Source organism: Pseudomonas sp. 2822-15, assembly GCF_002742515.1.
Taxonomy (GTDB): domain Bacteria; phylum Pseudomonadota; class Gammaproteobacteria; order Pseudomonadales; family Pseudomonadaceae; genus Aquipseudomonas; species Aquipseudomonas salomonii.
This window is the reverse complement of sequence record NZ_LJRY01000187.1, coordinates 342,930-567,476: the sequence shown is the minus strand read 5'-3', so window position 1 is coordinate 567,476 and position 224,547 is coordinate 342,930. Positions and strand designations below refer to the sequence as shown.

The 224,547-nt window shown below is 60.9% G+C and carries 221 protein-coding genes, 1 other RNA gene and 1 pseudogene (1 of these 223 cut by a window edge); 95 read left to right on the top strand and 128 right to left on the bottom strand.

The window, feature by feature from the left end:
• Window positions 1-474, bottom strand: the 5' portion of a protein-coding gene (locus AOA59_RS17470; protein WP_099488470.1) for a hemolysin III family protein. It extends 144 nt beyond the left edge of the window; only the first 474 of its 618 coding nucleotides appear in the window; the start codon lies at window positions 472-474; its stop codon lies off the left edge, out of view.
• A gap of 410 nt (window positions 475-884) precedes the next feature.
• On the opposite strand from AOA59_RS17470, the gene AOA59_RS17465 reads away from it, so the two are divergent.
• Entirely contained in the window at window positions 885-1,799 is a 915-nt protein-coding gene (locus tag AOA59_RS17465) for a LysR substrate-binding domain-containing protein (protein WP_017139426.1), read from the top strand.
• A 137-nt stretch (window positions 1,800-1,936) separates the two neighbouring features.
• Here the strand turns inward: AOA59_RS17465 and madM are convergent, their stop codons facing one another.
• From madM to pilG, 18 genes and pseudogenes are all read right to left on the bottom strand, one after another.
• Window positions 1,937-2,701, bottom strand: a complete 765-nt coding sequence (gene madM / locus AOA59_RS17460; RefSeq protein ID WP_056857769.1) for a malonate transporter subunit MadM — start codon at window positions 2,699-2,701, stop codon at window positions 1,937-1,939.
• A gap of 5 nt (window positions 2,702-2,706) precedes the next feature.
• Window positions 2,707-3,099 (bottom strand): malonate transporter subunit MadL, encoded by a 393-nt coding sequence (madL, locus tag AOA59_RS17455; protein WP_099488469.1) that lies wholly within the window; start codon window positions 3,097-3,099, stop codon window positions 2,707-2,709.
• A gap of 67 nt (window positions 3,100-3,166) precedes the next feature.
• On the bottom strand, window positions 3,167-4,066 hold the full coding sequence (gene mdcH, locus AOA59_RS17450; RefSeq protein WP_069787063.1) for a malonate decarboxylase subunit epsilon: 900 nt from the start codon (window positions 4,064-4,066) through the stop codon (window positions 3,167-3,169).
• Window positions 4,063-4,659 (bottom strand): malonate decarboxylase holo-ACP synthase, encoded by a 597-nt coding sequence (locus AOA59_RS17445; protein WP_099488467.1) that lies wholly within the window; start codon window positions 4,657-4,659, stop codon window positions 4,063-4,065. Before AOA59_RS17445 ends, mdcH begins: the two co-directional genes overlap by 4 nt.
• Complete coding sequence (mdcE, locus tag AOA59_RS17440; protein ID WP_099488465.1) at window positions 4,653-5,423, bottom strand: biotin-independent malonate decarboxylase subunit gamma; 771 nt, start codon at window positions 5,421-5,423, stop codon at window positions 4,653-4,655. Before mdcE ends, AOA59_RS17445 begins: the two co-directional genes overlap by 7 nt.
• Window positions 5,420-6,262, bottom strand: coding sequence for a biotin-independent malonate decarboxylase subunit beta (locus tag AOA59_RS17435; RefSeq protein WP_099488463.1), 843 nt, complete (start codon window positions 6,260-6,262; stop codon window positions 5,420-5,422). Before AOA59_RS17435 ends, mdcE begins: the two co-directional genes overlap by 4 nt.
• On the bottom strand, window positions 6,255-6,554 hold the full coding sequence (locus AOA59_RS17430; RefSeq protein ID WP_056857713.1) for a malonate decarboxylase subunit delta: 300 nt from the start codon (window positions 6,552-6,554) through the stop codon (window positions 6,255-6,257). The genes AOA59_RS17435 and AOA59_RS17430 overlap by 8 nt, the downstream gene beginning before the upstream one ends.
• Entirely contained in the window at window positions 6,554-7,387 is an 834-nt protein-coding gene (locus tag AOA59_RS17425) for a triphosphoribosyl-dephospho-CoA synthase (protein WP_099488462.1), read from the bottom strand. Before AOA59_RS17425 ends, AOA59_RS17430 begins: the two co-directional genes overlap by 1 nt.
• Window positions 7,388-9,058 carry a malonate decarboxylase subunit alpha gene (mdcA, locus tag AOA59_RS17420; protein WP_065912182.1) on the bottom strand — a complete coding sequence of 557 codons (1,671 nt, stop codon included), beginning with the start codon at window positions 9,056-9,058 and terminating at the stop codon, window positions 7,388-7,390.
• Between the two features lie 325 nt (window positions 9,059-9,383).
• A complete protein-coding gene (locus AOA59_RS17415) occupies window positions 9,384-9,995 on the bottom strand; it encodes a nucleotidyltransferase domain-containing protein (protein ID WP_099488460.1) in 612 nt (203 codons plus the stop codon).
• Window positions 9,996-10,233: 238 nt separating this feature from the next.
• Window positions 10,234-10,464, bottom strand: coding sequence for a DUF6124 family protein (locus AOA59_RS17410; protein WP_099488458.1), 231 nt, complete (start codon window positions 10,462-10,464; stop codon window positions 10,234-10,236).
• A 513-nt stretch (window positions 10,465-10,977) separates the two neighbouring features.
• Window positions 10,978-11,091, bottom strand: a pseudogene (locus tag AOA59_RS17405) (chemotaxis protein CheW); the annotation flags it as partial.
• 143 nt (window positions 11,092-11,234) lie between these two features.
• Window positions 11,235-11,690, bottom strand: a complete 456-nt coding sequence (locus tag AOA59_RS17400; protein ID WP_065912199.1) for a chemotaxis protein CheW — start codon at window positions 11,688-11,690, stop codon at window positions 11,235-11,237.
• A complete protein-coding gene (locus AOA59_RS17395; protein WP_099488456.1) occupies window positions 11,683-17,496 on the bottom strand; it encodes an Hpt domain-containing protein in 5,814 nt (1,937 codons plus the stop codon). The genes AOA59_RS17400 and AOA59_RS17395 overlap by 8 nt, the downstream gene beginning before the upstream one ends.
• 177 nt (window positions 17,497-17,673) lie before the next feature.
• The gene (locus AOA59_RS17390) at window positions 17,674-19,725 is read right to left on the bottom strand and encodes a methyl-accepting chemotaxis protein (protein WP_065912201.1); all 2,052 of its coding nucleotides are present in this window, start codon (window positions 19,723-19,725) and stop codon (window positions 17,674-17,676) included.
• A complete protein-coding gene (locus AOA59_RS17385; protein ID WP_065912202.1) occupies window positions 19,722-20,246 on the bottom strand; it encodes a chemotaxis protein CheW in 525 nt (174 codons plus the stop codon). Before AOA59_RS17385 ends, AOA59_RS17390 begins: the two co-directional genes overlap by 4 nt.
• A gap of 12 nt (window positions 20,247-20,258) precedes the next feature.
• Complete coding sequence (gene pilH / locus AOA59_RS17380; protein WP_017139442.1) at window positions 20,259-20,624, bottom strand: twitching motility response regulator PilH; 366 nt, start codon at window positions 20,622-20,624, stop codon at window positions 20,259-20,261.
• A gap of 46 nt (window positions 20,625-20,670) precedes the next feature.
• A complete protein-coding gene (gene pilG / locus AOA59_RS17375) occupies window positions 20,671-21,078 on the bottom strand; it encodes a twitching motility response regulator PilG (RefSeq protein WP_010564379.1) in 408 nt (135 codons plus the stop codon).
• Window positions 21,079-21,318: 240 nt separating this feature from the next.
• Between pilG and gshB the strand changes: the two genes are divergently transcribed.
• From gshB to AOA59_RS17340, 7 genes are all read left to right on the top strand, one after another.
• Window positions 21,319-22,272, top strand: coding sequence for a glutathione synthase (gene gshB / locus AOA59_RS17370; protein WP_056857702.1), 954 nt, complete (start codon window positions 21,319-21,321; stop codon window positions 22,270-22,272).
• Window positions 22,273-22,349: 77 nt separating this feature from the next.
• On the top strand, window positions 22,350-23,255 hold the full coding sequence (locus AOA59_RS17365) for an energy transducer TonB (protein ID WP_058422192.1): 906 nt from the start codon (window positions 22,350-22,352) through the stop codon (window positions 23,253-23,255).
• Window positions 23,256-23,424: 169 nt separating this feature from the next.
• Complete coding sequence (locus AOA59_RS17360; RefSeq protein ID WP_017139445.1) at window positions 23,425-23,994, top strand: YqgE/AlgH family protein; 570 nt, start codon at window positions 23,425-23,427, stop codon at window positions 23,992-23,994.
• Window positions 23,994-24,431 carry a Holliday junction resolvase RuvX gene (ruvX, locus tag AOA59_RS17355; protein ID WP_003213744.1) on the top strand — a complete coding sequence of 146 codons (438 nt, stop codon included), beginning with the start codon at window positions 23,994-23,996 and terminating at the stop codon, window positions 24,429-24,431. Before AOA59_RS17360 ends, ruvX begins: the two co-directional genes overlap by 1 nt.
• 82 nt (window positions 24,432-24,513) lie before the next feature.
• Window positions 24,514-25,020, top strand: coding sequence for a bifunctional pyr operon transcriptional regulator/uracil phosphoribosyltransferase PyrR (gene pyrR, locus AOA59_RS17350; protein ID WP_017139446.1), 507 nt, complete (start codon window positions 24,514-24,516; stop codon window positions 25,018-25,020).
• Window positions 25,021-25,044: 24 nt separating this feature from the next.
• Window positions 25,045-26,049 carry an aspartate carbamoyltransferase catalytic subunit gene (locus AOA59_RS17345; protein ID WP_056857699.1) on the top strand — a complete coding sequence of 335 codons (1,005 nt, stop codon included), beginning with the start codon at window positions 25,045-25,047 and terminating at the stop codon, window positions 26,047-26,049.
• Window positions 26,046-27,317 carry a dihydroorotase gene (locus AOA59_RS17340; protein ID WP_099488454.1) on the top strand — a complete coding sequence of 424 codons (1,272 nt, stop codon included), beginning with the start codon at window positions 26,046-26,048 and terminating at the stop codon, window positions 27,315-27,317. Before AOA59_RS17345 ends, AOA59_RS17340 begins: the two co-directional genes overlap by 4 nt.
• Before the next feature lie 143 nt (window positions 27,318-27,460).
• On the opposite strand, the gene AOA59_RS17335 is transcribed toward AOA59_RS17340, so the two are convergent.
• Window positions 27,461-27,889 carry a TM2 domain-containing protein gene (locus AOA59_RS17335; RefSeq protein ID WP_065912210.1) on the bottom strand — a complete coding sequence of 143 codons (429 nt, stop codon included), beginning with the start codon at window positions 27,887-27,889 and terminating at the stop codon, window positions 27,461-27,463.
• Window positions 27,890-28,138: 249 nt separating this feature from the next.
• Here AOA59_RS17335 and AOA59_RS17330 point away from each other — a divergent pair, with 249 nt between their 5' ends.
• A complete protein-coding gene (locus AOA59_RS17330; RefSeq protein WP_017139450.1) occupies window positions 28,139-28,774 on the top strand; it encodes a C40 family peptidase in 636 nt (211 codons plus the stop codon).
• A 130-nt stretch (window positions 28,775-28,904) separates the two neighbouring features.
• Here AOA59_RS17330 and AOA59_RS17325 read toward each other — a convergent pair whose 3' ends face one another.
• Complete coding sequence (locus AOA59_RS17325) at window positions 28,905-29,939, bottom strand: type IV pilus twitching motility protein PilT (RefSeq protein WP_099488453.1); 1,035 nt, start codon at window positions 29,937-29,939, stop codon at window positions 28,905-28,907.
• A gap of 57 nt (window positions 29,940-29,996) precedes the next feature.
• Here AOA59_RS17325 and AOA59_RS17320 point away from each other — a divergent pair, with 57 nt between their 5' ends.
• The 9 genes from AOA59_RS17320 (at window position 29,997) to AOA59_RS17280 (ending at window position 36,621) form a co-directional block, all read left to right on the top strand.
• Window positions 29,997-30,683, top strand: a complete 687-nt coding sequence (locus AOA59_RS17320; protein ID WP_065912213.1) for a YggS family pyridoxal phosphate-dependent enzyme — start codon at window positions 29,997-29,999, stop codon at window positions 30,681-30,683.
• Window positions 30,684-30,716: 33 nt separating this feature from the next.
• Entirely contained in the window at window positions 30,717-31,535 is an 819-nt protein-coding gene (gene proC / locus AOA59_RS17315; protein WP_099488451.1) for a pyrroline-5-carboxylate reductase, read from the top strand.
• Window positions 31,536-31,559: 24 nt separating this feature from the next.
• Window positions 31,560-32,147 (top strand): YggT family protein, encoded by a 588-nt coding sequence (locus tag AOA59_RS17310; protein WP_065912217.1) that lies wholly within the window; start codon window positions 31,560-31,562, stop codon window positions 32,145-32,147.
• A 116-nt stretch (window positions 32,148-32,263) separates the two neighbouring features.
• Complete coding sequence (locus tag AOA59_RS17305; RefSeq protein ID WP_099488449.1) at window positions 32,264-33,403, top strand: homoserine O-acetyltransferase; 1,140 nt, start codon at window positions 32,264-32,266, stop codon at window positions 33,401-33,403.
• 7 nt (window positions 33,404-33,410) lie between these two features.
• Entirely contained in the window at window positions 33,411-34,031 is a 621-nt protein-coding gene (gene metW, locus AOA59_RS17300) for a methionine biosynthesis protein MetW (protein WP_016972957.1), read from the top strand.
• A 21-nt stretch (window positions 34,032-34,052) separates the two neighbouring features.
• Window positions 34,053-34,487: a DUF4426 domain-containing protein gene (locus AOA59_RS17295; protein ID WP_056857692.1), complete on the top strand. Its 435-nt coding sequence runs from the start codon at window positions 34,053-34,055 to the stop codon at window positions 34,485-34,487.
• A complete protein-coding gene (rdgB, locus tag AOA59_RS17290) occupies window positions 34,484-35,080 on the top strand; it encodes an RdgB/HAM1 family non-canonical purine NTP pyrophosphatase (protein ID WP_025859581.1) in 597 nt (198 codons plus the stop codon). Before AOA59_RS17295 ends, rdgB begins: the two co-directional genes overlap by 4 nt.
• Window positions 35,077-36,279: a radical SAM family heme chaperone HemW gene (gene hemW / locus AOA59_RS17285; RefSeq protein ID WP_065912219.1), complete on the top strand. Its 1,203-nt coding sequence runs from the start codon at window positions 35,077-35,079 to the stop codon at window positions 36,277-36,279. The genes rdgB and hemW overlap by 4 nt, the downstream gene beginning before the upstream one ends.
• An 18-nt stretch (window positions 36,280-36,297) precedes the next feature.
• Window positions 36,298-36,621, top strand: coding sequence for a DUF3392 domain-containing protein (locus tag AOA59_RS17280; RefSeq protein WP_056857690.1), 324 nt, complete (start codon window positions 36,298-36,300; stop codon window positions 36,619-36,621).
• Window positions 36,622-36,764: 143 nt separating this feature from the next.
• On the opposite strand, the gene trmB is transcribed toward AOA59_RS17280, so the two are convergent.
• From trmB to AOA59_RS17255, 4 genes are all read right to left on the bottom strand, one after another.
• Window positions 36,765-37,490 (bottom strand): tRNA (guanosine(46)-N7)-methyltransferase TrmB, encoded by a 726-nt coding sequence (trmB, locus tag AOA59_RS17270; RefSeq protein ID WP_056857689.1) that lies wholly within the window; start codon window positions 37,488-37,490, stop codon window positions 36,765-36,767.
• A 9-nt stretch (window positions 37,491-37,499) separates the two neighbouring features.
• Window positions 37,500-38,294, bottom strand: coding sequence for a thiazole synthase (locus AOA59_RS17265; protein WP_017139461.1), 795 nt, complete (start codon window positions 38,292-38,294; stop codon window positions 37,500-37,502).
• Window positions 38,295-38,359: 65 nt separating this feature from the next.
• Window positions 38,360-38,560 carry a sulfur carrier protein ThiS gene (thiS, locus tag AOA59_RS17260; RefSeq protein WP_065912283.1) on the bottom strand — a complete coding sequence of 67 codons (201 nt, stop codon included), beginning with the start codon at window positions 38,558-38,560 and terminating at the stop codon, window positions 38,360-38,362.
• Window positions 38,561-38,631: 71 nt separating this feature from the next.
• Window positions 38,632-39,009 carry a DUF423 domain-containing protein gene (locus AOA59_RS17255; protein WP_056857688.1) on the bottom strand — a complete coding sequence of 126 codons (378 nt, stop codon included), beginning with the start codon at window positions 39,007-39,009 and terminating at the stop codon, window positions 38,632-38,634.
• Between the two features lie 74 nt (window positions 39,010-39,083).
• Between AOA59_RS17255 and mtgA the strand changes: the two genes are divergently transcribed.
• Window positions 39,084-39,806 (top strand): monofunctional biosynthetic peptidoglycan transglycosylase, encoded by a 723-nt coding sequence (mtgA, locus tag AOA59_RS17250; RefSeq protein ID WP_099488445.1) that lies wholly within the window; start codon window positions 39,084-39,086, stop codon window positions 39,804-39,806.
• A gap of 194 nt (window positions 39,807-40,000) precedes the next feature.
• Here mtgA and rpoH read toward each other — a convergent pair whose 3' ends face one another.
• From rpoH to ftsY, 4 genes are all read right to left on the bottom strand, one after another.
• Window positions 40,001-40,855 (bottom strand): RNA polymerase sigma factor RpoH, encoded by an 855-nt coding sequence (rpoH, locus tag AOA59_RS17245; RefSeq protein WP_065912223.1) that lies wholly within the window; start codon window positions 40,853-40,855, stop codon window positions 40,001-40,003.
• Window positions 40,856-40,984: 129 nt separating this feature from the next.
• A complete protein-coding gene (gene ftsX / locus AOA59_RS17240; protein ID WP_099488443.1) occupies window positions 40,985-42,007 on the bottom strand; it encodes a permease-like cell division protein FtsX in 1,023 nt (340 codons plus the stop codon).
• A complete protein-coding gene (gene ftsE, locus AOA59_RS17235) occupies window positions 42,004-42,675 on the bottom strand; it encodes a cell division ATP-binding protein FtsE (protein ID WP_003213784.1) in 672 nt (223 codons plus the stop codon). Before ftsE ends, ftsX begins: the two co-directional genes overlap by 4 nt.
• Window positions 42,672-44,078, bottom strand: a complete 1,407-nt coding sequence (gene ftsY / locus AOA59_RS17230) for a signal recognition particle-docking protein FtsY (protein ID WP_099488441.1) — start codon at window positions 44,076-44,078, stop codon at window positions 42,672-42,674. The genes ftsE and ftsY overlap by 4 nt, the downstream gene beginning before the upstream one ends.
• A 338-nt stretch (window positions 44,079-44,416) precedes the next feature.
• Between ftsY and AOA59_RS17225 the strand changes: the two genes are divergently transcribed.
• From AOA59_RS17225 to AOA59_RS17210, 4 genes are all read left to right on the top strand, one after another.
• Window positions 44,417-45,772: a pitrilysin family protein gene (locus AOA59_RS17225; RefSeq protein ID WP_099488439.1), complete on the top strand. Its 1,356-nt coding sequence runs from the start codon at window positions 44,417-44,419 to the stop codon at window positions 45,770-45,772.
• Window positions 45,765-47,255, top strand: a complete 1,491-nt coding sequence (locus AOA59_RS17220; RefSeq protein ID WP_099488438.1) for a pitrilysin family protein — start codon at window positions 45,765-45,767, stop codon at window positions 47,253-47,255. Before AOA59_RS17225 ends, AOA59_RS17220 begins: the two co-directional genes overlap by 8 nt.
• Entirely contained in the window at window positions 47,255-47,872 is a 618-nt protein-coding gene (gene rsmD / locus AOA59_RS17215; protein WP_056857682.1) for a 16S rRNA (guanine(966)-N(2))-methyltransferase RsmD, read from the top strand. Before AOA59_RS17220 ends, rsmD begins: the two co-directional genes overlap by 1 nt.
• A 99-nt stretch (window positions 47,873-47,971) precedes the next feature.
• Window positions 47,972-48,967: a hydrolase gene (locus AOA59_RS17210; RefSeq protein ID WP_099488436.1), complete on the top strand. Its 996-nt coding sequence runs from the start codon at window positions 47,972-47,974 to the stop codon at window positions 48,965-48,967.
• Window positions 48,968-49,120: 153 nt separating this feature from the next.
• Here the strand turns inward: AOA59_RS17210 and AOA59_RS17205 are convergent, their stop codons facing one another.
• Entirely contained in the window at window positions 49,121-49,975 is an 855-nt protein-coding gene (locus tag AOA59_RS17205; protein ID WP_099488434.1) for a sulfurtransferase, read from the bottom strand.
• A 33-nt stretch (window positions 49,976-50,008) separates the two neighbouring features.
• Window positions 50,009-50,680, bottom strand: coding sequence for a TetR/AcrR family transcriptional regulator (locus AOA59_RS17200; RefSeq protein WP_025859550.1), 672 nt, complete (start codon window positions 50,678-50,680; stop codon window positions 50,009-50,011).
• A gap of 146 nt (window positions 50,681-50,826) precedes the next feature.
• Here AOA59_RS17200 and AOA59_RS17195 point away from each other — a divergent pair, with 146 nt between their 5' ends.
• The 5 genes from AOA59_RS17195 to AOA59_RS17175 all read left to right on the top strand — a co-directional run bounded on the left by AOA59_RS17195 (window position 50,827) and on the right by AOA59_RS17175 (window position 55,506).
• Window positions 50,827-52,254, top strand: coding sequence for a coniferyl aldehyde dehydrogenase (locus tag AOA59_RS17195; RefSeq protein ID WP_099488433.1), 1,428 nt, complete (start codon window positions 50,827-50,829; stop codon window positions 52,252-52,254).
• A gap of 28 nt (window positions 52,255-52,282) precedes the next feature.
• Window positions 52,283-52,828 carry a twin-arginine translocation pathway signal protein gene (locus tag AOA59_RS17190; protein ID WP_099488431.1) on the top strand — a complete coding sequence of 182 codons (546 nt, stop codon included), beginning with the start codon at window positions 52,283-52,285 and terminating at the stop codon, window positions 52,826-52,828.
• 145 nt (window positions 52,829-52,973) lie between these two features.
• Window positions 52,974-54,569 carry a GMC family oxidoreductase gene (locus AOA59_RS17185; protein WP_099488429.1) on the top strand — a complete coding sequence of 532 codons (1,596 nt, stop codon included), beginning with the start codon at window positions 52,974-52,976 and terminating at the stop codon, window positions 54,567-54,569.
• A gap of 103 nt (window positions 54,570-54,672) precedes the next feature.
• Window positions 54,673-55,152, top strand: coding sequence for a pantetheine-phosphate adenylyltransferase (gene coaD / locus AOA59_RS17180; RefSeq protein ID WP_003195136.1), 480 nt, complete (start codon window positions 54,673-54,675; stop codon window positions 55,150-55,152).
• 102 nt (window positions 55,153-55,254) lie between these two features.
• On the top strand, window positions 55,255-55,506 hold the full coding sequence (locus tag AOA59_RS17175) for a YfhL family 4Fe-4S dicluster ferredoxin (protein WP_029300613.1): 252 nt from the start codon (window positions 55,255-55,257) through the stop codon (window positions 55,504-55,506).
• Window positions 55,507-55,629: 123 nt separating this feature from the next.
• Here AOA59_RS17175 and mutM read toward each other — a convergent pair whose 3' ends face one another.
• On the bottom strand, window positions 55,630-56,442 hold the full coding sequence (gene mutM, locus AOA59_RS17170) for a bifunctional DNA-formamidopyrimidine glycosylase/DNA-(apurinic or apyrimidinic site) lyase (protein WP_099488427.1): 813 nt from the start codon (window positions 56,440-56,442) through the stop codon (window positions 55,630-55,632).
• Between the two features lie 21 nt (window positions 56,443-56,463).
• A complete protein-coding gene (locus tag AOA59_RS17165) occupies window positions 56,464-57,276 on the bottom strand; it encodes an HDOD domain-containing protein (RefSeq protein ID WP_176727923.1) in 813 nt (270 codons plus the stop codon).
• A gap of 277 nt (window positions 57,277-57,553) precedes the next feature.
• On the opposite strand from AOA59_RS17165, the gene AOA59_RS17160 reads away from it, so the two are divergent.
• From AOA59_RS17160 to ilvD, 3 genes are all read left to right on the top strand, one after another.
• Window positions 57,554-58,750: a class I SAM-dependent rRNA methyltransferase gene (locus tag AOA59_RS17160; RefSeq protein WP_099488425.1), complete on the top strand. Its 1,197-nt coding sequence runs from the start codon at window positions 57,554-57,556 to the stop codon at window positions 58,748-58,750.
• 142 nt (window positions 58,751-58,892) lie between these two features.
• Window positions 58,893-60,083, top strand: a complete 1,191-nt coding sequence (locus AOA59_RS17155; protein WP_065912239.1) for an MFS transporter — start codon at window positions 58,893-58,895, stop codon at window positions 60,081-60,083.
• A gap of 242 nt (window positions 60,084-60,325) precedes the next feature.
• Complete coding sequence (ilvD, locus tag AOA59_RS17150; RefSeq protein ID WP_099488424.1) at window positions 60,326-62,167, top strand: dihydroxy-acid dehydratase; 1,842 nt, start codon at window positions 60,326-60,328, stop codon at window positions 62,165-62,167.
• A 242-nt stretch (window positions 62,168-62,409) separates the two neighbouring features.
• Here the strand turns inward: ilvD and AOA59_RS17145 are convergent, their stop codons facing one another.
• Entirely contained in the window at window positions 62,410-63,468 is a 1,059-nt protein-coding gene (locus tag AOA59_RS17145) for a phosphorylcholine phosphatase (RefSeq protein WP_065912241.1), read from the bottom strand.
• Window positions 63,469-63,709: 241 nt separating this feature from the next.
• Here AOA59_RS17145 and AOA59_RS17140 point away from each other — a divergent pair, with 241 nt between their 5' ends.
• Window positions 63,710-65,101, top strand: a complete 1,392-nt coding sequence (locus tag AOA59_RS17140) for an L-cystine transporter (RefSeq protein ID WP_099488422.1) — start codon at window positions 63,710-63,712, stop codon at window positions 65,099-65,101.
• A gap of 95 nt (window positions 65,102-65,196) precedes the next feature.
• Here AOA59_RS17140 and AOA59_RS17135 read toward each other — a convergent pair whose 3' ends face one another.
• A complete protein-coding gene (locus tag AOA59_RS17135; protein ID WP_069787079.1) occupies window positions 65,197-65,709 on the bottom strand; it encodes a dihydrofolate reductase in 513 nt (170 codons plus the stop codon).
• 69 nt (window positions 65,710-65,778) lie between these two features.
• Between AOA59_RS17135 and AOA59_RS17130 the strand changes: the two genes are divergently transcribed.
• Together AOA59_RS17130 and AOA59_RS17125 are read left to right on the top strand one after the other, a co-directional pair.
• The gene (locus AOA59_RS17130) at window positions 65,779-67,158 is read left to right on the top strand and encodes a DUF2868 domain-containing protein (RefSeq protein WP_099488420.1); all 1,380 of its coding nucleotides are present in this window, start codon (window positions 65,779-65,781) and stop codon (window positions 67,156-67,158) included.
• Between the two features lie 4 nt (window positions 67,159-67,162).
• Window positions 67,163-68,545 carry a DUF3482 domain-containing protein gene (locus AOA59_RS17125; RefSeq protein ID WP_099488633.1) on the top strand — a complete coding sequence of 461 codons (1,383 nt, stop codon included), beginning with the start codon at window positions 67,163-67,165 and terminating at the stop codon, window positions 68,543-68,545.
• On the opposite strand, the gene AOA59_RS17120 is transcribed toward AOA59_RS17125, so the two are convergent.
• The 9 genes from AOA59_RS17120 to AOA59_RS17075 all read right to left on the bottom strand — a co-directional run bounded on the left by AOA59_RS17120 (window position 68,532) and on the right by AOA59_RS17075 (window position 78,870).
• On the bottom strand, window positions 68,532-69,083 hold the full coding sequence (locus tag AOA59_RS17120) for a hypothetical protein (protein WP_099488419.1): 552 nt from the start codon (window positions 69,081-69,083) through the stop codon (window positions 68,532-68,534). The genes AOA59_RS17125 and AOA59_RS17120 overlap by 14 nt on opposite strands.
• A gap of 107 nt (window positions 69,084-69,190) precedes the next feature.
• On the bottom strand, window positions 69,191-69,721 hold the full coding sequence (locus tag AOA59_RS17115; protein ID WP_099488417.1) for a hypothetical protein: 531 nt from the start codon (window positions 69,719-69,721) through the stop codon (window positions 69,191-69,193).
• Between the two features lie 97 nt (window positions 69,722-69,818).
• Window positions 69,819-70,379 (bottom strand): phosphonate degradation HD-domain oxygenase, encoded by a 561-nt coding sequence (locus tag AOA59_RS17110; RefSeq protein ID WP_068931417.1) that lies wholly within the window; start codon window positions 70,377-70,379, stop codon window positions 69,819-69,821.
• Window positions 70,379-71,506 (bottom strand): TIGR03364 family FAD-dependent oxidoreductase, encoded by a 1,128-nt coding sequence (locus AOA59_RS17105; RefSeq protein ID WP_099488415.1) that lies wholly within the window; start codon window positions 71,504-71,506, stop codon window positions 70,379-70,381. The genes AOA59_RS17110 and AOA59_RS17105 overlap by 1 nt, the downstream gene beginning before the upstream one ends.
• 129 nt (window positions 71,507-71,635) lie before the next feature.
• The gene (locus AOA59_RS17100) at window positions 71,636-72,652 is read right to left on the bottom strand and encodes a putative 2-aminoethylphosphonate ABC transporter substrate-binding protein (protein WP_056857668.1); all 1,017 of its coding nucleotides are present in this window, start codon (window positions 72,650-72,652) and stop codon (window positions 71,636-71,638) included.
• A gap of 22 nt (window positions 72,653-72,674) precedes the next feature.
• On the bottom strand, window positions 72,675-74,399 hold the full coding sequence (locus tag AOA59_RS17095; protein ID WP_065912257.1) for a putative 2-aminoethylphosphonate ABC transporter permease subunit: 1,725 nt from the start codon (window positions 74,397-74,399) through the stop codon (window positions 72,675-72,677).
• A 1-nt stretch (window position 74,400) separates the two neighbouring features.
• Entirely contained in the window at window positions 74,401-75,465 is a 1,065-nt protein-coding gene (locus tag AOA59_RS17090; protein ID WP_058422030.1) for a putative 2-aminoethylphosphonate ABC transporter ATP-binding protein, read from the bottom strand.
• Window positions 75,466-75,689: 224 nt separating this feature from the next.
• Window positions 75,690-76,553: a LysR family transcriptional regulator gene (locus AOA59_RS17080; RefSeq protein WP_058422029.1), complete on the bottom strand. Its 864-nt coding sequence runs from the start codon at window positions 76,551-76,553 to the stop codon at window positions 75,690-75,692.
• Between the two features lie 16 nt (window positions 76,554-76,569).
• On the bottom strand, window positions 76,570-78,870 hold the full coding sequence (locus AOA59_RS17075) for a heavy metal translocating P-type ATPase (RefSeq protein WP_099488413.1): 2,301 nt from the start codon (window positions 78,868-78,870) through the stop codon (window positions 76,570-76,572).
• 85 nt (window positions 78,871-78,955) lie between these two features.
• Here AOA59_RS17075 and cadR point away from each other — a divergent pair, with 85 nt between their 5' ends.
• A complete protein-coding gene (gene cadR / locus AOA59_RS17070) occupies window positions 78,956-79,405 on the top strand; it encodes a Cd(II)/Pb(II)-responsive transcriptional regulator (RefSeq protein ID WP_053258516.1) in 450 nt (149 codons plus the stop codon).
• A gap of 125 nt (window positions 79,406-79,530) precedes the next feature.
• Here the strand turns inward: cadR and AOA59_RS17065 are convergent, their stop codons facing one another.
• Both AOA59_RS17065 and lgt read right to left on the bottom strand, forming a co-directional pair.
• Window positions 79,531-80,364: a thymidylate synthase gene (locus tag AOA59_RS17065; protein WP_099488411.1), complete on the bottom strand. Its 834-nt coding sequence runs from the start codon at window positions 80,362-80,364 to the stop codon at window positions 79,531-79,533.
• A 53-nt stretch (window positions 80,365-80,417) separates the two neighbouring features.
• Entirely contained in the window at window positions 80,418-81,230 is an 813-nt protein-coding gene (gene lgt, locus AOA59_RS17060; RefSeq protein ID WP_065912267.1) for a prolipoprotein diacylglyceryl transferase, read from the bottom strand.
• 230 nt (window positions 81,231-81,460) lie between these two features.
• Between lgt and AOA59_RS17055 the strand changes: the two genes are divergently transcribed.
• The gene (locus tag AOA59_RS17055) at window positions 81,461-82,207 is read left to right on the top strand and encodes an NRDE family protein (RefSeq protein ID WP_099488409.1); all 747 of its coding nucleotides are present in this window, start codon (window positions 81,461-81,463) and stop codon (window positions 82,205-82,207) included.
• Window positions 82,208-82,333: 126 nt separating this feature from the next.
• Here AOA59_RS17055 and ptsP read toward each other — a convergent pair whose 3' ends face one another.
• Together ptsP and AOA59_RS17045 are read right to left on the bottom strand one after the other, a co-directional pair.
• Complete coding sequence (ptsP, locus tag AOA59_RS17050; RefSeq protein WP_017139499.1) at window positions 82,334-84,613, bottom strand: phosphoenolpyruvate--protein phosphotransferase; 2,280 nt, start codon at window positions 84,611-84,613, stop codon at window positions 82,334-82,336.
• A gap of 22 nt (window positions 84,614-84,635) precedes the next feature.
• A complete protein-coding gene (locus AOA59_RS17045; RefSeq protein WP_003176750.1) occupies window positions 84,636-85,115 on the bottom strand; it encodes an RNA pyrophosphohydrolase in 480 nt (159 codons plus the stop codon).
• Between the two features lie 143 nt (window positions 85,116-85,258).
• Here AOA59_RS17045 and AOA59_RS17040 point away from each other — a divergent pair, with 143 nt between their 5' ends.
• Window positions 85,259-85,915 (top strand): HAD family phosphatase, encoded by a 657-nt coding sequence (locus AOA59_RS17040; protein WP_099488407.1) that lies wholly within the window; start codon window positions 85,259-85,261, stop codon window positions 85,913-85,915.
• Between the two features lie 102 nt (window positions 85,916-86,017).
• Here the strand turns inward: AOA59_RS17040 and AOA59_RS17035 are convergent, their stop codons facing one another.
• Together AOA59_RS17035 and ilvA are read right to left on the bottom strand one after the other, a co-directional pair.
• Complete coding sequence (locus tag AOA59_RS17035) at window positions 86,018-86,431, bottom strand: DUF2269 family protein (protein ID WP_056857658.1); 414 nt, start codon at window positions 86,429-86,431, stop codon at window positions 86,018-86,020.
• A 40-nt stretch (window positions 86,432-86,471) separates the two neighbouring features.
• The gene (gene ilvA, locus AOA59_RS17030) at window positions 86,472-87,986 is read right to left on the bottom strand and encodes a threonine ammonia-lyase, biosynthetic (protein WP_056857657.1); all 1,515 of its coding nucleotides are present in this window, start codon (window positions 87,984-87,986) and stop codon (window positions 86,472-86,474) included.
• A 137-nt stretch (window positions 87,987-88,123) separates the two neighbouring features.
• On the opposite strand from ilvA, the gene rpiA reads away from it, so the two are divergent.
• Together rpiA and AOA59_RS17020 are read left to right on the top strand one after the other, a co-directional pair.
• Complete coding sequence (gene rpiA / locus AOA59_RS17025) at window positions 88,124-88,795, top strand: ribose-5-phosphate isomerase RpiA (RefSeq protein WP_005792336.1); 672 nt, start codon at window positions 88,124-88,126, stop codon at window positions 88,793-88,795.
• 367 nt (window positions 88,796-89,162) lie between these two features.
• Entirely contained in the window at window positions 89,163-91,109 is a 1,947-nt protein-coding gene (locus AOA59_RS17020) for an autotransporter domain-containing protein (protein WP_099488632.1), read from the top strand.
• Here AOA59_RS17020 and AOA59_RS17015 read toward each other — a convergent pair whose 3' ends face one another.
• From AOA59_RS17015 to AOA59_RS17000, 4 genes are all read right to left on the bottom strand, one after another.
• Window positions 91,110-92,018 (bottom strand): SdiA-regulated domain-containing protein, encoded by a 909-nt coding sequence (locus AOA59_RS17015; RefSeq protein WP_065912277.1) that lies wholly within the window; start codon window positions 92,016-92,018, stop codon window positions 91,110-91,112.
• Window positions 92,019-92,138: 120 nt separating this feature from the next.
• Window positions 92,139-93,062, bottom strand: coding sequence for an SdiA-regulated domain-containing protein (locus AOA59_RS17010; RefSeq protein ID WP_099488405.1), 924 nt, complete (start codon window positions 93,060-93,062; stop codon window positions 92,139-92,141).
• A gap of 235 nt (window positions 93,063-93,297) precedes the next feature.
• Window positions 93,298-93,963, bottom strand: coding sequence for a fumarylacetoacetate hydrolase family protein (locus AOA59_RS17005; RefSeq protein ID WP_017139509.1), 666 nt, complete (start codon window positions 93,961-93,963; stop codon window positions 93,298-93,300).
• A gap of 21 nt (window positions 93,964-93,984) precedes the next feature.
• Window positions 93,985-95,379, bottom strand: coding sequence for an FAD-binding oxidoreductase (locus AOA59_RS17000; RefSeq protein ID WP_065912281.1), 1,395 nt, complete (start codon window positions 95,377-95,379; stop codon window positions 93,985-93,987).
• Between the two features lie 226 nt (window positions 95,380-95,605).
• Here AOA59_RS17000 and serA point away from each other — a divergent pair, with 226 nt between their 5' ends.
• Window positions 95,606-96,835, top strand: coding sequence for a phosphoglycerate dehydrogenase (serA, locus tag AOA59_RS16990; protein ID WP_065902258.1), 1,230 nt, complete (start codon window positions 95,606-95,608; stop codon window positions 96,833-96,835).
• A gap of 65 nt (window positions 96,836-96,900) precedes the next feature.
• Here the strand turns inward: serA and AOA59_RS16985 are convergent, their stop codons facing one another.
• The gene (locus AOA59_RS16985; protein ID WP_017139512.1) at window positions 96,901-97,341 is read right to left on the bottom strand and encodes a DUF4399 domain-containing protein; all 441 of its coding nucleotides are present in this window, start codon (window positions 97,339-97,341) and stop codon (window positions 96,901-96,903) included.
• A 133-nt stretch (window positions 97,342-97,474) separates the two neighbouring features.
• Here AOA59_RS16985 and AOA59_RS16980 point away from each other — a divergent pair, with 133 nt between their 5' ends.
• Window positions 97,475-97,948 (top strand): transporter substrate-binding domain-containing protein, encoded by a 474-nt coding sequence (locus AOA59_RS16980; RefSeq protein WP_099488404.1) that lies wholly within the window; start codon window positions 97,475-97,477, stop codon window positions 97,946-97,948.
• Between the two features lie 119 nt (window positions 97,949-98,067).
• Here the strand turns inward: AOA59_RS16980 and AOA59_RS16970 are convergent, their stop codons facing one another.
• Both AOA59_RS16970 and AOA59_RS16965 read right to left on the bottom strand, forming a co-directional pair.
• The gene (locus AOA59_RS16970; protein WP_099488401.1) at window positions 98,068-98,550 is read right to left on the bottom strand and encodes a DUF523 domain-containing protein; all 483 of its coding nucleotides are present in this window, start codon (window positions 98,548-98,550) and stop codon (window positions 98,068-98,070) included.
• 2 nt (window positions 98,551-98,552) lie between these two features.
• Window positions 98,553-99,185, bottom strand: a complete 633-nt coding sequence (locus AOA59_RS16965; protein ID WP_026013871.1) for a 2OG-Fe(II) oxygenase — start codon at window positions 99,183-99,185, stop codon at window positions 98,553-98,555.
• A gap of 131 nt (window positions 99,186-99,316) precedes the next feature.
• Here AOA59_RS16965 and AOA59_RS16960 point away from each other — a divergent pair, with 131 nt between their 5' ends.
• Window positions 99,317-100,069 (top strand): DUF2059 domain-containing protein, encoded by a 753-nt coding sequence (locus tag AOA59_RS16960; RefSeq protein ID WP_099488399.1) that lies wholly within the window; start codon window positions 99,317-99,319, stop codon window positions 100,067-100,069.
• Between the two features lie 102 nt (window positions 100,070-100,171).
• Here the strand turns inward: AOA59_RS16960 and AOA59_RS16955 are convergent, their stop codons facing one another.
• Window positions 100,172-101,113: an alpha/beta hydrolase gene (locus AOA59_RS16955; protein WP_099488631.1), complete on the bottom strand. Its 942-nt coding sequence runs from the start codon at window positions 101,111-101,113 to the stop codon at window positions 100,172-100,174.
• Between the two features lie 99 nt (window positions 101,114-101,212).
• Between AOA59_RS16955 and AOA59_RS16950 the strand changes: the two genes are divergently transcribed.
• The 4 genes from AOA59_RS16950 to AOA59_RS16935 all read left to right on the top strand — a co-directional run bounded on the left by AOA59_RS16950 (window position 101,213) and on the right by AOA59_RS16935 (window position 103,869).
• Window positions 101,213-101,791 (top strand): DUF6436 domain-containing protein, encoded by a 579-nt coding sequence (locus AOA59_RS16950; RefSeq protein WP_099488397.1) that lies wholly within the window; start codon window positions 101,213-101,215, stop codon window positions 101,789-101,791.
• A 94-nt stretch (window positions 101,792-101,885) separates the two neighbouring features.
• Complete coding sequence (locus AOA59_RS16945) at window positions 101,886-102,242, top strand: EamA family transporter (RefSeq protein ID WP_026013873.1); 357 nt, start codon at window positions 101,886-101,888, stop codon at window positions 102,240-102,242.
• A complete protein-coding gene (locus AOA59_RS16940) occupies window positions 102,242-102,655 on the top strand; it encodes a multidrug efflux SMR transporter (RefSeq protein WP_065931811.1) in 414 nt (137 codons plus the stop codon). The genes AOA59_RS16945 and AOA59_RS16940 overlap by 1 nt, the downstream gene beginning before the upstream one ends.
• The gene (locus AOA59_RS16935; RefSeq protein WP_099488395.1) at window positions 102,652-103,869 is read left to right on the top strand and encodes a DegT/DnrJ/EryC1/StrS family aminotransferase; all 1,218 of its coding nucleotides are present in this window, start codon (window positions 102,652-102,654) and stop codon (window positions 103,867-103,869) included. Before AOA59_RS16940 ends, AOA59_RS16935 begins: the two co-directional genes overlap by 4 nt.
• Here AOA59_RS16935 and AOA59_RS16930 read toward each other — a convergent pair.
• Both AOA59_RS16930 and AOA59_RS16925 read right to left on the bottom strand, forming a co-directional pair.
• Window positions 103,847-104,725 carry a hypothetical protein gene (locus AOA59_RS16930; protein WP_099488393.1) on the bottom strand — a complete coding sequence of 293 codons (879 nt, stop codon included), beginning with the start codon at window positions 104,723-104,725 and terminating at the stop codon, window positions 103,847-103,849. The genes AOA59_RS16935 and AOA59_RS16930 overlap by 23 nt on opposite strands.
• Window positions 104,722-105,828 (bottom strand): GNAT family N-acetyltransferase, encoded by a 1,107-nt coding sequence (locus tag AOA59_RS16925; RefSeq protein WP_099488391.1) that lies wholly within the window; start codon window positions 105,826-105,828, stop codon window positions 104,722-104,724. The genes AOA59_RS16930 and AOA59_RS16925 overlap by 4 nt, the downstream gene beginning before the upstream one ends.
• 157 nt (window positions 105,829-105,985) lie before the next feature.
• Between AOA59_RS16925 and AOA59_RS16920 the strand changes: the two genes are divergently transcribed.
• On the top strand, window positions 105,986-108,340 hold the full coding sequence (locus AOA59_RS16920; RefSeq protein WP_099488389.1) for a penicillin acylase family protein: 2,355 nt from the start codon (window positions 105,986-105,988) through the stop codon (window positions 108,338-108,340).
• Window positions 108,341-108,446: 106 nt separating this feature from the next.
• Here the strand turns inward: AOA59_RS16920 and AOA59_RS16915 are convergent, their stop codons facing one another.
• The gene (locus AOA59_RS16915) at window positions 108,447-109,355 is read right to left on the bottom strand and encodes an AraC family transcriptional regulator (protein WP_099488387.1); all 909 of its coding nucleotides are present in this window, start codon (window positions 109,353-109,355) and stop codon (window positions 108,447-108,449) included.
• A 99-nt stretch (window positions 109,356-109,454) separates the two neighbouring features.
• On the opposite strand from AOA59_RS16915, the gene AOA59_RS16910 reads away from it, so the two are divergent.
• The gene (locus tag AOA59_RS16910; protein ID WP_058421201.1) at window positions 109,455-109,808 is read left to right on the top strand and encodes a carboxymuconolactone decarboxylase family protein; all 354 of its coding nucleotides are present in this window, start codon (window positions 109,455-109,457) and stop codon (window positions 109,806-109,808) included.
• On the opposite strand, the gene AOA59_RS16905 is transcribed toward AOA59_RS16910, so the two are convergent.
• Entirely contained in the window at window positions 109,786-110,751 is a 966-nt protein-coding gene (locus AOA59_RS16905; RefSeq protein ID WP_099488385.1) for a GlxA family transcriptional regulator, read from the bottom strand. The two genes, AOA59_RS16910 and AOA59_RS16905, sit on opposite strands and share 23 nt — an antisense overlap.
• A gap of 255 nt (window positions 110,752-111,006) precedes the next feature.
• On the opposite strand from AOA59_RS16905, the gene AOA59_RS16900 reads away from it, so the two are divergent.
• The gene (locus tag AOA59_RS16900; RefSeq protein WP_056860727.1) at window positions 111,007-111,648 is read left to right on the top strand and encodes an HD domain-containing protein; all 642 of its coding nucleotides are present in this window, start codon (window positions 111,007-111,009) and stop codon (window positions 111,646-111,648) included.
• Between the two features lie 125 nt (window positions 111,649-111,773).
• Here the strand turns inward: AOA59_RS16900 and AOA59_RS16895 are convergent, their stop codons facing one another.
• From AOA59_RS16895 to AOA59_RS16855, 8 genes are all read right to left on the bottom strand, one after another.
• Window positions 111,774-112,658 (bottom strand): ABC transporter permease subunit, encoded by an 885-nt coding sequence (locus AOA59_RS16895; protein ID WP_065931819.1) that lies wholly within the window; start codon window positions 112,656-112,658, stop codon window positions 111,774-111,776.
• Window positions 112,655-113,575, bottom strand: a complete 921-nt coding sequence (locus AOA59_RS16890; RefSeq protein WP_065931820.1) for an ABC transporter permease subunit — start codon at window positions 113,573-113,575, stop codon at window positions 112,655-112,657. Before AOA59_RS16890 ends, AOA59_RS16895 begins: the two co-directional genes overlap by 4 nt.
• Window positions 113,572-114,714, bottom strand: coding sequence for an ABC transporter ATP-binding protein (locus AOA59_RS16885; protein WP_003195240.1), 1,143 nt, complete (start codon window positions 114,712-114,714; stop codon window positions 113,572-113,574). The genes AOA59_RS16890 and AOA59_RS16885 overlap by 4 nt, the downstream gene beginning before the upstream one ends.
• Window positions 114,715-114,779: 65 nt before the next feature.
• On the bottom strand, window positions 114,780-115,874 hold the full coding sequence (locus tag AOA59_RS16880; protein ID WP_065931821.1) for a polyamine ABC transporter substrate-binding protein: 1,095 nt from the start codon (window positions 115,872-115,874) through the stop codon (window positions 114,780-114,782).
• Window positions 115,875-116,114: 240 nt separating this feature from the next.
• Window positions 116,115-117,209 carry a polyamine ABC transporter substrate-binding protein gene (locus AOA59_RS16870; protein ID WP_099488630.1) on the bottom strand — a complete coding sequence of 365 codons (1,095 nt, stop codon included), beginning with the start codon at window positions 117,207-117,209 and terminating at the stop codon, window positions 116,115-116,117.
• A 194-nt stretch (window positions 117,210-117,403) separates the two neighbouring features.
• A complete protein-coding gene (locus tag AOA59_RS16865; RefSeq protein WP_065931822.1) occupies window positions 117,404-118,768 on the bottom strand; it encodes an aspartate aminotransferase family protein in 1,365 nt (454 codons plus the stop codon).
• 59 nt (window positions 118,769-118,827) lie between these two features.
• Window positions 118,828-120,186, bottom strand: a complete 1,359-nt coding sequence (locus AOA59_RS16860) for a glutamine synthetase family protein (RefSeq protein WP_017139534.1) — start codon at window positions 120,184-120,186, stop codon at window positions 118,828-118,830.
• Window positions 120,187-120,265: 79 nt separating this feature from the next.
• Complete coding sequence (locus tag AOA59_RS16855; RefSeq protein ID WP_074854488.1) at window positions 120,266-120,505, bottom strand: hypothetical protein; 240 nt, start codon at window positions 120,503-120,505, stop codon at window positions 120,266-120,268.
• A 278-nt stretch (window positions 120,506-120,783) separates the two neighbouring features.
• Here AOA59_RS16855 and AOA59_RS16850 point away from each other — a divergent pair, with 278 nt between their 5' ends.
• Both AOA59_RS16850 and AOA59_RS16840 read left to right on the top strand, forming a co-directional pair.
• A complete protein-coding gene (locus tag AOA59_RS16850) occupies window positions 120,784-122,160 on the top strand; it encodes a glutamine synthetase family protein (RefSeq protein WP_003213894.1) in 1,377 nt (458 codons plus the stop codon).
• A gap of 212 nt (window positions 122,161-122,372) precedes the next feature.
• Window positions 122,373-123,002, top strand: coding sequence for a TetR/AcrR family transcriptional regulator (locus tag AOA59_RS16840; RefSeq protein WP_056860733.1), 630 nt, complete (start codon window positions 122,373-122,375; stop codon window positions 123,000-123,002).
• Between the two features lie 118 nt (window positions 123,003-123,120).
• On the opposite strand, the gene AOA59_RS16835 is transcribed toward AOA59_RS16840, so the two are convergent.
• From AOA59_RS16835 to AOA59_RS16800, 8 genes are all read right to left on the bottom strand, one after another.
• Entirely contained in the window at window positions 123,121-123,336 is a 216-nt protein-coding gene (locus AOA59_RS16835; RefSeq protein ID WP_003213899.1) for a molybdopterin-binding protein, read from the bottom strand.
• Window positions 123,337-123,355: 19 nt separating this feature from the next.
• Window positions 123,356-124,162, bottom strand: a complete 807-nt coding sequence (gene ssuB, locus AOA59_RS16830) for an aliphatic sulfonates ABC transporter ATP-binding protein (protein ID WP_056860734.1) — start codon at window positions 124,160-124,162, stop codon at window positions 123,356-123,358.
• On the bottom strand, window positions 124,159-124,947 hold the full coding sequence (gene ssuC / locus AOA59_RS16825; protein ID WP_017139538.1) for an aliphatic sulfonate ABC transporter permease SsuC: 789 nt from the start codon (window positions 124,945-124,947) through the stop codon (window positions 124,159-124,161). Before ssuC ends, ssuB begins: the two co-directional genes overlap by 4 nt.
• Before the next feature lie 9 nt (window positions 124,948-124,956).
• A complete protein-coding gene (ssuD, locus tag AOA59_RS16820) occupies window positions 124,957-126,105 on the bottom strand; it encodes an FMNH2-dependent alkanesulfonate monooxygenase (RefSeq protein ID WP_017139539.1) in 1,149 nt (382 codons plus the stop codon).
• A 25-nt stretch (window positions 126,106-126,130) separates the two neighbouring features.
• Window positions 126,131-127,099 (bottom strand): sulfonate ABC transporter substrate-binding protein, encoded by a 969-nt coding sequence (locus AOA59_RS16815; protein ID WP_065931826.1) that lies wholly within the window; start codon window positions 127,097-127,099, stop codon window positions 126,131-126,133.
• A 94-nt stretch (window positions 127,100-127,193) separates the two neighbouring features.
• A complete protein-coding gene (gene ssuE / locus AOA59_RS16810; RefSeq protein WP_056860738.1) occupies window positions 127,194-127,787 on the bottom strand; it encodes an NADPH-dependent FMN reductase in 594 nt (197 codons plus the stop codon).
• A 316-nt stretch (window positions 127,788-128,103) separates the two neighbouring features.
• Window positions 128,104-128,742, bottom strand: coding sequence for a peroxiredoxin (locus AOA59_RS16805; protein ID WP_015886425.1), 639 nt, complete (start codon window positions 128,740-128,742; stop codon window positions 128,104-128,106).
• 292 nt (window positions 128,743-129,034) lie between these two features.
• Window positions 129,035-130,390, bottom strand: coding sequence for an OprD family porin (locus AOA59_RS16800; protein ID WP_056860739.1), 1,356 nt, complete (start codon window positions 130,388-130,390; stop codon window positions 129,035-129,037).
• A 370-nt stretch (window positions 130,391-130,760) separates the two neighbouring features.
• Between AOA59_RS16800 and tauA the strand changes: the two genes are divergently transcribed.
• Complete coding sequence (tauA, locus tag AOA59_RS16795) at window positions 130,761-131,747, top strand: taurine ABC transporter substrate-binding protein (protein ID WP_099488381.1); 987 nt, start codon at window positions 130,761-130,763, stop codon at window positions 131,745-131,747.
• A 116-nt stretch (window positions 131,748-131,863) separates the two neighbouring features.
• On the opposite strand, the gene argA is transcribed toward tauA, so the two are convergent.
• Entirely contained in the window at window positions 131,864-133,162 is a 1,299-nt protein-coding gene (argA, locus tag AOA59_RS16790; protein WP_058421195.1) for an amino-acid N-acetyltransferase, read from the bottom strand.
• Between the two features lie 135 nt (window positions 133,163-133,297).
• Complete coding sequence (gene argE / locus AOA59_RS16785) at window positions 133,298-134,446, bottom strand: acetylornithine deacetylase (RefSeq protein WP_065931829.1); 1,149 nt, start codon at window positions 134,444-134,446, stop codon at window positions 133,298-133,300.
• A 158-nt stretch (window positions 134,447-134,604) separates the two neighbouring features.
• Here argE and AOA59_RS16780 point away from each other — a divergent pair, with 158 nt between their 5' ends.
• Window positions 134,605-135,972: an inorganic triphosphatase gene (locus AOA59_RS16780; protein ID WP_065931830.1), complete on the top strand. Its 1,368-nt coding sequence runs from the start codon at window positions 134,605-134,607 to the stop codon at window positions 135,970-135,972.
• A 78-nt stretch (window positions 135,973-136,050) separates the two neighbouring features.
• On the opposite strand, the gene AOA59_RS16775 is transcribed toward AOA59_RS16780, so the two are convergent.
• Entirely contained in the window at window positions 136,051-136,521 is a 471-nt protein-coding gene (locus AOA59_RS16775) for an Lrp/AsnC family transcriptional regulator (protein ID WP_065931831.1), read from the bottom strand.
• 127 nt (window positions 136,522-136,648) lie between these two features.
• Here AOA59_RS16775 and AOA59_RS16770 point away from each other — a divergent pair, with 127 nt between their 5' ends.
• From AOA59_RS16770 to AOA59_RS16745, 6 genes are all read left to right on the top strand, one after another.
• Window positions 136,649-136,987 (top strand): hypothetical protein, encoded by a 339-nt coding sequence (locus AOA59_RS16770; RefSeq protein WP_099488379.1) that lies wholly within the window; start codon window positions 136,649-136,651, stop codon window positions 136,985-136,987.
• Window positions 136,988-137,069: 82 nt separating this feature from the next.
• Window positions 137,070-138,764 (top strand): GspE/PulE family protein, encoded by a 1,695-nt coding sequence (locus tag AOA59_RS16765; RefSeq protein WP_099488377.1) that lies wholly within the window; start codon window positions 137,070-137,072, stop codon window positions 138,762-138,764.
• A gap of 77 nt (window positions 138,765-138,841) precedes the next feature.
• The gene (locus tag AOA59_RS16760; protein ID WP_065931834.1) at window positions 138,842-139,762 is read left to right on the top strand and encodes an SPFH domain-containing protein; all 921 of its coding nucleotides are present in this window, start codon (window positions 138,842-138,844) and stop codon (window positions 139,760-139,762) included.
• A 10-nt stretch (window positions 139,763-139,772) separates the two neighbouring features.
• Complete coding sequence (locus AOA59_RS16755; RefSeq protein WP_065931835.1) at window positions 139,773-140,219, top strand: NfeD family protein; 447 nt, start codon at window positions 139,773-139,775, stop codon at window positions 140,217-140,219.
• A 69-nt stretch (window positions 140,220-140,288) separates the two neighbouring features.
• Window positions 140,289-140,603, top strand: a complete 315-nt coding sequence (locus AOA59_RS16750; protein ID WP_043046966.1) for a DUF2388 domain-containing protein — start codon at window positions 140,289-140,291, stop codon at window positions 140,601-140,603.
• A 161-nt stretch (window positions 140,604-140,764) separates the two neighbouring features.
• Window positions 140,765-141,907 (top strand): DegT/DnrJ/EryC1/StrS aminotransferase family protein, encoded by a 1,143-nt coding sequence (locus tag AOA59_RS16745; protein ID WP_056860748.1) that lies wholly within the window; start codon window positions 140,765-140,767, stop codon window positions 141,905-141,907.
• Window positions 141,908-141,993: 86 nt separating this feature from the next.
• Here the strand turns inward: AOA59_RS16745 and gcvH are convergent, their stop codons facing one another.
• The 9 genes from gcvH to AOA59_RS16700 form a co-directional block, all read right to left on the bottom strand.
• Complete coding sequence (gene gcvH, locus AOA59_RS16740) at window positions 141,994-142,377, bottom strand: glycine cleavage system protein GcvH (RefSeq protein WP_065931836.1); 384 nt, start codon at window positions 142,375-142,377, stop codon at window positions 141,994-141,996.
• A 51-nt stretch (window positions 142,378-142,428) separates the two neighbouring features.
• A complete protein-coding gene (gene gcvT, locus AOA59_RS16735; protein WP_065931837.1) occupies window positions 142,429-143,511 on the bottom strand; it encodes a glycine cleavage system aminomethyltransferase GcvT in 1,083 nt (360 codons plus the stop codon).
• Between the two features lie 156 nt (window positions 143,512-143,667).
• Window positions 143,668-145,284 (bottom strand): iron ABC transporter permease, encoded by a 1,617-nt coding sequence (locus AOA59_RS16730; protein WP_099488375.1) that lies wholly within the window; start codon window positions 145,282-145,284, stop codon window positions 143,668-143,670.
• Window positions 145,285-145,464: 180 nt separating this feature from the next.
• Window positions 145,465-146,469, bottom strand: a complete 1,005-nt coding sequence (locus tag AOA59_RS16725) for an extracellular solute-binding protein (protein WP_099488373.1) — start codon at window positions 146,467-146,469, stop codon at window positions 145,465-145,467.
• Between the two features lie 205 nt (window positions 146,470-146,674).
• The gene (locus tag AOA59_RS16720) at window positions 146,675-147,892 is read right to left on the bottom strand and encodes a 2-octaprenyl-3-methyl-6-methoxy-1,4-benzoquinol hydroxylase (protein WP_178076268.1); all 1,218 of its coding nucleotides are present in this window, start codon (window positions 147,890-147,892) and stop codon (window positions 146,675-146,677) included.
• A gap of 9 nt (window positions 147,893-147,901) precedes the next feature.
• Complete coding sequence (locus AOA59_RS16715; RefSeq protein ID WP_058421186.1) at window positions 147,902-148,387, bottom strand: DUF4442 domain-containing protein; 486 nt, start codon at window positions 148,385-148,387, stop codon at window positions 147,902-147,904.
• The gene (gene ubiH, locus AOA59_RS16710; RefSeq protein ID WP_099488369.1) at window positions 148,380-149,567 is read right to left on the bottom strand and encodes a 2-octaprenyl-6-methoxyphenyl hydroxylase; all 1,188 of its coding nucleotides are present in this window, start codon (window positions 149,565-149,567) and stop codon (window positions 148,380-148,382) included. The genes AOA59_RS16715 and ubiH overlap by 8 nt, the downstream gene beginning before the upstream one ends.
• Window positions 149,564-150,886, bottom strand: coding sequence for a Xaa-Pro aminopeptidase (gene pepP / locus AOA59_RS16705; RefSeq protein ID WP_099488367.1), 1,323 nt, complete (start codon window positions 150,884-150,886; stop codon window positions 149,564-149,566). The genes ubiH and pepP overlap by 4 nt, the downstream gene beginning before the upstream one ends.
• A 20-nt stretch (window positions 150,887-150,906) precedes the next feature.
• On the bottom strand, window positions 150,907-151,464 hold the full coding sequence (locus tag AOA59_RS16700) for a YecA family protein (protein WP_017135268.1): 558 nt from the start codon (window positions 151,462-151,464) through the stop codon (window positions 150,907-150,909).
• 138 nt (window positions 151,465-151,602) lie between these two features.
• On the opposite strand from AOA59_RS16700, the gene AOA59_RS16695 reads away from it, so the two are divergent.
• From AOA59_RS16695 to AOA59_RS16680, 4 genes are all read left to right on the top strand, one after another.
• Window positions 151,603-151,812 carry a TIGR02449 family protein gene (locus AOA59_RS16695; protein WP_003177365.1) on the top strand — a complete coding sequence of 70 codons (210 nt, stop codon included), beginning with the start codon at window positions 151,603-151,605 and terminating at the stop codon, window positions 151,810-151,812.
• Window positions 151,809-152,126 carry a cell division protein ZapA gene (locus tag AOA59_RS16690; RefSeq protein WP_065931843.1) on the top strand — a complete coding sequence of 106 codons (318 nt, stop codon included), beginning with the start codon at window positions 151,809-151,811 and terminating at the stop codon, window positions 152,124-152,126. Before AOA59_RS16695 ends, AOA59_RS16690 begins: the two co-directional genes overlap by 4 nt.
• Window positions 152,127-152,156: 30 nt before the next feature.
• Window positions 152,157-152,335, top strand: a non-coding RNA gene (ssrS, locus tag AOA59_RS16685) — 6S RNA.
• Window positions 152,336-152,393: 58 nt separating this feature from the next.
• On the top strand, window positions 152,394-153,023 hold the full coding sequence (locus AOA59_RS16680) for a 5-formyltetrahydrofolate cyclo-ligase (RefSeq protein WP_065931844.1): 630 nt from the start codon (window positions 152,394-152,396) through the stop codon (window positions 153,021-153,023).
• Between the two features lie 9 nt (window positions 153,024-153,032).
• Here the strand turns inward: AOA59_RS16680 and AOA59_RS32670 are convergent, their stop codons facing one another.
• Entirely contained in the window at window positions 153,033-153,182 is a 150-nt protein-coding gene (locus AOA59_RS32670) for a hypothetical protein (protein WP_010207387.1), read from the bottom strand.
• 194 nt (window positions 153,183-153,376) lie between these two features.
• On the opposite strand from AOA59_RS32670, the gene AOA59_RS16670 reads away from it, so the two are divergent.
• The 4 genes from AOA59_RS16670 (at window position 153,377) to AOA59_RS16655 (ending at window position 158,764) form a co-directional block, all read left to right on the top strand.
• Complete coding sequence (locus tag AOA59_RS16670; RefSeq protein WP_056860757.1) at window positions 153,377-153,826, top strand: EVE domain-containing protein; 450 nt, start codon at window positions 153,377-153,379, stop codon at window positions 153,824-153,826.
• Between the two features lie 140 nt (window positions 153,827-153,966).
• Window positions 153,967-154,932, top strand: coding sequence for an HlyD family secretion protein (locus AOA59_RS16665; protein ID WP_099488629.1), 966 nt, complete (start codon window positions 153,967-153,969; stop codon window positions 154,930-154,932).
• The gene (gene rbbA / locus AOA59_RS16660) at window positions 154,929-157,646 is read left to right on the top strand and encodes a ribosome-associated ATPase/putative transporter RbbA (protein WP_099488366.1); all 2,718 of its coding nucleotides are present in this window, start codon (window positions 154,929-154,931) and stop codon (window positions 157,644-157,646) included. Before AOA59_RS16665 ends, rbbA begins: the two co-directional genes overlap by 4 nt.
• Window positions 157,646-158,764, top strand: coding sequence for an ABC transporter permease (locus AOA59_RS16655; protein WP_099488364.1), 1,119 nt, complete (start codon window positions 157,646-157,648; stop codon window positions 158,762-158,764). Before rbbA ends, AOA59_RS16655 begins: the two co-directional genes overlap by 1 nt.
• A gap of 97 nt (window positions 158,765-158,861) precedes the next feature.
• Here AOA59_RS16655 and AOA59_RS16650 read toward each other — a convergent pair whose 3' ends face one another.
• Window positions 158,862-159,269, bottom strand: coding sequence for a flagellar basal body-associated protein FliL (locus AOA59_RS16650; protein WP_056860760.1), 408 nt, complete (start codon window positions 159,267-159,269; stop codon window positions 158,862-158,864).
• 150 nt (window positions 159,270-159,419) lie between these two features.
• Between AOA59_RS16650 and AOA59_RS16645 the strand changes: the two genes are divergently transcribed.
• Both AOA59_RS16645 and glpT read left to right on the top strand, forming a co-directional pair.
• Window positions 159,420-160,397 carry an NADPH:quinone oxidoreductase family protein gene (locus AOA59_RS16645; RefSeq protein WP_099488362.1) on the top strand — a complete coding sequence of 326 codons (978 nt, stop codon included), beginning with the start codon at window positions 159,420-159,422 and terminating at the stop codon, window positions 160,395-160,397.
• Window positions 160,398-160,686: 289 nt separating this feature from the next.
• Window positions 160,687-162,024, top strand: a complete 1,338-nt coding sequence (gene glpT / locus AOA59_RS16640) for a glycerol-3-phosphate transporter (protein ID WP_053258586.1) — start codon at window positions 160,687-160,689, stop codon at window positions 162,022-162,024.
• Here glpT and AOA59_RS16635 read toward each other — a convergent pair.
• Window positions 162,021-162,674 (bottom strand): gamma-glutamylcyclotransferase, encoded by a 654-nt coding sequence (locus AOA59_RS16635; protein WP_065931847.1) that lies wholly within the window; start codon window positions 162,672-162,674, stop codon window positions 162,021-162,023. The two genes, glpT and AOA59_RS16635, sit on opposite strands and share 4 nt — an antisense overlap.
• Window positions 162,675-162,700: 26 nt before the next feature.
• Complete coding sequence (locus AOA59_RS16630; protein ID WP_099488360.1) at window positions 162,701-165,082, bottom strand: TonB-dependent siderophore receptor; 2,382 nt, start codon at window positions 165,080-165,082, stop codon at window positions 162,701-162,703.
• A gap of 301 nt (window positions 165,083-165,383) precedes the next feature.
• On the opposite strand from AOA59_RS16630, the gene AOA59_RS16625 reads away from it, so the two are divergent.
• Window positions 165,384-165,860 (top strand): sn-glycerol-3-phosphate transporter, encoded by a 477-nt coding sequence (locus tag AOA59_RS16625; protein WP_099488359.1) that lies wholly within the window; start codon window positions 165,384-165,386, stop codon window positions 165,858-165,860.
• A 123-nt stretch (window positions 165,861-165,983) separates the two neighbouring features.
• Here the strand turns inward: AOA59_RS16625 and AOA59_RS16620 are convergent, their stop codons facing one another.
• The 6 genes from AOA59_RS16620 to AOA59_RS16595 form a co-directional block, all read right to left on the bottom strand.
• On the bottom strand, window positions 165,984-166,952 hold the full coding sequence (locus AOA59_RS16620) for a CDP-6-deoxy-delta-3,4-glucoseen reductase (RefSeq protein WP_099488357.1): 969 nt from the start codon (window positions 166,950-166,952) through the stop codon (window positions 165,984-165,986).
• Window positions 166,952-168,418 (bottom strand): 4-hydroxy-3-polyprenylbenzoate decarboxylase, encoded by a 1,467-nt coding sequence (gene ubiD / locus AOA59_RS16615; RefSeq protein ID WP_068931322.1) that lies wholly within the window; start codon window positions 168,416-168,418, stop codon window positions 166,952-166,954. The genes AOA59_RS16620 and ubiD overlap by 1 nt, the downstream gene beginning before the upstream one ends.
• Before the next feature lie 59 nt (window positions 168,419-168,477).
• The gene (locus AOA59_RS16610) at window positions 168,478-170,481 is read right to left on the bottom strand and encodes an acyltransferase family protein (protein ID WP_099488355.1); all 2,004 of its coding nucleotides are present in this window, start codon (window positions 170,479-170,481) and stop codon (window positions 168,478-168,480) included.
• A gap of 155 nt (window positions 170,482-170,636) precedes the next feature.
• Complete coding sequence (gene rho / locus AOA59_RS16605) at window positions 170,637-171,896, bottom strand: transcription termination factor Rho (protein ID WP_003176825.1); 1,260 nt, start codon at window positions 171,894-171,896, stop codon at window positions 170,637-170,639.
• Window positions 171,897-172,131: 235 nt separating this feature from the next.
• The gene (gene trxA, locus AOA59_RS16600; RefSeq protein ID WP_003213989.1) at window positions 172,132-172,461 is read right to left on the bottom strand and encodes a thioredoxin TrxA; all 330 of its coding nucleotides are present in this window, start codon (window positions 172,459-172,461) and stop codon (window positions 172,132-172,134) included.
• Window positions 172,462-172,581: 120 nt separating this feature from the next.
• Window positions 172,582-173,277, bottom strand: coding sequence for a FadR/GntR family transcriptional regulator (locus AOA59_RS16595; protein WP_065931853.1), 696 nt, complete (start codon window positions 173,275-173,277; stop codon window positions 172,582-172,584).
• A 256-nt stretch (window positions 173,278-173,533) separates the two neighbouring features.
• Between AOA59_RS16595 and AOA59_RS16590 the strand changes: the two genes are divergently transcribed.
• The 4 genes from AOA59_RS16590 to AOA59_RS16575 are packed head-to-tail and all read left to right on the top strand — an operon-like array spanning window position 173,534 to window position 176,373.
• Entirely contained in the window at window positions 173,534-174,319 is a 786-nt protein-coding gene (locus AOA59_RS16590; protein WP_099488353.1) for a transporter substrate-binding domain-containing protein, read from the top strand.
• Between the two features lie 14 nt (window positions 174,320-174,333).
• Window positions 174,334-175,002, top strand: coding sequence for an amino acid ABC transporter permease (locus tag AOA59_RS16585; protein WP_056860770.1), 669 nt, complete (start codon window positions 174,334-174,336; stop codon window positions 175,000-175,002).
• On the top strand, window positions 174,999-175,649 hold the full coding sequence (locus tag AOA59_RS16580; RefSeq protein ID WP_056860771.1) for an amino acid ABC transporter permease: 651 nt from the start codon (window positions 174,999-175,001) through the stop codon (window positions 175,647-175,649). The genes AOA59_RS16585 and AOA59_RS16580 overlap by 4 nt, the downstream gene beginning before the upstream one ends.
• Window positions 175,636-176,373: an amino acid ABC transporter ATP-binding protein gene (locus tag AOA59_RS16575; protein WP_017135248.1), complete on the top strand. Its 738-nt coding sequence runs from the start codon at window positions 175,636-175,638 to the stop codon at window positions 176,371-176,373. Before AOA59_RS16580 ends, AOA59_RS16575 begins: the two co-directional genes overlap by 14 nt.
• 4 nt (window positions 176,374-176,377) lie before the next feature.
• Here the strand turns inward: AOA59_RS16575 and AOA59_RS16570 are convergent, their stop codons facing one another.
• The 4 genes from AOA59_RS16570 to AOA59_RS16555 form a co-directional block, all read right to left on the bottom strand.
• Window positions 176,378-176,887: a hypothetical protein gene (locus tag AOA59_RS16570; protein WP_371919072.1), complete on the bottom strand. Its 510-nt coding sequence runs from the start codon at window positions 176,885-176,887 to the stop codon at window positions 176,378-176,380.
• Window positions 176,888-176,939: 52 nt separating this feature from the next.
• A complete protein-coding gene (locus AOA59_RS16565; protein WP_099488628.1) occupies window positions 176,940-179,432 on the bottom strand; it encodes a fimbria/pilus outer membrane usher protein in 2,493 nt (830 codons plus the stop codon).
• Window positions 179,422-180,102: a fimbria/pilus chaperone family protein gene (locus tag AOA59_RS16560; protein ID WP_099488349.1), complete on the bottom strand. Its 681-nt coding sequence runs from the start codon at window positions 180,100-180,102 to the stop codon at window positions 179,422-179,424. The genes AOA59_RS16565 and AOA59_RS16560 overlap by 11 nt, the downstream gene beginning before the upstream one ends.
• 157 nt (window positions 180,103-180,259) lie before the next feature.
• Window positions 180,260-180,916 carry a DUF1120 domain-containing protein gene (locus AOA59_RS16555; protein ID WP_065931857.1) on the bottom strand — a complete coding sequence of 219 codons (657 nt, stop codon included), beginning with the start codon at window positions 180,914-180,916 and terminating at the stop codon, window positions 180,260-180,262.
• 478 nt (window positions 180,917-181,394) lie between these two features.
• Here AOA59_RS16555 and ppx point away from each other — a divergent pair, with 478 nt between their 5' ends.
• On the top strand, window positions 181,395-182,897 hold the full coding sequence (ppx, locus tag AOA59_RS16550) for an exopolyphosphatase (RefSeq protein ID WP_056860774.1): 1,503 nt from the start codon (window positions 181,395-181,397) through the stop codon (window positions 182,895-182,897).
• Window positions 182,898-183,099: 202 nt separating this feature from the next.
• Here ppx and ppk1 read toward each other — a convergent pair whose 3' ends face one another.
• Both ppk1 and hemB read right to left on the bottom strand, forming a co-directional pair.
• Window positions 183,100-185,322, bottom strand: coding sequence for a polyphosphate kinase 1 (gene ppk1 / locus AOA59_RS16545; protein WP_099488345.1), 2,223 nt, complete (start codon window positions 185,320-185,322; stop codon window positions 183,100-183,102).
• Between the two features lie 18 nt (window positions 185,323-185,340).
• Window positions 185,341-186,354 carry a porphobilinogen synthase gene (hemB, locus tag AOA59_RS16540; protein WP_065931859.1) on the bottom strand — a complete coding sequence of 338 codons (1,014 nt, stop codon included), beginning with the start codon at window positions 186,352-186,354 and terminating at the stop codon, window positions 185,341-185,343.
• A gap of 208 nt (window positions 186,355-186,562) precedes the next feature.
• Here hemB and AOA59_RS16535 point away from each other — a divergent pair, with 208 nt between their 5' ends.
• Window positions 186,563-187,198 carry a DedA family protein gene (locus AOA59_RS16535; RefSeq protein ID WP_099488627.1) on the top strand — a complete coding sequence of 212 codons (636 nt, stop codon included), beginning with the start codon at window positions 186,563-186,565 and terminating at the stop codon, window positions 187,196-187,198.
• Here AOA59_RS16535 and AOA59_RS16530 read toward each other — a convergent pair.
• Window positions 187,179-188,414: a sterol desaturase family protein gene (locus AOA59_RS16530; protein ID WP_099488343.1), complete on the bottom strand. Its 1,236-nt coding sequence runs from the start codon at window positions 188,412-188,414 to the stop codon at window positions 187,179-187,181. The genes AOA59_RS16535 and AOA59_RS16530 overlap by 20 nt on opposite strands.
• 115 nt (window positions 188,415-188,529) lie before the next feature.
• Between AOA59_RS16530 and elbB the strand changes: the two genes are divergently transcribed.
• Entirely contained in the window at window positions 188,530-189,195 is a 666-nt protein-coding gene (gene elbB, locus AOA59_RS16525) for an isoprenoid biosynthesis glyoxalase ElbB (RefSeq protein WP_065931861.1), read from the top strand.
• On the opposite strand, the gene AOA59_RS16520 is transcribed toward elbB, so the two are convergent.
• Window positions 189,192-189,647, bottom strand: a complete 456-nt coding sequence (locus AOA59_RS16520; RefSeq protein ID WP_099488341.1) for a YaiI/YqxD family protein — start codon at window positions 189,645-189,647, stop codon at window positions 189,192-189,194. The genes elbB and AOA59_RS16520 overlap by 4 nt on opposite strands.
• A gap of 2 nt (window positions 189,648-189,649) precedes the next feature.
• The gene (locus tag AOA59_RS16515; RefSeq protein ID WP_099488339.1) at window positions 189,650-191,545 is read right to left on the bottom strand and encodes an FTR1 family protein; all 1,896 of its coding nucleotides are present in this window, start codon (window positions 191,543-191,545) and stop codon (window positions 189,650-189,652) included.
• Between the two features lie 268 nt (window positions 191,546-191,813).
• On the opposite strand from AOA59_RS16515, the gene AOA59_RS16510 reads away from it, so the two are divergent.
• The 4 genes from AOA59_RS16510 to AOA59_RS16495 are packed head-to-tail and all read left to right on the top strand — an operon-like array spanning window position 191,814 to window position 194,957.
• Window positions 191,814-193,208, top strand: coding sequence for a COG3014 family protein (locus tag AOA59_RS16510; protein ID WP_099488337.1), 1,395 nt, complete (start codon window positions 191,814-191,816; stop codon window positions 193,206-193,208).
• A gap of 10 nt (window positions 193,209-193,218) precedes the next feature.
• Entirely contained in the window at window positions 193,219-193,590 is a 372-nt protein-coding gene (locus AOA59_RS16505) for a YcfL family protein (RefSeq protein ID WP_008439304.1), read from the top strand.
• Between the two features lie 35 nt (window positions 193,591-193,625).
• On the top strand, window positions 193,626-194,213 hold the full coding sequence (lpoB, locus tag AOA59_RS16500; protein ID WP_017135234.1) for a penicillin-binding protein activator LpoB: 588 nt from the start codon (window positions 193,626-193,628) through the stop codon (window positions 194,211-194,213).
• Window positions 194,214-194,216: 3 nt separating this feature from the next.
• Window positions 194,217-194,957, top strand: coding sequence for a penicillin-binding protein activator LpoB (locus AOA59_RS16495; protein ID WP_068931393.1), 741 nt, complete (start codon window positions 194,217-194,219; stop codon window positions 194,955-194,957).
• A gap of 153 nt (window positions 194,958-195,110) precedes the next feature.
• On the opposite strand, the gene AOA59_RS16490 is transcribed toward AOA59_RS16495, so the two are convergent.
• The 3 genes from AOA59_RS16490 to AOA59_RS16480 form a co-directional block, all read right to left on the bottom strand.
• Window positions 195,111-195,743, bottom strand: a complete 633-nt coding sequence (locus tag AOA59_RS16490) for a LysE family transporter (RefSeq protein ID WP_065931866.1) — start codon at window positions 195,741-195,743, stop codon at window positions 195,111-195,113.
• A gap of 88 nt (window positions 195,744-195,831) precedes the next feature.
• Window positions 195,832-196,404, bottom strand: a complete 573-nt coding sequence (locus AOA59_RS16485) for a mechanosensitive ion channel family protein (protein WP_065931867.1) — start codon at window positions 196,402-196,404, stop codon at window positions 195,832-195,834.
• Window positions 196,404-198,314 carry an ATP-binding cassette domain-containing protein gene (locus AOA59_RS16480; RefSeq protein ID WP_099488335.1) on the bottom strand — a complete coding sequence of 637 codons (1,911 nt, stop codon included), beginning with the start codon at window positions 198,312-198,314 and terminating at the stop codon, window positions 196,404-196,406. Before AOA59_RS16480 ends, AOA59_RS16485 begins: the two co-directional genes overlap by 1 nt.
• Window positions 198,315-198,364: 50 nt before the next feature.
• On the opposite strand from AOA59_RS16480, the gene AOA59_RS16475 reads away from it, so the two are divergent.
• Window positions 198,365-198,826 carry a TIGR02444 family protein gene (locus tag AOA59_RS16475; protein WP_065931869.1) on the top strand — a complete coding sequence of 154 codons (462 nt, stop codon included), beginning with the start codon at window positions 198,365-198,367 and terminating at the stop codon, window positions 198,824-198,826.
• Here the strand turns inward: AOA59_RS16475 and AOA59_RS16470 are convergent.
• Complete coding sequence (locus AOA59_RS16470; RefSeq protein WP_099488334.1) at window positions 198,823-200,148, bottom strand: AlgP family protein; 1,326 nt, start codon at window positions 200,146-200,148, stop codon at window positions 198,823-198,825. The genes AOA59_RS16475 and AOA59_RS16470 overlap by 4 nt on opposite strands.
• 192 nt (window positions 200,149-200,340) lie before the next feature.
• On the opposite strand from AOA59_RS16470, the gene AOA59_RS16465 reads away from it, so the two are divergent.
• Entirely contained in the window at window positions 200,341-201,018 is a 678-nt protein-coding gene (locus AOA59_RS16465; RefSeq protein WP_099488332.1) for an FKBP-type peptidyl-prolyl cis-trans isomerase, read from the top strand.
• 53 nt (window positions 201,019-201,071) lie between these two features.
• Here AOA59_RS16465 and AOA59_RS16460 read toward each other — a convergent pair whose 3' ends face one another.
• The 7 genes from AOA59_RS16460 to AOA59_RS16430 form a co-directional block, all read right to left on the bottom strand.
• Entirely contained in the window at window positions 201,072-201,530 is a 459-nt protein-coding gene (locus tag AOA59_RS16460) for an Rsd/AlgQ family anti-sigma factor (RefSeq protein WP_058421163.1), read from the bottom strand.
• A 209-nt stretch (window positions 201,531-201,739) separates the two neighbouring features.
• Complete coding sequence (locus AOA59_RS16455; RefSeq protein ID WP_065931871.1) at window positions 201,740-202,261, bottom strand: disulfide bond formation protein B; 522 nt, start codon at window positions 202,259-202,261, stop codon at window positions 201,740-201,742.
• A 231-nt stretch (window positions 202,262-202,492) separates the two neighbouring features.
• Complete coding sequence (locus tag AOA59_RS16450; protein WP_099488331.1) at window positions 202,493-203,734, bottom strand: heme biosynthesis protein HemY; 1,242 nt, start codon at window positions 203,732-203,734, stop codon at window positions 202,493-202,495.
• 5 nt (window positions 203,735-203,739) lie between these two features.
• A complete protein-coding gene (locus AOA59_RS16445) occupies window positions 203,740-204,855 on the bottom strand; it encodes a uroporphyrinogen-III C-methyltransferase (RefSeq protein ID WP_065931873.1) in 1,116 nt (371 codons plus the stop codon).
• Window positions 204,856-204,896: 41 nt separating this feature from the next.
• Complete coding sequence (locus AOA59_RS16440) at window positions 204,897-205,646, bottom strand: uroporphyrinogen-III synthase (protein WP_065931874.1); 750 nt, start codon at window positions 205,644-205,646, stop codon at window positions 204,897-204,899.
• Complete coding sequence (hemC, locus tag AOA59_RS16435; protein WP_099488329.1) at window positions 205,643-206,584, bottom strand: hydroxymethylbilane synthase; 942 nt, start codon at window positions 206,582-206,584, stop codon at window positions 205,643-205,645. The genes AOA59_RS16440 and hemC overlap by 4 nt, the downstream gene beginning before the upstream one ends.
• Window positions 206,585-206,723: 139 nt before the next feature.
• Window positions 206,724-207,470, bottom strand: coding sequence for a LytTR family DNA-binding domain-containing protein (locus AOA59_RS16430; RefSeq protein ID WP_099488327.1), 747 nt, complete (start codon window positions 207,468-207,470; stop codon window positions 206,724-206,726).
• Between the two features lie 503 nt (window positions 207,471-207,973).
• Here AOA59_RS16430 and argH point away from each other — a divergent pair.
• A complete protein-coding gene (argH, locus tag AOA59_RS16425) occupies window positions 207,974-209,368 on the top strand; it encodes an argininosuccinate lyase (RefSeq protein ID WP_065931876.1) in 1,395 nt (464 codons plus the stop codon).
• A gap of 107 nt (window positions 209,369-209,475) precedes the next feature.
• On the opposite strand, the gene AOA59_RS16420 is transcribed toward argH, so the two are convergent.
• Window positions 209,476-210,135 (bottom strand): glutathione S-transferase family protein, encoded by a 660-nt coding sequence (locus AOA59_RS16420; RefSeq protein ID WP_099488325.1) that lies wholly within the window; start codon window positions 210,133-210,135, stop codon window positions 209,476-209,478.
• Window positions 210,136-210,261: 126 nt separating this feature from the next.
• Here AOA59_RS16420 and AOA59_RS16415 point away from each other — a divergent pair, with 126 nt between their 5' ends.
• From AOA59_RS16415 to AOA59_RS16405, 3 genes are all read left to right on the top strand, one after another.
• Window positions 210,262-210,546, top strand: a complete 285-nt coding sequence (locus AOA59_RS16415; protein ID WP_056860799.1) for a hypothetical protein — start codon at window positions 210,262-210,264, stop codon at window positions 210,544-210,546.
• A 96-nt stretch (window positions 210,547-210,642) separates the two neighbouring features.
• Window positions 210,643-210,897, top strand: coding sequence for a TIGR02647 family protein (locus AOA59_RS16410; RefSeq protein ID WP_099488323.1), 255 nt, complete (start codon window positions 210,643-210,645; stop codon window positions 210,895-210,897).
• A gap of 171 nt (window positions 210,898-211,068) precedes the next feature.
• The gene (locus tag AOA59_RS16405) at window positions 211,069-213,909 is read left to right on the top strand and encodes a class I adenylate cyclase (RefSeq protein WP_099488321.1); all 2,841 of its coding nucleotides are present in this window, start codon (window positions 211,069-211,071) and stop codon (window positions 213,907-213,909) included.
• Here the strand turns inward: AOA59_RS16405 and rnk are convergent.
• The 3 genes from rnk to cyaY form a co-directional block, all read right to left on the bottom strand.
• On the bottom strand, window positions 213,906-214,316 hold the full coding sequence (rnk, locus tag AOA59_RS16400) for a nucleoside diphosphate kinase regulator (protein ID WP_065931880.1): 411 nt from the start codon (window positions 214,314-214,316) through the stop codon (window positions 213,906-213,908). The two genes, AOA59_RS16405 and rnk, sit on opposite strands and share 4 nt — an antisense overlap.
• A 131-nt stretch (window positions 214,317-214,447) precedes the next feature.
• On the bottom strand, window positions 214,448-214,666 hold the full coding sequence (locus AOA59_RS16395) for a DUF1289 domain-containing protein (protein WP_056860802.1): 219 nt from the start codon (window positions 214,664-214,666) through the stop codon (window positions 214,448-214,450).
• A 2-nt stretch (window positions 214,667-214,668) separates the two neighbouring features.
• Window positions 214,669-215,001: an iron donor protein CyaY gene (cyaY, locus tag AOA59_RS16390; protein WP_099488626.1), complete on the bottom strand. Its 333-nt coding sequence runs from the start codon at window positions 214,999-215,001 to the stop codon at window positions 214,669-214,671.
• Window positions 215,002-215,240: 239 nt separating this feature from the next.
• On the opposite strand from cyaY, the gene AOA59_RS16385 reads away from it, so the two are divergent.
• The 6 genes from AOA59_RS16385 to AOA59_RS16360 are packed head-to-tail and all read left to right on the top strand — an operon-like array spanning window position 215,241 to window position 219,829.
• A complete protein-coding gene (locus AOA59_RS16385) occupies window positions 215,241-215,408 on the top strand; it encodes a lipoprotein (RefSeq protein WP_017134995.1) in 168 nt (55 codons plus the stop codon).
• 9 nt (window positions 215,409-215,417) lie between these two features.
• Window positions 215,418-216,665 (top strand): diaminopimelate decarboxylase, encoded by a 1,248-nt coding sequence (lysA, locus tag AOA59_RS16380; RefSeq protein WP_065931881.1) that lies wholly within the window; start codon window positions 215,418-215,420, stop codon window positions 216,663-216,665.
• A 3-nt stretch (window positions 216,666-216,668) separates the two neighbouring features.
• Window positions 216,669-217,499 (top strand): diaminopimelate epimerase, encoded by an 831-nt coding sequence (gene dapF, locus AOA59_RS16375; RefSeq protein ID WP_056860804.1) that lies wholly within the window; start codon window positions 216,669-216,671, stop codon window positions 217,497-217,499.
• A gap of 13 nt (window positions 217,500-217,512) precedes the next feature.
• Entirely contained in the window at window positions 217,513-218,229 is a 717-nt protein-coding gene (locus AOA59_RS16370) for a DUF484 family protein (RefSeq protein WP_099488319.1), read from the top strand.
• Between the two features lie 2 nt (window positions 218,230-218,231).
• Window positions 218,232-219,131: a tyrosine recombinase XerC gene (gene xerC / locus AOA59_RS16365; protein WP_099488317.1), complete on the top strand. Its 900-nt coding sequence runs from the start codon at window positions 218,232-218,234 to the stop codon at window positions 219,129-219,131.
• A complete protein-coding gene (locus AOA59_RS16360) occupies window positions 219,128-219,829 on the top strand; it encodes an HAD family hydrolase (RefSeq protein WP_099488315.1) in 702 nt (233 codons plus the stop codon). The genes xerC and AOA59_RS16360 overlap by 4 nt, the downstream gene beginning before the upstream one ends.
• A 167-nt stretch (window positions 219,830-219,996) precedes the next feature.
• Here AOA59_RS16360 and sutA read toward each other — a convergent pair whose 3' ends face one another.
• The 4 genes from sutA to glnK form a co-directional block, all read right to left on the bottom strand.
• A complete protein-coding gene (gene sutA, locus AOA59_RS16355; protein WP_056860807.1) occupies window positions 219,997-220,323 on the bottom strand; it encodes a transcriptional regulator SutA in 327 nt (108 codons plus the stop codon).
• Window positions 220,324-220,425: 102 nt separating this feature from the next.
• Window positions 220,426-220,851 (bottom strand): secondary thiamine-phosphate synthase enzyme YjbQ, encoded by a 426-nt coding sequence (locus tag AOA59_RS16350; RefSeq protein ID WP_017135898.1) that lies wholly within the window; start codon window positions 220,849-220,851, stop codon window positions 220,426-220,428.
• A gap of 209 nt (window positions 220,852-221,060) precedes the next feature.
• Entirely contained in the window at window positions 221,061-222,401 is a 1,341-nt protein-coding gene (locus AOA59_RS16345) for an ammonium transporter (RefSeq protein ID WP_056860809.1), read from the bottom strand.
• Between the two features lie 35 nt (window positions 222,402-222,436).
• The gene (glnK, locus tag AOA59_RS16340; protein WP_002555808.1) at window positions 222,437-222,775 is read right to left on the bottom strand and encodes a P-II family nitrogen regulator; all 339 of its coding nucleotides are present in this window, start codon (window positions 222,773-222,775) and stop codon (window positions 222,437-222,439) included.
• A 422-nt stretch (window positions 222,776-223,197) separates the two neighbouring features.
• On the opposite strand from glnK, the gene AOA59_RS16335 reads away from it, so the two are divergent.
• Window positions 223,198-223,461, top strand: coding sequence for an accessory factor UbiK family protein (locus AOA59_RS16335; RefSeq protein ID WP_058421153.1), 264 nt, complete (start codon window positions 223,198-223,200; stop codon window positions 223,459-223,461).
• Between the two features lie 371 nt (window positions 223,462-223,832).
• Entirely contained in the window at window positions 223,833-224,351 is a 519-nt protein-coding gene (locus AOA59_RS16330; protein ID WP_099488313.1) for a Bro-N domain-containing protein, read from the top strand.
• Window positions 224,352-224,547: the final 196 nt, after the last annotated feature.

The window sequence follows — 224,547 nt, the reverse complement described above, 5'->3', positions numbered from 1 at the left end:
CAGCCAGGTAAACCCCGCTGTGCCCAGCGCGGCAATCAATGGCTTGACCGCCACCAGCACAATCCAGCCCATCACCGCATAGATCACAATCGACAGAATCCGCGCCTCAGACCTTGGTTTGATCTCCTGCAAAATGCCGATCACCGCCAGCCCCCACACGATTCCAAACAGCGTCCAACCCCACGGCCCGCGTAGCGTCACCAGGCAAAAGGGTGTGTAGCTGCCCGCAATCAGCAGGTAGATCGAAAAGTGATCAACCTTCTGCATGATCTCTTTTCGCCGCCCCTGCACGCTGTGATACACGGTGGACGCGCTGTACAGCACCAGCAGGGTAAAACCATAAATCGCCACACTGACGATCTTCCAGGGGCTGCCGTCCAGGCTCGCCACCACCAACATCCACACTGCGCCGACAAAAGCGGCAACCGCCCCGGCCAAGTGGCTCCAGGCGTTGAATCGTTCCCCGTGATACATGTGTCACTCACCTCGAATAACCGTTACCACATGGTTGTGCCAGAACCATTCTGACGCTACCGGCACTGTTGCAGGTAACACGCATGTCTTCATTTGCCCAAACACACACGCCGATAGCTCATTCACGTCATCCTGTGGGAGCTGGCTTGCCTGCGATAGCGGTGTGTCAGCCCATCATTCAATAACTGACAGACCTCATCGCAGGCAAGCCAGCTCCCACATACGGCAATCTCCATGGCCCGGCCCCAATATCGCCACCTGCGTGGCTTGCCGGGTGCGGTTGTGACCGTGCGCGGGCTGTACCTGTTCCCTTCGGTACACCCGCCTGGTGCTGGGCCTGTGCAGCGCATGGCTGGGAGTGAACGGGTTTTAGGGGCACAATCGACGGCATTCGAACCCGAGCCACGGCCATGCTGATCGACGAAGAATTCACCCTCAAGAAACTGGAAATCTTCCTGGCGTTCATGCGCACCGGCAACCTCGCCCGCGCCGCTGCCGAGCTGCAAACCAGCAACGTCAGCGTGCACCGTGCTATTCACTCGCTGGAAAATGCGCTGCGCTGCCCGTTGTTCAAACACGAAGGGCGCAACCTCACCCCGCTGGAAAGCGCCTACGTGCTGGAAGAACGCGCCCAAAAGCTGGTGGCCGACGTGGTCGACAGCGTGCGCCTGACCCGCGAAGCCGCCGGCTTCTCCGCCGAGCGTTTCAAGCTGGGCTCGCTGTATTCGCTGACGGTCAAAACCGTGCCGCAACTGATCATGGGCCTGAAAATCAGGCGCAGCGAACTCAATATCGACCTGATTCTGGGCTCCAACTTCGACCTGCTCTACAAGCTCAAGAACATGGAGGTGGACGCGATCCTGATCTCCCTCGACGACCACGCCAACGACCCCGACTGCGAACAGATTGCGCTGTTTTCCGACGACATCTTCCTCGCCACACCGGCCGATTCACCCTTCGACCGCGAGCAGCAGATCGACCTGGCGGATGTGCGCGACGCGACCTTCATCACCCTCACCCAAGGCTTCGCCACCCATCAGGACGGCAACCGGGTGTTCAAGCAGGCGGGGTTCGAGCCGAAGGTGGCGATGCAGGTGAACGACATTTTCACGCTGCTGAGCATGGTCAGCTCGGGTGTGGGTTATGCGTTGCTGCCGGGGCGAATCGCGGCGGTGTATGAGAACCGCGTGAAGCTCATACCGCTGCAGCCGCGGTATCGGTTGCAGCAGCATATTGGCGTGGTGTTCTTGAAGGCCAAGGAGCGTGATCCGAACTTGCTGGCGTTGCTGGCGGAGTGTCGGATGTATGCCAATCGCCAAACCTGACACCGATCGTTCCCACGCTCTGCGTGGGAATGCCTCATGTGACGCTCCGCGTCACGCCTTTAAGAGCAGACGCGGAGCGTCCAGGGCTGCATTCCCACGCGGAGCGTGGGAACGATCATTAATGAGGCCGGCTCAGGTCAGCCCACCAACCCGCGCATCAGCAAAAACAGCAACGACGGCCCCAGCAGACAGCCCAGCGCCGTATAAAACGCCGCCGTCAGGCAACCATATGGCACCAGCTTCGGATCAGTCGCCGCCAAGCCACCGGCCACACCGCTGGACGTGCCCATCAGCCCGCCGAAGATCACCGCACTGCGTGGGTTATTCAGCCCGATCAACGGCGCTACAAACGGCGTCATCACCATCACCAGAATGGCCTTGATCAACCCGGCGGCAATCGACAGCGCCATAACCTCGGAGCTGGCACCAATCGCCGCGCCCGTCACCGGGCCAACGATGTAGGTTACGGCGCCCGCACCAATGGTGGTGAGGCTCACGGCATCGGTATAACCAAACGCCATCGCCACTCCGACGCCAGCCACGAACGATGAACCCACGCCGACAAACAGCGCCAGCACGCCCACATAACCGGCGCGTTTAAGTTCATCCACACTCACGCCAAACGCCGTGGCAACAATGGCAAAGTCCCGCAGCATGGCGCCGCCCAGCAAGCCGATGCCCGACAGCAGCGGTATATCCACAACCCCCTTGGCGCCGCCGGTAAATGCGCCGCCCACATACGACAGCACCAGCCCGAGCAAAATGGCGATGGCCGAACCGTGCAGACGGCCTTTGGTGAAGGTGTCGGAGATCCAGTAGGACACCCACATGGTCAGGCCGATTACGGCAAAACCACTGATCAGGCCGTAGCCGGTGATCACTTTCATCATGGATTCGTACATGGCGATCACCCGGCTTCTTTAGTGGGAACAGCCGCAACTGGCTCACGGTTGCCGATGCGTACCAGCACCGGCACCAGGGCAAAGCCCAGCACCACCGCGAGCGTGCCGGCCAGTATTGCCATAGGCCCGCCCTTGATCGCGCCGTACACATTTTGTTGGGCCGCCATCGCTACCACAATCGGGATATATACCGCCGCCCAGAAGCTCACGCCCTGCTCCGACTTGCCGGTAAACAGCCCACGTTTGCTGAGGTAACTGCCCAGGCCGATCAACAGCAACATGGCGATACCCACCCCGCCGACGTTGGCCGGGATACCCATCCATTTGCCCAGCAATTCACCGATAAACAGGCCGATCAACGTACACAGCGCCAGAAACGCCACACCGTAAATAATCATGGTTGTTGTCCTCAAAGTGCTTCATCGAAATTGTTGTTTTTGTGCTTCGAAAGCCTTGGGTGCTGCTTTATCGGTGGCGGCGCTCCTCCTCTTGCAGCAGGGCCTGCAAGGTGTCCAGGCGTGCGCCTTCATAGGCGATTACGCTGCCTTGCTCGAAGACACGCCGGGACAGGCCGGTGAGTACCGCGCCAGGCGGCAGTTCGATTTGCAGGCGCACGCCGCGCTCGTAGGCGCTTTGCACGGTGCCGCGCCAGTCGACGATACGGCACATGTTGAAAGCCAGGTCGTCGCGCAGTTGCTCGGGGTTGTGGATAGGTCGCGCGCGGGTGCTGCTCAGGTAGGTGATGCGTGGCGCCTTGAGCGTTACAAACGCCTGCGCCAATGCCTCGGCGGGTTCGTTCAGCAGCACGCAATGGGATGGCACGCTCACGGCCAGGCGTTTGGCCACGCCGTTGCCTTTGATGCGTTGTGCGACACGCTGCATGGCTTCGTCACTGCCGGCGATGACGGTCTGGTTGTCGGCGTTGATATTGGCCAGGTACACCGGGGTTTGCGGGCTGTGGATTTCGGCCAGCAGCGTTTCGACTGTGGATAACTGCGGGCCGATGATCGCGGTCATGCCAAAGCCTTGTGGATAAGCGTTTTGCATCAGTTCGCCGCGCAGGCTCACCAGCTTTACCGCATCGGCAAACTCCAGCGCACCAGCGATAACGGCGGCCGGGTAGGCGCCGATGGACAGGCCCGCCACGTAATCGGGCGTGTGTTGCAATTGGCGGGCATGAGCCACGCCGGTGATCAACAGGCAGAGTTGCACCGCACGCGTACTGGCCAGGGCTTGGGCCGAATCGAGCAGGCTTGCGTCTTCGCCCAGTGCATCACTGGCCTCTTCCAGGACGTGGGCAGGCAATGCTTGCAGCATGCCCGCGCGCTGGGCGCCCTGCCCTGGAAATACCAGAAGGCTGCTCATGCCACGGCCTGCCAGGGGTCGAGTACAAGGTGCGCGCCGTGGGTGGTTTTAAGCAGCACCCGGCGTGATTCACCTGCCCACTCGCGCAAAGCGACAGCACCGAATGGGGTTTGCAATTGCAGGTCGACGGCGCATTCGGCCGCGTCCAACAACGCCAGCAGAGTGCGTGCAGCGATGCGCTCAAGTGGCTCGGGCGTGCACAGCATCAAATCCAGATCGCTTTGGGCATGCAGTGCTTCAATGCCGCTGGCCAGTTCAAAGCCCGCACTGCCGGTGACGCCCCAGTCTTGTTGCGCCAACACCGGGCGCAGTTGATCCAGTGCGCGCAGTGCCGGCAAATCCCGTGACGAGATCACACTGCGCAAGTCTTGCGGCTTCACACGTCGTTGCACCGCCAAAAGGGGCATCACCGCCGCAAACCGCTGTTCACGCAAGCGCCCGCGCACACCGACGGCCACGTAACCCGGCTCGGCCATGGCGCGACGCACCACCACCGGGTGACCGGCGCTGATCGCCTCGTGTACCCAGGCTGGCGCGTCAACAGGCAGATGCGCCGAGGTCATGCCCCAGAGCAAGTCGTGGGCGTTCACCATTGCTCCCGCAGCAGTTGGCGTACATGGCTGGAAGCTGCACGATTGCTCGCACCGAGGCGCCCTTTCAGATCCGGGCTGTGGATATCTTCAATGGCGTGCAACAGGCAATCGCTGACCCGCGTCACGTCGTCCGCCGTGGGCTGTTCAATCCGGCTGACCGACAGGGTTTCCCAAAGCAAACCGAGGCTGGCGTAGCTGTCGATGTCATAGGCCATGGGCGGCACGCTGGCGGCCAAGGCTTCGAGTTCTTCAACACTGCGCAAGGTCACCCGCGCCGCCGAGGCTTTGCCCATGGCATGCACCATCACGCCAGGGTCACGCAGGGCGATCATGCGGTTGGCCTGATAGCCGTGGGCGAGAAACGCACCGGACATGGCTTTGCCCACCAGCAGCGCAATCACCGGGTGCCCGGCCAAGCGAGCGCGGGCATAGCTGTCGGCGGCGGCGGCCAGGGCCTGATGGATACCGAGGGCTTCTTCGCGACGGCCATAGGCCTGGCTCGGCACATCGACGATGGCGATGATGGGGCGTTTGTCGCCCTTCTCGATGGCTTCGTCGACAGCCTTGGCAAGGCCCCAGCCCTCCAGTAAACCGACTTCGCCGTTGCGCGCACGCGGGAAACGATTTTGCGCGTCGGTGACCACGGCAATAAAACGCACGGCCTGCTCACCCACTACGCCGTCTGCAACCCTCAAAGAGTCCGGCAACCCTTCGACAGGCGCTGCGCCAGCGCTCAATGCGTTGAACCACTGCAAACCTCTCATGGGCGTTCTCCTTGGTACAGGTCGCGCACCGTCGCGGGGTCTATTTGCGGCGTTGCGTCCAGCTCGGTAAGGCGCGCCAGGTAGAAGTCGATCTGACGGCTGCGCTGTTGCTCGGGCAAACCCTGTTGCAGCAAAGCGCTGACGGTCTGTTGGATCTGCGCCACATCGTCCGCCACATAACGGTCGGCCAGGCCGCTGTTGAAGCGTTGTTCGCCGCCAGTAAGGCTCCAGATAAACGGCCGGTCGCGGGAGTCGTACTCTTCCAGGCCCGCTTCCTGCTCGATCACTTGCGGGCCATTCAAGCCCAGGCGTGCTTCACGGGTGACCACCAGATAACTGCACAACCCGGCGGCGATGGACATGCCACCAAAACAACCGACGCTGCCCGCCACCACGCCGATCACCGGCTGGTACTGGCGCAGGTCGACAATCGCCGCATGGATATCGGCAATCGCCGCCAGCCCAAGGTTGGCTTCCTGCAAGCGCACACCGCCGGTTTCCAGCAGCAGCACGGCACGGGTCGGAACACCGTTGCGGTTGTCTTCAGCCGCCAGTTCGAGGGCACCGGCGATTTTTGCGCCGCCCACTTCACCGAGGCTGCCGCCCTGGAAATTGCCTTCAATGGCAGCAATCACCACCGGCAACCCGGCGATGCTGCCCTTGGCGATCACCACGCCGTCATCCGCTTGCGGCACCACGCCTTGACGGCTGAGCCACGGCGACATCACGCGCTGGAACGGGTCGATCAGTTCGCGGTAAGTGCCGCTGTCCAGCAGCGCCTTGGCCCGCTGCCGGGCGCCGAGTTCGACGAAGCTGTGCTTGTTGAGTAAATCAGTCATGGCCGATCTCCTCGAAACCCTGTTCCAGGCGCAAACGCACCACGCCGGGGGTGGCGCCGAAGTCGTGGATATCAATCTTCAAGGCCGGCGGCGTGTGTTCCTGGAAGATCCGTTCGAACAGGTGCTGCCAGCGTTGCTCGGCGCCATTCACGGACGTCTGCACTTGAATGGTCAGTGTGCCGGGCGTGCCCGGCTCCAGCAGCACTTCCAGGTCGCCGGAGCCGACACAACCCACCAGCGCACGGCCTTTGGGCGGCTGCCCGGCGGGGAATTCAAAGGATAAGGTTTCCATCACAACGCTCCGTCGAGGCGGTCGATAAACAGGCAGGCGGCCAACAGGTCGGCGGCGCCGCCAGGCGAGGCATTCAGGGCCAGGAGTTGCTGGTCGAGGTCGTGCAATTGGCGGCGCCCGGCTAGGCTTGCGCTGCCGCCTGCATCCAGCACCGCCTGGGCGCCGCGCTGCATGGCGAGCAAGCCTTCGGTGCCGGCGCGGTAGAGCACGCAGGTGTCGGCAAGGTCGGTCATTATCGCGAGCAAGGCGTCCAGACGCGCATTCTGTTCACCGGCGTTTTGCCGGCGGCTTTTGTGCAGTTGCGGCAGGCCGCGTTGCACCACGGCAGGGAAGCCCAATTGCGCTTCTTCACGGGCGCCGCGTGCGCCGTAGCGCTGCGCGACTTGGGCGCCATGGCTCAGCGGTTGCGGGGCGAAACGGTCGTTGAGCAAGGCCAGTCTGGCAGCGGTGAGCGTGACGGCGCGTGGTGCCAGAGCCGCTGCGGCAGTGAGCAAACCGAGTGCCCAGATCGCGCCGCGATGGGTATTCACGCCGCTGGTGGTAGCGAGCATGGCTTGCTCACCTTCGCGACCGATGCGCCCGAGGGCTTCGCGCAAGGGCAATCCCACTTCACCAAACTCAAGCGCCGCTTCGGCCATTTCCTTGAACATCGGCCACAACGACAGCGCCGAGGCGTGCATCAGGCCCAGGTGCAAATCGCTATGGGCGCCATTGCCGCGACGGTCTACCAATGCGGGTTTGGGCGACAGGTCGGCCTCATCAATCAAGGCGTCCACGGCCATATCCGCCAGGCGATCGGCGAGGCTCAATTCATGCAGTTTGAGGGCGCGCATTTACCAGCTCCTGAACTTGGCAGGCGGGTTGTACAGGCCACCGGACCAGTCCACCAGGTCGGCCACGCTCTTGGCGGCGAGCAGCTCGCGGGTGGCGTCGGTGCGGCGGATGCCGAGGTCTTCGGGCAAGGCGATCAAACCTTCGCGGCGCATGCGCGCGGTGTCCTTGGGGTTGTGGCGCAGGCCGATGGCGGTGACGCCTGCAACCGCGGCGATCATCGCCTGGCGCTCTTCCAGCGAGCGCGCCTTATACAGATAGGCGATGCCTTCTTCGGTGAGCAGGTGAGTGACGTCGTCGCCGTAGATCATGATCGGCGCCAGCGGCATGCCGCTTTTGCGCGCCACTTCCACGGCGTCGAGGGTTTCGACGAAGGTGGGTTTGCCGCCTTCCTGGAAGGTCTCGACCATTTGCACCACGAGCTTTTTGCCGCGTTCCAGCAAGGCCTCCGGCGCGTCGTCGTGGCGCATATCGAGCCAGGCCGGCGTGCCGTGACGGCGGCCACGTGGGTCGTGGCCCATGTTCGGCGCGCCACCAAAACCGGCGAGACGGCCACGGGTCACGGTGCTGGAATGCCCGTCGCCGTCCACTTGCAGGGTGGCGCCGATAAACAGGTCCACCGCGTATTGGCCGGCGAGTTGGCAGAACATCCGGTTGGAACGCATCGAGCCGTCGCGGCCGGTGAAGAACACATCCGGGCGGGCGGCGATGTAGTTTTCCATGCCCAGTTCGGTGCCGAAGCAATGCACGCTTTCCACCCAGCCGCTTTCAATCGCGGGGATCAACGTTGGGTGCGGGTTGAGGGTCCAGTTGCGGCAGATTTTGCCCTTCAGGCCCAGGGATTCGCCGTAGGTCGGCAGGATCAACTCAATGGCCGCGGTGTTGAAACCAATGCCGTGGTTGAGCGACTGCACATTGTGTTTTTCGTAGATGCCACGGATCGCCATCATCGCCATCAGCACGTGCACCGGCTTGATATGACGCGGGTCGCGGGTGAACAGCGGTTCGATGTAGAACGGCTTGTCGGCCACCACCACAAAATCCACCCAGCTTGCCGGGATGTCGACGCGGGGCAAGTCCGTGACGTCATCCACCAACTGGTTGACCTGCACGATGACGATGCCGTCGCTGAAGGCGGCGGGCTCGATCAGTGCCGGCGTGTCTTCGGTGCTGGCGCCGGTGTAGATATTACCGGCGCGGTCGGCCATGAAACCGGCCGAAAGCACCACGTTGGGGATCAAGTCCACCACCAGCCGTGCATAGAGTTCGATGTAGGTGTGGATCGCGCCGATTTCCAGCAGGCCGTCTTCGAGCAACTGGCTGATGCGCAGGGATTGGGTGCCGGCAAACGAGAAATCCAGTTTGCGCGCGATGCCTTTTTCAAACAGGTCCAGGTGCTCGGAACGGCCGACACTGGGCATGATCATGTGCAAATCGTGGAGCTTGGCCGGGTCGGCCTTGGCCAGGGAGCGCGAGAGAAAATCGGCCTGCTTTTGGTTATTGCCTTCCAGCACCACACGGTCGCCGGGCAGGATCAGTGCTTCCAGCGCCTCGACGATTTTGTCACTGGGCAACACCGCCCCGTCTGCGTACTTTTTGACCAGCCCGAGCCGCCGCTGCTTCTCGTCGCGCCGCCGCGTCCAGCGCGAATCGGGGGTGATGGTTGTTGTCATGGTCGCTCCACGGGGTTTGCTGTCGTGGGCTGTACCTTAGGAGTGAATGTGGGGGGCATCAATCAAGCCCGGCGGCGGATCGTTACGGTTGGAGTAACGGACCATCAGCTGATGCTCGATTCGAGCCAAATTAAACTCAAAATGTGGGAGCGGGTTTGCTCGCGAATGCAGGGTGTCAGGCGGTACATCTCTAACTGACCCACCGCATTCGCGAGCAAGCCCGCTCCCACATTTGTTCGGTGGTGTTCAGGGGGATCGAATTACCGCCACCACTGATCAGCCAACACTTCTTCCACTTTGCCCAGCAGCATCGTCGCGCCTTCCATCATTTGCCTTGCTGTCCATCCATGGACTCCTGAGGGTTGCCCCCCATCAGATTGATCTTGTCCTGCTGCACGACCCGCTGCACAAAACTGTTCCCGGCACTCCATTTGCTGGTCCAGTCTTCAGGGGTGTAAAGCGTCGGGTTGATGGTGCGGCCCAGCTGCTCTTCCAGCGGCATGAGCTGCTCCATGACTTCACTGTAGTTGAGGCTCTGGCCGATCAGCATAAGATCTATGTCACTGGATGAGTGCGCCTCGCCCTTGGCGATGGAGCCGTAGATAAAGGCCCAGGTTATCTGCTTCGCGAACGGTGCCAATGCATTGCGCAAGGGTTCGTCCAGGCTCAGGGTTTTGCGCACGATGGCCAACAACTCCGAGTAAATTGGGCATTGGGGGTTGGCTTGATAGTGGGTCTGATTGCCTTGGCGCGTCATGCTCAAAATGCCCGCCAGCTGCAAACGCTCCAGCTCGCGGGTGAGGCTGCCTTTGCCCACTTGAGCCGAGCGTGCGATTTCATTGGTGTAGAAACTTTGATCGGGCTTGCCGAAGAGCAGGCCCAGCACTTTTTGCTGGGTGTTGGTGAAGAGTGCAGTGCTGAGCGACAAGGTTTGCATGGCAGAGGTCAAAGAGTCCCAAAAAGGGAACGATAGGTCCCTTTTTGGGAACGATCAAGTAATCCGTGACCTACGGCTACATTTAGACTGCCGCACAAAGTCCCTGTGGGAGCTGGCTTGCCTGCGATGGGGGTGGGTCAGCAATGAAGTTATGGGCTGACAGTCCGCTATCGCAGGCAAGCCAGCTCCCACATTTGCTCGAGGTGCTTGTTAGATAGCGGTCCCTTTTTGGGACTGCTTAGCCAAGGCTGACTTGTTCCAGTGCTCTATCGACCAACAGCTGACTCAGCTCCGCCATTTGCTGAATCGCCAACATGCTTGCGCGCTGGGCGGGGTCCAGGTCGAAGGCAAGGTGGCAGGTCAGTGCATTGAGGGAGCACAGGGTTTCGCTGGCGTTGGCCAGTAGAGCTTCGGTGTTTTGGTGGGGGTTTACGGTGAAGAGGGGCGGATTAGGGGTAGGTTTAACCATGATTTACAGCTCCGATATGTGATGGAGGCTGCCCTCTTCCGCTTGCACGCGAATTAAGGTGGCAGCTGTGCGCAGGTGTGCAAGACCGGGCATATCGGACCCCGGCAGACCCCAAGGGGTCTCCCGCGCACAGCCGCCATAACAAATACAGCGAGCATAAAAAACGCCCGTTGAATGGCTATGGGCGTTGGTGCGCCGATATGTAACCGGACTTGCACGTCCGTGTCACCGTTTTTCGATGACGGGACGAAGACTAGCCGCCATGACTACCCACAACAAGTTCATGCACAGCTCGAAATCTTGCAGGAAAATTCCGAAGGCTGGGCACAACGCTCACGGCAAAAACGCTTCCTGTGGCGAGCGGGCTTTCGATCGTTCCCACGCTCCGCGTGGGAATGCCGCCTGGGACGCTCCGCGTCCCGCCAGGCAGTGCAAGGCTCAAGACCAGCGCAGGGGTGACGCGGAGCGTCACGGGATGCATTCCCACGCGGAGCGTGGGAACGATCATCGCCGTCAGGCCAGGCCAGATTCGACCAACAACGCCTCCAACCCCATCAAGTCCGACACCTTCGCCACGTGCTCGCCCACCTGCACTGCCGCAAGTTCCAGCGGGCACAGTGGCACGTCGATCGTTCCCACGCTCCGCGTGGGAATGCCGCCTGGGACGCTCCGCGTCCCGCCAGGCAGTGCAAGGCTCAAGACCAGCGCAAGGGTGACGCGGAGCGTCACGGGATGCATTCCCACGCGAAGCGTGGGAACGATCATCGCCGTCAGGCCAGGCCGGACTCGACCAACAGCGCTTCAAGCCCCATCAAATCCGGCACCTTCGCCACGTGCTCGCCCACCTGCACCGCCGCCAACTCCAGCGGGCACAGCGGCACGTCTACGTAGCTCAATTCGCTGTCGAGCTTGTACGAGCGGGGAATGCCCTGGATCACCAGCGCAATAAACTTCAATGTCGGCCGCCCGCCCAGCGCGTTCAGCACCACGATGCGCGAGCGCTCGGCGGTCAGGATTGCTTCGCCGCACACCGCTTCAAAGCTGATCAGGGGTATTTGCCGGTCGCGCCAGGTCACTTGCCGCAGGTACCACGGCGGCGCATCGCTGGCCGGTTCGCCGCGCTGGAAGTCGATCAGCTCGGCCACGGCCACATTGGGTAGCACCAAGTGGCGGTCGGCCAAGGGCAACAACAGGCCGGTGAGTTGGCTGGTGCGGTGGTCAAGCATGGGACTTGCTCCAGTAGGCGATGCTCTCCAGCAGCACCGACTCCTGGTACGGCTTGCCGAGGTAGTCGTTGACGCCGATGGCCATGGCGCGGTCGCGGTGTTTTTGCCCGGTGCGCGAGGTGATCATGATGATCGGCAGGCGCATCAGGCGCGGGTCATTGCGCACCTGGATCGCCACTTCGAAGCCGTCCATGCGCGGCATTTCAATGTCGAGCAGCATCAGGTCCGGGGTGTGTTCTTCGAGCAAGGCGATAGCGTCGATGCCGTCTTTGGCGGTGAGCACGTTCATGCCGTTGCGTTCCAGCAGGCGGCTGGTGACTTTGCGCACGGTGACCGAATCGTCCACCACCAGCACCAGCAGCGGGCGTTTTTTCAGTGGGTCGTTGAGGACCAGCGGCGCATCGACCGCCTGGGCCGGCAACGCTGGTTGGCGGGCGCGGATGTGCGCGAGCAGATCAATGATCAGCACCACGCGGCCATCACCCAGGATGGTCGCACCGGACAAGCCCTGCACGCCCGCAAACTGCGGCCCCAGGCCCTTCACCACTATCTCCCGCGTACCGACCATGGCATCCACATGCACCGCCACGCGCCGTTCGTTGTATTGCACCAGCAGCATCGGCACCGGCTGGTATTGGCCGAGCAATTTGGCGCGGCTGACGGTATGCAGCAGGTCGCCAAGGTAGAACAATTCGTAACGCTGGCCGCCATATTCATAACGCGGCGGGTCTTGCTGATAGTGCCCGGCCAACTCGTGGGGCAGCACACGCACCAGGCCTTCGATGGTGTTGAGCGGGATCGCATATTGATCGTCCGCGCACTGCACCATCAGCGCCCGGTTGACCGACACGGTAAACGGCAGGCGAATACGAAAGTGCACGCCCGCACCGGGCGTGGAGTCAATCACCATCGAGCCGCCAAGCTGGCGCACTTCTTCGTGCACCACGTCCATGCCCACGCCGCGCCCGGAAATCTGGGTGATTTTCTCCGCCGTCGAGAAGCCCGGTTGCAGGATGAACTGCAACACGTCACGGTCGCTGATCTCTTGATGGGGGCCGAGCAGGCCGCGCTTGATCGCCTTGCGCCGCACCGCGTCCAGCGGCACGCCGGCGCCGTCGTCACGCATGTCGAACACGATATCGCCGCCTTCGTGGGTCAGGTCCAGGGTGATACGACCCTTTTCCGGTTTGCCCGCCAGCACACGTGCTTCGCGGGACTCAAGGCCATGGTCGACGGCGTTGCGCAGCATGTGTTCCAGCGGCGCGGCCATACGTTCCAGCACGTTGCGGTCCATCTCGCCTTCGGCATTGCCGACCACGAACTCCACGTCCTTGCCCAACTCCTGCGCCACCTGCCGCACGATGCGCTTGAGGCGCGGCAGCATACGTTCAAACGGCACCATGCGCGTGCGCATCAGACCTTCTTGCAACTCGGTGTTGATACGCGCCTGTTGCTGCAACAGGTTGTGCGCATCCTGGTTGCGGCGGTCGAGGGTTTCCTTGAGGTCCAGCAGGTCGGAAGCGGACTCGGACAACGCACGGGACAATTGCTGCAACTGCGAATGGCGGTCCATTTCCAGCGGGTCGAATTCTTCATAACCCAAGCGCTCGGCCTCGGCCTGCTGACGGCTGAGGATACGGCCCTGGGTTTCGCTGTCGAGGCGGCGCAGTTGGTCGCGCATGCGCTCAATGGTGGTTTCGACCTCGTTGAGGGCCGTGCGCGCATCATTGACCTGCTGCTCGATGCGCCCCCGGAAGATCGAGGTTTCGCCGGCCAGGTTGACCAGATCATCGAGCAAATCGGCGGAGATTTTCACCATGTCCGCAGCCGGGTCGACCGCCGCTTCGGCCTTGCCGGCGGGCAGTGCAACCGGCGCCAGCGGCTCATCACTCGGGTGCACCAGGCTTTTGATCCGCTCGATCAGCTTGTCCACCGAGCCCACCGGCAAACCGTCCGCCACGGCATCGATCATCTGCGCCAGGCGGTCGTGGCAACCTTGCAGCAGCGAAAACAGTTCCGGCGACGGCGCCAGCAAACCGGCCGACAACCCTTCGTAGAGAAATTCCAGCTCATGGGCCAGATCGCCAATCGGCCCGATTTCGACCATGCGCGCGCCGCCCTTGAGGGTGTGCAGGTCACGCAGCAGGGTTTCCACTTCCTGGCGATTGTTCGGCTCAGCCTGCCAACGCAGCAGCGCGCTGCCGGAGCTGTCGAGAATATCGGCGGCTTCTTCGAGGAAAATTTCCAGCAACTCGGGGTCGGCGGTCGCTACTTCGGATGCTGCGACGGGGGCCGCTGGCGTGCTGCTGTGGCGCAACTCGCGCAGTTGCGCGATCAAGTCGCTGGAGTCGCTCAGGGGTTGTTGGTCTTGCAGTTGATCGAGCTGCAAGGCCAGCCGCTCGTGACTGGCCATCAACACGTGGGACAACTCGGTGGAGTAGCTGTAACGGCGGTCCACCAAACCTTCGTAAAGGCCTTCCAGCTCATGGGCCAGGTCGCCAATCGGGCCGATTTCGGCCATGCGCGCGCCACCCTTGAGGGTGTGCAAGTCTCGCTGCAATGAAGACAACGGCGCGGCGCTGTCGGGCTCCAGCAGCCAACGCTTGAGTGACTGCCCGGCACTGTCGAGGATGTCCACGGCTTCTTCGAGGAAGATCTCGACGATCTCATCGTCCATCGCCGTGTCCTGGCTCAACTGCGCCGTGGCCGCGCCCAATTCAGCGATGCTGAAGGTACGGCTGCCGTCGCTTTTGATCAGGCCGGTGGCCGACGGGTCGAGGGCTTCATCGAGCAATTCGCGCAGGGCCTGCACCCGCGCCGGCGCCGGGCTGATTTCCTGCCCCGCCGCCAACTGGTCGAGCATGTTGATCAGTGCGTCATGGGCCTGTTCAGCCTCGTGGAAAAACCGCTCGCTGACCGCCAGGCTGCTCTCCTCCACCGCGCCGTAGAGGTCAAGCAAGGCTTCGCAGAGTTCGTCGATGCTGTGCAGGTCGGCGATATGCGCGCCCTCGCCCAAGGTGGTCAACTCGTCCAGCAGTGCGGTGAGTTCCTGACGTTCGCCGGGGTGCTGCTGCCAGCGGCGCAACAGGCTTTCGGCGTCGAGCAGGATATCCATGCCTTGGGCCAGGAAATTGGCGATCAACTGCGGGTCGCGTTTGATGCGCAGGCCCGTGCTCGGCGCGTCGAGCAAGGCTTGCAGTTGTTGGTCAAGCAGGCGTTGGGTGCGGCTGATCAGGTCCGGCGCACCTTTGATCGGCACCAGCGGGTCGCTGTCCAGTTGACGCAGGCCGCGCTGGAACAGGCCTTCGGCTTCCAGCAGCAGTTCCACTTCGTCCAGGTCCAGCGGCAGGCGGTGGGCCTTGTACTCACGGGTCAGGTGATCCAGCGGCCGCGCCAGTTCGGCAATCGGCAATACGCCGGCCATGTAGGCACTGCCTTTGAGGGTGTGCAGGGCGCGTTGCAGCTCATCGCTGACTTGCAGCGGCACATGCTCGGCGGCCTGTTGCAGGAAGTGGTTAATGCTCTCCAGGTGGCTCTGGGCTTCGTTGCGGAAGATCTCCAGCAGCATCGGGTCGTGGGGCTCGGCCTTTGCACTGCCACTGGCGAGGGCATGGGCACGGGCGGCCAGGGCGTCGACTTCATCGCGCTGGTGTTGGTCGTCGGTGGCGAAGTCGGCGATCAATTCGGGCAGCAGGGCCACCGCTTCATCCAGCACGTGTTGCACGTCGGGGTCGAGGGCCACGCTGCGTTCGAGCACGCGATTGAGCAGGTTTTCCACGGCCCAGGCCAGCTCGGCCAGCACCAGCGCGCGGACCATGCGACCACTGCCTTTGAGCGTATGAAAGGCCCGGCGCATTTCGCCCTGGGCGGTTTTGTCGGCGCTGTTGGGCAGGTGGCGGTGCAGTACGTCGAGGACCTCGTCGGTTTCTTCGAGGAAGACTTCACGCAGTTCATCGTCGATGGGTTCTTCATCGGCCGGCGGCGGCAGCAAACTGCCGGGGCGATGCAGCGCCGGCGGGTTCAAGCGCGTGATCGGGCTGGCCAGGGCATCGAACTGGGACTGGCTCGGCGTGCTGTCGGCCGACAATGCACCCTCTGGCGCAACCAGCGCCTGACGCCAGGGTTTCTCGGCGGGCAGGTAACCCAGCGCGGCCAAGCCTTGGGTGGCCAGTTCCAGCACGCGTTCGCCCGCAGCGTCAGCGTCCTGGAGCATGCGTTCCAGGTAGTACTCAAGGCTGCTGATCACCTCGGCAAAATGCGCCAACTGCGCCTGGGTCGGCGGCGTGTCGTTGACCATCAACTGTTCGTCGACGTAATCGGTGCAACCGCGCATCAGGCTCGCTGCGCGTGGCAGTGGAATCATAGCCAAGGCGCCGCGCACCTGGCTGAGCAACTCCGGCAGGGATTCCAGGCGTTGGCGGTCCCAGTCGGCTTCGATGCAGTCGATCACCAGTTCTTTGGCTTGGCGCAGGCATTGGCACGACTCGCGGATCACCAGTTGATGAATCTGCGTCAGGTCGGTGGTGGGCAGGCGGCTTTCTTCGCGGCTTTCCGGTTCGACGGTGCCGACCATGCCGGCCAGTGTGGCCTCGACATAGAGCAAGGCGCCGGCGACGTCCATCAGTACGGCGTCATTGGGTTCGCGGTGACCTTGCACCAGGCTCAGCACCACGGCGAGCTGGTCGATGATCACCTTGCGCGGCTGGCCGAAGCCCAGCACGGCCAAGGTATCGGCGATCTGCCGCAATGGCGCCAGCAGCGTATCCAGGTCGTCGGTGTGTTGGCGGTCGCTGCGCACGAATAAGTCGAGGCGCTCCTTGACCCGCACCAGCTCCTCACACAATGCGCCGAGTACCGAGCCCATGGCATTGCGGTCCGGCCCGGCCAGGCGCGCCCGCTCGGCGTCGACCACGGCACTGTCGGGCAACGCCTCATCCAGGCCATAACGCTCCTTGAGGCTTTGCATGCGCGGCGTCGGACGAGTGACCTTGGCCACATAAAACAGCAGGCTCTTGAGCAACTCGTCCGGCGCAGGCTGATTGATACCGCCAATGCCCTGGGCCAGCAGACGCTTGAGTTGCTTGTCGCTGGCCTTGAGCAGGCTGCGCAGCGCCGGGCTGTTGGCGATCACGCCAGTGAGCATGCCTTCGACCAGCGCCGAGGTGACTTGCCACAAGGGCAACAGCGGCGCGCCCTGGCACAGCGCTTCGAGGCGCGCGAACACCCGCGCCATGTCTTCCAGGTTGCTCGGGCCATGGTCTTCGCGCAGCAGGCCGGCCAAAGCTTGTTGCAAAAGGTGGTGCCACTGGCGCAGTTGTTCGTGCAGTTCCGGCACTGCGCGCCGGGCCAGGGCTTCGTCGGGCAACGGTGCAATCGACAGCAGTTGCGGGCTGAACAGGCTGGTTTCCGACAACAGGCTTTCGCCGCGCGCACTGCGCAGGTCATTGAGCAGCGGCAACACCACCAGCGGCAGGTCGCGGCGGGCGCTGTGCACGCGGTCCAGATACAACGGCAATTGGCTGAGGGCTTGTTGCAGCAGACGGATGCTTTCATCGCGCTGGCCGACGCGCTCGGCTTGCAGGGCCAGGGTGAGTTCTTCGATCTCTTCGGCGAGCAGGGCTGCGCCGTAAAACTCCACCATCTGCAGCGCGCCATGCACTTGGTGGATGGCGGCCAGGCACTCGGCGATGGCGTCGCTGTCGTGGGTTTCGACAAACGCATCCAGCGCCGAACGGGCCTGTTTCAGGGTTTCGGCAATGTCGCCCTTGACCCATTCGAGGGCCACGTAGTCGTGCCGATCAACCATAACTGCTCCGCTTAAAATTTATGAGTTGCTGGTGTTGCCAAGAACAATGGAGATCACCTGTGGGAGCTGGCTTGCCTGCGATGGCGGACTGTCAGTTGATACCTATGCAACTGACCCACCGCCATCGCAGGCAAGCCACCTCCCACATTTGGACTGTGGTGTTTTCCAGATAGCATTTCAATCATCGGCCTGTTTAGGCGGCGGCAGGGTGAAACCCGACACCGACCGGCGCAACTGGCTGGCCATTTTTGCCAAATTGCCGATGCTTTCCGCCGTGGCCGTAGAACCCGACGACGTTTGCGTGGTGATCTGCTGAATCACATTCATCGTCAGCGAAATCTGCCCCGCCGATGAGGTCTGTTGCTGCGCCGCATTCGAGATGCTCTGAATCAGCGCCGCCAGGGTTTTCGACACGCCTTCGATCTCTTCCAGCGCCACGCCCGCGTCCTGGGCCAGCCGCGCACCGCGTACCACTTCGGTGGTGGTCTGCTCCATGGAGATAACCGCTTCATTGGTGTCGGCCTGAATCGCCCGCACCAGGGTTTCGATTTGCCGGGTGGCGGCGGATGAGCGCTCGGCCAGCCTTTGCACCTCATCCGCCACCACCGCAAAACCGCGCCCGGCGTCACCGGCCATGCTCGCCTGGATGGCGGCGTTGAGGGCGAGGATGTTGGTCTGGTCGGCAATATCGTCGATCAGGCTGACGATGTCGCCAATCTCCTGGGAAGATTCGCCCAGGCGTTTGATACGTTTGGCAGTGTCCTGGATCTGTTCGCGGATGTTGTCCATGCCATGGATGGTGTTGTGCACCACCTCGTTGCCCTTGTTGGCGATTTCCACCGAGCGCTCCGCCACGGCCGAAGATTCGGCGGCGTTGGCTGACACTTGATCGATGGACTGCGCCATCTGGTTGATCGCCGTAGAGGCTTCGGCGATCTGCTGGGCTTGGTGCTCAGAAGCCTGGGCCAGGTGCATGGCGGTGGCCTGGGTGTCCTGCACCGCACCGGCCACTTGCCCGGCGGTGAGGTTGATGGTGGCAACCAGATCGCGCAGTTGGTCCACGGAGTAGTTGATGGAATCGGCGATGGTGCCGGTGAAGTCCTCGGTGACCGAGGCGGTCACGGTGAGGTCGCCGTCGGCCAGGTCTTCGATTTCATCGAGCAGGCGCATGATCGCGTTCTGATTGCGCTCGTTCTTCTCGGCGGTTTCATGCAGTTGGCGGTTGGTTTCGCGCACCATCACCAGGCCGATCAGAATGATCGAGGCCAATGCCAGCAAACCCAGCACATAGCCGCCAATAGTGTCGAAACTGCGCCCGCTGGCGAGGTTTTCAAAACCTGTGGCCAAGTGCGAGGCTTCATCGAGCAGGGTTTGCGACAGGTTGAAGATATTGCTCGCCGAGGCCCGTACCTGGAACAGTTGCGGCGAGGTTTCGAGGATTTCATCCACGGAGCCGGAGACAAACTCGAACAGCTCCGAAATTTCCGCCAGCCGCGCGCGGGCGTCATGGTCTTCGACCTGGGTGATGCGCAAGCCCGGGTTGCCATTGAGCATACCGTTGAGCACCACACCAAAGCGGCTGGCATCGCGACCAAAGGCATCAGCGGCCTGCACGGCGGTTTCGTCACCGGCCAACACGGTGTTGACCGCGCCTAAAATGCGCTCGGCCAACAGCGACTGGCGTTGCGCCAAGGCTACCTGGCCGGCCGGTGCGCCACGTTGCAGCAGGATATCAACGACCTTTTCCGACTCCATCTGCAATTGCGGCACGGTTTCGGCGAGGGTCGCGGCCACTTGATGCAGGGACAGCACGGTTTGCTCGCTGGCGAGAATCGCGTCGGTGTTTTTCAGCAGCGCTTCCCAGTCGGTCTGCACCGCGCGCATTTCCGCACGAACCGCACTGGGCGCGGCGGGCAGACCGGTTTCGGTATCACCTTTTTTCAGGTAGCCCCAGCGCTGGGCAAAGTCGTTGCGCGCATCGCCCAGCAATTTGAACGCGGCGGCCTTGCCGGCAGCGGCCTCGGTGGCGTTTTTGGCGATGCGCTGGGACAGCACACGCAGCTCACCGGCGTGGCCGATGTACTGCTTGTCATAGGTGGACTGGGTGTTGAGGTACGCGAAGTTGGCAAACAACAGCATGATGAACACGATCAGCGCGATAAACAGCACGATGATCTGTGAGCGGCTGCGCGACGCGGCCTGGGGTTTGGGCGTGGTGACGGTGGTCATGCGGCAACATCCATAAAGCCCGGGGCCTGGGCCAGAGCGAAGGGGCTGAAGACTTGCCACAACTGATCGCTGTCGAACTCACCCTGGATAAACGGCGCGGCTGGGGCAGTGCTCACCAACAATGCGTCTTGTGCGAAATGCTGCATGCCCACTACCTCGTCTACCAGCAGCCCGACAAACAGGTCGTTGTACTCGACCACCAGCACCCGCCGCTGCTTGCGTGCCTTGGACAGTTCCAGGCCAAGAAAACCGCCCAGGTCCATCACCGGCAGCAAACGCCCGCGCAGGTTGGCCACGCCCTTGACCCACGGCTTGACGCCGGGCATCAGCGTGCAACGCGGCTCATGCAGCACTTCGGCGACTTCGCCCATCGGCGCCACGTACCAGTGGGGCCCCAGGCGAAAGCCGATCCCGCTCCAGCGTTGCAGGCGGGCTTCCTGGGACGGCAGGTCGGCGGCCAGCAGGCGGCAGCGGCGGTCGATGTCCAGCAGCAGCTCGAAGGCGGTTTGCGACTCGGTCATGATCGCGAGCCTTTAGCCGGCCAGTACCTTGTTCAAGGTGGCGATCAGGGTGTCTTCGTCCACCGGCTTGGTCAGGTAATCCTTGGCACCCTGGCGTGCGCCCCAGATCTTGTCGGTTTCCTGATCCTTGGTGGTGATGATGATGATCGGAATGCCGTTGGTTTCCGGCTCCTTGGACAGCTGGCGGGTTGCCTGGAAGCCGTTGAGGCCCGGCATCACGATGTCCATCAGCACGGCGTCGGGTTTTTCCTGACGGGCCAGGGCCACGCCGTCCGCACCGTTTTCGGCCTTGAGCACCACGTGGCCGTGCTTTTCGAGCATGCCGGTGAGTTTGTACATTTCAGTCGGCGAATCGTCGACGATCAGAACGCGTGCCATGGTTTTCCCCACTACATTGGTCGGCGCCGGCCCTTGTGAGGCGGCGTCAGTGTGCTTGTTCTACTGCGGCGAACCCAGGCACGTAAGCCTTGATTGCACCCAGCAGTTCTTCCTTGCTGAAAGGCTTGGTCAAAAACTGATCGACACCCACGATGCGCCCCTTGGCCTTGTCGAACAGGCCGTCTTTGGACGACAGCATGATCACCGGGATCGACTTGAACGCCGGGTTGTTCTTCACCAGGGCGCAGGTCTGGTAGCCATCCAGGCGCGGCATCATGATGTCGACAAAGATAATGTGCGGGTGATGATCAACAATCCGGGCCAGGGCATCGAAACCGTCGATGGCCGTGATCACATCGCAGCCCACGTTCTTCAACAGCGTCTCGGCCGTGCGGCGGATCGTTTTTGAATCGTCGATCACCATCACTCTCAAGGCGTTGGAATGCTGTTCCATATCTGCTCTACCATCGCCACAGCGAATCGGTTTTCGGTGTGTACTGCCTGATGTTGCACAGGATGAGCGCCGCAAGCCTTGGAATTCAAGGGCTGCTGCGCCGTGGCAGTCTTTTTAGCACAGTCTCCGGGCGCAATCTATCGAGCAACCGGCCAGGTGGTTTTTCCTTGACCCACAACAGCCGCAGCGCCACTCTGACGCCACTTTTTATGCGCCCTAATTTGCTAGAGGAAATCCCCCATGAGCGTTCGCGTCGGCATTGTCATGGACCCTATCGCCAGCATTTCCTATAAAAAGGACAGCTCGCTGGCCATGCTCCTGGCCGCCCAGGCCCGCGGCTGGACCCTGTTCTATATGGAGCAGCGCGATCTTTACCAGGGCGACGGCGAAGCCCGCGCACGCATGCGCCCGCTGCAGGTGTTTGCCAACCCTGAGAAGTGGTTTGAGCTGTCGGACGAAATCGACAGCCCGTTGAGCGATCTGGATGTGATCCTGATGCGCAAAGACCCACCGTTCGACATGGAATTCGTCTACTCCACGTATCTGCTGGAACAGGCCGAGCGCGCGGGTGTGCTGATCGTCAACAAGCCGCAGAGCCTGCGCGACTGCAATGAAAAGCTGTTCGCCACGCTGTTCCCGCAGTGCACGCCGCCGACCGTGGTCAGCCGCCGTGCCGACGTGCTGCGTGAATTCGCCGCCAAACACGGTGATGTGATCCTCAAACCGCTGGACGGCATGGGCGGTACGTCGATCTTCCGTCACCGCGCCGGCGACCCGAACCTGTCGGTGATCCTGGAAACCCTGACCGCGCTGGGCACCCAGCAGATCATGGGCCAGGCTTATATCCCGGCGATCAAGGACGGCGACAAGCGCATCCTGATGATCGACGGCGAGCCGGTGGATTATTGCCTGGCGCGTATTCCGGCGGCAGGCGAGACCCGTGGCAACCTGGCGGCCGGTGGTCGTGGTGAGGCACGCCCCTTGTCGGACAAAGACCGTTGGATCGCCTCTCAGGTTGGCCCAACCCTGCGGGAAAAAGGCCTGCTGTTTGTAGGACTAGACGTAATTGGCGAGAACCTCACCGAAATCAACGTCACCAGCCCGACCTGTATTCGCGAGATCGACAACGCATTTGGCACGAACATCGGCGAAATGCTGATGGCGGCCATTGAGCGCAAGCTACAAGCCAAGTGACATAGAACAGCCGGACACACACCAACATTGCGTTATCATGCGCCACCTGTGAAACGCGCGATGTTGGTTTTTTTGTCATGACACTCCCGTCCGATCTGCCCCCCGAACTCTCCCCCAGCGGCGTGCGCCCGGCTGATCGGCTCGGATTTACCCTGTTCCTGGCCGCCTTGATCCACCTCGCCCTACTCCTGGGCCTGGGCTTCACCTACGTCGAGCCCAAGCAGATCAGCAAAACCCTGGAAATCACCCTCGCTACGTTCAAGAGCGAAAAGAAGCCCGAAAAGGCCGATTTTCTCGCCCAGGACAACCAGCAAGGCAGTGGCACCCTCGACAAGAAGGCCGTGCCCAAGACCACCGAAGTGGCGCCCTTCCAGGACAACAAGGTCAATAAAGTCACGCCGCCACCCGCCCCCAAACCCGAGGTCAAGCAGGCCGCGCCCAAGGCTGCTGTGACCACCGTCGCGCCCAAACCGCAAAAAGCTGCGACCCAGCGCGAGAAAGCCAAGACCGAGCCGACGCCGGAGCCCGTCAAACCGGCCCCTACGTTCGACAGCTCACAGCTTTCCGACCAGATTTCCAGCCTTGAAGCCGAACTGGCCAATGAACAGCAGCTATACGCCAAACGCCCGCGCATTTACCGGCTGAATGCTGCCTCGACCATGCGCGACAAAGGCGCCTGGTATAAGGACGAGTGGCGCAAGAAGGTCGAGCGCATCGGCAACCTCAACTACCCGGATGAAGCACGACGCCAGCAGATCTATGGCAATTTGCGTCTTTTGGTGTCGATCAACCGCGACGGTTCGCTTTATGAAGTGCAGGTGCTGGAGTCGTCCGGCCAGCCGCTGCTGGACCAGGCTGCCCAGCGCATCGTGCGCCTGGCTGCGCCTTTCGCGCCGTTTACCGGTGACTTGAACGACATCGACCGCCTGGAAATCATCCGCACCTGGAAGTTTGCCAGGGGCGATCGGCTGTCCAGCAATTGATGACAACGGATCGTTCCCACGCTCTGCGTGGGAACGCATCTCAGGACGCTCCGCGTCCGCTTTTAAGAGCGTGACGCGGAGCGTCACAGGCGACACTCCCACGCAAAGCGTGGGAGCGATCACTAACTCCAGCTTGTCAGTTCGCCCCTCCAACGCCACACTAGTGGACATGAAAAATGTCAGCCCGACCTACCTCAAGCACCAATTCCTGATCGCCATGCCCCATATGGCCGACCCGAACTTTGCGCAGACCTTGACCTACATCGTCGAGCACACGGCCAATGGTGCCATGGGGTTGGTGGTCAACCGCCCGCAAGAGCTGAATCTGGCCGATATCCTTGAGCAATTGCGCCCCGAGATCGACCCGCCGGCGCGTTGCCAGGGCGTGCCGATCTACATTGGCGGGCCGGTGCAGACCGATCGTGGTTTTGTGCTGCACCCCACCGGGCCGAAGTTTCAGGCCACGGTAGACCTTGAAGGCGTGTCGCTGTCCACCTCCCAGGACGTGTTGTTCGCCATCGCCGACGGCGTCGGCCCCGAGCAAAGCGTAATCACCCTGGGCTACGCCGGCTGGGAAGCCGGGCAACTGGAAGCCGAACTGGCCAGCAACGCCTGGCTGACCTGCCCGTTTGACGCCGACATCCTGTTCAACACCGCCAGCGAGCTGCGCCTGGAAGCGGCTGCCGCCAAGCTGCGGGTCAACCTCAGCCTGCTGACCAGCCAGGCGGGGCACGCCTGATGGCTTTGCGCTTGATCCTCGGTTTTGACTACGGCACCAAACAGATCGGCGTAGCGGTCGGCCAGGTGATTACCGGCCAGGCCCGCGAGCTGTGCACCTTGAAAGCCCAGAACGGCGTGCCGGACTGGAACCAGGTCGAAGCCCTGATTAAAGAGTGGAAGCCTGATGCGGTCGTGGTCGGCCTGCCGTTGAACATGGACGGCACTCCCAGCGAGATGTGCCTGCGCGCGGAAAAATTCGCCCGCCGCCTCAATGGCCGTTACAACCTGCCCTTTTATACCCACGACGAACGCCTGACCACCTTCGAAGCCAAGGGTGAGCGCCGCGACCGTGGCGGGCAAAAAGGCAGCTACCGCGACAACCCGGTGGACGCCATCGCCGCCGCCCTGTTGTTACAGGGTTGGCTGGACGAAAACACCGCTTTATTTGAATCCTGACTGACGCGGCTTGCCGCGTCTTTTTACGTTTGAGTCCGGACCTTGCCGCGCCCTCGCCGCGCAAGGCCTTGAAGGAGCCACCATGAGCCTGCCCAATCCCGCCGAACTGATCAGCCAGATGGCGATTCGCCTTAAGGCCCACCTGGAACACCGCGCCATCAGCGAGCCGCGTTTTATCGGGATCCGCACCGGCGGTGTGTGGGTGGCCCAGGCGCTGCTGGAAGAACTGGGCAGCGATTCGCCGCTGGGCACCCTGGACGTGTCCTTTTACCGTGACGACTTCAGCCAGAATGGCCTGCACCCGCAAGTACAGCCCTCGGCACTGCCATTCGAGGTCGAAGGCCAGCATCTGGTGCTGATCGACGACGTGCTGATGAGCGGCCGCACCATCCGCGCCGCCCTCAACGAGCTGTTCGACTACGGCCGCCCGGCCAGCGTGACCCTCGTATGCCTGCTGGACCTGGACGCCGGCGAATTGCCGATCAGCCCGGACGTGGTTGGCGCAACGCTGTCACTGCAAGCCCATCAACGGGTAAAATTGTCCGGTCCCACGCCGCTCGAACTCGAACTGCAAGACCTTGCCCTTTAAACCGCCTTGTACAGAGTCCCCGCGATGACGCCTCTAGATGCCAAGCGCCCGCTGCAGCTCAATGCTCAGGGCCAGTTGCAACACTTCTTGTCCCTCGACGGTTTGCCCCGCGAACTGCTCACCGAAATCCTCGACACCGCCGACTCGTTCCTCGAAGTCGGTGGCCGGGCGGTGAAGAAAGTCCCGCTGCTGCGCGGCAAAACCATCTGCAATGTGTTCTTCGAGAACTCCACGCGCACCCGCACCACCTTTGAACTGGCGGCCCAGCGGCTGTCGGCCGACGTGATCACACTGAACGTGTCGACCTCGTCGGCGAGCAAGGGCGAAACCCTGCTCGACACCCTGCGCAACCTGGAAGCCATGGCCGCCGACATGTTCGTGGTACGCCACGGCGACTCCGGCGCCGCACACTTTATCGCCGAGCATGTGTGCCCGCAGGTGGCAATCATCAACGGCGGCGACGGCCGCCACGCACACCCGACCCAGGGCATGCTCGACATGCTCACCATTCGTCGGCACAAGGGCAGCTTTGAAAACCTCTCGGTGGCCATCGTCGGCGACATCCTGCACTCGCGGGTGGCGCGTTCGAACATGCTGGCCCTGAAAACCCTGGGTTGCCCGGATATCCGCGTGATCGCGCCGAAAACCCTGCTGCCGATCGGCATCGAGCAATACGGCGTGAAGGTCTACACCGACATGACCGAAGGCCTCAAGGATGTGGACGTGGTGATCATGCTGCGCCTGCAGCGCGAGCGCATGTCCGGTGGCCTGTTGCCGAGCGAAGGCGAGTTCTACCGCCTGTTCGGCCTGACTACCGCACGTTTGGCCGGTGCCAAGCCGGACGCCATCGTGATGCACCCAGGCCCGATCAACCGTGGCGTGGAGATTGAATCGGCGGTGGCCGATGGCCCGCAGTCAGTGATCCTCAACCAGGTGACTTATGGCATCGCCATCCGCATGGCCGTGCTGTCCATGGCCATGAGCGGGCAAACCGCGCAACGTCAATTCGAGCAGGAGAACGCCCAGTGAAGCTCAGCATTCTTGGCGCTCGCGTTATCGATCCCGCCAGTGGCCTGGATCAAGTCACCGACCTTCACCTGGAAGCCGGCAAGCTCATCGCCATTGGCGCCGCGCCCGCAGGTTTCAGCGCCAGCCAGAGCATCGACGCCAAAGGTTTGGTGGCCGCGCCTGGCCTGGTGGACCTGAACGTCGCTTTGCGCGAGCCGGGTTACAGCCGCAAAGGCAGCATCGCCAGCGAAACCTGCGCGGCCGCAGCCGGTGGCGTCACCAGCCTGTGCTGCCCGCCACACACCAAGCCGATCCTGGACACTTCGGCGGTGACCGAGCTGATCCTCGACCGCGCCCGTGAAGCCGGTAATTGCAAAGTGTTCCCCATCGGCGCCCTGAGCAAAGGCCTGGAAGGCGAACAACTTGCCGAGCTGATCGCCCTGCGCGATGCCGGTTGCGTGGCCTTCGGCAACGGCCTGGAGAGTTTTCGCAGCACCCGCACGCTGTGCCGTGCCCTGGAATATGCGGCTACGTTCGATCTGACCGTGATCTTCCACTCCCAGGACCGCGACCTGGCCGAAGGCGGCCTGGCCCATGAAGGCGCCGTGGCCAGCTTCCTCGGCCTGCCGGGCATTCCGGAGACTGCCGAGACCGTGGCCCTGGCCCGTGACCTGCTGCTGGTGGAACAAAGCGGTGTACGCGCGCACTTCAGCCAACTCACGAGCGCACGTGGTGTGGCGTTGATCGCCCAGGCCCAGGCGCGCGGCCTGCCGGTAACGGCGGATGTCGCGTTGTATCAGCTGATTTTGACCGATGAGGCATTGATCGACTTCTCCAGCCTGTATCACGTGCAGCCACCGCTGCGCACCCTGGCCGACCGTGAGGGTTTGCGGGCGGCGGTGAAGTCGGGTGTGGTGTCGGCCATCTCCAGCCATCACCAGCCCCATGAACGGGATGCCAAGCTGGCACCGTTTGGCGCGACAGAGCCAGGCATCAGCAGCGTAGAGCTGTTGTTACCACTGGCGATGACCCTGGTGGAAGACGGCTTGCTGGACTTGCCGACACTGCTCGCTCGCCTGAGCGCTGGCCCTGCCGAGGCGTTACGCCTGCCGGCGGGCAAGTTGGCGGTGGGTTCGCCGGCGGATCTGGTGGTGTTTGACCCTGCCAGCTCCACGGTTGCCGGGGAACACTGGCTGTCCAAGGGCGAGAACTGCCCGTTCATCGGCCATAGCCTGCCGGCGACGGTGCGCTACACCTTGGTGGATGGGCGGATTACCTATCAGGCCTGACTCCAGTCTGGAGTGGCCGCAGTAAATGTGGGAGCGGGCTTGCTCGCGAATACGGTGTATCAGCTGGCAAATATGCTGACTGATCCACCGTATTCGCGAGCAAGCCCGCTCCCACATTGGGCTCTCTAATAGGCTTGAGAGACTTAGCGCCCGCTGTTGCGCTCGGCATTGCGGATCGAAATCTGCGTATTCAACGTCCAGAAGTCATACAGCACCCCGATCAGGAACAAACCGCCGGTCAGCAGGTAGATCAGGCCGGTGATCCATTTGCCCTGGTACATGCGGTGCAAACCGAATACACCCAGGAACGCCAACAGAATCCAGGCCACGTTGTATTCGATCGGCCCGGCGGTAAAACGCAGGTCCGCTTCACGGTCCATGGCCGGGATCAGGAACAGGTCGATCAGCCAACCAATACCGAACAGGCCGAAGGTGAAAAACCAGATCGTCCCGGTCACGGGCTTGCCGTAATAGAAGCGATGCGCCCCGGTAAAACCGAAAATCCAAAGCAGGTAACCGATCACCTTGCTGTGGGTGTCTTGCTGCGTAACAACCTGTCGATAGGTGTTCATGGAGTACCTCTTTCGCCTCGATAGATAAATTTTTTCATTTTCTTTGTGACTTTTTTACGGGCGCCCGACGCACGGCAAATGGTATCTTCCCTCCCGCAAAGCCTTATGCCACCTGACCTCTGTAGGACAATTGCGGCAATTCGTCGCGTTTTTCCAGAGTTTGACCCCAGAGTTCAGTCGACAAACGGCCTGAGAACGACACAAAAAGCTGTTATAAAGTTGCGCGCAAACCTAAAAGAGCCACGCCTAATGCGACCATTTTTCAAGACATGGCTAACCATCTGCCTATTAATGCCACTGGCCGCCCACGCCACCAATCGTGAGCAACGTCTTCCTAACGTTAACGGTTTCACCCCTAAAGTTCACAGCACACCCAGCACTGCCAAGTCGGTAAAGCTGACCGTCAACCGCCCGACTCAAGTGAGCAAGGCCCACGGTAAAGCGATCCACACCCAACTGGCCGTCAACACCAAGCAAAGCAGCAATGTCCTCAGCCGCGCCGTTAACGTGCTCGGTACTCCTTATCGTTGGGGCGGCAGCAGCCCAAGTAAAGGGTTCGACTGCAGCGGTTTGGTGAAATATGCGTTTAATGATGTAAAAGCGGTGGATTTGCCCCGCACCTCCAACGCCATGGCTGCCGGCCACGGCTTGAAGGTTGATCGCAAGGATTTAAAACCGGGCGACCTGTTGTTCTTCAAACTGAAGAGCCGCCAGGTCAACCACGTTGCCATCTACCTGGGCAACGACCGCTTTATCCACGCACCGCGCCGTGGCAAGTCGGTGAGCATCGACACGCTGAAAAAGCCGTTCTGGGACAAGAACTACGTGATTGCCAAGCGTGTTCTGCCTAAAGAGCAGAATAACCTGCGGGTTGTTCAGCGCTGATCCCAGGCTGAATGCACTACAAAATGTGGGAGCTGGCTTGCCTGCGATAGCGAACTGCCAGGCGACATCTCTGTCGACTGGCACACCGTCATCGCAGGCAAGCCAGCTCCCACACTGATTTCATCGGCGTTCAGATATCTGTCGGCACCCGCGCCAGCCCCCGCGCATCCTCCCGGCTGATCAGCCCCTCGCTGACCAACGCCTTCAAGCTCATATCCAGGGTTTTCATCTCCAACGCCCCGCCGGTTTGAATCGCCGAGACCATCTGCGCCACCTTGTCCTCGCGGATCAGGTTACGGATGGCTGGCGTGCCCAGCATGATCTCGTGCGCCGCCACCCGGCCGCCGCCGAGCTTTTTGACCAGCACCTGGGACACCACCGCCTGCAACGACTCCGACAACATGGCGCGCACCATGGCTTTTTCCCCCGCCGGGAACACGTCCACCAGTCGGTCCACGCTCTTTGCCGCTGAAGAGGTGTGCAGCGTGCCCAATACCAAATGCCCGGTCTCTGCGGCCGTCAGCGCCAGGCGGATGGTTTCGAGGTCACGCAGCTCGCCCACCAGAATCACATCCGGGTCTTCACGCAGGGCCGACCGCAGCGCCGCCGAAAAACTATGGGTGTCGCGGTGCACCTGGCGCTGATTGATCAGGGCCATTTTCGGCCTGTGGATAAATTCGATCGGATCTTCCAGCGTGAGGATGTGCTGGCGTCGGTGCTGGTTGAGGTGGTCGATCATCGCCGCCAGCGTCGTCGACTTGCCGGAGCCGGTCGCGCCGGTTACCAGCACCAGGCCGCGCGGCAGCTGCGCGATACGGCGCAAGACCTCGCCTAATCCGAGGTCTTCCAGGCTTTGCACTTCGGTGGGGATGGTGCGAAACACTGCGCCCATGCCGCGATCCTGGCGGAACACATTCGCGCGGAACCGCGCCAGGCCCGGCAGCGTGAAGGCAAAATCCGTTTCAAGAGATGTTTCGAAATCCTTTTGTTGGTGCTGATTGAGCAAAGGGCTTAATAGGTCCGCAACTTGCGTAGGCGAAAGTACCGGGCCCTCCAATGGCCAGATTTCGCCATCGACACGCAGCATCGGCGCCAGGCCAGCCGACAAATGCAGGTCGGAGGCGCCACGGCGCACGCTGGCCGTCAGCAGTTCAGTGATATCCATAGGGCTTTCCATTTCCAGTAGAATGCCGCGGACTCCATATCCACGGGTGCATCTTGAATGTCGACGATAGCAGACAACATCGGCCAGGTTAGCCAGCGCGTCCGCGCCGCGGCCCACGCCGTGCAACGTGACGAAAGCAGCATCCACCTGCTGGCCGTGAGCAAAACCAAACCTGCCCAGGCCGTACGCGAAGCCTATGCCGCCGGCCTGCGCGACTTTGGCGAGAACTACCTGCAGGAAGCCCTGGGCAAACAGGCCGAATTAACCGACCTGCCCTTGAGTTGGCACTTCATCGGCCCCATTCAATCGAACAAGACGCGTGCGATCGCCGAAAACTTCGCTTGGGTACATTCCGTGGACCGCTTGAAAATTGCTCAACGCCTGTCCGAACAACGCCCGGCCGACCTGCCGCCGCTGAACATCTGCATTCAGGTCAACGTGAGTGGCGAAGCCAGCAAGTCCGGCTGTACACCCGCCGACCTGCCGGCCCTGGCCGCTGCAATCAGCGCCCTGCCACGTTTGAAGCTGCGTGGCTTGATGGCGATCCCCGAGCCGACTGAAGATCGCGCTGCACAAGATGCAGCCTTTGCAGCGGTCAGCGATCTGCAAGCCAGCCTGAACCTACCGCTGGACACACTTTCCATGGGCATGAGCCACGACCTTGAATCGGCTATCGCCCAAGGCGCCACTTGGGTGCGGATCGGTACCGCCCTGTTTGGCGCCCGCGACTACGGCCAGCCGTGAAATGGCTGACATCCCTCTAAGTAAGGACCTGTCATGAGCAACACGCGTATTGCCTTTATCGGCGCCGGGAACATGGCGGCCAGCCTGATCGGCGGCCTGCGGGCCAAGGGCCTGGAAACCTCGCAGATCCGCGCCAGTGACCCCGGCGCCGAAACCCGCGCCCGCGTCAGCGCCGAGCACGGTATCGAGACCTTTGCCGATAACGCCGAGGCCATCCAGGGCGTCGACGTGATCGTGCTGGCGGTAAAACCGCAAGCCATGAAGGCCGTGTGCGAAAGCCTGCGCCCGAGCTTGCGACCGCACCAACTGGTGGTGTCGATCGCTGCCGGTATCACCTGCGCCAGCATGAACAACTGGCTTGGCGCCCAGCCGATCGTGCGTTGCATGCCCAATACGCCGGCACTGCTGCGCCAGGGCGTGAGCGGCTTGTACGCCACCGCCGAAGTGAGCGCCGAACAGCGCGACCAGGCTCAAACGCTGCTGTCCGCCGTGGGCATTGCCGTGTGGTTGGAACAGGAGCAGCAACTGGACGCGGTCACCGCCGTCTCCGGAAGCGGCCCGGCCTATTTCTTCCTGCTGATCGAAGCGATGACCGCCGCCGGCGTGAAACTGGGCCTGTCACACGACGTGGCTGAGCAACTGGCCGAGCAAACCGCCTTGGGCGCGGCGAAAATGGCCGTCGGCAGCGACGTGGACGCCGCCGAGTTGCGCCGCCGCGTGACCTCGCCAGGTGGCACCACTCAAGCTGCCATCGAATCGTTCCAGGCCGGGGGTTTTGAAGCCCTGGTGGAAAAAGCCCTCGGCGCCGCCGCGCATCGCTCGGCAGAAATGGCCGAACAACTGGGCAAATAGTCGTCTCTTACGAAGGAAACAATGATGCTCGGACTCAATGACGCTGTCATTTTCATCATCAAGACCCTGGGCAGCCTGTATCTGCTGATCGTACTGATGCGCTTTATCCTGCAAGTGGTGCGGGCGAACTTTTACAACCCGCTGTGCCAATTCGTGGTGAAAGCCACGCAACCGCTGCTCAAGCCACTGCGCCGCGTCGTGCCGAGCATGTTTGGCCTGGACATGTCTTCACTGGTGCTGGCGTTCCTGTTGCAGCTGGCCCTGTTCGCGGTGGTGCTGGTGCTCAAGGGCTTCCGGCCTGACACCGTGCTGATGGTGCCTTGGGCGCTGATCGGTATCTTGTCGCTATTTTTGAAGATCCTGTTCTGGTCCATGATCATCAGCGTGATTTTGTCCTGGGTCGCTCCGGACAGCCGCAGCCCGGGCGCGGAACTGGTCAAGCAGATCACCGAACCGGTACTTGCGCCGTTTCGTCGCTGGGTGCCTAACCTGGGCGGCCTCGACATCTCGCCGATTTTTGCGTTTATCGCGCTGCAATTGCTGCAAATCTGGGTGATCCCCTACCTCGCCGAGTTCACCGGCATGCCGCCGCTGCTGTACAGCTTGATCTGATTGGTGATTCGTTCCTGCGCACCCGCGCAGGAACGTTCGCTAAACCGCCGGCCTCTGCTTGCCGCTGGGTGCGGTGGTCTTTAGACTTACGCCTCATTTAAACGAGAGCAGGGTCGATGCCAGCTGCCTTCCCCCCCGATTCTGTTGGACTGGTCGTGCCCCAAGTGGCGCACTTCAGCGCACCGCTGGCCCTGGCCTGCGGCCGTTCGCTACCGGCCTATGACCTGATCTATGAAACCTACGGCCAGTTGAACGCCACGGCGAGCAACGCCGTGCTGATTTGCCACGCCTTATCCGGCCATCATCACGCCGCTGGCTTTCACAGTGCCGACGAGCGCAAGCCCGGCTGGTGGGACAGCTGCATCGGCCCCGGCAAGCCCATCGACACCAACAAATTCTTTGTGGTCAGCCTGAACAACCTCGGCGGCTGCAACGGTTCTACCGGCCCGAGCAGCCTCAACCCGGAAACCGGCAAGCCATTCGGCGCCGACTTCCCGGTGCTCACCGTGGAAGACTGGGTGCACAGCCAGGCGCGTCTTGCCGACCTGCTGGGCATCAGCCAATGGGCCGCCGTGATCGGCGGCAGCCTGGGCGGCATGCAGGCGCTGCAATGGACCATCTCCTACCCGGATCGCGTGCGCCATTGCCTGGCCATCGCCTCGGCACCAAAACTGTCGGCGCAGAACATTGCCTTCAACGAAGTGGCACGCCAGGCCATCCTCACCGACCCCGAGTTCCACGGCGGTTCGTTCCAGGAAGCCGGTGTGATCCCCAAACGCGGCTTGATGCTGGCGCGGATGGTCGGGCATATCACCTACCTGTCCGATGACTCCATGGGCGAAAAATTCGGCCGCGGGCTCAAGAGCGAAAAGCTCAACTACGACTTCCACAGTGTCGAGTTCCAGGTCGAAAGCTACCTGCGTTATCAGGGCGAGGAGTTCTCGGGGCGTTTCGACGCCAACACTTACCTGCTGATGACCAAGGCGCTGGACTACTTCGACCCGGCCGCCAACCACGACGACGACCTGGCGAAAACCTTCGAGCACGCTACGGCCAAGTTCTGCGTGATGTCGTTCACCACCGACTGGCGCTTCTCGCCAGCGCGCTCCCGTGAGCTGGTGGACGCCTTGATGGCCGCACGCAAAGACGTCTGCTACCTGGAGATCGATGCTCCGCAAGGCCATGACGCCTTCCTGATTCCGATCCCGCGCTACCTGCAGGCCTTCAGTAACTACATGAACCGAATAGCACTGTGAGAACGCCATGAGAGCCGACCTGGAAATCATCCAAGACTGGATCCCCGCCGGCAGCCGCGTGCTCGACCTGGGCTGCGGCGATGGCGAACTGCTGAGCTGGCTGCGTGACAACAAGCAAGTCACCGGTTATGGCCTGGAAAACGACCCGGACAATATCGCCCAGTGCGTGGCCAAGGGCATCAACGTGATCGAGCAGGACCTGGACAAGGGCCTGGGCAACTTTGCCAGCAACAGTTTCGATATCGTGGTGATGACCCAAGCGCTGCAGGCGGTGCACTACCCGGACCGCATCCTCGACGAGATGCTGCGCGTGGGCCGCCAGTGCATCATCACTTTCCCCAACTTTGGGCACTGGCGCTGCCGCTGGTACCTGGCCACCAAGGGCCGGATGCCAGTCTCGGACTTCCTGCCGTACACCTGGTACAACACGCCGAACATCCACTTCTGCACCTTTGAAGACTTTGAAGCCTTGTGTGGCGAGCGTGAAGCCAAGGTGATCAACCGCCTTGCCGTCGATCAACAGCACCGCCACGGCTGGGCGAGTAAACTATGGCCCAACCTGTTGGGCGAAATTGGTATTTACCGGGTCAGCAGCCCTGGCCTGACCGACCACAAGATTGCCGTCTAATCATTATCAAGAGGCACGATCATGAGTCGTTTGGCTGTTTTTTTATTGACTGCATTGCTGGGCGCCAACGCTATGGCCGCCGATGTTATCGACCCTAATCGCACCAAGGAATTTGGTGATATCACCGTTCGTTACAACACCTTTACCTCCAGCTTCCTGCAGCCCGAAACCGCTCAAGCGGTGGGCGTTGTACGCAGCAAGAACAAAGGGTTGATCAATGTGTCGGTGTTTAAAGGTGTGACGCCTGTGGTGGCGCAAGTGACCGGCACCATCAAGGACTTGAGCGGCAAGAGCGAAGTGCTGACGTTCAAGCAAATCACCGAGAAAGGCGTGACCAATTACCTGGCCCCTTACTCAGTGCCGCAACAGGAATTCAAGACCTTCACTATCAACGTTGAAACTGGCGGCAAGGCCCACGGTTTCAGTTTTGTCCAAGAACTTTTCCCGGCCGAATGATGAACCTCACCCAACTCGTACTGGCCAGCCATAACGCCGGCAAACTCAAAGAACTCCAGGCCATGCTCGGCGACTCCGTGCAACTGCGCTCGATCGGCGAGTTCAGCCAGGTCGAGCCGGAAGAAACCGGCCTGTCGTTTGTCGAAAACGCCATCCTCAAGGCCCGCAATGCCGCACGCATCTCCGGCCTGCCGGCGCTGGCGGATGACTCGGGCCTGGCCGTGGATTTCCTCGGCGGCGCGCCGGGCATCTATTCGGCGCGGTATGCCGACGGCAAGGGTGATGCGGCCAACAACGCCAAGTTGCTGGACGCCCTCAAGGACGTGCCGGACGCCGAGCGCGGTGCACAGTTCGTCTGCGTGCTGGCGCTGGTTCGCCACGCTGATGACCCGTTGCCGATTCTGTGCGAAGGCCTGTGGCACGGGCGCATTCTGCATGCGGCCAGTGGCGAGCATGGCTTTGGCTATGACCCGCTGTTCTGGGTGCCGGAGCGCAATGTCTCCAGCGCCGAACTGAGCCCGGCCGACAAGAACCAGATCAGCCACCGCGCCCGCGCAATGGATTTGCTGCGCCAACGCCTGAGCCTGAAATGACCCAGAACACCTCTGCGCAGCCGCTGATCCACGGCGGCGCGCAAACACCGCGGGCGGCCTTGCCGGTGCTGCCGCCCCTGGCGCTGTACATCCACATTCCGTGGTGTGTGCGCAAATGCCCGTATTGCGACTTCAACTCCCACACCGCGAGCAAAGTGCTGCCGGAAGAAGAGTATGTGGACGCACTGCTGGCCGACCTTGATCAAGACCTGCACGCGGTTTACGGCCGCGAACTGAGTTCGATCTTCTTCGGTGGCGGTACGCCGAGCCTGTTCAGCGCCGCCGCACTGGGCCGCCTGCTCAAGGGCGTGCAGGCCCGTATTGCGTTTGCAGGCGACATCGAAATCACCCTGGAAGCCAACCCCGGCACCTTCGAACAAGAGAAGTTCGTGGCGTACCGCAAGCTGGGGATCAATCGCCTGTCCATTGGCATCCAGAGCTTCCAGCAGCAAAAGCTTGAGGCGTTGGGCCGCATCCATAATGGCGATGAGGCTGTGCGCGCCGCTGGTATGGCCCGCCAGGCCGGGTTCGATAACTTCAACCTGGACTTGATGCACGGCTTGCCCGATCAGTCGCTGGACGATGCCCTGAGCGACTTGCGCCAAGCCATCGCGCTGAAGCCCACGCACTTGTCGTGGTATCAACTGACGCTGGAACCCAACACCGTGTTCTGGAACCAGCCGCCCGCGCTGCCGGAAGACGACACGCTGTGGGACATTCAGGAAGCCGGCCAAGCACTGCTGGCCGAACACGGTTACGCACAATATGAAGTGTCGGCCTATGCCCAGCCGGGCCGCCCGGCGCGACACAACCTGAACTACTGGAGCTTCGGCGACTTTATCGGCATCGGCGCCGGTGCCCACGGCAAGCTCAGCCACCCGGACGGGCGCATCATCCGCACCTGGAAGACCCGAGCACCCAAGGATTACCTCAACCCGGCCAAAAGCTTTCAGGCCGGGGCGAAAGAACTGACCAATGAAGAGCTGCCGTTCGAGTTCCTGATGAACGCTTTGCGCCTCACCGAGGGCGTCGAATCCAAGCTCTACGCCGAACGCACCGGCCTCGACCTGGCCAGCCTCGACGAAGGCCGCCGGGAGGCAGAACAAAGTGGCTTAATGCAGGTCGAACCGTCACGCCTGGCGGCCACCGACCGTGGGCAACTGTTTCTCAATGACCTGTTGCAGAAGTTTTTGAGCTGATCGCTCTAAGGAAATCACATGGATTTGGTACTCGACCTGCTCGCCACCGTGTCCCGCTGGAGCCGTAGCAACCTGTCGGAAATCTCCCTGGCCCTTGTCGGCTGTTTGCTGGTGTTGTTTGGCGCGGATATCAAAGGCTGGATCGAAGGCCGTTTGGGCAGCCTCGCCGGGGCCTTGCGCGTACCCTTGATGGCGCTGGTATGCATGATCGGCAGCGGCGCGGCCTTGCTGTATGCCACGCCGTGGATTGTTCGGGGGCTGAGCCAGTTCAATAACTACAGCCTGGCGCCGGTGCTGGTGGTGGTACTGGTGTTGATTGGCGTAGTAGCCGACCGCCGCTGATTTAAAGCTCAACACAAAAGCAAATGTGGGAGCTGGCTTGCCTGCGATGCAGGCACCTCGGTGTATCTGTGATACTGAGGTGATGCTATCGCAGGCAAGCCAGCTCCCACAGTTGATTGCATTCCAAGCCGGCTATTGGCTTGTCAGTCGACCTTCTCGAACTTCAAATCCCAAACCCCATGCCCCAGACGTTCGCCACGGCGTTCGAACTTGGTGATCGGGCGCTCGGCCGGGCGTGGCACGCATTTGCCGTCTTCGGCCAGGTTGCGGTAGCCAGGCGCTACGTCCATCACTTCCAGCATGTATTCCGCGTAAGGCTCCCAGTCGGTGGCCATGTGCAGGATGCCCCCCACCTTGAGCTTGCTGCGCACCAGCTCCGCGAAGGAAGCCTGGACGATACGGCGTTTGTGGTGACGCGATTTGTGCCAGGGGTCCGGGAAGAACAGCATCAGGCGGTCGAGGCTGTTGTCGGCGATGCAGCGGTTGAGCACTTCGATCGCATCGCAGTCGTAGACGCGCAGGTTGGTCAGGCCTTGGGTCAGCACGCCGTTAAGCAGCGCGCCGACACCTGGGCGGTGCACTTCCACACCGATGAAGTCCTGGTCCGGCGCGGCCGCGGCCATTTCCAGCAGGGAGTGACCCATGCCGAAACCGATTTCCAGGGAACGCGGCGCCGAGCGGCCGAACACCTGGTCGTAGTCCACCGGCGCGTCGGCCAATGGCAACACGAACAGCGGCGTACCTTGCTCCAGGCCCTTTTGCTGGCCTTCGGTCATGCGGCCGGCGCGCATCACAAAACTCTTGATGCGGCGGTGCTTGGACTCGTCGCCTTCTTCCACGGGGTTCGGCGTTTCGTTTGATTCAGTCATCAATGGCTCTTACTTGATCAGACCATCCAGCGGCGAGGAGGCGCTGGCGTACAGTTTTTTCGGCATGCGACCGGCGAGGTACGCCAGGCGGCCCGCGACGATTGCGTGTTGCATGGCTTGGGCCATCATGACCGGCTGCTGGGCATGGGCGATGGCCGAGTTCATCAGCACCGCGTCGCAACCCAGCTCCATGGCGATGGTGGCGTCGGAGGCAGTGCCCACGCCCGCATCCACCAGTACCGGAATCCTGGCTTCTTCGAGGATGATTTGCAGGTTGTACGGGTTGCAGATCCCCAGGCCGGAACCGATCAGGCCGGCCAGCGGCATCACGGCGATGCAGCCGATTTCGGCCAATTGGCGCGCGATGATCGGGTCATCACTGGTGTAGACCATCACGTCGAAGCCTTCCTTGACCAGGGTTTCGGCGGCCTTGAGGGTTTCGATCACGTTGGGAAACAGGGTTTTCTGGTCGGCCAGCACTTCCAGTTTTACCAGGTTGTGGCCGTCGAGCAGCTCACGGGCCAGGCGGCAGGTGCGCACGGCTTCGATGGCGTCGTAGCAACCGGCAGTGTTCGGCAGGAAGGTGTAGCGATCCGGCGACAATACTTCGAGCAGGTTCGGCTCGCCCTCGATCTGGCCGAGGTTGGTGCGGCGCACGGCAAACGTCACGATCTCGGCACCCGAGGCTTCGATGGCCAGGCGCGTTTCTTCCATGTCGCGGTACTTGCCGGTGCCGACCAGCAGGCGGGACTGGTAGGTACGACCGGCCAGGACGAAAGGCTTGTCGCTACGAACGATGCTCATGGGAAATCCTCGAGTTGGGGTGAGGTTCTGCAGAATGCGGGTTGGCGCCCTTGAGCGCCGGGCGGCTAGCCGCCGCCGATGGCGTGGACCACTTCGACCTGATCACCTTCGGTGAGCGCGGTTTCGGCATGCAGGCTACGCGGGACGATATCCAGATTGAGCTCTACTGCGACACGGCGTCCGGTGAGGTCCAGACGGGTCAGCAGGGCCGCAACGGTTTCACCGTCGGGCAGTTCAAAGGGTTCGCCGTTCAACTGAATGCGCATGCCACGGGCCGCCATCGTTTTTAGGGGCCAGCATTCTAGCCCGATCAGCGCGGCTGACCCAAGCCCCTTGGTCAGGCGACCTGTAGACGCCACGCAGTCAACCCGAGGAAGAACCAGCCGAGCAGGAAGGCCAGCCCCCCAAACGGCGTGATGATGCCCAGCTTGCTGATGCCCGTGAGAGTCAGCGCATACAGACTGCCCGAGAACAGCAGGATGCCGACGGTAAAGGAGATGCCCGCCCAACTGACCAGTCGGCCAGGAATATGCGCGGCCAGCAGCGCCACGCCGAACAGCGCCAGGGCGTGCACCAACTGGTAGGTGACGCCCGTATGGAAGATCGCCAGGTACTCGGCGCTCAAGCGGTTTTTCAGGCCGTGGGCGGCAAAGGCGCCCAGGGCGACGCCGGTAAAGCCGAAAAAGGCAGCCAGCATCAGAAAGCTACGCAGCATGAGGAACTCCAGTCAGACTCGAGGGGCAGGGTCTGTATAATGGCCCGCTCAACGGGTTCGGCCAAGCCATCTCTATGCTGCGTCTCCTCTTCAAGCGCTTTTTTAATGTCATTAAATGGTTTGCCATCGGCAGTGTGCTGCTGGTGCTGCTGTTTCGTGTGGTGCCGCCGCCGTTCACTGCGTTGATGGTGGAACGCAAGATCGAATCCTGGGTCGACGGCGAACCGATCGATGTGCAGCGCACCTGGGTGCCGTGGGATGAGATATCTGACGAGCTGAAAGTGGCGGTAATGGCCGGTGAAGACCAGCGTTTCCCGCAGCACTGGGGTTTTGACTTTGGCGCGATCCAGGCGGCGCTGGCGCATAACGAGCGCGGCGGTTCGATTCGCGGCGCCAGTACCTTGAGCCAGCAAGTGTCGAAGAACCTGTTTCTGTGGACCGGTCGCAGTTATCTGCGCAAAGGCCTGGAAGCCTGGTTTACCGCACTGACCGAGGTGCTGTGGCCCAAACAGCGGATTCTTGAGGTGTACCTCAATAGCGTGGAGTGGGATGAAGGCGTGTTTGGTGCAGAGGCAGCCGCGCGACATCACTTTGGCGTGAGTGCCAAGGCGTTGTCCCGTCAGCAGGCCAGCTATCTGGCGGCGGTTTTGCCTAATCCACGGGTGTGGAGTGCCAGCCATCCGACGGCGTATGTGGCAAGGCGGGCGGCGTGGATTCGGCAGCAGATGAGCCAGCTGGGCGGGGATGGTTACTTGGTGGAGTTGAACAACTCCCGCAAAGCCCCGTGGGCTGACTGACACACTGCACTACCCATGTGGGAGCTGGCTTGCCTGCGATTGCGGTGGGTCAATCAACACATGTGCTGGCTGATACTGCCTCATCGCAGGCAAGCCAGCTCCCACACTAGACCGAGTTAAGCCTTAGATTTTTGACTGCATACAAAAATGCCCCGGTCTTTCGACCAGGGCATTTTTTGTCTTATCGCAACGTTTTAAGCGGCAATCGACAATTTCAGCTTGTTCATCGCGCTTTTCTCAAGCTGACGAATCCGCTCGGCCGACACGTTGTACTTCTGCGCCAGGTCGTGCAGCGTGGCTTTGTCTTCTGCCAACCAGCGCTGGTAGAGAATGTCACGGCTACGGTCGTCCAGCACTTCCAGTGCTTCGTGCAGGTTCTGGTTGGAGTTGTCGCTCCAGTCGGCGTCTTCCAGTTGACGCGCCGGGTCGTACCGGTGGTCTTCCAGGTAGTTGGCCGGCGATTGGAAGGCGCTGTCGTCGTCCGCTTCAGCGGCCGGGTCGAAGGCCATGTCATGGCCGGTCAGGCGACTTTCCATCTCGCGCACTTCACGCGGTTCCACGCCGAGGCTTTCGGCCACACGGTGGACTTCCTCGTTGTTCAGCCACGCCAGGCGTTTTTTCTGGCTGCGCAGGTTAAAGAACAGCTTGCGCTGAGCCTTGGTGGTCGCGACTTTCACGATGCGCCAGTTGCGCAGGATGAACTCGTGGATTTCCGCCTTGATCCAGTGCACGGCAAACGACACCAGGCGCACGCCCATCTCAGGGTTGAAGCGCTTTACAGCCTTCATCAGGCCGACGTTGCCTTCCTGAATCAGGTCAGCCTGGGCCAGGCCGTACCCGCTATAGCTACGGGCGATATGTACGACAAAACGCAGGTGGGCGAGCACCATCTGCCGAGCCGCCCCCAAATCCTGCTCATAGTAGAGACTCTCGGCCAGTTCACGCTCCTGCTCGGGCGTCAGCAATGGAATGCTGTTGACCGTGTGCACATAGGCCTCCAGGTTCGCACCTGGGACCAGAGCATAAGCAGGTTGCAAAGAAGTGGTCATACGAAAAAACCTCCGACTCACATAACTCGTGCAGTTCAGCACTGCGAAAATTGACCGGGAACCGTAGGACAAGTTCCCTAAACCACCAATACGGTCAATACAAACGAAACCACATTAATCTGACATTAACTACTTCGGTGCCAGCTCACGTAAATGACGAGCGACCGCAATCCAGGCACCGATATACCCCAACAAGACGGCGCCAAGCAAGAGACTCAGACCGTCGGCGACCGGCACACCGGCCAGGGCAAAATCGCTGCCGTACAAGCCGGCCAGCCCGACTACCGCGTCGTTCAGCCAGTTCAAGCCAAAAGCCAGCACGCACCAGGACAAAATCCCCGCACCGAAGCCATAAAGCGCGCCCATGTACAGAAAAGGCCTACGCACATAGCTGTCTGTGCCGCCGACCAGTTTAATCACTTCTATCTCGGTGCGGCGGTTTTCAATATGAAGACGAATGGTATTACCTATCACCAAAAGTAATGCAGACACCAACAATACCGTCAGACCGAACACGAAGCGGTCGCCCAGCTTGAGAATCGCCGCCAGGCGCTCCACCCAGACTAGATCAAGTTGTGCCTGTTGCACCTTGGGCATCTCTGCGAGTTTTTGTCGCAGGGCCTCAAGCGCCGGCTTGTCGACTTCGTTCGGCGTCACCAGCACCACGCCCGGCAGCGGGTTCTGCGGCAACTCTTTAAGCGCCTCACCCAGGCCCGATTGCTGCTGGAACTCTTCAAGGGCCTGATCGCGGCTGATGTATTCGGCCTCCGCCACGCCCGGCAGGTTTTTGATGTCGTCGCGCAGGTTCTCGCCGTCTTTGGCACTGGTGTCGAGGTCCAGGTACAGGGAAATCTGCGCCGCGCGCTGCCAGGAACCGCCCAGGCGCTCCACATTATTAAGCAGCAGCGACAAACCCATCGGCAGGCTCAGTGCCACGGCCATTACCAGGCAGGTGAAAAAGCTGCCGATCGGCTGTTTGCCCAGGCGGCGCAGGCTGTCGACCAAGCTGGCGCGATGGCTTTCGATCCAGGCGCGCAGCAGCGTGGCGAAATCCGGACCATCATCGTCGTCGCGTTTTTTCTTCGGCGGTTGCGGGTCGGCGGCTTTTGGCGCCACACGCTCGGAAACCTTGGGGCTGCGAGTCGCACTCATACGCCAGCCTCCCCGTCGCCGATCAGGCGGCCGCGTTGCAAGGTCAGCATGCGGTGGCGCATGCGGGCGATCAGTGCCAGGTCATGACTGGCGATCAGCACGCTGGTGCCCAGGCGGTTGATGTCTTCGAACACGCCCATGATCTCAGCCGCCAGACGCGGGTCAAGGTTACCGGTAGGTTCATCCGCCAGCAGCAAGGCCGGGCGGTGGACGATGGCGCGGGCGATGCCGACGCGCTGTTGCTGGCCGGTGGACAGGTCGCCTGGATACAGATCGGTCTTGTCCGACAGCGCCACGCGCTCCAGAGCCGAATCCACGCGTTTGACGATTTCAGCCTTGGACAGGCCGAGAATCTGCAACGGCAAGGCAATGTTGTTGAACACCGTGCGATCGAACAGCAACTGGTGGTTCTGGAACACTACGCCGATCTGGCGGCGCAGGAACGGGATCTGCGCATTGCTGATGGTCGCCAGATCCTGGCCGGCCAGCAGCAGCTTGCCGGTGGTCGGGCGCTCCATCGCCAACAACAGGCGCAGCAGCGTACTTTTACCGGCGCCCGAGTGGCCGGTTACAAACAGAAACTCGCCACGCCGTACTCGAAAGCTCAGCTCATGCAAGCCCACATGCCCGTTGGCGTAGCGTTTACCGACCTGTTCGAATCGAATCATGAACGCTCCCGCTCGGCGAAAAGTGCCTGTACAAAGGGTTCGGCTTCAAAGGTGCGCAGGTCGTCGATACCTTCACCGACACCGATATAACGAATCGGCAACCCGAACTGTTTGGCCAGGGCGAAGATCACGCCGCCTTTGGCCGTGCCGTCGAGCTTAGTCAATGCCAGGCCGGTCAGTTGCACCGTCTGGTTGAATTGTTTGGCCTGGCTGATAGCGTTCTGACCGGTACCGGCGTCGAGCACCAGCAGCACTTCGTGCGGGGCGTCCGCGTCGAGCTTGCCGATCACGCGGCGCACTTTCTTCAGCTCTTCCATCAGGTTGTCTTTGGTGTGCAGGCGACCGGCGGTATCAGCGATCAACACATCGATGTTACGGGCCTTGGCAGCCTGCACGGCATCGAAAATCACCGAGGCGGAATCGGCGCCGGTGTGCTGGGCGATGACCGGGATTTTGTTGCGCTCACCCCAGACCTGCAGCTGCTCCACGGCAGCGGCACGGAAAGTGTCACCGGCGGCGAGCATGACTTTTTTGCCTTCGGACTGCAGCTTCTTGGCCAGCTTGCCGATGGTGGTGGTTTTGCCGGCGCCGTTGACGCCGACCACCAGAATCACGAACGGCTTGTTCGGCGTGATCACCAGCGGGGCTTCTACAGGTTTAAGCATCGCAGCCAGTTCGGCCTGCAGGGACTTGTAGAGCGCATCGGCGTCGGTCAGCTGCTTGCGCGCAACCTTCTGGGTCAGGCTCTGGATGATCACGGCAGTGGCTTCAACGCCAACGTCGGCGGTGAGCAGGCGGGTTTCGATGTCTTCCAGCAGCTCGTCATCGATGACCTTCTTGCCCAGGAACAGGCTGGCCATGCCTTCGCCGATGCTGGCGCTGGTTTTGCTCAGGCCTTGCTTGAGGCGGGCAAAGAACCCGGTTTTGCTGGTTTCAACGGCAGCCACAACAGGCTCCGGGGCAACCGGCGGCGCGATAATGGCGGGAACGGCAACCACAACAGGTGCAGGTGCAGGCGCAGGCTCAACAGTGACGGGCGCAGGCGCTTCAACGACTACTGCAACCGGCTCAACAACCGCTGGAATCGGCGGCGTGACGTGCTCGGTCTGTACATCTTCAACCAGTGCCACAGGCTCTTCAGCCACCGGCAGTTCCAGCCACGGCGTGTGCTCGGGCTCGGGCGCAGGCTCTGGCTCAACCACCGGTTGCAACACCGGCTCGGCCATCGGCAGCACCACCGGCGCGGGCGGCTCAGCGTCTATGACCGGTTCTGGAATCGGCTCAGGCTGAACCTGTGGCTGTTCGACGACGGTTTCCTGCGGCTTTTTGCGCAACCATCCGAACAGGCCTTTTTTCTCGCCAGCCGCAGCTGGGCTCTTCTTGTCGTCGTTGGAACCAAACATGGAGGACGGCTATCTCAAAGTAGCGATGCGCCAGGGCGCCTCGGTAAATAAATTCGATGCAGAACAGACTGCGTTAACGCTCGCTTGTTCATGCGCAACATTTTGTAAGGCGTAAATAAAGGCCTCAACAAATCGTTTCAATAAAGGACTGAAGCGACAAAATCGGCGAAAAGTAGAAGATCGTCGGGGAAACCCAGCGCCAACTCCTACATTCCTACGACTCGATCCGGAACGATATGACCGCCGCAGTGGCCGCCCCTGAATCGGATCAGTATCCTAGCACCTCCTCGCCCGCCGACGCTAAGACCAAGCGGGTAGCCCAACAGGTTAAAACACGAATGATTGCTCTAGCCCGCCGCGCCGCAGGCCTGCTGCTCAGCACAGTTTGTCTGCCTCTTTCAGCCTTGGCTGCCGACCCACAACCCACCCATGAATTCACCCTCGATAACGGCCTTAAAGTGGTCGTGCGCGAAGACCATCGCGCGCCTGTGGTGGTTTCCCAGGTCTGGTACAAGGTCGGCTCGAGCTACGAAACCCCGGGCCAGACCGGTTTGTCCCACGCCCTGGAACACATGATGTTCAAAGGCAGCGCCAAGGTCGGTCCCGGCGAAGCCTCGCTGATCCTGCGCGACCTGGGTGCCGAAGAAAACGCCTTCACCAGCGACGACTACACCGCGTACTACCAGGTACTGGCGCGTGACCGCCTGGGCGTGGCTTTCGAGCTGGAAGCCGACCGCATGGCCAGCCTGCGCCTGCCGGCTGATGAGTTCAGCCGCGAAATCGAGGTAATCAAGGAAGAACGCCGCCTGCGTACCGACGACAACCCGATGTCCAAGGCCTATGAACGCTTCAAGGCGATGGCCTACCCGGCCAGCGGCTACCACACGCCGACCATCGGCTGGATGGCTGACCTTGAGCGCATGAAAGTCGAAGAGCTGCGCCACTGGTACCAGTCCTGGTATGTGCCGAACAACGCCACGCTGGTGGTGGTCGGCGACGTAACGCCGGACGAGGTCAAGAAACTCGCCCAGCGCTACTTCGGCCCGATCCCCAAGCGTGACGTGCCACCGGCCAAGATCCCGCTGGAACTGGCCGAACCTGGCGAGCGCTTGCTGACCCTGCACGTGCAGACCCAACTGCCGAGCGTGATCCTCGGTTTCAACGTGCCGGGCCTGGCGACTGCCGAAGACAAGCGCTCGGTGCAAGCCCTGCGCCTGCTCTCGGCCCTGCTGGATGGCGGCTACAGCGCACGTATCTCGGAGCAACTGGAGCGCGGTGAAGAGCTGGTCTCCGGCGCCTCCACCAGCTACGACGCCTATACCCGTGGTGACAGCCTGTTCACATTGAGCGCCACGCCGAACCAACAGAAGAAAAAGACCATTGCCCAGGCCGAAGCCGGCCTGTGGCGTTTGCTCGACGAGCTGAAAGCCAAGCCGCCGACCACCGAAGAACTGGAGCGTATCCGCGCCCAAGTGATTGCCGGTGTGGTTTACCAACGTGATTCCATCACCAGCCAGGCCACGGCCATCGGCTCGCTGGAAACCGTCGGCCTGTCGTGGAAACTCATGGACACTGAGCTTGCCGACCTGCAAAGCGTGACCCCGGAAGATATCCAGAAAGCCGCACGGACTTATTTCACCCTCGAACGTTTGAGCGTCGCCCATGTTTTGCCCGAGGAGACCGCTCATGAGTAATCGCAAAAGCAGCCGCCTGATCTTCCCCGGCCTGGTCGTCGTCACCCTGATCGCCGCCAGCGCCGTGTACTTCCTGCGCCCGAGTGAATCGGTGGCCAGCCAGGCCCTGGACAAGGCGCAATCGGCCAACAAATTGCAATCTTTGGCGGAACTGGACGGCAAGGCGCCGACCAACCGCAAGCTCGACGTGCAAACCTGGACCACCGCCGAAGGCGCCAAGGTGCTGTTCGTCGAAGCTCACGAACTGCCGATGTTCGACATGCGCATCCTGTTCGCCGCCGGCAGCAGCCAGGACGGCAACACGCCCGGCGTGGCGCTGCTGACCAACGCCATGCTCAACGAAGGCATACCGGGCAAGGATGTCAGCCAGATCGCCAGCGGCTTTGAAGGGCTGGGCGCCGACTTCGGCAATGGCGCTTTTCGCGACATGGCGTTGGTGTCCCTGCGCAGCCTGAGCGACAGCGACAAGCGCGACGCGGCCCTGGCGCTGTTTGACCAAGTGATCGGCAAGCCGACTTTCCCGGCCGACTCCCTGGCGCGCATCAAGAACCAGATTCTTGCCGGTTTTGAGTACCAGAAACAGAACCCCGGCAAGCTGGCCAGTCTTGAGCTGTTCAAGCGTTTGTACGGCGACCACCCTTACGCGCACCCAAGCGAAGGCACGCCCGAGAGCGTTCCGGCGATTACCCTGGCGCAGTTGCAGGCGTTCCACGCCAAGGCTTATGCGGCGGGCAACGCAGTGATCGCCGTGGTGGGCGATCTGACTCGCGCCGAGGCGCAAGCCATGACGGCCAAGGTCTCCGCATCGCTGCCCAAAGGCCCGGCCCTGGCCAAGATCGCCCAGCCGACCGAGCCGAAAGCTGGCCTGAGCCATATCGAGTTCCCGTCCAAGCAAACCCATTTGCTGTTCGCGCAACTGGGCATCGACCGCGCCGACCCGGACTACGCCGCCTTGTCCCTGGGCAACCAGATCCTCGGCGGCGGCGGTTTCGGCACCCGCTTAATGAGCGAAGCGCGTGAGAAGCGCGGCCTGACCTACGGCGTTTACTCCGGTTTCTCGCCGATGCAGGTGCGTGGCCCGTTCATGATCAACCTGCAGACCCGTGCCGAAATGAGCGGCGGCACCCTGCGCCTGGTTGAAGACGTGCTGGCCGATTACCTCAAGACCGGCCCCACGCAAAAGGAACTGGACGACGCCAAGCGTGAGCTGGCCGGCAGCTTCCCGCTGTCCACCGCGAGCAACGCCGATATCGTCGGGCAACTGGGCGCCATGGGTTTCTATAACCTGCCGCTGAGCTATCTTGAGGATTTCATGAAACAATCCCAGGCCCTGACCGTAGAGCAGGTCAAGGCTGCAATGAATAAACACTTGAGCCCCGACAAGATGGTCATCGTGACCGCCGGCCCGACGATTGCGCAAAAGCCACTACCGCCCCCCACTGATAAACCCGCCGAGCAGCCGCTCGGGGTTCCGGAGCATTAATGGCCAGTTCATCTCGCCCGAAAAAACCTGTCCACAACGTGCATAACGGTGTGGGCCAACTGCGCATCATTGGCGGTGAATGGGGCAGCCGCAAGCTGAGTTTCCCCGACGTCGTGGGCCTGCGCCCAACGCCGGACCGCGTGCGTGAAACCCTGTTCAACTGGCTCGCGCCGTATATCGGCGGCGCCAAGGTACTGGACCCGTTCGCCGGCAGTGGCGCGCTGTTCCTGGAGGCGCTGTCCCGTGGCGCGGCCCAGGGCCAGGCGCTGGATGCCAGCAATGTGGCGGTATCCAGCCTCAAGGAACACTTGGGCACACTGCGCTGCACCACCGGCCAGGTGCAGACCGCCGATGCACTGCGCTACCTGGAAACCCAGGCGGCCAGCGAATACGACGTGGTGTTCCTCGACCCGCCGTTCAACCAGAACCTGTTGCCGACGGTGTGTGCGTTGCTGGAAGAACGCCAGTGGCTGGCACCCGACGCGTGGATCTACACTGAAAGCGAGACCGCGCCGTCGACCCTCGGCCTGCCGGGCAGCTGGCGCCTGCACCGGGAGCAGAAGTCCGGTCGGGTGTATTACGCGTTGTGGCACCGGTTGGTTGAAAGCGCTGCTTAACCTTAGGTAAATGTTGTAGTGAGCAGGATTGTTGTGGCGAGCAGGCTTGCCACAACAAGCTCGCATGCCACAGTGAGTTCGCTTGCTACCGAGAGTTTCATGATCCCGTCTTCTGAACTGTTCAAACCCGCCTTCGGCCTCGGCAACCCTCACTTGCAGACCTTGTGGGGTCCGCTGTGGCGCCCCACTACCCACATCGAACGCCAACGCGAACGCCTGTGGCTGGATGACGGCGATTTTCTCGACCTCGACTGGCACGGCCCACATGACGCGCAAGCGCCGTTGGTGCTGGTGCTGCACGGGCTGACCGGCTCGTCCAACTCGCCCTACGTGGCCGGGCTGCAAAAAGCCCTCGCCGCCCAAGGCTGGGCCAGCGCCGCCTTGAATTGGCGTGGGTGCTCGGGCGAGCCAAACCTGTTGGCCCGCAGCTATCACTCCGGTGCCAGTGAAGACCTGGCGGCGGCGATTGCCCATCTGCGGGCCAAGCGCCCCTTGGCGCCGCTGTACGCGGTGGGTTATTCGTTGGGCGGTAATGTGCTGCTCAAGCACCTGGGCGAAACCGGCGAGGCATCCGGGCTGCAAGGCGCAGCGGCAGTGTCGGTGCCGTTTCGACTGGACCAGTGCGCCGATCGCATCGGGCTGGGCTTTTCGCGGGTTTATCAGAAGCATTTCATGCGCGAGATGTTGGCGTATATCCGCGTCAAGCAAAGCCGCTTTGTACAGGATGGCAGGGCCGAAGGGCTGAAAACCCTGGAAGCCCTGGGCTCATTGAAAAAAATGCGCACATTCTGGGACTTCGACGGCCGGGTGACCGCGCCGTTGCACGGGTTCCTCAGCGCCGAGGACTATTACCGTCGCGCTTCGAGCCGTTACTACCTGGGCGAAATCCGCACGCCAACGCTGATTATCCAGGCCGCCGATGACCCGTTCGTGTTTGCTCATAGCCTGCCCGAGGCCAGTGAACTGTCGGATTGCACCGAGTTTGAGTTGTTGGCCAAGGGTGGGCATGTGGGGTTTGTGGATGGCACGCTCAAGCGCCCCAGTTACTACCTGGAGCGCCGTATTCCGCAATGGTTACTGACACAACATGGTTAAACAATGTGGGAGCTGGTTTGTGTGGGAGCTGGCTTGCCTGCGATAGCGGTGTGTCAGCCAATAATTAACCGACTGACACTCCCTCATCGCAGGCAAGCCAGCTCCCACACAAGCCAGTTCCCACAGTTTTATTGGGTTTACATGGCTATTCAATCAGTCGCCGGTTGCAATTTCCCGCGCTGGATCGGTAATCCACTCACTCCACGACCCCGCATACAACTTGCCCAACGGGTAACCGGCCAAACTCAAGGCAAACAAGTTGTGGCACGCCGTCACGCCCGAACCGCAATACGCCACCAGTTCATCCGGTGAGCGGCCCTGCAACTGCGCGGCGAAGCGCTGTTTAAGCTGATCGGCCGGCAGGAAGCGGCCGTCACTGCCCAGGTTTTCGTTGAACGCCGCACATTGCGCACCGGGAATGTGCCCGGCAATCGGGTCAATCTGCTCCACTTCGCCGCGAAAACGCGCCTGGGCGCGGGCGTCGATCAAGGTCAGGCCCGGCTCGCCCAAGCGTTTTTGCAAATGCTCGGCATCCAGCAGCAGGCGGTTGTCCGGCTTACCGGCAAACGTTCCCGGCTCAACCACAGGCGCATCGAGGCTCAACGGGAAACCGGCGGCGTGCCAGGCCTTGAGGCCACCGTCCAGGATAAACACCCCGTCGCGCTTACCCAGCCAGGCCAGCAACCACCAGGCGCGGGCGGCATAGGCGCCGGGGCCGTCGTCGTACAGGACGATGTCGGTGCTGGCATGGATGCCCCAGGCCCGCAGTTGCGCAACCAAAGTGTCCGCCGCCGGCAACGGGTGGCGGCCGGTCACGCCTTTGGTCACCGGCCCACTGAGGTGGCGCTCCAGGTCGGCATATTGCGCGCCTTCGATATGCCCTTCGGCATAGCTGCAAAGCCCGTAGTCCGGGTCTTCAAGGGCAAAACGACAATCCAGGATCACCAGCCCTGCGGCCTTCTGGCGTTCGGCCAATTGCTGGGGGCTGATCAGTTGGGCAAGCGGCATGACGGGCTCCTGTAAACAGATTCGGGATAGGTCCTACTTCACTTCTTCCAGTGCCTGGTTCAACGGCACGTAAAACTCTTTGAACAGCGCATCCACTGCCTCTTTCGCCTGAGGCGTGACAAACCCCGCCTCCAGCACCAGCACCTGATACACACCACGCTTGATCGCTTCGGCGCTCAAGTGCGCGGAGTTTTCATTGGTGGTGCACAGAAACCGCACCCACGAGGTGAGGATAATCCAGGCATTGAGGGTCAGGGCCTCGGTTTGCACCGGGTCCATATTGAGGATGCCGGCGTCGACAAACCCTTGGTAAATGGCCCCGCCCTGGATCAGGCAGCGCTGGGAAAACCGCCGGTAGCCGGTGGCCAGTTCCGGGTCGCTTTCCAGCAGGTGTTCGAGGTCCCGATGCAGGAAGCGATAACGCCACATGCCGGCCAGCACGGCCTGCAGGTAAAAACGCTTGTCTTCGACGGTGACGGCGCGGCCCTGGGGCGGGCGCAGAAAACTGTCCACCAACGCTTCGTACTCACGAAACAGCACGGCGATGATCGCCTGCTTGTTGGGGAAGTGGTAGTACAGGTTGCCCGGGGAAATTTCCATATGGGCGGCGATATGGTTGGTACTGACGCTGCGCTCACCCTGCTGGTTAAAAAGCTCCAGGCTGGTTTGCACAATGCGCTCGCTGGTCTTTACTCGTGGTGCCATAGGGGATCAGCTTCTGAACACGGGATGGGGCATCTTACGGCCTATCCTTGTCAGGATAAATCCGCATGTTGCTGCAATGACATTTGACAATTTAGAGCAATGACTCTAAAAATCCAGGCAGACCTATAACAATCGGGAACTGCGCCATGTCTGCCAACGTTGCCTACCTGCAAGATTCCCAGGCGCTGGATCAACTCCAGGACCTGTTCGACGCCCAACGTCACGCCTACGCGGCCAACCCGATGCCGCCCGCTGCACAGCGCCAGCAATGGCTGAAGGCTTTGCGCGATGTGCTCAGCGACGAACGCCAGGCACTGATCAATGCCATCAGCCAGGACTTCAGCCACCGCAGCGCAGACGAAACGCTGTTCGCCGAATTGATGCCCAGCCTGCATGGCATTCACTACGCCAGCAAACACCTCAAAGGCTGGATGAAACCTTCCCGGCGCGCGGTAGGCATTGCCTTCCAACCGGCCTCAGCCAAAGTCATCTACCAGCCGCTGGGTGTAGTCGGGGTGATTGTGCCCTGGAACTACCCGTTGTACCTGGCCATTGGCCCGTTGATCGGGGCGTTGGCGGCGGGAAACCGGGTGATGCTCAAACTCAGCGAATCCACGCCCGCCACGGGCGAACTGCTTAAGGCGTTGCTGGCGAAGATTTTCCCCGAAGACCTGGTGTGCGTGGTGCTGGGCGAAGCTGAAGTGGGCATGGCATTTTCCAAACTGCGCTTCGACCACCTGCTGTTCACTGGGGCCACCAGCATCGGCAAGCATGTGATGCGCGCGGCCGCCGAGCACCTGACACCGGTCACCCTGGAACTGGGCGGCAAATCGCCGGCTATTGTTTCCGCCGATGTGCCACTCAAGGACGCCGCCGAGCGCATCGCCTTCGGTAAATGCCTGAATGCCGGGCAAACCTGCGTGGCACCTGACTACGTGCTGGTGCCGGAAGACCGCGTTGACGGTTTCGTCGAGGCCTACAGCAACGCCGTTCGCGGGTTTTATCCGACACTGGCCGACAACCCGGACTACACCGCCATCATCAATGAGCGGCAACAGGCCCGGCTCAATGCCTACGTCAAAGACGCCACCGACAAGGGCGCCACCGTGATTGCGCTGTATGACCAAGGCCAGGCACGGCGTATGGCCCATAGCCTGTTGCTGAATGTCAGCGACGAGATGACGGTGATGCAGGACGAAATCTTCGGTCCTCTACTGCCGATCGTGCCTTATCGCGGACTCGACCAGGCGTTTGCCTACATCAACCAGCGCCCTCGCCCACTGGCTCTGTATTACTTCGGCTACAACAAGGGCGAACAGAACCGCGTGCTCCACGAGACCCATTCCGGCGGTGTATGCCTTAACGACACGCTGCTGCATGTGGCCCAGGACGACATGCCCTTTGGCGGTATCGGCCCGTCGGGCATGGGCCATTACCACGGCCATGAAGGCTTCCTCACGTTCAGCAAGGCCAAGGGTGTGCTGGTCAAACAGCGCCTGAACGCGGCAAAACTGATCTACCCGCCTTATGGCAAAGCCATCCAGAAGTTGATCCAGAAGCTGTTTATCCGCTGATTCCGCCACCCTCGGGATAACAATAAGAATGAACCCTAGCCTGACTGAAACACCTGCGCTGTCACGGCGCGGCGTCCTGAAAATCGGCCTGTGCGCCAGTGCGTTCCTGGCCACCGCCGGCTTGGGGGCCAGCCTCAGCGGCTGTTCCAGCAGTACTCCGGCCAGTGGCTTTGCGATGCTGCGCAGCAGTGATTTGCCGTTTTTGCGCGCAATCATCCCGGTGCTGCTCGAAGGCGCGGCCAGCGCCCAGGACGTGGTCGCCGGCATCGAAGACACCCTGAAAAAACTCGACTACAGCCTGCTAAACCTGTCACCGGAGATGTTCAAGCTCACCCAGCAGCTGTTCGACGTGCTGAGCATGGGCATCACCCGTGGCCCGTTGACCGGCATTTGGGGCAGTTGGGAAAACGCCAGCAGCGATCAGATCCGCAACTTCCTGCACCGCTGGGAAAACAGCTACCTGAACCTGCTGCGCATGGGCCAGGGCTCGCTGCTCAAGCTGGTGATCATGGCCTGGTACTTCCGGCCGGCGTCCTGGGCGCATTGCGGCTACCCCGGCCCGCCAAAGATCTAAACCTGACAACCTGACCCAATGTGGGAGCTGGCTTGCCTGCGATAGCGGTGTATCAGCCAGAAATGAAAGGCAGGCAGACCGCTATCGCAGGCAAGCCAGCTCCCACACTGAATGCAACTTCGTATAAAAATAAGAGTGCACTTCTATGCCCGTACCCGATCTGTTCCGCGATGGCCTGGCCCGTGGCTGGAAAACTCACAATGGCGCCGCCCTCAGCAATGACCTGACCCTGGAAGCCGACGTGGCCATCATCGGCAGTGGCGCGGGTGGCGGCACCACTGCCGAGATCCTCAGTGCTGCGGGCTACAAAGTACTGCTGATCGAAGAAGGCCCGCTCAAGACCAGCAGCGACTTCAAGCTGCTCGAAGACGAAGCCTACGCCAGCCTCTATCAGGAAGGCATCGGCCGCATGAGCAAGGACGGCGCGATTACTATCCTGCAGGGCCGTGCCGTCGGCGGTACCACGCTGATCAACTGGACCTCAAGCTTTCGTACACCCGACGCCACCCTCGCCCACTGGGCCAGTGAATACGCGGTCAAAGGCCACAGCAGCGCCGAGATGGCGCCCTGGTTCGAAAAGATGGAACAACGCCTGGGCATCGCCCCCTGGGCCATTCCACCAAATGCCAACAATGATGTGATCCGCAAAGGCTGCGAAAAGCTCGGCTATAGCTGGCACGTGATCCCGCGCAACGTGCGCGGCTGCTTCAACCTGGGTTATTGCGGCATGGGGTGCCCGGTCAACGCCAAGCAATCGATGCTGGTGACCACCATTCCCTCTACGCTGGAAAAGGGCGGCGAACTGCTCTACCTGGCCCGCGCCGAGCACCTGAAATACAGCGGCGACACCATCAGCAGCCTTGAATGCGTGGCCATGGATGAACGTTGCGTGGCGCCTACCGGGCGCAAGATCACGGTCAAGGCCAAGCATTACGTGCTGGCGGGCGGCGGCATCAACAGCCCGGCGCTGTTGATGCGCTCGAGCGCGCCCGACCCGCATTCGCGGTTGGGCAAGCGTACCTTCCTGCACTTGGTGAATTTCTCCGCCGGGCAGTTCGACGAGGTGATCAACCCGTTCTATGGTGCGCCGCAGTCGATCTATTCCGACCACTTCCAGTGGCAGGATGGCACCACCGGCAAAATGTCCTACAAGCTGGAGGCACCGCCGCTGCATCCTGGCCTGGTCAGCACGCTGTTCGGTGGCTACGGCACCGCAAACGCGCTGGACATGAGCCAGTTGCCCCACACCCACGCCATGCTCGCCCTGCTGCGCGACGGTTTTCACCCCGACAGCCCTGGTGGCGCGGTGGAACTACGTGGCGACGGCACGCCGGTGCTCGACTATCAGGTCTCGGATTACGCCTGGGACGGCCTGCGCCGTGCGTTTCATACCATGGCCGAGATTCAGTTCGCGGCAGGCGCCAAGTCGGTCAAGCCGTTGCATCACGATGCACGCTACGTAAATACCCTGGCCGAGGCACGCAGCCTGATCGACGGGCTGAGCCTGGAACTGCACCGCACCACGCTGGGCAGCGCCCATGTGATGGGCGGTTGCGCCATGGGCGAAGACCCGAAAAACGCGGTGGCCGACAGTCTCGGTCGCCATCATCAATTGCGTAACCTGTCGATCCACGACGGCTCGCTGTTCCCCACCAGCATTGGCGCCAACCCGCAATTATCGGTGTACGGGCTGACTGCGCAACTGGCGACGGCATTGGCCGAACGTCTGAAAACGGCATGAAAAAACCGGGTATTCACGGTATCTATCTACATAAGTCGACTTGGCCCACCGGGCATGCTGCGATACCATCCGGTTCCCCAACGGACTCCGCCAGGACGACGCGATGAACCGAGTGTTGTACCCAGGAACCTTCGACCCGATTACCAAAGGCCATGGCGATCTGGTCGAACGTGCGTCTCGCTTGTTCGACCATGTGATCATCGCGGTCGCGGCCAGCCCCAAGAAAAACCCGCTGTTTCCCCTGGAACAGCGCGTGGAGCTGGCGCAGGAGGTCACCAAGCACCTGCCCAACGTGGAAGTGGTGGGCTTTTCCACGTTGCTCGCGCACTTCGCCAAAGAGCAGAACGCCAATGTGTTCCTGCGTGGCCTGCGCGCGGTGTCGGATTTCGAATACGAATTCCAGCTGGCCAACATGAACCGCCAACTGGCGCCGGACGTGGAAAGCCTGTTCCTCACGCCATCTGAGCGCTACTCGTTCATTTCCTCGACGTTGGTGCGTGAAATTGCCGCTTTGGGCGGAGATATCACCAAGTTCGTGCACCCGGCCGTGGCCGATGCGCTGACCCTGCGCTTCAAGAAGTAAGACCGCTCAACCGGCGCCCGCTCGCACTGCGGGCGCCAATGCGGCACAATTGCGCGCATTAGTTTTCAGATGCCCTGGCTGACAGCCCTGGCAGGAGTTTCCATGTCCCTGATCATCACCGACGATTGCATCAACTGCGACGTCTGCGAACCCGAGTGCCCGAACGCTGCGATTTCCCAGGGCGAAGAGATCTACGTGATCGACCCCAACCTGTGCACCCAGTGCGTCGGCCACTACGACGAACCTCAGTGCCAGCAAGTGTGCCCGGTGGATTGCATTCCGCTGGATGAAGCACGGCCGGAGACTGAAGAGCAGTTGATGGAGAAGTACCGGTTGATTACCGGCAAGGCCTGAAGTTATTTATTGCCTGTAAAGGCCTCATCGCAGGCAAGCCAGCTCCCACATTTAGAGTTGTGAATACATTCAAATGTGGGAGCTGGCTTGCCTGCGATGGCGACATCAGCCATCACCCGGCATTCAGCTCTGGCACTTGGGGCAAAACACACTCGCCCGCTGCCCCAGCACCACATTGCGCAACTCGCTCCCGCAGACCTTGCACGCCTCGCCGCCCCGGCCGTAGACGTACAGTTCCTGCTGGAAATACCCCGGTTGCCCGTCGCCGCCGATAAAGTCCCGCAACGTGGTGCCGCCCCGCTCGATGGCCGCTGCCAGCACGCGCTTGATCTCGATCGCGAGCTTCAAGTAGCGCCCGCGTGAGATACCGCCCGCAGCCCGGCGCGGATCGATCCCCGCCGCAAACAACGCTTCCGTCGCGTAGATATTGCCCACGCCCACCACCACCGCATTGTCCATGATGAACGGCTTCACCGCCATCGACTTGCCACGCGAGAGCTGGAACAGACGCTCGCCATCAAACAGCTCGGTCAACGGCTCCGGCCCCAGGCGCAGCAGCAGTTCGTGGTTGTGCGGGTCCTGACTCCACAGCATCGCACCGAAACGCCGAGGGTCGGTGTAGCGCAGCGCCAGGCCAGACTCCAACTCGATATCCACGTGCTCATGCTTGAGCGCCGGCAAACCGATTTCCACCAAGCGCAAATTGCCCGACATCCCCAAATGGCTGATCAACGTGCCCACTTCAGCATTGATCAACAGGTACTTGGCCCGCCGCTCCACCAGCACGATGCGCTGCCCCGACAGGCGCACATCCAGGTCTTCCGGGATCGGCCAGCGCAAGCGCCGCTCACGCACCACCACCCGGCTGACACGTTGGCCTTCCAAATGCGGCGCAATCCCGCGGCGGGTCGTTTCGACTTCGGGTAACTCGGGCATGTGTACCTCTTGATTAAAGGGTCAGTGGGCGCCCAGTTCACGAATGGACAGCTTCAGGCTTTCAAAGTCGTAGTCCGACAAGCCCACGTAATCCAGCACCAGATGGCCGATGGCATCCCACTCATGGTCCGCCGACTGGTTACCCAGCACGCGGCAGGACGAGCAGATGTGCTCGGCCATCTTGAGGATCGCCAGCAGGTTTTTAAGTTGCGGGTTGCGCGATGACTCATCGCTGAAAATCGCCAGGGCATTGTGGTGGTTGGCGATCGCGTCGGTCACATGCTCCGGCAGGCGCCAGGATTTGGCGGTGTAGTAACCCACCACGGCATGGTTGGTGTTGAACGCGTGGTTCTCGGTGTCGACCACCCGACAATCCGGGCCGGCATTGGCATACGCCTGCTCCAGCACCGCCATGTAGTTGGGGAAGCGCTTGAGCATCAGCGGCACGCCGCAATCGTGGAACAGGCCCAAGGCATAGGCCTCGTCGACCGCTTGCGAGCCGGTGCGCTTGGCCAGGGTCAGGCAGGTCATGGCCACGTCCTGGGCGGTGTCCCAGAAGCGGTTGAGCGTAACGATGGTGTCGTCACTCATCTCGCCCTTGATCGACTGCGCGTTGATCAGGTTGATGACCGAGCGGCTGCCCAGCAGGTTCACTGCGCGCTGGATCGAGGCGATCTTGTTGCTCAGGCCGTAATACGGCGAGTTGACGATCTTCAGCAGCGCGCCGGACAGGCCCGGGTCCTGGGAGATCAACCGCGCGATCACTTCCAGGTCCGGGTCGGGCATGTACTGCTCCATCTGCAAATCCACCATGATTTGCGGTTGAGGCGGCACGCTGATGCCTTGCAGGGCCTGTTGGATCTGCTCGGCGGAAAGCTCTGGGGACATAAATACACACTCTGGACTAGGCGTGAATTCTAACCTTTATGAAGACCCAGCCGACACCCAAAAACCGAACTGGAACCGGATCAAATGTGGGAGCTGGCTTGCCTGCGAAAGCATCACCGCCGTACGTCAGATACACCGCGCCGTCCGCATCGCAGGCAAGCCAGCTCCCACAGAACAGCCGCACAACAGGGTATACTCCCGCTCTTTTTTCCGGAGCGACGTCATGTCCCTGCCAAGCCTGCGTCTCAAAGCCAACGCCGATCGTCGTTTGCGCAACGGCCACCTGTGGGTCTACAGCAACGAAATCGACGTGGCCGCCACCCCACTTCACGGCTTCCAGGCAGGCGACCAAGCTATCCTGGAAGCGGCCGGCGGCAAGACTTTGGGCATCGTGGCCATGAGCCCGAACAACCTGATCTGCGCCCGTCTGCTGTCGCGTGACATCAAGTTGCCGCTGGACAAGTCGTTGCTGGTGCACCGCATCAACGTCGCGCTGTCCCTGCGTGACCGCCTGTTCGACAAGCCGTTCTACCGCCTGGTCTACGGTGATTCCGACCTGTTGCCCGGCCTGGTGGTCGACCGTTTCGGCGACCTCCTGGTGGTGCAGATCGCCTCGGCAACCATGGAAGCCCATAAGGAAGACGTGATCGCCGCGTTGACCCAAGTGCTCAAGCCAAGCGGCATCCTGTTCAAGAACGACTCCGCCGCGCGCGACGCCGAAGGCCTCAACCGCTACGTCGAAACCGTGTTCGGCCTGGTGCCGGAGTGGGTCGCGCTGGAAGAAAACGGCGTGAAATTCGAAGCCCCGGTGATCCAGGGCCAAAAGACCGGCTGGTTCTACGACCACCGCATGAACCGCGCACGCCTGGCCCCGTACGCCAAAGGCAAACGCGTACTCGACCTGTACAGCTACATCGGCGGCTGGGGCGTGCAAGCTGCGGCCTTTGGTGCCAGTGAAGTGTTCTGCGTCGACGCCTCAGCCTTCGCCCTCGACGGCGTAGAGCGCAACGCTGCGCTGAACGGGGTTGCCGAGAAGATGACCTGCATCGAAGGCGACGTGTTCGAAGCCCTGAAGGAACTCAAAGCCAGCGAAGAACGCTTCGACGTGATCGTCGCCGACCCGCCGGCCTTCATCAAACGCAAAAAAGACATGAAGAACGGCGAAGGCGCCTACCGCCGCCTGAACGAGCAAGCCATGCGCCTGCTCAGCAAGGACGGCATCCTGGTCAGCGCCTCGTGCTCCATGCACCTGCCGGAAGACGACCTGCAAAACATCCTGCTGACCAGCGCCCGCCACCTGGACCGCAATATCCAGATGCTCGAACGCGGCGGCCAAGGCCCGGATCACCCGGTGCACCCAGCGATTGCCGAGACGCGTTATATCAAGAGCATTACGTGCCGGTTGTTGCCTAATAGCTGATAACAGGATGCTTCCCGTAGGAACAGTCAACGACTGATCCTACGGGCCTTTCAGCTATTTCCTACTGCCACTTCCATTGACTTCCCTTACCGCCAAACCGACTCTCTCCCCCCCAACAAGGAAGGATAGAGTGGTCCGGTCGATGCCTATTAGTACAGCCACATCAAACAAGTCATATTTCATCGTACTGTTGATGACCATGACGCTGCTCGCCGTCTTCCCCCTCGACGTAGTCCTGCCATCCTTTCCCGCCCTCTCCAATCACTTTGGCCACACGCCTTCAGAAATCGCCCAGTCCGTCAGTATTTTTGCCATTGGCCTGGCCGTCTCGTTGCTGCTGATAGGTCCGTTGTCTGACATGTTCGGACGCAAAAAACTGCTGCTGGCAGGCATTGCTTTATCGGCGTTGGGTGCAGCCGGTTGTTTGCTGGCTCCGGATTTCAGTTGGTTTATCGGCTTTCGCGTGGTTCAGGCCGTAGGGTGCGGGGCGTTTGCCCTGTCGCAGGCGCTGATCCAGGACTTGTTTACAGGACGGGAACTGCAGCGGATTCGAATCTGGATGACCACTGCCGGCGGAGTGTTCATCTCAAGCTCGCCACTGATGGGCACCTGGCTGCAAATTTATGGCGGCTGGCAGGCGAGTTTTTACGTGTTTATCGTGTTGGCCATAGTGGTGTGGCTCTGGTCCGCACACCTGCTGCACGACTCGCGCAGCAGCCATCGCCCTTCACCGCTACAGTTCTTCAGCGGCTATTGGCTGCTGTTTTCCGACCTCCGTTTCGTCAGCTATTGGCTGATTTCCGCCCTGGCCTTTGCCTGCCATTTCTCGTTTATCGTGATGTCGCCCCTGATCTTCATGGAGCGTTTGAACCTGTCGACCTATCAATTCGCCTGGGCATTGCTGCTGTACGGCGCAGCCTACGTCTGCGGCGGAGTGATTGCCAGTTTCCTGCATCGCAAAATGGACGCCGACCGGCAAATCAACACCGGCCTGTTGCTGATCACTGTTTCAGGCCTGGTCATGCTCTGGCTGGCCTGGCAGTTCGGCCTGTCGGCCGCCACGGTGCTGATCCCGATGTTGATCTGCACAGCCGGCACCACCATCTGTCGACCCATCGCCAACTCCAAGGCCATGAGCCTCTACCCGCAACTGGCTGGCACGGCGACCTCTGCCGGTAGCTTGCTGATTTTCATGTGCGGCGGCCTGATCAGCCTGGTGATCAACCTGGCCACCACCAACCTGACCACCGCGCTAGCCCTGTGCTTTCTAATCCTGAGTGCCGCCGGGCTCGCCCTGAATGCGCTGATCAAACGCCGCCCACACGTCCTGTAGCCGCTATCTTCACGGTTTCGATCATTCCCTCCAGCCACCAGCGGTGTAGAATCGGCCTATTCATCGCCAGTCATCCCCCGGCGGGTTTATGAGCTCGAGGCCCAAGCAAGCGGCGATCCCGCGACGCGAGTGGCAACTTTTGGACACCACGGCCATTTTTCGGGTGTTCCAGACGTCAATAGAAGCTCACTCCCCAGTAGTACCTGATTAGTAGTTACCTGATTAGCCGCCCGGAGTGCTCCATGCCAGATTACCGCTCGAAAACATCCACCCACGGCCGCAACATGGCCGGCGCCCGCGCACTGTGGCGTGCCACGGGGATGAAAGATGACGACTTCAAGAAGCCGATCATCGCGATTGCCAACTCGTTCACCCAGTTCGTACCGGGCCACGTCCACCTCAAGGACTTGGGCCAACTGGTCGCCCGCGAAATCGAACGCGCCGGTGGCGTAGCCAAGGAATTCAACACCATCGCCGTGGATGACGGCATCGCCATGGGCCATGACGGCATGCTGTATTCCCTGCCGAGCCGCGAGATCATCGCCGACTCCGTGGAATACATGGTCAACGCCCATTGCGCCGATGCCATCGTGTGCATTTCCAACTGCGACAAGATCACCCCTGGCATGTTGATGGCCGCCCTGCGCCTGAACATCCCGGTGATCTTCGTCTCCGGCGGCCCGATGGAAGCCGGCAAGACCAAGCTCGCCTCCCACGGCCTCGACCTGGTCGACGCCATGGTCATCGCCGCCGATTCCAGCGCTTCTGACGAGAAGGTCGCGGAATACGAACGCAGCGCCTGCCCGACCTGCGGTTCGTGCTCCGGCATGTTCACCGCCAACTCGATGAACTGCCTGGTCGAAGCCCTGGGCCTGGCCTTGCCGGGCAACGGCTCCACGCTGGCCACCCACAGCGACCGCGAACAGCTGTTCCTGCAGGCCGGCCGCACCATCGTCGAGCTGTGCAAGCGTTACTACACCGAAAACGATGAGTCGGTGCTGCCGCGCAATATCGCCAACTTCAAGGCGTTCGAAAACGCCATGACCCTGGACATCGCCATGGGCGGTTCCACCAACACCATCCTGCACTTGCTGGCCGCCGCGCAAGAAGCCGAGATCGACTTCGACCTGCGCGACATCGACCGCCTGTCCCGCAACGTGCCGCAACTGTGCAAAGTCGCGCCGAACATCCAGAAGTACCACATGGAAGACGTGCACCGCGCCGGCGGGATCTTCTCGATCCTCGGCTCGCTGGCCCGTGGCGGTCTGTTGCACACCGACCTGCCTACCGTGCACAGCAAATCCCTGGCCGAAGGCATAGCCAAGTGGGACATCACCCAGACTGACGACGAAGCGGTGCATCACTTCTTCAAGGCCGGCCCGGCAGGTATCCCGACCCAAACCGCGTTCAGCCAGTCGACCCGCTGGGAAACCCTGGACGACGACCGTGAAAACGGCTGCATCCGCAGTGTCGAGCACGCTTACTCGCAAGAAGGCGGCCTGGCCGTGCTGTACGGCAACATCGCCCTCGACGGCTGCGTGGTGAAAACCGCCGGTGTGGATGAATCCATCCACGTGTTCGAAGGCCGCGCCAAGATCTACGAAAGCCAGGACAGCTCGGTACGCGGCATCCTCGCCGACGAAGTGAAAGAGGGCGACATCGTGATCATCCGCTACGAAGGCCCGAAAGGCGGCCCGGGTATGCAGGAGATGCTCTACCCGACGTCCTACCTGAAGTCCAAGGGCCTGGGCAAAGCCTGCGCCTTGCTGACCGACGGGCGTTTCTCTGGCGGTACTTCGGGCCTGTCCATCGGCCACGCCTCGCCGGAAGCTGCTGCCGGCGGTGCGATTGGTCTGGTACAGGATGGCGACAAGGTGCTGATCGACATTCCGAACCGCTCGATCAACCTGCTGATCAGTGACGAAGAACTGGCTGCACGCCGCGTCGAGCAGGACAAAAAAGGCTGGAAGCCGGTGGAGAAGCGTCCGCGCAAAGTCACCACCGCGTTGAAAGCCTATGCCCTGCTGGCCACCAGTGCCGACAAAGGTGCTGTGCGTAACAAGGCGATGCTTGACGGCCTGTAAGCCCCGCCCATAAAAATGCCCCGCCACGTGCGGGGCATTTTTTTGCCTGAAGAAAATCCCCCAGACTACAGAGATCAACTGTGGGAGCTGGCTTGCCTGCGATGGCGGTGGGCCAGCCGACTCATGTATGGCCTGGCACACTGCTTTCGCGAGCAAGTCCGCTCCCACACTTGACCGAGTTCCAACATGAGCATGCGGTCGAATGTGGGAGCGGGCTTGCTCGCGAAGCAGGCGCCTCGGTATTACTGAATCTCGTCAGGTTTCACGATCACCCAGTTTTTATCCGCCGTCACCGGCAGCCCTTCCTTGGCCTGCGCCGCCGCGTGCTTGGCCATCATCCCGTTAAGCTGGGTCATGTATTTGTCCTTGCGGTTGATCCACAAGTGAACACCGCCCTTGGCCACGTCCACATCGTGGAACAGCATGTAGCCGTCGCTGGTCGGCGTATCACCGCCGACGATCACCGGCTTTTTCCACTCGTCGATGTAAGTCAGGATCGCTGCGTGCTTACCCGCCATCCACGTCGCCGGCGTCCACAGGTACGGGGTGAGTTCGAGGCCAAGGTTGGCCTTCTCGTCATATTTGCCTGCAGTGATCTGCTTACGCGCCGTGGTCAGCTCGCCAGTCTTGCGGTCTTTGAGCAAGGTGCTCACGCCAATCACGTTCTCGGGTTTGACGTTGTAGCCGTACTTAGGGTCGGCGGCGACCATGCGCACCAGCTCCTCGGAGGCGGCGGTCATCACATACACTTCGATGCCGTTTTCCATCAGCTTGTTGTACAGCTCGGCCTGGCCGGTGAAGACTTTCGGCGGCTGTACCTCGGATTTCTTCACCACGTCGCCTTCAAAATAGGTGACCGGCACCGGCTTGCCGGAAGCCATCAGCTCGTCCACCTGGACCTTGAGTTCCTTGAGGGTGAAGCCCGAGAAAATCTGCGCAACCCACGGGTAGCAAACCATGTCGTCGACTTCGCAGAGGCGATAGTAGTAGCTGAACAGGCTTTCCTTGTGGTCGGCGGTGTCCTTGAACGGCATCAGCTTCAGGGACGGGTCCATGCTCTCGCGGGTGATCAGACCCTTGTTTTCCATGTAGGGCAGCAAGGACTCTTCGAGGTCGTAGCGGTAACTGGTGTTGTCCATGTCGAACACCGCGAAGTTACCCTTGTTGGCATTCGCGGCGATCATCTTGTTCAGTTGCTCGGCGGCGGGCGCCGGCCAGTGTTTCAACTCGGTGGCGGCAAATGCCTGGCTGACGAGGCCGAGGCAGAAGGCAGCGGCAAGTAGTTTTGGCGCGAGCTTCATAAGCGTTTTATCCCTGAGTGAAAGACATCGACGCTAACAAATCTGTATGACAGTTATCGCCCGAGCACGACCGCTTGCGTCGTGATAACGCCAAGGGCATGTGCCTGAGCGCCAAATGCTTATTCCAAAAACGACAGTCGACATTCCATATTGGTATTAAATCAATATATTTCAAACTGTTAGGCTTCCCGGTTCGCAATCGCAGGCTCGCGCGATTGGCTGCCTTCTCAACGGAGCTTCAATGAATCTGCCCCTGATTCTCAACTTACTGGTGTTCGTGGCCCTGTTGCTGGGCCTGGCACAAACCCGTCGCACCAACTGGAGCCTCGCCAAGAAGGTGCTGTTTGCCCTCGTCTTGGGCGTGGTGTTCGGTACGGTGCTGCACACCCTTTATGGCGACGGCAACCCGGTGCTCAAGGCCTCGATCAGCTGGTTTGATCTGGTCGGCAATGGCTACGTGCAATTGCTGCAAATGATCGTGATCCCGCTGGTGTTCGCCTCAATCCTCAGTGCCGTGGCGCGCCTGCATAACGCCTCGTCCCTGGGCAAGATCAGCTTCCTGACCATCGGCACGCTGCTGTTCACCACCGCGATCGCGGCGCTGATCGGTATCGGCCTGACCAACCTGTTCGGCCTCACCGCCGAAGGCCTGGTGGCCGGCACCCAGGAAATGGCACGCCTGCAAGTGATCCAGAGCGATTACGCCGGCAAGGTGGCCGACCTGAATATCCCGCAGCTGCTGCTGTCGTTCGTGCCGGCCAACCCGTTTGCAGATCTTGCCCGCGCCAAGCCGACGTCGATCATCAGCGTGGTGATTTTCGCCGCATTCCTGGGGGTTGCCGCGCTGCAACTGCTCAAGGATGACGTGGAAAAGGGCCAGAAAGTGCTCAACGCCATCGACACCCTGCAAGCCTGGGTAATGCGTCTGGTGCGCTTGGTGATGAAGCTGACACCTTACGGTGTTTTGGCACTGATGACCAAAGTGGTCGCCGGCTCCAACCTGCAAGACATCATCAAGCTCGGCAGCTTTGTGGTGGTCTCGTACCTGGCACTGGGCCTGATGTTTGTGGTGCATGGCCTGTTCCTGTCGCTGGCCGGGATCAACCCGCTGCGGTTTTTCCGCAAGGTCTGGCCGGTGCTGACGTTTGCCTTCACCAGCCGCTCCAGCGCAGCCGCCATTCCGCTGAGCATTGAAGCGCAGACTCGTCGCCTGGGTATCCCGCAGTCCATCGCCGGGTTTGCCGCCTCGTTTGGCGCGACCATCGGCCAGAACGGTTGCGCCGGTCTCTATCCGGCCATGCTGGCGGTGATGGTTGCACCGACCGTGGGCATCAACCCGCTGGACCCACTGTGGATCGCGACGCTGGTGGCGATTGTGACCTTGAGTTCGGCCGGTGTGGCAGGCGTGGGCGGCGGTGCGACCTTCGCCGCGCTGATCGTGCTGCCGGCGATGGGCTTGCCGGTGTCACTGGTGGCGCTGCTGATTTCCGTGGAACCGTTGATCGACATGGGCCGCACGGCGTTGAACGTGAATGGTTCGATGACCGCCGGGGCGATTACCAGCCAGATCATGGGGCAGACGGATAAAGCGCTGCTGGATGCTGATGAGCATGCTGAATTAGCGCAGGTCTGATAGACCGATATCGCAGGCAAGCCAGCTCCCACACTTGAATCGGTTTCCTCAGGAGAAATCGGTCAACTGTGGGAGCTGGCTTGCCTGCGATGCTTTTAAGCTTTTTCCCAGACTTCGAAGTTGTAGGCAGGCTTATCGCCTTCAGCCAGGTTCTCGACGTTTGACACCAACTTCCATTGGTTCAAATCAAACTCCGGAAACCAGGCATCGCCTGCCGGGCTCAACGCCACCCGCGTCAAATACAGGCGATCCGCCTGCTCCAGCCCTTGCGCATACAACTGCGCACCGCCGATCAGCATCAGCTCATCCACGCCCTGTTCCAGCGCCCAGGCTTCTGCCCGCTCAACCGCCGCGTCCAGTGACGGAAAAACTTCCGCACCTTCCAGCGCCAAGCCGGTCTGACGGCTGACCACAATGTTCAGGCGCCCCGGCAACGGTCGGCCCAGGGAATCCCAGGTCTTGCGCCCCATAATGATCGGCTTGCCGAGCGTGGTGGCCTTGAAATATTTGAAATCCCCCGGCAAATGCCAGGGCATGCTGTTGTCGACGCCGATCACGCGGTTTTCACCGAGGGCTGCGATCAGGCTTAAAGGGAGAGTTTTTTTCATGCCGACGAGAATACCAGAGCCACGAGTCTGCGGTTATGCTCCAAGCTCACTTGCTCAACAGGACGGCGCGTGACTGCTCTGAACCCGCTGCATACACTTTGGCTGACCGAAACCGTACGCCTGCGCGAAGAACACGCAGGCCCATTGGAAGACCTGGAAGCCAACCGCCTGGCCCGCACGGCCGGTGGCGATTTGCCCACGCGCATCCAACAGCGCGCCCTGCACCTGGCCGGGCGCGACGGGCTGACGGCCGCCCTCACCCGCTGGCTGCAAGGCGCGCGTTTGGCGTTAGTGCTGCTGGCGGTAGTCGCCGTGATCAGTGGTGCCGGGCTGGCTTTTGCCGCCTTGGGCAACGGCCTGACGCCGGTGAATGTGTTCTGGGCCTTGGGCAGCCTACTCGGCTTGAACCTGATCCTGTTAATCAGCTGGGCGTTGGGCTTGCTGTTTGCCGGTGAACACGGCGCCAGCCTCGGGCGGCTGTGGTTGTGGCTCAGCGAAAAACTTGCTCGCGATGCCAAAGCCGCGCAATTGGCGCCAGCCTTGCTGCTGTTGTTGCAGCGCCAGAAACTCAATCGTTGGGCCGTGGGTGTGCTGGTCAACAGCCTGTGGTTGCTGGCGCTGCTCAGCGCCATGGTGATGCTGCTGACACTGCTGGCCACGCGGCGCTACGGTTTTGTGTGGGAAACCACCATCCTCGGCGCCGATACTTTTGTCGCCGTGACCCAAGCCCTCGGCAGCCTGCCCGCCTTGCTCGGTTTTAATGTGCCGACGGTGGAGATGATCCGCGCCAGTGGCGACTCGGCCCTGAATATCGAAAGCGCCCGCCAGGCCTGGGCCGCTTGGCTGGTAGGCGTGCTGCTGGTGTATGGCCTGCTGCCCCGATTGCTCCTCGCGCTGCTGTGTTTGTGGCGCTGGAAGCACGGCCGCGCTGCGTTGCGCCTGGACCTCAACCTGCCCGGCTACAGCCAACTGCGTGAACGCCTGATGCCCAGCAGTGAACGGCTGGGCGTCAACGACGCCGCGCCCGAACAACTGCACCACGTCACTGGCGGCATCAGCGAACTGGAAAGCGACGGCGCCCTGCTGGTGGCCATCGAACTCGACGGTCAGTACCCGTGGCCGCCCAAGCTGCCGAACAGCGTCAAGAACGCCGGCATCCTCGACAGCCGCGAATCGCGCAACAAACTGCTGGAACAACTCACGCGCTTCCCGCCCGCACGCCTGGCCATTGCCTGTGACCCGCGCCGCTCGCCGGATCGCGGCAGCCTGGCGCTGATCGCCGAGCTGGCCCGCAGCGCCACCGCCACCCGCGTATGGCTGTTGCAAGCGCCACCCGGCCAAGCGCTGGACGCCGAGCGCCTGGGCGACTGGCACGCCGCGCTGCAACAGCTGGAGCTGCCGTTCGCCGACTGTGCGCCGCTGAACTGGCTGGAGACCGGTCATGACTAAACCGCTGACTAACCCCCTGAAGCTCGCCGTGGTCGGCCACACCAATGTCGGCAAGACCTCGCTGCTGCGCACGCTGACCCGCGATGTGGGCTTTGGTGAAGTCTCCCATCGCCCCAGCACCACGCGGCATGTCGAAGGCGCGCGCTTGTCGGTAGACGGCGAAGCCTTGCTGGAGCTGTACGACACGCCCGGCCTGGAAGATGCCATCGCCCTGCTCGATTACCTCGAACGCCTGGACCGCCCCGGCGAACGCCTCGATGGCCCGGCTCGATTGGTGCGGTTCCTGGGAGGCAGCGAAGCCCGCCAGCGTTTCGAACAGGAAGCCAAGGTGCTGCGCCAACTGCTGGCCTCGGACGCTGGTTTGTACGTGATCGACGCCCGCGAACCGGTGCTGGCCAAGTACCGCGACGAGCTGCAAGTGCTGGCCAGTTGCGGCAAGCCGTTGCTGCCGGTGCTCAACTTCGTCAGCAGCAGCGACCACCGCGAGCCGGACTGGCGCGAAGCCTTGGCCCGCCTCGGCCTGCATGCGCTGGTGCGCTTCGACAGCGTGGCGCCGCCGGAAGACGGCGAACGCCGCTTGTATGAAAGCCTGGCCCTGTTGCTGGAAAACGCACGGCCGCAGTTGGAACGCCTGATCCTCGATCAGCAAGCCCAACGCCAGGCCCGCCAGCAAAGCGCTGCACGCTTGATCGCCGAGCTGTTGATCGACTGCGCAGCGTGCCGACGCAGCGTGGCCACAGAGGATGAACAGCAAGCCATCAGCGACTTGCGCAAGGCTGTGCGCCAGCGCGAGCAAAAGTGTGTGCAAGCGTTGCTCAAACTGTTCGGCTTCCGCCCACAGGACGCCGCCGCCAGCGACTTGCCACTGCTGGACGGGCGCTGGGGCGATGATTTGTTCAACCCGCAAACCCTCAAGCAACTCGGCGTGCGCGTCGGTGGCGGGATCGCCGCAGGTGCCGCCGCCGGCGCGGGCGTGGATTTATTGGTCGGCGGCCTGACCCTCGGCGCCGCCGCCCTCGCCGGTGCGATCGCCGGTGGTGCGCTGCAAACCGCACGCAGCTACGGCAGTCGTCTGCTGGGCAAGATCAAGGGCCAGCGCGAGCTGACCGTTGACGACAGCGTACTGCGCCTGCTCGCCCTGCGCCAACGTCAATTGCTCAAAGCCCTGAACCTGCGCGGCCATGCGGCGACGCACAGCATCAAAGTCGACACACCCCAGGACAAAACCTGGCGCGAAGGCAAGTTGCCGGAGGCCCTGCACAAGGCCCGTGCCCACCCGCAGTGGTCGTCGCTCAACCCTCACGCCAAACTCAGCCAGGCCGAGCGCCAGGACCAGCTTGAGGTGTTGGCCCACACACTCAATGACGCGGCGTTCAAGGCGTCGTGATGGACGGCGCGTGCCAATTGAACTTCAAGAACGTATCGGCGAGTTCTTGCACCAAGCCCTGGTCGACGTCATTGATGACGCCGTCATGGTTAATATCGAAGTGAATGTTCCACTCCAGTGCCCCATCATTATCAAAGTCATACGCAGCGTTCCACATGACCTGGGTTTTATCGCAAGGGGTGCCTTCGCCCTCATGCACGTGCAGGCGGACCGTATCGGGCGTGCCATCTTTATAAAAATCTTCGGTATAGACCTGCAGGTAGCGCGATGAGGCCAACCCACTGTTGAACCAGTTGAGCTTCAGATACGCACCGGCAAACTGATACAGCAGCGTATGGTCTGCATCGCTTTCCACCCCATCTTGGGTGACGTCCCCCAGGTGGAAATCAGTGCAGCCGTTTTCGATGAGGTCGAGCGCAACAGCGCGGTTAACGACAATGTCCTTGTTGTCGGCGCCGACCTCACAAAAGTGCAGCAAGACCGTATCCGGCCTGCCACTGCCAAAACGGTCTTGAGCAATCACCTTCAAATAGCGCATGGCGGCTTCCTAAAAAAGAATGAACCACCACGCTAATTCATGCCTCGCGCCCTCACCAGCGCACACAATCGATGCGCGCTGTAAGAAAGCTCGACAAAGGTCGCCCCTTAACGCCAGTTGAACTTCAGATACAGATTGGCCATTGATTGCAGTGCCTTTAGATCCATGGTGTCGAACAGTTCAAGGGGCAGCGCTTCGTCGTCCAGTTGCATCACGCCTTTACCAAGGCTATCGCAGGCGGTGACGCTGAATTTCAGACGTTGTTTTTCAATCATGGGTTTGTCGTTCTGATAGAGATCCAGGCGGACTTCGGCGGGGTCGCCTGCGACGGTGAAACGACTCACATAAAAGTTGATCGAGCGGTTGGGCATGGGTGGACGGCAGAGCCAATTCACTCTCAATACGGCATTGGCAAAATCCTTGAGTAACTCCCTGTCCTTCTCCCCCGAGACACCGTTGCCATCGATGTCACCGGTGATCTGGTAATCGACCCGGCCATCCGCCGATACATCGACGGCTGTGGCCTGGCGCACCAGCTCATCCGGCAACTTTGGCGTGCGTAGAAAAAACAGAAGCTCCACGGTATCCGCCAAAGCATTGGCACTTTGATCCTTCACGGCAACTCTCAAATAACGCATCTAAATCGCTCCCTTAATCAGAGGGCGTACTTTACTGAGTGCGCCGACGTTGACTCCATGCGCTGCGTCCGTGTCCTCGGTCGGAATTACGTCATTCTTATGCAGGCAACGTCAGTAGCCGCTGAGCCTTGAACTTCAATACCTCCAGGTTCAGCACCGGCACGTGGATTTCCTTGGCCTGTTCATCCCAGTGGCGCATGCGCAGGCTGACCTCACACAGCGGGTCTTGTTCAAAAGCCCGGGCCTCTTCGGCCGTCATCACGCCGCCCTGATAACCCAGGGTGCGTCGGCTGGCCTCGCTCAGGCGGGCGTAGTAGTCCGGCTGGCTGAAGGTCAGGTAGCGCTTGGCCTGCACGTGATACTCCACCAGCCTGGCCATGCGCTCGCTGAAACCTGCGCGCCGCAGATAATCCGCGCCGAGCCGCTCGTGGCTGACCACTCCATAACCGCCCATGTTCTCGCCGCCCTGCCCGCAGAGATGCCCGATGTCGTGGAAAAACGCTGCCAATACCACCTCATCGTCGAAGCCTTCGGCCATGGCCAACTGCGCGGCCTGGGACATGTGCTCGATCTGCGACACCGGCTCACCGATGTAATCGGCCGCGCCGTGCTGTTCGTACAAGCCGAAGACTTCGGCGATTACCTGGTCCGGGTTCATCATGCGCTCCCCCACAATGCTGTGATATTTCGCTCGGCCATCGCCGGCCCCACGCTCATGCCCACGCCGGAATGCATCAACGCCGCGCTCACGCCCGGCGCCGCACGCAGAAAGGAAAACGGTGCCGGGCCGCGTGAGCCATAAACACCCTGCCAGCGTTCCACCACCTGGATTTTGCAGCCCAGCGTCTGCTCCGCCAGCTCGATCAGCCAGTCATCGACTTGCTCGGCATTGAAGGGCGATGCATCGCTGCCGTAGTCATGGGAGTCGCCGATGATCAACTCGCCATGGGGCGTCGGGCTGATCAGCAAGTGAATGCCGTGTTCTTGTAAATGCGGCGCTTCGCGCAGGATCTGTGCCTGCACTGGCGCGGCTTCCGGCAAGTCGGCAAACGCGCCGTAATGCACGCAACTAAGGCCCGTGAGCAATGCGTGTTGCAGGTTCAGGTTGACCGCCGGCCGGGCCCGCAGCATTTGCAGGCGGCAAATGCTCGGGTTGAGCTCGGCCATCGGTTCCGCCAGCAAAGTCTGGTAGTCATGGCCGGAGCACACGACCACCTGCTCGCCGCGAAAACTGCCTGCGGTGGTGTGCACTTGACCAGGCTCAACGTCACGCACCAGGGTGGAGAAGTAAAACTGCACGTTCAGTTCCTGGGCCAGGTAATTGATCAGCGCCGGGATCGCCTCGCGCGAATACAGTTGCTGATCATCCTTGCCATGCAGCGCCGCGCGGTGATGGCGGAACTTGCCGCCATACAGGTCTTTCATCGCCGCGCCTTGCAGCAGCTCAACGGTGTAGCCGTGCTCCTGCGCCCGGCCGCCGCAGAAGGCTTCCAGCAGATGCTCTTCGGCTTCGGTGCGGGCGAACAGGTAAGAGCCGTTGCGCTTGAGCTGGATACCGGCCACCTGTGCCCAGTGCGCCCAGATATCGCGGCTTTCCAGCGCCAGGTCGAGCATCTGGCCAGGGGGTTGGCCGGTGACCAGTGCCTGGCCGAAGTTGCGCACGGAGGCGCCCAGCGGTGTGGCGCTGCGTTCGAAGACCTTGACCTTGAGGCCGCGTTTGGCGGCGGCGTAGGCGTGGGACAGGCCGAGGATGCCGGCGCCGATGATCAGCAGATCGCTACTCATGTGTTCCTCTCATTCCCACGCTCTGCGTGGGAATGCATCCAGTGACGCTTTGCGTCACGACTTCCAAGAGCGGACGCGGAGCGTCCAGGGCGGCATTCCCACGCGGAGCGTGGGAACGATCATCATCAATTACTGCTTCTCGGACTTGCCGTCATAGCGCTTGCGCCATTCGGTCAGGATGCTGTCGCGGTTTTTCGAGGCCCAGGCGAAGTCGTTCTTGATCAAGCGCTGCTCGTAGTCAGCCGGCAATTCGGTCTGCGGCTTGGCGATACCCGGCTGGGCGAGAACGGCGAAGTTGTCTTTGTACAGCTCCATCGCCGCGGGGCTGGCGGAGAAGTCGGCCAGTTTCTTCGCGGCGTCGGCGTGGCTGGTGCCCTTGATCACGGCAGTCGCTTCGATGTCCCAGCCCAAGCCTTCCTTGGGCAGGATGATGTCCAGCGGCGCGCCTTGGCGTTTAAGCTGCACGGCCGGGTATTCAAACGAAATACCAATCGGGAATTCCCCGGAAGCCGCCAGTTTGCAAGGCTTGGAGCCGGAGTGAACGTACTGGCCGATGTTCTGGTGCAGGTCGTCCATGTACTGCCAGCCCTGCTTCTCGCCGAAGGTCTGCAGCCAGGCGCTCACATCCAGGAAGCCGGTGCCGGACGACGCCGGGTTGGGCATCACGATCTTGCCCTTGTATTCAGGCTTGGTCAGGTCTTGCCAGCTCACTGGCTTGGTCAGGCCCTGTTTCTCGGCTTCGACGGTGTTGAAGCAGATGGTCGCAGCCCACACGTCCATGCCGACCCAGGCGGGTGGGTTGGCGGCGTCGCGGTAGTTCTTGCCGATCTTGTCCAGATCCTTGGGCGCGTAGTTATCCAGCATGCCTTGCTGGTCGAGGATCGCCAGGCTGGACGCGGCCAGCCCCCACACCACATCCGCCTGGGGCCGGGCTTTTTCGGCCAGCAGCTTGGCGGTGATGATGCCGGTGGAGTCACGCACCCACTTGATGTCGATATCCGGGTTGGCTTTTTCGAAGGCCTGCTTGTAGGTCTTCAACTGCTCGGCTTCGAGGGCCGTGTACACCGTCAACTCGGTTTTGGCGGCAAAGGCATTCAGGCTGAATGCGCTGAGCAGAGCAGCGGCCAGGGCCAAGGGCTTGAACATGGAGCACCTCCTTCAGGGATTTTTATTGGCCGGGCGCGGTTTGGCGCCAGGCTTGGGAGCGGCGCAAGGCGCCACGTGAAGCCCACGCCAGCAGCAGCGAGACGCCGGCCGACGTGAACAGGATCAGGGTCGACATGGCCGCAGCGCCGCCTACATTGCCGGCGTCGTCCATGTTCAACACGGCGACGGCGGCGAGGATGGTGTCGGGGCTGTAGAGGAAGATCGCGGCGGACACGGTGGTCATCGCCGACACAAACAGGTAGCGCACAATGTCCAGCAACGCGGGCAGGCAGATCGGCACGGTGACACGCAGATAGTGGCGGTACAGCGGCGCCTTGAGGGACAGCGCGGCGGCTTCGAACTCGGCATCCAACTGGCGCAGCGCCGTGGTTGCGGTCATTTGCGCGGTGGTCAGGTAGTGCGCAATGGTGCACACCACCAGCAAGGTCATGGTGCCGTAGAACACATGCAGCGGGTTGCCGTTGAGGTTGAAGAAGAACACGTAACCCAGGCCCAGCACCAAGCCCGGCACAGCCATCGGCACAAAGCTGAGCATACGCAGCGCCAGGTTCAGGCCTTTCTGGCCCTTGGTCTTTTCCATCAGGTAGGCGCCGGTGAAGATCAGCACACTGCCGATCAGCGCAGTGCACAGGGCCATGGTCAGGCTGTTGCGATAGGCCAGCCAGCCACCGCCGGCCGTGTCTTCAAACTGGTAGTGATTGAGCGATAACGACAGGTTGTAGGGCCAGAACTTCACCAGCGAGGAGTACACCGCCATGCCGAACACCAGTAGCAACACGGCGCAAATCAACAGCACAATCGCCAGGTAGCAGCCATCCCTTAGGCGCGATGGCGCCGGCTGGAACACCTGGGCGCGGCCGCTCATGGCGTCACCCTGACGGCGGCGCAGCCAGGCATCCACAGCAAAGCTGAACAGCGCCGGCAACAGCAACACCATGCCGATCAACGCGCCGCGACCGAACTGTTGCTGGCCGACCACCGCCTTGTAGGCTTCCAGCGCCAGCACCTGATAGTCGCCACCCACTACCACGGGCACGCCGAAGTCGGTGATGGTCAGGGTGAACACCAGGCAAAACGCCGCGAATACCGCCTGACGCGTGGCCGGCCAGGTAATGCTGCGAAACGCCCGGGCGGAGCTTGCGCCCATGCTCGATGCGGCATCAAACAGGCGCGCATCCGCCAGGGACAGCGCCGACAGCAGAATCATCAGGGCATGTGGGAAGGTGTAGATCACTTCACCCAGCACAATGCCCCAGAAGCCGTAGATATTGTCCGAAAGCAAACCACGCAACATGCCCTGGTTGCCGAACAGATAGACCAGCGCAATACCCGGCAACATCGACGGGGCCATCAATGGCAGCAGTGACAGGCCGCGCCAGATCGGCTTGCCGGGGATCAGCGTGCGTTGCAGTGCGTAGGCAAACAGGTAGGCCAGCGGTACGACGATGGCCGCCACGCTCAGGGACACTTTCAGGCTATTGCCCAACAACCAATGGAAGTTTTCACTGGTCACCAGTTCCCGTGCCGCGACCAGCCCGCCGCCCTGCCCGGCTTCGCTGCTGAAGCCGCGCCAGAAAATCGCCAGCAACGGCAACAACACCGCAATGCCCAGCAGGAGTAACCAAAGCAGCTTGCCACCGACCACAAAAATGCGGTCGCCAAGCTCAGCGCGGGAAACCTGACGAGCCACGTGGTCGGGTATCGGCAGACTCATATCGGCAGCCATCTCAGGCAAACACCTGCAGGCTGCGTGGCGGCAACGCCACCCAGATATCCTGTGCGCCCAGGCGCGGCATGGCTTCGGGGGCCAGTTCGGCCAACAGCGGGTGACCAGGCAATTGCTCCAGCTCAAAGCTCATGCGGCAGCGGTTGCCGAGAAAGGTGATCTCGCGGACCTTGGCCGGGAACAGGTTTTCTTCATGCACCAGCGGGTTGACGCTGATGGCTTCCGGGCGGCAGAACAAGCGGCCGGACCTGGCTTTGCTGGCGCTGTCATCCAGGCGCATGTGCAGGCCGCCGACCTGGGCATGGCTGTCACTGCTGCGACTGAACGGCAGCCAGTTGCCCTGGCCGACAAACTCCGCCACAAACGGCGTGGCCGGGCGGTCGTAGATTTCCTGGGGCGTGGCGTACTGCTCGACCTTGCCGTTGTTCATCACGGCGATGCGGTCGGCCATCAGCATGGCCTCGTCCTGGTTGTGGGTGACCATCAGCGTGGTGATGCCCAGGCGCCGTTGCAGTTGACGCAGCTCGGTGCACAGATGCTCACGCACACGGGCGTCGAGGGCCGACATGGGTTCGTCCAGCAGCAGCAATGACGGCGCAGGCGCCAGGGCACGGGCCAGGGCCACGCGCTGTTGCTGGCCGCCGGAGAGTTGGCCGGGGTACTTTTTTTCGCTGCCGACCAGGCCAACCAGTTCGAGCATCTGCCCGACGCGCTTGCGCACTTCGTCGCGACCACTGCCGGTAAGGCCGTAGCCGATATTCGCTTCGACGGTCAGGTTGGGAAACAGCGCGTAGGACTGGAACAGAATGCCGTAGTCCCGCGCCTGCGGCGGCAGCAGGGAAACATCGCGATTGCCCAGGTAAAGCTCACCGCTGTCCTGGCGCTCCAGGCCGGCGATGCAGCGCAGCAAGGTGGTCTTGCCGCAGCCGGACGGGCCCAGCAGGCACACCAGCTCGCCGGCGGCGACTTCCAGGGAGACGTTGTCCAGCGCGGTGAAGGCGCCGAAGCGTTTCTGGATACCGCGCACCTTCATTGGCGCGCCGGGTTGGGTCAGGGCTGTGTTCATGCAAGGCACCTCATCAAACTGATGAAGGCCATGCTAGGCGGGCAATGCGTCCCTCTTGTGGCAGAAAGGCAAAAGGCAGTGATAGTGGTATTGGTGGATTTGGGTGTAAGGCGCTCGTTCCCACGCTCTGCGTGGGAATGCATCTTGTGATGCTCCGCGTCACCACACCCAAGAGCAGACGCGGAGCGTCCAGGGCGGCATTCCCACGCGGAGCGTGGGAACGATCAGAGTGGCGACATTTCCTGCGCCAACCCCAGAAACGCCGCCGGCAACCGTGCGCCTTTGCGCTCCTTGAGGCAGTACAAATACTCGGGAATCTGTGGTGCATTCTCGATGGTCAGCACCCGCAGTTGCGGGTCATGGGGCACTTCCTGGCGGGCAATGATGCTGATGCCGATATTGCGCAACACCGCCTCGCGAATCGACTCACGGCTGCCGATTTCCAGCAACGGCCCGTAACTCACGCCGGCGCCCTGCAACATCTCTTCAGTCAACCGCCGCGTGGTGGAGCCGGCTTCGCGCATCAGTAAGGTATGCCCGGCCAGCGCGCTCAGCGGCACATGTTCTAGCTTGGCCAGGGGATGATTGCGATGCACCGCCAGCACCAGCGGGTCGGTGCCCAGCACGCGGCGGATCAGGCGTGGGTCTTCGAGCAGTTGCGAGGAGGCCGCGACGTCGACGCGGTAATCGTCCAGTGCTTCGAGCACCTGTTGGGAATTGCCGATTTCCACCGAGACGTCCACATGGGGCAGGCGTTCACGAAAGGCTTTGACCAGATCGAGGATGTAGTACGGCGCCGTGGCGGCAATCCTTAAGGCGCCCTGGACCTGGCCGGTATTGCGCAGGAAAAACTCGATATCGGCTTCCTGCTGCAACAGCGTCTTGACCATCGGCAGCAAGCGCGCGCCGTCGTCGCTGACGGTGAGGCGGCGCCCGCCGCGGTAGAACAGTTCAACGCCGTATTGGCTTTCCAGGTTGCGAATCTGGGTGGTGACGGTGGGCTGGCTCAAGCCGAGTTTTTTCGCCGCCTGGGTAATGCTGCCCAGGCGGGCGACCATAAAAAACGCCTTCAACTCAGCACTCAGCACACCGCCCTCTCATCGTCTATTTGCGCAACAGGCGCAGACCATTGAACACCACCAGCAGGCTTACGCCCATGTCCGCGAACACCGCCATCCACATGGTGGCCATGCCCAGGAAAGTCACTGCCAGGAAGATCGCCTTGATCACCAACGCCAGGGCGATGTTCTGCTTGAGGATACTCGACGTTTGCCGCGACAGACGAATGAATGCCGGAATCTTGCGCAGGTCATCGTCCATCAACGCCACGTCGGCGGTCTCGATTGCCGTATCGGTGCCCGCTGCGGCCATGGCGAAACCAATTTCGGCACGGGCCAGCGCCGGAGCGTCGTTGATGCCGTCGCCGACCATGCCCACCCGGCGGCCTTGGCCGTAGAGGGTTTCGATCGCTTGCAGTTTGTCGGTGGGCAACAGGTCGCCCTGGGCCTGATCGATGCCAACCTGCGCCGCAATCGCCTGGGCGGTGTGGGTGTTGTCGCCGGTGAGCATCAGGGTCTTGATGCCCAGTTCATGCAGTTGCTGGATGGCTTCGCGGCTGCTGTCTTTTACCGTGTCAGCCACGGCGAACAACGCCAGCGGACCGGACTTGTCGAGCAGCAGCACCACGGACTTGCCTTGTTTTTCCAGGGCGAACAGCTTTTCTTCCAGCGCCGGCGAGCACAGGCCCAGGTCCTCCACCAGACGGTGGTTGCCCAGGTGGTAGGTTTCGCCGTTGATGTCGCCACGCACGCCACGACCTGCCAGCGCCTCGAAGTTATCCACAACGTGGCTTGGCAGGTTTTTATCCACAGCTGCCTTGGCGATGGCCAGCGACACCGGGTGGTCGGAGCGCCCGGCCAGGCTGGCCGCCAGGGCGGATGCGCTGTCTTCAACGTTGGGGAACAGCGCCAGGTAATCGGTTTGCACCGGTTTGCCGTGGGTGATGGTGCCCGTCTTGTCGAGGGCCAGGTAGTCGAGCTTGTAACCGCCCTCCAGGTACACGCCGCCCTTGATCAGGATGCCTTTGCGCGCCGCAGCCGCCAGGCCGCTGACGATGGTCACCGGGGTGGAAATCACCAGGGCGCAGGGGCACGCGACCACCAGCAATACGAGGGCGCGGTAGATCCAGTCGAACCACACACCGGCCATGAACAGCGGCGGGATAATCGCCACGCCCAAGGCAAACAGGAAGACTGCCGGGGTGTAGATCTTCGAGAAGCTGTCGACAAAGCGCTGGGTCGGCGCCCGTGCGCCCTGGGCCTGTTCCACCGCGTGAATGATGCGCGCCAGGGTGGAATTGTTGGCCGCTGCGGTGACCCTGTACTCAAGGGAACCAGCCTGGTTGATGGTGCCGGCGAAGACTTTATCGCCCACGGTCTTTTCAATCGGCAGGCTTTCACCGGTAATCGGCGCCTGATCGATGGTGGATTGGCCAGCGGTGACTTCACCGTCCAGGCCAATGCGCTCGCCGGGTTTTACCCGCACGATGGCGCCCAATTCAATGCTTTTTACCTCCTGTTCAAGCCATGAACCGTCAGCCTGCTGCACCGTGGCCTGTTCCGGCGTCATTTGCATCAGGCCACTGATGGCATTACGTGCACGGTCCAGGGACTTGGCCTCGATCAGCTCGGCCACCGTGAACAGGAACATCACCATGGCCGCTTCCGGCCACTGGCCGATCAGGATCGCGCCCGTCACCGCGATGCTCATCAGCGCGTTGATGTTCAGGTTGAGGTTTTTCAGGGCGATCCAGCCCTTTTTATAGGTGGTGAGGCCGCCGCTGAGGATCGATACCAGTGCCACCAGGGCAATCACCCAGGTCGGCGCCACCCCGGTGAAATGCAGCACTTCGGCGCCCAGCGCGCCTACGCCGGACACCGCCAACGGCCACCAATGCTTCTTGGCAGGCGGCGCGGCGGCAGGCGTGCCCTCTTCAATAGGGTCGGCCTGCATGCCGATGGATTTGATCGCCGCGATGATCGGCGCAGTGCTCGGCAGGTCGTGGGTGACGCCGAGGATGCGGTTGATCAGGTTGAATTCCAGCTGCTGCACACCGGCGAGCTTGCCCAGTTTGTTCTGGATCAGCGTCTGTTCGGTGGGGCAGTCCATGGCTTCGATGCGGAAAGTGCTCAGGCGCGAGCCGGCTGTCGGCGCTTCGCTCAGCGTGACCACAGCGGGCGCTGCCTTGCTGGAACAGCAGGAATCGCCATGACTGCCATGCTCATGCTGTTTGACCGGGGTCAGCTTGGCGCCGTGGTCGTGGCTATGTTCGGGGCTATGGTCATGATCATGATCATGGTCGTGGGGGTGATCATGTTTTTTCGGGGTGTGGATGGAATCGCTCATTCTGTCGCGTCCGTAAAGGTGCCTGTTGCCAAGTAAAGACCCTGTAGCCACTATAGGGTCAAGCACCCATTTGGAGATTGCTGCGATGAAGATCGGCGAATTGGCCAAACTGACCGATTGTCAGGTGGAAACCATCCGTTATTACGAGAAAGAAGGCCTGCTGCCGCCCCCAGCGCGCACCGATGCCAACTATCGCGTGTACACCCAGGCGCACACCGAGCGGCTGATCTTTATCCGCAACTGCCGCAGCCTGGACATGACGCTTGAAGAAATTCGCAGCCTGCTGGGGCTGCGCGACAGCCCTCAGGACCAGTGCGAGAGTGTGAATGCGTTGATCGACGAGCATATCCACCATGTAAAAGCGCGGATCGATGGGCTGTTGGCGTTGCAGGTGCAATTGCTCGACCTGCGCCAACGCTGCGGCGGCGGGCCGGATCTGGACCAGTGCGGGATTTTGCAGCGGCTGGAAGTCAGCGGCAGTGTGGCGGCCAGCGAGGCGGAGCCTTCACATGTGGGCAGAAGCCACGGGCATTAAGGTGCATACAGAACAACTGTGGGAGCTGGCTTGCCTGCGATAGCGGTGGATCAGAGGCATTTGTATCGCCTGACACTCCGCTATCGCAGGCAAGCCAGCTCCCACATTTTTAACCGAGACAGACCTTAGATGGCGACGTCAGCCTTGATGCTTGGATCGGGGTCGTAGCCCACAATCTCGAAGTCTTCGAACTTGTAGTCATAGATCGACGCAGGCTTACGCTTGATCACCAGTTCCGGCAGCTTCTTCGGCGTGCGCGCCAGCTGAGTACGGATCTGTTCCATATGGTTGCTATAGGCGTGGGTGTCGCCGGTGGTGACAATGATCTCGTGCGGGATCAGGTCGCATTGCTGGGCCAGCATATGGGTCAGCAACGCCAGGGCGGCGGTGTTGTACGGCAGGCCGAGGAATACATCGGAGCTGCGGATGTACAACTGCATCGACAGATGGCCGTCATGCACAAACGCCTGGTACAGCAGGTGGCACGGCGGCAGGGCTTGCTTGCCGTTGCGCGCGTTTTCCTGCGGGCTCTTGGTTTCGTCCGGCAGGTATTCGACGTTCCAGCCGTGGAACAGGATGCGACGGCTGTTGGGGTTGTTCTTCAACGTGTCGACCATGTAGTCGATCTGGTTGATGGTGCCGCCGTCCTTGGTGGGCCAGGCGGTCCACTGCTCGCCGTACACCGGGCCAAGGTCGCCGTCTTCGGTGGCCCATTCGTCCCAGATTTTCACGCCGTTTTCGTTCAGCCACTTGATGTTGGTATTGCCACTCAACATCCAGATCAATTCGTTGGCGATGCTTTTGAAATGAAGCTTCTTGGTGGTCAGCAGCGGAAAGCCGTCGGCCAAGTTATGCCGATACTGACGGGCAAACACGGCTTTGGTGCCGGTGCCGGTGCGATCGCCCTTGGTCAATCCATTGGTCACGACGTCGTTCAGTAGTTCGAGATATTGCTTCATGTTTTTACCCGTATCAAAGAAGCCGAGGCTCGCAAAAGCCTCGGCATTCGAATTTAAAGCGCGGCGTTCTTGATGCCTTGGGGGCGATTGTAAGCCCACCACAGCAGGCCCAGGCCGGCGATGATCATCGGCAGGCTGAGAATCTGACCCATGGTCACCCAGCCCCACGCCAGGTAGCCCAGCTGCGCATCCGGCACGCGGACGAACTCGACGATGAAGCGGAAGATCCCGTAGAACAACGCAAACATGCCGGAAACCGCCATGGTTGGGCGTGGCTTGCGCGAGAAGATATAAAGAATCAGGAACAGCGCCACACCTTCCAGGGCGAACTGGTAGAGCTGCGACGGATGGCGCGGCAGTTGTGCCGGGTCGCTGAAGGGTGGAAACACCATGGCCCATGGCACGTCGGTCGGCTTGCCCCACAACTCGGCGTTGATGAAGTTACCGATACGCCCTGCACCCAGGCCGATCGGCACGAACGGTGCGACGAAGTCCATCAGCTGGAAGAACGACTTGCCGTTGCGGCGGCCGAACCACCACGCGGCGATCATCACGCCGACAAAGCCGCCATGGAACGCCATGCCGCCCTTCCACACCTCGAAAATCAGTGTCGGGTTGGCGATATAGGCCGGAAGATCGTAGAACAGCACATACCCGAGGCGTCCGCCGACGATGACGCCCATCGACATCCAGAACACCATGTCGGAGAGCTTCTCCTTGGTCCAGGTCGGGTCAAACCGGTTCAGGCGCCGGGAAGCCAGCAGCCAGGCACCGCCGATGCCGATCAGGTACATCAACCCGTACCAATGGATTTGCAGCGGACCGATGGCCACGGCCACCGGGTTGATCTGCGGGTAAGGCAGCATTGCGACTCCTCGTTAAATCATTAGTCATGGCGCACCGGACCATGCCGGTGTGGGATTAAGCCTGCGTTACAGCCGCAATTTCAAATTAAGCCGACGTTTCAAAATTAAAAAGTCAACACGCGCCCAATAGCCCGGCATGTTAACGGATGGAAGGCGCTCGGCCCAACTTCGATACGATGGATAGCCATCCGTTGTATGGGTAGAGTGAGCAAAACACAAAGGGAACGCCTATGTGCCTGATTGTTTTCGCCTGGCGGCCGGGCCACGCCCAGCCGCTGATCGTCGCGGCCAACCGTGATGAATTCTATGCCCGCCCCAGCCTGCCGCTGGCTCAGTGGCCGGATACGCCGCACGTCTATGCCGGTCGCGACCAGGAAGCCGGTGGCACCTGGCTTGGCGTAAACGCCGACGGGCGCTTTGCCGCGCTGACTAATATTCGTGACCCGCACAAACCGCCTGCCCGCAAATCCCGCGGGGAGTTGGTGGCGCGCTTTCTCAGTGGATCGCTGCCAATTGACGACTATCTGGCCGATGTTAACGGCCGTTCGATTGAGTATTCCGGCTTTAACCTGCTGGTAGGCACACGGGATGAGCTGTGGCATTACAACGCCAACGAGACCAGGGCTACGCGGTTGGAGGCTGGGGTTTATGGGCTGTCAAATGCCGGGCTGAATACGCCCTGGCCCAAATTGCTCAAGGCCAGGGCGGCGTTGAGTGACTTGTTGGAGAACCCACAGCCGCAGGCCTTGCTGGAAATCTTGAGCGACCCGCAGACTGCGCCGTTTGCCGACTTGCCGGATACCGGCGTGGGGTTGGCGACCGAGAGCCTGCTCTCCAGCGTGTTTATCGCCAGCCCCAGTTATGGGACGCGGGCGAGTACGGCGCTGATTGTGAATGCCGATGGGACGCGGCAGATGGTGGAGCGTAGTTTTGGGCCACTGGGTGGGCGGCTGGGTGAGGTCGAACTGAACATTTGATGGCGCTTATTGATCGTTCCCACGCTCTGCGTGGGAATGCCGCCCTGGACGCTCTGCGTCCGCTCTTGAGGGCGTGACGCGGAGCGTCACTGGATGCATTCCCACGCAGAGCGTGGGAACGATCAGTTAGAGGGTTTTCGCCGAAGCCGGGTTGATCATCCGCGTCAGCCCCAGGTTCTTCAGCGCCAGTTGCAGCGAGCTGTGGATAACCTGCGGGTTGTCGATGGTCATCAACTCCGCCAGCAAGTCCTTGGCCATGCTCAGTTCCACCTGGCGCAGCATCCACTTCACCTTCGGCAAGTTGGTGGCGTTCATCGACAAGCTGTCAAAGCCCATCGCCATCAACAGCACCGCCGCCGCCGGGTCACCGGCCATTTCGCCGCAGATGCTCACCGGCTTGCCTTCGGCATGGGCGTCGCGCACCACATGCTGCAGGGCTTGCAGCACGGCGGGGTGCAGGTAATCGTAGAGATCAGCCACCCGTGGGTTGTTGCGGTCCACGGCCAGCAGGTATTGGGTCAAGTCATTGGAGCCGACCGACAGGAAGTCCACCTGCCGTGCCAGTTCTTTGGCCTGGTACACCGCCGCCGGGATTTCGATCATCACGCCAATCGGTGGCATCGGCACGTCGGCGCCTTCGTCGCGCACTTCGCCCCAGGCGCGGTGGATAAGATGCAGCGCTTCTTCCAGCTCGTGCGTGCCGGAGATCATCGGCAGCAGGATGCGCAGGTTGTTCAGGCCTTCGCTGGCCTTGAGCATGGCGCGGGTCTGGACGAGGAAAATTTCAGGATGGTCGAGGGTTACACGAATACCGCGCCAGCCAAGGAAGGGGTTGTCTTCCTTGATCGGGAAATACGACAGTGACTTGTCGCCGCCGATGTCCAGGCTGCGCATCGTCACCGGCAACGGGTGGAAGGCGGACAATTGCTCGCGATAAATCGCCAGCTGCTCCTTCTCGCTCGGAAACCGTTGGTTGATCATGAACGGCACTTCGGTGCGGTACAGCCCCACGCCTTCAGCGCCGCGCTGTTGCGCACGGGCCACATCGGCCAGCAAGCCGGTGTTGACCAGCAGCGGCACACGGTGGCCATCGAGGGTGACGCATGGCAGCTCGCGCAGCGAGTCGAGGCCCAGTGCCAGTTGTTTCTCTTCTTCCACCACCTCGGCGTATTGCTTGCGCAGCAGCTCGCTGGGGTTGGTAAAGACTTCGCCACGATGGCCGTCGACGATCATGTCGATGCCGTCGACCTTGGAATACGGCAGGTCCACCAGGCCCATTACCGTCGGAATACCCATGGCTCGAGCCAGGATCGCGACGTGGGAGTTACCCGAACCCAGTACCGACACCAAACCCACCAGTTTGCCTTCGGGCACTTCGCCGAGCATGGTGGCGGTCAGTTCTTCACTGATCAGGATGGTGTTGTCGGGGTAGACCAGGTTGGTGGTGCGGTCTTCCTGCAGGTAGGCCAGCAGGCGGCGGCCGAGGTCGCGCACATCCGAGGCGCGCTCACGCAGGTAGGCGTCGTCCATCAGTTCGAAACGGTTGACGTGATCGGTGACCACCTGGCGCAGCGCGCCCTGGGCCCACTGGCCGGTCTTGATCACGGTTTTGACTTCGTTACCCAGGGACGCGTCGTCGAGCATCATCTGGTACACGTCGAACAGCGCGCGCTCTTCGGGGCGCAGTTGCGTGGCCAGCTTGGTCGAGAGGTTGCGCATGTCGGCGCGCACGCCTTCCAGGGCGGTCTTGAACAGTTTGATTTCAGCGTCGATGTCATCGACGGTCTTGTCCGGCACCACATCGAGGTCGGCCGGTGGCAGCATGACCACGGCCGTACCGACCGCAGCGCCCGGCGAACCTGGCACGCCGACGAACTTGGCTTCCTGGATGCCCTTGCCCTGACGGCCCAGGCCACGGATCGAACCCGTCGCTTCGGCGTGGGCAATAACCCCGGCAAGCTGCGCGCTCATGGTCACGAGGAAGGCTTCTTCACCTTCGTCGAACTGGCGACGCTCTTTTTGCTGGATGACCAACACGCCGACAACGCGGCGGTGGTGAATGATCGGTGCGCCGAGGAACGAGGCGTAGCGCTCTTCGCCGGTTTCGGCAAAGTAGCGATAACGCGGGTGATCGGCCGCGTTTTCAAGGTTCAGGGGTTCTTCACGCGTCCCCACCAGGCCCACCAGACCTTCATTGGGCGCCATGCTGACCTTGCCGATGGAGCGCTTGTTCAAGCCCTCGGTGGCCATCAGCACAAAACGGTTGGTCTCTGGGTCCAGCAGGTAAACCGAGCAGACCTGGCTGCCCATGGCTTCCTTGACGCGCAACACAATAATCCCCAACGCCGCCTTGAGATCCTTGGCGGAGTTAACTTCCTGGACGATCTTGCGCAGCGTATTGAGCATGGCTCGGGGTCGAACTCCGTCGTCAGTCGCGCGCTAAAAGGCGCGGGGCAAGCTCTTTGAGAGCGCGACGATAAACCTCGCGCTTGAATGTCACCACCTGGCCCAACGGGTACCAATAGCTGACCCAGCGCCAGCCATCGAACTCCGGTTTACCGGTCAAATCCATCCGCACCCGCTGCTCGTTGGAGATCAGGCGCAAAAGAAACCATTTCTGCTTCTGGCCGATGCACAGCGGTTGGCTGTGGGTACGCACCAGGCGTTGCGGCAAACGATAGCGCAACCAGCCACGGGTACAGGCCAGAATTTGCACATCTTCGCGCTCAAGGCCGACTTCTTCATTCAACTCACGGTACAAGGCGTCTTCAGGGGTTTCGTCGGGGTTGATTCCACCTTGAGGAAACTGCCAGGCATCTTGGTTGATTCGGCGAGCCCATAGCACCTGTCCGGCATCATTCGTAAGAATAATCCCGACATTAGGACGGAAACCATCGGGGTCGATCACGGCAACAACCTCGCAAACGCATGTCGCCGCATTGTTCCACAAAGGTTGTTCCAGCGGCAACGAGGCTTCTTACCTTATGTGCACTCTTGTGAAAAGACCGTATTCTGGACGCCTTTTTACAGACTTTTCAGCGAGTAACTGCAATGCGCCTGGCTTTATTCGACTTGGACAACACGCTTCTCGGCGGTGACAGCGATCACGCGTGGGGCGATTACCTCTGTGAGCGTGGGATTCTTGACCCGGTGGCCTACAAAGCCCGCAACGACGAGTTCTACCAGGATTACCTGGCCGGCAAGCTGGACAACGCCGCCTACCTGAACTTCAGCCTGGAAATACTCGGCCGCACCGAGATGGCCCAACTGGACGAATGGCACCGCGACTTCATGCGCGACTGCATCACCCCACTGATGCTGCCGCTCGCCGTGGAACTGCTGGCCAAACACCGCGCCGCCGGCGACAAGCTGGTGATCATCACCGCCACCAACCGCTTCGTGACCGCGCCGATCGCCGAGCTGCTGGGAGTTGAAACCCTGATCGCCACCGAGTGCGAGGTGGAAAACGGCCGGTATACCGGGCGCAGCACTGATATCCCGTGCTTTCGCGAAGGCAAAGTGACGCGCTTGAACCGCTGGCTGGAAGAAACCGGATACAGCCTGGAAGACAGCTACTTCTATAGCGATTCGATGAATGACTTGCCGTTGCTGGAGCAGGTGACGCATGCGGTGGCGGTGGATCCGGACCCGAATTTGCGCGCCGAAGCCGAGAAGCGTGGCTGGCCGGTGATTACCCTGCGCAGTTGATGACGCCATCGCAGGCAAGCCAGCTCCCACACTTTGGATGTATTCACAGATCAACATGTGGGAGCTGGCTTGCCTGCGATGAAGCCGACGCGGTCTAAAGCCTTAAACCGGCTTGGCGCCCATCAACCCGGCAATCGCCACAAACCCCACCAGGCTGACCACCGCCAGCACCAGGGTAAAATTCAAGCTACCGCCCTCGCCCTTACGCAGGCGATTAAGCCGTGCCACCAGCCAGAACCACGCCAGTGCCGCCACGGTGTAGAGAATGCTGGAACCTAAAATCCAGGTTTGCCCCAGCGGCCAGCCGAGCAGGTGCACCAGCCACCAGCCGGTGAACGGCATGCTGACCACGCAAACCCCCATCAGCAACCACACGAACGCCCACGGGCGCTGCACGGTAACCGTCGGGCCGGCGCTGCGTTTGCGCCAGGCCAGTACCGCCAGCCCGAGGCCGCTGAGCAACAGCAACACGGTGGCGGTGATGTGAATAACCTTGAGGGTGGTCAGCGTTTCCATGGTCTTGATTCCTTAAAGGCCGCCCAGTCAGCGTAGTCGCTCAACCGAGGAACAGCTGGTAAGCCGGGTTTTCGCTTTCATCCCAATACGGGTAGCCGATTTCTGCCAACGCGGCCGGCACCAGGTGGCGCTCGTCCGCCGGCACTTGCAAGCCTGCGACCACACGGCCGTCGGCCGCGCCGTGGTTGCGATAGTGAAACATCGAGATGTTCCAGCGCCCGCCTAATTTGTTAAGAAAGTTGAACAGCGCGCCCGGACGCTCGGGGAATTCGAAGCGAAACACCAGCTCGTCGCTGACTTTGGCCGCATGCCCGCCCACCATATGGCGAATGTGCAGCTTGGCCAGCTCGTTTTCGGTCAGGTCCAGCACCGGGAAGCCCTGGCTGGTGAGGCTGGCGATCAAGGCGCTGCGCGGGTCGTTTTCCGGATGAGTCTGCACACCCACGAAGATGTGCGCCTCGCGGCCAGAGTGGTAGCGGTAATTGAATTCGGTGATCTGGCGCTTGCCCACAGCCTCGCAGAACGCCTTGAAACTGCCCGGCTGCTCGGGGATGGTCACGGCGATGATGGCTTCGCGGCCTTCACCCAGCTCGGCGCGCTCGGCCACATGGCGCAGGCGGTCGAAGTTGACGTTGGCGCCGGAGTCGATGGCCACCAGGGTCTGCCCGGTCACGCCACGGGTTTCCACGTATTTCTTGATGCCCGCCACGCCCAGCGCGCCCGCAGGCTCGGTGATGGAGCGGGTGTCGTCGTAGATGTCCTTGATGGCCGCGCAGATTTCGTCGGTGCTGACGGTGATCACTTCGTCTACATAGTCTTTGCAGATATCAAAGGTGTGCTGGCCGATCTGCGCTACCGCCACGCCATCGGCAAAGATGCCGACGGTCGGTAGCACCACGCGCTCGCCTGCGGCCATGGCGGCTTGCAGGCAGTTGGAGTCGTCCGGCTCGACGCCGATGATCTTGATTTCCGGGCGCAGGTATTTCACATACGCCGCAATCCCGGCGATCAGGCCGCCGCCGCCCACGGGTACGAAAATCGCGTCCAGAGGCCCAGGGTGCTGGCGCAGAATCTCCATCGCCACGGTGCCCTGCCCGGCAATGGTGTGCGGATCATCGTAGGGGTGAATGTAGACGTAGCCTTTTTCGTCGACCAGTTTGAGCGAGTAGGCCAGGGCTTCCGGGAAGGAATCACCGTGCAGCACCACTTTGCCGCCCCTCGAGCGCACGCCTTCAACCTTGATCTCCGGGGTGGTCTTGGGCATCACGATGGTGGCCTTGACCCCCAGCACCTTGGCCGCCAGGGCCAGGCCCTGGGCGTGGTTGCCCGCAGAAGCCGTGACCACACCGCGCGCGCGTTCTTCGGCGCTCAGCTGGGTCAGCTTGTTGTAGGCACCGCGAATCTTGAACGAGAACACCGGCTGCAAGTCTTCACGCTTGAGCCAGACCTTGTTGCCCAGCCGCTCGGAGAGCTGGCGAGCGGTCTGCAAGGGGGTTTCTACGGCAACGTCGTAAACGCGCGAGGTAAGGATCTTTTTGACGTACTGTTCAAGCATCGGCGGGAATCACTGGGCGAGTTGGGCAGGGCCAAGGAGTCTAACCCGGCTTTTGGCCGGGCGACCACACGAATCCCGAGGTTTTGTTGGGTTATACTCGCCGCCCTCGATAACTCCCCGCCCGTTCCGGAGCCCGCATGACCCAGGATCAACTCAAACAGGCAGTGGCCCAAGCCGCCGTCGATTTAATCCTTCCTAAACTCGACGATAAAAGCATCGTCGGTGTCGGCACCGGCTCCACCGCCAACTGCTTTATCGACGCGCTGGCCCAGCACAAGGGTGCATTCGATGGCGCCGTGGCCAGCTCCGAAGCCACCGCCGCGCGCCTCAAAGGCCATGGCATTCCAGTGTACGAGCTCAATACCGTGAGCGACCTGGAGTTCTACGTCGACGGCGCCGATGAAAGCGATGAGCACCTGAACCTGATCAAAGGCGGCGGCGCAGCCCTGACCCGCGAGAAGATCGTCGCAGCCGTGGCCAAGACCTTTATCTGCATCGCCGACGCCAGCAAGCTGGTGCCGGTACTCGGCGCCTTCCCGCTGCCGGTGGAAGTCATCCCGATGGCCCGCAGCCACGTGGCCCGCGAGCTGGTGAAACTGGGCGGCGACCCGGTGTACCGCGAAGGCGTGTTGACCGACAACGGCAATATCATCATTGATGTGTTCAACATGCAGATCACCAACCCGGTGGAGCTGGAGACGCAGATCAATGCGATCGTTGGCGTGGTGACCAATGGCCTGTTCGCGGCGCGTCCGGCGGATGTGTTGCTGTTGGGTACTTCTGAAGGCGTCAAAACCCTCAAGGCCTAAAACTCAGCGCTAATTTCCTGTGAAGACAGGGCTTGTGTGGGAGCGGGCTTGCTCGCGAATGCGGTGTATCAGTGCCAGATCAGTTGGCTGACACACCGCATTCGCGAGCAAGCCCGCTCCCACATTTTGATTTGTGCTCGACTCGGACTCCATGTAACAAAACCGCTACTTTTCGCAGCACCCCTCGCCAAAACCGTGCGCCACGTCACGGCATCCCAAGCCTTTATTGGTATCAAATCCGTTACAAATTACAGCCAGGCGACCCACGCGTTTAACAATGCGCCACTTCGCGCTCACCCAGGGAATGAGGCGCGCATTGTGCAAAGGGTCTGGGCTGGAAAACCTCAATCACCTCAAGGAAGACCTTGTGATAAAGCCCCTAGTCCTCGCGATCAGCGTGGTCGGCAGCCTGCTGTCGGCGCAAACCCAGGCCTATGATTACGGCCAGCACGCCAATACCACCCTGGAAAAGCTGATCAACGATTACCCCGGCCGGTATCGCGGCACGGCCAATTTCGCCGGCGCGGCGGATTGGATGCAAAGCCAGATGGGGTCGGCCTACAGCCTCAGTCGCCAGAACTTCACCTGGAACAACGGCACCCGCGCCTCGCAAAACGTGGTGGCCTATGCTGCCGGCACTAAAGCGCAATACGTGGTGATTGGCGCGCACTTCGACACCTACTTTGGCCGCCCGACCTTGCAAGGCCTGGACGACAACGGCTCCGGCGCCAGCGTGCTGACCGAAGTGGCGAAGAACCTTGGCGGTTTGCAGCTGGAAAACGGCCTGCAAGTGGTCGCCTTCGGCGCCGAAGAAGAAGGCCTGCGCGGCTCCAAGGCCTTTGTCGACTCACTCAGCGCCAGCCAACGCGCGAACATGCTGGCGATGATCAACCTCGACAGCCTGATCACCGGCGACATGATGTACGCCCACGCCGGCCAGAACAGCACCGCCAACCCCGCGCTGGCATCGCTGCGCGAACACACCTTCCAGATCGCCAGGGAATTGAACATCCCGTTGTTCACTAACCCCGGCCTGGACCCGCAATACCCCAAAGGCACCGGCTGCTGCAGTGATGGCGAGCCGTTCGAACCGTTGAAGATCCCGATTTTGTACGTCGAAGCCACCAACTGGGAGCTGGGCGATCTGGACGGCTACACCCAGACCAACAACCCGAAAATCCCCGGCGGCTCCACCTGGCACGACCCGGCAGAAGACAACAAAACCGTGCTCACCAACGCTTTCGGCCAGGCACGCATCGACCAGCGCCTGCGCGACTACTCGCGCCTGCTCAGCCGCCTGGTGCTGGAGCTGACCAACGCCGACCTGCTGGCCTCGACCGCCTCGGGCGGCGCCGTTGCGCGCAATATGCAGGACAACCTGCAACGCCAGCATCAGGCCATGGTGCGCCTGCATGATCGCCGTTGGTTGACCTTGCAAGCGGCCAGCCGTGAGGTCGGAAGCTTCGACGGCGAAATCGGCATGGACGGCGAATACACCCCGGACAGCGGCTTCGACAGCCCGCTCAACCACGACGCCCGGCGCCTGGGCGTGCACGCCTTGGGTGACTATCAGCTCACCTCCAGCCTGAATATCGGCGCCAGCCTCAGTTACCTCAATGGTCGTGACAAGCTCGAGCAACGCGGCAAACTCGACAGCGACACCTGGCAGGCCGCGGTCTACGCCTTGCTCAACGATGGCGGGCCAGGCTGGCTGGCGGGTGACCTGAGCGTCGGCCATACGCGTTTCGAGGCCAAGCGCAACCTGCTGATCCAGGCCAATGGCGGCCCGGTGCTGCTCAATCAGCAACTGAGCGGCAACACCGACGCGCTGTCCCTGGGCGCGCGCGTACTCGGCGGTTATGACTTCGACTTCGGCGCAATCAAGAGCGGGCCGTTTGCCGGGCTGGATTACAGCCACTCGCGCATCGACAAGTTCCACGAGAAACAGAACCTGCGCACGGCGCTGGAGTACGAAGAACAGTCTTTCGACTCTCTGGAAGCCAGCCTCGGCTGGCGCGTGCGCGGCGCCGTCGCCCTGCCCTATGGCTTAAGCCTGCTGCCTTACGGCGACATCGCCTGGGTCAAGGAACTGGCTGACGGGCGCCTCGATGACCTGCAATTGACCGCCCGCGCCGATGACCAGGCGCGCACCGCCAAGCTGGGTTCCGTGGACAAAAGCTTTGGCCGCGCACAAATCGGCAGCCAGTTGGCGATCACCCCGCAGTTGGGTGTGTACGCCGAGGTCAACAGCCGCCTTGGGCATGCCGAGGGCAGCCAGACCGGCTACTCCCTGGGCGTGCAATGGATGTTTTGATCAGGGCTTTTTGAACACGTAAAACAGGTTCGGCTCGCTGACCAGGTACAGCGAGCCCTCGTCATCCATGGCGATCCCTTCGGCCTGAGGCACGCGTTTTTTCAGGCCATGGCGCCCATTAAGCAGGGAAAGACTGCTCAACGGGCGACCGTCGATGTCCAGCTCCAGCACCAGGAACGACTCATCCGACAGCGCCAGCAAATGCCCGCTGCGCTCGTCGTACTGCAGGCTCGACAGGTCACGCACAAACAGCCCGGCATCGCGCTTGGGGTTGTTGATCACATGCACCGAGTAGGTTTTTTCCGGTTTGAAATGGGGAAACCCGTGCACCTCGTAAATCAGCATCGGGTCGCGCTCCTTGGCCACGAACAGGCGCTTGCCCACCGAGTCGTAAGCCAGCCCCTCGAAACCTTTGTTGCCCCCGATATGCACGCCCAAGGTCATTTGCTCCGCATCGGCAGCATCGAGAAATTGGGTGTCGTCATTCACGTGTACCTTGATCAGCCGCTGCTGGGCTTCATCGCTGATCACATAAATGTTGTCACTGATGAACTCCACCGCCTCGGCATCGCCAAAGCCCACCAACGGGATACGCCGCAGGATCCTGCCGTCCAGCGACAGCTCGATCAGCTCGGCGTTTTTGTTGGTCACCGTAAACAGGCTTTTGCGTATCGGGTCGTACGTGAGGGCCGAGACATCATCGTCGAGCCCTTCGATGACCTTGGCTTCCAGGCTGACCCGGTAATCATTCAAGCCGATGGAGCGCTCATCGGCAGGATGGCGCCAGTTTTGAAGGTTGAACCAGGCCCGCTCGAACAAGCGAAAGTTCTGCGCGACCGCCCCGGCAATCACCAGGGCGAGCAGCAACAGGATAAAAAACGCGGGTTTGGGGCGGGCGAGTCGACGCATCAGGCAAGCTCAAAGTCAAAAAGTGGCGAATAAGTATCACGCCCGTCTGAATTTAAACTTAAACGCAGTCGACTGTCTGGCGAATGCCGCTGATAGCGAAGTATCCGACGTAATCGTCGGCTATTTCTGCTTCTCGAAACGATAGAACAGGTTCGGCTCACTGACCATGTACAAGGTGCCGGCTTCGTCCATGGTCACGCCTTCCGCACGCGGGATGGTGTTTTTCAGGCCATTGAAGCCGCCGAGCAGGGTCATGAAGCTGACTTGCTCGCCGTGCTCGTCCAGCTCCAGCAGCAGGTGGGAATCGGCCGACAACACCAGCAAATGCCCGGTGCGCGGGTCGACGGCCAGGGCCGAGAGATTGCGCATGTCCAGCTCGGTGCTGGCGATCTTCTGCTTATCGCCGTTCAGCGTGGCGCCATCGCTTTTCCAGGTGAACAACGCCGGTGGGCGCTCTTCGCCAAGCACGATCTGCTGGTTGCGCTTGTCCCAGGTCACACCTTCAAACGCCTTGTTCTGGTCCTTGGAGGGGCCCAGGTCATAGTGCTTGAAGTCGGCATAGTTCAGTTGCTGAGTGCTGGCGTCGACGTTCACCACACTCAGGGTGTGCATGCGCTCGTCGACAATGGCCATCAGGCCGTTTTCCATCACGGTGACACCTTCCGGGTTGCTCCAGCCGTTGAGCGGCATCTTGCGCAGCACATCGCCTTGCAGGTTCAGCTCAACCAGGAAGGGGTTTTTGCCCATCACGGAAAACAGGGTTTTGGTCTGCGGGTTGTAGGACAGGTCCGAAGCCTCATCCTTTTCCATGCCCGGAAGCAATTTGCCATCGATCACCGCCTGGTAATCCGGCAGCCAGACGCTGGCCTGGCGTTCGGCCGGGGTTTCGAAGCGCTCAGCGATCCACAGCACCCCACGGTCGTCCCAGTGCATCGCCCAGGCAATGCCGTAAACAATGGCCCCGACCAGAAACAGCCAGGAATACCAACGCAGGGCAAAACGCGAACGGGGCTTGGAAGTCAGGGTAGGCAGGGACACGGCCATTGAGCGCTTTTCCGCAGAGTCAGCTTTAGGTGATAGCACAGGATCAACAAGCCCGCGCGCAGGAGGCTGGTGATTATCCGGATGGCGTGTGAAAAAAATGCAAAACCACAGCTGTCAAATGATCGTTCCCACGCTCCGCGTGGGAACGCCTCTTGTGACGCTCCGCGTCACGACCTCAAGAGCAGACGCAGAGCGTCCAGGGCTGCATTCCCACGCAGAGCGTGGGAACGATCTGTTAGCGAACGACGCTTTCGAAACGGCTGCCGCCACCCAGTTCCAGCACCAGCTCATCGCCCACATTCAACGGACCTACACCCGCCGGGGTGCCGGTGAGGATCACATCACCCGCCTGCAGCGAAAAGCAGCCGGCCATGTGCTGGATCATCGGGACGATCGGGTTGAGCATCTGGGAGCTGTTGCCGTCCTGACGCACTTCGCCGTTGATGGTCAGGCGAATGCCGATATCGGTCACGTCGGCAAAGGTGCTGCTCACCACAAACGGTGCGATGACCGCCGCGCCGTCAAAAGACTTGGCGATTTCCCACGGCAGGCCCTTGGCCTTCAGCTCGGCCTGCTTGTCGCGCAGGGTCAAATCCAGCGCCGGAGCGAAACCGGAAATGGCATCCAGCACTTCTTCACGGCTGGGTTTGGTCGACAAGGGTTTGCCGATCAGCACCGCGATTTCCGCTTCGTAGTGCACCGAACCGCGCTCGGTCGGAATGGCGAAACCGCCTTCCAGCGCAACCACGCAACTGCCCGGCTTGATGAACAGCAACGGCTCGGTCGGCACCGGGTTGTCCAGTTCCTTGGCGTGTTCGGCGTAGTTACGCCCGATGCACACCACTTTGCCCAGGGGAAAGTGGATGTTGGTGCCGTCGACATACTTGTGCTGGTAGCTCATGAAACGACTCCTTCAGGGCGGTTAAACAGCGAAAATCTTGCCAGGGTTCATGATCCCGTTCGGGTCGAACACCGCTTTCACTGCTTTCATGTATTCGATTTCAACCGGGGAACGGCTGTAAGTCAGGTAATCGCGCTTGGTCATGCCCACGCCGTGTTCAGCGGAGATCGAGCCGTTGTACTTCTGGACGGTCTCGAACACCCACTTGTTGACGGTAGCGCACTTGGCGAAGAACTCGTCCTTGCTCAGGTTTTCCGGCTTGAGGATGTTCAGGTGCAGGTTGCCGTCGCCGATGTGGCCGAACCAGACGATTTCGAAGTCCGGGTAGTGTTCGCCGACGATCGCATCAATTTCCTTCAAGAACGCCGGCACTTTGGAGACAGTGACCGAAATGTCGTTCTTGTACGGCGTCCAGTGGGAAATGGTCTCGGAGATGTACTCGCGCAGTTTCCACAGGTTGTGCAGTTGGGTTTCGCTCTGGCTCATCACGCCGTCCAGCACCCAGCCCTGCTCCACGCAGTGCTCGAAGGTTTCCAGGGCGTGGTTGGCAACTTCTTCGGTGGTGGCTTCGAACTCCAGCAGCGCGTAGAACGGGCAGTCGGTTTCAAACGGCGCCGGCACGTCGCCACGGCCCATGACCTTGGCCAGGGCTTTGTCGGAGAAGAATTCGAAGGCGGTCAGGTCCAGTTTGCTCTGGAACGCGTGCAATACCGGCATGATCGAGTCGAAATCGGTGGTACCGAGCACCATCGCAGTGAGGTTTTTCGGCGCACGGTCCAGGCGCATGGTGGCTTCGACCACAAAGCCCAAGGTGCCTTCGGCGCCTATAAACAGCTGGCGCATGTCGTAGCCGGTGGCGTTCTTGATCAGGTCGCGGTTCAGTTCCAGCACGTCACCCTTGCCGGTGACCACCTTCATGCCGGCCACCCAGTTGCGGGTCATGCCGTAGCGAATCACCTTGATCCCGCCGGCATTGGTGCCGATGTTGCCGCCAATCTGGCTCGAACCCGACGAAGCGAAGTCCACCGGGTAGTACAGGCCTTTTTCTTCGGCGACGTTCTGCAGTTGCTTGGTGACCACGCCCGGCTGGCACACGGCGGTGCGGTCGGTGAGGTTCACGTCGAGGATCTGGTTCATGTAGTCGAACGAGACGACCACTTCGCCATTGGCCGCCACCGCAGCGGCCGACAGGCCGGTACGCCCGCCCGATGGCACCAGCGCCACCTTGTGTTCATTGGCCCAACGGACGATGGCCTGCACCTGCTCGATGGTCTTGGGGAACACGATAGCGGTCGGCGCGGGGGCGAAGTGCTTGGTCCAATCCTTGCCGTAAGCCTCCAGGGAGTCTGCATCGGTCAGCACTTTGCCGGGCTCAACCAGGGTCTTCAGCTCATCAATCAGGGCAGGATGGGTCATCGACGGAACTCTCGAACAATTCATGGTCATCCTGAGAACGCTTCACGTCGCAGGAATGGGTGTTTAGCGGGGCACGTATGCTAGCATACCGCCCCCGCAGGACAGAGCCCAAGGGCGTTTCTGCGGTGACGGCTTTCCTGCCGTCCGGGTCAGCTCTTGTGCACTGATTCAAGGCACTAACTGCTCGATTCCCTGCCATTTTTCTCCGGGATACAGGTTTACGCAGATGAGCAAGACTTCTCTCGATAAGAGCAAGATCAAGTTCCTTCTTCTGGAAGGCGTCCACCCATCGGCTGTCGACGTACTGAAAGCCGCTGGGTACTCCAGCATTGAGTACATCACCAGTTCTCTGCCGGAAGCCCAGTTAAAGGAAAAGATCGCCGACGCGCACTTTATCGGCATTCGCTCCCGCACTCAGCTGACCGAAGAGATCTTCGACCACGCCAAGAAACTCGTGGCCGTCGGCTGTTTCTGCATCGGCACCAACCAGGTCGACCTTAACGCTGCGCGCGAGCGCGGCATCGCGGTGTTCAACGCACCGTACTCCAACACCCGCTCCGTTGCTGAGCTGGTGCTGGCCGAGGCGATCCTGTTGCTGCGCGGCATTCCTGAGAAAAACGCTTCCTGCCACCGTGGCGGCTGGATCAAAAGTGCGGCCAACTCCTTCGAAATCCGTGGCAAGAAGCTGGGTATCGTCGGTTACGGCTCGATCGGCACGCAGCTGTCGGTATTGGCCGAAGGCTTAGGCATGCAGGTGTTCTTCTACGACACCTTGACCAAGCTGCCATTGGGCAACGCCACCCAGGTGGCGAGCCTGACCGAGCTGCTGGGCATGTCCGACATCGTCACCCTGCACGTACCGGAAACCGCTGAGACCCAGTGGATGATCGGCGAGAAGGAAATCCGCGCCATCAAGAAAGGCGGCATCCTGATCAACGCGGCACGCGGCACTGTGGTTGAGCTGGACGCCCTGGCCGACGCGATCAAGGACAAGCACCTGATCGGCGCCGCTATCGACGTGTTCCCGGTAGAGCCTCGCTCTAACGACGACATCTTCGAAAGCCCGCTGCGTGGCCTGGACAACGTGATCCTGACCCCGCACATCGGCGGCTCCACCGCTGAAGCCCAAGCCAACATTGGCCTGGAAGTGTCGGAAAAGCTGGTCAAGTACAGCGACAACGGTACCTCGGTGTCTTCGGTCAACTTCCCGGAAGTGGCGCTGCCGGCTCACCCTGGCAAGCACCGTCTGCTGCACATCCACCAGAACATCCCTGGCGTGATGATGGAGATCAACAAGGTCTTCGCAGAAAACGGCATCAACATCTCCGGTCAGTTCCTGCAGACCAACGAGAAAGTCGGCTACGTGGTAATCGACGTCGACGCCGAGTACTCGGACCTGGCGCAAGAGAAGCTGCAGCACATCAACGGCACCATCCGTAGCCGCGTGTTGTTCTAACGCTTTGAACGCTGCACAAAAAAGGGAGCCTTTCGGGGCTCCCTTTTTTTGCATCTGAACAAATCTTACTTGACGTTAACCGTGATGACTTTCGAGGCTACAGTCGGGTTGAACTGCATGTGCAGTTTGTCGCCGGCTACCAGTTGCAAGGTGTGCTTGCCTGGGGTGAGGGTCAGCTCGGTTTCGGTCTGGGCCTTGCCGTAGTGGATTACGGTGTCGGTGGCCGGGATCGGCACGCTGGCGTCCGGCAGTTCTTTCTGGTCGATCAGCAGGTGGTGGTGGCCGGTACCTGGGTCCTGGCTGGTCGCTGGCGCCAGTTTCAGGCCTTCCATGCCGAACTTCACAGTGAAGGTTTTATCGACGGTGGCGCCGTCTTTGGGCGACACGATAAAGACTTTGGCGCCTTCCGGTGGCGCACTGCGCGGAATACCATCAGCGGCTGTGGCCAACATCGAAGCACCCAGCAAGAGGCTGGCCAGGGTTGCACGGGACAAAAGGGCTTTCATTCGCTTCTCCAGTTTTACGGTGAAATCTGTAGGGTTATGACAACTTCGCGGCAAATTGCTGTCCAAGGCACTCAACACCCTAGCAAGCGATGCTCAATGGCGCCTCGCACGCACAAATTCTTTAGGAGCGACCATGCGCTTTGTGCCTGGCCTTGTACTTTTAATGCCCCTGTTGAGCCCACTGGCTCACGCCGAACTGATCGATGACGTGTTTGATCGCGGCGAACTGCGCATCGCCCTTGAGGCCAACACCCCGCCGTACAACTTCAAGGACGGTGACAAGCTAACCGGTTTTGAAGTGGAGCTGGGTGAGCAATTGGCCAAGGAAATGGAGGTTCGCCCCTCGTTCATCACCGTCGATGACGCCGACCTGCTGCCGGGTGTGGAAAGCGGCAAGTTCGACGTGGCCATCAACCATATCGCTATGACTGCCGCGCTGCAGGATCGGTTCGATTTCAGTGAGGCCTATAAGCAAACACCTGAGCTGGCCATTCCATTCCAAAAGGGCAACCCGGCCTTCAAAAGCAGCCTGGACAATGCATTGCAGCGGGTGAAGGCCGATGGGCGCTTGAAGGCGCTGACGCAGAAGTGGTTTGCACCTGAGTGAAACACAGTCGATGTGGGAGCTGGCTTGCCTGCGATGGCGGTGAGTCAGTCAGCAGATGAGCTGGCTGCAAGACCGCTATCGCAGGCAAGCCAGCTCCCACATTTGATCTGGGTTGAACCTCAAAGTTGTGCCAGGGCAATTGCCGCCTCAGGCAACTCCAGCTCACTGAACACCCGCACGCCATGGCGCTTGAGCAGCGCCGCGGTCACGCCTTCGCCGCTGACCTTTACGCCGCTGAAGGTGCCGTCATAGGTCAGCAGGTTGCCGCAGGACGGGCTATTGGCCTTGAGGATGGCGATGCGGATGTTATGCCGCTGCGCCAACGCGAGAGCCTGGCGGGCGCCGTCGAGGAAAGCGGCGCTGAAGTCTTCGCCCTCGCCCGTCAGCACTTGCGCACGCCCTTCCCACACAGCTATACCCTGCCCGCCGGCGATCTCAGCGGGAGGCCGCGGTGTCGGCAAACCGCCTGACACTTCCGGGCAGATCGCAACCACCCGGCCTTCGGCCTGCCAGGCCGCCAATTGATCGAAGGGGCCGCTGGCGCCACCGTCATAGCGCACCTTGTGCCCGAGCAGGCAGCGACTGATCAGAATCTTTTCCATGGTTAAAACGGCTCGTTACCGCGTCGGCGAAACCAGCCGGTCAGGGACAGGCGTTCACGCGTGGCGGGCAGGACCTCATGGGGCACCTCCCCCGACAGGAACACCACCAGGCTACCACCGGTGGGCACCACATCGTATTCCACGCCGCCCTTGAGGTACATGCGCAACTGGCCGCCATGCTCAGGCAACCAGGCGTCATTCAAATAGACCACCGCCGAGACCATGCGCCGGTCATCGTCACGAAAACGGTCCAGATGCTTGAGGTAAAACGCCCCTGGCGGGTACATCGCGAAGTGGCTTTCGAAATCTTCCAGGCCCAGGAACAGGCTGCGGTTCATGGCCAGGCGCAGGCTGTCCATCACGCTCATGTAGGTCTCGCAGACAGCGGCGTCGCCCTCCTCCAGCCACTGGATATGGTCACCGCGAATGCCCTCGCGTATCTCCTGCGCGGGTCCCCGTCCTACAGCCGCCGGAGCCAATTCACCCTCAGCCGCACGTTTACGGCACTCAGCCGCCAACTCCAGGGTCAGAGCCTGGGGCAGGAAGCCGTTCTGCTGCGACCAACCTTTTTCGGCCAGGTCGTCGACGATGCGTTGCAGCAGCGGGTGTTCGAGGGATATTTGCATGGCGCGCATAGTATCCATACGCCTATGAATCCGACAGAGCCGCCGAGCGTCTGAACACACTTTAGTCAGGTGACTGATAGGATTTCTCGACAAATCCTACGCCCGACACGGACAATAGTGGCCGACTGACAGGAGTCCCTATGCGTCGTTTGTTTTTTTCCTTGCTGATGTTCTGCGTTTTGCCCGCCTGGGCAGACGGCCATGACCAGTTGTACAAGGTCGCCGGCTGGGCCGAACAACGTGCGCATTTCAATGACGCCCTCAGTGCCGCCCAGCAACGCTACCGCAATAGCCTGCCGCCGGCGGTGTACCAGGCGCTGGTGGACAACAGTAATAAACGCTTCGCCGCCCAGGCCGTCGACCAGCGGGCCGAGGCGCAATTGCGCAAAAACCTGACGGACCCGAAACCGGCCCTGGCGTTTTTCCAGTCGCCATTGGGCCGCAAAATCGTCGCCGCCGAACTGCTGGCCACGCGCCGCGACCAACTGGCGAAAAATGCCAAGGGCCTGCCGCACATTGAAGCCGACGCCACCCGCAGCCTGATCATCGGCCACCTGGCCCAGGCGCTGCCGGCCCGCGAAGCCGGTGCGGAAGTCAGCCTGGCGATTGCCGGCGTGGCGGCCGACAGCTTGAGCCAAATGATTCCCGGCCTATTGGGCGGCGGTCAGGCGCAAGGCATGCTGAACGGCCAACGTGAGCGGCTGATGCAGCAGATCGGTAACGACTTGAACAACACGCTGCTGTACGTCTACCGAGACTTGTCCGACCCGGAGCTGGAAGAATTCGCCACGTTTGCAGAGTCGCCGGACGGTCGGGCGTATTACAAGGCGGCGCTGGCCGCGATTCGCGCCGGACTTGCAGTAGGCCAAAGCACCTCCAGCCTGACGCAATAAGTAATGTGAAAACAGGCTTGTGTGGGAGCTGGCTTGCCTGCGATGGCGGAGTATCAGTTGACACCGCTATCGCAGGCAAGCCAGCTCCCACATTGAACTGTGTTACTTCAGATGGTCCGTCAAATACCTGAAGTACTCATCGCGAATCTCCGGAATCTCATTGGCCAAATGATGCCTTCCACGCGGCAGCATCAACACCTGCGGCTGGTCGAACTTGTTCCGCAGCACCTGCAAGTTGTGCTGCCAGTCCACCGTCATGTCTTCCTCACCCTGCACGATCACCGGCCGCCTTGGGCTTTGCGGCGCGGCTTCGATGCGCTTGATCCAGCGCGCCAGCGCGCCCACCCAGGCGGTGGGCAGTTGGCGCGGCTGTAACGGGTCAGCTTCCAGAAAGGGTTTGAATTTGGGATCGTGGGTGTTCTCGCTGAACCGCCGCGCAATGCCTTTGACGAACGGGCGCAGCAGGTAATAGCTGACCTGCGACCAACCCCACGCACGCGGCCGTACCAGGGGCGAGAGCAGGAAGGTCTTGCCTTGGGCCGGGCTGTCGGCGCCGTGGTTGAGCAGATGGTCCACCACCACCGCGCCGCCGGTGCTTTGCCCGAACAGGTGCCACGGTTGCGGCAGTTGCAGGGCTTTGGCCTGGGCGAACAACCCCTGCACCACGTTCTGATACACCGCAAAATCATCAATGCTGGCGCGCGCGCCACTGGAAAGCCCGTGGCCTGGCAAGTCGCAGGCGATCACCACAAAACCTTGATCCAGCGCCCAGTCCACCACATGCCGATACAGGCCCATATGGTCGTAGAAACCGTGGTACATGAACATCGTCGCCACCGGCGCCGCCGGCCACCACACCTGCGCCACCACCTGGAAGCCATCTACCTCAAAGCGCCCCAAACGGCTCACCGCAGGCACTTTGCGCGCCGCCAGGTCCAGCCCATAGAAACGCTGGTAGACCCGCGCCTCGACGCTGAGCGGCTGCGCATCCACCAGTGGCCGCAAGCTCTCGCGCAGATGATCGGGGTCAAAACTCACAGGCATAAAGGCTTCCAGACTGACGGTGAAGATGAATATCGAGCTGCGATATTCATCTGTCAGGGCAAGCATGGCAAGCTACGCGACCTTCGAGGATAGTTCCGAATGCGACAACCCTACCGCTCTGCCTTGTTTGCCGGCCTGCTGTTGGTCATCTGCGCCGGCGTGCTGTGGGCGGCTTATGACTGGTTCCAGGGCCGCTATTTACGCGCATTCAGCGAACACACGGCGGTGTTTTCCGGTGATGCCCTGCGCCTGCCCGCCGAACTGGCAGGCCCCGGCCCGATTCGCCTGGTGCACTTCTGGGACCCGGCCTGCCCCTGCAACGTCGGCAACCAGCAGCACCTGGGTGAACTGATCGAGCAATACGCGCCCCAGGGCGTTGAGTTCTACGCCCTGCAAAAGGCCGGCAGCCACGGCCAACTGCCCGACAATTTGCGCAAAATGAAACCGCTCGATGCCCTGCTCGGCGCCGACCAAGTGCCGGCAACGCCGGCCGTTGGCATTTGGGATCGCAGCGGCAAACTCGCGTATTTCGGGCCGTACAGCGAAGGGCTGACGTGCAATTCGAGCAACAGTTTTATCGAACCTATCCTCAAAGCCCTCAAGGCCGGGCGCGAAGTCGATGCCACCCACACCCTGGCGGTGGGCTGCTATTGCCAGTGGAGCAAGGCGTCAAACTGAACGCCGGCTGTTCGACCGGCAAACTCCGCTAACCTGGCCGGCAGGCTCCTGTATTGTAAGCGTCCAGTGACATTGCAAGCAGACACGAGACTCCATGAGCCAGTTAACCATCATCCTCTGGATGCTCAACGTTATCGTCGATACGTCCGGCCAACTGGCGTTCAAAGCCGCCGCCTCGGCCAGCGCCGAGCATGACGGCCTCGCCCACTGGAAGCACATGCTCAAGCGCCCGTGGATCTGGCTTGGGGTGATCTGCTATGTCTTCGAATTCGTATTGTGGCTGGCGTTTCTCACGCTGGTGCCGTTGTCGGTCGGCGTGATGCTGGGCTCGATCAACATTGTGGTGATCATGATTGCCGGGCGTTTCCTGTTCAAGGAAAGCCTGAGCAAATGGCGGTTGATCGGCATCATGCTGATCGCCTGTGGCGTGACCGTCGTAGGGTTTGAATGATGAAACGTTTTTATATCCTGGGTTTTCTCGCGCTGATCATTTTCGACACCTTGGCGCAGGTCAGTTTCAAATTTGCCTCGGTGCATGCCGAACCGTTGACCATGGATGCCGCCTGGCTGGTGCGCGTGTTTGGCGCGCCGTGGATCTACGGCGCTTTTGTCGGCTATATCGGCGCGTTTTTTACCTGGATGACCTTGCTCAAGTACGCGCCGGTGGGCCCTGCGTTTGCGGCCTCGCACCTGGAGTTGATCAGCGTGACGCTGATCTCGGTCTGGCTGTTCGATGACACCCTGACCTGGCCGAAAATCATCGGCGGCGCGCTGATCATCGCGGGCATCCTGTGCCTGGCGCGCAGTGAAGACAAAGAGAGCAAAACCGTCGAGGCCGAGCCTTCGCAGCCACTGGTGTCATGAACAAGGAAATCCCGCCCACTGCCGGCCTGCCCTTGCGCGGGCGGGATTTGCTCAGTTTATCGGGCGACCTCGCCCAGTCGCTGGCCCGCCAGTTTTCGATTCCACTGCCTGCACTGCCCTGCTCCGGCACAGCCGCGCTGATTATCGCCCTGCGCGTGTTGCAGCAGCGCATGCCCGGCCGCACCCGGCTGATTGTGCCGGCGTACACCTGCCCGCTGGTGGCCTTGGCCGCGCATTACTGCCCGCCGTTGCGGGTGGTGCCCTGTGATTTGCAGCCCGCCAGCATTGACCTCGACGAGCAACACCTCAAGCAGCTGTGCGACGACAGTACCCTGGCCGTGGTGGTCACCCACCTGGCCGGGCGCGTGGCGGATGTAGACGCCGCCAAGCGTATTGCCGAGTCAGTCGGCGCCCTGGTTATCGAAGACGCCGCCCAAGCCCTGGGCGCCCTCGACGATGGCCGCAGCGTCGGGCTTAAAGGCGACGTGGGGTTTTTCAGCTTGGCATTCGGCAAAGGCCTGACCACGGCCGAAGGCGGCGTGCTGTTCAGCCGCGACCCGGTGCTGCATCAGGCATTGCACCGCCAGTGCGCGCAGGACCTGCCCTTCAGCCTGCGCTGGGAGCTGCAACGCAGCGCCGAACTCTGGGCTTACGCGCTGCTTTACCAACCGCGCGGCTTGCACTACGTGTATGGCAACGCCTTGCGCTCGGCGCTGGCACAGGGCGACGAAGTCGGCGCCGTGGGCGATGATTTTTCGGTCAACGATATCCCGTTGCACCGCCTCGGCGGTTATCGGCAGAAGGTCGGCGCCGCCGCCCTGGCGCGCTTGCCCGACCACTTGCAGCAAGGCCGTACCCGCGCCTTGCGCCGGGCAGCACGTTTGAATGACTTGCCCGGCGTCTCGGTGATCATGGACCGGCTGGGGCAGCAAGGCACCTGGCCGTTTTTAATGGTGCTGATGCCGACCGCACAGGCGCGTGATGCCGCCATGGCGCAACTGTGGACGGCCGGGCTGGGCGTGACGCGCCTGTTTATCCACACCTTGCCGGACTACCCCGCCGTCGCCCCTTTGCTGCAACCGGGCGGCGACATTAGCCAGGCCCAGGCGTTTGCCAGCCGCACACTGTCGATCAGCAACAGCCATTGGCTGACGGACGAACACTTCGAACGCGTATTCGCCCAACTAAAAGTTATTGTCGCCAACCCTGATTGATCCGGGTCACCAGCCGGCCATTCAGCTCATTCTGCTGTGCTTGCCAGATCTGCACCTGCGCCGGCGGCAGTTCTTCCTGGCCATCGGAGGCACTCAACCAGCGTTTGAACTTGCTCTCATAGTGGTAAGCCGAGACATCGCCGGTGATGTCCGCACCGATGATCCGGCCCTGGCAAGCGTCGATCAGGTCGTTCAAATGCTGCTCCAGGAACTCGCCCTGGTCCCAATTGGTGTTGACCACTTCGGGGCTCAGCACATCTTTGTCGATGGACAGGTAAACCGGCAGCGTTCGGTCGAACTGCGCCAGGAACGCACGCATCAACGCATCAGGGTTGCTGAACGCACGGTTGCTGCGCCCGGCGCCGACCCAGTTCATCCAGCGCGTGTCGACGTTGACGTTCCAGTAGGTCAGCTTGCGTTTGAGCAGCGGCGACCAGTGATTCTCCCAGGCGTGACCCAGGCCGATATCCTGCGAACCAATGCCCAGCACATGCACATGCTCGACCTGGGGCAAGCGGCTGGCCCAGTAAACCCATGAGCCGCAATGGATACCGAACGGGTAGCGCATGTTGTCGGGGTGGTTATCGCAAATGATCAGCTGAAATTTCTGCTGCGTCGGCAGGCGGTTCAGCAGCAGCTGGCTGAGGTGGTGATAATCGCCGCTGCCAGTGAACACACAGCCGTAATCCCTGGGCATCTGCGTGTGCAGGGCGGTTTCCAGTTCCTTGAACTGCGCCCAGCGGCAACCGAAGCGGATTTTTTCCTGCCAGGCCTGCATGGGCAAGGTGATCGCGCCGGGAATGTCACTCACGGCACTGTCGAAATCGAGGATCAGCGGCGCGCGGTCCTGGCTCATTCGGGCTTCTCCTGCTGCCACTGCGCATCGCTTTCAAAGTAATGGCGGAAACGGTTGCCGAGCTTGCGCAGCAGCGGGTTGCGGATCCAGACCAAGTGGCGGGTGAAGGTAAAGTCGGCGCCAAGGCTGGCCTTGACCTGCGGGTCGGTCCAACCCGCCACATAAAATTTCAGCCCATTGGCCACGGCGTATTCCAGGTTCACAAACCAGCTGACGAAGTACAGGTTGAACTCCAACGCCTGCGGATAGTTGAGCCCGATGTACTTGTCGAGCAGCTTGTCGCCCTCCACGTAGCACAGGTTGTAGCCGATCAGTTCGTCGCAGTGCCAGTAGCAAAACACCCGCCCGTTGCTGGCGGCATCCTGCAACAAGCTGCTGAAAAATTCCGGGGTGAGCAGGTCGAAGTGGATCTCGCTCTGGTCGTACACCGCCTTGTACAGGCCGTACAACTGCGCAAGCCAGGCCTCATCGTTGAAGCGCGTATCGCCAGTGTTCAAGACTTCCACCCGCAATGCCTCGCGGCTGCGCAATTTGCGTCGGATATTGCGCCGACGGCTGTGGGACAAACGCGCCAGGTACTCGTCGATGTTGCAGAAGTTGATCGGCACATAAGCCAGCGCCTGGCCTTCCAGGCTGATAAAGCCGCGCCGGGTGCAGTCCTCGATCAAGGCTTGGGCGTAGCGGTTATCCGCCTCGCTCAGCAGCGGCGAGTCGCAGGGCACATCTTTGACGACCATGAGTTTGCGCTGCGGTGCGCACTCTTCTTGCAGCCACTGCGCGAGGTCCTGGGGCGGTACGTTGCGGGGCAATGGCGAATATTCGCTGACCGTGGTGCCGACAAAGCAGCTGTCGATGCGCAGCCACGCATTCCAAAGACCAAACCCGGGCCAGCCGCGCACACGGTTCGCGAACTCGTCTTCAGCCGTCGTCAGCAGGTCGAATGGCGTGAAGAAGTACGGCAGGCCCTGGGCGGACAGCCGCGCGTCAAAACCCTCCGGCGGGTGCTGCAAAAACCGGCCGATTAACGATGGCGCTTCCAGACAGCACGCATAGGCAACCTCGGGGCGGCTGGAGTCTGGGATAGGTGGCGTGGCGCAAGTCATGGAAAAAAGCTCAAAGATGACCGGCGCAATAGTAGCGACTCGACACATTCTGCACTTGAACCTCGGCTGTCGCTGCGGCATATCAGCATTTCCCGCAGTGCTCGCCAAACCGATTAGACTCCGTTGACCTTCAAGGTGACTGACTCAAGGACCGTCCATGAAACGCAGCCTGACCGTGCTCGCTATCCTGATTGCCGCCCTCTTGGCCGGCGCTGGCTGGTATGTCTACAGCAAGCAACCGACCCGCCAGGGCACCGAGACACTGGCCAACCTGCAAGGCGCAGTCACGGTGCGTTATGACGACCGCGGCGTGCCGCACATTCGCGCCGAGAACGAGACCGACCTGTACCGCGCCCTGGGCTACGTGCATGCCCAGGACCGGCTGTTCCAGATGGAGATCATGCGGCGCCTGGCCCGTGGCGAGCTGGCCGAAGTGCTGGGGCCGAAGATGCTGGAGACCGACAAGCTGTTTCGCAGCCTGCGCATTCGCGAGCGCGCCTTGAGTTACGTCGAGCACATGGATCACGACTCGGCAGCCTGGAAGGCCTTGCAAGCCTACCTGGACGGCATCAACCAATATCAGGACAGCCACGCCAGCCCCATGGAGTTTGACGTGCTGGGCATCCCTAAACGACGCTTTACCGCCGAGGACACCATCAGCGTCGCCGGGTATATGGCCTACAGCTTTGCGGCCGCGTTTCGTACCGAGCCGCTGCTGACTTACGTGCGCGACCAGTTAGGCAGCGACTACCTGAAAGTCTTCGACCTCGACTGGCAACCCAAGGGCGCCCTCAACCTGGCTGCCGGCGACTGGAAATCCCTCGGCGCCCTCGCCGCCTTGAGTGACAAGGCCTTGGCCGATAACGGCTTGCCGCAGTTCGAAGGCAGCAACGCCTGGGCCATCAGCGGCAGCCGCACTAAAAGCGGCAAGCCGTTGCTGGCCGGCGACCCGCATATTCGCTTCTCGGTGCCGTCGGTGTGGTACGAGGCGCAGTTGTCGGCGCCGGGCTTTGAGCTGTACGGCTATCACAACGCACTGGTGCCGGTGGCCTTCCTGGGGCACAACCTGGATTTCGGCTGGAGCCTGACCATGTTCCAGAACGATGACCTCGACCTGATCGCCGAAAAGGTCAACCCGGACAACCCCAACCAGGTCTGGTACCACGGCCAATGGGTCAACCTGACCAGCAGCGAACAGCAGATTGCAGTCAAGGGTCAGGCGCCGGTGACGCTCACCCTGCGTCAGTCGCCCCACGGCCCGATCATCAATGACGTGCTGGGCGAGAATGCCGGCAGCACGCCGATTGCCATGTGGTGGGCGTTCCTCGACACCGAAGACCCGATCCTCGAAGGCTTCTACGAACTCAACCGCGCCGACACCCTGGCCAAGGTGCGCGCCGCCGCCGCCAAGGTTTCGGCGCCGGGCCTGAATATCGTGTGGGCGAATGCCAAGGGCGATATCGGCTGGTGGGCGGCGGCGCAGTTGCCGATCCGCCCGGCCGGCGTGAACCCGGCATTCATTCTCGACGGCAGTACCGCCCAGGCCGACAAGCTGGGCTTCTACCCGTTCAGCGCCAACCCACAGGAAGAAAACCCGGCCCGTGGTTATGTGGTGTCGGCCAACGCCCAGCCGGCCTCGCCCACCGGCATGGAGATCCCCGGTTACTACAACCTCGCCGACCGCGGCCAGCAGTTGAACACGCAGTTGAGCGACAAAAGCGTGAAGTGGGACGTGAACAACAGCCAGGCCTTGCAATTGGGTACCACCACCGCCTACGGCCCACGCCTGCTGGCGCCGCTGTTGCCGGTGCTGCGTGAAGTGGTCAAGGACCCGGCGCAGCTTAAACTGGTGGAGCAGCTTGCAAGCTGGAAAGGCGACTACCCACTGGACTCCACCAGTGCCACGCTGTTCAACCAGTTCCTGTTCAACCTCACCGACGCGGCCTTCCACCCGAAACTGGGCGATGCGATGTTCAAAACCCTGATCACCACGCGGGTGATCGACGCCGCACTGCCACGCCTGGCCGCCTCAGCGGACTCACCATGGTGGAACGGCAAGCGCGCCGACACGGTAAAACTTGCCTGGGACAACAGCCTGGCGCACCTCAAGGCCACCTTTGGCGATGACCCGTCGCAATGGCAGTGGGGCAAGGCCCACACCCTGACCCACGGGCACCCGCTGGGCATGCAGAAGCCGCTGGACAAGATTTTCAACGTCGGCCCATTCCCGGCGCCGGGCACCCACGAGGTGCCGAACAACCAATCGGCCATGATCGGCCCTGCGCCGTGGCCCGTGACCTATGGCCCGTCGACCCGGCGCCTGATCGACTTTGCCGACCCGGCCCATGCGTTGACCATCAACCCCGTGGGGCAAAGCGGCGTGCCGTTTGACTCGCACTATGGCGACCAGGCGGAAACCTATATCGAGGGTGGGTACGAGCAGGCGCATTTCAGTGAGGAAGAGGTGACGGCGAATACCCGTGGCACGCTGAAGCTGTTGCCTGCCCGATAACAGCCTTTAAACCCGATCAATGTGGGAGCTGGCTTGTGTGGGAGCTGGCTTGCCTGCGATAGCATCAACTCGGTCCATCAGGCAGACCGAGTTGATGCTATCGCAGTTAGTCTGTGTTCGCCCGCATCCGCCCTGGCGCCTCGCCATAGGTTTCCTTGAATTTCTTGCTGAACGCCGCCTGGGACTGGTAACCCACCTGCGCAGCGATATCCAGCAGGCTCAGGCGCGACTGGCGCAGCAGGTTGAACGCCAGCTCCATGCGCAGCTGGGTCAGCAGCACCCACGGCGACACACCCGCGACTTTCACAAACGCCCGCATGAAGGTGGCCCGCGACATGGTGGCTGCCGCCGCCAGGCTGTCGATGGTCCACTCATGGCCGGGCTCGGCCAGCATCGCCTGCCAGGCTTTGCTCAGGCGTTTGTCGGCGAGTAAGGCGAAGGTGCCCGCCACCGGCGCCTGGCGGGTCAGCCAGGTGCGCAGGATCAGGGTGAACAAGGCCTGCGACAGCGCGTCGATAAACGAGCGTGCGCCCAGTTGCTGGCCGTCCGCTTCGCTGCGCAACAAGGCAATCAGCGCTGCCAATTGCCCATCGCCCTGCCACTGGCGGCTGGACACCACCAGGTAGTCCGGCAACGCACCGAACAACAATGACTGGCGGTTGTAGCGAAAGCTGCCGCAGAGCATGTCCACGTCCGGTTGCTCACCACCCAGGCGGTGGATCGGCAACAGGCCGCCCTCAATAACGGTCTGCGCCACCGGTTTTACCCGCACGCCCTGGCTGCGCACCAGGTGCGTCGCGCCACCGGGCATCAACAGAATGTCGCCCTCCTCCAGCGTCACCTGCTGGCCGCCCGACAACTCGGCATGGCAGGTGCCCGCCAGCACAATGTGATACGGCGCCACGCCCAGCGGCTCAGGCGCGTGGTCCATGGCCCATGCGCCCTGGAACTGGCAGCGCAGGTCCAGGCTGCCGCGCAGGTTGGCCAACGCAATCAGGGTGTCGATGGAGTTCATTTGCGAGCATCGGTCAAAAAGGTGAGTGGATCGAACAAAAGCGCCAAACCTGAACCGCGCACACTGGCTTCACACCCAACCCGTTCAGGAGTTACCGCAATGTTCAATAACTGGTCCAACTTGCTTGCTAACGTGAATAAAACCTTTGGTGCGCTGGGCAAGAGCAACCCGAAGATGGTCAAAGCCTACATGGCGCTGGGCGAGGCTGCCGAGGAAAACAATGTACTCGACGCCAAGACCCGTGAGCTGATTTCCATCGCCGTGGCCATCACCACACGCTGCGACGGCTGTATCGCCGCGCATGCCGACGCGGCGATCAAGGCCGGCGCGACCCGCGAAGAAGTCGCCGCCACGCTCGCCACCGCCATCTCGCTGAATGCCGGTGCTGCGTACATCTATTCGCTGCGCGCGCTGGAAGCCTACGACACGCTCACACCGGCGCCGCAAAGTTAAGCCGGAACTGTTGCGGCGTCACGCCCAGCCGGCGGTTGAACACACTGCGCATGTGCTGGGCGTCACGAAAGCCGCATTGGTAGGCCACGGTTTTCAGCGGTGCGGGGCTGCTTTCGAGCATCACCCGCGCCGCGTCTACTCGCGCCCGCTCGACAAACTCGGCGGGGGTTATGCGCGCTTCACGGGCAAACACCCGGGAAAAATTCCGCGCACTCATATTGGCAGCCCTGGCCAGGTCGGCAATGCCCAAATCCCCGGTCAGGTTCGCCAGCACATACAACTGCACCAACGCCACCGCCGAGGTGCTTTCGGCGTGGGGCGTGAGGAACGGGCTGAACTGCGACTGGCCGCCCGAGCGCTGAGTGAACACCACCAGGCGCTTGGCCACGCTCAACGCGACTTCCGGGCCGTGGTCCTGGGCCAGCAGATACAGGGACAGGTCGATGCCGGCCGTGACGCCCGCCGAGGTGTAGAGATTGCCGTCCTGCACGTAGAGGCGGTCGGCATCGACCTGGGCCGAGGGGCACAGGCGCGCCAGGTCGGCGGCGTCGTTCCAGTGGGTGGTGACGGTTTTGCCATCCAGCAATCCGGCACGGGCCAGCATGAAGGCACCATTGCAGATGGAGCCGAAACGCTGTGCGCGGGCGGCGGCGCCGCGTAGCCAATCATCAAACGGGGCGCCGAAATCTTCGAACGGCAGCTGCGGGCCACCGGCAACCAGCAACAGATCATAGGCTTGCAAGGCGTCGCAGTAATGCTTGTGGGCCTGCAATGACAGGCCGTTGGAGGCTGAAATAGTGCCGTGGCTCAGGCCGATCACTTCAAGCTGATAATGGTCTTCGGGCGGCAGAAAACGGTTGGCCTCGCAGAACACATCCATGGGGCCGGTCACGTCCAGTGACTGGACGCCGGGGAAGATCAGGATGGCGACGGTTTTGCCCATGAACACACACCTTCTACTGGAGGAACGTAAACCCCTGTGGGAGCTGGCTTGCCTGCGATGGCATCCCCTCAGTCTAACTGACAGACCGAGTCGCCAGCATCGCAGGCAAGCCAGCTCCCACATTTGACCGCATGTGGCTTGATATCGCGCCACATTGGCCGACATCGCACCCTCGCCGCGATAGCCCCATCGCGGGTACGGGACCAGACTTCACTCATCGGCGCCACCCCTGGCGCTTTGTTGAGGAGAACGACCATGAGCAACGCCATCGCCGGCATCCAGATCCCGGACAGCGCCCTGGCCAAGGCCACCACCGAATACATCCGCGACGTCGAATCCGACCTGCTTTACCACCACTCGCGCCGGGTGTTTCTGTTCGGTGCGTTGAGCGGTGAGCGCAAGCAACTGGCCTACAACCCGGAACTGCTGTACGTCGGCGCGATGTTCCATGACCTGGGCCTGGTCGAAGGCCATCGCAGTGACAACGAGCGTTTCGAAGTGGACGGCGCCAACGCAGCGGCCGCGTTCCTCAAGCCTTACGGGCTGAGCGATGACGATATCGAACAAGTCTGGTTGTCGATCGCCCTGCACACCACGCCGGGTGTACCGCAGCATTTGCGCCCGACCGTGGCGCTGGTGACTGCAGGCGTTGAGATGGACGTGCTGGGCATGGACTACGCCGCCTTTTCCAGCGTGCAGCGCGAAGCCGTGGTGCATGCGCATCCACGCGGCGAAGGGTTCAAGGAGTGCATCATCTGCGCGTTTGCCGACGGCCTGCGCCATCGTCCGCAGACCACGTTTGGCAACGTGAAGACCGATGTGCTGGTGGATCAGGAGCCGGGGTTCAAGCCGATGAACTTTGTCGAGGTGATTCGCAAGTCACCGTGGGCTGCCTGACTAGATCGTTCCAACGCTCTGCGTGGGAATGCAGCCATGGACGCTCCGCGTCCGCTCTTGGGAGTGTGACGCAGAGCGTCACAGGAGGCGTTCCCACGCGGAGCGTGGGAACGATCTTTATCAGGTTAGACCGGCGCAGGCGCCCGGCGCTTGTCCGGTTGCTGCCAACCGTCCGCCGCCGCTTCTTCGATGGCTTGTTGAATCGCCTTCTTGCGCATCTCTTCGGCCCGACGGCTGAAGAACCACACCAGGAAGGTCACCAGCGACACCGCCAGCAGAATCAAACTGGCCACGGCGTTGATCTCGGGTTTAACCCCCAGACGCACCGCCGAGAACACTTCCATCGGCAACGTCGTCGAACCCGGCCCCGACACGAAGCTGGCCAGTACCAGGTCATCCAGCGACAGCGCGAACGACATCATGCCGCCCGCCGCCAGCGACGGCGCGATCATCGGGATGGTGATCAGGAAGAACACCTTCCATGGCCGTGCGCCCAAGTCCATCGCCGCTTCTTCGATCGACAGGTCCAGCTCACGCAAGCGCGCCGACACCACCACCGCCACATACGCCGCGCAGAACGTGGTGTGAGCGATCCAGATGGTGACGATGCCACGTTCCTGGGGCCAGCCGATCATCTGCGCCATCGCCACGAACAGCAGCAACAGCGACAGACCGGTGATCACTTCGGGCATCACCAATGGCGCAGTCACCAGGCCACCGAACAGCGTGCGGCCCTTGAACTGGCTGATACGTGTCAGCACGAAGGCCGCCAGCGTACCCAATGCCACCGCGGCCACCGCCGTGTAGCAGGCGATTTCCAGGGAGCGCGCCACCGAGCCCATCAACTGGGTGTTGTCCAACAGGCCCACGTACCACTTGATCGACCAACCGCCCCACACTGTCACCAGCTTGGATTCGTTGAACGAGTAGATCACCAGGATCAACATCGGCAGGTAGATGAACAACAAGCCTGCGACCAGCATGAAGCTGGAGAAACGAAAGCGCTTCATATCTTGCCCTCCAGCTCTTTGGCTTGGCTGCGGTTGAACAGGATGATCGGCACGATCAGGATCGCCAGCATCACCACCGCCAGGGCAGACGCCACCGGCCAGTCACGGTTGTTGAAGAATTCTTGCCACAGCACTTTACCGATCATCAGGGTTTCCGGGCCGCCGAGCAGTTCAGGAATCACGAACTCGCCCACCACCGGGATAAACACCAGCATGCAACCGGCGATGATGCCGTTCTTGGACAGCGGCACGGTGATTTTCCAGAAGCTGTTGAAGGTGCTCGAACCCAGATCGGATGCGGCTTCCAGCAGGCTCTGGTCGTGTTTGACCAGGTTGGCGTACAGCGGCAGGATCATGAACGGCAGGTACGAATAGACCACGCCGATATACACCGCAATGTTGGTGTTGAGGATCTGCAGCGGCTCGTTGATCAGCCCGATGGACATCAGGAAGCCGTTGAGCAAGCCGTTGTTGCTGAGGATGCCCATCCACGCATACACGCGGATCAGGATCGCAGTCCAGGTCGGCATCATGATCAGCAGCACCAGCACGGTCTGCATCTCTTTGCGCGCGGTGGCGATGGCGTAGGCCATCGGGTAGCCGATCAGCAGGCACAGCAGCGTGCTGAAAAACGCCATCTTCAGCGAGCCCAGGTAGGCGGCGATGTACAACTCGTCGCCCGCCAGCAAGCTGTAGTTGGCCAGGTTCAGCACCACTTGCAGCTTTTGCTCAACGTAGGTGTAGATCTCGGTGTAAGGCGGGATCGCCACGTCGGCTTCGGCAAAGCTGATTTTCAATACGATGAAAAACGGCAGTGCGAAAAACAGAAACAGCCAGAGGAATGGAATCCCAATGACCACCTGCTTGCCATTGGGGATTATGCGATCCAAGCGCCGCTTGAACTTCTTCATATTCATGAGCGAAGTACCACGCCGCTGTCGTCTTCCCACCACACGTACACCTGGTCACCCCAGGTTGGGCGCTGGCCACGGCGTTCGGCGTTGGCCACGAAAGACTGCACCAGCTTGCCGCTCGGCAGTTCCACGTAGAACACCGAATGGCCGCCGAGGTAAGCGATGTCGTGCACCTTGCCGCTGGACCAGTTGTGTTCGCAGGTCGGCATTTCGGTAGTGACCAGCAGTTTTTCCGGGCGGATCGCGTAGGTTACCGACTTGTCTTCCACCGAGGTGGCGATGCCGTAGCCCACGTAGATGTCGCGGTCCAGGTCCGGGCACTTGAGCACCGCGTGGCCTTCGGCATCGTCCACCACCTGGGTGTCGAAGATGTTGACGTTGCCGATGAACTCGCACACCAGGCGGCTGGTGGGGGTTTCGTAGATGTCGATCGGGCTGCCGATCTGCGCGATCCAGCCCAAGTGCATGATCGCGATGCGCTCGGCCATGGTCATGGCCTCTTCCTGGTCGTGGGTCACCATCACGCAGGTCACGCCCACGCGCTCGATGATTTCCACCAGTTCCAGCTGCATCTGCGAACGCAGTTTTTTGTCCAATGCACCCATCGGCTCATCGAGCAGCAGCAGTTTCGGGCGCTTGGCCAGGGAACGTGCCAACGCCACACGCTGGCGCTGGCCACCGGACAGCTGGTGCGGCTTGCGCTTGGCGTACTGGCTCATCTGCACCAGCTTGAGCATCTCGGCCACGCGGGCGTCGACTTCAGCCTTGGGGATCTTGTCCTGTTGCAGGCCGAAGGCAATGTTCTGCGCCACGGTCATGTGTGGGAACAAGGCGTAGGACTGGAACATCATGTTGATCGGCCGCTCGTAGGGCGGCATGTCGGTGATGTCCACACCGTCGAGGTAGATGCGACCTTCCGTTGGGCGCTCGAAGCCTGCGAGCATGCGCAGCAGGGTGGATTTGCCCGAACCCGATCCGCCGAGCAAGGCGAAGATCTCGCCTTTTTTGATTTCCAGGGACACATCGTCCACGGCAATCGTCTCGTCGAACTTCTTCGTGACCCGGTCGATTTTGACCAACACCTTTTTCGGTGTCTGGTCGCCCTCGAGGGCTTTCTTATAGGCGCCGGAGGCAACTGCCATTTACGAAACTCCCAACAAAATTTGAGGTTCGCCCAAGACGGGCAAAACCTTGGATAGTTTGAGCTTTACTTGCCCGTCTTGACCTTGGTCCAGCTACGGGTCATTAAACGCTGCACTTTCGGGGGTAGCTCGAAGTTGACGAACGTCCGGTCGAGAACCGCCTGCGGTGGGTAAACCGCTGCGTCAGTGCGTATCGATTGCTCCATCAGTTTGTCCGCCCCTGGGTTAGGGTTGGCATAACCGACTTGATCACTGACCTGAGCGATCACCTCAGGTTGCAGTAAATAGTTGATGAAGGCATGGGCCTCTTTGACGTTGGTGGCATCCGCCGGGATCGCCAGCACGTCAAACCACAAATTGCCGCCTTCTTTGGGAATCGTGTAGGCGATGTTCACGCCTTTGCCAGCTTCAGCCGCACGGGCCTTGGCCTGAAACACATCCCCGGAGAAACCGGCCGCCACGCAAATGTTGCCGTTGGCCAGGTCCGAGATGTATTTGGAAGAATGGAAATAGGTCACGTAGGGGCGCACTTTGAGCAGCTTCTCTTCGGCCTTCTTGTAGTCTTCGGGGTTGGTGCTGTTGGGGTTCAGGCCCATGTAGTTGAGCACCGCCGGCAGCATCTCATCGGCCGAGTCCATGAACGAAACGCCACAGGTGGCGAGCTTCTTCATGTTCTCCGGTTCGAACAGCACGGCCCAGGAATCGATATGGTCGACGCCCAGCACTTCTTTGACTTTGTCGACGTTGTAACCGATGCCGTTGGTGCCCCACAGGTACGGTACGGCGTACTGGTTACCCGGATCGTTCTTTTCCAGGCGCTTGAGCAGCACCGGGTCCAGGTTGGAATAGTGAGTCAGCAATGACTTGTCGAGCTTCTGGAACGCACCGGCCTTGATCTGCTTGCCGAGAAAGTGATTGGACGGCACCACCACGTCGTAACCGGTACGACCGGCGAGCAACTTGCCTTCCAGGGTTTCGTTGGAATCAAACACGTCATACACGGGCTTGATGCCAGTCGCCTTTTCAAAGTTGGCCAGGGTGTCCGGGCCAATGTAGTCCGACCAGTTATAAATATGCACCGTCGGTGCGGCCTGCACGCTCACAGCCAGCGTGATACCTGCACCCACCAGCATGGCTTTGCGAAATAAAGAAATTGGCAAGTGGAGGTCCTCTTAAATAGTTGGGCCTTAAAGTTGTTGCCCGGCAACAAAACCGGCGCGCAACTTACCCTCGATAAACCGATCCGGCAAAACTTTCTGTCATTTAATTTGTGTGAACGGGCTATGTGGGAGCGGGCTTGCTCGCGAAAGCGGAGTATCAGTTGATACATCCGCTGGCTGACACACCGTCTTCGCGAGCAAGCCCGCTCCCACACAAGCCACTCCCACAGCTTTTAAGGCTTACTTACCAGATTTGATCTTGGTCCAGCTGCGTGTCATTTCTCGCTGGGTTGCAGCCGGCAAGTCAGCAATGGCGTAGAGCTTGGCCTGCACATCGGCTGGCGGGTAGATGCCCGGGTCGCTGGTGATGTCTTTGTCGACCAGTGCGGTAGCCTTCTCGTTACCGTTCGGGAAACGCACGCTGTTGGTGATCGAGGCCATGACTTCCGGCTTGAGCAGGTAGTTCATGAACTTGTAGGCGGCGTCGACGTTTTCGGCATCTTTAGGGATGGCGACCATGTCGAAGAAGCTGCCGGCTCCTTCTTTCGGAATGTCGTAGGCCACTTTGACCTTGCCACCGGCTTCAGCCGCGCGGGACTTGGCCTGCTGGATGTCACCCGAGTAACCCACGGCTACGCAGATGTTGCCGTTGGCCAGGTCCGAGATGTACTTGGACGAGTGGAAGTAGCCGATCGATGGGCGCAGCTTGAGGAACAGGTCTTCAGCTTGCTTGAGGTCAGCTTTCTTCTGGGTGTCGGTCGGCAGGCCCAGGTAGTGCAGTGCCACCGGCAGCATTTCGGTTGGCGAATCAAGGAAGCTCACACCGCAGCTTTTGAGCTTGGCGATGTTCTCAGGCTTGAGCAGCACGTCCCACGAGTCGATCTTGTCGATACCCAGTGCGGCCTTGACCTTCTCCGGGTTGTAGCCGATACCGATCGAGCCCCACATGTACGGGAAAGCGTGCTTGTTGTCCGGGTCGCTGATCGACACGGCTATAAGCAGGGATTTGTTCAGGTTGTCGTAGTTGGTCAGCTTGGACTTGTCCAGCTCCTGATAGACACCGGCCTTGATCTGCTTGGCGAGGAAGTTGTTCGACGGCACGACGATGTCGTAACCGGACTTGCCTGCCAGCAACTTGGCTTCGAGGGTCTCGTTGCTGTCAAAAACGTCGTACACCACCTTGATGCCGGACTCTTTTTCAAAGTTGGCGATGGTGTCCGGTGCAATGTAGTCGGACCAGTTGTATACGTGCAGGACTTTATCGTCTGCCTGGGCCGCGCCCGCCATTGCGCCCAACAGGGACAAGGCGAGGAGGGTCTTGCCAGCGTTCTTCAAACCTAATGCCTTCATTTGGTGATGCTCCAATTTTTCTTTTTTGGGCCACGTTCTTACAGTGTTAAGCGGCCCGTTAAAGGGCAACAAAACAGAGCGACAGTCTGGCAAGTTCCGAGGCCGGCTTTCAACCAAAGCCTCATTTATAGCTGCTCAGAATGCAGCGCCCGAAGGCCGCTGCGTTCTGAGCCTAGCACTTAGCCCTGCAATGCCGCCAAAGTCAGGTCCAGGCAATGGCGAGCCTTGGTCACCAGCTCGTCGATTTGCGCATTGCTGATCACCAGCGGCGGCGAAATGATCATGGTGTCGCCTACGGCGCGCATGATCAGGCCATTCTCGAAGCAGAACGTGCGGCAGATCATGCCCACACCACGGCCTTCGTAACGTTTGCGCGTGGCCTTGTCCTGCACCAGCTCAATCGCCCCGAGCATGCCCACACCGCGCACTTCACCCACCAGCGGGTGATCAGCCAGTTCCCTCAGGCGTTTCTGCAAATACGGTGCCGCTTCTTCGTGCACGCGCTTAATGATTTTTTCATCACGCATGATGCGGATGTTTTCCAAAGCCACGGCGGCGGCCACCGGGTGACCGGAATAGGTGAAGCCGTGGTTGAAATCGCCGCCTTCATTGAGCACGGCAACCACGTCGTCGTGCACGATCAGGCCGCCCATGGGGATGTAACCCGAGGTCAGGCCTTTGGCGATGGTCATCATGTGGGGCTTGAGGTCGTAGAAATCGCTGCCGAACCATTCGCCGGTACGGCCGAAACCGCAGATCACTTCGTCGGCGACGAACAGGATGTCGTACTTGGCGAGGATTTCCTTGATGCGCGGCCAGTAGCTCTCAGGCGGCACGATCACGCCACCGGCACCCTGGATCGGCTCGGCAATAAAGGCCCCGACGTTGTCCACGCCCAGCTCCAGAATCTTTTCTTCCAGCTGGTTGGCAGCCCAGACCCCGAACTCTTCCGGGCTCATGTCGCCGCCTTCGCCATACCAGTACGGCTGGGCGATGTGGGTGATGCCAGGGATCGGCAAGTCGCCCTGTTCGTGCATATAAGTCATGCCGCCCAGGCTGGCGCCGGCCACGGTGGAGCCGTGGTAGCCGTTCTTGCGACTGATGATGGTTTTCTTGTTCGGCTGGCCCTTGATCGCCCAGTAGTGGCGGACCATGCGCAGCATGGTGTCGTTGCCTTCGGAGCCGGAACCGGTAAAGAACACGTGGTTCATGCCGGCAGGCGCGATATCGGCAATGACTTTGGCCAACTCCAGCACCGGCGGGTGCGCGGTCTGGAAGAACAGGTTGTAGTAAGGCAGTTCTTTCATCTGTTTGGCGGCGGCGTCAGCCAGCTCGTCGCGACCGTAACCGATCGCCACGCACCACAGGCCGGCCATGCCGTCGAGGATCTTGTTGCCTTCGCTGTCCCACAGGTAAACGCCGTGGGCTTTGGTGATGATCCGTGGGCCTTTCTCTTTCAATTGCTTGAAGTCGCTGAACGGCGCCAGGTGGTGATCATTGCTCAAGGCTTGCCATTCACGGGTTTGCGGGTTGTTGCTGGACATACCGGTCTCCTAGACTTTTTCGGTGAAGGGCGCGCGGGTTGCCCCACGCGCCCGGCGCATCAGACGGCGAAGAGCAGGAATTCCCGCTCCCACGAACTGATCACGCGCTTGAAGTTTTCATGCTCGGCCCGCTTGACCGCGACGTAGCCTGTGATGAATTTCTGCCCCAGGTACTTCTCGATGGTTTTGCTGTTTTCCATACGCTCCAGGGCATCTTCGATGGTCAACGGCAGGCGCAGGTTGCGGCGCTCGTAACCACGGCCCACCACCGGTGCACTGGGGTTATGGCCTTCGACCATGCCGATGTAGCCACACAGCAAGCTGGCGGCAATCGCCAGGTACGGGTTGGCATCAGCGCCCGGCAGGCGGTTTTCGACGCGGCGGTTCTGCGGGCCGGCATCCGGTACGCGCAGGCCGACGGTGCGGTTTTCTTCGCCCCACTCCACGTTCACCGGCGCCGAGGTGTCGGGCAGGAAGCGACGGAACGAGTTCACGTTGGGGGCAAACAGCGGCAGCAATTCAGGGATGAACTTCTGCAGGCCGCCAATGTGGTTGAGAAACAGCTGGCTCATGGTCCCGTCTTCATTAGAGAAAACGTTCTTGCCGGTGGCGATGTCGATGATGCTCTGGTGCAAGTGCATCGCGCTGCCCGGCTCGCCGGTCATCGGCTTGGCCATAAAGGTGGCGGCTACGTTGTGCTTGAGCGCGGCCTCACGCATGGTGCGCTTGAACACCAGGATCTGGTCGGCCAGGGACAGGGCATCGCCGTGACGGAAGTTGATTTCCATCTGCGCCGTGCCGTCCTCGTGGATCAGGGTATCGAGGTCCAGCTCCTGCAGTTCGCACCAGTCGTAGACGTCTTCGAACAACGGGTCGAATTCGTTGGCGGCTTCTATAGAGAAGGACTGGCGGCCCGTTTCCGGGCGACCGGAACGGCCAATCGGCGGTTGCAGCGGGAAGTCCGGGTCTTCGCAACGTTTGGTCAGGTAGAACTCCATCTCCGGCGCCACGATCGGCTGCCAGCCCCGGTCGGAATAGAGCTTGAGTACCTTCTTGAGCACGTTGCGCGGCGACAGCTCGATGGGGTTGCCTTGCTTGTCGTAGGTATCGTGGATCACCTGGGCGGTGGGCTCGATGGCCCAAGGCACCAGGAATACCGCGTTCTGGTCGGGGCGACAGATCATGTCGATGTCGGCCGGGTCGAGCAATTCGTAATAGATGTCGTCTTCGACATAGTCGCCGGTCACGGTCTGCAACAGAACGCTCTCGGGCAAGCGCATGCCTTTTTCGGCGATGAACTTGTTGGTCGGCGAGATCTTGCCCCGGGTGATGCCCGTGAGGTCGCCAATCATGCATTCGACTTCTGTGATCTTGTGGTCTTTCAACCAATCGGTGAGCTGGTCGAGGTTGTTACTCATAAATGCCTCTGGGCTGTGTTTCCTGACATCCATTAAAGGTCAGGCGTTGGTTGACGCAGCATCCGCGTCGCTGGTTCATTCAGGGTAGGAGCTTACCTGCCATTTGCTGCAGCGTTGCATTCCTCACGCCAAAGTTGTGCGCAATCTTGATCGGCAGCGCAGGCAGCGGCCGGTCAGTGGCAGATGGGGAGGCAAAAAAGAGGTCGGACGGGCCGTCAAGAATATTGGCCGGTGCGTGGGCATTTACGCTGTAGGAATAGACTGCGGACAAAGCCTGGCGGAGGCAGGCAGAGACGCCGAACGGCGGCAGGTGAAACATGAAGCACCCCGGTATTATTGCTGTTATGGGTTTGAATCGAGCTTAGCCTTGTTCATTTTTTTACACAACACCCCCGTAAAAAATACAACACGGCCCGCTTTAGCCTGCTAGTCCCAAGCCCTTCAAACCCACAAAACCGCCCCGAAAAGCCCCAAAAAAGGCCTCAGGGCGCTTTTTTAGGGCAAAAAAGGCCTTGCTTGACTTCGGCATGCCGTTCGGGTTGACTGAAACCAGAAAAGATCAATGATTGATATTTTTAACAACAAAGGTGTTGCATCATGTCGGTACCCCCGCGTGCCGTTCAGCTTAACGAAGCGAACGCGTTCCTTAAGGATCATCCTGAGGTTCTGTACGTAGACCTTCTAATTGCGGATATGAATGGTGTGGTGCGCGGTAAGCGCATCGAACGCACCAGCCTCCACAAGGTTTACGAGAAGGGCATTAACCTGCCTGCCTCTTTATTTGCCCTGGATATCAATGGCTCGACGGTGGAAAGCACCGGCCTGGGTCTGGACATCGGTGATGCTGACCGAATCTGTTATCCAATCCCCGACACCCTGTGCAATGAACCCTGGCAAAAGCGCCCCACCGCGCAACTGCTGATGACCATGCACGAACTTGAAGGTGAACCTTTCTTCGCCGATCCTCGCGAAGTGCTCCGCCAAGTTGTAAGCAAATTTGACGACCTTGGCCTGACCATCTGCGCCGCCTTCGAGCTTGAGTTCTACCTGATCGACCAGGAGAACGTGAACGGCCGCCCACAACCGCCCCGCTCGCCGATCTCCGGCAAACGCCCGCACTCGACACAGGTCTACCTGATCGACGACCTCGACGAATACGTCGACTGCCTCCAGGACATTCTGGAAGGTGCCAAAGAGCAAGGTATCCCGGCTGACGCCATCGTCAAGGAAAGTGCCCCGGCGCAGTTCGAAGTGAACCTGCACCACGTCGCCGACCCGATCAAGGCTTGCGACTACGCGGTACTGCTCAAGCGCCTGATCAAGAACATCGCCTACGACCATGAGATGGACACCACCTTCATGGCCAAGCCTTACCCAGGCCAGGCAGGCAACGGTTTACACGTACACATCTCCATTTTGGACAAGGACGGCAAGAACATTTTTGCCAGCGAGGATCCCGAGCAGAACGCCGCACTGCGTCACGCGATCGGCGGTGTGCTCGAGACCCTGCCCGCCCAAATGGCGTTCCTGTGCCCCAACGTCAACTCCTACCGTCGTTTCGGCGCACAGTTCTACGTGCCGAACTCGCCGTGCTGGGGCCTGGATAACCGCACTGTGGCGATTCGCGTACCCACCGGCTCGTCCGATGCCGTGCGTATCGAACACCGCGTGGCCGGTGCCGACGCCAACCCTTACCTGCTGATGGCTTCGGTCCTGGCGGGTGTGCACCACGGTCTGACCAACAAGATCGAGCCTGGTGCTCCGGTGGAAGGCAACAGCTACGAGCAGAACGAACAGAGCCTGCCGAACAACCTGCGCGATGCATTGCGTGAGTTGGACGACAGCGAGGTGATGGCCAAGTACATCGATCCCAAGTACATCGATATCTTCGTCGCCTGTAAGGAAAGTGAGCTGGAAGAGTTTGAACACTCCATCTCCGACCTTGAGTACAACTGGTACCTGCATACTGTGTAAGCAGTAGCAGTTTTAAAAGAATGCTGCAGGCTTTATGGCCTGCGGCATTTTTTTGCGCTGCAATCTCGTTCCCACGCTCTGCGTGGTAATGCAGCCAGGGACGCTCTGCGTCCCAAGAGCGGACGCGGAGCGTCCAGCGAGGCATTCCCACGCAGAGCGTGGGAACGATCATAAGGTCGCGTACAATGCGCTCTGCCTTGTAGGAGACTTCCATGCCCACCCGCCCCGCCGCCCCTCGCAAACCCCGCGCCCGCAGCCAGGCACGGATCGATGCGATCCTCGACGCCGCTCGCACCTTGTTGGCGAGCGAAGGCGTGGCGAGCTTGTCGATCTACAGCGTGGCCGAACGGGCGCAGATCCCGCCGTCGTCGGTGTATCACTTTTTCGCCAGCGTGCCGGCGCTGCTGGAGGCGTTGACCGCCGATGTGCACGCCGCTTTCCGCGCCGCGATCCAGGCGCCTATCGAGCATGATTCACTCAAGGTGTGGCGCGACCTGTCCTCTATCGTCGAGCAACGCATGCTCAGCATCTACAGCAACGACGCGGCTGCACGTCAGTTGATCCTGGCGCAGCACGGGCTTGCCGAAGTGACCCAGGCGGACCGTCAGCATGACTTGGAGTTGGGGGATTTGATGCTTGAAGTGTTCAACCGCCACTTCGAAGTGCCGACCTTGCCCACCGACGTGGACGTGTTCGCGCTGGCGCTGGAGTTGAGCGACCGTGTGTACGCGCGTTCGGTGCATCAGCATGGGCAGATTACGCCGCGCATGGCCGAGGAAGGGATGCGGGTGTTTGATGCATATGTGGGGCTTTATTTGCCGGCGTATTTGCCTAAGCGCTGAGCCTGGTGGCGGCTAGGCCGGCCCTATCGCGGGCAAGCTCGGCTCCCACATTTTGAGCTGTGAATACATTCAAATGTGGGAGCTGGCTTGCCTGCGATAGCGATTGCAAGGCCGCCAATCACAACTTGGCGATCGACACCTCGGTGGACTTCACAAAGGCAATCACTTCGCTGCCGATCACCAGTTCCAGCTCTTTGACCGAGCGGGTAGTGATCACCGAAGTCACGATGCCGGACGCGGTCTGCACGTCGATTTCCGACAGCACGTCGCCTTCGACGATTTCCTTGATGGTGCCTTTGAACTGGTTACGTACGTTGATGGCTTTGATAGTCATGATGGTTTTCCTCTATGAGTTATTGAGCCCAACGCAATTGCGTAGGCAGCGGTGAAACAGGTTCAGGTTCCGGCGGCGAGCCTGGCAGCGACAGCACCCGGTTAAGCACTTCGGCTTCCAGCGCGGCCAGGCGATGTGAGCCCCTGGCGCGTGGGCGCGGCAGATCGACGATCAGGTCGAGGCCGATTTCGCCGTCTTCGATCAGGATCACGCGGTCAGCAATCGCCACGGCCTCGCTGACGTCGTGGGTGACCAGCAACACGGTGAAGCCGTGCTTCTGCCAGAGGTTTTCGATCAGTTGCTGCATCTCGATGCGGGTCAGGGCGTCCAGCGCGCCCAAAGGTTCGTCGAGCAATAGCAGGCGCGGCTGGTGAATCAACGCACGCGCCAGGGCCACACGCTGCTTCTGGCCGCCGGACAAGGCCGCCGGCCATTCATTGGCACGCTCGGCCAAACCCACCGCTTCCAGCGCTTCCAACGCCTTGGGGCGCCAGTTGCCCTTGAGGCCAAGGCCCACGTTGTCGATGATCTTTTTCCACGGCAGCAGACGCGCTTCCTGGAACATCAGCCGCGTGTCTTCAATTGCCTCGTTCAGCGGCGCGGAACCGGCCAGCAACTCGCCGCCACTGGCTTTATCCAGGCCTGCGAGCAGACGCAGCAAGGTACTTTTGCCGCAGCCGCTGCGGCCGACCACGGCCACGAACTGGCCAGCCGGAATGTGCAGGTCAATCTCTTTGAGTACTTCCCGCGCACCAAAGGCCTTGCGCAATTTGCGCACCGCCAGCGGGATGCCCTTGAGCAGGCGCGGAGGTTGTTGAGCGGTCATGCCGCACCTCCTTTATTCACTTGGTAAGCCGGATGCCAGCGCAGCCACACACGTTCCAGGCCACGCGCCGCGAGGTCGGCGAGCTTGCCGAGGATGGCGTACAGCACAATCGCCAGTACCACCACGTCGGTTTGCAGGAATTCGCGGGCGTTCATGGCCAGGTAACCGATGCCGGAACTGGCCGAGATGGTTTCCGCCACGATCAGCGTCAACCACATAAAGCCCAGGGCGAAGCGCACGCCCACCAGAATCGAAGGCAAGGCGCCCGGCAGGATCACTTGCCAGAACAGGCTGAAACCGGACAGGCCGTAGCTGCGCGACATTTCCACCAGCGCCGGGTCGACGTTGCGGATGCCGTGGTAGGTGTTCAGGTAGATCGGGAACAGCGTGCCGAGGGCGACCAGGAAAATCTTCGCCGTCTCATCAATGCCGAACCACAAAATCACCAGCGGAATCAGCGCCAGGTGCGGCACGTTGCGGATCATCTGCACCGAGCTGTCCAGCAGGCGCTCGCCCCACTTCGACAGGCCGGTGATAAAGCCCAGGGCCAAACCGATGCTGCCACCGATCACAAAGCCCAGGCCCGCACGCCAGCCGCTGATGGCCAGGTGCGTCCAGATTTCGCCGCTGCGTACCAGGTTGACCCCAGCTTCGATCACCGCACTGGGCGCCGGCAAAATGCGCGTCGACAACCAGCCCGCCGACACCGACAGCTGCCACACCGCCAACAACAAAATCGGCAGCACCCAAGGCGCGACGCGGTGGCTTAACTTTTCAAAATCCATAATGGCGCCTCAGCTCTGCGACGCAGCTTTGGGAAGAATATCGTTGGCGACCATTTCGCCGAACGGGCTGACGTAACCGGCGCTTTTCGGCAGCTCGGGACGCTCGATATCCAGGTGCGGGAACAACAGTTCGGCAACCCGATACGACTCTTCCAGGTGTGGGTAACCGGAGAAGATAAAAGTGTCGATGCCCAGCGCCGCGTATTCCTTGACCCGCGCCGCCACGGTTGGGCCGTCCCCCACCAGTGCGGTGCCGGCACCGCCGCGCACCAGGCCGACGCCGGCCCACAGGTTGGGGCTGACTTCGAGGTTGTCGCGGTTGCCACCGTGCAAAGCGGCCATACGCTGCTGGCCAACCGAGTCGAAACGCGCCAGGGATGCCTGGGCGCGGGCGATGGTTTCGTCATCCAGATGGGAAATCAGTTTGTCAGCGGCTTTCCACGCTTCATCGTTGGTTTCGCGCACGATGACATGCAGGCGAATACCGAAGCGCACAGTGCGTCCAAGTTTGGCCGCCTTGGCGCGCACCTGTTCGATTTTTTCCGCGACGGCGGCCGGTGGTTCGCCCCAGGTCAGCACCATTTCCACCTGTTCGGCTGCCAGGTCCTGGGCGGCTTCAGAGGAGCCACCGAAGTAAAGCGGCGGACGTGGCTGCTGGATCGGCGGGTAGAGCAATTTGGCGCCTTTGACGCTGATGTGTTCGCCGTCGTAATCCACGGTTTCGCCTTCCAGCACGCGGCGCCAGATGCGGGTGAATTCCACCGAGGCCTGGTAGCGCTCTTCGTGGCTGAGGAACAAGCCATCGCCGGCCAGCTCTTCCGGATCACCGCCGGTGACCAGGTTGAACAAAGCGCGCCCGCCGGACAAACGGTCCAGGGTCGCGGCCTGACGCGCCGCCACCGTCGGGGAGATGATGCCGGGGCGCAGCGCGACAAGGAATTTCAAACGCTGGGTTACCGGGATCAGCGAGGCGGCCACCAGCCATGAGTCTTCACAGGAGCGGCCGGTAGGAATCAGCACCCCGCCGAAACCCAGGCGGTCAGCCGCCTGAGCCACTTGCTGCAGATAACCGTGATCGACGGCGCGGGCGCCTTCGGCGGTGCCAAGGTAATGGCCGTCGCCGTGGGTAGGCAGGAACCAGAAAATATTGAGGCTCATGGAGTTGTCTCCTGAAGAAGTCGGATTACGGCGCTGTGGCGACGGCGGCGGATGGCGTCCAGATCACGTCCTTGATGCTCAAGGGTTTGGGGATCAATTTGAGCTGGTAGAAGGTGTCGGCGATTTTCTGCTGGGCGGCGACCACTTCCGGGGTCAGGAACAGCGCGCCGTAGCCTTGGCGCTTGACCGAGGTCAGGGTGATGTCCGCCGGCAAGCCGAGCAGTGGCGCGACTTGTTCGGTCACCTCCGTAGGGTTGGCCTTGGACCACTCGCCCACGGCGCGCACTTCTTCCACCAGCGCCTTGATCACGTCCGGGTGCTGCGTGGCGTAAGGCCTGGTGGCCAGGTAGAACTGGTGGTTGTCGGCAATGCCGGTGCCGTCACGCAGGGTGCGGGCTTGCAGCTGTTTCTCGGCGGCCGCCTGGTACGGGTCCCAGATCACCCAGGCGTCAACGCTGCCACGCTCGAACGCGGCGCGGGCATCGGCGGGCGGCAGGAAGATGGTCTGTACGTCGGTGTATTTGAGGCCGGCATCTTCCAGGGCACGCACCAACAAATAGTGCACGTTGGAGCCTTTGTTGAGCACGATCTTCTTGCCCTTGAGCTCGGCCACCGATTTGATCGTCGAATCCTTGGGCACCAGGATCGCTTCACTGGTCGGCGCCGGCGGCTCGTAGGCGACGTAGAGCAAATCTGCGCCCGCCGCCTGGGCGAACACCGGCGGCGTTTCGCCGGTGACGCCAAAGTCGATGGCGCCGACGTTCAGGCCTTCGAGCAACTGCGGGCCACCGGGGAATTCGGTCCATTGCACTTGCACGCCCTGGGCGGCCAGGCGCTTTTCCAGCGAGCCCTTGGCTTTGAGCAGCACCAGCGTGCCGTACTTCTGATAACCGATCCGCAAGGTCTCGGCGGCCTGGGCTTGAACAATGGCGCCGAAGGACACAGCCGCAGCAAACAGTGCGACCAGACCACGACGCAAGATGACAGTGCGCATGGCGCTCTCTCCAAATAATGCGATGAGGGGGTTGGCTGCACCTGCTTGGCCGTTGGCGGCTGAGTAAGGTGAGTACTACAAATTTCGGTGCGGCTTAAATGCTCCAGCGAGCACTCAACAAACGTTCATTCAGCACATTGGGGTCCAGCGGTTTGGGGCGACGGGCCATGGCGCCGTAAAGCGTCTCGAGGGCCTCGTGCAACCGCTGTTCAAGCACCGGCACCAGTTGCGCCTGGGCACTGCCTTCGGCGTAAGCGATCTGGCTGTCTTCGGCGAAAATACCGTGGAGCAATTCCTGGGCCTTGAGGGCCGACAACACCGGCTTCAAGGCGTAGTCCACCGCCAGCATGTGGGCGATGCTGCCGCCGGTGGCCATCGGCAACACAATCTTGTGGGCCAGGGCGCGTTCGGGCAGCAGGTCGAGCACGGTTTTCAGCGCGCCGGAAAACGAGGCCTTGTACACCGGCGTGGCGATGACCAGGCCGTCGGCATTGGCGATTTGCTGCAACAGATCGATGACTTTGGGGCTGTCGAAGCGGGCGTGCAGCAAGTCTTCGGCCGGGAAGTCCCGTATCTGATAACTCACCACTTCCACGCCTTTGTCTTGCAGCCACTGACGGGTTTTTTCCAGCAAGACCCCGGAGCGCGAACGCTGGCTGGGGCTGCCTCCAAGTGTTACGACCAGCATGCAGGTATTCCTTGGGCAAGTGTCGGCGGTTCGCTGGGTGGCGATGTCGCCAAGATGGAACAGACCCTATCAGCATATTTATATATCTTTAAATCTTATTTTTTCATTTGTTTATTCTATAAATGCATATGAAGATTATTAACCTCAAGACGAAAAAAAAGGCCGTCGAAACGGCCTGAAAACCCCTGCTATGTGATTCGGTTTTAACTCAGGTTCTGTGGCGCATGCACCATCGCCATCGCGGGCAAGCCCGGCTCCCACAGGGGAATGCGGTCAACTGTGGGAGCCGGGCTTGCCCGCGATAGCGATTTCAGCTTCAGCGATTGGGCTGTGGGGTGAGGCGCAGGTACGGCTTCACCGCACGGTAGCCCTTCGGAAAGCGCTTCTTGATCTCTTCCTCGTCCTTGAGCGACGGCACGATCACCACTTCATCGCCGTCCTGCCAGTTGGCGGGTGTGGCGACCTTGTGGTTGTCGGTCAGCTGCAGCGAGTCGATGACCCGCAGGATTTCGTGGAAGTTGCGGCCGGTACTGGCCGGGTAAGTGATGGTCAGGCGGATCTTCTTGTTCGGGTCGATCACGAACAAGGAACGCACGGTGAGCGTGTCACTGGCATTCGGGTGGATCAGGTCGTAGAGGTCCGACACCTTGCGATCGGCATCGGCCAGGATCGGGAAGTTGACGACCGTGTTCTGGGTTTCATTGATGTCTTCGATCCACTTGTGGTGCGAGTCCACCGGGTCGACCGACAGGGCAATGGCCTTGACCCCGCGCTGGGCGAATTCGTCCTTGAGCTTGGCGGTAAAGCCCAGCTCCGTGGTGCACACCGGAGTGAAGTCCGCCGGATGGGAAAACAACACGCCCCAGCTATCGCCCAGCCATTCGTGGAAACGAATCTTGCCGGCGCTGGAATCCTGTTCAAAGTCGGGGGCGATGTCGCCCAATCGTAGGCTCATGGTGTGGCTCCTGGTGAGTGCTTATGGAGACCACTGTGCATGGGTTAGGAATTATTTAAAAAGAATAAATATCGATTTATTTAGACGATAAAAGAATATTAAAAATCTATTCATTGGACGTCAGAAAGGCCGAGGATCAACATCCACCACAAGGTTCGAGAAGGCCTTGAGACGCTGTAAAAAGAGGGGTTTCAGGAAGGGCTTGCGGGGGTTGAGCCTGACTTGAAAAGCAAGACACCTTGCCCGGCGTTGCGCCGGGCAAGGTTTACAGTCTTACAACAGCTTCACGCTACTAGAACAGTGGCAGCGAGTAGCTGACGATCAGACGGTTTTCGTCCTGGGAACGGGTGTTCGCCAGGTCGGTACGCCACATTGCGTTTTTCCAGGCAACGCCGAGGTTTTTCAGCGGGCCTTCTGGAATCACGTAGGCAACGGTGATGTCGCGTTCCCACTCGGACTGGCCGGTGGTTTCAGTACGCGCGTTGGTGTTCGCGATAGTGTCGATGTTGCTACCTTTGAGGTACACAACGCCAGCCGTCAGGCCAGGTACGCCAACCTTGGCGAAGTCATAAGCGTAACGAGCTTGCCAGGTGCGCTCGCCGGCACGGGCGAACTTCTGGATCTGCATGTCGGTAGTGATGTAAGCCGACGAGCCGTCACCCTGGTTCAACCAAGGGAAGTCGCTGCTGCCATTGCTGACCTGGTAACCGCCACCAAAGGTGTGGCCGGCCACGGAGTACAGGAAAAGGCCGCTGTACAGGTTGTTGTCGACTTTACCCTTACCGGCACGGAAACCGTTGTAGTTACCGCTGGTGTAGTAGGAAGACGTGTTACCGTTCAGGCCGTCGTCAGAACTGTTGAAATAACGCAGGTCAGACTTCAATACGCCCGGGCCGATCGACCAGTTATGGGTCAGACCCAGGAAGTGCTGCTTGTAGAAGTCTTCCAGGTTGCCGTAGTAGTACTGTGCGGTCAGATCTTTGGTGAGTTTGTAGTCACCACCGGCATAGTAGAACTTGTTGACGAACTTGCCTGCGGTGTAGTTCGAGCCACCGTTGGCGCCACCCAGCGACAAACCTTCGTTGTTGCTGGAGTTACGGCCTTTGGCATGCTCGATCTGACCGGCAACCAGGGTCAAATCCTTGATGTCGTTGGTAGTGATCTGGCCACCCTGGAAGGTTTGCGGCAGCATACGACCATCGTTGGTCACGATAACCGGCAGCTTAGGCTGCAACGTACCCAGTTTCAGTTCGGTTTGGGAGATCTTCACCTTACCGGTCACACCGAGGCTGGCGAAATCGTTGACCGCGCGATTGCCGTCGCTTGGGAACACAGTACCGCCGGACGAAGTACCGGTGATGTTACCGCTGGTGCCGCGGCCAGAATCGAGGCGCACGCCGTACAAGCCGATTGCGTCAACGCCGAACTGAACGGTGCCTTGGGTATAGCCCGAAATGAACCGCAGATCGAAGCCTTGGCCCCATTCTTCGTTCCTGGACGGGTCTGCAGCACCATCACGGTTATCCGTGTTGATGTAGAAGTTACGCAGACCCAGTGTGGCCTTACTGTCTTCGATGAAACCGGCAGCGCCTGCTTGCTGAGCGATTGCGCCCAGGGTCACAGCCAACGCCAAGGTGGACTTCTTCATGTACCGCTCCTCTCATTTCTAATTTTTGTATTTCTTTGGTCTCGGGTCTGACGCCCTCGATCCACAGATGCGCGATTAGCGCCAGATAGTGACTACCAAGTCAATCGTAACCTTGTGTGTCTACTACCTTCGTCTAATCGCAGTTGATTTGGTCCCTGCAGGGTAATGAGTTTTTCATACACCCAAAAAGAATTGTTTCATTCTTTTTCATACGATTCAGGAATAAGCCTCAGCAGGCAGCGAGCCGATCAGCATAGATCAAGCGCTCCATAAGCTAATTCCTAAAGGGTATTTACCAGCCTTTTTTTAGATCGATTAGTGTGGCCGTACGGTTGCATACGTCACTCACGATCAAAAAGGCGACGCCATCATGGCCAAACGCACATCCTCCCGTCAATTTGTTACAGTTTTTGTGTCACTAATACTTTCTTTTGGTGTCAAAGCCGCCGATTTGACCATCGGCTATCAAACCGGTATCGACCCCAGCAAGGTTCCCCTGGCTGACGGCCTCTACGAAAAGGCCATCGGCGAGAAAATCGCTTGGCGCCGCTTCAACAGCGGCCCTGAAGTGGTCACCGCTATCGCTTCCGGCGATGTGCAGATCGGCAATCTCGGTTCCAGCCCTTTGGCAGCAGCGGCTTCACGCAATCTACCGATCGTGGCGTTTATCGTATCGGCGCAGATCAACACTTCTGAAGCCCTGGTGGTACGCAATGGCAGTGGCATCGACAAACCCGCAGACCTGGCGGGTAAAACCATCGCCACCCCGTTTGTCTCGACCTCCCATTACAGCCTGCTCGGGGCGCTGAAGCACTGGGGCCTGGACACGCAAAAAGTCAAAGTGGTGAACCTGCAACCGGCAGAAATTGCTGCCGCGTGGAAACGTGGCGATATCGACGGCGCGTTCGTGTGGTCACCGGCGCTGGGGGAAATCCGCAAGACCGGCAAAACCCTGACAGACGCAGCCCAGGTGGGCCAGTGGGGCGCGCCGACGTTCGAAGTGTGGGTGGCACGCAAGGATTTCGCGCAAAAACATCCTGACGTAGTGGCCAAGTTTGCCAAGGTCACACTGGATTCCTTTGCTGACTATGCGGCCCATAAAGACCGCTGGACCGTCGATTCCGAACCGGTGCAGAAAATCGCCAAATTGACAGGCTCGAATGCCGCCGATATCCCTGAACTGTTGGCCGGTACCACCTTCCCGGATGCCCAAGCGCAGCAAACCGAGGCGCTGCTCAAAGGCGGCACGGCGAAGGCGATCGGGGAGACGGCGAAATTTTTGAAGGAACAGGGGAAGGTTGAAACGGTGCTACCGGACTACTCGGCCTTTGTGACCGATAAATTCATCCCTGAATAAATGCGATCACCTGTGGGAGCTGGCTTGCCTGCGATGGCATCACCTCGGTTTACCTGACAGACCGAGGTGCCCGCATCGCAGGCAAGCCAGCTCCCACACAAGCCAGCTCAGTGTTTTTATAGGGCCTTCTCGAAAATCTTCGAATTACGCTGATAGTTGTACAGCGAGGCCCGCGCCGACGGCAGGCGATCCACGCTGCTCGGCACAAACCCGCGCTCGCGGAACCAGTGGGCGGTACGCGTGGTGAGGACAAACAAAGTCTTCAAACCCTGGGCGCGCGCGCGGGTCTCGATGCGCTCCAGCAACACATCACCGCGTGCGCCGTGACGGTACTCCGGGTTGACTGCCAGGCACGCCAACTCACCAGCATCCGAATCAGCGATCTGATACAGCGCCGCACAGGCGATGATCATGCCTTCGCGCTCGACCACGCTGAACTGCTCGATCTCGCGCTCTAACACCTCACGCGAACGCCGCACCAGAATGCCCTGCTCTTCCAGCGGGCTGATCAGGTCGAGCAAGCCACCGACGTCTTCAATCGCCGCTTCGCGCACCAGTTCGAATTGCTCCTGGGCCACCAAGGTGCCGCCGCCGTCGCGGGTGAACAGCTCGGTGAGCAGCGCGCCGTCTTCGGCATAACTGACGATATGGCTGCGCCCTACGCCGCCACGGCAAGCCTCGGCGGCGGCATCCAGCAATTCAGCCTGATAGTTGTTGCCCAAACGTTGCAGGTGCGCCGGCACTTGTTGCGGGCGCAACTCACGCACCAGGCGACCATGCTCATCGATCAAACCGAGGTCGGCGCCAAACAGCAGCAGCTTGTCGGCGCCCAGGTCGATGGCGGCGCGGGTGGCGACGTCTTCGCAGGCCAGGTTGAAGATCTCGCCGGTGGGCGAATAACCCAATGGCGACAGCAGCACGATGGAGCGCTCGTCCAGCAGGCGATTGATGCCTTTGCGGTCGACCCGGCGCACTTCGCCGGTGTGGTGGTAGTCCACGCCTTCGAGCACGCCGATCGGCCGTGCAGTGACGAGGTTGCCGCTGGCCACGCGCAAGCGCGAGCCCTGCATCGGCGACGAGGCCATGTCCATGGACAGGCGCGCCTCGATAGCAATGCGCAGATGCCCAACCGCGTCGATCACACATTCCAGGGTCGCCGCATCCGTGATGCGCAAGCCTTCGTGGTAGGCCGGGGTGAGACCGCGTGCTTCAAGGCGGGTTTCGATCTGCGGGCGCGAACCGTGCACCAGCACCAGCCGCACACCCAGGCTGTGGAGCAGCACCAGATCGTGGACGATATTGCCGAAGTTAGGGTGTTCCACGCCATCGCCGGGCAGCATGACCACAAAGGTGCAGTCGCGGTGGGCGTTGATGTAAGGCGAAGCATGACGAAGCCAATTGACGTATTCGGGCATAAAACCTGGGCCTGTAATAAAAAGCAGCCAAAAAAGGATGAATCGTGAAAGCGCACAGCGGGCTGATGGTTATCGTCGGAACAGGCTTGGCGACACGCTCGCTCTCCTTCTATGTACGAATAGGCAGGGGTTAATTTATGCAGGTTTCAGGCAGTAATGTTCGATCAGTTCCCGCAATAGACGCACTGTAGGCGTCAAGCGTGACATTTCGAGGTACTCGCCCGGCTGGTGGGCGCAGGCGATATCGCCGGGGCCAAGCACCAGGGTTTCACAACCAAGGCGCTGAAGATAAGGCGCTTCGGTGCCGAACGCTACTGCTTGTGCACGATGACCGGTCAATCGTTCCGCCACCCGCACCAGCTCGGCGTCTTCGGCCTGCTCGAACGGCGGCACTTCGGGAAACAGCGGCGCGTAGTCGATCTTGACTTTATGACGCTCGGCCAAGGGTTCGAGCTTCTGGCGGATGGCGGCGCGCAGCACCTGCGGGTCCATGCCCGGCAATGGCCGCAGGTCAAATTCCAGCGAGCATTGGCCGCAGATGCGATTGGGGTTGTCGCCGCCGTGAATGCAACCGAAGTTCATGGTCGGTTGCGGCACGCTGAATTGCGGGTTGCGGTACTCACGCTGCCAGGCCAGGCGCAGGCCGCGCAGTTCGCCGATGGCGTCGTGCATGGCTTCAAGGGCGCTGTGGCCCAGGCTTGGGTCCGACGAATGGCCGCTTTGGCCCAGAATATCAATGCGCTCCATCATCACGCCTTTGTGCAGGCGGATCGGCTTGAGCCCCGTCGGCTCACCAATCACCGCCGCACGGCCCAACGGGCGCCCGGCCTCGGCCAGTGCACGGGCGCCGGACATCGAGCTTTCTTCATCGCAAGTGGCGAGGATCAGCAAAGGTTGCTTGAACGGCTGATCCAGCAAAGGCAGCACGGCTTCGATGGCCAGGGCAAAAAAACCCTTCATGTCGCAACTGCCCAAGCCTACCCAGCGGCCGTCGACTTCCGTCAGCTTGAGCGGATCGGTCTTCCACAGCGCGGCGTCATACGGCACGGTATCGCTATGCCCGGCCAGCACCAGCCCGCCGGGGCCACTGCCGAAACTGGCCAGCAGGTTGAACTTGCCGGGGCTGACTTGCTGGATATCGATGGCAAAACCCAGGTCGCCCAACCAACTGGCGAGCAAGTCGATCACCGGGCGGTTGGTCTGGTCGAGAGACGCTTGGGTGCAACTGACCGACGGCGCGGCAATCAGCGCGGCGAATTGCTCTTTCATGGACGGTAACGGCATGCGCAGCCTCTCAACTTCCCGGATGAGCCCCACTATAGAACCATCTGCACGACACAATAAACCGTTGCGGCGCGTTGCCGGGCTCAGTCCTGTACACTGCACGACCTTGGCAGCCACACATTTCCCCGGCTGCGCTCCCGATCCTGGATTTTCCGGCCATGCAGAAAGAAACCGAAATCAAGCTCCGCGTCAGCCGCGAAACCCTCGCCGCGCTGCGTGAGCACCCGCTACTGAAAAAACGCAACAAAAGTGGCTGGGAACGCCGTGAGTTGATGAACCAGTACTTCGACACCCCCGAGCGCGACCTGGCCCAGGCCAAAGTCGCCCTGCGCCTGCGCAAGGACGGTGACGACATCATCCAGACCCTCAAGACCCGTGGCCAAAGCGTCGCCGGCTTGTCGGAACGCAACGAATACAACTGGGACCTGCCCAAAGCCAAGCTCGATGTGAAGAAACTCGACGGCGAGTGCTGGCCCGAGCAATTGGCCGAGCTGGACAAAAAGACCCTCAAGCCGATTTTCACCACCGATTTCGTGCGTGAGCGCGCCGAAATCGCCTGGGGCCGTGGCAAGGCCAAGGTGGTGATCGAAGCCGCCCTGGACCTGGGCCATGTGGTGGTCGGCAAGCAGAAAGAAGAAATCTGCGAGCTGGAACTGGAACTGCGCGAAGGCGAACCGGCTGCCCTGCTGGAACTGGCCGCCGAACTGGCCGCGACCCTGGCACTGATGCCATGCGATATCAGCAAGGCCGAGCGCGGCTACCGCCTGTACGACGCCAGCAGCTACTCGCTGAGCCTGCCGGCCCCGCAGATCCACGCCGAAATGCCGTTGGACGATGCCTTCGCCGCGATCATGTGGCACCTGCTCGGCAGCAGCCAGCGTCTGGCTGAGCAATACCGTTTTAATGGCCACTGGCGCCTGTTGCAGGACTGGGTCGACAACCTCGGCGAGCTGCGCGCCCTGATCGGCAGCCTCGGCCAGGCCGCGCCGCGTCAATCCACCAGCGAACTGCGCAGTGCGCTGGACGCGTTGCTGGAAGACTGGCGCCCGCTGGTGCAGGCCGGTGACGACGATGAAGACATCCGCAAAGCCGCACCGGAACAGTTCGCCGAAGAACTCGAAGACGTGCGTTGGGGCCTGTTCTCGCTGAACACTTCGCGCTGGCTGCTGGCCCGCACCTGGACCGCCGACCGCAACGTGCGTGGCAACCGCCAGGGCGCCGCGCAAATCACCAATTGGCTGCCACGCCTGCTGGCCGACGACGCCGTCGCCCTGCAACTGCAACGCTACCAGCAGCAACCGGAAGACCTGGCCGAACAACTGCCGCGCATCGAACGCATCCAGGCCTGGCTGCACCACGCACGTCAAGTGGTGGACATCCCGGAGCTGGACCGCTTGTACGGCGAGCTGAACAAGTTGGCGCTGCTGGCCAACCAGCCGATCACCGATGAATCGCTGGATGCGCGTATGCACCAGGCAATTGCGGTGTATCAGAACCGCGCCTGGAAGACTTTACTGCGCCTGTAAGATCGCTATCGCCCAGCTCCCACAGGGGAATGCATTCCAATGTGGGAGCCGGGCTTGCCCGCGATGAGGCAGGCCCTGTCAGCGCAAGACTGGCAGGCTGGTGGTGGACTTGATCTCCGACAACGCCACGATCGAGTTCACCTCCTGAATCCCCGGCACCATCGACAGTTTCTCGAAGAAAAACCGCTCATACGCCTCGATGTCCGACGTAACAATGCGCAGCAGAAAATCCACCGCGCCCATCAGCACATAACACTCCAGCACTTCCGGAAACCCGCGAATCGCCTCGGTGAACTCGGTGAAGTTGGAACGGCCGTGGGCATTGAGTTTGACCTCGGCAAAAATCTGCGTGTTAAGGCCGATCTTCTTGCGGTCCAGCAGCGTGACCTGGCCGCGAATCACCCCTTCCTCCTTGAGCCGCTGGATACGCCGCCAGCACGGCGACTGGGACAGGCCCACCTGTTCGGCGATCTGCGCACTGGACAGCGAAGCATCCTCTTGCAGCAGGGCCAGGATGCGGCGGTCATAGGCGTCCAACTCACTTTGCATAAAAATACCTTTGAATGTGCTTATCCTGAATTGATTTATTCAATAAATCGCAGATAGCGCCCATCTTAGATAAGAAATCTCCCATGACGAATGTAAAAATTTCTCCAGTCGAATTTGGAGAGTCAGCATGCACGCCGTCGAAACCACTCACACCTGCGCACGCGTCGATGCCTGGGCCGTCAACAACGCCCATTGCCAGGCGCATTATCAGATCGTCGCCGAGGCCGAGCCGGACGTACTGTGCCGGATGCTCAACTATTTCGCTCTGCAGTTCCTGACTCCGCAACAGGTCAATGTGAGCCGTGAAGACGACCTGTTGAACATTGACATCGTCATGGACGGTTTGAGCTGGCACCGCGCTCAGGTGATCGGTGAAAAGCTTAGAAACCTGATCAGCGTCTGCTCGCTCGAGGTGTGGCGGGCTGACTCTTTGCGGCCTGCAGCGATGACGGCGGCCAGCCTGTAAAAGCCGGCAATACTCCGGGGCAGGTGGATGTTCGGGGGCAGGCTAGCCTGGGTTTACACCCGACGCCTGCCAGGAAATACCCATGCCTACCGCCTTGCACACTCACCGATTGGAACTGCATCAGTTGCTGCCGGCGCTGCTCGAGCAAGGGCTGATAACCGCAGAGATGGCGCATTCACTGTCGACGGCGCCCGCCACCCGGCAACATCCTCTGGTAGGCATTGCAGCCCATGGGCTGTGCCTGGAGACCCTGACGCAATGGCTGGCCACGCACGTCGGGCAGCCGTATCTGCGTATCGACCCGCTCAAGATCGACGTGGCCACCGTGGTGCCGCTGATGTCCCATGCCTTTGCGCAGCGCCATGGGATCCTGGCGGTGGCCGTGGATGCGCAGACCGTCACCGTCGCCAGCGCCCAGCCCCATGTCCGCGACTGGGAAGCCGGGTTGGCGCAGGTGCTCAAGCGCTCGATCAAGCGCGTGGTCGCCAACCCCACGGCTATTGAACGCTGCATCGGCGAGTTCTACCGGTTGGCCAAATCCGTCAGCGGCGCCGATCAAAAAGCGACGGTGGCCGGCAACGTCGAACTGCTCAACCTCGGCGCCAGCGATCAGGAGCCGGATGCCAATGACGCGCATATCGTCACTATCGTCGACTGGCTGTTGCAGTACGCCTTCGAGCAGCGGGCCAGTGATATCCATGTCGAACCCTGCCGCGACCAAGGCCGCGTGCGTTTTCGCATCGACGGGCTGCTGCACGATGTGTATCAGTTTCCGCCTCAGGTCACGATGGCGGTGGTCAGCCGCCTCAAGAGCCTGGGCCGGATGAATGTGGCGGAAAAACGCAAACCCCAGGACGGCCGGGTCAAGACCAAAAGCCCGGCAGGCATTGAGGTGGAGCTGCGCCTTTCGACCTTGCCCACGGCGTTTGGTGAAAAACTGGTGATGCGGATTTTCGACCCACAGGTGCTGCTCAAGGATTTCGATCAGTTGGGTTTATCCCACGACGACCAACAACGCTGGCACGCCATGACCGGTCAGGCCAACGGCATCATTCTGGTCACCGGGCCAACCGGCTCCGGCAAGACCAGCACCCTCTACGCCACGCTCAAGCAACTGGCAACGCGCGAGGTCAACCTGTGCACAGTGGAGGACCCGATCGAAATGATTGAACCGGCCTTCAATCAGATGCAGGTGCAGCACAACATCGACCTGACGTTCGCCAGCGGTGTCCGCGCCCTGCTGCGCCAGGACCCGGACATCATCATGATCGGTGAGATCCGTGACCGGGAAACCGCAGAAATGGCGATTCAGGCCGCGTTGACCGGGCATCTGGTGCTGTCGACGCTGCATACCAATGATGCACCCAGTGCCATCAGCCGGTTGCAGGAACTGGGCATTGCTCATTATTTGATCAAAGCTACCCTTATAGGCGTGATGGCGCAGCGTTTGGTGCGGATTTTATGCCCGCATTGCAAACGTGCGGTGGGCACCGCCCATGAAGCTGTCGGCTGCGCAGAATGCCGTGACAGTGGTTATCGAGGCCGCGCCGGGCTCTACGAAATCATGCCGATGAACGAGGCGCTCAAGGCGCTGATCACTCCAGGTGCCGACGTGCAGGCTCTGCGCCGGGCCTCGGTGGAGCAAGGCATGCGCAGCCTGCGCATGGCCGGTGTCGACAAAGTGAACGCCGGGCTGACCACCCTGGCAGAGGTATTACGGGTAACGCCCGTAGATCTTGGGGATTCAGAAACAAATGATTTGATTGTTAGCCCGTGAAACCGTCCTTATCCGTGACCGGGCCGTTACAATCGGCCATACGTCGCATCACTGACACCATCAGATAGGGAATCGCTATGCAGATCGGAACCGTACTGCTTCTTTTCGTGGGTTTGGCCATTGCCATCCTGTTCATGGGTTTTAAAGTGGTGCCCCAAGGCTACCAGTGGACTGTCGAGCGTTTCGGCCGCTACACCAACACCCTCAAGCCTGGCCTGAACATCATTATTCCGATCATGGACCGCATCGGTCGCAAGATGAACGTGATGGAAAGCGTGCTGGATATTCCACCGCAGGAAGTGATCACCGCCGACAACGCCACCGTGCAAATCGACGCCGTGTGCTTCTTCCAGGTGGTCAACACCGCCCAGGCCGCCTACGAGGTCAACAACCTCGAGCACGCCATCCGCAACCTGCTGCAAACCAACATCCGCACCGTGCTTGGCTCCATGGAGCTGGACGCCATGCTGAGCCAGCGTGACGGCATCAACGAAAAACTGCTGCGCACCGTGGATGAAGCCACAGCGCCGTGGGGCATCAAGATCACCCGCATCGAGATCAAAGACATCAGCCCGCCTGCCGACCTGATGGCCGCCATGTCCGGCCAGATGAAAGCCGAGCGGATCAAACGCGCGCAAATCCTGGAAGCCGAAGGCCTGCGGGCATCGGCGATCCTGACGGCCGAAGGTAAAAAACAGGCGCAGATCCTTGAGGCCGAGGGCAGTCGCCAGGCGGCTTTCCTGGAATCCGAAGCCCGTGAGCGTCAGGCCGAGGCCGAAGCCCGTGCCACACAAGTGGTCTCCGAGGCCATCGCGTCGGGCAACGTGCAGGCGGTTAACTACTTCGTCGCGCAAAAATACATCGATGCCTTGGGCAAGCTGGCATCGGCCAACAACAGCAAAGTCATCCTGATGCCGCTGGAAGCCAGCCAGGTGATTGGCGCCGTCGGTGGCATCGGCGAAATCGTCAAGGCAACTTTCGACAACAAGAAAGGCTGAGGCAACTGCCATGTGGGATTTCCTGCAGCATCTGTCGTTCTGGGATTGGCTGGCACTGGGCACGGTACTGTTGATTCTTGAAGTATTCGGCGCCGGCGGTTACCTGCTGTGGATGGGCATCGCCGCTGCCGCTGTAGGCGTGATCAAGTTCCTGGTGCCGCCGCTCGGGCTGGAATGGCAACTGCTGTTGTTCGCCGTGCTGTCGATTTTGACCGCCGTCTATTGGTGGAAACGCCAGCGCAGCAGTGCCAAGGTCAGTGACCAGCCAGGGCTGAACATGCGTGGCTCGGAGCTGATCGGCCGTACGTTTATGGTGCATCAGGCCATTGTCGATGGCCGAGGCAAGATAAAAGTCGGTGATGGCGTGTGGATGGCCAACGGCCCGGACAGCCCTGTAGGGGCTCAAGTACGCGTCATTGGTCAGGACGGAGTGGTTTTACAGGTCGAAACGGTTTAGTCCGATAGGGAACTCAGCGGGGCCAACTATAATCAAACCGTTCAGATAACCCAGTCGGAGTCACCCATCATGCGTCTCAAATATGCTGTCGCAACCCTCGCTGTGCTTTCCCTTCCAGTCGGTTCAGCCATGGCCGACAGCTTCTGGCGTAATGTCATCTCATCGGGCGCTACTACCGGCTCGACGTACCTGACCTTCAAGGACCACAAGCTGGTGGTCGCCGCCCAGGACGACGCAGGCAGCTTTGTTGCCAGCGATGGCGGCATCCGCGGTCCATACCTGGAAGCCGCCATGCAGAAGGTCCGCGCTGACAACCCAGGCCTCAAGGCCACGGATATGGAGTTGGCCAACGCTATCCTCGCCAAAAATGCTGTGACCGAGTAAAACGCCTATAAAAAATGCCGCTCTTTGGGAGCGGCATTTTTTTGCTCGTAACATGACGATTCATTCACCCGTGACAGGCTATATTCAGTCGAACCGTGCAACCATGCGGTACTGATACGTTTATTACTCATCGCCTATCTGAAACGGATGCCTTCGTCGTTATGAGCCAACAGCCCTTTCTGCCGTTTTCCAAACCTACCATTGATGAAGCCACCATCTCGGCGGTCGGCGATGTACTGCGCTCGGGCTGGATCACCAGTGGGCCAAAAGTGCAGGCGTTCGAAGCACAGCTGTCGGAATACTTTGGTGGCCGCCCGGTGCGGACGTTCAACTCCGGCACCTGCACCATGGAAATTGCCCTGCGCATCGCCGGGATTGGCCCAGGGGATGAAGTCATCACCACGCCGATCTCCTGGGTCGCCACTGCCAACGTGATTCTGGAAGTCGGCGCCACGCCGGTATTTGCCGATATCGACCCGGTTACCCGCAATATCGATCTGGCCCAAGTGGAAGCTGCAATCACCCCACGTACCAAGGCGATCATTCCTGTGTACCTGGCGGGCCTGCCCCTGGATATGCCGATGCTGTATGCACTGGCCAACAAGTACAACCTGCGTATCGTCGAAGACGCCGCCCAGGCACTGGGTTCCAGCTGGGATGGCGAACGCATTGGCGCAACCGGCGACTTCGTATCCTTCAGTTTTCAGGCCAACAAGAACATCACCTCTTCCGAGGGCGGTTGCCTGGTATTGAACAATGCCGAAGAAGCCCGTCTGGCCGAGAAATATCGCCTGCAGGGCGTTACCCGCACGGGTTTCGACGGCCTGGACGTGGATGTGTTGGGTGGCAAGTTCAACATGACCGACATCGCTGCAGCCATCGGCCTGGGTCAGTTCGCTCATATCGAGAAGATCACTGCCCATCGCCAGAACTTGGCGCGCCACTACTTCAAATGCTTCGGCAGTGATTTCGAAGCGCAGTACGGCGCACAACTGCCGCCGGCAGACTTCGAAAACAGCAACTGGCACCTGTTCCAACTGGTATTGCCGGAGCGTCAGGATGGCAAGCCGGCACGCGCCACCTTCATGGAACAGATGCAGGCGCATGGCGTCGGTATTGGCTATCACTACCCGCCGATCCACCTGCTGAGCCTGTATCGGGCACAGGGTTTCAAGGAAGGCATGTTCCCGGTGTCGGAGCGTGTTGGGCGTTTGATCGTGTCGTTGCCGATGTTCACGGCGATGACAGAGGCGGACGTGGAGCGGTCTGTTGCGGCGGTTAAAGCAGTGTTGAAAGCGGGTTAAACAAAAAGCGTTGGCTTGCAACAATCAACTGTGGGAGCAGGCAAGCCAGCTCCCACATTGATTTGTGCCGTGGCAAGGCTCAGGGTTTACTCGCCGATGGCAGCTTTGTAACCCGCAGCATCCAGCAGTTTTTCCAGGTCGGCCGGGTTGCTTGGCTTGAGCTTGAAGATCCAGGCGCCGTAAGGGTCGGTGTTCAACAACTCAGGCTCGCCGCTCAGGGCGTCGTTCACCGCAATCACTTCGCCAGCAATCGGCGAGTAGATATCCGAGGCGGCTTTCACCGATTCCACTACACCCGCCTGATCTTCGGCAGCAAATACGTTGCCCACTTCCGTCAGCTCAACAAACACCACATCACCCAACGCTTCCTGTGCATGGTCGGAAATCCCGACGGTCACAGTGCCGTCGGCTTCCAGACGGGCCCATTCGTGACTTTCGGCAAAACGCAGGTCAGCTGGGATATCGCTCATAATCTGTGTCCTCAAGAAGAAATGTCAGCGGCCTTCGGCCTGCCGGAAATGTTAGATCAAGGTTTTGCCATGGCGTACGAAGGTCGGTTTGACCACTCGAACCGGGTACCACTTGCCGCGGATTTCCACTTCGGCCCGATCGGCGGTGGCCGTCGGTACGCGCGCCAGGGCAATGGATTTGCTCAGCGTAGGAGAGAAACTACCACTGGTGATCTCCCCTTCGCCAACATTGGCGATACGAACCACTTGGTGAGCGCGCAAAACTCCACGCTCCTCCAGTACCAGCCCGACCAATTTGTACTGCACACCCGCCGCCAGCTCTGCTTGCAGCGCGCTGCGGCCAATGAAGTTGCGACCGGCAGGTTCCCAGGCAATGCTCCAGGCCATGTTCGCCGCCAAGGGCGAAACCTGCTGGTGGATATCCTGGCCATACAGGTTCATGCCGGCTTCCAGGCGCAGGGTATCGCGAGCGCCAAGGCCAATGGGTGAAATACCCGCGCCCACCAGATCGTTGAAAAAACCCGGTGCCTGATCGGCAGGCAGGACAATCTCCAGGCCATCTTCACCGGTATAGCCGGTACGGGCGATAAACCAGTCGCCGTCAGCGTGGCCTTCAAAGGGTTTGAGCTGATGAATCAGGGTGCCGCGCGACTGGGTGACCAGCTCGGCGATTTTCTGCCGGGCGTGGGGCCCCTGAATGGCGAGCATGGCCAACTCGGACCGCTCCTGCAGTTGCACCGAATAGTTGCCCAGTTGCGCCTGCATCCAGGCCATGTCCTGGTCGCGGGTGGCTGCGTTGACCACCAGCCGGTAACCGGCTTCGGTGCGGTAGACGATCATGTCGTCCACCACGCCGCCCTGCTCGTTGAGCATGGCGCTGTAGAGCGCACGGCCGCAGCCATGCAAACGGTCGACATCATTGGCCAGCAGGTGCTGGAGCCATTCCTTGGCCTGAGGGCCGGTGACATCGATCACGGTCATATGGGATACATCGAACACCCCGCAGTCGCGTCGCACCTGATGGTGCTCTTCAACTTGCGAGCCGTAGTGCAGAGGCATATCCCAACCGCCAAAATCGACCATTTTCGCGCCGAGAGCGAGATGCAGGTCATACAGAGGCGTACGCTGTCCCATGGGTTTCTCCTTCCGGGCTTGGCGAAGGTGCGCGGAGCTGCTGTTTGCACTGAACGCCTTGAATTACAAGGCCTGCAGCCACGCCCAGCGACTCGCTCCGAAAGACGAAGCGCACCGAATGCCGCGCATTGTAGCCGCAAGCCGTAGGACTGGCACCTAACCGATTTGCCGCGCAGAGCGTCGGATCAAGCCGATGACCGGCAGCAGCCCCACCAGCACAAGGGTCAGCGCCGGCAACGAGGCTCGCGCCCATTCTCCTTCACTGGTCATTTCAAAAATGCGAACTGCCAGGGTGTCCCAGCCAAATGGGCGCATCAGCAAGGTTGCGGGCATTTCCTTGAGCACATCGACGAACACCAGCAACGCCGCGCTCAACGTGCCCGGCAGCAATAACGGCAGATACACTTTGCAAAACAGTCGTGGCCCGCTCACTCCGAGACTGCGTGCCGCTTCGGGCAAAGACGGGCGGATTCGCGCCAGGCTGTTTTCCAACGGCCCGTAAGCCACCGCCAGAAAGCGCACCAGATACGCCAGCACCAGTGCCGACAGGCTGCCAAGCAGCAAGGGCTTACCCGCGCCGCCGAGCCAGCCCGACAGCGGCACCACCAGCTCTCGGTCCAGGTAGCTGAACGCCAACATGATCGACACTGCCAGCACCGAGCCCGGCAGCGCATAGCCGACATTAGCCAGGCTTATACCGGAGCGAATCGCCCGGGTCGGCGCCAGCCGGTTGGCAAAGGCCAGTATCAGCGCCACGCTGACCGTGATCAGCGCGGCAATACCGCCCAGGTAAAGGGTGTGGACGATCAGGCCGGTGTAGCGCTCATCCAGGTCAAAGCGGCCACGCTGCCAAAACCAGGCGACCAGTTGCAGCAAGGGGATGACAAAGGCGCAGGCGAACACCACACCGCACCACGTGCTGGCCGCTGCCGCCTTGAACCCACGCAGGTGATACAGCGCCTGGCCCCGTGGCCGCTCATTGCTCGGGCGGCTGGCACCACGGGCACGCCGTTCGCCGTACAGCACCAGCATCACCACCAGCAGCAACAGGCTGGCGAGTTGGGCGGCGCTGGACAGGCTGAAAAAGCCATACCAGGTTTTGTAGATGGCGGTGGTGAAGGTGTCGAAGTTGAACACCGAAACCGCGCCGAAATCCGCCAGGGTTTCCATCAGGGCCAGGGCCACGCCGGCTCCAATCGCCGGCCGCGCCATGGGCAGCGCGATGCGCCAGAACGCCTGCCAGGGCGATTGCCCCAGCACCCGCGCCGCTTCCATCAGGCCTTTACCCTGGGCCAGAAACGCGGTGCGTGCCAGCAGGTAGACGTAGGGGTAGAACACCAGCACCAACACGATGATCACGCCGCTGGTGGAGCGCACGCGCGGCAGCCGCAGGCCGGTGCCGAACCATTCACGCAGCAGGCTTTGCACCGGGCCGGCGAAATCCAGCAGGCCGACAAACACAAAAGCCAGTACGTAGGCGGGAATGGCAAAAGGCAGCATCAAGGCCCAATCAAGCCAGCGCCGCCCGGGAAACTCGCAGAGGCTGGTCAGCCAGGCCAGGCTTACGCCCAGCAGCGTCACCCCCACTCCCACGCCCAGCACCAGGGTGAGGGTATTGCCCAGCAGGCGTGGCATCTGGGTGTCCCACAGGTGCGACCAGATTTGCGCGTCGATACTTTGCCAGGACAGCAACAGCACGCTCAGCGGCAGCAGCACCAGGGCGGCGACACTGAAGACCGGCAGGTACCAGCGGCGTTGGGCGGGGTGGGCCAAGGGCTAGCTCTCAGGGTGGTAAAAAATTCAAGTTGAATACAACGCAATGTGGGAGCTGGCTTGCCTGCGATAGCATCACCTCGGAGTGTCAGTTACACCTGGGTGATGCTATCGCAGGCAAGCCAGCTCCCACACAAGCCCGCTCCCACATTTAGTTCGGCGCTTGCCTGCAAATTGTAGTCAGTTCCAGCCGGCGCGATCCATCAGGCGGATAGCCTCAGCCTGGCGCTTGCCTGCCACTTCCACCGGCAAGGTATCGGCCACGAACTTGCCCCAGGTCGCCACTTCCGCCGATGGCGGCACCGCCGGGTTGGCCGGGAATTCCTGGTTCACGTCGGCGAAGATCTGCTGCGCTTCAGGCGTGGTCATCCACTCCACCAATGCCTTGGCCGCTTCCGGGTGCGGTGCGTGCCGGGTCAGGCCAATGCCCGACAGGTTCACGTGCACGCCACGGTCGCCCTGGTTCGGCCAGAACAGTTTTACCGCCAAATCCGGCTTCTGCTTGTGCAGGCGGCCGTAGTAGTAGGTGTTGACGATGCCCACGTCGCATTGCCCGGCGTTGATCGCCTCCAGCACGGCGACGTCGTCGGAGAACACGTCGGTGGACAGGTTGTTGACCCAGCCTTTGACGATTTCTTCGGTCTTGGCCGCGCCATGGGTTTCGATCAGGGTGGCGGTCAGCGACTGGTTGTAGACCTTTTTCGCCGTGCGCAGGCACAGGCGGCCTTCCCATTGTTTGTCGGCCAGGGCTTCGTAAGTGGTCAGGTCACCCGGCTTAACACGGGCAGTGGAATAGGCGATGGTCCGCGCACGCAGGCTCAAGCCGGTCCAGGCGTGGTTCGAGGAGCGATATTGCAGCGGAATATTTTTGTCGATCACCGCCGAGGTGAATGGCTGCAGGATGCCCATTTGCTCAGCCTGCCAAAGGTTGCCGGCGTCGACGGTGAGCAACAGGTCGGCGGTGGCGTTCTCGCCTTCGGCCTTGATGCGCTGCATCAGCGGGGCTTCCTTGTCGGTGATGAACTTCACCTGCACGCCGGTCTTTTTGGTGTAGGCATCGAACACCGGCTTGATCAGTTCGTCGATGCGCGAGGAGTAGACCACGACTTCGTCGGCTGCCTGCACGGTGGTGCTGCCGATAAGGGTGAGTGCCAGGGCAGTCAGGAGGCGCTTGGGTGCCAACATGGGTGCGGTCTCTCATTTGCAAAAAGAGGGCAAATGATAAGGACTCACATTTGGTAGCGCTTGGTGGAGGCGTTACGAGATGTTGCACAGCGCTTTCCCTTGTGGGAGCGAGCTTGCTCGCGAAGGCGTCGTGTCAGTCGATACATGTGTAACTGATACACCGCTTTCGCGAGCAAGCCCGCTCCAACAGGGGACGCATTGCAATTCAGGGTTTGGCCAGTTCCGGGAGGTCGCCGGTCAGGCCGAGGGCCTGACGGACGAAGACGGCTTTGGCTTCGGGCATCTGGTCGACGATTTTCAGCCCGGTGTTGCGCAACCAGCGCAACGGCAACGGGTCGGCCTGGAACAAGCGTTCAAAGCCTTCCATGGCCGCCATCAGCGCCAGGTTGTGTGGCATGCGCCGACGTTCGTAGCGGCTCAGTACCTTCACATCAGCCAGGCGCTCACCGCGTTCGGTGGCTGCCAGCAGCACCTCGGCCAGCACCGCCGCATCGAGGAAACCCAGGTTCACGCCCTGCCCCGCCAGCGGGTGGATCACGTGGGCCGCGTCGCCAATCAACGCCAGACCTTCGGCCACATAGCGTTTGGCGTGTCGTTGGCGCAATGGCACGCACACACGTGGATCGGCGCTGATCACCGTGCCGAGCCGCCCTTCAAAGGCGCGCTCCAGCTCACGGCAGAAGTTTTCGTCGTCCAGCGCCATCAGGCGCTCGGATTCGGCCGGGGTAGTCGACCAGACGATCGAGCACCAGTCTTCCTGGCCATCGCGCACCAGTGGTAGAAACGCCAGCGGGCCAGTGTCGGTAAACCGCTGCCATGCCGTGCGCTGATGGGGTTGGCTGCTGCGCACGCTGGTGACGATGGCGTTATGCAGGTAATCCCACTCACGGGTCGCTGTGCCGGTCAGGCGGCGCACGGCGGAGTTGGCGCCATCGGCGGCGACCACCAGCGGCGCACGCAGTTTACGGCCGTCAGCCAGGGTCAACAGCCAGTCATCGCCGGAGCGGCGCATCTGTTCCAGGCGGGCATTGGCCAGCAGGCCCAGGTCGCAGTCATGCAGGCGGTCGAGCAGCGCGTCCTGAACCACGCGGTTCTCGACGATATGTCCGAGCACTTCGGCGTGCACACTGGCCGCCGAGAAGTGGATCTGCCCGGTGCCGCTGCCGTCCCACACTTGCATCTCGCCATAGGGGCTGGCGCGCCGCGACACAATGCCGTCCCACACGCCGAGGCGCTCAAGGATGCGCTGGCTGGCGGCCGACAAGGCACTCACCCGTGGCTCGAAGGCAGCCGTAGGGTCAAATGGCTTGACGCTCAGCGCGCTGCCGTCGAGCAGCAGCACCTGCAGGCCACTGCCCTGCAACGCCAGCGCCAGGGCGCTTCCGACCATTCCGGCCCCGACAATCAGCACATCTGCGCGCATGTCCATGCTTTAAGCCTGCTTTGCTGGCGGCTTGCGCCGCACGTAAAGGGTTTTGTCGACCCGCGCCACCAGGGTGCCGGAGCCGTCATGAATCTCGACCTTGAGGTGGGGCAGGTACTTCTCGCCACCTTGGGTTTGCCGGCGAATCTCGTCCAGCAAGGCGTCGTCGATGGAAAATTCGGCGTATACCGGGCCTTTGCCTGGCGACACGAAGTCGATGCTCGCAGCCTTGTCCCACACGATGTAGTCGCGACCCAGGTTTTCCATCAACAGCAACATGTAGAACGGGTCGACCATCGAATACAGGCTGCCGCCGAATTGCGTGCCGACATAGTTGCGGTTGTACCAGCCCAGGCCCATGCGCACTTTGACATGACGAAAGTCAGCGCTCATGTGCTGCACGCTTATCCCCGCCCCGAGATAGGGCGGATAAAGGGTCATGACCCAACGCAACAGCCGCGCTTTACCCAAACGTTGAATCAACCACTTACGCATCGGGGCGCGTTCCCAGGCCCATGGCCTGACGAGCAAACCAGCGTTTGGCCGGCGGTAAAAGGTCCAGGCCGAGCAGGCCCATGTTGCGGCCCAAAGCCACTAACGGCTGGGCACTGCCAAACAGGCGCGTAACTTGATCGGAGAAACCCACCGTGAGTTTCTGGTCCAGATGCTGGCTTTCGCGGTAACGCTGCAAGGTCGCCAAGTCACCCGGCACCGCCGGCCCGGCCAGCAAGGCTTCGGCCAAGGCATTGGCATCGCGCAGGGACAGGTTGAACCCCTGCCCGGCAATCGGGTGCAGGCTGTGGGCGGCATTGCCGAGGATCGCCAGGTGCGAGCGCACTTGTTCTTCGGCTTCCACCAACGTCAGCGGGTACAGGTGCCGTGCGCCGACTTGCTTGAGGGTGCCCAGGCGGTAGCCGAACACGCCCTGCAGTTCGCTCAAGAAACTGCGCTCATCGAGGTTGGCCAAACGCTGGGCGTCCATGCCGATGCGTGTCCACACCAGCGCGCAGCGGTTGTCCGGCAACGGCAACAGGGCCATCGGGCCTTCATCGGTAAAACGCTCGAAGGCCTCACCGTTGTGAGCTTCGCTTGGGGTGATGTTGGCGATCAGCGCGCTCTGGTTGTACGGGCGGGTTTTCACGCCAATACCTAACTGCTCGCGCAAACCGGAGCGGCCGCCATCGGCCAATACCGCCAGGTCGCAGTCCAGCACGGTTTCATCGTTGAGGGTCAGGCGATAGCCGTCGGGCAGCGGCTCCATACGTGTGACTTCCGCCGGGCAGCGCCAGCTCACCACCTCTTTGTCCAGGCCTTGCCACAGGCACTGGCCGAGCCAGGCGTTTTCCACCACATAGCCGAGGGCCGGCACGCCTTCTTCCATGGCGGACAAGCGCGCAGTGGAGAACCGCCCCCGGTCCGACACATGAATCTGCTTGATCGGCTCGGCGCGGCGCGAGATGTCCTGCCACACACCCAGGCGCTGATAGATCTGCCGCGCTCCATAGGAGAGCGCCGAAGAACGCGCATCGTAGCTCGGCTGGTAAGTGTCACCCGGCGCGAACGGTTCGATCAGCACGATCTTCCAACCCCGCGCCTTGGCACCGGCCTGCAGCGCTAACGCCAGGCTGGCGCCCACCAGGCCGCCGCCGATAATCGCCAGGTTGACCCGGCTCATCGGGCAGCCGCCATCAGCGCTTCGATCTCGGCGACGGTTTTGGGGACGCCGCCGGTCAGAATCTCACAGCCTTGCTTGGTCACTATCACGTCGTCCTCGATGCGTACGCCAATGCCACGCCATTTCTTTGCCACATTCTGGTTGTCCGGCGAAATATAAATCCCCGGCTCCACGGTCAACGCCATGCCGACTTCCAGCACACGCCATTCACCGCCCACCTTGTATTCGCCCACATCGTGCACATCCATGCCCAGCCAGTGGCCGGCGCGGTGCATATAAAAGGCACGGTAGGCTTCGCTGGCGATCAGCTCGTCGACGTCACCTTGCAGCAACCCCAGCCTCACCAGCCCGGCGGTGATGACCTGCACGGTCGCCTCGTGGGCCTGGTTCCAATGTTTGTTCGGCGCAATCTGGGCAAAGGCGGCTTCCTGGGAGGCCAGCACAATCTCGTAGATCGCCTTTTGTTCGGGCGAAAACTTGCCGCTGACCGGCCACGTGCGCGTGATATCGCTGGCGTAGCAGTCGATCTCACAACCGGCGTCGATCAGCACCAGGTCGCCGTCCTTGAGCAGCGCGTCATTCTGCTGGTAGTGCAGGATGCAGCTGTTGCGCCCGGCGGCGACGATGGAGCCGTAGGCCGGCATCTTCGCACCGCCCTTGCGGAACTCGTAATCCAGCTCGGCTTCGAGGCTGAATTCATACAGCCCGGCGCGGCTGGCCTGCATCGCCTTGACGTGGGCCGCGCAGGAAATACGCGCGGCCTCGCGCATCACCTTCACTTCTGCCGCCGACTTATACAGGCGCATGTCGTGAAGCAGATGATCCAGGGCAACAAATTCGTTCGGCGGCTGGGCGCCCAAGTGCGCTTTGGAACGGATCACGTTGATCCATTCCATCACATGCCGGTCGAATTCGGCGTTGCTGCCCATGGCCGAATACACCCGGTCGCGGCCTTCGATCAGGCCGGGCAGGATGTCGTCGATATCGGTGATGGGGAACGCGTCGTCAGCGCCAAAGTCGCGAATGGCGCCTTCAGTACCGGCGCGCAGGCCGTCCCACAATTCGCGTTCGGCGTTGCGCTCGCGGCAGAACAACACGTACTCGCCATGCTGGCGACCGGGCATCAGCACGATCACCGCTTCGGGTTCAGGGAAGCCGCTCAGGTACTGGAAGTCGCTGTCCTGGCGGTAGACATGCTCGACATCACGGTTGCGGACGGCCACGGCGGCGGCCGGCAGGATCGCGATGCTGTTGGGTTCCATCTGCGCCATGAGCGCCTTGCGGCGACGGGTGTATTCCGCTTTCGGGATATGAATCATGGGCAAATGGGTTTCCTTGCTTAGTGCAGCGACGGCTTGGGTGCGGCTGGCTCAGCGGATTTTTTGGTCTCGGTGAACAGCAGCAGCGGCGCGACACGCAGGTATTCCATCACTTCCATATAGTCGCCTTCGCCGTCCTCGGACTCTTCCAGGGCATCTTGCACCTGGGAGATGGCCGCCAGGTCTTGCAACACTTCTTTGGCGTCGGTGCTCAGCTCCAGGCCACCGGCATTTACGCCAAAGCCGTGCAGGAAGCCCTGGCACCATTGGCCCAGTGCGGCGGCGCGTTCGGTGAGCGGCGCGTCGTCGGTCGGCAGCAGCAGGACCACGGTGACGTCATCACCGGTCAGTTCGCCCTTGACCATCTCTTGCAGGCCGATCAGTGCGTTACGCACGTTCTCGGTGGGTTCGGTTTCCAGCAGCTCGGCCACATCGGCCAGCCAGTTGTCGGCATCGAAGCCAACACCCGTGCAACTGCGGCCCAACAGCACGCCGTGCAGTTCGGCAGGCGAGCAAGGATGACCGCTGGAGCTCAGCAGTTTGGAAAAAGCGTCGTACGGGGAGTTCTGAATAGGCATGGTGAGCTAGGCGCCAGACGGCGCAATGTCTAGAATGAAGCGCTGTATCCTAGCACCGGCAGACGTACCAAGACTATCGAGGGCGTCAGATCGTTTATCCTGAAGTTGCCATTCATCAGACAAATCCAGTGGAACCCAATGGAAGACACCGACCTGCAAGCGCTGATGGCCAGACTCGAACTGCTAATTGATCGGGTCGAGCAACTTAAGAGTCAAAACGGACTCCTATTAGCTCAGGAAAAGACCTGGCGCGAGGAACGCGCTCACCTCATTGAAAAAAACGAAATCGCCCGGCGTAAGGTCGAATCGATGATTTCGCGCCTGAAGGCCCTGGAGCAAGACTCATGAGTTCAAGCAATAGCGTTACCGTGCAGATCCTCGACAAAGAATATTCGATCATCTGCCCGCAGGAAGAACGCAGCAATCTGGTGAGTGCTGCCCGCTACCTGGACGGCAAGATGCGTGAAATCCGCAGCAGCGGCAAAGTCATCGGCGCCGACCGTATCGCCGTGATGGCCGCGCTGAACATCACCCACGACCTGCTGCATAAGCAGGAACGGCCTGACGTGCAGGCCAGCGGCTCGACACGTGAGCAGGTGCGCGACCTGCTCGAACGCGTGGATCTGGCACTTTCTACCGATCCAGAGCCACCCAAGGGCTGAATGACGCGTCTGTTTAAGGTATACTCGCCTCACTCCCTGGCGTGTTTGCCAGTCGGCGATGTCCCTGAGCCGATTCGCACTACCCTGGAAGTTGCACGTTGGGCTGGTGTGCATGTCCGCTAGACGGAAAGCCTTAAAGCCTACTGCATCTTCCACCTTGAACTTTCGGGTTCAAGGGCTAAGTCGACAGCGGCTCTGTCGGGGAGCCTGAATTCCAAAACTCAATGCCAGTCTCAGGACTGGCATTGTTTTATGAGCCGAACAACCATGACCGAACCTGCGCCGCTTTCCCGTCCGCAACTTCGACGCATGTTGCGCAAAGCCCGCCGCGCCCTTACGCCGAGCGAGCAGCGCAAGGCTGCCCACGGCCTGTATCGGCAACTGGCACAGCACCCGCTGTTTCGCCGGGCCAAACATATCTCTTTATATCTACCCACGGACGGTGAAATCGATCCGCGCCTGCTGCTGCGCGCTGCCCAGCGCCGGGGCAAGGCCACTTATCTGCCAGTACTCAGTGCCTGGCCGCGCACCAAGATGGTGTTTCAGCGCGTGCGGCCTGGGGATAAGTTATTGCCCAACCGCTTTCGCATCCTTGAGCCGCACGTCAATGCCAACCGCCAGCGCAACGTCTGGGCGCTGGACCTGGTGCTGTTGCCGCTGGTGGGCTTCGATGATGTGGGTGGACGCCTGGGCATGGGCGGTGGGTTTTATGACCGCAGCCTGGCCTACCTGGCTCGGCGCAAAAACTGGCGCAAACCCACGTTGCTGGGCCTGGCCCATGAATGCCAGAAGGTCGACCGTTTGGCGCAGGCGAGCTGGGATGTGCCATTGGCTGGCACGGTCACCGATAAGAAATGGTATGTCGCAGAAACGTCGCTGGAACCAGCGACGCCTTAAAAAGAAGTGTTAACGCTTGAACGGTTGTGGCTGCTGCTGAGCCAGTTCAACCGGTGCATCGGTCTTGTTCGACCACAAGCTCTGGGCATACCCGGTGGTCACGACGCCCAGACCAAACAAAATAACCAAAATCCATAGTAAATCCGGTTTACGTTGCATCGATTGCCCCCCTTCAGGCACCTCGTACACGATGACAACAACGTTCCAAAGTAGTCCGTTGCAGCTGCGCCAAGCTTAAAAGCGGGCATTCTGCGGTAACGTGACCCAACACGCAAACCTTGACGCCAACCGACTGTCGGTTTGTCATGGAATTGCCTGACAACTTACCCAATGCCTTTTTCAGGAGCCCAAAAATGGCCTACTGGCTGATGAAATCCGAGCCCGACGAACTGTCCATCAAAGGCCTGGAAAAGCTCGGTGAAACGCGCTGGGACGGCGTGCGCAACTATCAGGCACGCAACTTTTTGCGAGCCATGGCGGTTGGTGATGAGTTTTTCTTCTACCACTCCAGCTGCCCTGAGCCGGGCATTGCCGGTATCGGCAAAATTGTCGAGGCGGCCTATCCGGACCCGACCGCGCTGGAGCCCGAAAGCCACTACTTCGATGCCAAAGCCACGCCGGAGAAAAACCCGTGGACAGCACTCAACGTGGCCCACGTCGAGACATTTCCAAAGGTGCTGGGCCTTGGTTACCTGAAACAACAAACCGCCCTCGCCGAATTGCCGCTGGTGCAAAAAGGCAGTCGACTGTCGGTGATGCCGGTAACGGCCGAACAATGGGCAGCGGTACTCGCCCTGCGCTGAAAAGGCAGAACCCTGCGGTCACACCTGTGATGCAAGCATCTTCACGCCAAGAGGGTTAGGCTTGCGCTTCATTTGACCGGTATCAAGAGCCTTCGGGCGGTATCGGTCAAACTAGGATGCTAATGCCGCAGGATGCCGTCATGTCTACGAATCACACTATGTCGCGCCTTTTCGCCGTTGCGCTGATCACCTTGTTGCTGGGTGCCGGCGGGTTCGGTTATTGGCGATCGACTCAGGACCGCCTGCCCGAAGGCTTGAGCATGGGCAATGGCCGCCTGGAATCCACCGAAGTACAGATCGCCGCCAAGATCCCCGGGCGCCTGGCCGACGTGCGCGTGGATGAAGGCGACAAGGTGCTCAAAGGCCAATTGCTCGCACGCATGGACACCCGCACCCTCGAAGCCCAGCGCGCCCAGGCCGAAGCCGAAGTGCTGCGCGCCAAGGAGAACTTCGCCGCCGCAGAGGCCAACGTGCAGTTGCGTCAGAGCGAGCAATTGCTGGCCAACCAGGAACTCAGACGCACCCAGGAGCTGTACAAGCGCGGCTTTGCCAGCAGCCAGTTGATCGACCAGCAGCAAGCACGCCAGAACACCGGCAATGCGGCCGTGATCGCAGCGCAGGCTCAGGTCAACGCGGTGAAAGCGGCCATCGGCGCGGCGCAGGCCCAGGTGGCCCAGCTCACCAGCGAAATCGACGACAGCAGCCTGCGCGCGCCCATCGACGGCATCATTCAATTGCGCCTGGCTGAACCGGGTGAAGTGCTCGGCGCGGGCGGCAGAGTTTTACTGCTGATTGACCCGAATGATCAGTACATGAACCTGTACCTGCCCGCCTCCGTCACCGGCCGCCTCACCGTCGGCAGCGACGCACGCATCCTGCTCGACGCCCTGCCCCAGCAACCGTTGCCGGCGAAAATCAGCTTTGTCGCGGCCAAATCGCAATTCACCCCCAAAGAGGTAGAGACCCGCGACGAGCGCCAGAAACTGGTGTTCCGCGTCAAGCTGCGCCTGACCCAACCCAGCGCCGTGCCGCAAGCCAAACCGGGCATGCCCGGCGCGGGTTATGTGCGCACGGCTGATATCGACTGGCCGGCCAACCTGCAATGAGCGGCCTGGCGCTGCACGCCACCGGCATCCACCACCGTTACGGCAAGCAACAAGCACTGGTCGACATCGCCTTCAGCCTGCCGGCCGGCACCCGCTGCGGGTTGATCGGCCCGGACGGCGCGGGCAAGTCGAGTTTGCTGGGGCTGATCGCCGGGGTTAAGAAACTGCAGGCAGGCCAGCTTGAGGTGCTTGGCGGCGCCATCGAAGATCGCCGCCACCGCAATAGCCTGTACCCGCGCATCGCGTTTATGCCTCAAGGTCTGGGCGGCAACTTGTATCCTGAGTTGTCCATCAGCGAAAACATCCGTTTCTTTGCCACGCTGTTCGGCCTGTCCAAAGCCGATTGCGAGCAGCGCATGCACAACCTGCTGCTGGCCACCGACCTTGCGCGCTTCGCAGAACGCCCGGCGGGCAAGTTGTCCGGCGGCATGAAACAAAAGCTCGGCCTGTGCTGCGCGCTGATCCACGACCCGGATTTGTTGATTCTCGACGAGCCCACCACCGGCGTCGACCCACTGTCGCGCCGGCGTTTCTGGGAGCTGGTCGACACCGTGCGCAGCGAGCGCCCACAGCTGACGCTGCTGGTGGCCACCGCCTACATGGAAGAGGCCGAGCAGTTCGAACATTGCCTGATGCTCGATCGCGGCAAGCTGATCGCCGACGGCCTGAGCCGCGAACTGGCAGCCGTTACACCCAGCGGCAAACTCGATGAGGCCTTTACTCACTTCCAGGGTGACAGCGCCCACAACAACCAGCCGCTGGTGATCCCGCCGCGCGAAAGTGGCAACACGGATATCGCCATCGAAGCCCACGACCTGACGCTGCGCTTTGGGGATTTTACGGCGGTGAACAAGGTCAGCTTTGCGATTGGCCGCGGTGAGATCTTCGGCTTTCTCGGTTCCAACGGCTGCGGCAAAACCACCACCATGAAAGTCCTCACCGGGCTGATGCCGGCCACCGAAGGCAGTGCCACGCTGCTGGGCAACCCGGTGAATGCCAAGGACCTGGCCACCCGCAAGCGCGTGGGCTTTATGTCGCAAAGCTTTTCGCTGTATGGCGAACTCAGCGTGCGCCAGAACCTGGTGCTGCATGCGCAACTGTTCGACTTGCCCAAGGCCGACAGCGGCCCGCGTATCGACGAGCTGATCCAGCGCTTCGACCTCGGTGAAGTGGCCGAGCAACCCTCCGGCGAGTTACCCCTGGGCCTGCGTCAGCGCCTCTCACTGGCGGTGGCGGTGCTGCATCGCCCGGAAGTGCTGATCCTCGATGAGCCGACCTCGGGCGTCGACCCGGCGGCGCGGGATGATTTCTGGCGGTTGCTGATCGAGCTGTCCCGCGAGCAAGGCGTGACGATCTTTCTGTCCACTCACTTTATGAACGAGGCCCAGCGCTGCGACCGCATCTCGCTGATGCACGCGGGCAGAGTGCTGGCTTGCGACACACCCGACGCACTGCAACAGCACTTCCACGGCGACACATTGGAGGCCGCGTTCGTCACCTGCCTGGAGCAGGCCCAGGGCGAACCCGAACCTGCCGCGCCGAACAAAACCGTCAGCGAAAGCAGCACGCCGCCCACCCGCAAACGCGGGTTCAGCATCGCGCGCCTGTTGGCCGTCGCCAGCCGCGAAGGCAAGGAACTGCTGCGCGACAAAGTGCGCATGGCCTTCGCTCTGCTCGGGGCGATGTTCATGATGGTGATCTTCGGCTACGGCATTTCCCTGGACGTGGAAAACCTCGCCTTCGCCGTCTACGATCAGGACCAGACCCCGCAAAGCCGTGCCTACCTGGAGGCCTTCCGTAGCTCGCGCTACTTCGCCGAACAAGCACCGATCCGCGATGCCAATGAACTGCACCGGCGCCTGCAACGTTCGGAAATCAAACTGGCGCTGGAAATTCCGCCCGGCTTTGGCCGCGACCTGTACGCCGGCCGCCAACCCACCGTGGCTGCGTGGATCGATGGCGGCATGCCGTTTCGCGCCGAAACCAGCCGTAACTACGTCGAAGCGGTGCACCAGGGCAATCTGCAACAACTGGCCGAACTGAGCAGCCTGCCCCGTAGCCCCCAAGCTGCCGCCAAGCTGGAAACGCGCTTTCGCTACAACCAGGATGTGGTCAGTGTGAACGCCATCGGCCCCGGCGTGATGGCGCTGATCCTGGCGTTTATCCCGGCAATGCTCACCGCGCTGGGCATCGTGCGTGAAAAGGAGCTCGGGTCGATCACCAACTTCTACGCCACGCCGCTGACGCGCCTGGAGTTTCTGCTGGGCAAACAGGCGCCGTACCTGGCGGTGAGCCTGGTCAACCTGGCGCTGCTGGTGGCGATGAACCGCTGGCTGTTCGGCGTGCCCTTCAAGGGCAGCGCCTTGGCGCTCGGGGTCGGCGGCCTGTTGTATGTACTCGCCACCACGAGCATGGGCCTGCTGATTTCCGCCTTCACGCGCACCCAGATCGCGGCGATCCTCGGCACCATGATCATCACCAGCCTGCCGACCATCCAGTTCTCCGGGTTGATCGTGCCGCGCTCGTCGCTGGAAGGCGCGGCCGCGCTGATGGGCATGTTGTTCCCCGCCGGGCACTTTCTGGATATCGCCGTGGGCACCTTCACCAAGGCCCTGGACCTGCGCCAGTTGTGGCCGCAATGCCTGGCGCTGTTCGGGTTTTTCGTCGGGTTCACCGGGCTGAGCCTGATCATGCTCAAGAAGCAGGAGGCCTGATGAACAAGCTCGCTCATATCCTGCGCCTGGGCCTCAAGGAACTCACCAGCCTGCGTCACGACAGCGTGTTGCTGCTGTTTCTGGCCTACGCCTTCACGGTCGCGATCTACATGCCCGCCGCCGGTTCGGTGATTGGCGTGCACAACGCCAGCGTGGCCTTTATCGATGAAGACCAGAGCGCGCTGTCGCGGCAGATGGCCGAGGCGTTGCAGCCACCGGAGTTTCAGCCGCCTGCCCCACTGGCCTACGACCAATTGGACACGGTCATGGACAGCGGCGAATACACCTTCGTGATCAATGTGCCGGCCAACTTCCAGGCGGACCTGTTGGCCGGGCGTCAGCCGGGCGTGCAGGTAAACGTCGATGCCACGGCGATGAGCCAGGCATTTATGGGCGCAGGCTATATCGGCCGGATTTTCCAGCGTGAGTTGCAGCGCTACGGCGGGCAACCCGACGCGGCGGGCAAGGTGCCTGCGCAGTTGACCACACGGGCGCTGTTCAACACCAACCTGGAAGGCGGTTGGTTTTTGGCGGTGATCCAGATCGTCAACAACATCACCATCCTGGCCATCGTGCTCACCGGCACGGCGCTGCTGCGCGAACGTGAACACGGCACGCTCGACCATTTGCTGGTGCTGCCGCTGACCGCGCTGGAAATCATGCTGGCAAAAATCTGGAGCAACATGCTGGTGGTGGTGCTGTGCACGTGGCTGTCGCTGGAGCTGGTAGTCAAAGGTTTGCTCGGCGTGCCGCTGGCCGGGTCCCTGAGCCTGTTTTTGCTGGTGACGGCGCTGTACCTGTTTGCGAGCACGGCACTGGGGATCTTCCTCGCCACCCTTGCGCGTTCGACGCCGCAGTTTGGGTTGCTGGCAATTCCGGTGATTATTCCAATGCTGCTTCTGTCTGGCGGCAGTACGCCATTGGACAGCATGCCCGAGTGGTTGCAATGGGTGATGCAGGGCTCGCCGTCGACGCACTTTGTGAGTTTGAGTGCGGCGATTTTGTTTCGCGATGCGGGCGTGGGTGTGGTGTGGCCGGATTTGCTGGCGTTGGTGGGGATTGGGTTGGTGTTTTTTGCGGTGGCGTTGGCCAGGTTCAGGAAGAGCCTGGCTTCTTGAGGTGCCTGTAAGGGCCTCTTCGCGAGCAAGCCCGCTCCCACCGTTGGAATGCATTCGCCTGTGGGAGCGGGCTTGCCCGCGATCGTCGCGTAGCGACTTACTGGATGATCAGGTTGTTGAAGAGCAGGTCTTCGACCACCGGCTTGCCAGTCTCATCGTTCATGACTTGCTGGGTTTGCTTCAGGGCTTCCTGGCGCAGCTTTTCTTTGCCTTCGACCGTGCTCATGGCTTCGTTGGTCTGCTGGGTAAAAAGCGCCACCAGTTGGTTACGAATCAGCGGGTCGTTGGCTTTGACGGCCGCGGCCGCTTCAGGCCCGGTCACGCGCAGGGCGATGTCGGCCTTGTAGACCCGCAGTTTTGCCGTGCCATCCAGGCCGTAGTTGCCCACAAAGGGTGGGGTCAGGCTGATATAGCTGACCTTCGGCGCCTCGCCTTCTTTCGCTTCTTCGGCCTGGGCTGCCATCGGCAAGGTCAGGGCGAGCATCAACAGGATCCACGCTTTCACAGTTCATTCCTCGAATTCGGTTGCCGGGTAGCATAACGCTAGCAAGGCTGAGTACAAGCTTATGGCGACTTATCAGGGCCGGGCATGCTCGTTGACCCACGGGCGTACCCTCCTACACTTATCGGTCACGACGCCAAAAGGAATAGTCCGATGAAAGCTGTGCTGTGCAAAGCCTTCGGCCCCGCCGAAACCCTGGTGCTGGAAGAGATCGCCAGCCCCGCGATCAAGAAGAACGAAATCCTGCTGGACGTGCACGCGGCCGGGGTAAATTTCCCGGACACCTTGATCATCGAGGGCAAGTACCAGTTCAAACCGCCCTTCCCGTTTTCGCCGGGTGGCGAAGCGGCGGGGGTGGTCAGCGAAGTGGGTGAAAAGGTCAGCCACCTCAAAGTCGGTGACCGGGTCATGGCCCTGACCGGGTGGGGCAGCTTTGCCGAACAGGTCGCGGTGCCGGGCTATAACGTGCTGCCGATCCCGCCGAGTATGGATTTCAACACCGCCGCCGCCTTCAGCATGACCTACGGCACCTCGATGCATGCGCTGAAGCAACGCGCCAACCTGCAACCCGGCGAAACCCTGCTGGTGCTCGGCGCCTCCGGCGGTGTGGGCCTGGCCGCCGTGGAAATCGGCAAAGCCATGGGCGCCCGGGTGATTGCCGCCGCCAGCAGCGCCGACAAACTCGCCGTGGCCAAGGCGGCCGGCGCGGACGAGCTGATCAACTACAGCGAAGCCAGCCTCAAGGATGAAATCAAGCGCCTGACCGACGGCAATGGTGTCGACGTGATCTACGACCCCGTCGGCGGCGACCTGTTTGACCAGGCCGTGCGCGGCATTGCCTGGAACGGCCGCCTGCTGGTGGTGGGTTTCGCCAGCGGGCGCATTCCCGAGCTGCCGGTGAACCTGGCGCTGCTCAAGGGCGCGTCGGTGGTCGGGGTGTTCTGGGGGTCGTTCGCCCAACGCCAGCCGCAGGACAATGCGGCGAACTTCCAGCAGTTGTTCACCTGGTATGGCGAGGGCAAGTTGAAGCCGTTGGTGTCGCAGGTGTATCCGCTTGAGCAGGCCGCGCAGGCGATCAATGACCTGGGGCAACGCAGGGCTGTGGGCAAAGTCGTGGTCCAGACCCGCTGAATGCGGTTCATGTGGTCCATGTGGGAGCTGGCTTGCCTGCGATAGCGGTGAGTCAGCTCACACAGCTGCTACTGATAGACCGCTATCGCAGGCAAGCCAGCTCCCACAGTTGATCTCTTCGGTCTTAAGACCCGATACCGACCCACACTTATCTATTCGCGACATGTTCGTAAGAGAACATGTAATCGCTCCAGTTTCCTGTGTTTGCAGATAAGAGGCGATGCTATTTTCGGTAACGAAACTGTAACATTCGCATCCGCAGTCAAAACAAGAAATTTGGAGCTCTTGAATGTTTGCTTTCTTTCGTCCTGCCGCACACCAGGCGCCCCTGCCTGAAGAAAAAATAGACAGTACCTATCGACGGCTGCGCTGGCAGATCTTCGCCGGTATTTTCTTTGGCTACGCGGGCTACTACCTGCTGCGTAAAAACTTCTCGCTGGCCATGCCGTATCTGATCGACGAGGGTTACACCCGTGGCGAGCTGGGCCTGGCCATGTCGGCCATCGCGATTGCCTACGGCTTGTCCAAGTTCCTGATGGGCCTGGTGTCCGACCGCTCCAACCCGCGCTACTTCCTGCCCTTTGGCCTGTTGATATCGGCCGGGGTGATGTTCATTTTCGGTTTCGCGCCTTGGGCGACGTCCAGCGTAACCATGATGTTCATTTTGCTGTTCATCAACGGCTGGGCCCAGGGCATGGGCTGGCCGCCGAGTGGGCGCACCATGGTGCACTGGTGGTCGCAGAAAGAACGCGGCGGCGTGGTGTCGGTGTGGAACGTGGCGCATAACGTCGGCGGCGGCCTGATCGGCCCGCTGTTCCTGCTGGGCATGGCCTGGTTCAACGACTGGCATGCGGCGTTCTATGTGCCGGCGACCGTGGCATTGGCCGTGGCGGCATTTGCCTTCATCACCATGCGCGACACCCCGCAATCGGTCGGCCTGCCACCCATCGAACAGTACAAAAACGACTACCCGGAAGGCTACAACGCCAGCCACGAAGACGAGTTCAGCGCCAAGGAAATCTTCGTCAAGTACGTGCTGCGCAATAAAATGCTGTGGTACATCGCCTTCGCCAACGTGTTCGTCTACCTGCTGCGCTACGGCGTACTGGACTGGGCACCGACGTACCTCAAGGAAGCCAAGCACTTCGACGTGGATAAAACCTCGTGGGCGTACTTCTTCTATGAGTGGGCGGGCATTCCCGGCACGCTGCTGTGCGGCTGGATGTCGGACAAGATCTTCCGTGGCAACCGTGGCCTGACCGGCATCGTGTTCATGGCGTTGGTCACCGTGGCGACCCTGGTTTACTGGCTCAACCCGCCGGGCAACCCGATGGTCGACATGATTGCGCTGTTCTCCATCGGCTTCCTGATCTACGGCCCGGTAATGCTGATCGGCCTGCAGGCGCTGGAACTGGCGCCGAAAAAAGCCGCGGGCACGGCCGCAGGCTTCACCGGCTTGTTTGGTTACCTGGGCGGTTCGGTGGCAGCGAGTGCGGCCATGGGCTACACCGTGGACCATTTCGGCTGGGACGGTGGTTTTGTGTTGCTGGTGGGCGCGTGCCTGTTGGCGATTGCATTCCTGATCCCAACGCTGTGGCACACCAACAGCGTCAGCTCGGCGCGTTAATTTGCGCCGCAGTCTTTGGCACAACGCTTGAGCCGCGCCTCCAGGTTTTTATCTGGCATGGCGTGGCTACGCAGGGCGTTCACGGTCTGCTCGACATAATCGCGAGTGGTGCCGTAACGCCCGCAAGCGCTTTGCAACACGTGGTTAAGCACGATATCGGGCAGGTTGCCGGCATAGCTGGGCAAGTGCCGCTCCAACACAAACCCCAGCGCCTGCACCTGACTGCCATCTTCCAGGCGGCAACTGAGCCAGTGCGGCCGGTATGACGGGTAAGGCATCTCGCGCTGCCACAAGGCATAAAGCGAGGCCTCAAGCTGGTCTTCCGGCAAACGGTAGGCAAACCCGCTGCACGAACCGCCGCGATCCAGGCCGAACACCAACCCCGGCGACTCCGGCGTGCCTCGATGCTCGTGTGACCACAGGTACAGGCCGCGATGGTAGCCGTGAACCCGTGCGCGCATGCGCTGGGTCGACGAGCATTCGGGACGCCAGATCAGCGAACCATACGCGAATAGCCAGACCGGCCCGCCCTTATGCCTGGCCATGGTGGCCTGCATCGAACTCATTAATTGCTCGTGAGTCAGTTGCGGCCCCAGATCGAGCCGCGGAGGGTAAGCCAATTGCAACAGATCGGTTTCAATAACGGTCATGGCGGATCGCTTAGGTCTCCTGCGTGTTACCAGTTGTAAGCAACTTTACCGTAATAAAACGCGCCGCTGTAACCGTACGGCGAAAAAGTGCTGTAGGCGAGGTTGCCGCCGCTGCTGGCGTAGGCATTGACCTTCTCCGGGTATTTATCGGTGATGTTGTCGCCGCCCAGGGTGAAGGTCCAGTTCTTGAGCTTGTAGTCTGCCGACAGGTCCAGCACCCAGGCGGCCTTGAAGGTCTGGTCATTGACCTTATCGGCCTGGTAGCTGGTGAATTCACCATAGCGCACCAGGTTGCTGTGCAGCGCCCAATTGCCGTAAGTGAAGTCGTTGCCCAGGCTGAGCTTGTGTTGCGGCGTGGTATCACCCAGCAAACCGATGCGCTCACGGCGGTCTACCCGCACCAGGTTGGCGCCCAGGCTGTCCAGAATCGCCGGGTTGGGCTTCACGTCGGTCACTTTGGTGTGGTTGTAGTTGTAGCCCACGGTGCTGTTCCAGCGGATACCGTTATCGAATTGGTAGCGATAGTTGGCCACCAGGTCGACGCCGTCGGTGCTGGTGTCGGTGGCGTTGGTAAAGTAACGGGCGCTGGTGTAGTTGATATTGCCGACCCCATTAGCCTGCAGATAGGCAATGGTGGCCGGGTTGAGATTGAGGTTGGACGACAGGCTGATGCGGTCGCGGATGTCGATGCGGTACACGTCGAGCGTCACGGTCAGGTCATCGGCAGGCTCCAGCACCAGGCCGAGGCTGTAGTTGCGCGACTTCTCGGCTTTGAGGTCTTCGGCGCCCAACAGGCGGGCGACCTGGCTGTTGGCCGGGAAGGTGCCGGCTTCCTGGATGGTGTTGCCGATCAGCTGCGACGAGGTGTAGGCAAAGTTCTGCTGGGCCAGGGACGGCGCACGGAAACCATTGGAAATGCTGCCACGCAAGGCCACTTGCGGGGTGAAGTCATAACGCGCCGACAGGGAGCCGCTGACATTGGAGCCGAAGTCGCTGTAGTCCTCATGACGCACGGCGGCCGAGGCGCTGAGCTTTTCGGTGAAGTTGGTTTCCAGGTCCAGGTACTGAGCCCAGTTGTGCCGCGAGGTGCTGCCGGCGTCGGCATCCCGGAACCCACCCAGGCCCGAACTGCCGGTCTGGTAGTAGGACGCCGGTTCGCCCGCTTCAATTTGATAACCCTGGCGCAGGTATTCGCCGCCAAAGGCCACCGACACCGGGTACGGCAAAAAGCCCACGTCGAACTCACGGGACAGGTCCAGGCTGACCTGGCGCTGATCGTTGCTCAGGGTGCCGTTGTTAAATTTGCGTGGCGTGGCCAGGCCGAGTGAGGTGTTGATGGTTTCGGTGCCCAGTTCGTACTGGTTCTTGCCGTAGTTGGCCGACAGGTCGTAGTGCCAATCGTAGGCCAGCAAGCCGCGCAGGCCGACCACCAAGGACGTGTCTTCCAGGTTGCCCTTGATCAACGGCAGGTAGCCATTGGGGTTGAGCGCCGGGATGTTGTTGGACGCATTGCTCGCCCGATAGAACGCCGCCGTTTCACCACGGCGCTTGCTGTAGCCGCCGAAGGTGTAGAACTCGGCCGCATCGTTGAAGGAATATTCGGAGTTGAACTGGAATTTGCCTTCATTGGTGGCCGGCTCGCCCTGACGGAACACGCGCTGGCCATAGGTGGTGGAACCCACGCTGCCAGGGCGCAAGTCGTCGCCGGCGCGGTTGGTGTAGTCGTTGTCGGCGCCTTCGCCCGAAACGTTGATAAAGCCATTGTCACCCAAGGCAAACCCGGTGTTGCCGCTGACGTTGCGCTGGATGCCATCACCCTTCTTGTACTCGCCAAACTTGGTCGAGACAGAGCCGCCGTGGTCGTCGTGCTTGAGGATCACGTTGATCACCCCGGCAATCGCATCCGAGCCATAGCGCGCCGACGCGCCATCGCGCAGCACTTCGATATGGTCGACCGCCGACAACGGGATCGCATTCAAATCCGCCGGTGCCGAACCGCGCCCCACCGCGCCGCCCAGGTTGACGAAGGCACTGGTGTGGCGGCGTTTGCCGTTGACCAGCACCAACACCTGATCCGGCGACAAGCCGCGCAACTGCGCCGGGCGTACCAGTTCGGCACCGTCCACCAGGCTGGGCCGCGGGAAGTTGATGGAAGGAATCAGACGTGCCAACACCGCGCCCAGCTCATCGGAGCCGGTGCTGCGCAATGTGTCACCGGAAATGACATCGATGGGCGACAACGAAGCACTGGCGGTGCGCTCTTGGGCGCGGGTGCCGGTGACAATCACGGTGTCGAGTTTGGGTGCTTCGGCGGCTGTTTCGTCCGCCCGCACCGGATTGAATCCCACAGCAGTCAGCAAATTGGCCGACAAAATAGCTGTGTACGCATGTTTCTTGTAACTCCCCATACCGCTCCCCTGCCATTCAAACCTGGCAATCAAAAAATCAAAGCTTCAACGCTCTGAGTTCACACGATCGGTCCGGCTGGCGGGCGGTAGCGGTCAGTTACTGGTTGTTGACGATAAGGCGGTAGTCCGTTGGCTTATAGCCTAATTAGATTATTCCTACATTTAAAATATCTTAATTGCATAAGCATAGGCGGCCGTGTTTTCAGCGCTGGTTCAGGTCATGCCCAACACAAGCCGCCAAACTGCAGATGTTTAGCGACCCACATTAGCCGCCTCTTCAAACGACTATCGAGGTCGAACCATGAAATACCTGTTTTCAGGTCTGCTGCTTTTGCTGCAAACCACCACTGCTTTGGCTTCCGAGGCCGCCGCCAATGACGACAAAGGTTTCTGGTACGCCCAGACCAGTGTCTACACCCGGCATTTTTCTCCGGACCCAAAGCACAATAACAATCAGGATTTGATCAACCTGGAACGTAACGAGGCGTCGGGGTTGGTGTATGGCGGGGCGACGTTTCGCAACTCGTTCAGCCAGCGCTCGTATTACGTCTACGCCGGCAAGCGCTACGTTATCGGCGACTCGCCGTTCTATATGAAGGTGACCGCAGGCGCGCTACAGGGCTATCGCGGTAAGTACCGCGACAAAATCCCGCTCAACCGTTATGGCGTGGCACCGGCGATCATTCCGTCAGTGGGGGTTCACTTCGGCCCGGTGGCCAGCGAGTTGGTGTTGCTGGGGTTCAATGCGGCGATGCTGACGGCAGGCGTGCGTTTCTAAGAAAACCGCATAGCTGTGTGGGAGCTGGCTTGCCTGCGATAGCGGTGTATCAGTTGCAGGTGTGTTAGCTGACCCACCGCTATCGCAGGCAAGCCAGCTCCCACACTGGTTCAGCTCAAGGCTTCAAGGCCGTGGCGCGTAGGCAAACACATCGGCGCGCATCTGGTGCGCATCCATGCCTGCGTCCACCAGTGCGTCCAGCGTGCCGTAGATCATCGCCGGCGAACCACTGGCGTAGACATGCACGGCCTTAAGGTCGCTGATGTCTTCACAAACGGCCTCATGCAGCAGCCCGCAGCGCCCTTCCCAACCGCACAGGTCGCTAACCACTTTGTGCAGGAACAGGTTGGGCAACTGCTGCCATTGGTCCCAGTGTTCGATTTCGTAGAAGTCTTCCGGGCGGCGCACGCCCCAATACAGGTGCACCGGGTGCTTGAAGCCTGAAACGCGGCAATGCTCGATCAGGCTGTGCATCTGCGCCATGCCGGTGCCGGCGGCGATCAGCACCAGCGGCCCGTCCGGCAGTTCAGCCAAGTGCGTATCACCAAACGGCAGTTCAACACGGGCCATCTGGTTACGTTGCAACTGCTCGATCAGATTACGCGCACTGTCCTCGCGCACCAGCACATGCAGTTCCAGCTCGCGCCCGGCATGAGGCGCCGAGGCCAGGGAAAACGCCGATTTATCGCCATTGTCGCGCTCGATCATCAGGTATTGCCCGGCGTGGTAACGCACCGCCTTGCCGGCCGGCGCGCGCAGGCGCACGCGCCATACATCGCCACCGACCTCCACGCATTCACTTAATTGGCACGACAACTTGCGCAACGGCAACTCTCCCGGCGCCAGCACGCCATCCCATAACACAATGCAATCTTCCAGCGGTTCGGCGATGCAGGTGTAGAACTCACCATGGTCACGCACCTCACCGGCTTGCCGCACCCGGCCTTCCACCAGCAGCGCGGCACACACATGGCACACGCCATTGCGACACGCCTGTGGGCACTCGTAGCCCAGGCGGCGCGCGCCTTCGAGGATTCGCTCGCCAGGGACCAGCTCCAGTACGGCGCCGGAAGGTTGCAGGGTTACACGCATCAATCTATTCCCAATTCTTTCCAGATCGCATCAACACGTGCGGTCACAGCGTCATCCTTGACGATCACCCGACCCCACTCGCGGGTGGTCTCACCCGGCCATTTGTGGGTGGCATCCAGGCCCATCTTCGAGCCCAGGCCCGATACCGGCGAAGCAAAGTCGAGGTAGTCGATCGGCGTGTTATCGATCATCACCGTGTCGCGCTTAGGGTCCATGCGCGTGGTAATGGCCCAGATCACGTCGTTCCAGTCCCGTGCGTTGATGTCGTCGTCGGTGACGATAACGAACTTGGTGTACATGAACTGTCGCAAAAACGACCACACACCGAGCATTACCCGCTTGGCATGGCCTGGGTACGACTTCTTCATGGTCACGATGGCCATGCGGTACGAGCAGCCCTCGGGCGGCAAGTAGAAGTCGGTGATTTCCGGGAACTGCTTTTGCAGGATCGGCACGAACACTTCGTTGAGCGCCACACCGAGAATAGCGGGCTCATCCGGCGGACGGCCGGTGTAGGTGCTGTGGTAGATCGGTTTGACCCGGTGGGTGATGCGCTCGACGGTGAACACCGGGAAGCTGTCGACTTCGTTGTAGTAGCCGGTGTGGTCGCCGTAAGGGCCTTCATCGGCCATTTCGCCCGGATGAATCACGCCTTCGAGGATGATTTCGGCGGTGGCCGGCACTTGCAGGTCGTTGCCACGGCACTTCACCAGCTCGGTGCGGTTGCCGCGCAGCAGGCCGGCGAAGGCATATTCGGACAGGCTGTCGGGTACCGGCGTCACGGCGCCGAGGATGGTCGCCGGGTCGGCGCCCAGGGCCACGGACACAGGGAACGGCTTGCCAGGGTGTTTTTCGCACCACTCACGGAAGTCCAGCGCGCCGCCACGGTGGCTCAGCCAGCGCATGATCACCTTGTTGCGGCCGATCACTTGCTGACGGTAGATCCCCAGGTTCTGGCGATCCTTGTTCGGGCCTTTGGTGACGGTCAGGCCCCAGGTGATCAGCGGGCCGACGTCGCCCGGCCAACAGGTCTGCACCGGCAACATGGCCAGGTCGACGTCATCGCCTTCGATGACCACTTCCTGGCACACCGCGTCCTTGACCACTTTGGGCGCCATGGCAATGATCTTGCGAAAGATCGGCAGCTTCGACCAGGCGTCCTTCAAGCCTTTGGGTGGCTCGGGCTCCTTGAGGAAGGCCAGCAACTTGCCGATCTCGCGCAACTCGCTGACCGACTCGGCGCCCATGCCAAACGCAACGCGGTCGGGCGTGCCGAACAGGTTGCCGAGCACCGGGATATCAAAGCCGGTCGGGTTTTCGAACAGCAGCGCCGGGCCCTTGTTGCGCAAGGTACGGTCGCAAATCTCAGTCATTTCCAGCACCGGGGAAATCGGCACCTGGATACGTTTCAACTCTCCGCGCTGCTCAAGTTGCTGCACGAAATCCCGAAGATCCTTGAATTTCATTAACCATGCCACCCGTAAAATAGGCGTACATCCTACCTGCTCTTAAGAGCGCTGGCAGCTTATTGCACGTCATTGCGACTCACACCCGACTCAACGGCCTCATTACGCATGGCGTGGAAGAAGGGCTCAAGGAAACCTTCCACATAACGCGTGCCCACGGCTGAGAGGTGGTTGTCATCGGTATACAGCGACTGGCCATCGCGCTCGACCCGGCACCAGCCATTCGTCTCGCACAGCTTGGGCGCCGGGTCCATGAGCTGGACACCGGGGTCGGCCGCGGCGATGCGCTCAAACACGCTGCTGATGAAGGCTTGGCGCTCGACGTGCTCGGCCAGGGGCAAGCCTTCGCGGTCGGTCGGGCGCCCCAGCATCGCCAGGCGGCTGAGCCGGTAAGGCACGTTGAACGCCTGCAACGGCACCTCCTTGACCAGCCACACCCTGTGCCCGCTGGCACGCAGTTGCTGCACCAGCGCACTCACACCCTCGGCAAACAGTCGTTCAGCGACGGCGCGGTCGTACTTGCCCGTCTGCGGGTCATGAAGGGAGGCGCCGGTGTCGCCGGAGCGCTGGCCATAGACGTAAAGGCTCCAGCGGGCTACCAGCACCACATCACTGAACGGTTCCTTGCTCAACAACTGGGTGACACGCTCGTTGAACGCTCGGCAGCCCGGGGTGTTTTCTTTGCGGTCGAACGGCAGGCACCCGGCGTAACCGGCCTGGGTGATGCCGAAGTCGTACTTGCGTGAGCCGTCATTCAAAGCAGGAATGAGTGCCGAGGCATGGCTGTCGCCCCAGACCAATGCGCGGGCAGCACTGGCCTGCGGGCCAAAGTGGCAAAGCTTGCGGTGTGGGTCTTTCTTGTCATCCGACAGGCAGCTCATGAGCGTAGGGCTCCAGGTATGCGCCTGGGCAAATTGCAACGCCTGGGGCGACAGCCGCGATGCAAACCCATCCGACCACACCAGGCCTTTGCCGATCAGGCCCAGGCAGGCGAGCCCGACAAGGCCCGCGATCAGGATCGCCCGACGACCCGCCAGCAGGCGCCGCTCACGAAACGGCCCCTCGACGAACCGCCAGGACAGGTAACCCAACACCAGGCTCAAGACGAACAGACCCGCCAGCGCCCAGGACGACAGGCCAAAAATACTCGCGTACTTGCCAAACACCAGCACCGGCCAGTGCCACAGGTACCACGAATAGGAAATCAGCCCAATCCCGACCAGCACGCGACTGCCCAGCAAGCGCCCGACCCAGGTGGCGTGTTGGCCGTTGGCCCAAATCAACCCCACCACGCCCAATACCGGCAACAAGGCCGCAGCGCCAGGGAACGCAGTGCTGGCGTCATAACCCAATACCGCCACCAGAATCAGGCCCAGGCTGAACAGACTGACCGTTTGCGCCAACAGCGGACTTACCCGCCCTGCCCGCGCCGGCATCACCGCCAACATGGACCCGGCCAGCAATTCCCAGGCACGCATGGGCAGCAGGAAGAACGCCTTGTCCGGCTCATGGGCCACGGCCCACACGCTCGCCGCAAACGACACCAGCAGCAACACAAACAAAGCGCTGCGCCACTGCTTCAGCCGGCTCGACAACAGCGCCAGCAAGAGTGGAAAGGCGATGTAGAACTGCTCTTCAACCGAGAGCGACCAGGTGTGCAACATCGGCTTCATATCGGAGGCCGTGTCGAAGTAGCCATCCTGACGCATGAAGAACAGATTGGAGATGAAAATAACCTGATTGTGTATCGAGCGCCCAAGCTCTGAGTAATCTTTGGGCGCCATCAGGAACCAGCCGGCCACCAACGAGGTGAACATCATCACAAGCAACGCAGGCAGGATACGCCGTGCCCGTCGCGCCCAAAAATCGACAAAGCTGAAACGCCCTGCTTCACGCTCGCGCCAGATGATCGAGGTGATCAGGAAGCCTGAAATCACGAAGAACACATCAACGCCGACAAAACCGCCAGTAATACCAGGAACACCAAAATGGAACAGCACGACAGCGAGGACAGCAATGGCGCGCAGGCCATCAATGTCTCTTCGGTAAGCAAGAGCGGTCATAAATCGTAGATCAGCCTGATTCGAATGGAGATGAGCGTAGCCACGCTCAGCCTTTTTGTTTCTTAACTGACACTATTACCGCACAAATCTCACTTTTCCGATGCAAAAAAAATGGCGCCCCGAAGGGCGCCATTTTTTGGACCTGAAGCGTCGTATTACTTACGCTTCATCGACAGGAAGAACTCGTCGTTGGTCTTGGTGGTTTTCAGCTTGTCGATCAGGAACTCGATGGCGGCTACTTCGTCCATCGGGTGCAGCAGCTTGCGCAGGATCCACATGCGCTGCAGTTCGTCGTCGGCGGTCAGCAACTCTTCACGGCGGGTGCCGGAGCGGTTGATGTTGATCGCTGGGAACACACGCTTTTCAGCGATGCGACGGTCCAGGGGCAGTTCCATGTTGCCGGTACCCTTGAACTCTTCGTAGATCACTTCGTCCATCTTCGAGCCGGTTTCAACCAGCGCAGTGGCGATAATGGTCAGCGAGCCGCCTTCTTCGATGTTGCGCGCAGCACCGAAGAAACGCTTTGGTTTCTCCAGGGCGTGGGCATCGACACCACCGGTGAGGACCTTGCCGGAGCTTGGGATCACGGTGTTGTAGGCACGCGCCAGACGGGTGATGGAGTCGAGCAGGATGACCACGTCTTTCTTGTGTTCAACCAGGCGCTTGGCCTTCTCGATCACCATTTCGGCAACCTGCACGTGGCGCGTTGGCGGCTCATCGAACGTCGAGGCAACCACTTCGCCGCGCACGGTGCGCTGCATTTCGGTCACTTCTTCCGGGCGCTCATCGATCAGCAATACGATCAGGTGAACTTCCGGGTTGTTACGCGCGATGTTCGCTGCAATGTTCTGCAGCATGATGGTCTTACCGGCTTTCGGCGGCGCGACGATCAGGCCGCGCTGGCCTTTGCCGATCGGGGCGCACAGGTCGATGACACGACCGGTCAAGTCTTCGGTGGAACCGTTACCGGCTTCCATCTTCATGCGCACGGTCGGGAACAGCGGCGTCAAGTTCTCGAAGAGAATCTTGTTCTTCGCGTTCTCAGGACGATCGAAGTTGATCGTGTCGACCTTGAGCAGGGCGAAATAACGCTCGCCTTCCTTCGGAGGACGGATCTTGCCAACGATGGTGTCACCGGTGCGCAAGTTGAAGCGACGGATCTGGCTCGGCGAGACGTAGATATCGTCTGGGCCGGCAAGATAGGAAGCGTCTGCAGAGCGGAGGAAGCCGAAGCCGTCCTGGAGAATCTCCAGCACGCCATCACCGGAGATTTCCTCGCCGCTTTTCGCGTGCTTTTTGAGCAAGGAGAAAATCACGTCCTGCTTGCGCGAACGGGCCATATTTTCTATGCCCATTTCTTCGGCCAGTTGGAGCAGGTCGGTAATCGGCTTTTGCTTGAGTTCAGTCAGATTCATATAGGAATGACGTAATCATTTATGGAGGGGGGAAATTAAGCTTTTGGCTTAATGAGGCCGCGCCGCAGAGAAGGCGACAGGATCGCGTACTAATCGAAAAGGAATGCGTCGGCGACGGCTTGCAGGGGGCAGTGGAGAAACCAGTGCGGGGCCGAATGTACCACCTGAATTTCGGAGCGTCTAGCCCTGTTTCACGAAAAAGCCCCGCTATTTTGCGGGGCTTTTTTGACGACGCTTAGATGTTCGCGTCGAGGAAAGCTTGCAGCTGGGACTTCGACAGCGCGCCCACTTTAGTGGCTTCGACGTTGCCGTTCTTGAACAGCATCAGGGTCGGGATACCACGCACGCCGTGCTTGGCCGGGGTTTCCTGGTTGTCGTCGATGTTCAGCTTGGCAATGGTCAGCTTGCCTTCGTAAGTGGTCGCAATGTCGTCCAGAACAGGGGCGATCATTTTGCAAGGGCCACACCATTCAGCCCAGTAGTCAACCAGTACCGGGCCTTGAGCCTTGAGTACTTCGGCCTCAAAGGTCGCGTCGGTGACGTGCTTGATAAGATCGTTGCTCATGGATGTCTCCGGATTGTAAGCAAAAAAAACGTGGCCCATCATAGCCGCCCTTCCCCCGTTCAGGAAGCCGCCTCTGATTGAGTCTTGCTATGGCGCTGCATGAGTTTGGGTATAGCTCACTCACGGCGTCACGGCAGTCACGAAGGCGATGCCTGTACGCAACGCCGCATTACGCACGTGTTCCTGCATGGTTTTCTGCGCCGCCGCACTGGCGCGCCGGGCCAGGGCACGCAGGATCCTGCGGTGTTCTTGCCAGGTCTCCATGGCCCGTTCCGGCCGGATGAACGGTAGCTTCTGGCTCTCCAGGAACACCTCGGCACTGGCACTCAGGATGCTCACCATCGCCTGGTTACCGCTGGCCAGCAGGATCCGTTGATGAAACTCGAAGTCCAAGCGGGCAGCGGCTTCGAAGTCGCCGGCCTTGAGTACTTTGCGCATGGCCTCGACATTGTCTTGCAGGCTGTCCAGCTCATCGGGGCTCAATGTTACCGCCGCCAACCCCGCGGCAAACCCTTCCAGGGCGTAGCGCAACTGGAAGATATCCAGCGGCGTGGCCTGGGCGGCGAAGGGCCAGGCAAACCCCGGCGCCTCTTGCACCTCTTGCACAAACACGCCTTTACCCGGCTGCACACTCACCACGCCCAGAGCACTTAAAGACGACAACGCCTCGCGCAACGACGCCCGACTCACGCCCAACTGTACCGCCAGGTCGCGCTGGGACGGCAACGCGTCACCCGCGGCAAAGCCCTGTTCCTTGATCAGTTTGCGGATGGCCTGCAGGGCCGCTTCCGGTACGGCTTGGGCGATGGAATTCATAAAAAACTCAAGGTTGCAGTCAACGGAGCGGCTAGTTGTAAAGCTATTCGCAGCCGGCGGCAAGCCACGCCCCAAAGGGGCTCGCGGGGTTTTATCGGCGCTCGAAAAAGGTGCGAAAACCCTGCGCACTGTTCAGACCAGTAAGACCACCAGACCTCAACAAATCCCAGTGTTCCAGGCCATTGATGCGGTGATGGCATGGGCCGTGCAATGGCTCGAAACAGAATATTCCCGCGCCCTTCCCCGGAGAGTTGCCATGACCAAGCGCTACAGCGCCCTGCTCACTGCCCTGTTTGCCAGCCTGATGCTGAGCCAGGCGCCCGCCCATGCCAACGGTCTGGACGATATCGTCGCCCGTGGCACCCTCAAGGTGGCCGTGCCCCAGGACTTCCCGCCGTTCGGCTCGGTTGGCCCGGACATGAAACCCCGTGGCCTGGACATTGACACCGCCAAGCTGCTGGCCGACCGGCTCAAGGTCAAGCTGGAGCTGACCCCGGTCAACAGCACCAACCGTATCCCGTTCCTCACTACCGGCAAGGTCGATCTGGTGATTTCCAGCCTGGGCAAGAATGCCGAGCGCGAAAAGGTCATCGACTTCTCCAAGGCCTACGCGCCGTTCTACCTGGCCGTGTTCGGCCCGCCTGATGCGGCCATCCACACCACCGATGACCTCAAGGGCAAGACCATCAGCGTGACGCGCGGCGCCATCGAAGACATCGAGCTGACCGCCGTGGCGCCCAAGGAAGCCACGATCAAGCGCTTCGAAGACAACAACTCCACGATCGCCGCCTACCTGGCCGGCCAGGTCGACCTGATCGCCAGCGGCAACGTGGTGATGGTCGCGATAAGCGAGCGCAGCAACAAACGCGGGCTGGCGCTGAAGGTGAAACTCAAGGATTCGCCGGTGTACGTGGGCGTGAACAAAAACGAGCCGGCGCTGCTGGAGAAGGTCAACCAGATCCTGGTCGCGGCCAAGGCCGATGGCAGCCTGGAAAAGAACGCGATGCTGTGGCTTAAAGAACCACTGCCTGCCGATCTGTAATGCGGAGCTGATTCATGGCGTATCAATTTGACTTTGTGCCGGTGCTGGCCAATACCGACCTGCTGCTACGCGGCGCGCTGTTCACCCTTGAGCTGACGGCTATCGGCACGATCCTCGGGGTGGCCTTGGGCACCGTCGGCGCCGTGGTGCGGGCATGGAAGATCCAGCCGTTTTCCTGGATCTTCGGGGTGTATGTCGAGTTGATCCGCAACACACCGTTTCTGGTGCAGTTGTTCTTCATCTTCTTCGGCCTGCCGTCCCTGGGGCTGAAAATCACCGAGTGGCAAGCCGCCGTACTGGCGATGGTGATCAACCTGGGGGCGTACTCCACCGAGATCATTCGCGCCGGCATCCAGGCAGTCCCAAGCGGCCAGCTGGAAGCCGCAGCGGCATTGGCGATGACGCGTTTCGAGGCGTTCCGCCATGTGGTGCTGCTGCCGGCACTGGGCAAGGTGTGGCCGGCCTTGAGCAGCCAGATCATCATCGTGATGCTCGGCTCCGCGGTGTGTTCACAGATCGCCACCGAAGAGCTGAGCTTTGCCGCCAACTTTATCCAGTCGCGCAACTTCCGTGCCTTCGAAACCTATGCACTGACCACTCTGGTGTACCTGTGCATGGCGCTGATGATTCGCCAGTTGCTCAACTGGATCGGCCGTCGCTACGTAATGAGGAACAGCCGATGAGTGATTTCTCCTTCTGGGACATCGTGCGCAACCTCGCCACCGGCCTGCAATGGACCTTGCTGCTGTCGCTGGTGGCCTTTGTCGGCGGCGGCGTCATCGGGTTGTTGGTGATGACCCTGCGCATCAGCCGTAAAGCCTTCCCGCGCAATGTCGCGCGCACCTATATCGAGCTGTTCCAGGGCACGCCGCTGCTGATGCAGCTGTTCCTGGTGTTTTTCGGCATTGCGCTGCTGGGTGTGGATATCTCGCCCTGGCTGGCGGCGGCGATTGCCTTGACGCTGTTCACCAGCGCCTACCTGGCCGAGATCTGGCGCGGCTGCGTCGAGTCGATTGCCCACGGGCAATGGGAAGCATCGGCCAGCCTGGCGCTTAACCCGTTTGAACAACTGCGCTACGTGATCCTGCCGCAAGCCCTGCGCATTGCCGTGGCGCCCACCGTGGGCTTCTCGGTGCAGGTGGTCAAAGGCACCGCCGTGACCTCGATCATCGGTTTTACCGAGCTGACCAAAACCGGCGGCATGCTCGCCAACGCTACCTTCGAGCCCTTTATGGTCTACGGCCTGGTGGCCCTCGGTTACTTCCTGCTCTGCTACCCCTTGTCCCTCAGTGCGCGCTACCTGGAAAGGAGACTGCATGCCTCTGCTTAGAATTTCCGCCCTGCATAAGTACTACGGCGATCACCACGTCCTCAAAGGCATCGACCTGACCGTTGAAGAAGGCCAAGTGGTGGCGATTATCGGCCGCAGCGGCTCAGGCAAGTCCACTTTGCTGCGGACACTCAACGGTCTGGAATCGATCAACGACGGCGTGATTGAAGTCGATGGTGAATACCTCGACGCCGCCCGCGCCGACCTGCGCAGCCTGCGGCAGAAAGTCGGGATGGTGTTCCAGCAGTTCAACCTGTTCCCACACCTGACCGTGGGCGAGAACGTCATGCTCGCGCCACAAGTGGTGCAGAAAGTGCCCAAGGCCAAGGCCGCCCAGCTTGCCCGGCAGATGCTGGAGCGGGTAGGGCTGGGGGAAAAGTTTGACGCTTTCCCTGATCGCCTGTCCGGCGGCCAGCAGCAACGGGTGGCCATTGCCCGCGCGCTGGCCATGTCGCCCAAGGTGCTGCTGTGCGATGAAATCACCTCGGCGCTGGACCCGGAGCTGGTCAATGAAGTGCTCAGTGTGGTGCGCCAACTGGCCAAGGACGGCATGACCCTGATTATGGTGACCCACGAAATGCGCTTTGCGCGGGAAGTCGGGGACAAGCTGGTGTTCATGCATCAGGGCAAGGTGCATGAAGTGGGCGACCCCAAGACCTTGTTCGCAAACCCGAAGACGCCGGAATTCGCCAATTTCATTGGCTCGGTGGAACAACCGGGCTGACCGGTCAGCCGCCAGGCAACCATTCAAAGTGCCCCTGACCTTCGAAGACGGTCTCGTGGCGCACCGAAAAGGCATCGGGCGGCAGGTAAGTGTCGATCTCCACTTGCGCTGAAAAGCGTGTGCCGGTCAGCGGCCCCCCCCCGGCTTTGGCAATCAATACCTGGCCGGGCATTAAATGCCCCAGGGCAGACGTGTCTGTTGATTGCACCGAGTAAAGTTCGACAGCGCGACCATCGACCAAGGCATGTTTGAGGGCCAGGGTGAAGCTGCCCTGGCGCCCGAATCGAAAGCCTTGCGTCCCTGCCGGAACGCCGGTAAAGCGCAGGGCGACAACCCCGGGTTCGGCACACACGACGCTCAGTTGCAGGGTACGTTTGCCCAAAATAACCGGCTGGTTGCTGATCTGCTCATCCAGCAGTTCTGCGCGCCTGAGCATGCCGTAGTCGACCCTGGGCTGGCTGATCGAGAGGCGACAATCATTCGCCGAAGCATCCTGGGCAGCTATCGAGAGCATGAACAGCAAGCCAAGCCCCAGGCACATTCGGCGGACGGGGTGCTGTACGGTTTTACTGGGCACGACAGACCGCCGAAGCCGTTTCATAGAGCTTGTCCTCTTGGGGTTGCGACTCAAGGTTCAGATGCAGCAAACACGCGCGCGTAGAGCCCGGCGGCGAAACGCTGAGGATTTGCCCGTCATCCATATTGTTCAAAAAGATCAGGCCCTCGCCCACCACATTGGTCAGGTAGGTATTGTCCGGGCCAAACACCGCAGAACCCTGGGGCAGAGGTGCACCTTGGTCATCGCGGACTTCAAGCAATACCCGACGAACATTCACCACCTGGAAATCCACGGTATTGAATGACCCGCGCCCAGCGGCGAGGATTTTGGTGCCGTTCTTGAGATCGACCCGCTTGGGCAAGGACTGGGTCTGCACTTCCAGACGGCTGGTGGTGTAAGCCGGCAAGCCGGGTATCACTGCATGCCCACGGTAGTCCGTCCACACCGGGCCTTGTGGGGTCGAGACCTTGGCCGCCGACACATCGCCCACCGATAGAACACCGAAGGTGTCCTGCACCTTATAGGGAGAAAAGGTCAGGCCGCGTTCGTGAGCCACCACGGCGCCTTGCAGTTGCCCGTTATAGCTGGTGCTCGTGGGCGTGCGATTCATGCCCAGGCCAACCCGGGTATAACGCGGTATCACATCGACGTTTGCGCGCACCGCTTGCTGGCGGTCCTGCAGATCCCGCTCAACGCCCACTTCGTAGTTCACATATTCATTGACCCGTTCGGACAACGCCGTGCCCATATCGGCGCGGCCATTGCGGCGACTGGCGTAGGATGTCAGGCGGCGATCGTCACCGAAGGGCACCGTGACCTGCAGGCGCAAGGACACCCCTTCCGGCGATACCTCATCACGCATACCCCGCTCACGGCTTGCGGTCTTGCGCCGCCGCGATGCGCCCACCTGCGAGTCGGCGATCAACGCCACATCGACCTGCCTGAAACCCTTGCTCCACGAGGCAAATACATTTTCGGCAAGCTGACCATCAAACTGGGTACTGCGTGCGTAGTTAACCGCAAAGGCCCCCAGGGTCGGGTCAGCCCAACTGAGGCCCGCCGTGTACTGATTCTGGAAGCGAGTCTGCAGCTCATCTTTTTTCAAGCGCCGGCCCGCTTCGAGGACATCCCGATAGCCTTGGCTTTGGGTCGTCGCGCTCAGGCTCATCTCAATACCCGCCACCAACGGGCTGCTCAGGGACAGGGAGCTGCGGCCGCCGGCCACACCCACCTCGCCATCGCGCGAGAGGTTATGCCGGGCACTGACAGTCACCCGCTGGAAAAACACGCTGCTAAAGGTGCCACCGGCCGAGTGATACTCATCGGTGCTCAATAAACCAAACCCAAGGGATGACTGCCTGCCCAGCCCCCAGGTGCCACTGCCCATGGCGACAGTCGGCGCCTCCCGACCATCACTCAGTTGTTCGCGCACCTTGCCAAGGGCGAAGTCAAAACCCGGAGTTACGCCAATGGCCGCACTGAAGGAGGCCGCCGGCACCACGAAACTGCGAGTGCCCCCCCGGGTGCCGATAACGCTGACTTCCAGGTCGCTGGTGCCATTGAGCAAGGGCAAGCCAGTCAGGCTGAACGGCCCCTCAGGCACCAACGTGGTATGAATCAGCGCGCCGGACTGGCGCACCTCGACACGCGCCTGGCTGTGGGCCACCCCCTCCACCACCACGCCATTACTGGCGCCGGTGCGCGATACGCCATCCGGAAACAGCTGAAAGCCCGACAGCTGAACCCCACCGAACACCGGACTTCGGGTAGAGATCTGGCCCACCTGGAAAGTCGAGCGCAACGCGGCAATGTCACGCTGGGCGTAGGCCTGCACATGTTCGCTGCGACTTTTACCGTTATCAGAGATGAAGAACTGCCGACTGCGGACCACCCAATTACCCAGATTGAATCCCGCCTCGGTGTAAGCCGAAACGAACCGGCTGGGGCCACTGCGCGACTGGGTCTGAAACCCGAGCACATCGTAGTTGAACAACGCTGCCGCACCGCCCTCGGAAAAACTCCCCGCTTCCCATTCAGCCTCACGCAGGGACTGGGTAGGCACGACCAGAGCAACCTCTTCTCTGCCCGGCTGCAGCCTGACGATGGTCGCGGGGAACTCACCCATGAAATCGTGACACGCCTGATCGGCCGAAATGCCCGATTGCACGATTGCGGCGGGTACTTTGAGTCCGGCTTTTTCAAGCAGACCCTGGGTAAAGCACAGCTGTCCCTGATAATCGAAACGGGCCTCGACCAGACCCAGGGAGTTTCCGTTGACGCGCAGTCCCACTACCTGCATGCCCTCACGAAACCGCGCCGCACTGCGAAAGTAGTCGGAAACCTTCGGATCGATGCCATAGCTGGCCAAGACAGCCAGATCAAAGCCCTCCCCCAACTCGCCCGCCCAAGCAAAACCGGGGGCACCCCACAAGGCGGCCAACCCCAAGAAAAGCCCTGAGCGGCGGCCTGCCGGGCTGGGTAGCGACTGATTAACCCTCATGGCCCAGTACATCTGCCTGGTAATCATCGACGGCAAAACCAAACACCGTGGCCGGCTGTAGCCGCACCGAGGTCACCTCGCTCACCGGCCCCTCGGTCTTGAGCGTCAACACCTCGCCGGGCAGGATATAAGTGCGGGGCAGCAAGCCGATTTTCTTCAGCGGATTAAGCTGTACCTCCAACCCCATCCGCACCACATAGGCACTGTCGTTATGTACGCTCAAGCGATCACCCTGGCGCTTCCACTTAAGCAGTTCCCAAGGTGCCTCGTGCCGGGGCAAACCCGCCGGGTGCAGGATCAACGGCAAGTTTTGACGCAGGGTGATACCAATGGTCGCACCACCGGGTTCACGCGCCTGGGGAATACCCTCAAAGGACACACGCTTGAGACGCTGAGTCTTGAGCGGTGTCTTCAAGGTACTGATAAACCGAACCAGTTGCGTCTCCTCTGGCTCCACGCGAGCAATGGGCGGGGTGACAATCAACAGGGTTTCAAGATCCTCGGGCACGTTTTCAATGACGGAGTGCAGTAATGCGGGAGTTGGATCGGTATTTTTGATATTAATCGTGGCTTCGCCATTTTCCTCATAAAGAATGACAACCGTGGTTTCAGGCAACATACCGTCGGCATAGGCTGTGCCGTACAATAGCAACGCCATACAGCACGACATAGAAACAATTATTCTTGAAAGACCGATCACCGAGTTCTCCCTGGAACACTTACAAATAAATAAACACTTGTAATCTCCCAGCCATGTAAAAACAGCCGATAACAAACCAGGGGCATGCTGACGACCTCTGCCTCGCATCGACTGTCATTCAAAAGGCTTAGATGTAATTCAGCACCAGGGTCGCGTGACCATCCAGTGTCACATTACCGGTGAGGTTCAGGTCAGCCGCGCGATTGATCACAGCTTTAACGGCAATAACACCGGAGAGCTGGGAGATCGCCGCTGGCGCATAGGGCGCGCCGTTACGCCAGGAGTGCTGACTGGGCGCCTGGGTCACCTTGCCGTCGCTGGCTTGCCAGGCAGCTGTCGTGCTCGAGCGTACGATCGGCCAAAGCGCCTGTCCGCTGGACGTCAAGTTCCTGAGGGTGACCGAATAGCCGCCGGTGCGCTTGCCACCGGGCGCGCCCAGGCCAAAGTTCTGGGCCTCGGTATAGTTTGCGCCCAATATGCCGGGGACTTTACTGAAGGCTCGCAAGTCAGTCACCGTCAAGCCAAACCTCGCAGGCGTTTGACCGCAATTGACGACCAGCGCTGTGGAGCGCTCCTCACGCGGGTTGAAATTCGTCCGGGACAATTCGGCGGCGCGAATCGTGCCATAGTCAATAACCCCGCCGGCGGTCACGCTGATACTGCAAGCTGCCGGAGTGATGGTGCCCTTGACGATCAGGTTGCCGGTCGGGTTGTTTGTAGCATAGGCGCCCACACTGGCAACCAGACACGCTACACCCACGGCCAAGCCAAATACTTTTTTCATGTTTTACCCATCATTAGAAGTTAACAGGCGTTACTAATTAAAGACTGAAAAGCTCCGCTTCCAAAACACGACACTCCCTGACATAAAAGCCCATAAGCAAGTAACACCACGGCATCATTGCCGGCGGGCAGTCTCGCTTGTTAGTGACCCTAAAAAGAATAGGAGAGCGCGCCAGCTATTGTCAGAATGCAATAAAAAAGTAGTTACCGTTTTCGAATGCCCACGTAGTCATAAGCAAGAAATCGAACAGAACAACTCAACAACCTTGTAAGGAAAGTCAGTAGAGGATTTCTACAGGCATAATTTTAATATCTCTTACCTGGCTTAAAATTTATTCACTAGATCAAAATCGAACCGCCCTACAGCTCCAACGGGCATTGCCTCCTACACCCACAGGAACATTCCCGAAGCACAACGCGTTGGCGCCAGCGGTCGATCGTGGCACGATGGTCGGGTTATCGACCGAGACCCCCAAACCATGCCGCAATCCCAAGCCAAGAATCTGTCCCTGATCGCCGCCATCGACCTGGGCTCCAACAGCTTTCACATGGTCGTGGCCAAGGCCCAGAACGGCGAAATCCGCATCCTTGAGCGGCTCGGCGAGAAAGTTCAACTGGCTGCCGGCATCGACGACCAGCGCCAGCTCAATGAAGAATCAATGCAGCGCGGCCTCGACTGCCTCAAGCGTTTTGCCCAACTGATCAACGGCATGCCATTGGGCGCCGTGCGAATTGTCGGCACCAACGCCTTGCGTGAGGCGCGTAACCGTGTCGAATTCATCCGCCGCGCCGAAGAAATCCTCGGGCACCCGGTTGAAGTTATTTCCGGCCGCGAAGAAGCGCGCCTGATCTACCTGGGCGTGTCCCACACCCTGGCCGACACCCCCGGCAAGCGCCTGGTGGCGGATATCGGCGGCGGCAGCACCGAGTTCATCATCGGGCAAAGATTCGAGCCCTTGCTGCGCGAGAGCCTGCAAATGGGCTGCGTGAGCTTTACCCAGCGCTACTTCAAGGACGGCAAGATCACCCCGGCCCGCTACGCCCAGGCCTACACGGCGGCGCGGCTGGAGATCATGAGCATCGAGCACGCCCTGCACCGCCTGACCTGGGATGAAGCCATCGGCTCCTCCGGCACCATCCGCGCCATCGGCCTGGCCCTGAAAGCCGGCGGCCATGGCACCGGCGAGGTCAACGCCGAAGGCCTGGCCTGGCTCAAGCGCAAACTGTTCAAGCTGGGCGATGCCGAGAAAATCGACTTCGACGGCATCAAGCCCGACCGCCGCACCATCTTCCCGGCTGGCCTTGCGATTCTCGAAGCGATCTTCGACGCCCTCGAACTGCAACGCATGGACCACTGCGACGGCGCCCTGCGCGAAGGCGTGCTGTATGACCTGCTGGGCCGCCATCACCACGAAGACGTGCGTGAGCGCACCCTCACCTCGCTGATGGAGCGCTATCACGTCGACCTGGAACAAGCGGCCCGTGTGGAACGCAAAGCCCTGCACGCCTTTGACCAGGTGGCCGAGGACTGGGACCTGGAAGACGGCGTCTGGCGCGAGCTGCTGGGCTGGGCGGCCAAGGTGCATGAAGTGGGCCTGGACATCGCCCACTACCATTACCACAAGCACGGCGCCTACCTGATCGAGCACTCGGACCTCGCCGGCTTCTCCCGCGAAGACCAACAGATGCTCGCCCTGCTGGTGCGTGGCCATCGCCGCAACATTCCCAAGGACAAGTTTGCCGAATTCGGCGACGAAGGCATCAAACTGATCCGCCTGTGCGTGTTGCTGCGCTTTGCGATCCTGTTCCACCACATCCGTGGCACCCAGGAAATGCCCCAAGTCACCCTGCGCGCGCACGGTGACAGCCTGGACGTGGTATTCCCCAAAGGCTGGCTGGATGAAAACCAGCTGACCCAGGCAGACTTTGCCCAGGAAGCGGAGTGGCTGACGCGGGTAGGGTTCAGCCTGAACCTGCGCTAAAGGACACTGCAAAAACATCTGTGGGAGCGGGCTTGTTGTGGCGAGCGGGCTTGCCCCGCGTTGGGCTGCGAAGCGGCCCTAAAACCAAACGCCGCATTCTGTCAGACAGAATGCGGCGTTTTTATTGGGGCTGCTTCGCAGCCCAACGCGGGGCAAGCCCGCTCGCCACAAAGCCACTCCACATTTCAGACCCTGTCGGGTTTTAATTCACCGCAAGAATCGGGCTACCCAGCTTATCCAGCAGCGTCGCCTGCGCACTGCGCGGGTTCTGGTTGCCGGTCGGCGTGTTGCGCACGTAGCGCCCGTCCGATTGCAGGCTCCAGCTATGGGTGTTGTCGGTGAGGTAGCTTTCGAGCTCCTTCTTGACCCGCATGATCAGCTTCTTGCCTTCCACCGGGAAGCAGGTCTCCACACGCTTGTCGAGGTTGCGCTCCATCCAGTCGGCACTGGAGAGGAACATCTGCTCTTCGCCGCCGTTGAGGAAGTAGAACACCCGCGTGTGCTCCAGGAAGCGGCCGATGATCGAGCGCACATGGATGTTATGCGACACACCCACAATGCCCGGACGCAGGCAGCACATGCCACGCACCACCAGATCGATGCGCACACCGGACTGGCTGGCCTTGTACAGCGCGCGGATGATCTTCGGATCGGTCAGCGAGTTGAACTTGGCAATGATGTGCGCCGGCTTGCCGTCGAGGGCGAACTGGGTTTCGCGGGCAATCATGTCGAGCATGCCCTTCTTGAGCGTGAACGGCGCGTGCAGCAGCTTCTTCATGCGCAAGGTCTTGCCCATGCCGATCAGCTGGCTGAACAACTTGCCGACGTCCTCACACAAGGCGTCGTCAGAGGTGAGCAAGCTGTAGTCGGTGTAGAGCTTGGCGTTGCCGGCGTGGTAGTTGCCGGTGCCCAAGTGGGCGTAACGCACAATCTCGCCGGCCTCGCGGCGCAGAATCAGCATCATCTTGGCGTGGGTCTTGAAGCCAACCACGCCGTAGATCACCACCGCACCGGCCGCTTGCAGGCGGCTGGCCAGTTGCAGGTTGGACTCTTCGTCAAACCGCGCACGCAACTCGATTACCGCCGTGACTTCCTTGCCGTTTCGCGCGGCGTCTACCAGCGCATCGACAATTTCCGAGTTGGCGCCGGAGCGGTACAGGGTCTGGCGCACCGCCAGAACATGCGGGTCTTTGGCGGCCTGGCGCAGCAGGTCGACCACTGGCGTGAAGGACTCGAACGGGTGCAACAGCAGGATGTCCTGCTTGCTCACCACACTGAAAATGTTCTCGCTGTTTTGCAGCAGTTTCGGAATCTGCGGTGTGAACGGCGTGTATTGCAGCTCCGGGTGGCTGTCCAGGCCGGTGATGCTGAACAGACGGGTCAGGTTCACCGGACCATTGACCTGGTACAACTCGGACTCGGCCAGGTTGAACTGCTTGAGCAGGTAGTCCGACAGGTGTTTGGGACAGGTGTCGGCCACTTCCAGGCGTACCGCGTCGCCGTAACGGCGCGAGAACAGCTCCCCGCGCAGGGCACGGGCCAAGTCTTCGACGTCTTCGGAGTCCAGCGCCAGGTCGGCGTTACGGGTCAGGCGGAACTGGTAGCAGCCCTTGACCTTCATGCCCTGGAACAGGTCATCGGCGTGCGCGTGGATCATCGAAGACAGGAATACATAGTTATCGCCAGCGCCCCCTACTTCTTCCGGTACCTTGATGATCCGTGGCAACAGACGCGGCGCCGGGATGATCGCCAGGCCAGAATCGCGACCGAAAGCGTCGATGCCTTCCAGCTCGACGATAAAGTTGAGGCTCTTGTTGACCAGTAACGGGAACGGGTGCGTCGGGTCGAGGCCGATCGGGGTGATGATCGGTGAAATCTCGTCACGGAAGTAGCGGCGCACCCAGGTCTTGATCTTGGTGGTCCAGTGACGACGACGGATGAAGCGGACCTGATGTTTTTCCAGTTCCGGCAGCAGGATGTCGTTGAGGATCGCGTACTGGCGGTCCACATGGCCGTGCACCAGCTCGCTGATGCGCGCCAGGGCCTGATGCGGCTGCAGGCCGTCGGCACCGGCCTGTTCGCGGGCAAAGGTGATTTGTTTTTTGAGGCCGGCCACGCGGATCTCGAAGAACTCGTCCAGGTTGCTGGAGAAGATCAGCAGGAATTTCAGCCGCTCCAGCAGCGGGTAGGACTCATCCAGCGCCTGCTCCAGCACGCGGATGTTGAATTGCAGTTGTGACAGCTCACGATGGATGTACAGGCTACTGTCATCCAGGTTGGTCACCGCCGCCACCGGGGCCGGCGCGGGCGCCTCAGCCACCACGGCAGGCGCAGCCGGTTCCAGCTCCGGTGGGGTTTCGGCGATTTGTTCAACCACCGGGTGAGCGTCTTTTACAGCCACTTCGGAGAGTCCTTCGGTATTCATCGAGTGTTCCTGTGAGGGCTATTGTTGCTCTCTAAGCAATTGGGCGGCGCGGGCGGCGAAGTAGGTCAGAATGCCATCAGCGCCCGCACGTTTAAAGGCAGTCAGGGATTCGAGGATCACCCCTTCACTCAACCAACCATTCTGGATCGCGGCCATGTGCATGGCGTATTCACCGCTGACCTGATAGACAAAGGTCGGCACCTTGAATTCCTCTTTGACCCGATAAAGGATGTCCAGGTACGGCATCCCGGGCTTGACCATCACCATGTCGGCGCCTTCGGCCAGGTCGGCCGCCACTTCGTGCAGCGCTTCATGGCTGTTGGCCGGGTCCATCTGGTACGAAGCCTTGTTGGCCTTGCCCAGGTTCAACGCCGAACCCACCGCATCGCGGAACGGGCCGTAATAGGCGCTGGCGTACTTGGCCGAGTAGGCCATGATGCGCACATTGACGTGGCCGGCCAGTTCCAGGGCTTCGCGAATCGCCTGGATGCGGCCGTCCATCATGTCCGACGGCGCCACCACCTGGGCGCCTGCCGCCGCATGGGACAAGGCCTGCTTGACCAGCGCATCGACAGTGATGTCATTCTGAACATAACCGTCTTCGTCGAGAATGCCATCCTGGCCGTGGGTGGTGAACGGGTCCAGCGCCACGTCGGTGATCACACCCAGTTCCGGGAACCGCTCACGCAAGGCACGGGTGGCGCGCTGGGCGATGCCATCCGGGTTCCAGGCTTCGGCGGCGTCGAGGGACTTGAGCTCAGCCGGTGTCACCGGGAACAGTGCCAGCGCCGGAATCCCCAGTTCAACCCAGCCAGCCGCCTCTTCCAGCAGCAAATCAATGGTCAAGCGCTCCACACCCGGCATCGATGCCACGGCTTCCCGACGATTTTCGCCGTCCAGCACAAACACCGGCAGGATCAGATCATTCGTCGTCAGTACGTTTTCACGTACAAGGCGGCGCGAAAAATCATCACGGCGATTGCGTCGCAGACGGGTGGCGGGGAACAGGCGATTGGCAGGGGTAAAGCTCACGACAGACTCCTGAGCCCGCGTTTACGGGCGAGCGTTGCAGTTATAAGCGGCCATTATGACGAAGGAATGACAGTTGTGCTTATCGATGCGACCTGTAGTCGCATTCGTCGTTTATGTAGGAATTGTTCACTTCGTGACACATCTCGATACTTTCATGAATGTTCACGAAGGCGTAGGCTGCGCGTTCATTTCGCCAGCACCCCAGACCATGCTTCAACAATTTCTGCATGACTTCGGCTACTTTGCGCTCTTCCTGGGCACCTTCTTTGAAGGCGAAACCATTTTGGTTCTCGCAGGCTTCCTGGCGTTCCGTGGCTATATGGATATCAACCTGGTGGTGGTGGTTGCCTTTTTTGGCAGCTACGCCGGCGACCAGCTGTGGTATTTCCTGGGGCGCAAACACGGGCGCAAGCTGCTGGCGCGCAAGCCGCGCTGGCAATTGATGGGCGACAAGGCCCTGGAGCACATCCGCAAGCACCCGGATATCTGGGTGCTGAGCTTCCGCTTCGTGTATGGATTGCGCACCGTGATGCCGGTGGCGATTGGCCTGTCGGGCTACCCGCCGGCTCGCTACTTGATCCTCAACGGCATCGGCGCCGCCGTCTGGGCCGCGGCCTTGGGCGCTGCGGCCTACCACTTCGGCGCAGTGCTGGAAGGCATGCTCGGCAGCGTCAAGAAATACGAGCTGTGGGTGCTGGGGGCATTGCTGCTGTTGGGCTTTGGCCTGTGGCTGCGCCGGCGCTTCAAGAATGCGCGTATCGCCCGCGAAGCCTGTGCCGCGGCCAAGGCCCGGCTGGCTGCCGAGCAGGCCGCGGAGCAACCGCCTAAGACGCCAGTCGAGTAAGCCGGCTTCTGCAACAGTAGAGGCCGATCGCACTGAGCAAGCTGTAACTGAGCAGGCCCAACCAGCCCAGGCTGCTGGCCGGCCACAAGCCGACCAGTGGCGCCAGCCACACCAGCGGCACATTCAGCCCCAGGCGCACCAGCTCGGCTTTAAGCGCCCACGGGCGGTTCTCCAGGGCCACGCCCAAGCTGAACAGCCCCAGCGCCATCGCACTCCAGCCCAACACCAGCGCCGCCGTGGGCAGCCCTTCGCCGAAATTCATCAAATAACTGCCGAACCCTACATACGCCGCAAATTGCAGCGCAATGTAGACCTGCTGGCGCGCATCCAGCGGCACCTCGAATTTACGGAACTGGCTCAAGTCGGGCTTGGCCATCGGGTACTTGGCTTTCACGTCCGCCGGGCGCCAGCCGGTGCGCATGAACCAGATGCGCAGCTTGTCCCAGCCGCTCTCAGTGCGCCGCGCGTCACTCCACAACTGTGCATAAAACTGCAGGTTGGCCCATAGCGGGTTCCAACTGGCCAGCGGCGTGGTCACGCCAAAGATCACCGGTTCATTTTCGTCTTCTTCCTGGAAGCTGCCGAACAGGCGGTCCCAAATAATGAACACCCCGCCGTAGTTGCGATCCATGTAGAGAGCGTTCTGCGCATGGTGGGCCCGATGGTTGGACGGCGTGACAAAGAACCACTCGAACCAGCCAAGTTTGGGCACATGGCGGGTATGCACCCAGAATTGATACAGAAGATTAAGCGAGGCCACACTGATAAACACCACCAGCGGCACACCCAGCACGGCCAGGGGCAGGTAGAAGACCCAGCTCAGCAGGAAGCCGGTGCTGGTCTGGCGCAGGGCGGTGGTGAGGTTGTAGTCCTCGCTCTGGTGATGCACCGAGTGCGCGGCCCACAGGATGTTGCGCTCATGGCCGCAGCGGTGCAGCCAGTAGTAGCAGAAGTCGTAGAACACAAAGGCGAACACCCAGGTCCACACGCTTTGGGCCGACAGTTCGATCAGCGCCAGGTGCTTGAGGGCAAACGCGTAGGTCAGCAGGCCCACGCCTTTGGTCAACAACCCGGTGGTGGTGGACAGCACACCGGTGCTGAGGCTGTTGATAGCGTCCGCGACCCGATAATTGCGTTCACCGCGCCAGCGATCGGCCAGCAGCTCGACCACAATCAGGGCAATGAAAAACGGTACCGCGTAAGGCACGAAGTCCATGGGCTAGTCCGATGTTTTCTTGTTACATCAAGATTAGGTGTAGCGGCAGGAGATCCCATTGGCAACAGGTGACAAATTAGTAGACATTTAACGCCACAAAAGAGGAGAGATGCCCATGAGCAAAAAGATTGCAGTGATCCTTTCCGGCTGCGGCGTGTACGACGGCGCAGAGATCCACGAAAGCGTGATCACGCTGCTGCGCCTGGATCAGCGCGGCGCTCAGGTTCAATGTTTTGCGCCAGATATTGCGCAGTTGCACGTCATCAACCACCTCACCGGTGAAGAGATGCCCGAGTCGCGCAATGTGCTGGTTGAGTCGGCGCGCATCGCTCGAGGTGAAGTGAAGGATATTCGTGAAGCCAGCGCCGACGAGTTCGACGCACTGATCGTGCCTGGCGGGTTTGGCGCAGCGAAGAATCTCTCGAACTTTGCCGTGGAAGGCGCCGGTTGCAGCGTCAACCCGCACGTGCTGGCACTGGCTGAAGCCTTTGCCGAAGCCGGCAAGCCTGTTGGGTTGATCTGCATCTCGCCGGCCCTGGCGGCAAAGATCTACGGCCCCGGCGTGACGTGCACCATCGGCAACTGCCCCGACACGGCGGCCGCCCTGGACAAGATGGGCGCCACTCATCAGGAGTGCGCAGTCGAGGATATCGTCGAGGACCAGGCGCGCAAGCTGGTGAGCACACCGGCCTACATGCTCGGCAAGCGCATCAGCGAGGTCGCGTCAGGCATCAACAAACTGGTGGATCGGGTGCTGGAACTGACCCACGAGAATGATTAATCCACCTTCATCAAACGCGTGAGGATACGGTCCAGCGCATTGGCAAACGCCTGCTTGTCCTTTTCGCTATGGGGCGGCGGGCCGCCGCCCATCTGGCCCTGCTCACGCAGGTCGGTGAACAGGTTGCGCACCGCCAGTCGCTCACTCATGTTCGACGGGCTGAACTCCTTGCCGCGTGGGTCGAGGGCCGTGACGCCCTTCTTCACCAGACGGTCGGCCAACGGCACGTCGCTGCAGATCACCAACTCACCGGGCACGGCGTGCTCCACCAGATAGTCATCCGCCGCGTCCGGGCCGCTGGGCACCACGATCAGCTTCACACAGGCAAAGCCCGGCTTGATCTGGCTCTGGCCCGCGACCAGCACCACGTCGAACTGGCGCTTGAGGGCGAACTTCACCACTTGGTCCTTGGCCGCCCGTGGGCAGGCGTCTGCATCGATCCACACGCGCATGCTTATGCAACCACTCGGCGTTTCTCGGCCAGGCGGCTGCGGCCGTACAGCACCACAATCGCCAGGATCGCCACAGCCTGCGCACTCAACGAGTACGCGTCGGCATGAATGCCCAGCCAGTCGAAGTCAAAGAACGCCACCGGCCGTGTGCCGAAGATGCCCGCTTCCTGCAATGCCTTGACGCCATGCCCGGCGAACACCACCGACAACGCGCACAGCAGCGCCGCATTGATACCGAAGAACAACGCCAGCGGCAGTTTCGCCGAACCGCGCAGGATCACCCACGCCAAACCAACCAGCAGCACCAACGCCGTGGCGCCGCCGGCCAATACCGCGTTGTGCCCGGCAGGACCCGCCTGCAGCCACAGGGTTTCGTAGAACAGGATCACCTCGAACAGCTCGCGGTATACCGAGAAAAACGCCAGCATCGCAAAACCGAAACGGCCACCGCCGCCGACCAGGCTGCTCTTGATGTAATCCTGCCAGGCCGCCGCGTGGCGTCGGTCATGCATCCACACGCCCAGCCACAGCACCATCACACTGGCGAACAGCGCCGTGCAGCCTTCGAGCAATTCGCGCTGAGCGCCGCTCACGTCGATCACATACGCCGCCAGTGCCCAGGTCGCCAAGCCGGCCAGCAGCGCCAAGCCCCAGCCGACGTTGACACTGCGCACCGCCGATTGCTGGCCGGTATTACGCAGGAACGCCAGGATCGCCGCCAGTACCAGGATCGCCTCCAGGCCTTCGCGCAGCAGGATCAGCAAACCGGAGATGTAGCTCAGCGACCAGCTCAGGCCATCACTGCCCAACAATCCGGCGGATTCGGTGAGTTTGCCCTTGGCCACGTCCAGGCGCTGTTGCACCTGCTCGACCGGCAGGCCGTCCTGCAACGACTGCCGGTAGGCCATCAAGGCTTTCTCGGTGTCTTTACGCACGTTGGCGTCGACGTTATCCAGGGAGCTTTCTACCAGCTCGAAGCCTTCCAGGTACGCTGCGACTGAAAGGTCATAGGCCTGTTCGCGATCGCCGTTACGGAACGCGGCGAGGCTCTTGTCCAAGGTGGTTGCGGTGTAGTCGAGCAACTGCGCCGGGCCACGCTTGACCTGCGGCGGCTGCGCACGCTGGGCGCGGAACGTCGCGGCAGCGGCCGGGCCATTTGCAGCCAATACCTCATTGGGCGTCTGGCGCGCCAGGTCGGCGAGATTGAACGGCTGTTCGGATTTTGCCGCAGCGGGGTCAGCGGTGAAGCTGGCGATATAGGTGGCCAGGTCCCAGCGCTGACGATCGTCCAACTGATCGGCGAAGGACGGCATGTCGGTGCCTTCAACACCCAGGCCCAACGTGTTGTAAATCGCGTAGAGACTCAGGCGGTCCAGACGTACCGCATCGCGCAGGTTCGCTGGCGGCGGCGTCATGCCCGTGGACGCCGGGCCATCACCCGCACCGGCGGTACCGTGGCACACCGAGCAGTGCTGGGCGTACAGCGGCGCACCTCGCGCAGGGTCTGGCGTGATAGCCGGCGCCTGGCTGACTTCATAGGCCACCGCCAATTTGGCGCCCAACTGGCGGGCTTGGCGGGCGACGAGTACGCCGTCTTGGTGAGCGGATACAGCCGCTAACAATTCGTCGACGCCTTTGACCAACTCCGCGCGCTCCGGCCTTTGCGGCAACTCGGCCACCAGGCCCTGCAACACGCCGAGAAACTCTATTTGTTCGCGGTATTCCGATTCATCGATAACCTTGCCCGCCTCCACCGTCGGGGGGTAGTCAGCACCAATGTAGTCCAACAGATGCAGGGCTTGTGGGGCGCCCTCGGCAGTCGCGGCCAGCAGGTTGAAGCTGCACGACGTCAAGGCTGGCAGCAGCAACCAGGCGAGAAAACGGATGGGGGCAATCATGAATGAATCTCAAAGGGAAATACGAAGTAACACATTGTTAAATTTTAAAGGGTTTGACTCAAGGTGTTAGTGATTTGGCGCAGGTGAGCCCTGTGCATTAAAGGGGCAAGTAATGGCATATGAACGCGAGTTGCAACAGCAAAAAGCCATTGTTTTGCCAGCAATGACGCCTATAATGCCGCGCCCTGTTATTGCGAAAGGGAATTTATATCCTCGTTTTTATGAGGAATTTGCACATCAGCCGATCACTCTCAGGGAAGAAGTTTGCATGGCATTTCGCGCCTTAGCCCCGCTCACACTGGCGGCGGTTACCTTGCTCTCCGGTTGTTCAATGTTTCGCAGCTACGACACCGAGCTGCAAGCCACCAACCAGCAGCTGTCCACCGGTAACGTCGACGGCGCCCTGACCCTGCTGGAAAAGAACAACACCGGCGAAGACAAGGACCTGCTCTACTTCTTTGAAAAGGGCGAGTTGTTGCGCGCCAAGGGCGACCTCACCGGCAGCCAGACCGCCTGGCGCAGCGCCGACCTGCAAGTGTTCAAGTGGGAAGAGTCGGTCAAGTTCGACAGCGAAAAGTACCTCGCCCAGTTCGGCAGTTTCCTGGTTAACGACAAGGTGCGTCGCTACGAAGGTTATGACTACGAAAAAGTCATGCTGACCACCCAGATGGCCCTGAACCTGCTGGCCCTGAATGATTTCGACGGCGCCCGTACCGAAATCAAGAAGACCCACGAGCGCGAAGCCGTGATCGCCGACCTGCGGGACAAGGAATACCTCAAGCGCGAGAATGAAGCCGAGCGCCAGGGCGTCACTACCCAGGTCAAGGACCTGCGCGGCTACCCGATTGAAGCACTGGACGCGCCGGAAGTGGTCGGCCTCAAGAACAGCTACCAGAGTGCGTTCAGCCATTACCTGGCAGGCTTTGTCTACGAAGCCCTGGGTGAGAAAGACCTGGCTGCACCGGGCTATCGCAAGGCCGCCGAGTTGCGCCCCAATACGCCGCTGCTGGAACAGGCGTTGCTGGACCTGGACAAGTCCAAGGTCGGCGCCGACGAGACCGACGTACTGATCGTGGTGCAGAGCGGCCTGGCACCGGCGCGAGATTCGATCCGCCTGCCGCTGCCAATTCCGATTGACGGCCATTTGGTGATCACCCCGCTCTCGTTCCCGGTGATCAAGGCCGACACCTCCACCCAGGCTTTCGGCCAGATCGGCGTCGACGGCAAGCAACAGAACCTAACCGTGCTCAATAGCACCACCGCCATGTCCCGCCGCGCCCTGCGTGACGACATGCCGGGGATCATCCTGCGCACCACCGTGCGGGCCGTCAGCCGTGGCGTGACGCAAAACAACCTGAACAAGACCAACCCAATGGCGGGCCTGGTGCTGGGCATCGCCTCGGCGGTGACCGAAGGCGCCGACACCCGCACCTGGCGCACGCTGCCGGACATGACCCAGGTGACACGCCTGCGCCTCAAGCACGGCGAGCACCAGGTCAGCCTGCCCAATGCCCTGGGCGGCACGCGGGTGACGGTCAAGGCTGACCAGCGCTATCAGGTGATCACCCTGCGCGTGGTCGGCAACCAGGTGTTCGCCGCTGGCCTTGCAGCTCATGTGGTTCCGAGCACTTCCACCCAGGCTATCGCCCTCAAACAACCTTAAGGAGCACGTTATGCGTCATTTCATCCTCGGCGCCCTGGCGCTGGTCCTGCTCGCCGGCTGCGCCACCCCGCCGCCACCGGAGCCCGGCAGTGCCGCCAGCAAGATCGTGGTGATGGGCAAGTTCAAGGGCATCGCCGTCGGCGCCATCCGCGTGGCCCGCGAAAATGGCTTCCTGACCGCCAAGGTGCAGTTGAGCAACATCACCAGCAGCAACCAGATGATGTATTACCGCTTCGCCTGGCTGGGCGCCGACGGCTTCCCGGTGGGCGATGAAGAAACCTGGAAAGTGCTGAACCTGTACGCCAACCAGGCGACTTTCCTGCCGGCCATCGCCAACCTGCCCCAGGCCGCTGACTTCCGTCTCGAAGTGAAAACCCCTTGAGCCGCTGCGCTAACCGTATTCAGAGAGATTTCCCCATGTTTGCACGCTTCTCGATTCTCGCCCTCGTTGCCCTTCTGGCCAGCGGTTGCTCCAACACCTCGCCGGTACTCGGTGGCAAGAACATCAGCTACGGCGACTCCAAGGCCGTGGAACTGGTGACCAACGAGTTCGGCTCCACCGACCTGCAGATGATCGCCGAGAGCATGACCCGCTCCCTGGCCCAGTCCGGCATCCTGCAAGGCCGCCCAGTGGTGCAGGTGTACGACGTGAAGAACAAGACCAGCGAGTACATCGATACCCGCGAGATCACCACGTCGATCAAGACCCAGCTGATGAAAACCGGCACCGCGCGTTTCGCCAGCGATAACACCGACATGCAAAGCCAGGTCGACCAGCTCAAGCTGCAAAACCAGAGCGGCCTGTACAAAAAATCCACGGTGAGCAAAACCGGCAACATGGTTGCCGCCAAGTACCGCCTGGAAGGTTCCATCAGCTCCATCGTCAAGCGCAGCTCGGACTACAAGGACGTGTTCTACAAGTTCAGCCTGCAGTTGATCGACGTTGAAAGCGGCCTGGCCGAATGGATGGACGAGAAAGAAATCCGCAAGACCACGGAGCGCTAAGCAATGCGTGCATGGATCGGCATGATCGGCCTGCTGTGCGCCTTTGGCGTCTCGGCCGCCCCGAAGATCGCGGTCACCGACCTGGCGTACGAGGCGCGAGTCGAGGAGTACATCCACGCGGTGTCGGCCAGCAACAACTTCCAGGCCAGTGGCTACAGCGCCAGCGGAGCTTCGAGCTACAGCGAGTACGAGAGCCGCACCAGCTACATCGAACAGGCCGAGCTGCGTAAATTCAGCGGCGATATCAAGGGCGAGATCCTCAAGTCGCACCAGTTTCAGCTGGTGCAGGGTACGCCCTACACCGCCGACGCAAAAGGTGACGTCTATGACGTGATCAAACGCATCAAGGCCGGTAACTTCAAGGGCGCGGACTATGTGCTGTTCGGCACCCTGTCAGACATCGATTTCACCCAGGACATCAACGCCCTGGACCACACCAACAGCTACTCGGCGGTGCTGGGCCTGACGCTGGTGGCCGATTTCAGCCTGATCAATACGCGAACCTTCGAGATCACCTCGGCGTTTACCGCCATGGGTGAGGGCCAGGACACCAAGCTGGTGAACAACCGTGACGTGCGCGTGAGCCTGAACCGGCCGCGTGTGGTCCGGGAAGTGTCGAAAGCGCTGGGTGAGGACGTGGCACGCCAACTGGCGGAGCAGCTGGGCGGTGGCTACCAAGACCCGGGCAAGCCTGCACTGCGCAATAACCTGCCAAGGGATGAAGCACCGAAGATTCTGCGTTGAGCCGTCATCTCAAAGCCAACACATAACAAATGTGGGAGCTGGCTTGCCTGCGATGCAGACACTGCGGTGCGTCAGTTACACCTCGGTGATGCTATCGCAGCGGTGCGACGACTCGACAAGCCAACTCCCACATTTTTGATCCGGTTTCGTCAATCAAGCCGTTGCGCGATGCAAGCTGGCCAGAAACCCCGCCGCTCCCACAAACAATCCGGCAAACGTGCGATTCATGCGTTTCTGCTGCTTGGGCGTACGCAGCAACCGCAAGACTTTCGACGCAAGCCCCGTGTAGCCCGCCATTACGATCATGTCGACGCTGATCATGGTTGCGCCCAGGATCAGGTACTGGACCAGCAGCGGCGCCTGCGGGTTCACGAACTGCGGCAGAACCGCCAGCATGAACACCAACGCCTTGGGGTTGCTCGCGTTGACCAGGAAGCCACGGAATATCATCGCCATTGGCTTGCCGATCGGGCGTATCGTCGCATCCTCGCTCATGTCCATCGGCAGGGCGCGCCACTGTTTGATGGCCAAATACACCAGGTACGCCACACCAAACCACTTGATCGCATAAAACGCGGTCGAAGACGCCGCAAGAATGGCACCCAGCCCACCCGCCACCACGGCGATCTGCATCGCCAGGCCCAACTGCAGGCCAATGGCGTTCCAGTAGCCGCGCAGGAAACCGTATTGCAGGCCGCTGGACATCGAAGCGATGGCACCGGCGCCGGGGGAAAGGGAGATGATCCAACTGGCCAGGAAAAAGGCCAGCCATGTGTCGAGTGCCATTACACACCTCAGAAGGGAGTTTGCGAGTAAGGCTTAAGCTAACTCCGCCGACCGAAGACTGGCTATAGATTTTTACACGACGTGAATGCTAGCGGTCGCCTGGAAACACGTGGGTACCTGGCCAACGCCGCACCGAGCGCTGAAAGAACAGGCTGTTTGGCACCTGCACCATCGCATTGTCAGTGCCGGCCTCCTCCACCTCGATGAGTGTGGTGTAGAGCAGGTTGATCGCCACCACCCGGCCTTTTACACCCGGCTTGTCGACCGTATCCACCAGCTCGACGATATCACCGAGGCGAAACGGCCCGACGGTAAAGATCAGAATCGCACACAGCAGGTTGGACAGTACCGACCACATGGCAAAAAACGCCACGGCCGCGACTGCGACAAACCCCGACAGCGCCGTCCACAACACAGTGGCGGACACGCCCAGGCGCTCCAGCACAAAAATCAGCGCACTGCCCATGATCAGCCAGCGCAGGCCGCCACGCAGTGGCATCAGCAACTGAGGCGGCAACGGGTAGCGTTCACCCAGGCGATTCAGGACTTTGGCCACGAAGCGCTGGGCGAAATAACCCGCCAGCAGGATCAGCAGGATTTGCACACCCACCCAGACGGGCGCGATCCATTGTGCCGGCAGCGGTAACTGCAACGCTTCCATCAGGACAGCGCCTCCAGCTCCGCTTGCAAGGTTTCGAGCAGTTCGAGGGCTTCCATCCAGGCCTCCTCCAACTGCCCTTCGCGCACCTTGAGCTTGGCTTGTTCGGCCAGCAGGTCGCGCAGTTCGTCCTTGCGCGCCGCCTCGTAGACGGCGCTGTCGCCCAAGCTGGTTTCGATCTTGGCCAGGCGCTCATGCACTTTGCCCAGCTCGGCTTCCAGCTTGTCGGCTTCGCGCTTGTGCGGCGCCAACTGCTGGCGCAGGGCGGCGGCTGCCTGGCGCTGGGCCTTCTTGTCGGTTTTGTCGGGGTTGACCGGCGTATTACTCACGGGCGCGTTGCGCAGGCGGTAATCAGTCAGCCAACGCGCATAGTCATCCAGGTCGCCGTCGAACTCTTCAACCTTGCCGTCAGCCACCAGCAGGAAGTTGTCGGTGGTGCTCTTGAGCAAGTGGCGATCGTGAGACACAACAAGCACCGCACCACTGAACTCCTGCAGGGCCATGGTCAGCGCCAGGCGCATCTCCAGGTCCAGGTGGTTGGTCGGTTCGTCGAGCAGCAGCAGGTTCGGCCGGTCCCAGGCAATCAATGCCAGGGCAAGACGGGCCTTTTCGCCGCCGGAGAAATTCAGTACCGGCTCATCAATGCGTGCGCCACGGAAATCGAAACCGCCAAGGAAGTCACGCAGCGTTTGTTCGCGCTCGGTCGGCGCCAGACGCTGCAGGTGCAGCAACGGGCTGGCCTTGGAGTCCAGAGAGTCCAACTGATGCTGGGCGAAGTAGCCCACCACCGTGTTCTCGCCACGGGTCAGGCGGCCGGCCAAAGGCTCAAGCTCGCCGGACAGGTTCTTGATCAGCGTCGATTTGCCCGCGCCGTTAGGGCCAAGCAAACCGATGCGCGCACCCGGTGTGAGCTGCAGCTTGACCTTCTCCAGGATGGTTTTGTCGCCATAACCCAGGCGTGCATCCGAGAGATCCAGCAAGGGGCTGGAGATCTTCACCGATTCACGGAATACAAAGTCGAACGGCGAATCGACATGGGCCGCCGACAGCTCTTCCATGCGCTCCAGCGCCTTGATCCGGCTCTGGGCCTGGCGGGCCTTGGTGGCCTGGGCCTTGAACCGGGCGATGTAGCTTTCCATGTGCGCACGTTGCGCCTGCTGCTTTTCGAAGGCCTGTTGCTGCTGGGCCAGACGCTCGGCGCGCGCGCGTTCGAACGCGGTGTAGCCGCCACGGTACAGCGTGATCTTCTTCTGTTCGACGTGGGCGATGTTATCGACCACGGCATCGAGGAAGTCCCGGTCGTGGGAAATCAGCAACAAGGTGCCCTGATAGTTCTTGAGGAAGTCTTCCAGCCACAGGATCGCATCGAGGTCCAAGTGGTTGGTCGGTTCGTCGAGCAGCAACAAGTCCGACGGGCACATCAGTGCCTGGGCCAGGTTCAGGCGCATGCGCCAGCCACCGGAGAAGTCGGCGACCGGGCGATCCATCTGTTCGTTGGTAAACCCAAGGCCAGCCAGCATCTTGCGGGCGCGGGCATCGGCGGTGTAGCCGTCGGCACTGTCCAGCTCCGAGTGCAGGCGGGCCTGTGCGGCGCCGTCCTGGGCTTTCTCGGCTTCGGCGAGGTCGTGTTGCACCTGGCGCAGGCGCAGGTCGCCATCGAGCACGTAGTCGATCGCAATGCGGTCGAGGGTGTCGATCTCCTGGCGCATATGGGCAATGCGCCAGTCGGCCGGCAGCAAGCAGTCCCCGGAATCCGGGGTCAGCTCACCCAGCAACAGGGCGAACAACGTGGATTTGCCGGCGCCGTTGGCACCGATCAGGCCGGCTTTGTGACCGGCGTGCAGGGTCAGCTCGGCGTCTTCAAGAAGACGTTGCGGGCCACGCTGTAATGTTAGGCTTTGAAGTCGGATCATAATGGCGGCGGAGTCTACCAGCTTCGTTGCCCGCTGGCTTGGGTGTGAATATGTGCGCTGACCTGTGGAGCTTTGCCCTATCGATTTACGCCCGCCCAGGGTGCGAAGCCGCTTGCCTGCGCTTGCAGGAACAAGGCGCGGATGTGTGCCTGTTGCTCTGTGGTGCGTGGCTGGAACGGCGCGGCGTAGCGCTTGAGCCTGCGCGCATTCACGCGCTGCAACAGCTTGCACGCCCATGGCAAAAAACGGTGGTCGAACCGTTACGACAGATGCGCATGCAATGGCGAGCCCTGGCGCAACAGGATGTGCCTCTGGCGGCATTACGCGAGCGAGTCAAAGCTTTGGAGCTGGAGGCCGAACGGGAATTATTAGCGCGCCTGGAAGCGTTGGCGCAGGCATGGCCGACTGGGGAAGTGAGTCAACCGAAATGGCTTGAAGGCTTGGCGACCGAAGCCGCCAACCTTGACCACGACGCGCTGCAGCAGCTGCGCGTCGTGGCCACCCGCACTTAGGAAGCGCTGGTTGGGGTGGTGCTTGGCGCTACCGGTGCAGGCGTGCTGCTGGCCGATGCGGTTGGAGCGCTGGACGCTGCCGGGGTAGCAGGCGCGGCTGCCGGAGTTGCTGGCTTGGCCGGAGCAGGCTTGGCAACGGCCGGTTTAGCGGCAGCAGGTTTGGCAGCTGGCTTAACCGCTGGTTTGGCAGCAGCCGGTTTGGCAACTGGCTTGGCCGCTGGTTTGGCAGCAGCGGGTTTAGCCACTGGCTTGGCGGCTGGTTTTGCAGCAGCAGTTTTAGCAGCTGGCTTGGCCGCTGGTTTTGCAGCAGCAGTTTTAACAGCTGGCTTGGCCGCTGGTTTCGTAGCAGCGGTTTTAGCAGCTGGCTTGGCCGCTGGTTTCGCAGCAGTAGTTTTAGCAGCTGGCTTGGCGGCTGGCTTTGCAGCAGCGGTTTTTGCAGCTGGCTTAGCCGCTGGCTTTGCAGCAGCAGTTTTAGCAGCTGGTTTGGCGGCTGGTTTCGCAGCAGTAGTTTTAGCAGCTGGCTTGGCGGCTGGCTTTGCAGCAGCGGTTTTAGCAGCTGGCTTGGCCGCTGGTTTTGCAGCAGCAGTTTTAGCAGCTGGCTTGGCGGCTGGCTTTGCAGCAGCGGTTTTAGCAGCTGGCTTGGCCGCTGGTTTCGCAGCAGCAGTTTTAGCAGCTGGCTTGGCGGCTGGCTTTGCAGCAGCAGTTTTTGCAACTGGCTTAGCCGCTGGCTTTGCAGCAGCAGTTTTAGCAGCTGGTTTGGCGGCTGGTTTCGCAGCAGCAGTTTTTGCAGCTGGCTTGGCGGCTGGCTTTGCAGCAGCGGTTTTAGCAGCTGGCTTGGCCGCTGGTTTTGCAGCAGCAGTTTTTGCAGCTGGCTTGGCCGCAGCCTTGGCTGGAGCTTTCGATGCGGCAGCTTTTGCCGGTGTACGAGCGCCCAATACTTTAGCCACCGCTTCTTTCACTCGACCAACGCCCTGGGCCAGTTTCAGGCTTTCCTGAGCATCTTTTTTGAGTTGAGAAATGTAAGTGCGGGTTTCAGCCTGGCGATCCTTGAGGGCGTCCAGCAGGTCCTCAAGTTCTTTGACGGCGTCTTTGGCTTTGGCTTGTGCCTTGGCTTTGCCGGCAGTCGCGGCGTCTTGCAGTTTGGTACGGGATTTGTGCAGCTTTTCTTGCGCTTTACCGCGTTGTTTTTCCAGTTTGGCGAGCAGTTTTTCTGCATCGGCCAACGCTTGGGAACATGCGCTTTCCAGATGTTCGAGCAAGCTGCCCGAAAGTTGTTGGAGTAAATGCAACGGGGTATTAACAGGCTTCTGTTTGGCCGACATGGTTTACCTCCTGGCTGACGTGGGTGCGGCTCATACTAGCCCTCTGCTCTTACCGCCGCTAGGGCATGTTGACAGTATCGTTTGCCTTGCGTTGCACCGTGAATAAATTCTTATCGATATAACAAAAAACGGCGCCACTTTTTGCCCACTCACACTGGCATAATCCGTCGCACTTTCGGCGGGAGAAGCAGCATGTCGCGTTATCTTTTTTTAGTGCTTGGCTTGGCGATTGGCGTGGCCAATGCAGGCGAGCAATCACCGTCAAAAACCAATGCCCAAGACCCACACGACCTTGCCTACAGCTTGGGTGCAAGCCTTGGCGAGCGCCTGCGCCAGCAGGTTCCCGACCTGCAGATCCAAGCCCTGCTCGATGGCCTCAAGCAAGCCTACCAGGGCAAGCCATTGGCACTGGATAATGCACGCATCGAACAGATCCTCGCCGAACACGAAGCACAAAACGCTGCCGACGCCGAGGCTCCACAAAGCGAAAAAGCCCTCGCTGCCGAACAGCAATTCTTAGCCAAGGAAAAAGCCGTCAGCGGCGTGCGTGAACTGGCAGATGGCATCCTGCTCACCGAGCTGGCGCCCGGCAACGGCAGCAAACCGCTGGCCAGTGATGAGGTGCACGTAAATTACGTTGGACGGCTGCCCGATGGGACAGTCTTCGACAAGAGCACACAGCCCCAATGGTTTCGCCTGGACAGTGTGATCAGCGGCTGGAGCAGCGCGCTGCAGCAGATGCCGGTGGGCGCGAAATGGCGCTTGGTCATTCCCTCTGCCCAGGCCTATGGCGCCGACGGTGCAGGCGAGTTGATCCCGCCATATACGCCTCTAGTGTTCGAGATCGAATTGCTCGGCACTCGCCACTGACCCAATAAAAAACGGTGCGCCATGCGCACCGTTTTTTTATCTCACTTCGAGGGTCAAGCCTGGGCGGCTGACTCTTCCTTGTGAGCGTTGTGCAGCACTTCGATCAGGCAATCTTCCAACTCGAAGCGCTCATGCAACAGCGCGCCCAATTCTTTGAATTTTTCAGCAACACAATTACCAGCATCACACAGATCGGTGAAGGCCAGCAGCTTCTCGGTGATCACATCAATGCGCGGGTAGATCGTCTCTGCCAGGTCAAGGCCACGCTGATCATCAAAAGCTTCCGCTTCCTTGGTCAGTTGCTCGTAGACACCAAAATGGCCGGCCGACACGTAGTCCACCAAGACACCGCAGAAATCCTGCAGCGGTTCGCGATTCTCAGCCAGTGCCTCGGGCTTGGCGCCAAGAGCATCAAAGGCTCGAACCAGTTCGTGACGTGCCTTCAACCAGCTGTCGATCAGCTTGTGCACTCCACCCCAGCGTTCCTGAGCATTCTGACAACTTTCCAGCATGGTGATCTCTCTTCCCTATAGGGGCGCTGCCGCCTGTGCCCGCGTAACACCTCAAACATTGAGGCGGGAGCCGGACAAGGCCGCATGTCACAAACGGTTTCGATAACGCGTGCGGGCCAGATTATGCCCGCATGACTATGGCTTCAAGGTACGCAGGAGAGAAAGTTCATACAAGTGTTTAATCCCGTCCTACACGTTACGGCGAATTTTCAGTACTTCGCAGGGTGCAAACGGCGGCCCGCCAACAATCGAGAAAACTGCATGATGCCGAGCACCAGCATCGCCAAAAAGAACAGCAGACTCCATTCGGGCAGGCTCAGGTCAAACAGTGTCCAGTTGAGTTCCACGCAGTCCACGGTGCCTTTTACACTCAGTTGCAGTGCTTGCCATAACGACAGGTTTTCAATCATGTAGTGAAGGCTGGGCCAGCACTCGTTGACCTGCTCCGGCGCGGCATTTTGTAGCAGCACTTGGCGTACTGCAGTGATAGCCCCAAGCAACGCGCAGCCCATACTGGCCAACCCGTACAGGTAGACCCCGGAGCGTTTCGGGTTGTGTAGGGTCGCTACCAGGTTGATCAGCGTAAAGGCTGCCAAAAAGATGCGCTGCACCTGGCACAGGAAGCAAGGACGCAAGAGTGCGCCGAATTCAAGATAAAAAGACGCACCCAACGTCAGCGAACCAGCCAAGAACGCCAGGAGAAACAGAGAGCGTGAAGGGGCCAAAGACATTGTTATCCGTACCGCAGGAGATAGACCCTTACGGTAGAGTAAAGGCCTGACTCCTTTCAATACGCGTTAGAGCAGACTATTCCGCAACCGCCTGGGGATATGCCGTCAGAACCTGGATGACTTCAAGCAGTTGGCGGTAGGAATTTGCTACGTGACGCTTTAGCGCCCAGGGTTTACGCGATAAAGAAAGGTTGGCCCTCAGAAAGGTCCGGCCAACCTTAGCTTTCATTCCTACACTCGCGCAGGCACCGGCAACGGTGATGCCAGCAAGCGGCTGTCCAGAAGCCCCAGGCCTTCCTGGAACAACTGGTTGCTGCGCTCGGTGTCGCCCAACTGGGCCAGCAAGCGCGCCAGCTCAGCACAGGCTTCGGGATTACGCTGCACTTGCAGGCTACTTTCCAGGTAGTCGCGTGCTTTGCCCCACAGGCTGTTTTGCAGACACAGGCGACCCAGTGTCAGCAACAGGCTGGCATCCCCCGGATGGTCTTTGAGCCAGCCTTCAGCGAATTTGAGCTGTCGACCTGGGTCACTGCCACGCAACAAACCGTAAAGCCGGATCAGATGGCTGTCATAGCCGCGCTTGATGGCGCCACGCAGCACTTCTTCGGCCTTGGCGTCAGCACCCAGCCGACGCAGTTGTTCAGCGTAAGCCAACACCAGTTGCGGTTCTTGGCGCTGGGCGGAGGTCAGTTGCTCCCACGCTCGCTCCAAAGACTGCAACCCGGCTTCGCCCTGCTGTTCACGCTCGACCGCCAGCCCCAGGTTTTCGCCCCAGGCACGGCGCTCAAGTTCGGCCAGCTCAGCGGCGGGAAGCACTTTGTCCTTGCGCAGTTCGGGTAACAAGCGAATCACCGACGGCCAATCGCCCCGCTGCTGATGCAGACGCTGCAATTGGCGCAAAACCTGCGCGTTATGCGGATGACGCTCGTACATGGCCTGCAACGTCACCAGCGCACCTTCAGTGTCGCCACGGTCCATCTGCAGTTGCGCATGACTCAGGGCCACAGCCAGTTCCGCCTGTGGCTGGCGCTCCAGGGCACGCTCCAGCAAACCGTCGGACTCCACATAGCGGCCCTGTTCGTTGGCAGCCCGTGCGGCGCCAAGGTAGTACAGCAGCGGCTGGCGCTCGGCTTCAGCGGCGCGGTGCAGGTGCCGTTCGGCGCTGGCCCAGCGGCCTTCGGCGAGGTCCATCTGGCCTTGCTCGATAGCTATTTGCACACGGCGGCTGCGGTTACGCCGAGACCATGGGTTGACTACGCCACCCGAGGTGGTGAGCAAGCTGAGCAGCACACGCAGCAGGTAGATCACCAGAACGACGGCGAACAGCGCCACCAACGTGGCCCACAGGCTTGACTCGTAATGCAGCAGATGGGGGTAGGTAATCAGCACGTAGCCGGTGTGTTTCGAAATACCCACGCCCAGTGCCAGGGCGATCGCAATCGCCAGCACCAGGATCACATAGAAACGCTTCATCGGCTCTACTCCTGGGTCGCCGGCGTGCCCGCCGACGCTTTGGCTTCATCGGCAGACAGATGACGGCGCTCAAGGTAGGCCTGCACTGCGGCCAGGCTGGTGGCCAGGTCCGGCGTCACCACCGAGACAGCCTTGGGCTCGAGCTCGGCAATGCGCGCCAGCATCGCCTTGCTCTGCGGATTGTCCTGGTTGAAGTTGTCCTGCAGCACGCTGCGCGCCTCACCCAGCGAGCGGCTGTACACCGCCGATTCGCCGTTAAGCGCGGCCCACTGCGCCTGCTCCAGCGCCAGGCTCAACGCCAGGCGCACCTGATTCAGGCCTTGGCCGGCGAGCAATGGACGAATGTTGTCATCAGGGTTGAAGTCGATACGGAAGTAGCGAGAGATCTGCTCCCACCACTGTTTCAGGCGATTTTCCGTATCTGTGGTCGAGCGCCCTTCGGCTGCAGGTTCGGTGAGCTGATACTCCGGTGCGATAGCCGCAAGCGCCACGACCTGATCACGCAGTGCGGCCAGTTGCAGGTACAGGCCGGTGCGGTCGGGTTGCTCGGTACTGCGCAGCGCGGCAAGGCTCTTGGCCAACTGCTCACGGGCGGCGTAGGCGCCTGGGTCACTTTGTTCACGCAGAATTTCGTCGGCACCCTGAACCAGTGACTGGGCGCTGTTGATGTCCTGCAAGGCAGAGAGACGCAAGCTGGCCAGGCGGATCAGGTGTTCAGCCTCGGCCAGGCGCCAGTCTTTGCGGCTGGCGCCCAGCACGGTTTCCAAGCGTTGGCTCAGGCGCTGCTGGTCACCCTGCAATTGGGCGACCAGCCGGCGGCGCTCCTCAAGCTCGTCCGCCCCAGGCAACTGCGCCAGGCGCGCCGCCAGTTGTTGCTGACTTTGCTTGAGGGATTGGGATTGATCATCAAGGGTCTGCACCTGGCCCAGCTGTTGCTGGCTGCTGGCTTGCAGGGCACGGACCTGCCAGATCCCCCAACCGCCGGCGGCAACGCCTGCAGCACCGAGCAACAGGGCCACAACCGCCAGGCCATTGCCACGGCGTGGCGCGGCGACCTGTGACTCAACCGGCGCATCAAGTGCGGGTTGGGTTTCATCTTTAGGCAAGGCTGTTTCGCTCACGTATCCGTCCTTTGCGTATCAGAGAGTGGGCGCCGCATGCCTTAAGAGGCAGCGCTGCGCAACGCCACTAACAAAGCCGCGGCACTCGCGCCGCGACAATCCACAACTTTTTCTGCACCAGCGGCCCGCGCCATGTCAGACACGCGAGGGCTGGGCACGAACAACGGCAGCTGCGCCACCTTCGGCCAATCGGGGCCGGCCAGGGCTTGCAGGTGTAAAAAACCCTGCCCACTGCTGACCACCAGGCCGTTCAAGCGTTCCAACTGGATGCGTTGCATCAGCACCCCGGCAGCGTAGGCCGGGAGGAAACGCCGATACAACTCCAGATAATCGACACTAGCACCTTGCTCACGCAAACGCTCAGCCAGCAACTCCCGGCCGCCCTCGCCACGCAGGATCAACACCCGCGCACCGGGGCGTGCGACAGCCTCGCGCAAGGCCGGCAATTGAAGCAAGGCTTCGCTGTCGTCGCCGGTTTGCGGATAGTGAACGGTGAGACCGTGATCGGCCAGTACCTGCGCGGTGGCAGCGCCCACGCTGAACCACGGCAACGATGGCCAGGGCTGCTGCAACTGCTGCACAGCCAGGCGTGCCGCCGGCTTGCTCACCACAATCACCGCGCTATAGCGGCCCAGCTCAGCAAAAACTGCCTGTTGCTCGGGCGTGACGGGCAAGGCTTCGGTATCCAGCAACGGCAAGCTGCTGCTGAAAATACCGGCTTCGGCCAACAACGCAGCCACGGCCGCCGACTCTTCGGCGGGCCGCGTCAGCAGCACGCGCCAATCGGTCACTGTGGGCCGGCCTCGCCATAGACTTTTTCCAGAATGGCGCCGGCGCCCTTGCCCAGTAGCTGCTCTGCGACCTGGATGCCCAAGGCCGTCGCGTCACGCTGTGGCCCACGCACCTCGGCGGTGAGCAGCGTGCCGCCGTCCGGATCACCGACCAAGCCACGCAGCCAGAGGTTTTCACCTTCAAGCACCGCGTAGCAGGCAATCGGCACCTGGCAGCCCCCGTTGAGGTGCTTGTTGAGGGCACGTTCAGCAGTGACACGCACTTCGGTGTCGTGGTGGTCGAGGGGTTTGAGCAAAGCATGTATTTCGCTGTCGGCGGTGCGGCATTCAATGCCGACTGCGCCCTGCCCGCCGGCGGGCAAGCTGTCTTCGACGCTGATGGCCGACGTAATACGGTCTTCAAAACCCAGGCGGATCAGGCCGGCAGCCGCAAGGATGATCGCGTCATATTCGCCGGCATCCAGCTTGGCCAGGCGGGTGTTGACGTTGCCGCGCAAAAAACGAATCTGCAGGTCCGGGCGACGGGCCAGCAATTGCGCCTGACGACGCAGGCTGGAGGTGCCGACGATGCTGCCCAACGGCAGGTCATCCAGGGATGCGTAGGTGTTGGAAACAAACGCATCACGCGGGTCTTCGCGCTCGCAGATGCAAAAAAGGCCCAGGCCTTCGGGGAAGTCCATGGGCACGTCTTTCATCGAATGCACGGCGATGTCGGCTTGGTTTTCCAGCAGCGCGGTTTCCAGCTCCTTGACGAACAAGCCCTTGCCGCCGATCTTCGACAGCGGCGAGTCGAGCAGCTTGTCGCCGCGACTGACCATGGGCACCAGGGACACTTTGAGGCCTGGGTGGGCCTGTTCAAGGCGCGCTTTGACGTATTCGGCCTGCCACAAGGCCAGGGCGCTTTTACGGGTGGCGATGCGGATTTCGCGAGAGGACATGGATCAATCCGTACTGAATAGATACGGCAGATAATAACAGCTCAGGCAAACACGCTTTGATTTGAATCAGCAAGTGCGGGGCCTCCCTGGCCACATCGCACCGGGATAAAGGAATGCAGGCCTCGCTACAGCCCTTGGGCTAAAGCTGCTGCATCATCTTGCGCACGCCGGCGACATGGCGTCGGCTGACGATCAAGGCATCGCCGTTAAGCCCTTTGAGGAACAGCTGGAAGTGCCCCAAAGGCGTGCGCTGCAGGCGCTCTATTCGCTCGCGGGCCACCAGTGCGTTGCGGTGGATGCGTACGAAGCGGTCGCCAAATTCATCTTCAAGGGCCTTGAGCGGCTCGTCGAGCAGGACTTCGCCGGCCTCGTGTCGCAGGGTCACGTACTTGTGATCGGCAATAAAGTAGACCACCTGGCCCAACGGGATCAGTTCGATGCCCTTGCGGGTCCGTGCGCTGATATGGCTGCGCGGCCCGTTGCCACTTTGGGCAGCCGGCTGGGTCAGCGCAGCGAGTTGCACGCGGTTCGGGCGCTCGGCCTTTTTGAGCGCTTTGAGCAATGCTTCACCCGTCACCGGCTTGACGATAAAGCTGACACCGCTGGCTTCCAGGGCCTCGGTGGAAAACTCTTCTTGTGCGGCGCACAACACCACGGCAGGTGGCGACTCTCGCTCACTCAAACGGGCGGCGACTTGCAGGCCATCAAGGCCCGGCAAGCGGATATCGAGCAACACCACGTCCGGCTTGAGGCTGTCGATCAGCGTCAACGCCTCTTCGCCATTGGTGGCGCTCGGTTCAAGGACTGTATAACCCTCGAGTTCACTGACCAAACGGCTCAGTCGCTCGCGGGCTTGGGGTTCGTCATCAACGATCAGGACATTCATATTGCGCTGGATTCCTGCGTGAGTCTCGCACAAGGATAGCGTAGACAGGTGCGGTGACTTGCGTCACAGCGATCCACGCTAAGACTAGCGCGAGCGGCAAAAAGTGCCCCGGCAGCGGCACCCAAATTTACCCGGACCTGTTCAATTGCGCCCAAGACCTGCTGCCTTTGGGCATCGTCGTAGGGTTTGCTGATACACAATCCGAATACCCCCCTTTTTTAATGGATAGTCTGGGCTATGACCGCATCACCCGACTTTGGTGCATTCATGCTCTATCAGTGCAACTGTAGACGCTCGCTGAGACGATATTGCTCAATCGTCAAATATCGTTTCAATTAACGCCTGCCTCCAGTCTCGTCCCGGATGCGTTCGACGGCAAGGCACTTAGCCATCCTTGGCGCAAATAAAAATGCCGATCACCCGCAGCATCGCCTCCACGGGCAACCCTGTTATTATCGGCGGCACACCTCCACGCCTCTTTTAAGCAGATCACGAGCGAATCCATGAGCACCGACAAGACCAACCAGTCCTGGGGCGGCCGCTTCAGTGAACCCGTCGACGCCTTCGTCGCGCGCTTCACCGCCTCCGTCACCTTCGACCAGCGCCTGTACCGCCACGACATCATGGGCTCGATCGCCCACGCCACGATGCTGGCCAAGGTCGGCGTGCTGACCGACGCCGAGCGCGACAGCATCATCGACGGCCTGACCACCATCCGCGGTGAGATCGAAGCCGGCACGTTCGACTGGCGCGTCGACCTGGAAGACGTGCACATGAATATCGAAGCGCGCCTCACCGATCGCATCGGTGTGACCGGCAAGAAGTTGCACACCGGTCGCAGCCGTAACGACCAGGTGGCCACCGATATCCGCCTGTGGCTGCGTGACGAGATCGACCTGATCCTGGCCGAAATCACCCGCCTGCAAAAAGGCCTGCTGGAGCAGGCCGAGCGAGAGTCCGGCACCATCATGCCCGGCTTCACCCACTTGCAAACCGCGCAGCCCGTGACCTTCGGCCATCATTTGCTGGCCTGGTTCGAAATGCTCAGCCGCGACTACGAGCGCCTGGTGGACTGCCGCAAGCGCGCCAACCGCATGCCGTTAGGCAGCGCCGCGCTGGCCGGCACCACTTACCCGATCGACCGCGAATACACCGCGCAGCTGCTGGGTTTCGACGCCGTGGGCGGCAACTCTTTGGACGGCGTGTCGGATCGCGACTTCGCCATCGAATTCTGCGCCGCCGCCAGCATTGCGATGATGCACCTGTCGCGTTTCTCCGAAGAGTTGGTGCTGTGGACCAGCGCGCAATTCCAGTTCATTGACCTGCCGGATCGCTTCTGCACCGGCAGTTCGATCATGCCGCAGAAGAAAAACCCCGATGTACCGGAGCTGGTGCGTGGCAAGAGCGGCCGCGTGTTCGGCGCGCTGATGGGCCTGCTGACCTTGATGAAAGGCCAGCCTCTGGCCTACAACAAGGACAACCAAGAAGACAAAGAGCCGCTATTCGATGCCGCCGACACCCTGCGCGACTCGTTGCGTGCGTTTGCCGACATGATCCCGGCGATCAAGCCCAAGCACGCGATCATGCGTGAAGCGGCGCTGCGCGGTTTCTCCACCGCCACCGACCTGGCGGACTACCTGGTGCGTCGTGGTCTGCCATTTCGTGACTGCCATGAAATCGTCGGCCATGCTGTTAAATACGGCGTGGACACCGGCAAGGACCTGGCGGAAATGAGCCTGGAAGAACTGCGTCAGTTCAGCGACCAGATCGAACAGGACGTGTTCGCCGTGCTGACCCTGGAAGGCTCGGTGAATGCCCGTAACCACGTGGGCGGCACTGCGCCGGCGCAGGTCAAGGCAGCCGTTGTGCGCGGCCAGGAACTGCTCGCCAGCCGCTAAAAGCTAAAAGCATCGCAGGCAAGCCAGCTCCCACACTTGAATGGGTTCACAATTCAAAAGGTGGGAGCTGGCTTGCTCGCGATGACGTCATCCCAGCCGCCAAATATTTACTTCTTGGCCGCAATCATCGCCATAAACGACGGCATCGCCGCCTCCCTGTCCGCCGCCACCCTCTTGGCGTTGGGCATCTCATGCAGGCGCTCGAGCAACGCCTTGGCCTTCGGCAAATCCGCCAGCAAATCCACACCAAACAGCTTCTCGCCCACCGCGCAGGCGAGGTTCACGCTGTACATGAAATACAGATCGGCAATCGTGAAACGCTCACCCGCCACATAGGGCGCGAACTTGCCGTGCCGGCCCAAAGAAGCAACCCCCAGCAGCAACTCAGTCTTGGTTTTTTCCTTGATCGCGTCCGGCACCGGCATACCAAAGAACGCCTCGGCAAAACACGCGCGGGCGGGCAACTCGATGTACAGCTCGATCTCCCGGCACAACGCCAGCACCTCGGCGCGCTGATACGGGTCGGCGGGCAGCAATGACGGGCCTTCCTGCGTTTGCTCGATGTACTCGAGGATCACGCTGGTTTCGTTGATAAAGCCTTGTTTGACCCCCAGCACCGGCACCTTGCCGCGCGGGCTGACGGCCAGGGCTTCAGGGGTTTGGCCTGCGTAAAACGGCACTTCTTCGAATGGCAGGCCTTTCTCCAGTAACGCCAGTTTGACCATGTTGTAGTAGTTGCTGACCGAAAATCCGTAAAGCTTGAGCATTGCGAATGCCTCCAGGCCGGGTGTGGGGTTGGCTGCAAGCGTTATAGATCCCTGCAGCCCGCTTGACCAGCAGCATCAGTTGCCTGAATGGCGGTAGACTGGCGCCCTTTCCTTGAGGAGCCTGCCATGAGCGAGCCAACCGATATCGACAACGACGAAGAAGAATTCGCCGAAACCACCCTGATCGAAGCCATCGAGAACCAGATCGAAAGCGAAACCCCGCCAGCGGCCAAGGCCACCTTCAACAAGCTGACCCTGGTGGGCTACGAACGTGAAGAGATCCTGCAACTGATGGCCCACGTGCTTGCAGTGGAGATCGACGCCCTGCTGGAAGAGGACCGAGCCTTCAATACCGAATGGTATGAAACTGCACTGCGTGCTCTGCCGGAATTGCCGCCCGAAAAGCAATAAATCCAACAAGCGGCAACACACTGGACAGTTCGACAAAGTGCGTTCACCTTATGGCCTGCTAGCCTCTAAAAAATTCTTAGAAAGTCTGGAGTCCTTATGTCGTATACCCCTGAGTTGGTTGCCGAACTGGAAATCCTTGCACTCTTCAATCTGGACAGCACCAAGGAAGGTCTGAAAGTCCACCAGACCGCCGCGTCTACTGCCATCGCCGCTGCCAAACGCCTTCATGCCAAAGGCCTTATCGACCAGCCGGACGGGGGCTACCTGACCAGCCTTGGCCGGGACGCCGCAGAACAAGCGCAAACCCTGCTGACCATCTTGACTACCGCTACCTCCAAAGAAGCTGCCTGACACCTTACTTTCGCCCATGGAGTCCGTCTGCTGCGGACTCTGAGGGCGTTGCTGTGGGCGGCACAAAATTCTGACGTCAAAAAGCCACATATCATCTAAACCTCCTACGCTTCTGGCTGTAAACTCCTACACGGCCGCCCACGTCGGGCTCTGCGAGCCAACGACTCAGACATGACCCGCACCCATGAAATCCGCCCCGACCTGGACGAAGGCATCGACCGCAAGGTGCTGACCCAGCTGCGCGCGCGCTTTATGGCCCTCAATGCAGGCCGCATGGCCCGGGCCGTCGAAGGGCTGACGCCACGCCAACAGAGCGTGCTGACCGTGCTGCCGTTGTTTTTTCACGTCAACCACCCGCTGTTGCCCGGCTATGTCTCGGGCAGCACGCCAGCGGGCCTGTCAAACTTCGAACCCGACGCCCAGGCCCTCACCGAAGCCCAGCGCCTGACCCGCTCGTTCTCCTACAAGCCGCGCCATGGCAACCCGCCGCAGCCGATCCATGGTCTGTTCCTGATGGGCAGCCTCGGCACCTTGGCCCAGGCGGACCAGAGCGACATGGACGTGTGGGTCTGCCACGCTGCGGACCTTGGCGAGAGCGAACTCGCCGAGCTGCGCAAAAAGTGCCAGTTGCTGGAAGCCTGGGCGCTGACCATGGGCGCCGAGGCGCATTTCTTCCTGATCGAGCCGACGCGCTTTGTTTCGGGCGAGCGCGACACCCAACTGAGCTCCGACGACTGCGGTACGACTCAGCATTACCTGTTGCTGGATGAGTTCTACCGCACCGCCATCTGGCTCGCCGGGCGCACGCCAATCTGGTGGCTGGTACCGGTCTATGAAGAAACCCGCTACGCCGAATTCACCCACGCGCTGATCTCCAAACGTTTTATCCGCGCCGATGAAACCCTGGACCTCGGCCACCTGGCGCACATCCCGCCGGGCGAATTTATCGGCGCGGGGTTGTGGCAACTGTTCAAGGGCATCGAGTCGCCTTACAAATCGGTGCTCAAGCTGCTGCTGACCGAGGTGTACGCCAGCGAGCACCCCAACGTGCACTGCTTGAGCCTGCGCTTCAAACGTGCGGTGTTTGCCAATCAGATGGACCTGGATGAGCTGGACCCCTATATCGTGGTCTACCGCCGTATCGAGGAATACCTCAAGGCGCGCAATGAACCCGAACGCCTGGAGCTGGTGCGCCGTGCGCTGTACTTGAAGGTCAATCGCAAGCTCAGCGCCGGCCAGCGCAGCACCAGCTGGCAGCGGCTATTGTTGGAGCGCCTTGCCCATGAATGGGGTTGGGACCAGCGCCAGCTGGCCTTGCTCGACAGCCGCAGCCAGTGGAAAGTGCGCCAGGTCGCCTCGGAGCGCCGCGCACTGGTCAGCGAACTCAATTACAGCTACCGCTTTCTCACCCAATTCGCCCGCACCGAGCAGACCGTCAGCCTGATCAACAAGCGCGACCTCAATGTGCTGGGTCGGCGCCTGTATGCCGCGTTTGAGCGCAAGGCCGGCAAGGTCGAGTTCATCAACCCCGGCATCGCCCCGGACTTGGCCGAAGACACCCTGACCCTGGTGCAATCGCCCAACCGCAAAGAACCCGGTCAGCACCACTGGGGCTTGTACAACGGCAACCTCACGGCGCTGGAATGGGAGCACTTCGCGCCGATCAAGCGCAGCCGCGATCTGCTGGAAATGCTCACCTGGTGCCATCGCAACGGTGTGATCGACAGCAGCACACGCCTGGCCTTGCACCCAGGCGTCAGCGACATGACCGAATTCGAGCTGTTCAACCTGCTGGGCTGCCTGCAACAGACGATCGCCCTGCCCCTGGCCAGCGTCGATGAAGACCGCCTGCTGCGCTCGGCGGTACCGGAAGAGGTGCTGTTGCTGATCAACGTCGGCGTCGACCCGCTCAAGCATCACCGCGACTTGAATATCCTGATGACCACCGAGCGCACTGATTCCCTGAGCTACGCCGGTGTGCGCGACAACCTGGTGCTGACGCTGGATCAGGTCACGCTCAACAGTTGGAACGAGGTATTGGTCAGCCGCTACGACGGCCCTCACGCACTGCTCGACTGCCTGCGCGACTACCTCAATCAGCTGCCGCCGAACCACCTGCCACGCCTGCGGGTGCACTGCTTCTGCCACAACCGTGCGCAGTTCATTGCTCAGCGCGTGGAAGAAATCTTCGATACCGTGCAGAACCTGCTGCTTGGCCAGTCCAATCATCGCTACCTGCTGCAGGTGCAGCAGCACTATCACGTGATGGAACTGACGCCGGGCCAGGCCACTCACGTGCCCCTACCCAACCAGGATGCGCTGATCGCCTACCTCAGCGAAGAGTTGGCCAGCTACAGCCCGTTGCACCTGGACGCCATGGCCCTGGAAGACCACGAATTGGCCCTGCTGCTGCCCATGGGCCTGGCTGATTGTGTGCAGGTGTTCTACCGGGTCAATGAAGGCTTCGCCCAGCTGTATGTGCTGGATGAGTTCAACGCGCTGTGGCAGCAACGCTTGCCGTTTCATGATGAGCAAAGCCTGCTGGCGCCACTGCAGCGCTTCCTGCAATCGATCATCTATCGCCGCGAAGCGCTGGCGCCGCTGGACGCACAACAGCCGCTGGGTGAAGTGCAGATTTTGTATTACCAACTGTTGCCGTCTGGCAATCAACGCGCGCGCGGCATTGAGCCTCGACCGGCGCCGCAGAACCCGGCCAACAAGCCGTTTTATGACGTGCAAGCGATTATCGGCAAAGCCGCACCCGGCCAGGTCGGCATCACGCTGTACTGCAATCAACGGGAGTTTTCCGAGTTGGAGTTCGGCGACCAACTGTTTGCCATAGTGGCCCAGGAAATCGTCGGGCAGCGCCGGGAGACCGAGCGTTACCGCTGCTACATCACCGACCTGGACCTGTCCGGCCTGCTCGGTGATGTGCAAAGCCCGAGCAACTTGTATCTGCGTTACAAGGCCGAGCTGGAATTGTCGCTGAATGCAGCGCTGAGCCAGATTTAGAGAGGGAAGGCGCCGCCATCCTTGGGCTGGCCTTCAACGCTGAGCAGTTCAAGCTTCAGCGTCTTGCCGCCCGGCGCCGGCCAGTCGATGTGCTGGCCCACTTGCAGGCCAAGCAAGGCGCTGCCTACCGGTGCCAGGATCGAAATTTTACCTTCGTCGGCGTTGGCATCCTTGGGATAAACCAGGGTCAGGTGGTAGTCCTTGCCGCTGCCTTGCTCACGGCAATGTACGCTGGAGTTCATGGTCACGACACTTGCAGGCACTTCATCGTGGCCAACCACTTCTTCGGCACGGTCGAGCTCGGCTTGCAGCGCGACAACACCCGGTTGAGTCTCGTCCATGCGGTCGATCAGTTGCTCAAGACGCTGCACGTCAAGACGGGTAAGAATGATGGAAGGTGCGGTCATGATTCAGGCAGACTCCTTTTTTCTGCACAAAAAAGCAAAACCCCGCCAGGAAAAGGCGGGGTTCTCACGGGCCTCGATGAGTTGAGGCGTACCCGGACACTACCACAGCGTCACAAATAAACAAGACGGCCTCAGGCGCGCGCCCTGCGCTGCTCGGCCTCGGCGCAGATCACCCGGCGCCGGGCATCGTCGGCGGAGCGCCATTCACGGATGTCTTCCACGTGCCGGTAGCAGCCGAGGCAGACTTTTTGCTCGTCCAGGCGACACAAACTGATACAAGGTGACGGCACTGCCGGGCTGACATTGCTGAACAGCGGCTTGGGCGGGCGTACAGGCGCAGGCTGGGTCACGATCAGATCTCGTCGAAGTCCAGCTCAGCGCCGGCTTGTTCCTGGACCAGGCGTGCAAGCATTTCGCTTAACAGCTCATCGCTGGTATCGCACTGCCAGTTGTTGTCTTCTTCGTTGTAGTCGAAATGAAAACCACCCGAACGCGCCGCCAGCCACAGCTGACGCAGCGGTTCCTGACGGCTGAAGATCAGCTGGGTGCCGTTTTCAAACTTGACGGTCAGCACGCCAGCCGAGTTTTCCAGGTCCACGTCCAGGCCGCTGTCGTCGAAAATATCTTCCAGCGCCTGCTGGGTCGAATCCACCAGGTCGTGAAAACGGGCTTCGGTCAAACTCATTGTGGGAACCTCGAAAAGTGTCTGGTCACGCTCAAGCGGCGCACGATACGGACGCGCCATGATGATTGCAAAGGATACCGATTTCATTACCCGCAGCCGCGTGAAATATCCTCATTTAGCGTAGGCCGAATCGCGGCATGCTCGGCAAACCCCCGCCGGACGGGTATTACGGCGCATAGGCAAGCTGGCGGGTGGTCGGTATACTCGGGCGCAATTAATGCATATTCAAGGATTTCGCCATGAAGCGCCTGATCTCTTCCCTTGCTGCGCTCGTCGCGGTCGCTTGCCTCGTTAGTGCCTGTGGTCAAAAAGGCCCGCTGTACCTGCCCGATGACAGCAAAGACCCGAACGACCAGGCACAGTCGTCGCAAAAAGCTGCAAAAGCGCATAAGCACGACACTTACTAAGGGAACATCATGGACGCTTTTAACTACCGGGACGGCGAGCTGTTCGCGGAAGGCGTGGCGCTGTCCGCGATTGCCGAGCAGTTCGGCACCCCGACCTATGTGTACTCGCGTGCGCACATCGAAGCCCAATACCGCTCGTTCACCGACCCACTGCAAGGCGTTCCACACAGAGTGTGCTACGCGGTCAAGGCCAACTCCAACCTGGGTGTACTGAATGTCCTGGCGCGTCTCGGCGCTGGTTTTGACATCGTTTCCCGTGGCGAACTGGAACGTGTTCTGGCTGCGGGCGGCCAGGCCGACAAGATCGTCTTCTCCGGCGTCGGCAAGAGCCGCGAAGACATGCGTCGCGCCCTCGAAGTGGGCGTGCATTGCTTCAACGTCGAATCCACCGACGAGCTGGAGCGCCTGCAAGTGGTCGCCGCCGAGATGGGCGTTCGCGCGCCGATCTCCCTGCGCGTCAACCCGGACGTCGATGCCGGCACGCACCCGTACATCTCCACCGGTCTCAAAGAGAACAAGTTCGGCATCGCCATTGCCGACGCCGAGGACGTGTACATCCGTGCCGCACAGCTGCCGAACCTGGAAGTGCTGGGTGTCGACTGCCATATCGGCTCGCAACTGACCACCCTGCCGCCGTTCCTCGATGCGCTCGACCGCCTGTTGGCACTGACCGAACGCCTTGGCGAGTGCGGCATCTATCTGCAACACATCGACCTTGGCGGCGGCGTGGGTGTGCGTTATCGCGATGAAGAACCGCCGCTGATCGCCGATTACATCAAGGCTGTGCGCGAGCGCACCGAAGGCCGTGGCCTCACCCTGATGTTCGAGCCGGGCCGTTATATCGTTGCCAACGCCAGCGTGCTGCTGACCCAGGTCGAGTACCTCAAGCACACCGAACACAAGGATTTCGCCATCGTTGATGCGGCGATGAACGACCTGATCCGCCCGGCGCTGTACCAGGCGTGGATGGACGTCACTGCCGTAACCCCGCGCGAGGGTGAAGGCCGTGCCTACGACATCGTCGGCCCGATCTGCGAGACCGGCGACTTCCTGGCCAAGGATCGTCAGCTTGCGCTGGAGGAAGGCGACCTGCTGGCCGTGCATTCGGCCGGTGCCTACGGGTTTGTCATGAGTTCCAACTACAACACCCGCGGCCGTGCCGCCGAGGTGCTGGTGGACGGTGATCAAGCGTTTGAAGTGCGTCGCCGCGAGACGGTAGCCGAGTTGTATGCTGGCGAAAGCCTGCTGCCGGAGTAAGCCATGCTGCTGCGTTTTACCAAGATGCACGGGCTGGGTAATGATTTCATGGTCCTTGACCTGGTCAGCCAGCACGCGCACATCCTGCCCAAGCACGCCAAACAGTGGGGCGACCGTCACACCGGCATCGGTTTCGACCAGTTGCTGATCGTTGAGGCGCCGAGCAACCCGGAGGTGGATTTCCGTTACCGGATCTTCAACTCCGACGGTTCCGAAGTGGAACAATGCGGCAACGGCGCGCGCTGCTTTGCGCGCTTTGTGCTGGACAAGCGCCTGACCGCCAAGCGCCAGATTCGCGTCGAAACCAAGAGCGGCGTGATCGAGCTGGATATTCGCAGCGACGGCCAGATCAGCGTCAACATGGGCGCGCCGCGCCTGGTGCCGGCGGATATTCCGTTTCAGGCCACTGAGCAGGCCGCCAGTTACGTGCTGGACGTAGAAGGCAAAGCCGTCGACATCGCAGCCGTCTCCATGGGCAACCCCCATGCCGTGCTGCGGGTCAACGACATCAATAACGCCCCGGTGCATGAGCTGGGGCCGAAGATCGAGCATCACCCGCGCTTTCCGGCACGGGTCAATGTGGGCTTTTTGCAGGTGATCGACCGTACCCGTGCGCAACTGCGTGTATGGGAACGCGGCGCCGGCGAAACCCAGGCGTGCGGCACCGGTGCTTGCGCCGCAGCCGTCGCCGCGATCAGCCAGGGGTGGATGGATTCGCCGCTGCTGATCGACCTGCCTGGTGGACGTCTGTCCATCGAGTGGGCAGGCCCTGGCCACCCGGTGATGATGACCGGGCCGGCCTCGCGTGTATACGAAGGACAGGTCCGTCTATGAGTGAGCCAAGCTAATGACCGATAAGCCTCAAGTACCCGCCCAAGCAACCCCAAGCGAAAGTCTGGAGGCCGCTGCTGTCGCGGCGTACCTTGAGGCTAATCCGGACTTCTTCGTCGAACACGAAGAACTGCTGCCCGCCCTGCGCATCCCCCACCAGCGTGGCGATACCGTGTCGCTGGTGGAGCGGCAGATGAAGATCCTGCGCGAGCGCAATATCGAGATGCGCCATCGGCTTTCACACCTGATGGATGTGGCCCGCGACAACGACCGCCTGTTCGACAAGACCCGCCGCCTGATCCTGACCCTGATGGACGCCAACAGCCTGGAAGAAACGGTCATCGCCGTGGAAGACAGCCTGCGCCAGGACTTCCAGGTGCCGTTTGTCAGCCTGATTTTGTTCAGCGACAACCCGATGCCGGTGGGCCGCTGGGTCAGCGGCGGCGACGCGCAAACCGCAATCGGCGGCCTGCTCTCGGAAGGCAAGACCATCAGCGGCACCTTGCGTGAACACGAGCTGGATTTCCTGTTTGGCGCCGAACAGCGCAAGCAGATCGGCTCCACCGCCGTAGTCGCCCTCAGCCATCAAGGCTTGCACGGCGTGCTGGCAATTGCCAGCCGTGACCCTGCGCACTACAAAAGCTCGGTGGGCACGCTGTTCTTGACCTACATCGCCGAAGTGCTGGGCCGCGTCTTGCCGCGCCACACCACTACCCTGCGCGCGGTGCGCTAGCCATGGAACGGCAACTGGACGCTTATTGCGCTCACCTGCGCAACGAGCGCCAGGTGTCGCCCCACACCCTGGAAGCCTATCGACGGGACTTGAACAAGGTCCTGGCGTACTGCGAAAAACACCAGATCAGCAGTTGGAAGGCGCTGGATATCCAGAGCCTGCGCAGCCTGATCGCGCGGTTGCACCAGGCGGGCCAATCTTCGCGCAGCCTGTCACGCCTGCTCTCGGCGGTACGCGGCCTCTATCATTACCTTAACCGCGAAGGCCTGTGCGACCACGACCCAGCCAACGGCCTGTCGCCGCCCAAGGGCGAACGGCGCCTGCCCAAAACCCTCGACACCGACCGTGCCCTGCAATTGCTGGACGGCGCTGTTGAGGACGACTTCCTGGCCCATCGTGACCAGGCGATTCTGGAGCTGTTCTATTCTTCGGGCCTTCGCCTGTCGGAGCTGACCGGCCTGAACCTGGATCAGTTGGACCTGGCGGACGGCCTGGTGCAAGTGCTCGGCAAAGGCAGCAAGACCCGCGTGTTGCCAGTGGGCAGGAAGGCCCGCGAAGCCTTGCAGCTGTGGTTGCCGCTGCGCCTGTTGACCAACCCGGCCGACGACGCGGTGTTCGTCAGCCAGCAAGGCCGACGCCTGGGGCCACGGGCGATTCAGGTGCGGGTCAAGGCGGCCGGCGAGCGCGAACTGGGGCAAAACCTGCACCCGCATATGCTGCGCCACTCCTTTGCCAGCCATATGCTGGAGTCGTCCCAGGACTTGCGCGCCGTGCAGGAGCTGCTCGGCCACTCCGATATCAAGACCACGCAGATCTATACCCACCTCGACTTCCAGCACCTGGCGACGGTGTACGACAGCGCCCATCCACGGGCCAAACGCATCAAGGGCGGCGACTCATGAGTATCAAGCTGATCACCTTCGACCTGGACGACACGCTCTGGGACAACGTACCCGTCATCATCAACGCCGAGGCGTCGATGCGCGAATGGCTGGCGGTTAACGCCTCCAAGGTTGGCGACTTGCCCCTGGAGCATTTCGCCAGCCTTCGCCAACAGGTGTTGGAGCGCCATCCAGAGCTTAAATATCGCATCAGCGTCCTGCGTCACAAGGTCCTGACGCACGCGTTTGAACAGGCGGGTTACCCACAGCCTGAAGCTACGCAGATGGCGGACGTGTGCTACGAAGCGTTTATTCACGCCCGTCACCAGCTCACTCCGTTCCCGGAAGCGGAGCCCATGCTGCAGGCGCTGCGCCAGCACTTCCTGCTGGGCGTGATCACCAACGGCAATGCCGACGTGCAACGCGTAGGCCTGGCGGATTACTTCCACTTTGCCCTGCGCGCCGAGGATATCGGCATCGCCAAGCCGGATGCGCGACTGTTTCAGGAAGCCTTGCAACGCGGTGGCGTGGATGCAAGTCAAGCCGTGCATATTGGCGATCATCCTGGCGATGACATCGCCGGGGCGCAGCAGGCCGGGCTTCGCGCGGTGTGGTTCAACCCGACGGGCAAGGCGTGGGAAGCGGATAAGCTGCCGGATGCCGAGATTCGCAGCCTGACGGAATTGCCGGAGCTGCTGCGCAGCTGGCAGTCACGCTGAAGATTCAAAGTGGGAGCTGGCTTGCCTGCGATAGCGGTGGGTCAGGCAGACCGCTATCGCAGGCAAGCCAGCTCCCACAGGGCTAGGCAATGAATTTTAAGAATTTGTTTCAGGCATGAAAAAGCCCGCAGCGACGGCGGGCTTTTTCTCACAAGCAGCTGCTGACCTCAGATAGGTCGGCTGCCGTACTTGTTATCCGGCTTCTTCGGTGGGTCTGCCACCACGTTGGCCTCGACTTCCTGCACTTTGCCGCCTTTAGCGAGGAATTCTTCCATCGCACGGGCCAGCGCATCGCGCTCTTTGTTCTTGGCTTCAACGCTCGGCAGTTCGTCTACCGAGACAGCGGCCTTGGCTTTGCCTTTGGCCACCGGGGCGGGTGCATCATCGCCACCGTCGTCGTCAGCAACGTCTTCAGCTGCCGCTTCAAGGCCTTCTTCGGCCTCGTCGTCGTCACCTACTTCAAGGTCGTCGTTTTCCAGATCATCGTCGCTCATGTTCTACCTCATGACTTGCGAAAAGCAGATTAGTTATAGCCCAGCTTCACCCTCTGTCGAGGTCGCCGGAAAAAAATCAATATCCACCGGGTTTCCAGTGGCTTATGCCCCATCACCGTGCAACGTGGCGAGGACTTTACGAGCACCGCCATGATCTCGGTGCTCGCCCAGATAAACACCTTGCCAAGTCCCTATCGCCAAGCGGCCGGCCTTGACCGGCAAACTCAACTGGCAGCCCAGCAGACTGGCCTTGAAGTGCGCCGGCAGATCATCCGGACCTTCGTCGTTATGTTCGAACCCTGCGCGCCCTTGCGGCACCAGCGAGTTGAAAAAACGCTCGAAGTCACGGCGAACCGCCGGGTCGGCATTCTCGTTGATGGTCAACGAGGCCGAGGTGTGCTGCAGCCACAGATGCAACAGGCCTACTCGGCAAGCCTTTAACTCAGGCACGCCGGCAAGCAACTCATCCGTTACCAGGTGAAAGCCCCGGGGCTTGGCCCGCAGGGTAATCAGGGTCTGTTGCCACATACAGTTCTCCGCCCATCGGCGCGCATTCTAGCGCGGTCTGGGAAAAAACAAAGTGTCGAATACGCCTACATGCACGTAAGACTTTCGCACCCTTAAAAGTGCCGTGTGGATCCCATCACAAACTCGGCAAAAAACCCATCCGCCTTTAGCCACAGACAAACCCCAGACAAAAAAATGCCCGGCAAGCCGGGCATCTTTTTTTCGCGTACTTACAAGTTGTAGCCGCGTTCGTTGTGTTGCGCCAGGTCGAGGCCCACCGCCTCTTCTTCTTCGGTCACCCGCAGGCCCATCACCATGTCCAGCACTTTGAGAATGATGAAGGTCACGATGGCCGTGTAGATCACGGTGAAACCCACGCCTTTGCACTGGATCCAGACTTGCGCCGCGATGTCAGTGGTGGCCGCATTGAAGCCGCCCAGCGATGGCGCTGCGAACACGCCAGTGAGGATCGCGCCAAGGATACCGCCGATACCGTGCACGCCGAAGGCGTCCAGGGAGTCGTCGTAGCCCAGTTTGCGTTTCAGGGTGGTGGCGCAGAAGAAGCACACCACGCCCGCTGCCAGGCCGATGACCAGAGCACCCATCGGGCCAACAGTGCCGGCAGCCGGAGTGATTGCAACCAGACCGGCTACTACGCCCGAGGCAATGCCCAGTGCGCTTGGCTTACCGTGGGTGACCCACTCGGCGAACATCCAGCCCAGTGCGGCGGCAGCAGTAGCAATTTGAGTCACCAGCATCGCCATGCCGGCAGTGCCGTTGGCAGCAGCAGCAGAGCCTGCGTTGAAGCCGAACCAGCCAACCCACAGCATGGCTGCACCGACCAGGGTATAACCCAGGTTGTGAGGCGCCATTGGGGTGGTCGGGAAGCCTTTACGCTTGCCGAGTACCAGGCACGCCACCAGGCCGGCCACACCGGCGTTGATGTGCACCACGGTGCCGCCTGCAAAGTCCAGCACGCCCCAGTCGCCCAGCAACGAACCCGGACCGCCCCACACCATGTGAGCAATCGGCGCGTAGACCAGGGTGAACCAGACGCCCATGAAGATCAGCATCGCGGAGAACTTCATACGCTCGGCGAATGCACCGACGATCAGCGCAGGGGTAATGATGGCAAAGGTCATCTGGAAGGTGACGAACACCGCCTCAGGGAACAGCGCCGCAGGGCCGGTGATGCTCGCCGGGGTTACACCCGACAGGAACAGTTTGGACAGGCCGCCCACGAACGAGTTGAGGTTGACGACGCCTGCTTCCATACCGGTGGTGTCGAACGCCATGCTGTAGCCGTAAACGAACCACAGGATGGTGATCAGCCCGGTGATGGCGAAGCACTGCATCATCACGGAAAGAATGTTTTTGGAGCGCACCATGCCGCCGTAGAACAGCGCCAGGCCCGGAATGGTCATGAACAGTACCAGCGCGGTGGATGTGAGCATCCACGCCGTGTCGCCGGAATTGAGGACTGGAGCAGGGGCTGGGTCCGCCGCCAATGCCAGGGCCGGCATTACGAGGGACAACAGGGCTCCTAGCCCTGCGAATTTACGCAGAGTCATATTGTTTTCTCCTGGGGCGTTGGGGGTTTGGCGGCTTAGATTGCGTCGGTATCGGTTTCGCCGGTACGGATGCGAATAGCCTGTTCCAGATTGACCACAAAGATCTTGCCGTCACCGATCTTGCCGGTGTTGGCCGCCTTGGTTATCGCCTCGATAACCCGGTCAAGATCCTTGTCGTCAATGGCGACATCAATCTTCACCTTTGGCAGGAAATCGACCACGTATTCCGCGCCGCGATACAGCTCGGTGTGACCCTTCTGCCGACCGAAGCCTTTGACCTCAGTAACGGTAATGCCCTGCACGCCGATCTCGGACAGTGACTCGCGAACATCGTCCAACTTGAACGGCTTGATGATGGCAGTGACTAGCTTCATGAAAACTCTCTCCCGAATTGGTGGACTTGCCCCAGGAAAACAAACCCGTCTCAAGTCTAAGCGCAGTGCCTGGCTTTGTAACGCGTCGTCGCCTCGGCATTTGCCGTCGCGACGCCAGCGAACCACTGGTGACGAAACCTGTACCCCTGATCCGTCGGCGCACTGCATTCGTCACAGCGACTGCATCAGTGCATGGGTCATGATCGTCTAAGCAGAAACCTTGCCAGCTCCGTAAAAATCACTGAAATCAGTCCTTTGCCCACTTATGCCCACCCGCAGGGCGTTTGCACGGCACCAATGCGCACAAAAACAGTGCGCAGCCGCCCGCCCCTCTGCGCGAAAAGCGTGCGCCCGCGGCCGTAAAAAAGACTATAGACGCTGCGTGATACACTGCCGGCCAACAGTTTTCCGGAATATTTCCCATGCTCGCGCCCAAAGACCTCCTCGACGCCCTGAGCGGCCACGCCTCTCGCCTGTTCAGCGGCGAAACCCCGCTGCCCCGCAACGAAATCGAAAGCCAGTTCAAGGCCCTGCTGCAAAGCGGCTTCAGCAAGCTCGACCTGGTGAGCCGGGAAGAATTTGACAGCCAGATGGTCGTACTGGCCCGCACCCGTGCGCGGCTGGAGAGTCTGGAAGCGAAGGTGGCGGAGCTGGAAGCGCGGTTGACGCCACCCGCTGCTGAATAAACAGATTTCTTGAAACTGATGGGAAGGCTGCAATGGTCTTCCTACTATCGTCTTCCAGCGAATGTCTTCAGGAATCTTCCTACGACATGCGCTGACGCTTTCCGATAGCATCGCCACGCCCCATCTCTTTAGGCTGCTCGCTGCTGAAAATTCAGCGCTGGGTTTGGCGACCCGGAAAGCTTGCGACGCACAGCGTCCACCATCCGATACCGGGCATTAGCCCCGGCTCGTTTTATGGCGGCTGCGTGTGGGAGACCTCAGGGTCTGCCGGTATTCGCTTGCACCGGCTCGCCAACCCGCACGCAGCTGCCACCCTTATCGTTTGGCGACGGTAAACGGCAGTCCTCTCAAGCGAAAATGGGTACTGCACCATGGAAAACGATCACCTCATTCCTCATGTGTTTACGCGGCACAATCTGCATCTTCATGCGCTTTTACTGGAGAACCAGGCTTGGTTCAGCGCACGTGATTTGGGTCGATTGCTGAGGCTTTATTTGGACGAGCGAGCGTTGCGTAAGCTTGATCCGGATCAGCGTCAGTACCGCAAGGTGCTCCATCATGGTGCCGTTGAACGGACGCTACTGATCAGCGAATCCGGCATCTATGCGCTGCTGGTTTACCACTACTGTCCTGAATATCGAAGCCTTCGTGAATGGCTGACACATGACTTGGTCCCAGCTATGCGTGATGCGAAGGCAAGCGTCCACTGTGAACGCCCATCGCTCAGCTTGCTTGATTGGCCACAAATGTCTTTAAGTCTTTTGCATTGGAACAACCAAGCATGGATTCGACTGCAAGATGTTCCACATATGCTTCCGGAGCCTGAGCAACCCAGGCACAAAAAGTCACCTTGGTGGAAACGCGTATCACAATTGCACCTCCTGATCTGATGAAGGGGAATTTACTCTGTTGGTACCAGTAAAACTGTGTATGGGGAGGAACCTGCTTCCTCCGAGAGGGCTCCCCCCAGCACATCTGCACGGTTTTTTGACGATTTCAGGAGGCTTTATGCCATCTCATCTGATGGATGGTTTTACAAAATAAATGCTGCGTGATTGTTGTTAAGTGACCCAGAGCTATGAGAAA

Excerpts from the sequence above, each read along its gene's own strand:
- AOA59_RS16755 (WP_065931835.1), top strand. The coding sequence starts at position 139,773 with ATGTGGGATTTCCTGCAGCATCTGTCGTTCTGGGATTGGCTGGCACTG.
- proC (WP_099488451.1), top strand. The coding sequence starts at position 30,717 with ATGAGCAACACGCGTATTGCCTTTATCGGCGCCGGGAACATGGCGGCC.
- AOA59_RS16465 (WP_099488332.1), top strand. The coding sequence starts at position 200,341 with ATGTCGCGTTATCTTTTTTTAGTGCTTGGCTTGGCGATTGGCGTGGCC.
- hemC (WP_099488329.1), bottom strand. The coding sequence starts at position 206,584 with ATGTCCTCTCGCGAAATCCGCATCGCCACCCGTAAAAGCGCCCTGGCC.
- AOA59_RS16335 (WP_058421153.1), top strand. The coding sequence starts at position 223,198 with ATGCTCGCGCCCAAAGACCTCCTCGACGCCCTGAGCGGCCACGCCTCT.
- AOA59_RS16625 (WP_099488359.1), top strand. The coding sequence starts at position 165,384 with ATGAAATACCTGTTTTCAGGTCTGCTGCTTTTGCTGCAAACCACCACT.
- AOA59_RS16780 (WP_065931830.1), top strand. The coding sequence starts at position 134,605 with ATGCAGAAAGAAACCGAAATCAAGCTCCGCGTCAGCCGCGAAACCCTC.
- AOA59_RS16520 (WP_099488341.1), bottom strand. The coding sequence starts at position 189,647 with ATGCGCGTGTGGATCGATGCAGACGCCTGCCCACGGGCGGCCAAGGAC.
- AOA59_RS16430 (WP_099488327.1), bottom strand. The coding sequence starts at position 207,470 with ATGAATGTCCTGATCGTTGATGACGAACCCCAAGCCCGCGAGCGACTG.
- AOA59_RS17055 (WP_099488409.1), top strand. The coding sequence starts at position 81,461 with ATGTGCCTGATTGTTTTCGCCTGGCGGCCGGGCCACGCCCAGCCGCTG.
- mdcH (WP_069787063.1), bottom strand. The coding sequence starts at position 4,066 with ATGAGCAGCCTTCTGGTATTTCCAGGGCAGGGCGCCCAGCGCGCGGGC.
- AOA59_RS16665 (WP_099488629.1), top strand. The coding sequence starts at position 153,967 with ATGTCTACGAATCACACTATGTCGCGCCTTTTCGCCGTTGCGCTGATC.
- AOA59_RS16915 (WP_099488387.1), bottom strand. The coding sequence starts at position 109,355 with ATGAACTCCATCGACACCCTGATTGCGTTGGCCAACCTGCGCGGCAGC.
- mdcA (WP_065912182.1), bottom strand. The coding sequence starts at position 9,058 with ATGACAACAACCATCACCCCCGATTCGCGCTGGACGCGGCGGCGCGAC.
- ilvD (WP_099488424.1), top strand. The coding sequence starts at position 60,326 with ATGCCAGATTACCGCTCGAAAACATCCACCCACGGCCGCAACATGGCC.
- AOA59_RS17390 (WP_065912201.1), bottom strand. The coding sequence starts at position 19,725 with ATGACCACCGTCACCACGCCCAAACCCCAGGCCGCGTCGCGCAGCCGC.
- AOA59_RS16850 (WP_003213894.1), top strand. The coding sequence starts at position 120,784 with ATGTCGGTACCCCCGCGTGCCGTTCAGCTTAACGAAGCGAACGCGTTC.
- mtgA (WP_099488445.1), top strand. The coding sequence starts at position 39,084 with ATGCTGCGTCTCCTCTTCAAGCGCTTTTTTAATGTCATTAAATGGTTT.
- lysA (WP_065931881.1), top strand. The coding sequence starts at position 215,418 with ATGGACGCTTTTAACTACCGGGACGGCGAGCTGTTCGCGGAAGGCGTG.
- AOA59_RS16765 (WP_099488377.1), top strand. The coding sequence starts at position 137,070 with ATGCCTACCGCCTTGCACACTCACCGATTGGAACTGCATCAGTTGCTG.
- AOA59_RS16530 (WP_099488343.1), bottom strand. The coding sequence starts at position 188,414 with ATGGACTTCGTGCCTTACGCGGTACCGTTTTTCATTGCCCTGATTGTG.
- AOA59_RS16930 (WP_099488393.1), bottom strand. The coding sequence starts at position 104,725 with ATGAGCCAGGACCGCGCGCCGCTGATCCTCGATTTCGACAGTGCCGTG.
- ilvA (WP_056857657.1), bottom strand. The coding sequence starts at position 87,986 with ATGCTTGAACAGTACGTCAAAAAGATCCTTACCTCGCGCGTTTACGAC.
- AOA59_RS16920 (WP_099488389.1), top strand. The coding sequence starts at position 105,986 with ATGAAACGCAGCCTGACCGTGCTCGCTATCCTGATTGCCGCCCTCTTG.
- AOA59_RS16330 (WP_099488313.1), top strand. The coding sequence starts at position 223,833 with ATGGAAAACGATCACCTCATTCCTCATGTGTTTACGCGGCACAATCTG.
- AOA59_RS16610 (WP_099488355.1), bottom strand. The coding sequence starts at position 170,481 with ATGACCGCTCTTGCTTACCGAAGAGACATTGATGGCCTGCGCGCCATT.
- AOA59_RS16965 (WP_026013871.1), bottom strand. The coding sequence starts at position 99,185 with ATGCGCGCCATGCAAATATCCCTCGAACACCCGCTGCTGCAACGCATC.
- AOA59_RS16490 (WP_065931866.1), bottom strand. The coding sequence starts at position 195,743 with ATGGCACTCGACACATGGCTGGCCTTTTTCCTGGCCAGTTGGATCATC.
- ubiD (WP_068931322.1), bottom strand. The coding sequence starts at position 168,418 with ATGAAATTCAAGGATCTTCGGGATTTCGTGCAGCAACTTGAGCAGCGC.
- trmB (WP_056857689.1), bottom strand. The coding sequence starts at position 37,490 with ATGACTGAATCAAACGAAACGCCGAACCCCGTGGAAGAAGGCGACGAG.
- AOA59_RS16905 (WP_099488385.1), bottom strand. The coding sequence starts at position 110,751 with ATGGGCAAAACCGTCGCCATCCTGATCTTCCCCGGCGTCCAGTCACTG.
- AOA59_RS16890 (WP_065931820.1), bottom strand. The coding sequence starts at position 113,575 with ATGAATATGAAGAAGTTCAAGCGGCGCTTGGATCGCATAATCCCCAAT.
- AOA59_RS17395 (WP_099488456.1), bottom strand. The coding sequence starts at position 17,496 with ATGGTTGATCGGCACGACTACGTGGCCCTCGAATGGGTCAAGGGCGAC.
- AOA59_RS17430 (WP_056857713.1), bottom strand. The coding sequence starts at position 6,554 with ATGGAAACCTTATCCTTTGAATTCCCCGCCGGGCAGCCGCCCAAAGGC.
- AOA59_RS16515 (WP_099488339.1), bottom strand. The coding sequence starts at position 191,545 with ATGATTGCCCCCATCCGTTTTCTCGCCTGGTTGCTGCTGCCAGCCTTG.
- mdcE (WP_099488465.1), bottom strand. The coding sequence starts at position 5,423 with ATGAGAGGTTTGCAGTGGTTCAACGCATTGAGCGCTGGCGCAGCGCCT.
- ppx (WP_056860774.1), top strand. The coding sequence starts at position 181,395 with ATGCCGCAATCCCAAGCCAAGAATCTGTCCCTGATCGCCGCCATCGAC.
- AOA59_RS16985 (WP_017139512.1), bottom strand. The coding sequence starts at position 97,341 with ATGAAAGCCCTTTTGTCCCGTGCAACCCTGGCCAGCCTCTTGCTGGGT.
- ppk1 (WP_099488345.1), bottom strand. The coding sequence starts at position 185,322 with ATGAATACCGAAGGACTCTCCGAAGTGGCTGTAAAAGACGCTCACCCG.
- rpiA (WP_005792336.1), top strand. The coding sequence starts at position 88,124 with ATGACCCAGGATCAACTCAAACAGGCAGTGGCCCAAGCCGCCGTCGAT.
- ftsE (WP_003213784.1), bottom strand. The coding sequence starts at position 42,675 with ATGATTCGATTCGAACAGGTCGGTAAACGCTACGCCAACGGGCATGTG.
- AOA59_RS16570 (WP_371919072.1), bottom strand. The coding sequence starts at position 176,887 with ATGCTCTCGATAGCTGCCCAGGATGCTTCGGCGAATGATTGTCGCCTC.
- AOA59_RS17400 (WP_065912199.1), bottom strand. The coding sequence starts at position 11,690 with ATGCTTGACCACCGCACCAGCCAACTCACCGGCCTGTTGTTGCCCTTG.
- AOA59_RS16935 (WP_099488395.1), top strand. The coding sequence starts at position 102,652 with ATGAACAAGGAAATCCCGCCCACTGCCGGCCTGCCCTTGCGCGGGCGG.
- AOA59_RS16475 (WP_065931869.1), top strand. The coding sequence starts at position 198,365 with ATGTGCGCTGACCTGTGGAGCTTTGCCCTATCGATTTACGCCCGCCCA.
- cyaY (WP_099488626.1), bottom strand. The coding sequence starts at position 215,001 with ATGAGTTTGACCGAAGCCCGTTTTCACGACCTGGTGGATTCGACCCAG.
- AOA59_RS16775 (WP_065931831.1), bottom strand. The coding sequence starts at position 136,521 with ATGCAAAGTGAGTTGGACGCCTATGACCGCCGCATCCTGGCCCTGCTG.
- mutM (WP_099488427.1), bottom strand. The coding sequence starts at position 56,442 with ATGCCCGAGTTACCCGAAGTCGAAACGACCCGCCGCGGGATTGCGCCG.
- AOA59_RS16715 (WP_058421186.1), bottom strand. The coding sequence starts at position 148,387 with ATGCGTAAGTGGTTGATTCAACGTTTGGGTAAAGCGCGGCTGTTGCGT.
- AOA59_RS17220 (WP_099488438.1), top strand. The coding sequence starts at position 45,765 with ATGAGTAATCGCAAAAGCAGCCGCCTGATCTTCCCCGGCCTGGTCGTC.
- AOA59_RS16645 (WP_099488362.1), top strand. The coding sequence starts at position 159,420 with ATGAAAGCTGTGCTGTGCAAAGCCTTCGGCCCCGCCGAAACCCTGGTG.
- AOA59_RS17040 (WP_099488407.1), top strand. The coding sequence starts at position 85,259 with ATGCGCCTGGCTTTATTCGACTTGGACAACACGCTTCTCGGCGGTGAC.
- AOA59_RS16690 (WP_065931843.1), top strand. The coding sequence starts at position 151,809 with ATGAGTTCAAGCAATAGCGTTACCGTGCAGATCCTCGACAAAGAATAT.
- AOA59_RS16620 (WP_099488357.1), bottom strand. The coding sequence starts at position 166,952 with ATGCGTGTAACCCTGCAACCTTCCGGCGCCGTACTGGAGCTGGTCCCT.
- rpoH (WP_065912223.1), bottom strand. The coding sequence starts at position 40,855 with ATGACCACTTCTTTGCAACCTGCTTATGCTCTGGTCCCAGGTGCGAAC.
- elbB (WP_065931861.1), top strand. The coding sequence starts at position 188,530 with ATGAGCAAAAAGATTGCAGTGATCCTTTCCGGCTGCGGCGTGTACGAC.
- AOA59_RS16680 (WP_065931844.1), top strand. The coding sequence starts at position 152,394 with ATGACCGAACCTGCGCCGCTTTCCCGTCCGCAACTTCGACGCATGTTG.
- AOA59_RS17385 (WP_065912202.1), bottom strand. The coding sequence starts at position 20,246 with ATGACCGAGTCGCAAACCGCCTTCGAGCTGCTGCTGGACATCGACCGC.
- AOA59_RS16800 (WP_056860739.1), bottom strand. The coding sequence starts at position 130,390 with ATGAAGAAGTCCACCTTGGCGTTGGCTGTGACCCTGGGCGCAATCGCT.
- AOA59_RS16585 (WP_056860770.1), top strand. The coding sequence starts at position 174,334 with ATGGCGTATCAATTTGACTTTGTGCCGGTGCTGGCCAATACCGACCTG.
- pyrR (WP_017139446.1), top strand. The coding sequence starts at position 24,514 with ATGAGCCTGCCCAATCCCGCCGAACTGATCAGCCAGATGGCGATTCGC.
- AOA59_RS16595 (WP_065931853.1), bottom strand. The coding sequence starts at position 173,277 with ATGAATTCCATCGCCCAAGCCGTACCGGAAGCGGCCCTGCAGGCCATC.
- gcvT (WP_065931837.1), bottom strand. The coding sequence starts at position 143,511 with ATGGGACAGCGTACGCCTCTGTATGACCTGCATCTCGCTCTCGGCGCG.
- pilH (WP_017139442.1), bottom strand. The coding sequence starts at position 20,624 with ATGGCACGCGTTCTGATCGTCGACGATTCGCCGACTGAAATGTACAAA.
- AOA59_RS16510 (WP_099488337.1), top strand. The coding sequence starts at position 191,814 with ATGGCATTTCGCGCCTTAGCCCCGCTCACACTGGCGGCGGTTACCTTG.
- AOA59_RS16345 (WP_056860809.1), bottom strand. The coding sequence starts at position 222,401 with ATGACTCTGCGTAAATTCGCAGGGCTAGGAGCCCTGTTGTCCCTCGTA.
- AOA59_RS16350 (WP_017135898.1), bottom strand. The coding sequence starts at position 220,851 with ATGTGGCAACAGACCCTGATTACCCTGCGGGCCAAGCCCCGGGGCTTT.
- AOA59_RS16855 (WP_074854488.1), bottom strand. The coding sequence starts at position 120,505 with ATGTTTCACCTGCCGCCGTTCGGCGTCTCTGCCTGCCTCCGCCAGGCT.
- AOA59_RS17210 (WP_099488436.1), top strand. The coding sequence starts at position 47,972 with ATGATCCCGTCTTCTGAACTGTTCAAACCCGCCTTCGGCCTCGGCAAC.
- hemW (WP_065912219.1), top strand. The coding sequence starts at position 35,077 with ATGACCCAGAACACCTCTGCGCAGCCGCTGATCCACGGCGGCGCGCAA.
- ftsY (WP_099488441.1), bottom strand. The coding sequence starts at position 44,078 with ATGTTTGGTTCCAACGACGACAAGAAGAGCCCAGCTGCGGCTGGCGAG.
- AOA59_RS17330 (WP_017139450.1), top strand. The coding sequence starts at position 28,139 with ATGCGACCATTTTTCAAGACATGGCTAACCATCTGCCTATTAATGCCA.
- AOA59_RS17255 (WP_056857688.1), bottom strand. The coding sequence starts at position 39,009 with ATGCTGCGTAGCTTTCTGATGCTGGCTGCCTTTTTCGGCTTTACCGGC.
- ssuD (WP_017139539.1), bottom strand. The coding sequence starts at position 126,105 with ATGAGCCTCAATATTTTCTGGTTCCTGCCTACCCACGGCGACGGCCAT.
- pepP (WP_099488367.1), bottom strand. The coding sequence starts at position 150,886 with ATGATTCATATCCCGAAAGCGGAATACACCCGTCGCCGCAAGGCGCTC.
- AOA59_RS17265 (WP_017139461.1), bottom strand. The coding sequence starts at position 38,294 with ATGAGCATCGTTCGTAGCGACAAGCCTTTCGTCCTGGCCGGTCGTACC.
- coaD (WP_003195136.1), top strand. The coding sequence starts at position 54,673 with ATGAACCGAGTGTTGTACCCAGGAACCTTCGACCCGATTACCAAAGGC.
- ubiH (WP_099488369.1), bottom strand. The coding sequence starts at position 149,567 with ATGAGCCGGGTCAACCTGGCGATTATCGGCGGCGGCCTGGTGGGCGCC.
- AOA59_RS16410 (WP_099488323.1), top strand. The coding sequence starts at position 210,643 with ATGTCGTATACCCCTGAGTTGGTTGCCGAACTGGAAATCCTTGCACTC.
- serA (WP_065902258.1), top strand. The coding sequence starts at position 95,606 with ATGAGCAAGACTTCTCTCGATAAGAGCAAGATCAAGTTCCTTCTTCTG.
- AOA59_RS16635 (WP_065931847.1), bottom strand. The coding sequence starts at position 162,674 with ATGACCGTTATTGAAACCGATCTGTTGCAATTGGCTTACCCTCCGCGG.
- AOA59_RS16505 (WP_008439304.1), top strand. The coding sequence starts at position 193,219 with ATGCGTCATTTCATCCTCGGCGCCCTGGCGCTGGTCCTGCTCGCCGGC.
- AOA59_RS16970 (WP_099488401.1), bottom strand. The coding sequence starts at position 98,550 with ATGGAAAAGATTCTGATCAGTCGCTGCCTGCTCGGGCACAAGGTGCGC.
- AOA59_RS17140 (WP_099488422.1), top strand. The coding sequence starts at position 63,710 with ATGAATCTGCCCCTGATTCTCAACTTACTGGTGTTCGTGGCCCTGTTG.
- AOA59_RS17160 (WP_099488425.1), top strand. The coding sequence starts at position 57,554 with ATGTCCCTGCCAAGCCTGCGTCTCAAAGCCAACGCCGATCGTCGTTTG.
- ruvX (WP_003213744.1), top strand. The coding sequence starts at position 23,994 with ATGGCTTTGCGCTTGATCCTCGGTTTTGACTACGGCACCAAACAGATC.
- AOA59_RS16900 (WP_056860727.1), top strand. The coding sequence starts at position 111,007 with ATGAGCAACGCCATCGCCGGCATCCAGATCCCGGACAGCGCCCTGGCC.
- AOA59_RS17225 (WP_099488439.1), top strand. The coding sequence starts at position 44,417 with ATGATTGCTCTAGCCCGCCGCGCCGCAGGCCTGCTGCTCAGCACAGTT.
- AOA59_RS17005 (WP_017139509.1), bottom strand. The coding sequence starts at position 93,963 with ATGAGCTACCAGCACAAGTATGTCGACGGCACCAACATCCACTTTCCC.
- AOA59_RS16720 (WP_178076268.1), bottom strand. The coding sequence starts at position 147,892 with ATGCGCGCAGATGTGCTGATTGTCGGGGCCGGAATGGTCGGAAGCGCC.
- argE (WP_065931829.1), bottom strand. The coding sequence starts at position 134,446 with ATGCCGTTACCGTCCATGAAAGAGCAATTCGCCGCGCTGATTGCCGCG.
- madM (WP_056857769.1), bottom strand. The coding sequence starts at position 2,701 with ATGTACGAATCCATGATGAAAGTGATCACCGGCTACGGCCTGATCAGT.
- AOA59_RS17145 (WP_065912241.1), bottom strand. The coding sequence starts at position 63,468 with ATGAAGCTCGCGCCAAAACTACTTGCCGCTGCCTTCTGCCTCGGCCTC.
- AOA59_RS16955 (WP_099488631.1), bottom strand. The coding sequence starts at position 101,113 with ATGCCTGTGAGTTTTGACCCCGATCATCTGCGCGAGAGCTTGCGGCCA.
- AOA59_RS16860 (WP_017139534.1), bottom strand. The coding sequence starts at position 120,186 with ATGAGTAACAACCTCGACCAGCTCACCGATTGGTTGAAAGACCACAAG.
- AOA59_RS16885 (WP_003195240.1), bottom strand. The coding sequence starts at position 114,714 with ATGGCAGTTGCCTCCGGCGCCTATAAGAAAGCCCTCGAGGGCGACCAG.
- AOA59_RS16815 (WP_065931826.1), bottom strand. The coding sequence starts at position 127,099 with ATGCGCACTGTCATCTTGCGTCGTGGTCTGGTCGCACTGTTTGCTGCG.
- AOA59_RS16760 (WP_065931834.1), top strand. The coding sequence starts at position 138,842 with ATGCAGATCGGAACCGTACTGCTTCTTTTCGTGGGTTTGGCCATTGCC.
- AOA59_RS17365 (WP_058422192.1), top strand. The coding sequence starts at position 22,350 with ATGACACTCCCGTCCGATCTGCCCCCCGAACTCTCCCCCAGCGGCGTG.
- AOA59_RS16980 (WP_099488404.1), top strand. The coding sequence starts at position 97,475 with ATGCGCTTTGTGCCTGGCCTTGTACTTTTAATGCCCCTGTTGAGCCCA.
- AOA59_RS17175 (WP_029300613.1), top strand. The coding sequence starts at position 55,255 with ATGTCCCTGATCATCACCGACGATTGCATCAACTGCGACGTCTGCGAA.
- AOA59_RS17360 (WP_017139445.1), top strand. The coding sequence starts at position 23,425 with ATGAAAAATGTCAGCCCGACCTACCTCAAGCACCAATTCCTGATCGCC.
- AOA59_RS16460 (WP_058421163.1), bottom strand. The coding sequence starts at position 201,530 with ATGCTGGAAAGTTGTCAGAATGCTCAGGAACGCTGGGGTGGAGTGCAC.
- lpoB (WP_017135234.1), top strand. The coding sequence starts at position 193,626 with ATGTTTGCACGCTTCTCGATTCTCGCCCTCGTTGCCCTTCTGGCCAGC.
- AOA59_RS17035 (WP_056857658.1), bottom strand. The coding sequence starts at position 86,431 with ATGGAAACGCTGACCACCCTCAAGGTTATTCACATCACCGCCACCGTG.
- lgt (WP_065912267.1), bottom strand. The coding sequence starts at position 81,230 with ATGCTGCCTTACCCGCAGATCAACCCGGTGGCCGTGGCCATCGGTCCG.
- glnK (WP_002555808.1), bottom strand. The coding sequence starts at position 222,775 with ATGAAGCTAGTCACTGCCATCATCAAGCCGTTCAAGTTGGACGATGTT.
- AOA59_RS16695 (WP_003177365.1), top strand. The coding sequence starts at position 151,603 with ATGGAAGACACCGACCTGCAAGCGCTGATGGCCAGACTCGAACTGCTA.
- glpT (WP_053258586.1), top strand. The coding sequence starts at position 160,687 with ATGTTTGCTTTCTTTCGTCCTGCCGCACACCAGGCGCCCCTGCCTGAA.
- AOA59_RS16470 (WP_099488334.1), bottom strand. The coding sequence starts at position 200,148 with ATGTCGGCCAAACAGAAGCCTGTTAATACCCCGTTGCATTTACTCCAA.
- AOA59_RS16770 (WP_099488379.1), top strand. The coding sequence starts at position 136,649 with ATGCACGCCGTCGAAACCACTCACACCTGCGCACGCGTCGATGCCTGG.
- AOA59_RS17075 (WP_099488413.1), bottom strand. The coding sequence starts at position 78,870 with ATGAGCGATTCCATCCACACCCCGAAAAAACATGATCACCCCCACGAC.
- AOA59_RS17185 (WP_099488429.1), top strand. The coding sequence starts at position 52,974 with ATGCCCGTACCCGATCTGTTCCGCGATGGCCTGGCCCGTGGCTGGAAA.
- rnk (WP_065931880.1), bottom strand. The coding sequence starts at position 214,316 with ATGACCGCACCTTCCATCATTCTTACCCGTCTTGACGTGCAGCGTCTT.
- AOA59_RS16555 (WP_065931857.1), bottom strand. The coding sequence starts at position 180,916 with ATGAAAAAAGTATTTGGCTTGGCCGTGGGTGTAGCGTGTCTGGTTGCC.
- cadR (WP_053258516.1), top strand. The coding sequence starts at position 78,956 with ATGAAGATCGGCGAATTGGCCAAACTGACCGATTGTCAGGTGGAAACC.
- AOA59_RS16405 (WP_099488321.1), top strand. The coding sequence starts at position 211,069 with ATGACCCGCACCCATGAAATCCGCCCCGACCTGGACGAAGGCATCGAC.
- AOA59_RS17415 (WP_099488460.1), bottom strand. The coding sequence starts at position 9,995 with ATGCAAACCTTGTCGCTCAGCACTGCACTCTTCACCAACACCCAGCAA.
- AOA59_RS17325 (WP_099488453.1), bottom strand. The coding sequence starts at position 29,939 with ATGGATATCACTGAACTGCTGACGGCCAGCGTGCGCCGTGGCGCCTCC.
- AOA59_RS16360 (WP_099488315.1), top strand. The coding sequence starts at position 219,128 with ATGAGTATCAAGCTGATCACCTTCGACCTGGACGACACGCTCTGGGAC.
- ptsP (WP_017139499.1), bottom strand. The coding sequence starts at position 84,613 with ATGCTCAATACGCTGCGCAAGATCGTCCAGGAAGTTAACTCCGCCAAG.
- AOA59_RS17090 (WP_058422030.1), bottom strand. The coding sequence starts at position 75,465 with ATGAACACAGCCCTGACCCAACCCGGCGCGCCAATGAAGGTGCGCGGT.
- AOA59_RS16560 (WP_099488349.1), bottom strand. The coding sequence starts at position 180,102 with ATGTCGTGCTGTATGGCGTTGCTATTGTACGGCACAGCCTATGCCGAC.
- AOA59_RS17110 (WP_068931417.1), bottom strand. The coding sequence starts at position 70,379 with ATGAACCCGGACCAGGTAATCGCCGAAGTCTTCGGCTTGTACGAACAG.
- AOA59_RS17345 (WP_056857699.1), top strand. The coding sequence starts at position 25,045 with ATGACGCCTCTAGATGCCAAGCGCCCGCTGCAGCTCAATGCTCAGGGC.
- AOA59_RS17410 (WP_099488458.1), bottom strand. The coding sequence starts at position 10,464 with ATGGTTAAACCTACCCCTAATCCGCCCCTCTTCACCGTAAACCCCCAC.
- AOA59_RS16670 (WP_056860757.1), top strand. The coding sequence starts at position 153,377 with ATGGCCTACTGGCTGATGAAATCCGAGCCCGACGAACTGTCCATCAAA.
- AOA59_RS16840 (WP_056860733.1), top strand. The coding sequence starts at position 122,373 with ATGCCCACCCGCCCCGCCGCCCCTCGCAAACCCCGCGCCCGCAGCCAG.
- AOA59_RS16945 (WP_026013873.1), top strand. The coding sequence starts at position 101,886 with ATGAGCCAGTTAACCATCATCCTCTGGATGCTCAACGTTATCGTCGAT.
- AOA59_RS17195 (WP_099488433.1), top strand. The coding sequence starts at position 50,827 with ATGTCTGCCAACGTTGCCTACCTGCAAGATTCCCAGGCGCTGGATCAA.
- AOA59_RS17100 (WP_056857668.1), bottom strand. The coding sequence starts at position 72,652 with ATGTTCAAGCCCTTGGCCCTGGCCGCTGCTCTGCTCAGCGCATTCAGC.
- thiS (WP_065912283.1), bottom strand. The coding sequence starts at position 38,560 with ATGCGCATTCAGTTGAACGGCGAACCCTTTGAACTGCCCGACGGTGAA.
- AOA59_RS16835 (WP_003213899.1), bottom strand. The coding sequence starts at position 123,336 with ATGACTATCAAAGCCATCAACGTACGTAACCAGTTCAAAGGCACCATC.
- ssuC (WP_017139538.1), bottom strand. The coding sequence starts at position 124,947 with ATGGATTTTGAAAAGTTAAGCCACCGCGTCGCGCCTTGGGTGCTGCCG.
- sutA (WP_056860807.1), bottom strand. The coding sequence starts at position 220,323 with ATGAGCGACGATGATCTGGAAAACGACGACCTTGAAGTAGGTGACGAC.
- AOA59_RS16590 (WP_099488353.1), top strand. The coding sequence starts at position 173,534 with ATGACCAAGCGCTACAGCGCCCTGCTCACTGCCCTGTTTGCCAGCCTG.
- AOA59_RS17105 (WP_099488415.1), bottom strand. The coding sequence starts at position 71,506 with ATGAGTAGCGATCTGCTGATCATCGGCGCCGGCATCCTCGGCCTGTCC.
- AOA59_RS16865 (WP_065931822.1), bottom strand. The coding sequence starts at position 118,768 with ATGTCCAGCAACAACCCGCAAACCCGTGAATGGCAAGCCTTGAGCAAT.
- AOA59_RS16655 (WP_099488364.1), top strand. The coding sequence starts at position 157,646 with ATGAACAAGCTCGCTCATATCCTGCGCCTGGGCCTCAAGGAACTCACC.
- AOA59_RS17115 (WP_099488417.1), bottom strand. The coding sequence starts at position 69,721 with ATGCGTTATTTGAGAGTTGCCGTGAAGGATCAAAGTGCCAATGCTTTG.
- pilG (WP_010564379.1), bottom strand. The coding sequence starts at position 21,078 with ATGGAACAGCATTCCAACGCCTTGAGAGTGATGGTGATCGACGATTCA.
- rho (WP_003176825.1), bottom strand. The coding sequence starts at position 171,896 with ATGAATCTGACTGAACTCAAGCAAAAGCCGATTACCGACCTGCTCCAA.
- rsmD (WP_056857682.1), top strand. The coding sequence starts at position 47,255 with ATGGCCAGTTCATCTCGCCCGAAAAAACCTGTCCACAACGTGCATAAC.
- AOA59_RS16745 (WP_056860748.1), top strand. The coding sequence starts at position 140,765 with ATGAGCCAACAGCCCTTTCTGCCGTTTTCCAAACCTACCATTGATGAA.
- AOA59_RS16925 (WP_099488391.1), bottom strand. The coding sequence starts at position 105,828 with ATGACTTGCGCCACGCCACCTATCCCAGACTCCAGCCGCCCCGAGGTT.
- AOA59_RS17205 (WP_099488434.1), bottom strand. The coding sequence starts at position 49,975 with ATGCCGCTTGCCCAACTGATCAGCCCCCAGCAATTGGCCGAACGCCAG.
- AOA59_RS16370 (WP_099488319.1), top strand. The coding sequence starts at position 217,513 with ATGACCGATAAGCCTCAAGTACCCGCCCAAGCAACCCCAAGCGAAAGT.
- AOA59_RS16565 (WP_099488628.1), bottom strand. The coding sequence starts at position 179,432 with ATGAGGGTTAATCAGTCGCTACCCAGCCCGGCAGGCCGCCGCTCAGGG.
- AOA59_RS17065 (WP_099488411.1), bottom strand. The coding sequence starts at position 80,364 with ATGAAGCAATATCTCGAACTACTGAACGACGTCGTGACCAATGGATTG.
- AOA59_RS17155 (WP_065912239.1), top strand. The coding sequence starts at position 58,893 with ATGCCTATTAGTACAGCCACATCAAACAAGTCATATTTCATCGTACTG.
- argA (WP_058421195.1), bottom strand. The coding sequence starts at position 133,162 with ATGCCCGAATACGTCAATTGGCTTCGTCATGCTTCGCCTTACATCAAC.
- AOA59_RS16385 (WP_017134995.1), top strand. The coding sequence starts at position 215,241 with ATGAAGCGCCTGATCTCTTCCCTTGCTGCGCTCGTCGCGGTCGCTTGC.
- AOA59_RS16750 (WP_043046966.1), top strand. The coding sequence starts at position 140,289 with ATGCGTCTCAAATATGCTGTCGCAACCCTCGCTGTGCTTTCCCTTCCA.
- dapF (WP_056860804.1), top strand. The coding sequence starts at position 216,669 with ATGCTGCTGCGTTTTACCAAGATGCACGGGCTGGGTAATGATTTCATG.
- AOA59_RS16700 (WP_017135268.1), bottom strand. The coding sequence starts at position 151,464 with ATGCCTATTCAGAACTCCCCGTACGACGCTTTTTCCAAACTGCTGAGC.
- trxA (WP_003213989.1), bottom strand. The coding sequence starts at position 172,461 with ATGAGCAACGATCTTATCAAGCACGTCACCGACGCGACCTTTGAGGCC.
- AOA59_RS16805 (WP_015886425.1), bottom strand. The coding sequence starts at position 128,742 with ATGAGCCTACGATTGGGCGACATCGCCCCCGACTTTGAACAGGATTCC.
- AOA59_RS16940 (WP_065931811.1), top strand. The coding sequence starts at position 102,242 with ATGAAACGTTTTTATATCCTGGGTTTTCTCGCGCTGATCATTTTCGAC.
- xerC (WP_099488317.1), top strand. The coding sequence starts at position 218,232 with ATGGAACGGCAACTGGACGCTTATTGCGCTCACCTGCGCAACGAGCGC.
- AOA59_RS16455 (WP_065931871.1), bottom strand. The coding sequence starts at position 202,261 with ATGTCTTTGGCCCCTTCACGCTCTCTGTTTCTCCTGGCGTTCTTGGCT.
- AOA59_RS17280 (WP_056857690.1), top strand. The coding sequence starts at position 36,298 with ATGGATTTGGTACTCGACCTGCTCGCCACCGTGTCCCGCTGGAGCCGT.
- gshB (WP_056857702.1), top strand. The coding sequence starts at position 21,319 with ATGAGCGTTCGCGTCGGCATTGTCATGGACCCTATCGCCAGCATTTCC.
- metW (WP_016972957.1), top strand. The coding sequence starts at position 33,411 with ATGAGAGCCGACCTGGAAATCATCCAAGACTGGATCCCCGCCGGCAGC.
- AOA59_RS16960 (WP_099488399.1), top strand. The coding sequence starts at position 99,317 with ATGCGTCGTTTGTTTTTTTCCTTGCTGATGTTCTGCGTTTTGCCCGCC.
- AOA59_RS17305 (WP_099488449.1), top strand. The coding sequence starts at position 32,264 with ATGCCAGCTGCCTTCCCCCCCGATTCTGTTGGACTGGTCGTGCCCCAA.
- AOA59_RS17190 (WP_099488431.1), top strand. The coding sequence starts at position 52,283 with ATGAACCCTAGCCTGACTGAAACACCTGCGCTGTCACGGCGCGGCGTC.
- AOA59_RS17200 (WP_025859550.1), bottom strand. The coding sequence starts at position 50,680 with ATGGCACCACGAGTAAAGACCAGCGAGCGCATTGTGCAAACCAGCCTG.
- AOA59_RS17335 (WP_065912210.1), bottom strand. The coding sequence starts at position 27,889 with ATGAACACCTATCGACAGGTTGTTACGCAGCAAGACACCCACAGCAAG.
- AOA59_RS17435 (WP_099488463.1), bottom strand. The coding sequence starts at position 6,262 with ATGACTGATTTACTCAACAAGCACAGCTTCGTCGAACTCGGCGCCCGG.
- AOA59_RS16910 (WP_058421201.1), top strand. The coding sequence starts at position 109,455 with ATGTTCAATAACTGGTCCAACTTGCTTGCTAACGTGAATAAAACCTTT.
- AOA59_RS32670 (WP_010207387.1), bottom strand. The coding sequence starts at position 153,182 with ATGCAACGTAAACCGGATTTACTATGGATTTTGGTTATTTTGTTTGGT.
- ssuE (WP_056860738.1), bottom strand. The coding sequence starts at position 127,787 with ATGCTGGTCGTAACACTTGGAGGCAGCCCCAGCCAGCGTTCGCGCTCC.
- AOA59_RS16480 (WP_099488335.1), bottom strand. The coding sequence starts at position 198,314 with ATGATCCGACTTCAAAGCCTAACATTACAGCGTGGCCCGCAACGTCTT.
- AOA59_RS16630 (WP_099488360.1), bottom strand. The coding sequence starts at position 165,082 with ATGGGGAGTTACAAGAAACATGCGTACACAGCTATTTTGTCGGCCAAT.
- argH (WP_065931876.1), top strand. The coding sequence starts at position 207,974 with ATGAGCACCGACAAGACCAACCAGTCCTGGGGCGGCCGCTTCAGTGAA.
- AOA59_RS16725 (WP_099488373.1), bottom strand. The coding sequence starts at position 146,469 with ATGTTGGCACCCAAGCGCCTCCTGACTGCCCTGGCACTCACCCTTATC.
- ftsX (WP_099488443.1), bottom strand. The coding sequence starts at position 42,007 with ATGAGTGCGACTCGCAGCCCCAAGGTTTCCGAGCGTGTGGCGCCAAAA.
- AOA59_RS17095 (WP_065912257.1), bottom strand. The coding sequence starts at position 74,399 with ATGGCTGCCGATATGAGTCTGCCGATACCCGACCACGTGGCTCGTCAG.
- AOA59_RS17135 (WP_069787079.1), bottom strand. The coding sequence starts at position 65,709 with ATGAAAAAAACTCTCCCTTTAAGCCTGATCGCAGCCCTCGGTGAAAAC.
- rdgB (WP_025859581.1), top strand. The coding sequence starts at position 34,484 with ATGATGAACCTCACCCAACTCGTACTGGCCAGCCATAACGCCGGCAAA.
- AOA59_RS16495 (WP_068931393.1), top strand. The coding sequence starts at position 194,217 with ATGCGTGCATGGATCGGCATGATCGGCCTGCTGTGCGCCTTTGGCGTC.
- AOA59_RS16950 (WP_099488397.1), top strand. The coding sequence starts at position 101,213 with ATGCGACAACCCTACCGCTCTGCCTTGTTTGCCGGCCTGCTGTTGGTC.
- gcvH (WP_065931836.1), bottom strand. The coding sequence starts at position 142,377 with ATGAGCGATATCCCAGCTGACCTGCGTTTTGCCGAAAGTCACGAATGG.
- AOA59_RS16415 (WP_056860799.1), top strand. The coding sequence starts at position 210,262 with ATGAGCGAGCCAACCGATATCGACAACGACGAAGAAGAATTCGCCGAA.
- AOA59_RS16420 (WP_099488325.1), bottom strand. The coding sequence starts at position 210,135 with ATGCTCAAGCTTTACGGATTTTCGGTCAGCAACTACTACAACATGGTC.
- AOA59_RS17445 (WP_099488467.1), bottom strand. The coding sequence starts at position 4,659 with ATGGTGAACGCCCACGACTTGCTCTGGGGCATGACCTCGGCGCATCTG.
- AOA59_RS16575 (WP_017135248.1), top strand. The coding sequence starts at position 175,636 with ATGCCTCTGCTTAGAATTTCCGCCCTGCATAAGTACTACGGCGATCAC.
- AOA59_RS17465 (WP_017139426.1), top strand. The coding sequence starts at position 885 with ATGCTGATCGACGAAGAATTCACCCTCAAGAAACTGGAAATCTTCCTG.
- AOA59_RS17295 (WP_056857692.1), top strand. The coding sequence starts at position 34,053 with ATGAGTCGTTTGGCTGTTTTTTTATTGACTGCATTGCTGGGCGCCAAC.
- AOA59_RS17425 (WP_099488462.1), bottom strand. The coding sequence starts at position 7,387 with ATGCGCGCCCTCAAACTGCATGAATTGAGCCTCGCCGATCGCCTGGCG.
- AOA59_RS16895 (WP_065931819.1), bottom strand. The coding sequence starts at position 112,658 with ATGAAGCGCTTTCGTTTCTCCAGCTTCATGCTGGTCGCAGGCTTGTTG.
- AOA59_RS16580 (WP_056860771.1), top strand. The coding sequence starts at position 174,999 with ATGAGTGATTTCTCCTTCTGGGACATCGTGCGCAACCTCGCCACCGGC.
- AOA59_RS16485 (WP_065931867.1), bottom strand. The coding sequence starts at position 196,404 with ATGGAAGCGTTGCAGTTACCGCTGCCGGCACAATGGATCGCGCCCGTC.
- rbbA (WP_099488366.1), top strand. The coding sequence starts at position 154,929 with ATGAGCGGCCTGGCGCTGCACGCCACCGGCATCCACCACCGTTACGGC.
- AOA59_RS17310 (WP_065912217.1), top strand. The coding sequence starts at position 31,560 with ATGCTCGGACTCAATGACGCTGTCATTTTCATCATCAAGACCCTGGGC.
- AOA59_RS17120 (WP_099488419.1), bottom strand. The coding sequence starts at position 69,083 with ATGCGCTATTTGAAGGTGATTGCTCAAGACCGTTTTGGCAGTGGCAGG.
- madL (WP_099488469.1), bottom strand. The coding sequence starts at position 3,099 with ATGATTATTTACGGTGTGGCGTTTCTGGCGCTGTGTACGTTGATCGGC.
- AOA59_RS17320 (WP_065912213.1), top strand. The coding sequence starts at position 29,997 with ATGTCGACGATAGCAGACAACATCGGCCAGGTTAGCCAGCGCGTCCGC.
- AOA59_RS16535 (WP_099488627.1), top strand. The coding sequence starts at position 186,563 with ATGCTTCAACAATTTCTGCATGACTTCGGCTACTTTGCGCTCTTCCTG.
- AOA59_RS17010 (WP_099488405.1), bottom strand. The coding sequence starts at position 93,062 with ATGGCCGTGTCCCTGCCTACCCTGACTTCCAAGCCCCGTTCGCGTTTT.
- AOA59_RS17000 (WP_065912281.1), bottom strand. The coding sequence starts at position 95,379 with ATGACCCATCCTGCCCTGATTGATGAGCTGAAGACCCTGGTTGAGCCC.
- AOA59_RS17015 (WP_065912277.1), bottom strand. The coding sequence starts at position 92,018 with ATGCGTCGACTCGCCCGCCCCAAACCCGCGTTTTTTATCCTGTTGCTG.
- AOA59_RS16450 (WP_099488331.1), bottom strand. The coding sequence starts at position 203,734 with ATGAAGCGTTTCTATGTGATCCTGGTGCTGGCGATTGCGATCGCCCTG.
- tauA (WP_099488381.1), top strand. The coding sequence starts at position 130,761 with ATGGCCAAACGCACATCCTCCCGTCAATTTGTTACAGTTTTTGTGTCA.
- ssuB (WP_056860734.1), bottom strand. The coding sequence starts at position 124,162 with ATGACCGCTCAACAACCTCCGCGCCTGCTCAAGGGCATCCCGCTGGCG.